220 protein-coding genes, 6 tRNA genes, 4 pseudogenes and 1 riboswitch are annotated in these 230,686 nt (G+C 46.3%); of the genes and pseudogenes, 108 read left to right on the top strand and 122 right to left on the bottom strand.

The genetic code is table 11. The annotated features are described in order from the left end of the window. Window positions 1–133 precede the first annotated feature (133 nt). From NQX30_04245 to xerD, 8 genes are all read left to right on the top strand, one after another. Window positions 134–886 carry an electron transfer flavoprotein subunit beta/FixA family protein gene (locus NQX30_04245; protein MDM5147580.1) on the top strand — a complete coding sequence of 251 codons (753 nt, stop codon included), beginning with the start codon at window positions 134–136 and terminating at the stop codon, window positions 884–886. Continuing rightward, window positions 883–1,821 carry an FAD-binding protein gene (locus NQX30_04240; GenBank protein MDM5147579.1) on the top strand — a complete coding sequence of 313 codons (939 nt, stop codon included), beginning with the start codon at window positions 883–885 and terminating at the stop codon, window positions 1,819–1,821. Before NQX30_04245 ends, NQX30_04240 begins: the two co-directional genes overlap by 4 nt. Beyond that, window positions 1,818–3,446, top strand: coding sequence for an electron transfer flavoprotein-ubiquinone oxidoreductase (locus tag NQX30_04235; GenBank protein MDM5147578.1), 1,629 nt, complete (start codon window positions 1,818–1,820; stop codon window positions 3,444–3,446). Before NQX30_04240 ends, NQX30_04235 begins: the two co-directional genes overlap by 4 nt. Window positions 3,447–3,606: 160 nt before the next feature. After that, a complete protein-coding gene (locus tag NQX30_04230; protein MDM5147577.1) occupies window positions 3,607–5,022 on the top strand; it encodes a methyltransferase in 1,416 nt (471 codons plus the stop codon). Between the two features lie 5 nt (window positions 5,023–5,027). Continuing rightward, on the top strand, window positions 5,028–5,681 hold the full coding sequence (locus NQX30_04225) for a YidC/Oxa1 family membrane protein insertase (protein ID MDM5147576.1): 654 nt from the start codon (window positions 5,028–5,030) through the stop codon (window positions 5,679–5,681). A gap of 237 nt (window positions 5,682–5,918) precedes the next feature. Continuing rightward, window positions 5,919–6,350 carry a YHS domain protein gene (locus NQX30_04220; protein ID MDM5147575.1) on the top strand — a complete coding sequence of 144 codons (432 nt, stop codon included), beginning with the start codon at window positions 5,919–5,921 and terminating at the stop codon, window positions 6,348–6,350. Window positions 6,351–6,371: 21 nt separating this feature from the next. Then, window positions 6,372–6,875, top strand: coding sequence for an MGMT family protein (locus NQX30_04215; GenBank protein MDM5147574.1), 504 nt, complete (start codon window positions 6,372–6,374; stop codon window positions 6,873–6,875). A 3-nt stretch (window positions 6,876–6,878) separates the two neighbouring features. Beyond that, a complete protein-coding gene (gene xerD / locus NQX30_04210) occupies window positions 6,879–7,790 on the top strand; it encodes a site-specific tyrosine recombinase XerD (GenBank protein ID MDM5147573.1) in 912 nt (303 codons plus the stop codon). On the opposite strand, the gene NQX30_04205 is transcribed toward xerD, so the two are convergent. Beyond that, window positions 7,787–8,155 (bottom strand): dihydroneopterin aldolase, encoded by a 369-nt coding sequence (locus NQX30_04205; protein ID MDM5147572.1) that lies wholly within the window; start codon window positions 8,153–8,155, stop codon window positions 7,787–7,789. The two genes, xerD and NQX30_04205, sit on opposite strands and share 4 nt — an antisense overlap. A gap of 3 nt (window positions 8,156–8,158) precedes the next feature. Here NQX30_04205 and plsY point away from each other — a divergent pair, with 3 nt between their 5' ends. Further along, on the top strand, window positions 8,159–8,758 hold the full coding sequence (plsY, locus tag NQX30_04200) for a glycerol-3-phosphate 1-O-acyltransferase PlsY (GenBank protein ID MDM5147571.1): 600 nt from the start codon (window positions 8,159–8,161) through the stop codon (window positions 8,756–8,758). Between the two features lie 30 nt (window positions 8,759–8,788). Then, window positions 8,789–9,277, top strand: coding sequence for an SEL1-like repeat protein (locus NQX30_04195; protein ID MDM5147570.1), 489 nt, complete (start codon window positions 8,789–8,791; stop codon window positions 9,275–9,277). On the opposite strand, the gene ispG is transcribed toward NQX30_04195, so the two are convergent. The 9 genes from ispG to NQX30_04150 all read right to left on the bottom strand — a co-directional run bounded on the left by ispG (window position 9,278) and on the right by NQX30_04150 (window position 18,655). Continuing rightward, the gene (gene ispG, locus NQX30_04190) at window positions 9,278–10,501 is read right to left on the bottom strand and encodes a flavodoxin-dependent (E)-4-hydroxy-3-methylbut-2-enyl-diphosphate synthase (GenBank protein MDM5147569.1); all 1,224 of its coding nucleotides are present in this window, start codon (window positions 10,499–10,501) and stop codon (window positions 9,278–9,280) included. Next, complete coding sequence (gene rlmN / locus NQX30_04185; GenBank protein MDM5147568.1) at window positions 10,498–11,571, bottom strand: 23S rRNA (adenine(2503)-C(2))-methyltransferase RlmN; 1,074 nt, start codon at window positions 11,569–11,571, stop codon at window positions 10,498–10,500. The genes ispG and rlmN overlap by 4 nt, the downstream gene beginning before the upstream one ends. Further along, on the bottom strand, window positions 11,564–11,977 hold the full coding sequence (gene ndk / locus NQX30_04180) for a nucleoside-diphosphate kinase (protein MDM5147567.1): 414 nt from the start codon (window positions 11,975–11,977) through the stop codon (window positions 11,564–11,566). Before ndk ends, rlmN begins: the two co-directional genes overlap by 8 nt. A gap of 92 nt (window positions 11,978–12,069) precedes the next feature. Continuing rightward, entirely contained in the window at window positions 12,070–12,993 is a 924-nt protein-coding gene (locus NQX30_04175) for an NAD(P)-dependent oxidoreductase (protein ID MDM5147566.1), read from the bottom strand. Window positions 12,994–13,032: 39 nt separating this feature from the next. Further along, window positions 13,033–13,839, bottom strand: coding sequence for a symmetrical bis(5'-nucleosyl)-tetraphosphatase (locus NQX30_04170; protein MDM5147565.1), 807 nt, complete (start codon window positions 13,837–13,839; stop codon window positions 13,033–13,035). Window positions 13,840–14,056: 217 nt separating this feature from the next. Further along, on the bottom strand, window positions 14,057–15,499 hold the full coding sequence (gene gatB / locus NQX30_04165; protein MDM5147564.1) for an Asp-tRNA(Asn)/Glu-tRNA(Gln) amidotransferase subunit GatB: 1,443 nt from the start codon (window positions 15,497–15,499) through the stop codon (window positions 14,057–14,059). After that, window positions 15,496–16,929: an Asp-tRNA(Asn)/Glu-tRNA(Gln) amidotransferase subunit GatA gene (gene gatA, locus NQX30_04160; protein ID MDM5147563.1), complete on the bottom strand. Its 1,434-nt coding sequence runs from the start codon at window positions 16,927–16,929 to the stop codon at window positions 15,496–15,498. The genes gatB and gatA overlap by 4 nt, the downstream gene beginning before the upstream one ends. Then, on the bottom strand, window positions 16,926–17,222 hold the full coding sequence (gene gatC, locus NQX30_04155) for an Asp-tRNA(Asn)/Glu-tRNA(Gln) amidotransferase subunit GatC (GenBank protein MDM5147562.1): 297 nt from the start codon (window positions 17,220–17,222) through the stop codon (window positions 16,926–16,928). The genes gatA and gatC overlap by 4 nt, the downstream gene beginning before the upstream one ends. Further along, a complete protein-coding gene (locus tag NQX30_04150; GenBank protein ID MDM5147561.1) occupies window positions 17,219–18,655 on the bottom strand; it encodes an MFS transporter in 1,437 nt (478 codons plus the stop codon). Before NQX30_04150 ends, gatC begins: the two co-directional genes overlap by 4 nt. A 112-nt stretch (window positions 18,656–18,767) precedes the next feature. Here NQX30_04150 and NQX30_04145 point away from each other — a divergent pair, with 112 nt between their 5' ends. The 10 genes from NQX30_04145 to NQX30_04100 all read left to right on the top strand — a co-directional run bounded on the left by NQX30_04145 (window position 18,768) and on the right by NQX30_04100 (window position 31,404). Then, the gene (locus tag NQX30_04145; GenBank protein MDM5147560.1) at window positions 18,768–19,421 is read left to right on the top strand and encodes a ComF family protein; all 654 of its coding nucleotides are present in this window, start codon (window positions 18,768–18,770) and stop codon (window positions 19,419–19,421) included. Then, entirely contained in the window at window positions 19,418–20,983 is a 1,566-nt protein-coding gene (locus tag NQX30_04140) for a hypothetical protein (protein ID MDM5147559.1), read from the top strand. Before NQX30_04145 ends, NQX30_04140 begins: the two co-directional genes overlap by 4 nt. Window positions 20,984–21,191: 208 nt before the next feature. Then, a complete protein-coding gene (locus tag NQX30_04135; GenBank protein ID MDM5147558.1) occupies window positions 21,192–24,086 on the top strand; it encodes a ribonucleoside-diphosphate reductase subunit alpha in 2,895 nt (964 codons plus the stop codon). Window positions 24,087–24,106: 20 nt separating this feature from the next. Further along, on the top strand, window positions 24,107–25,537 hold the full coding sequence (locus tag NQX30_04130; GenBank protein MDM5147557.1) for a site-specific DNA-methyltransferase: 1,431 nt from the start codon (window positions 24,107–24,109) through the stop codon (window positions 25,535–25,537). 20 nt (window positions 25,538–25,557) lie between these two features. Next, the gene (locus tag NQX30_04125) at window positions 25,558–26,643 is read left to right on the top strand and encodes a ribonucleotide-diphosphate reductase subunit beta (protein ID MDM5147556.1); all 1,086 of its coding nucleotides are present in this window, start codon (window positions 25,558–25,560) and stop codon (window positions 26,641–26,643) included. A gap of 121 nt (window positions 26,644–26,764) precedes the next feature. Further along, window positions 26,765–27,124 carry a hypothetical protein gene (locus NQX30_04120; GenBank protein MDM5147555.1) on the top strand — a complete coding sequence of 120 codons (360 nt, stop codon included), beginning with the start codon at window positions 26,765–26,767 and terminating at the stop codon, window positions 27,122–27,124. Between the two features lie 57 nt (window positions 27,125–27,181). Next, entirely contained in the window at window positions 27,182–28,090 is a 909-nt protein-coding gene (locus NQX30_04115) for a biotin--[acetyl-CoA-carboxylase] ligase (protein ID MDM5147554.1), read from the top strand. Continuing rightward, a complete protein-coding gene (locus NQX30_04110; GenBank protein ID MDM5147553.1) occupies window positions 28,074–28,766 on the top strand; it encodes a type III pantothenate kinase in 693 nt (230 codons plus the stop codon). The genes NQX30_04115 and NQX30_04110 overlap by 17 nt, the downstream gene beginning before the upstream one ends. Continuing rightward, window positions 28,766–29,323: a DUF4390 domain-containing protein gene (locus NQX30_04105; GenBank protein ID MDM5147552.1), complete on the top strand. Its 558-nt coding sequence runs from the start codon at window positions 28,766–28,768 to the stop codon at window positions 29,321–29,323. Before NQX30_04110 ends, NQX30_04105 begins: the two co-directional genes overlap by 1 nt. Next, window positions 29,320–31,404, top strand: coding sequence for an ATP-binding protein (locus NQX30_04100; GenBank protein ID MDM5147551.1), 2,085 nt, complete (start codon window positions 29,320–29,322; stop codon window positions 31,402–31,404). The genes NQX30_04105 and NQX30_04100 overlap by 4 nt, the downstream gene beginning before the upstream one ends. A gap of 33 nt (window positions 31,405–31,437) precedes the next feature. On the opposite strand, the gene NQX30_04095 is transcribed toward NQX30_04100, so the two are convergent. Then, window positions 31,438–33,387, bottom strand: a complete 1,950-nt coding sequence (locus NQX30_04095) for a cation:proton antiporter (protein ID MDM5147550.1) — start codon at window positions 33,385–33,387, stop codon at window positions 31,438–31,440. An 84-nt stretch (window positions 33,388–33,471) separates the two neighbouring features. On the opposite strand from NQX30_04095, the gene efp reads away from it, so the two are divergent. Then, the gene (efp, locus tag NQX30_04090) at window positions 33,472–34,038 is read left to right on the top strand and encodes an elongation factor P (GenBank protein MDM5147549.1); all 567 of its coding nucleotides are present in this window, start codon (window positions 33,472–33,474) and stop codon (window positions 34,036–34,038) included. Between the two features lie 85 nt (window positions 34,039–34,123). On the opposite strand, the gene NQX30_04085 is transcribed toward efp, so the two are convergent. The 4 genes from NQX30_04085 to betB form a co-directional block, all read right to left on the bottom strand. After that, a complete protein-coding gene (locus tag NQX30_04085; GenBank protein ID MDM5147548.1) occupies window positions 34,124–34,972 on the bottom strand; it encodes an ABC transporter permease in 849 nt (282 codons plus the stop codon). Between the two features lie 2 nt (window positions 34,973–34,974). Beyond that, a complete protein-coding gene (locus tag NQX30_04080; protein ID MDM5147547.1) occupies window positions 34,975–36,225 on the bottom strand; it encodes an ABC transporter permease in 1,251 nt (416 codons plus the stop codon). Between the two features lie 63 nt (window positions 36,226–36,288). Then, the gene (locus NQX30_04075) at window positions 36,289–37,404 is read right to left on the bottom strand and encodes an extracellular solute-binding protein (GenBank protein MDM5147546.1); all 1,116 of its coding nucleotides are present in this window, start codon (window positions 37,402–37,404) and stop codon (window positions 36,289–36,291) included. Between the two features lie 153 nt (window positions 37,405–37,557). Continuing rightward, window positions 37,558–39,063: a betaine-aldehyde dehydrogenase gene (gene betB / locus NQX30_04070; GenBank protein MDM5147545.1), complete on the bottom strand. Its 1,506-nt coding sequence runs from the start codon at window positions 39,061–39,063 to the stop codon at window positions 37,558–37,560. Between the two features lie 114 nt (window positions 39,064–39,177). Here betB and dnaB point away from each other — a divergent pair, with 114 nt between their 5' ends. The 4 genes from dnaB (at window position 39,178) to glnA (ending at window position 43,547) form a co-directional block, all read left to right on the top strand. Beyond that, on the top strand, window positions 39,178–40,683 hold the full coding sequence (gene dnaB, locus NQX30_04065; protein MDM5147544.1) for a replicative DNA helicase: 1,506 nt from the start codon (window positions 39,178–39,180) through the stop codon (window positions 40,681–40,683). After that, window positions 40,658–41,359 (top strand): RnfH family protein, encoded by a 702-nt coding sequence (locus NQX30_04060; protein MDM5147543.1) that lies wholly within the window; start codon window positions 40,658–40,660, stop codon window positions 41,357–41,359. The genes dnaB and NQX30_04060 overlap by 26 nt, the downstream gene beginning before the upstream one ends. Continuing rightward, window positions 41,356–41,856 (top strand): SsrA-binding protein SmpB, encoded by a 501-nt coding sequence (gene smpB, locus NQX30_04055; GenBank protein ID MDM5147542.1) that lies wholly within the window; start codon window positions 41,356–41,358, stop codon window positions 41,854–41,856. The genes NQX30_04060 and smpB overlap by 4 nt, the downstream gene beginning before the upstream one ends. 275 nt (window positions 41,857–42,131) lie before the next feature. Continuing rightward, complete coding sequence (gene glnA, locus NQX30_04050; GenBank protein ID MDM5147541.1) at window positions 42,132–43,547, top strand: type I glutamate--ammonia ligase; 1,416 nt, start codon at window positions 42,132–42,134, stop codon at window positions 43,545–43,547. A gap of 9 nt (window positions 43,548–43,556) precedes the next feature. On the opposite strand, the gene NQX30_04045 is transcribed toward glnA, so the two are convergent. Next, window positions 43,557–45,029, bottom strand: coding sequence for an NAD(P)H-hydrate dehydratase (locus NQX30_04045; protein ID MDM5147540.1), 1,473 nt, complete (start codon window positions 45,027–45,029; stop codon window positions 43,557–43,559). 352 nt (window positions 45,030–45,381) lie between these two features. Here NQX30_04045 and NQX30_04040 point away from each other — a divergent pair, with 352 nt between their 5' ends. From NQX30_04040 to icd, 4 genes are all read left to right on the top strand, one after another. Then, window positions 45,382–45,963 carry a hypothetical protein gene (locus NQX30_04040; protein ID MDM5147539.1) on the top strand — a complete coding sequence of 194 codons (582 nt, stop codon included), beginning with the start codon at window positions 45,382–45,384 and terminating at the stop codon, window positions 45,961–45,963. 80 nt (window positions 45,964–46,043) lie between these two features. Further along, window positions 46,044–47,495: an RNB domain-containing ribonuclease gene (locus NQX30_04035; protein ID MDM5147538.1), complete on the top strand. Its 1,452-nt coding sequence runs from the start codon at window positions 46,044–46,046 to the stop codon at window positions 47,493–47,495. Window position 47,496: 1 nt separating this feature from the next. Continuing rightward, window positions 47,497–48,747, top strand: coding sequence for a nucleotide sugar dehydrogenase (locus NQX30_04030; protein ID MDM5147537.1), 1,251 nt, complete (start codon window positions 47,497–47,499; stop codon window positions 48,745–48,747). A gap of 33 nt (window positions 48,748–48,780) precedes the next feature. After that, on the top strand, window positions 48,781–50,034 hold the full coding sequence (gene icd, locus NQX30_04025) for an NADP-dependent isocitrate dehydrogenase (GenBank protein ID MDM5147536.1): 1,254 nt from the start codon (window positions 48,781–48,783) through the stop codon (window positions 50,032–50,034). A 61-nt stretch (window positions 50,035–50,095) separates the two neighbouring features. Here the strand turns inward: icd and NQX30_04020 are convergent, their stop codons facing one another. The 9 genes from NQX30_04020 to NQX30_03980 form a co-directional block, all read right to left on the bottom strand. Beyond that, the gene (locus NQX30_04020; protein ID MDM5147535.1) at window positions 50,096–51,523 is read right to left on the bottom strand and encodes an aldehyde dehydrogenase family protein; all 1,428 of its coding nucleotides are present in this window, start codon (window positions 51,521–51,523) and stop codon (window positions 50,096–50,098) included. 181 nt (window positions 51,524–51,704) lie between these two features. Beyond that, window positions 51,705–52,442 (bottom strand): RNA methyltransferase, encoded by a 738-nt coding sequence (locus NQX30_04015; GenBank protein MDM5147534.1) that lies wholly within the window; start codon window positions 52,440–52,442, stop codon window positions 51,705–51,707. Then, window positions 52,429–53,181, bottom strand: coding sequence for a HesA/MoeB/ThiF family protein (locus tag NQX30_04010; GenBank protein MDM5147533.1), 753 nt, complete (start codon window positions 53,179–53,181; stop codon window positions 52,429–52,431). The genes NQX30_04015 and NQX30_04010 overlap by 14 nt, the downstream gene beginning before the upstream one ends. A 9-nt stretch (window positions 53,182–53,190) precedes the next feature. Further along, window positions 53,191–53,997, bottom strand: coding sequence for a bifunctional DNA-formamidopyrimidine glycosylase/DNA-(apurinic or apyrimidinic site) lyase (gene mutM / locus NQX30_04005; protein MDM5147532.1), 807 nt, complete (start codon window positions 53,995–53,997; stop codon window positions 53,191–53,193). A 16-nt stretch (window positions 53,998–54,013) separates the two neighbouring features. Beyond that, complete coding sequence (gene prmC / locus NQX30_04000) at window positions 54,014–54,871, bottom strand: peptide chain release factor N(5)-glutamine methyltransferase (GenBank protein MDM5147531.1); 858 nt, start codon at window positions 54,869–54,871, stop codon at window positions 54,014–54,016. Beyond that, window positions 54,864–55,922: a peptide chain release factor 1 gene (gene prfA / locus NQX30_03995; GenBank protein MDM5147530.1), complete on the bottom strand. Its 1,059-nt coding sequence runs from the start codon at window positions 55,920–55,922 to the stop codon at window positions 54,864–54,866. The genes prmC and prfA overlap by 8 nt, the downstream gene beginning before the upstream one ends. A 1-nt stretch (window position 55,923) precedes the next feature. Next, window positions 55,924–57,114 carry a glutamyl-tRNA reductase gene (hemA, locus tag NQX30_03990; GenBank protein MDM5147529.1) on the bottom strand — a complete coding sequence of 397 codons (1,191 nt, stop codon included), beginning with the start codon at window positions 57,112–57,114 and terminating at the stop codon, window positions 55,924–55,926. Between the two features lie 629 nt (window positions 57,115–57,743). Continuing rightward, window positions 57,744–58,397 (bottom strand): AhpC/TSA family protein, encoded by a 654-nt coding sequence (locus NQX30_03985; protein ID MDM5147528.1) that lies wholly within the window; start codon window positions 58,395–58,397, stop codon window positions 57,744–57,746. Window positions 58,398–58,544: 147 nt separating this feature from the next. Continuing rightward, window positions 58,545–59,102 (bottom strand): peroxiredoxin, encoded by a 558-nt coding sequence (locus NQX30_03980; GenBank protein ID MDM5147527.1) that lies wholly within the window; start codon window positions 59,100–59,102, stop codon window positions 58,545–58,547. Between the two features lie 296 nt (window positions 59,103–59,398). On the opposite strand from NQX30_03980, the pseudogene NQX30_03975 reads away from it, so the two are divergent. The 4 genes and pseudogenes from NQX30_03975 to NQX30_03960 all read left to right on the top strand — a co-directional run bounded on the left by NQX30_03975 (window position 59,399) and on the right by NQX30_03960 (window position 62,661). Continuing rightward, window positions 59,399–59,668, top strand: a pseudogene (locus NQX30_03975) (MBL fold metallo-hydrolase). A gap of 365 nt (window positions 59,669–60,033) precedes the next feature. After that, window positions 60,034–60,777: an Eco47II family restriction endonuclease gene (locus NQX30_03970; GenBank protein MDM5147526.1), complete on the top strand. Its 744-nt coding sequence runs from the start codon at window positions 60,034–60,036 to the stop codon at window positions 60,775–60,777. Next, entirely contained in the window at window positions 60,770–61,993 is a 1,224-nt protein-coding gene (locus NQX30_03965) for a DNA cytosine methyltransferase (GenBank protein ID MDM5147525.1), read from the top strand. The genes NQX30_03970 and NQX30_03965 overlap by 8 nt, the downstream gene beginning before the upstream one ends. A 545-nt stretch (window positions 61,994–62,538) precedes the next feature. Beyond that, entirely contained in the window at window positions 62,539–62,661 is a 123-nt protein-coding gene (locus NQX30_03960; protein ID MDM5147524.1) for a hypothetical protein, read from the top strand. 462 nt (window positions 62,662–63,123) lie between these two features. Here the strand turns inward: NQX30_03960 and NQX30_03955 are convergent, their stop codons facing one another. The 9 genes and pseudogenes from NQX30_03955 to NQX30_03915 all read right to left on the bottom strand — a co-directional run bounded on the left by NQX30_03955 (window position 63,124) and on the right by NQX30_03915 (window position 72,205). Further along, on the bottom strand, window positions 63,124–63,702 hold the full coding sequence (locus NQX30_03955; GenBank protein ID MDM5147523.1) for a uracil-DNA glycosylase family protein: 579 nt from the start codon (window positions 63,700–63,702) through the stop codon (window positions 63,124–63,126). Window positions 63,703–63,834: 132 nt separating this feature from the next. After that, on the bottom strand, window positions 63,835–64,731 hold the full coding sequence (locus NQX30_03950) for an oxidoreductase (GenBank protein MDM5147522.1): 897 nt from the start codon (window positions 64,729–64,731) through the stop codon (window positions 63,835–63,837). 85 nt (window positions 64,732–64,816) lie between these two features. After that, window positions 64,817–65,311: pseudogene (locus NQX30_03945) on the bottom strand (IS30 family transposase). A 403-nt stretch (window positions 65,312–65,714) separates the two neighbouring features. After that, window positions 65,715–66,104 carry a RidA family protein gene (locus NQX30_03940; GenBank protein ID MDM5147521.1) on the bottom strand — a complete coding sequence of 130 codons (390 nt, stop codon included), beginning with the start codon at window positions 66,102–66,104 and terminating at the stop codon, window positions 65,715–65,717. Between the two features lie 53 nt (window positions 66,105–66,157). Further along, a complete protein-coding gene (locus NQX30_03935) occupies window positions 66,158–66,802 on the bottom strand; it encodes a carbonic anhydrase family protein (GenBank protein MDM5147520.1) in 645 nt (214 codons plus the stop codon). 240 nt (window positions 66,803–67,042) lie between these two features. After that, window positions 67,043–67,945, bottom strand: coding sequence for a hypothetical protein (locus NQX30_03930; protein ID MDM5147519.1), 903 nt, complete (start codon window positions 67,943–67,945; stop codon window positions 67,043–67,045). Window positions 67,946–68,329: 384 nt separating this feature from the next. Then, on the bottom strand, window positions 68,330–68,653 hold the full coding sequence (locus NQX30_03925) for a zinc ribbon domain-containing protein (protein ID MDM5147518.1): 324 nt from the start codon (window positions 68,651–68,653) through the stop codon (window positions 68,330–68,332). A 20-nt stretch (window positions 68,654–68,673) separates the two neighbouring features. Beyond that, window positions 68,674–71,112, bottom strand: coding sequence for an FAD-dependent oxidoreductase (locus tag NQX30_03920; protein MDM5147517.1), 2,439 nt, complete (start codon window positions 71,110–71,112; stop codon window positions 68,674–68,676). 298 nt (window positions 71,113–71,410) lie between these two features. Next, the gene (locus NQX30_03915; GenBank protein ID MDM5147516.1) at window positions 71,411–72,205 is read right to left on the bottom strand and encodes a histidinol phosphate phosphatase; all 795 of its coding nucleotides are present in this window, start codon (window positions 72,203–72,205) and stop codon (window positions 71,411–71,413) included. On the opposite strand from NQX30_03915, the gene NQX30_03910 reads away from it, so the two are divergent. Further along, entirely contained in the window at window positions 72,204–72,368 is a 165-nt protein-coding gene (locus NQX30_03910; GenBank protein ID MDM5147515.1) for a hypothetical protein, read from the top strand. The genes NQX30_03915 and NQX30_03910 overlap by 2 nt on opposite strands. Window positions 72,369–72,686: 318 nt before the next feature. On the opposite strand, the gene gcvP is transcribed toward NQX30_03910, so the two are convergent. From gcvP to infC, 16 genes are all read right to left on the bottom strand, one after another. Next, window positions 72,687–75,530 carry an aminomethyl-transferring glycine dehydrogenase gene (gene gcvP / locus NQX30_03905; GenBank protein ID MDM5147514.1) on the bottom strand — a complete coding sequence of 948 codons (2,844 nt, stop codon included), beginning with the start codon at window positions 75,528–75,530 and terminating at the stop codon, window positions 72,687–72,689. After that, window positions 75,530–75,898: a glycine cleavage system protein GcvH gene (gene gcvH / locus NQX30_03900; protein MDM5147513.1), complete on the bottom strand. Its 369-nt coding sequence runs from the start codon at window positions 75,896–75,898 to the stop codon at window positions 75,530–75,532. Before gcvH ends, gcvP begins: the two co-directional genes overlap by 1 nt. Beyond that, window positions 75,895–77,004 carry a glycine cleavage system aminomethyltransferase GcvT gene (gcvT, locus tag NQX30_03895; GenBank protein MDM5147512.1) on the bottom strand — a complete coding sequence of 370 codons (1,110 nt, stop codon included), beginning with the start codon at window positions 77,002–77,004 and terminating at the stop codon, window positions 75,895–75,897. The genes gcvH and gcvT overlap by 4 nt, the downstream gene beginning before the upstream one ends. Window positions 77,005–77,032: 28 nt before the next feature. Then, window positions 77,033–77,125: riboswitch (glycine riboswitch) on the bottom strand. 263 nt (window positions 77,126–77,388) lie between these two features. Next, a complete protein-coding gene (gene hemW, locus NQX30_03890; GenBank protein ID MDM5147511.1) occupies window positions 77,389–78,609 on the bottom strand; it encodes a radical SAM family heme chaperone HemW in 1,221 nt (406 codons plus the stop codon). 4 nt (window positions 78,610–78,613) lie between these two features. Next, on the bottom strand, window positions 78,614–79,213 hold the full coding sequence (rdgB, locus tag NQX30_03885) for an RdgB/HAM1 family non-canonical purine NTP pyrophosphatase (protein MDM5147510.1): 600 nt from the start codon (window positions 79,211–79,213) through the stop codon (window positions 78,614–78,616). 94 nt (window positions 79,214–79,307) lie between these two features. Beyond that, window positions 79,308–80,321: a peptidoglycan DD-metalloendopeptidase family protein gene (locus NQX30_03880; protein ID MDM5147509.1), complete on the bottom strand. Its 1,014-nt coding sequence runs from the start codon at window positions 80,319–80,321 to the stop codon at window positions 79,308–79,310. Further along, on the bottom strand, window positions 80,315–80,944 hold the full coding sequence (gene pcm, locus NQX30_03875) for a protein-L-isoaspartate O-methyltransferase (GenBank protein ID MDM5147508.1): 630 nt from the start codon (window positions 80,942–80,944) through the stop codon (window positions 80,315–80,317). The genes NQX30_03880 and pcm overlap by 7 nt, the downstream gene beginning before the upstream one ends. After that, window positions 80,929–81,675 carry a 5'/3'-nucleotidase SurE gene (gene surE, locus NQX30_03870; GenBank protein MDM5147507.1) on the bottom strand — a complete coding sequence of 249 codons (747 nt, stop codon included), beginning with the start codon at window positions 81,673–81,675 and terminating at the stop codon, window positions 80,929–80,931. The genes pcm and surE overlap by 16 nt, the downstream gene beginning before the upstream one ends. Window positions 81,676–81,684: 9 nt before the next feature. Further along, window positions 81,685–81,761, bottom strand: a tRNA-Pro gene (locus NQX30_03865). A gap of 5 nt (window positions 81,762–81,766) precedes the next feature. Continuing rightward, complete coding sequence (locus NQX30_03860; GenBank protein ID MDM5147506.1) at window positions 81,767–82,096, bottom strand: MerR family transcriptional regulator; 330 nt, start codon at window positions 82,094–82,096, stop codon at window positions 81,767–81,769. Then, complete coding sequence (locus NQX30_03855) at window positions 82,077–82,394, bottom strand: HU family DNA-binding protein (protein ID MDM5147505.1); 318 nt, start codon at window positions 82,392–82,394, stop codon at window positions 82,077–82,079. Before NQX30_03855 ends, NQX30_03860 begins: the two co-directional genes overlap by 20 nt. Further along, window positions 82,391–84,781, bottom strand: coding sequence for a phenylalanine--tRNA ligase subunit beta (pheT, locus tag NQX30_03850; GenBank protein ID MDM5147504.1), 2,391 nt, complete (start codon window positions 84,779–84,781; stop codon window positions 82,391–82,393). The genes NQX30_03855 and pheT overlap by 4 nt, the downstream gene beginning before the upstream one ends. Further along, a complete protein-coding gene (gene pheS, locus NQX30_03845; GenBank protein ID MDM5147503.1) occupies window positions 84,778–85,794 on the bottom strand; it encodes a phenylalanine--tRNA ligase subunit alpha in 1,017 nt (338 codons plus the stop codon). Before pheS ends, pheT begins: the two co-directional genes overlap by 4 nt. Next, window positions 85,787–86,140 (bottom strand): 50S ribosomal protein L20, encoded by a 354-nt coding sequence (rplT, locus tag NQX30_03840; GenBank protein ID MDM5147502.1) that lies wholly within the window; start codon window positions 86,138–86,140, stop codon window positions 85,787–85,789. Before rplT ends, pheS begins: the two co-directional genes overlap by 8 nt. Before the next feature lie 23 nt (window positions 86,141–86,163). After that, window positions 86,164–86,364: a 50S ribosomal protein L35 gene (gene rpmI / locus NQX30_03835; GenBank protein MDM5147501.1), complete on the bottom strand. Its 201-nt coding sequence runs from the start codon at window positions 86,362–86,364 to the stop codon at window positions 86,164–86,166. Then, the gene (gene infC / locus NQX30_03830) at window positions 86,342–86,887 is read right to left on the bottom strand and encodes a translation initiation factor IF-3 (protein ID MDM5147500.1); all 546 of its coding nucleotides are present in this window, start codon (window positions 86,885–86,887) and stop codon (window positions 86,342–86,344) included. The genes rpmI and infC overlap by 23 nt, the downstream gene beginning before the upstream one ends. A 90-nt stretch (window positions 86,888–86,977) precedes the next feature. Between infC and NQX30_03825 the strand changes: the two genes are divergently transcribed. The 3 genes from NQX30_03825 to NQX30_03815 all read left to right on the top strand — a co-directional run bounded on the left by NQX30_03825 (window position 86,978) and on the right by NQX30_03815 (window position 89,154). After that, the gene (locus NQX30_03825; GenBank protein ID MDM5147499.1) at window positions 86,978–87,823 is read left to right on the top strand and encodes a DMT family transporter; all 846 of its coding nucleotides are present in this window, start codon (window positions 86,978–86,980) and stop codon (window positions 87,821–87,823) included. Between the two features lie 360 nt (window positions 87,824–88,183). Continuing rightward, window positions 88,184–88,468, top strand: coding sequence for a DUF5675 family protein (locus NQX30_03820; GenBank protein MDM5147498.1), 285 nt, complete (start codon window positions 88,184–88,186; stop codon window positions 88,466–88,468). Between the two features lie 491 nt (window positions 88,469–88,959). Further along, complete coding sequence (locus tag NQX30_03815; protein ID MDM5147497.1) at window positions 88,960–89,154, top strand: hypothetical protein; 195 nt, start codon at window positions 88,960–88,962, stop codon at window positions 89,152–89,154. Window positions 89,155–89,454: 300 nt separating this feature from the next. On the opposite strand, the gene trpB is transcribed toward NQX30_03815, so the two are convergent. The 12 genes from trpB to NQX30_03755 form a co-directional block, all read right to left on the bottom strand. Beyond that, complete coding sequence (gene trpB / locus NQX30_03810) at window positions 89,455–90,663, bottom strand: tryptophan synthase subunit beta (protein MDM5147496.1); 1,209 nt, start codon at window positions 90,661–90,663, stop codon at window positions 89,455–89,457. Beyond that, window positions 90,650–91,282, bottom strand: coding sequence for a phosphoribosylanthranilate isomerase (locus NQX30_03805; GenBank protein ID MDM5147495.1), 633 nt, complete (start codon window positions 91,280–91,282; stop codon window positions 90,650–90,652). The genes trpB and NQX30_03805 overlap by 14 nt, the downstream gene beginning before the upstream one ends. Then, a complete protein-coding gene (locus NQX30_03800; GenBank protein MDM5147494.1) occupies window positions 91,263–91,823 on the bottom strand; it encodes a DUF2062 domain-containing protein in 561 nt (186 codons plus the stop codon). The genes NQX30_03805 and NQX30_03800 overlap by 20 nt, the downstream gene beginning before the upstream one ends. Further along, a complete protein-coding gene (mog, locus tag NQX30_03795; GenBank protein MDM5147493.1) occupies window positions 91,823–92,359 on the bottom strand; it encodes a molybdopterin adenylyltransferase in 537 nt (178 codons plus the stop codon). Before mog ends, NQX30_03800 begins: the two co-directional genes overlap by 1 nt. Then, window positions 92,356–92,577 carry a sulfurtransferase TusA family protein gene (locus tag NQX30_03790; GenBank protein MDM5147492.1) on the bottom strand — a complete coding sequence of 74 codons (222 nt, stop codon included), beginning with the start codon at window positions 92,575–92,577 and terminating at the stop codon, window positions 92,356–92,358. The genes mog and NQX30_03790 overlap by 4 nt, the downstream gene beginning before the upstream one ends. 76 nt (window positions 92,578–92,653) lie before the next feature. Further along, window positions 92,654–94,279, bottom strand: coding sequence for a cytochrome c oxidase subunit I (gene ctaD / locus NQX30_03785; protein MDM5147491.1), 1,626 nt, complete (start codon window positions 94,277–94,279; stop codon window positions 92,654–92,656). A gap of 81 nt (window positions 94,280–94,360) precedes the next feature. Then, window positions 94,361–94,471 carry a hypothetical protein gene (locus NQX30_03780; GenBank protein ID MDM5147490.1) on the bottom strand — a complete coding sequence of 37 codons (111 nt, stop codon included), beginning with the start codon at window positions 94,469–94,471 and terminating at the stop codon, window positions 94,361–94,363. 357 nt (window positions 94,472–94,828) lie between these two features. Then, the gene (locus NQX30_03775; GenBank protein MDM5147489.1) at window positions 94,829–95,203 is read right to left on the bottom strand and encodes a lactoylglutathione lyase; all 375 of its coding nucleotides are present in this window, start codon (window positions 95,201–95,203) and stop codon (window positions 94,829–94,831) included. A 21-nt stretch (window positions 95,204–95,224) separates the two neighbouring features. Then, a complete protein-coding gene (locus NQX30_03770) occupies window positions 95,225–95,758 on the bottom strand; it encodes a hypothetical protein (GenBank protein MDM5147488.1) in 534 nt (177 codons plus the stop codon). Between the two features lie 175 nt (window positions 95,759–95,933). Next, window positions 95,934–96,179 (bottom strand): hypothetical protein, encoded by a 246-nt coding sequence (locus NQX30_03765; GenBank protein ID MDM5147487.1) that lies wholly within the window; start codon window positions 96,177–96,179, stop codon window positions 95,934–95,936. Window positions 96,180–96,419: 240 nt separating this feature from the next. After that, the gene (locus NQX30_03760; protein MDM5147486.1) at window positions 96,420–97,031 is read right to left on the bottom strand and encodes a glutathione S-transferase family protein; all 612 of its coding nucleotides are present in this window, start codon (window positions 97,029–97,031) and stop codon (window positions 96,420–96,422) included. A gap of 345 nt (window positions 97,032–97,376) precedes the next feature. Further along, window positions 97,377–97,799, bottom strand: coding sequence for an HIT family protein (locus tag NQX30_03755; protein MDM5147485.1), 423 nt, complete (start codon window positions 97,797–97,799; stop codon window positions 97,377–97,379). A gap of 314 nt (window positions 97,800–98,113) precedes the next feature. Between NQX30_03755 and NQX30_03750 the strand changes: the two genes are divergently transcribed. Further along, window positions 98,114–99,112, top strand: coding sequence for an Ldh family oxidoreductase (locus NQX30_03750; protein MDM5147484.1), 999 nt, complete (start codon window positions 98,114–98,116; stop codon window positions 99,110–99,112). A 489-nt stretch (window positions 99,113–99,601) separates the two neighbouring features. Here the strand turns inward: NQX30_03750 and guaA are convergent, their stop codons facing one another. From guaA to rplM, 7 genes are all read right to left on the bottom strand, one after another. Further along, complete coding sequence (guaA, locus tag NQX30_03745; GenBank protein ID MDM5147483.1) at window positions 99,602–101,140, bottom strand: glutamine-hydrolyzing GMP synthase; 1,539 nt, start codon at window positions 101,138–101,140, stop codon at window positions 99,602–99,604. A 93-nt stretch (window positions 101,141–101,233) separates the two neighbouring features. Beyond that, entirely contained in the window at window positions 101,234–102,682 is a 1,449-nt protein-coding gene (gene guaB / locus NQX30_03740; protein MDM5147482.1) for an IMP dehydrogenase, read from the bottom strand. A 240-nt stretch (window positions 102,683–102,922) separates the two neighbouring features. Further along, the gene (locus NQX30_03735; protein ID MDM5147481.1) at window positions 102,923–104,308 is read right to left on the bottom strand and encodes a class II fumarate hydratase; all 1,386 of its coding nucleotides are present in this window, start codon (window positions 104,306–104,308) and stop codon (window positions 102,923–102,925) included. A 153-nt stretch (window positions 104,309–104,461) separates the two neighbouring features. Next, window positions 104,462–105,151: a hypothetical protein gene (locus NQX30_03730; GenBank protein MDM5147480.1), complete on the bottom strand. Its 690-nt coding sequence runs from the start codon at window positions 105,149–105,151 to the stop codon at window positions 104,462–104,464. A gap of 3 nt (window positions 105,152–105,154) precedes the next feature. Next, the gene (gene argC, locus NQX30_03725; protein ID MDM5147479.1) at window positions 105,155–106,174 is read right to left on the bottom strand and encodes an N-acetyl-gamma-glutamyl-phosphate reductase; all 1,020 of its coding nucleotides are present in this window, start codon (window positions 106,172–106,174) and stop codon (window positions 105,155–105,157) included. A gap of 27 nt (window positions 106,175–106,201) precedes the next feature. Beyond that, complete coding sequence (rpsI, locus tag NQX30_03720) at window positions 106,202–106,603, bottom strand: 30S ribosomal protein S9 (protein MDM5147478.1); 402 nt, start codon at window positions 106,601–106,603, stop codon at window positions 106,202–106,204. Window positions 106,604–106,608: 5 nt separating this feature from the next. Continuing rightward, complete coding sequence (gene rplM, locus NQX30_03715) at window positions 106,609–107,049, bottom strand: 50S ribosomal protein L13 (protein ID MDM5147477.1); 441 nt, start codon at window positions 107,047–107,049, stop codon at window positions 106,609–106,611. Window positions 107,050–107,264: 215 nt separating this feature from the next. Here rplM and mltB point away from each other — a divergent pair, with 215 nt between their 5' ends. Next, window positions 107,265–108,224, top strand: a complete 960-nt coding sequence (gene mltB / locus NQX30_03710; GenBank protein ID MDM5147476.1) for a lytic murein transglycosylase B — start codon at window positions 107,265–107,267, stop codon at window positions 108,222–108,224. A gap of 60 nt (window positions 108,225–108,284) precedes the next feature. Here mltB and hisI read toward each other — a convergent pair whose 3' ends face one another. Then, window positions 108,285–108,704 carry a phosphoribosyl-AMP cyclohydrolase gene (gene hisI, locus NQX30_03705; GenBank protein ID MDM5147475.1) on the bottom strand — a complete coding sequence of 140 codons (420 nt, stop codon included), beginning with the start codon at window positions 108,702–108,704 and terminating at the stop codon, window positions 108,285–108,287. Between the two features lie 51 nt (window positions 108,705–108,755). Between hisI and NQX30_03700 the strand changes: the two genes are divergently transcribed. The 16 genes from NQX30_03700 (at window position 108,756) to NQX30_03625 (ending at window position 124,312) form a co-directional block, all read left to right on the top strand. Beyond that, window positions 108,756–108,844: transfer RNA gene (locus NQX30_03700), tRNA-Leu, on the top strand. 63 nt (window positions 108,845–108,907) lie between these two features. Continuing rightward, a complete protein-coding gene (locus NQX30_03695; GenBank protein MDM5147474.1) occupies window positions 108,908–109,537 on the top strand; it encodes a protein-L-isoaspartate O-methyltransferase in 630 nt (209 codons plus the stop codon). 67 nt (window positions 109,538–109,604) lie between these two features. After that, window positions 109,605–110,915: a TolC family protein gene (locus NQX30_03690; protein ID MDM5147473.1), complete on the top strand. Its 1,311-nt coding sequence runs from the start codon at window positions 109,605–109,607 to the stop codon at window positions 110,913–110,915. Beyond that, window positions 110,915–111,214 carry a Rieske 2Fe-2S domain-containing protein gene (locus NQX30_03685; GenBank protein MDM5147472.1) on the top strand — a complete coding sequence of 100 codons (300 nt, stop codon included), beginning with the start codon at window positions 110,915–110,917 and terminating at the stop codon, window positions 111,212–111,214. Before NQX30_03690 ends, NQX30_03685 begins: the two co-directional genes overlap by 1 nt. Window positions 111,215–111,216: 2 nt before the next feature. Beyond that, window positions 111,217–112,584 carry a sigma-54 dependent transcriptional regulator gene (locus tag NQX30_03680; GenBank protein ID MDM5147471.1) on the top strand — a complete coding sequence of 456 codons (1,368 nt, stop codon included), beginning with the start codon at window positions 111,217–111,219 and terminating at the stop codon, window positions 112,582–112,584. Further along, window positions 112,581–114,203, top strand: coding sequence for an AAA family ATPase (locus NQX30_03675; protein ID MDM5147470.1), 1,623 nt, complete (start codon window positions 112,581–112,583; stop codon window positions 114,201–114,203). Before NQX30_03680 ends, NQX30_03675 begins: the two co-directional genes overlap by 4 nt. Window positions 114,204–114,205: 2 nt before the next feature. Next, window positions 114,206–115,180 carry a KpsF/GutQ family sugar-phosphate isomerase gene (locus NQX30_03670; GenBank protein ID MDM5147469.1) on the top strand — a complete coding sequence of 325 codons (975 nt, stop codon included), beginning with the start codon at window positions 114,206–114,208 and terminating at the stop codon, window positions 115,178–115,180. Beyond that, window positions 115,177–115,668: a phenylphosphate carboxylase subunit delta gene (locus NQX30_03665; GenBank protein ID MDM5147468.1), complete on the top strand. Its 492-nt coding sequence runs from the start codon at window positions 115,177–115,179 to the stop codon at window positions 115,666–115,668. Before NQX30_03670 ends, NQX30_03665 begins: the two co-directional genes overlap by 4 nt. Next, on the top strand, window positions 115,668–116,201 hold the full coding sequence (locus NQX30_03660; protein ID MDM5147467.1) for a hypothetical protein: 534 nt from the start codon (window positions 115,668–115,670) through the stop codon (window positions 116,199–116,201). The genes NQX30_03665 and NQX30_03660 overlap by 1 nt, the downstream gene beginning before the upstream one ends. After that, complete coding sequence (locus tag NQX30_03655) at window positions 116,176–116,838, top strand: hypothetical protein (protein ID MDM5147466.1); 663 nt, start codon at window positions 116,176–116,178, stop codon at window positions 116,836–116,838. The genes NQX30_03660 and NQX30_03655 overlap by 26 nt, the downstream gene beginning before the upstream one ends. Beyond that, window positions 116,831–117,562: an LPS export ABC transporter ATP-binding protein gene (gene lptB, locus NQX30_03650; protein ID MDM5147465.1), complete on the top strand. Its 732-nt coding sequence runs from the start codon at window positions 116,831–116,833 to the stop codon at window positions 117,560–117,562. The genes NQX30_03655 and lptB overlap by 8 nt, the downstream gene beginning before the upstream one ends. Continuing rightward, the gene (locus tag NQX30_03645; protein MDM5147464.1) at window positions 117,559–118,770 is read left to right on the top strand and encodes a hypothetical protein; all 1,212 of its coding nucleotides are present in this window, start codon (window positions 117,559–117,561) and stop codon (window positions 118,768–118,770) included. The genes lptB and NQX30_03645 overlap by 4 nt, the downstream gene beginning before the upstream one ends. Further along, a complete protein-coding gene (gene raiA, locus NQX30_03640; protein ID MDM5147463.1) occupies window positions 118,760–119,059 on the top strand; it encodes a ribosome-associated translation inhibitor RaiA in 300 nt (99 codons plus the stop codon). The genes NQX30_03645 and raiA overlap by 11 nt, the downstream gene beginning before the upstream one ends. Window positions 119,060–119,065: 6 nt before the next feature. Next, the gene (locus NQX30_03635) at window positions 119,066–119,572 is read left to right on the top strand and encodes a PTS sugar transporter subunit IIA (protein ID MDM5147462.1); all 507 of its coding nucleotides are present in this window, start codon (window positions 119,066–119,068) and stop codon (window positions 119,570–119,572) included. Window positions 119,573–119,577: 5 nt separating this feature from the next. Beyond that, window positions 119,578–122,349: a valine--tRNA ligase gene (locus tag NQX30_03630; protein ID MDM5147461.1), complete on the top strand. Its 2,772-nt coding sequence runs from the start codon at window positions 119,578–119,580 to the stop codon at window positions 122,347–122,349. A gap of 286 nt (window positions 122,350–122,635) precedes the next feature. After that, the gene (locus NQX30_03625; GenBank protein ID MDM5147460.1) at window positions 122,636–124,312 is read left to right on the top strand and encodes an NAD(P)H-dependent oxidoreductase subunit E; all 1,677 of its coding nucleotides are present in this window, start codon (window positions 122,636–122,638) and stop codon (window positions 124,310–124,312) included. A gap of 16 nt (window positions 124,313–124,328) precedes the next feature. On the opposite strand, the gene NQX30_03620 is transcribed toward NQX30_03625, so the two are convergent. Then, entirely contained in the window at window positions 124,329–124,826 is a 498-nt protein-coding gene (locus tag NQX30_03620) for a YHS domain protein (GenBank protein ID MDM5147459.1), read from the bottom strand. Between the two features lie 225 nt (window positions 124,827–125,051). On the opposite strand from NQX30_03620, the gene NQX30_03615 reads away from it, so the two are divergent. After that, window positions 125,052–126,254 carry an acetylornithine/succinylornithine family transaminase gene (locus NQX30_03615; GenBank protein ID MDM5147458.1) on the top strand — a complete coding sequence of 401 codons (1,203 nt, stop codon included), beginning with the start codon at window positions 125,052–125,054 and terminating at the stop codon, window positions 126,252–126,254. Between the two features lie 101 nt (window positions 126,255–126,355). Here the strand turns inward: NQX30_03615 and NQX30_03610 are convergent, their stop codons facing one another. Beyond that, entirely contained in the window at window positions 126,356–126,691 is a 336-nt protein-coding gene (locus NQX30_03610; protein ID MDM5147457.1) for a DUF3579 domain-containing protein, read from the bottom strand. Window positions 126,692–126,801: 110 nt separating this feature from the next. On the opposite strand from NQX30_03610, the gene argF reads away from it, so the two are divergent. The 19 genes from argF to dut all read left to right on the top strand — a co-directional run bounded on the left by argF (window position 126,802) and on the right by dut (window position 142,546). Then, a complete protein-coding gene (gene argF / locus NQX30_03605; protein ID MDM5147456.1) occupies window positions 126,802–127,689 on the top strand; it encodes an ornithine carbamoyltransferase in 888 nt (295 codons plus the stop codon). Between the two features lie 25 nt (window positions 127,690–127,714). Next, complete coding sequence (locus NQX30_03600; protein MDM5147455.1) at window positions 127,715–128,938, top strand: argininosuccinate synthase; 1,224 nt, start codon at window positions 127,715–127,717, stop codon at window positions 128,936–128,938. A 202-nt stretch (window positions 128,939–129,140) separates the two neighbouring features. Further along, complete coding sequence (gene ccmA / locus NQX30_03595) at window positions 129,141–129,770, top strand: cytochrome c biogenesis heme-transporting ATPase CcmA (GenBank protein MDM5147454.1); 630 nt, start codon at window positions 129,141–129,143, stop codon at window positions 129,768–129,770. 13 nt (window positions 129,771–129,783) lie between these two features. Beyond that, entirely contained in the window at window positions 129,784–130,428 is a 645-nt protein-coding gene (gene ccmB, locus NQX30_03590; GenBank protein ID MDM5147453.1) for a heme exporter protein CcmB, read from the top strand. Between the two features lie 3 nt (window positions 130,429–130,431). Next, entirely contained in the window at window positions 130,432–131,181 is a 750-nt protein-coding gene (locus NQX30_03585; GenBank protein ID MDM5147452.1) for a heme ABC transporter permease, read from the top strand. Next, complete coding sequence (gene ccmD, locus NQX30_03580; GenBank protein MDM5147451.1) at window positions 131,181–131,336, top strand: heme exporter protein CcmD; 156 nt, start codon at window positions 131,181–131,183, stop codon at window positions 131,334–131,336. The genes NQX30_03585 and ccmD overlap by 1 nt, the downstream gene beginning before the upstream one ends. Further along, window positions 131,333–131,767, top strand: coding sequence for a cytochrome c maturation protein CcmE (gene ccmE, locus NQX30_03575; GenBank protein MDM5147450.1), 435 nt, complete (start codon window positions 131,333–131,335; stop codon window positions 131,765–131,767). Before ccmD ends, ccmE begins: the two co-directional genes overlap by 4 nt. Beyond that, window positions 131,764–133,683, top strand: a complete 1,920-nt coding sequence (locus NQX30_03570) for a heme lyase CcmF/NrfE family subunit (protein ID MDM5147449.1) — start codon at window positions 131,764–131,766, stop codon at window positions 133,681–133,683. Before ccmE ends, NQX30_03570 begins: the two co-directional genes overlap by 4 nt. Continuing rightward, a complete protein-coding gene (locus NQX30_03565) occupies window positions 133,680–134,210 on the top strand; it encodes a DsbE family thiol:disulfide interchange protein (GenBank protein ID MDM5147448.1) in 531 nt (176 codons plus the stop codon). The genes NQX30_03570 and NQX30_03565 overlap by 4 nt, the downstream gene beginning before the upstream one ends. Then, the gene (locus NQX30_03560) at window positions 134,210–134,683 is read left to right on the top strand and encodes a cytochrome c-type biogenesis protein CcmH (protein ID MDM5147447.1); all 474 of its coding nucleotides are present in this window, start codon (window positions 134,210–134,212) and stop codon (window positions 134,681–134,683) included. The genes NQX30_03565 and NQX30_03560 overlap by 1 nt, the downstream gene beginning before the upstream one ends. Beyond that, a complete protein-coding gene (gene ccmI, locus NQX30_03555) occupies window positions 134,680–135,861 on the top strand; it encodes a c-type cytochrome biogenesis protein CcmI (protein MDM5147446.1) in 1,182 nt (393 codons plus the stop codon). Before NQX30_03560 ends, ccmI begins: the two co-directional genes overlap by 4 nt. A gap of 73 nt (window positions 135,862–135,934) precedes the next feature. Next, window positions 135,935–136,141, top strand: a complete 207-nt coding sequence (gene thiS / locus NQX30_03550) for a sulfur carrier protein ThiS (GenBank protein MDM5147445.1) — start codon at window positions 135,935–135,937, stop codon at window positions 136,139–136,141. Continuing rightward, window positions 136,141–136,923, top strand: coding sequence for a thiazole synthase (locus NQX30_03545; protein ID MDM5147444.1), 783 nt, complete (start codon window positions 136,141–136,143; stop codon window positions 136,921–136,923). The genes thiS and NQX30_03545 overlap by 1 nt, the downstream gene beginning before the upstream one ends. Window positions 136,924–136,950: 27 nt before the next feature. Then, window positions 136,951–137,640, top strand: a complete 690-nt coding sequence (gene trmB, locus NQX30_03540) for a tRNA (guanosine(46)-N7)-methyltransferase TrmB (GenBank protein MDM5147443.1) — start codon at window positions 136,951–136,953, stop codon at window positions 137,638–137,640. Window positions 137,641–137,847: 207 nt separating this feature from the next. After that, window positions 137,848–139,164: an FAD-binding oxidoreductase gene (locus NQX30_03535; protein MDM5147442.1), complete on the top strand. Its 1,317-nt coding sequence runs from the start codon at window positions 137,848–137,850 to the stop codon at window positions 139,162–139,164. A 1-nt stretch (window position 139,165) separates the two neighbouring features. After that, the gene (locus tag NQX30_03530; protein ID MDM5147441.1) at window positions 139,166–139,552 is read left to right on the top strand and encodes a hypothetical protein; all 387 of its coding nucleotides are present in this window, start codon (window positions 139,166–139,168) and stop codon (window positions 139,550–139,552) included. Further along, entirely contained in the window at window positions 139,533–140,381 is an 849-nt protein-coding gene (locus NQX30_03525; GenBank protein MDM5147440.1) for a hypothetical protein, read from the top strand. Before NQX30_03530 ends, NQX30_03525 begins: the two co-directional genes overlap by 20 nt. Window positions 140,382–140,480: 99 nt before the next feature. After that, on the top strand, window positions 140,481–142,073 hold the full coding sequence (gene pgi / locus NQX30_03520) for a glucose-6-phosphate isomerase (protein ID MDM5147439.1): 1,593 nt from the start codon (window positions 140,481–140,483) through the stop codon (window positions 142,071–142,073). Between the two features lie 14 nt (window positions 142,074–142,087). Beyond that, entirely contained in the window at window positions 142,088–142,546 is a 459-nt protein-coding gene (gene dut, locus NQX30_03515) for a dUTP diphosphatase (protein MDM5147438.1), read from the top strand. Between the two features lie 100 nt (window positions 142,547–142,646). Here dut and NQX30_03510 read toward each other — a convergent pair whose 3' ends face one another. Continuing rightward, the gene (locus NQX30_03510; GenBank protein MDM5147437.1) at window positions 142,647–143,573 is read right to left on the bottom strand and encodes a carbohydrate kinase family protein; all 927 of its coding nucleotides are present in this window, start codon (window positions 143,571–143,573) and stop codon (window positions 142,647–142,649) included. Between the two features lie 57 nt (window positions 143,574–143,630). On the opposite strand from NQX30_03510, the gene gorA reads away from it, so the two are divergent. Together gorA and NQX30_03500 are read left to right on the top strand one after the other, a co-directional pair. Continuing rightward, entirely contained in the window at window positions 143,631–144,980 is a 1,350-nt protein-coding gene (gene gorA, locus NQX30_03505) for a glutathione-disulfide reductase (protein ID MDM5147436.1), read from the top strand. Window positions 144,981–144,988: 8 nt separating this feature from the next. Then, window positions 144,989–145,633, top strand: coding sequence for a MarC family protein (locus NQX30_03500; GenBank protein ID MDM5147435.1), 645 nt, complete (start codon window positions 144,989–144,991; stop codon window positions 145,631–145,633). Window positions 145,634–145,754: 121 nt separating this feature from the next. Here NQX30_03500 and mtnP read toward each other — a convergent pair whose 3' ends face one another. From mtnP to speB, 16 genes and pseudogenes are all read right to left on the bottom strand, one after another. Further along, window positions 145,755–146,600, bottom strand: coding sequence for an S-methyl-5'-thioadenosine phosphorylase (gene mtnP / locus NQX30_03495; GenBank protein MDM5147434.1), 846 nt, complete (start codon window positions 146,598–146,600; stop codon window positions 145,755–145,757). Between the two features lie 30 nt (window positions 146,601–146,630). Then, a complete protein-coding gene (gene arsS / locus NQX30_03490) occupies window positions 146,631–147,656 on the bottom strand; it encodes an arsenosugar biosynthesis radical SAM protein ArsS (protein MDM5147433.1) in 1,026 nt (341 codons plus the stop codon). Window positions 147,657–147,881: 225 nt separating this feature from the next. Continuing rightward, a complete protein-coding gene (locus NQX30_03485) occupies window positions 147,882–148,205 on the bottom strand; it encodes a hypothetical protein (protein MDM5147432.1) in 324 nt (107 codons plus the stop codon). A 28-nt stretch (window positions 148,206–148,233) separates the two neighbouring features. Continuing rightward, window positions 148,234–148,383 (bottom strand): site-specific DNA-methyltransferase, encoded by a 150-nt coding sequence (locus tag NQX30_03480; GenBank protein MDM5147431.1) that lies wholly within the window; start codon window positions 148,381–148,383, stop codon window positions 148,234–148,236. A gap of 261 nt (window positions 148,384–148,644) precedes the next feature. Further along, window positions 148,645–148,773, bottom strand: a complete 129-nt coding sequence (locus NQX30_03475; GenBank protein ID MDM5147430.1) for a site-specific DNA-methyltransferase — start codon at window positions 148,771–148,773, stop codon at window positions 148,645–148,647. Window positions 148,774–148,985: 212 nt separating this feature from the next. Beyond that, window positions 148,986–150,158: an O-succinylhomoserine sulfhydrylase gene (locus NQX30_03470; protein ID MDM5147429.1), complete on the bottom strand. Its 1,173-nt coding sequence runs from the start codon at window positions 150,156–150,158 to the stop codon at window positions 148,986–148,988. Continuing rightward, the gene (gene purF, locus NQX30_03465; protein MDM5147428.1) at window positions 150,155–151,648 is read right to left on the bottom strand and encodes an amidophosphoribosyltransferase; all 1,494 of its coding nucleotides are present in this window, start codon (window positions 151,646–151,648) and stop codon (window positions 150,155–150,157) included. Before purF ends, NQX30_03470 begins: the two co-directional genes overlap by 4 nt. 1 nt (window position 151,649) lies before the next feature. Beyond that, window positions 151,650–152,414, bottom strand: a complete 765-nt coding sequence (locus NQX30_03460) for a CvpA family protein (GenBank protein ID MDM5147427.1) — start codon at window positions 152,412–152,414, stop codon at window positions 151,650–151,652. 10 nt (window positions 152,415–152,424) lie between these two features. Continuing rightward, window positions 152,425–153,276, bottom strand: coding sequence for an SPOR domain-containing protein (locus NQX30_03455; GenBank protein MDM5147426.1), 852 nt, complete (start codon window positions 153,274–153,276; stop codon window positions 152,425–152,427). Beyond that, window positions 153,257–154,510 carry a bifunctional folylpolyglutamate synthase/dihydrofolate synthase gene (locus tag NQX30_03450; protein MDM5147425.1) on the bottom strand — a complete coding sequence of 418 codons (1,254 nt, stop codon included), beginning with the start codon at window positions 154,508–154,510 and terminating at the stop codon, window positions 153,257–153,259. The genes NQX30_03455 and NQX30_03450 overlap by 20 nt, the downstream gene beginning before the upstream one ends. Before the next feature lie 5 nt (window positions 154,511–154,515). Next, window positions 154,516–155,337, bottom strand: coding sequence for an acetyl-CoA carboxylase, carboxyltransferase subunit beta (gene accD, locus NQX30_03445; GenBank protein MDM5147424.1), 822 nt, complete (start codon window positions 155,335–155,337; stop codon window positions 154,516–154,518). Between the two features lie 66 nt (window positions 155,338–155,403). Continuing rightward, window positions 155,404–156,198 carry a tryptophan synthase subunit alpha gene (trpA, locus tag NQX30_03440; GenBank protein MDM5147423.1) on the bottom strand — a complete coding sequence of 265 codons (795 nt, stop codon included), beginning with the start codon at window positions 156,196–156,198 and terminating at the stop codon, window positions 155,404–155,406. Between the two features lie 394 nt (window positions 156,199–156,592). Further along, window positions 156,593–156,760, bottom strand: a pseudogene (locus NQX30_03435) (DnaJ domain-containing protein). A gap of 3 nt (window positions 156,761–156,763) precedes the next feature. Further along, the gene (locus NQX30_03430; GenBank protein ID MDM5147422.1) at window positions 156,764–157,888 is read right to left on the bottom strand and encodes a putative transporter; all 1,125 of its coding nucleotides are present in this window, start codon (window positions 157,886–157,888) and stop codon (window positions 156,764–156,766) included. An 80-nt stretch (window positions 157,889–157,968) separates the two neighbouring features. Beyond that, a complete protein-coding gene (locus NQX30_03425) occupies window positions 157,969–158,745 on the bottom strand; it encodes an exodeoxyribonuclease III (GenBank protein ID MDM5147421.1) in 777 nt (258 codons plus the stop codon). Window positions 158,746–158,751: 6 nt separating this feature from the next. Beyond that, window positions 158,752–159,705 carry an agmatinase gene (speB, locus tag NQX30_03420; GenBank protein MDM5147420.1) on the bottom strand — a complete coding sequence of 318 codons (954 nt, stop codon included), beginning with the start codon at window positions 159,703–159,705 and terminating at the stop codon, window positions 158,752–158,754. A 150-nt stretch (window positions 159,706–159,855) separates the two neighbouring features. Here speB and ubiG point away from each other — a divergent pair, with 150 nt between their 5' ends. The 3 genes from ubiG to NQX30_03405 all read left to right on the top strand — a co-directional run bounded on the left by ubiG (window position 159,856) and on the right by NQX30_03405 (window position 162,092). Continuing rightward, on the top strand, window positions 159,856–160,530 hold the full coding sequence (gene ubiG, locus NQX30_03415; GenBank protein ID MDM5147419.1) for a bifunctional 2-polyprenyl-6-hydroxyphenol methylase/3-demethylubiquinol 3-O-methyltransferase UbiG: 675 nt from the start codon (window positions 159,856–159,858) through the stop codon (window positions 160,528–160,530). A gap of 24 nt (window positions 160,531–160,554) precedes the next feature. Further along, the gene (locus NQX30_03410) at window positions 160,555–161,226 is read left to right on the top strand and encodes an HAD-IA family hydrolase (GenBank protein ID MDM5147418.1); all 672 of its coding nucleotides are present in this window, start codon (window positions 160,555–160,557) and stop codon (window positions 161,224–161,226) included. A gap of 128 nt (window positions 161,227–161,354) precedes the next feature. Then, window positions 161,355–162,092, top strand: a complete 738-nt coding sequence (locus NQX30_03405; protein MDM5147417.1) for a uracil-DNA glycosylase — start codon at window positions 161,355–161,357, stop codon at window positions 162,090–162,092. A gap of 72 nt (window positions 162,093–162,164) precedes the next feature. On the opposite strand, the gene NQX30_03400 is transcribed toward NQX30_03405, so the two are convergent. Next, a complete protein-coding gene (locus tag NQX30_03400) occupies window positions 162,165–162,800 on the bottom strand; it encodes a peroxiredoxin (protein ID MDM5147416.1) in 636 nt (211 codons plus the stop codon). A 157-nt stretch (window positions 162,801–162,957) separates the two neighbouring features. Beyond that, a complete protein-coding gene (locus NQX30_03395; protein MDM5147415.1) occupies window positions 162,958–164,115 on the bottom strand; it encodes a site-specific DNA-methyltransferase in 1,158 nt (385 codons plus the stop codon). A 336-nt stretch (window positions 164,116–164,451) separates the two neighbouring features. On the opposite strand from NQX30_03395, the gene NQX30_03390 reads away from it, so the two are divergent. Genes NQX30_03390 through NQX30_03380 form a run of 3 tightly spaced genes read left to right on the top strand, consistent with a single transcriptional unit; the run spans window position 164,452 to window position 170,573 of the window. Further along, the gene (locus NQX30_03390) at window positions 164,452–166,167 is read left to right on the top strand and encodes a proline--tRNA ligase (GenBank protein ID MDM5147414.1); all 1,716 of its coding nucleotides are present in this window, start codon (window positions 164,452–164,454) and stop codon (window positions 166,165–166,167) included. 35 nt (window positions 166,168–166,202) lie between these two features. After that, a complete protein-coding gene (locus tag NQX30_03385; GenBank protein MDM5147413.1) occupies window positions 166,203–169,343 on the top strand; it encodes a hypothetical protein in 3,141 nt (1,046 codons plus the stop codon). A 42-nt stretch (window positions 169,344–169,385) separates the two neighbouring features. After that, complete coding sequence (locus tag NQX30_03380; protein MDM5147412.1) at window positions 169,386–170,573, top strand: ABC transporter substrate-binding protein; 1,188 nt, start codon at window positions 169,386–169,388, stop codon at window positions 170,571–170,573. Between the two features lie 18 nt (window positions 170,574–170,591). Here NQX30_03380 and dapB read toward each other — a convergent pair whose 3' ends face one another. Continuing rightward, on the bottom strand, window positions 170,592–171,422 hold the full coding sequence (dapB, locus tag NQX30_03375; protein ID MDM5147411.1) for a 4-hydroxy-tetrahydrodipicolinate reductase: 831 nt from the start codon (window positions 171,420–171,422) through the stop codon (window positions 170,592–170,594). After that, window positions 171,419–171,790: an outer membrane protein assembly factor BamE gene (locus NQX30_03370; protein ID MDM5147410.1), complete on the bottom strand. Its 372-nt coding sequence runs from the start codon at window positions 171,788–171,790 to the stop codon at window positions 171,419–171,421. Before NQX30_03370 ends, dapB begins: the two co-directional genes overlap by 4 nt. Before the next feature lie 22 nt (window positions 171,791–171,812). Between NQX30_03370 and NQX30_03365 the strand changes: the two genes are divergently transcribed. From NQX30_03365 to nth, 11 genes are all read left to right on the top strand, one after another. After that, window positions 171,813–172,238, top strand: coding sequence for a transcriptional repressor (locus tag NQX30_03365; GenBank protein ID MDM5147409.1), 426 nt, complete (start codon window positions 171,813–171,815; stop codon window positions 172,236–172,238). Continuing rightward, window positions 172,226–172,852 carry an outer membrane lipoprotein chaperone LolA gene (gene lolA, locus NQX30_03360; GenBank protein MDM5147408.1) on the top strand — a complete coding sequence of 209 codons (627 nt, stop codon included), beginning with the start codon at window positions 172,226–172,228 and terminating at the stop codon, window positions 172,850–172,852. The genes NQX30_03365 and lolA overlap by 13 nt, the downstream gene beginning before the upstream one ends. Then, entirely contained in the window at window positions 172,833–174,128 is a 1,296-nt protein-coding gene (locus NQX30_03355) for a replication-associated recombination protein A (protein MDM5147407.1), read from the top strand. The genes lolA and NQX30_03355 overlap by 20 nt, the downstream gene beginning before the upstream one ends. Before the next feature lie 272 nt (window positions 174,129–174,400). Continuing rightward, a complete protein-coding gene (locus NQX30_03350; protein ID MDM5147406.1) occupies window positions 174,401–175,489 on the top strand; it encodes an amidohydrolase family protein in 1,089 nt (362 codons plus the stop codon). Between the two features lie 8 nt (window positions 175,490–175,497). Further along, window positions 175,498–175,854: a Rieske (2Fe-2S) protein gene (locus tag NQX30_03345; GenBank protein MDM5147405.1), complete on the top strand. Its 357-nt coding sequence runs from the start codon at window positions 175,498–175,500 to the stop codon at window positions 175,852–175,854. Window positions 175,855–176,180: 326 nt separating this feature from the next. Continuing rightward, on the top strand, window positions 176,181–183,884 hold the full coding sequence (locus NQX30_03340; GenBank protein ID MDM5147404.1) for a hypothetical protein: 7,704 nt from the start codon (window positions 176,181–176,183) through the stop codon (window positions 183,882–183,884). After that, on the top strand, window positions 183,881–184,954 hold the full coding sequence (locus tag NQX30_03335; GenBank protein MDM5147403.1) for a prepilin-type N-terminal cleavage/methylation domain-containing protein: 1,074 nt from the start codon (window positions 183,881–183,883) through the stop codon (window positions 184,952–184,954). The genes NQX30_03340 and NQX30_03335 overlap by 4 nt, the downstream gene beginning before the upstream one ends. 8 nt (window positions 184,955–184,962) lie before the next feature. Next, on the top strand, window positions 184,963–186,147 hold the full coding sequence (locus tag NQX30_03330) for a type II secretion system GspH family protein (protein MDM5147402.1): 1,185 nt from the start codon (window positions 184,963–184,965) through the stop codon (window positions 186,145–186,147). Continuing rightward, window positions 186,144–187,478, top strand: coding sequence for a prepilin-type N-terminal cleavage/methylation domain-containing protein (locus tag NQX30_03325; GenBank protein MDM5147401.1), 1,335 nt, complete (start codon window positions 186,144–186,146; stop codon window positions 187,476–187,478). Before NQX30_03330 ends, NQX30_03325 begins: the two co-directional genes overlap by 4 nt. Window positions 187,479–187,620: 142 nt before the next feature. After that, the gene (locus tag NQX30_03320; protein MDM5147400.1) at window positions 187,621–188,580 is read left to right on the top strand and encodes a hypothetical protein; all 960 of its coding nucleotides are present in this window, start codon (window positions 187,621–187,623) and stop codon (window positions 188,578–188,580) included. 48 nt (window positions 188,581–188,628) lie between these two features. Then, window positions 188,629–189,261: an endonuclease III gene (nth, locus tag NQX30_03315; protein MDM5147399.1), complete on the top strand. Its 633-nt coding sequence runs from the start codon at window positions 188,629–188,631 to the stop codon at window positions 189,259–189,261. A 12-nt stretch (window positions 189,262–189,273) separates the two neighbouring features. On the opposite strand, the gene NQX30_03310 is transcribed toward nth, so the two are convergent. The 7 genes and pseudogenes from NQX30_03310 to NQX30_03280 all read right to left on the bottom strand — a co-directional run bounded on the left by NQX30_03310 (window position 189,274) and on the right by NQX30_03280 (window position 197,823). Further along, window positions 189,274–189,960 carry a 2,3-bisphosphoglycerate-dependent phosphoglycerate mutase gene (locus tag NQX30_03310; GenBank protein ID MDM5147398.1) on the bottom strand — a complete coding sequence of 229 codons (687 nt, stop codon included), beginning with the start codon at window positions 189,958–189,960 and terminating at the stop codon, window positions 189,274–189,276. 11 nt (window positions 189,961–189,971) lie between these two features. Further along, complete coding sequence (gene rpoH, locus NQX30_03305; GenBank protein MDM5147397.1) at window positions 189,972–190,817, bottom strand: RNA polymerase sigma factor RpoH; 846 nt, start codon at window positions 190,815–190,817, stop codon at window positions 189,972–189,974. Between the two features lie 141 nt (window positions 190,818–190,958). Next, window positions 190,959–193,385, bottom strand: a complete 2,427-nt coding sequence (gene lon, locus NQX30_03300; protein MDM5147396.1) for an endopeptidase La — start codon at window positions 193,383–193,385, stop codon at window positions 190,959–190,961. Window positions 193,386–193,572: 187 nt separating this feature from the next. Then, window positions 193,573–194,784 (bottom strand): annotated as a pseudogene (gene clpX, locus NQX30_03295) (ATP-dependent Clp protease ATP-binding subunit ClpX). Next, entirely contained in the window at window positions 194,768–195,418 is a 651-nt protein-coding gene (locus tag NQX30_03290) for an ATP-dependent Clp protease proteolytic subunit (GenBank protein ID MDM5147395.1), read from the bottom strand. The pseudogene clpX and the gene NQX30_03290 overlap by 17 nt, the downstream one beginning before the upstream one ends. A gap of 2 nt (window positions 195,419–195,420) precedes the next feature. After that, window positions 195,421–196,797, bottom strand: a complete 1,377-nt coding sequence (gene tig / locus NQX30_03285; protein MDM5147394.1) for a trigger factor — start codon at window positions 196,795–196,797, stop codon at window positions 195,421–195,423. A gap of 72 nt (window positions 196,798–196,869) precedes the next feature. After that, window positions 196,870–197,823 carry a LysR substrate-binding domain-containing protein gene (locus NQX30_03280; protein MDM5147393.1) on the bottom strand — a complete coding sequence of 318 codons (954 nt, stop codon included), beginning with the start codon at window positions 197,821–197,823 and terminating at the stop codon, window positions 196,870–196,872. A gap of 176 nt (window positions 197,824–197,999) precedes the next feature. Between NQX30_03280 and NQX30_03275 the strand changes: the two genes are divergently transcribed. Both NQX30_03275 and NQX30_03270 read left to right on the top strand, forming a co-directional pair. Continuing rightward, window positions 198,000–198,086 (top strand) — tRNA-Leu (locus tag NQX30_03275). A 14-nt stretch (window positions 198,087–198,100) separates the two neighbouring features. Beyond that, window positions 198,101–198,174, top strand: a tRNA-Val gene (locus NQX30_03270). A gap of 36 nt (window positions 198,175–198,210) precedes the next feature. On the opposite strand, the gene NQX30_03265 is transcribed toward NQX30_03270, so the two are convergent. The 11 genes from NQX30_03265 to NQX30_03215 all read right to left on the bottom strand — a co-directional run bounded on the left by NQX30_03265 (window position 198,211) and on the right by NQX30_03215 (window position 209,707). Further along, the gene (locus NQX30_03265) at window positions 198,211–199,665 is read right to left on the bottom strand and encodes a TrkH family potassium uptake protein (GenBank protein ID MDM5147392.1); all 1,455 of its coding nucleotides are present in this window, start codon (window positions 199,663–199,665) and stop codon (window positions 198,211–198,213) included. A 6-nt stretch (window positions 199,666–199,671) separates the two neighbouring features. After that, a complete protein-coding gene (gene trkA / locus NQX30_03260; GenBank protein MDM5147391.1) occupies window positions 199,672–201,036 on the bottom strand; it encodes a Trk system potassium transporter TrkA in 1,365 nt (454 codons plus the stop codon). Window positions 201,037–201,042: 6 nt separating this feature from the next. Then, the gene (locus tag NQX30_03255; GenBank protein MDM5147390.1) at window positions 201,043–202,287 is read right to left on the bottom strand and encodes a glutamate-5-semialdehyde dehydrogenase; all 1,245 of its coding nucleotides are present in this window, start codon (window positions 202,285–202,287) and stop codon (window positions 201,043–201,045) included. Further along, window positions 202,284–203,261: a DNA polymerase III subunit delta gene (holA, locus tag NQX30_03250; protein ID MDM5147389.1), complete on the bottom strand. Its 978-nt coding sequence runs from the start codon at window positions 203,259–203,261 to the stop codon at window positions 202,284–202,286. Before holA ends, NQX30_03255 begins: the two co-directional genes overlap by 4 nt. Beyond that, window positions 203,258–203,647, bottom strand: coding sequence for a hypothetical protein (locus NQX30_03245; protein ID MDM5147388.1), 390 nt, complete (start codon window positions 203,645–203,647; stop codon window positions 203,258–203,260). The genes holA and NQX30_03245 overlap by 4 nt, the downstream gene beginning before the upstream one ends. 10 nt (window positions 203,648–203,657) lie before the next feature. Next, complete coding sequence (gene leuS, locus NQX30_03240) at window positions 203,658–206,273, bottom strand: leucine--tRNA ligase (GenBank protein MDM5147387.1); 2,616 nt, start codon at window positions 206,271–206,273, stop codon at window positions 203,658–203,660. Between the two features lie 151 nt (window positions 206,274–206,424). Beyond that, window positions 206,425–207,468, bottom strand: coding sequence for a quinone-dependent dihydroorotate dehydrogenase (locus NQX30_03235; protein ID MDM5147386.1), 1,044 nt, complete (start codon window positions 207,466–207,468; stop codon window positions 206,425–206,427). Then, a complete protein-coding gene (locus NQX30_03230) occupies window positions 207,446–208,492 on the bottom strand; it encodes an AI-2E family transporter (protein MDM5147385.1) in 1,047 nt (348 codons plus the stop codon). Before NQX30_03230 ends, NQX30_03235 begins: the two co-directional genes overlap by 23 nt. A 141-nt stretch (window positions 208,493–208,633) precedes the next feature. Then, the gene (locus tag NQX30_03225) at window positions 208,634–209,125 is read right to left on the bottom strand and encodes a hypothetical protein (protein ID MDM5147384.1); all 492 of its coding nucleotides are present in this window, start codon (window positions 209,123–209,125) and stop codon (window positions 208,634–208,636) included. A gap of 116 nt (window positions 209,126–209,241) precedes the next feature. Beyond that, the gene (locus NQX30_03220; protein ID MDM5147383.1) at window positions 209,242–209,439 is read right to left on the bottom strand and encodes a tripartite tricarboxylate transporter permease; all 198 of its coding nucleotides are present in this window, start codon (window positions 209,437–209,439) and stop codon (window positions 209,242–209,244) included. Between the two features lie 19 nt (window positions 209,440–209,458). Beyond that, window positions 209,459–209,707 (bottom strand): hypothetical protein, encoded by a 249-nt coding sequence (locus NQX30_03215; protein MDM5147382.1) that lies wholly within the window; start codon window positions 209,705–209,707, stop codon window positions 209,459–209,461. Window positions 209,708–209,966: 259 nt separating this feature from the next. Here NQX30_03215 and NQX30_03210 point away from each other — a divergent pair, with 259 nt between their 5' ends. Then, a complete protein-coding gene (locus tag NQX30_03210) occupies window positions 209,967–210,293 on the top strand; it encodes a hypothetical protein (protein ID MDM5147381.1) in 327 nt (108 codons plus the stop codon). Window positions 210,294–210,374: 81 nt separating this feature from the next. Here NQX30_03210 and NQX30_03205 read toward each other — a convergent pair whose 3' ends face one another. Together NQX30_03205 and NQX30_03200 are read right to left on the bottom strand one after the other, a co-directional pair. After that, a complete protein-coding gene (locus NQX30_03205; protein MDM5147380.1) occupies window positions 210,375–210,542 on the bottom strand; it encodes a hypothetical protein in 168 nt (55 codons plus the stop codon). 9 nt (window positions 210,543–210,551) lie between these two features. After that, window positions 210,552–210,797 (bottom strand): hypothetical protein, encoded by a 246-nt coding sequence (locus tag NQX30_03200; protein MDM5147379.1) that lies wholly within the window; start codon window positions 210,795–210,797, stop codon window positions 210,552–210,554. A gap of 269 nt (window positions 210,798–211,066) precedes the next feature. Between NQX30_03200 and rpsP the strand changes: the two genes are divergently transcribed. The 4 genes from rpsP to NQX30_03180 all read left to right on the top strand — a co-directional run bounded on the left by rpsP (window position 211,067) and on the right by NQX30_03180 (window position 212,660). Beyond that, on the top strand, window positions 211,067–211,327 hold the full coding sequence (gene rpsP, locus NQX30_03195; GenBank protein ID MDM5147378.1) for a 30S ribosomal protein S16: 261 nt from the start codon (window positions 211,067–211,069) through the stop codon (window positions 211,325–211,327). Continuing rightward, window positions 211,305–211,835, top strand: coding sequence for a ribosome maturation factor RimM (rimM, locus tag NQX30_03190; GenBank protein MDM5147377.1), 531 nt, complete (start codon window positions 211,305–211,307; stop codon window positions 211,833–211,835). Before rpsP ends, rimM begins: the two co-directional genes overlap by 23 nt. Then, on the top strand, window positions 211,835–212,530 hold the full coding sequence (trmD, locus tag NQX30_03185) for a tRNA (guanosine(37)-N1)-methyltransferase TrmD (protein ID MDM5147376.1): 696 nt from the start codon (window positions 211,835–211,837) through the stop codon (window positions 212,528–212,530). The genes rimM and trmD overlap by 1 nt, the downstream gene beginning before the upstream one ends. Window positions 212,531–212,567: 37 nt before the next feature. Next, a tRNA-Ser gene (locus NQX30_03180) sits at window positions 212,568–212,660 on the top strand. A 707-nt stretch (window positions 212,661–213,367) separates the two neighbouring features. On the opposite strand, the gene rpmG is transcribed toward NQX30_03180, so the two are convergent. Further along, a complete protein-coding gene (gene rpmG, locus NQX30_03175) occupies window positions 213,368–213,535 on the bottom strand; it encodes a 50S ribosomal protein L33 (protein MDM5147375.1) in 168 nt (55 codons plus the stop codon). A gap of 18 nt (window positions 213,536–213,553) precedes the next feature. Continuing rightward, window positions 213,554–213,790, bottom strand: a complete 237-nt coding sequence (rpmB, locus tag NQX30_03170; GenBank protein MDM5147374.1) for a 50S ribosomal protein L28 — start codon at window positions 213,788–213,790, stop codon at window positions 213,554–213,556. A gap of 371 nt (window positions 213,791–214,161) precedes the next feature. On the opposite strand from rpmB, the gene NQX30_03165 reads away from it, so the two are divergent. Next, window positions 214,162–214,881: a glycerophosphoryl diester phosphodiesterase gene (locus NQX30_03165; protein ID MDM5147373.1), complete on the top strand. Its 720-nt coding sequence runs from the start codon at window positions 214,162–214,164 to the stop codon at window positions 214,879–214,881. Window positions 214,882–214,983: 102 nt separating this feature from the next. On the opposite strand, the gene lpdA is transcribed toward NQX30_03165, so the two are convergent. Continuing rightward, window positions 214,984–216,405, bottom strand: a complete 1,422-nt coding sequence (gene lpdA, locus NQX30_03160; protein ID MDM5147372.1) for a dihydrolipoyl dehydrogenase — start codon at window positions 216,403–216,405, stop codon at window positions 214,984–214,986. 280 nt (window positions 216,406–216,685) lie between these two features. Here lpdA and NQX30_03155 point away from each other — a divergent pair, with 280 nt between their 5' ends. From NQX30_03155 to NQX30_03135, 5 genes are read left to right on the top strand one after another with little or no spacing between them, the layout of a single operon-like run. Continuing rightward, entirely contained in the window at window positions 216,686–217,582 is an 897-nt protein-coding gene (locus NQX30_03155) for a 3-keto-5-aminohexanoate cleavage protein (GenBank protein MDM5147371.1), read from the top strand. Continuing rightward, window positions 217,579–219,024, top strand: coding sequence for a carnitine 3-dehydrogenase (locus tag NQX30_03150; protein MDM5147370.1), 1,446 nt, complete (start codon window positions 217,579–217,581; stop codon window positions 219,022–219,024). Before NQX30_03155 ends, NQX30_03150 begins: the two co-directional genes overlap by 4 nt. 10 nt (window positions 219,025–219,034) lie before the next feature. Beyond that, window positions 219,035–220,192 (top strand): acyl-CoA dehydrogenase family protein, encoded by a 1,158-nt coding sequence (locus NQX30_03145; GenBank protein ID MDM5147369.1) that lies wholly within the window; start codon window positions 219,035–219,037, stop codon window positions 220,190–220,192. 1 nt (window position 220,193) lies between these two features. Beyond that, a complete protein-coding gene (locus NQX30_03140; protein ID MDM5147368.1) occupies window positions 220,194–222,215 on the top strand; it encodes an acetate--CoA ligase family protein in 2,022 nt (673 codons plus the stop codon). A gap of 5 nt (window positions 222,216–222,220) precedes the next feature. Further along, entirely contained in the window at window positions 222,221–223,006 is a 786-nt protein-coding gene (locus NQX30_03135; GenBank protein MDM5147367.1) for a carnitinyl-CoA dehydratase, read from the top strand. Window positions 223,007–223,337: 331 nt separating this feature from the next. Here the strand turns inward: NQX30_03135 and NQX30_03130 are convergent, their stop codons facing one another. Genes NQX30_03130 through NQX30_03120 form a run of 3 tightly spaced genes read right to left on the bottom strand, consistent with a single transcriptional unit; the run spans window position 223,338 to window position 223,905 of the window. Beyond that, complete coding sequence (locus tag NQX30_03130) at window positions 223,338–223,559, bottom strand: hypothetical protein (GenBank protein ID MDM5147366.1); 222 nt, start codon at window positions 223,557–223,559, stop codon at window positions 223,338–223,340. After that, entirely contained in the window at window positions 223,549–223,734 is a 186-nt protein-coding gene (locus NQX30_03125) for a hypothetical protein (GenBank protein MDM5147365.1), read from the bottom strand. The genes NQX30_03130 and NQX30_03125 overlap by 11 nt, the downstream gene beginning before the upstream one ends. Window positions 223,735–223,737: 3 nt before the next feature. Continuing rightward, a complete protein-coding gene (locus NQX30_03120) occupies window positions 223,738–223,905 on the bottom strand; it encodes a hypothetical protein (protein ID MDM5147364.1) in 168 nt (55 codons plus the stop codon). Between the two features lie 251 nt (window positions 223,906–224,156). On the opposite strand from NQX30_03120, the gene NQX30_03115 reads away from it, so the two are divergent. Then, window positions 224,157–225,860 carry a hypothetical protein gene (locus tag NQX30_03115; GenBank protein MDM5147363.1) on the top strand — a complete coding sequence of 568 codons (1,704 nt, stop codon included), beginning with the start codon at window positions 224,157–224,159 and terminating at the stop codon, window positions 225,858–225,860. A 122-nt stretch (window positions 225,861–225,982) separates the two neighbouring features. On the opposite strand, the gene NQX30_03110 is transcribed toward NQX30_03115, so the two are convergent. The 3 genes from NQX30_03110 to NQX30_03100 form a co-directional block, all read right to left on the bottom strand. Continuing rightward, a tRNA-Ser gene (locus tag NQX30_03110) sits at window positions 225,983–226,072 on the bottom strand. A gap of 33 nt (window positions 226,073–226,105) precedes the next feature. Then, window positions 226,106–227,662: a hypothetical protein gene (locus NQX30_03105; GenBank protein MDM5147362.1), complete on the bottom strand. Its 1,557-nt coding sequence runs from the start codon at window positions 227,660–227,662 to the stop codon at window positions 226,106–226,108. A 226-nt stretch (window positions 227,663–227,888) separates the two neighbouring features. Next, window positions 227,889–230,686: efflux RND transporter permease subunit (locus tag NQX30_03100; protein MDM5147361.1), on the bottom strand; the 2,798-nt coding region annotated here is incomplete at its 5' end.

The raw sequence follows: 230,686 nt of genomic DNA, 5'->3' as shown, positions 1-230,686 counted from the left end.
AACTAGTTAGTTAATGAATTTTTATATACTATACGCAAAGAATGTGCTTTTTTGAATGATTATCGTAAAAAATTTGTTTTAATTGCATATTAATAAATTATCAAAAGCATATTTTTGAGGATAGGAGAACAATATGAAAGCACTGGTTACAGTCAAGCGGGTGATTGATCCCTATGTCAAAGTCAGGGTGCGTGCTGATGGATTGGATGTAGAAAAAAATGACGTCAAAATGGCGATGAATCCATTTTGTGAAAACGCATTGGAAGAGGCCCTACGCTGGAAAGATAATGGTGTGGTAACGGAAGTGGTGGCAATGTCAGCCGGCGGTGCAGATACGGCGGAAACTTTGCGTATGGCACTGGCAATGGGTGCTGACCGCGCTATTTTAGTCAATACGGAAATGCTACCGGTGCCGCTGATAGCAGCCAAACTCATCGCTGCCGTCGCGCGTCGCGAAAAACCGGAAGTAATATGGATGGGTAAACAGGCGGCGGATGGAGATTTCAACCAAACTGGCCAAATGGTTGCCGCATTATTAGGATGGGGGCAGGGACTATTTTTATCTGCTGCTACGCTGGAAGACGGTACAGTATCGGCGGATTCGGAAGTGGATAACGGTATTGTTAACGTGCGTATTAAGCTTCCTTGCGTATTGACCGCCGATTTGCGGTTAAATCAACCACGCTATGCAACGTTGCCTAACATTATGAAAGCGCGGCGTAAGCCGATGGAGGAACTGACCGCGGCAGATCTGGGTGTGGATTTATCGCCGCGCTTAAAAGTACTGCGTGTTAGTGAGCCACCACCGCGTCCTTCTGGGCGCAAAGTGGCCGATGCTCAAGAATTGGTTCGCGTGTTGCGCGAGGAAGCGAAGGTGTTGTCATGAGCGTATTAATTGTTGTTGAACATGATAATCAGGCGCCGCGAGAAAATTTTCGCTACGCGTTAGCCGCGGCCGGTCAATTAGGCGGGCAAATTGAAGCTTTGGTGATTGGCGAAAATTGCCGTGCCGTAGCCGATATTGTCAGTCACGCTCCGGGGTTAGCCGCTGTACGTGTGGCCGAAAACATTGCTTATAAAAACGGGTTAGCCGAAAATTGTGCTCCGCTAATTGCCGAACAAGTGGGTGAAATAACGCATGTGATTATGGCGGCTGGCTCGCTGGCGCGCATGTGGTTACCGCGTGCTGCAGCATTAGCGGATAGTCAAATGATTAGCGAAATAATTGGGATTGAAGCTGCTGATACTTTTGTACGTCCGATTTACGCAGGAAATGCGTTTACGACGGTGCAAAGTTTAGATGCGGTGAAATTTTTATCCATCCGCACAACAGCATTTGAACCGGTAACAGGAGATGCCGATACGCCTTGTAAGGTGACAGCGATTACCAGTGGCGGTGACTCCGGGTTGACGGAATTTATTGGTGAGCGAGTATCGGCGTTGGAGCGTCCCGAATTGACCGCTGCACAAATCATCATTTCGGGTGGGCGCGGTGTGGGCAGTGCTGATAATTTTAAATTATTAGAGGCATTGGCCGACAAACTTGGCGCTGGTATTGGCGCATCACGTGCCGCGGTGGACGAAGGTTACGCACCCAATGATTTCCAGGTGGGGCAGACTGGAAAAATTGTCGCGCCCGATTTATACATGGCCGTTGGTATTTCTGGAGCCATTCAGCACTTGGCGGGTATTCGCGATTCCAAATGTATTGTTGCAATTAACAAAGATGCGGACGCGCCTATTTTTGAAATTGCGGATTACGGATTGGTGGGGGATTTATTTGAAATTATCCCGCAACTGCAAGCGGCATTGGAAGAGTGACCGTCCGCGAAACGCTTGAGTTTGACGTGCTTATTGTCGGTGCCGGTCCGGCGGGGCTTGCTGCCGCTATTCATTTGCGACAATGCGCCGAAAAGGCTGGTCAGGATATCAGTGTTTGTGTCGTAGAAAAAGGAGCCGAAGTAGGTGCCCACACTCTTGCTGGTGCCGTTTTAGAAACGCGGGCTCTGGATGAACTCATACCCGACTGGCGCGACAAAGGTGCGCCAGTGCAAACAGCAGTAACGCACGATGAATTTTGTTTTCTTACTGAAAACAAGAAATTCAAATTACCACCACCACCGCAAATGTGTAATAAAGGAAATTATATTGTCAGTTTGGGTCGTGTCGTGTCGTGGCTGGGCGCGCAAGCTGAAACATTGGGGGTGGATATTTTTCCCGGCTTTGCTGCGGCGGAAGTGTTGTACGATGATAATAATACGGTAGTCGGCGTTGTTACCGGTGACATGGGCGTACTCAAAAATGGCGATAAAGGTTCAAACTATCAGCCTGGTGTAGAGTTGCGCGCTCGCCGTACGATTTTTGCTGAAGGTTGTCGCGGTTCGCTCACGCAATTGGTGATGAAAAAATATAATTTAACCGATGGTTGCTGTCCGCAAACTTACGCTATCGGCATTAAAGAATTGTGGGAAACGTCTGCTGCAGAGCCGGGGCGAGTATTGCATTCCATCGGCTGGCCACTTTCCACCAACACTTATGGTGGTTCTTTTGTTTATCATTTGGAAGCGAACAAAATTGCACTAGGGTTTGTTGTCGGGTTGGATTATCGCAATCCTTACCTATCTCCATATGAAGAATTTCAACGTTTTAAGCATCATCAGGCAATTGCTTCGTTGCTACGTGATGGTCGGCGCATTGCTTACGGGGCACGAGCACTCAATGAAGGAGGCTGGCAAAGTCTGCCTAAACTGTCTATGCCTGGTGCGCTTATCGTCGGTTGTGCCGCCGGATTGTTAAACGTTCCCAAAATTAAAGGCGCGCACACGGCAATGAAAAGCGGTATGCTGGCGGCACAGGCAACAATGGACGCACTGGTAAGCGACAACGTCGCTACTGATATAACCGACTATGATACCGCTGTGCGTAACAGTTGGATTGGTGAAGAATTGCGCCGTGCTCGCAATATCCGCCCGGGATTTAGTCGCGGTTTATATTTAGGCTTGGCTAACGCCGCTTTAGACACTTATGTTTTGCGCGGGCGGGCACCGTGGACTTTCAAACACAAACCAGACCATACACAATTAGAAACGACTGCAAAACACAAGCCGATTGATTATCCTAAGCCGGATGGGGTGCTCAGTTTTTCGCGGCTAGACAATCTAGCGTATTCTGGTGTGAATCACGAAGCCGATCAACCAGCGCATTTGCGCTTGCGCGAGCCGGTACGGGCGGTGGAGGTTAATTGGAAACAATACGCCGGTCCTGAGGCACACTATTGTCCTGCAGGCGTGTACGAATATGTGGACGATGAAGCAGGCGAAAAAAAGTTGGTAATTAATGCGCAAAATTGTGTGCATTGTAAAACTTGCGATATTAAAGATCCGACACAAAATATTCAATGGACAACGCCGGAAGGCGGTGGTGGCCCAAATTACAAGCAAATGTGACGTCCAAGTGACAATAGCGTTTTGCTAGGTAAAACTTAAACTTAGCGTTGTTTTTTTATAATGAGATTGTTCCAATTTCAACAAATATGACAGCACGTAAAATAAATTTATTACTTACTGTAAGGTATAAGATGTTTCCCGCAAAGGTAAGCGCGGCATCGTGACGTCAAAACCCATAGCAAATACTGGTTCATTCCGAGATCCAGTTAACCGGATATATCAAACTGCAGAAGGACGTATTTTGCGCGGGTTAGACAAAACTGCCGCCGCGCACTGCGCTAAATTGATAACGCAACCATTTTTTCAGGAATGGGTGTCGGCTGGGAAAATAGTAAAAACAATTCATGCTGTTGATGATGCCGATACTGCTGCCGTGCGCGCTGATGGTTGGGCGGAAGTGGTGGAGCATGCGCCGGTGCCCTTTGTTTCCTATCCGTATGAGTGGGCATTTTTTATGTTGCAAGATGCGGCACTATTACAGCTGGAATTGCTGGAAACGGCGATGCAAAACAGTTGGACCATCAAAGACGCGACGCCTTACAATATCCAGTGGCAAGGAGCTAAGCCGATATTTATTGATGTGCCGTCTATCGTGCCGGCGGTAGCAGGAGAGCCGTGGCTGGCATACCGGCAATTTTGTATGCTTTTTTTGTATCCACTGATGCTCAAAGCGCATTTAAATATAGATTTCAATGGTTCGTTGCGCGCCGATTTAGATGGTATTTCGCCGTCGACGGCGGCAAAGTATTTTGGTGGCTGGCGACGCTTTAAATCCGGTGTGATGGCGCACGTGCATCTGCCAGCTTCTGTAGAAAACTCCATACTCAAACGCGAGCGTGATCGGGCGCCGGCGCAAAAACGGGAAGTCAAACCGCAGTCGGAAGCAATGATTTTTGGGTTGGTGCAGGGTGTACGCAACACAGTACGCAAACTCCGACCGGGGCAGCAGCATAGTGCTTGGTCACATTACGCGCAAACGCATTCGTACGCAGATGCTGATATTCAGGCAAAGCGAGAGTTTGTAGCGCGCCACGCAGCGACGCAGCAGCGGCAGATAGTATGGGATTTGGGGGCTAACACAGGAGACTTTTCAAGATTGTGCGCGCTGCACGCTCAAACTGTAGTGGCGGTGGATAGCGACATTGAAGCGGTGGAGCGAATGTACGTCAAAGAAAAAGAAACCACCAATGGCAACATTTTGCCATTGGTAATGAATTTGGCCAATATGTCTCCCAATCAGGGATGGGCGGGTAAAGAGCGGGCAGCGTTTGATGCGCGGCAAAAGCCACAACTAGTTTTATGTTTGGCTTTGGTGCATCACTTGCGTATTGCCGCCAATATACCAATGCCGCTGTTTTTGGACTGGCTGCATAACTTAGGTGCTGATGCCATTGTCGAATTTGTTGGACGCGATGATGAAATGACAAAAAAATTGCTATTAAACAAGAAAGAGCAATACGATGATTATAATCTTGCAGCTTTTGAGGCGGAATTAAAAAAACGCTTTACCATCAGAGAGTCGTTGGTAGTCAAAGGAGGAAGCAGACAATTATATTATCTTGAATTTCGCAAATAAGCGCAATGGATATTTTGCGTGTGCCATTGTGGCCGATTACTTTTTTGATGGAAAAAATATTTGCGATGTATGCCGATTTTTCTGGCTCTGTTGGTGTGGGAGTGTTACTTTTGGCAGCAACGTTTGCCATAATTTCTCGGCCAATTCAGCAATACGGTCGGCGGTTGGAGGTACGTATTGCCGAAAAAAATAGGCGGGCACGAGAAGACATTAGCGCATTAGATAGCACACTAAAAGGCGAGAAATTTTTTGAGGCAACCGATGCCATTTATTTGCACCACGGGTTTCATCCTGCATATAACATATTGTCGGGGGCCTCATTTTTGTTCCAGTTGCCATTTTTGATAAGTGCTGTTTTGTTGTTTATTGACGGTGATACGTTGCAGGGAAAAAGCTTTGGCATGATTGCTGACTTGTCGTTGCCGGATGATTTTTTGTCTATGGGAGATATTGCGGTCAACCTATTGCCGTTTATGGTATTGCTATGGAGTGTTGCCGACGCTTATTTTTTTTATGCGGATAACTTGGCAGCGCAAAGAAAATTTATGTTTATTGCCGTGGTAATTTTTATGCTTATTTATTCTATGCCGTCAGGGCTAGTGCTTTACTGGCTGGCATTGAGCATGTGCACATCATTTTTCAACAAGCTAGCGCGTTAGTAATCAGATAAAAATTAGGTTGGTGGAGAGTTGCTGACATGAGCATTGGGATTATTTTTTTGCTACTGTCGTCCCATGATATAACTTAATAATCGGTAACAAATAGGTAGTGAGATTACGGTGGTAATTGACCAACGAAGTGGTGGGCAGAAGGTAATTGAGACATGGTCACATAAATTAACCAGTTATGCTGTCAATAAGTAAAAGCTGTGTTAGAGTGCAAAGTAATAATATTTAATGATGAAAACAGCGACGATTGTATTAATAACTTGTTTGTTAGCACTTACTGCTCGTGCTGATGATTATCTATGGTACCCTTATCCCAGCGATTTGGGCGCTGACAGTTATGATGTGGTGGCGTATTTTACCGACAAGCAAGCAGTGCGCGGGCTAACCGAATTTTCGGCTGATTATGGCAATATAACATGGCATTTTCCTAGTAGTAAAAATCGTGATATGTTTATTACCGCGCCTGCTAACTATGTGCCTTATTATGGTGGTTATTGTGCTTATGCCGCTGCGCAAAACGCGCTGGCGTTTTGCGATCCGGAAGAGTGGACGGTGCACAATGGCAAATTGTATTTCAACTACAACCTCCCACCCGAAAGCGTTGGGAGTGGAAAATCAATGCCTACATTGATAGTGCCGACCATAATTGGTCGAGGTTGATTGCCGGTACCTCCAATTGATATGACAGCCGTTTCCCATAATGCTAAGCCGCGATGGCAGTTAAAAATTCCCATTTTGGAATGCGTGCTGGCAGTACGCTGTGATGAGTACGGTATCATTGAAAGTGATTATTTATTCGGCAAAACAGCACCGTTGCCACCTCAAAATGCTCTGGCGGAAGAAGCTGCACGACAAATCAAAGCTTGGCTACGGCGCCCGCGTGGACACCAATTTGATTTGCCACTACATGCTGCCTGCACTCCGTTTCAAGAGCGTGTGCGTAAGGTATTGCAAAATTTAGCCGGTGGGGAAACGCAAACTTATGGTGATGTGGCCAAATATATCCATTCTGCACCGCGCGCTGTTGGCGGTGCTTGCCGCGCCAATCGTCTACCGTTACTCGTTCCCTGCCATCGTGTGGTCGCGCAAGATGGACTTGGCGGGTTTATGGGAGACAATCGTAACCATCGATTAAATATTCACCTCAAGCAAGCGTTGCTTCGGCACGAGGGCGTTACCGTTTAAGTGATGGTGGGAAATTTGGCGGCTACCATTGCCGACAGTTGTGCAGTGCTGGAAACTTTTTCTTATCAGCTGCTTTTTGTTGATGGTTGTAGTGACAAAACTGTAAGTGCTTATCTCAGCGATTTACGCGCGTTAGCGAACTATCTGCAGCGAGATAATGTCAGCTTGCGACAAGCGTGTACGCAACATCTTACCGCTTATCAAAGTGCTCTGATGGTCGCCGGCAAAAGCCCAGCATCGGCAGGGCGGGCGTTGTCGGCTGCACGGCGATTGTATCGTCATCTCTTACTTGCTGGTGTTCGCTCTGATGACCCAACGGTGCATTTGCGACAGCCACAACGATTGCGACCACTGCCTAAATTACTCAATGAAAAAGAAGTGGAAGCGTTGTTGGACGCGCCTAACACAGACACTGTTGCTGGTTTGCGCGATCGTGCTATGTTGGAATTGATGTATGCTTGTGGTTTGCGAGTAAGCGAACTGGTGTCTATGCCAATGGATGCGTTGCGTTTAGACATGGGGGGAGTGCAAATAATAGGCAAGGGGAAACGTGAGCGTATTGTACCGCTTAACAATACCGCCAGTGACCTGTTAGAACGGTATTTACACAAAGCCCGTCCGCAGTTGCTGCGCCGCCCCAGCGATGCGCTATTTTTGACTAACCGTAGTGCTGCAATGAGCCGACAGATGTTTTGGTTATTAATCAAGCGTTATGCTGTAGTTGCTGGTATTCGCTCGCTGTCACCACACACGCTACGTCACGCCTTTGCTACACATTTGCTCAATCACGGCGCCGATTTGCGCGCCATACAGCTGATGCTCGGACACGCCAGCATTTCCACCACGCAAATTTATACGCACATTGCTGCCAAGCGCTTAGCCGACCTGCATCAACACCATCACCCGCGCGGCTAACGTCGTTTTATCACTTCTACTCCGACTTCCTCCAAATCGGATGCAATATGCGGTTTACGACAATAAATTCGTACTTCAACAGTGGCGAATTCTTTCATAATAAATGCTGCCGATTCATTAACAAAAGTTTCCAGTAACCCGTGCGTCTTGCTAGTGGAAAACTCTCGCAGCCGCTGCGCAACTACTGCGTAATCAACCGCTGGAACGTCGTCATTGGACTTAGTAGAAGGAATAATAATCACGTCTAGCAGTACTTGTTGGGAAACTCCCGTTTCTGCCATATCAATGCCGATGGTGCAGGATAGCCGTAATCCTTTAATGATAATGCGGTAGTCGGCTTGGCAATCGTTGTTATTTGTCGGCATAATATGTGCGATGCCGTTATTAAACCCTATTTTCTTATGACCGCAACAGTTATCGTGGCGGCTTACTTTTTGGGGGCTGTGCCTTTTGCCGTTGTTATCGCGCGTGTCTTTGGAGTGCCTGATCCACGGCATTATGGCTCTGGTAATCCGGGAGCGACTAATGTCGCGCGTAGCGGCAATAAAGCGGCCACTGTTTTAACACTACTAGCCGACTTCGGTAAAGGCGCTGTTTTGGTAGTGCTCGCCGATTCTTCTATTATGGCGGCATTAGCTGGCGGCATGGCAGTGGTGGGACATGTGTTTTCTATATTTTTGCGCTTTAAAGGAGGTAAAGGAGTAGCCACCGCATTGGGAGTTTTTTGTGCTTGGTATTGGTTGGCGGGTATCGTGTCGTTGGTTGCGTGGGCGTTGGTTTTTGTTTTGTGCCGCACGTCAGCGCTGGCTTCCATTGCCGCTATGCTTACTGGTGTCGTCATGCTAATAATGTGGACGCCTTTAATAATTGCATGGGCGGGTTGCGGCGTAGCTGCACTGGTTATTGTTCGCCATTGGCGAAATATTGCTGATTTATTGCGCGGTCGGGAGCGTTCTTTTAGTCGCTAACCTACCTGTTTTATAAAAAATAGCAATATTATGAAAATAGCATCACGCAAGAAGATTTTCTTGATTCGTTTCTTTCTGGCAACAGCAGTTTTTTCTGGAACTGGATTAATTTTGTCCTCCGTACACGATTATCCACAAACGATAAATCAATTGCGTCTTATTCGTATCGGTGACAATATTGCCGTGAGTCGACCGTGGATTGCCTTATTTTATTTTCTAAATGAGGCGGGTAGTGGTATGAAATTTTTGCTTACTGGCAACGAGCGGCATATGGATCATTTTCCTAGTTCTTCACATATCATAGCGAATCATATTGCCCGTGCCGAAAATGGCGATTGGAAAGAGCAGATTCGATTAGCTAACCGTTATCACTTGGGTGAATCGGTAAAGCGCGATGATGAGAAAGCGTTGTACTGGTTGGCGCGAGCTCAACAAAATGCGCCGCTCAACAAGCGCGAAAAAATTGCAAAAATTATATGGAGACTGCGCCAAGATTTGGAAGTCGGGAAAAAATTGTAATTACGGTGCGGCCTGAAAACGTTTTTCTATATAGGATTCTACAATACTGATAAAGTCGGCAGGAATGGAATCGCCTTTGAGTGCGGTGAATTTTTTGCCGTCTATGTAAATCGGTGCTACCGGATGCTCGCCACTGCCGGGCAATGAAATACCAATGTCGGCGTGTTTAGATTCACCGGGACCGTTGACTATGCAGCCCATAACGGCAATATTAAGATTTTCTACGCCCGGATAGCGTTTTTTCCAATGTGGTAGGCGTGTTGCTACATGTGATTCTACCTCCGCAGCCAGTCGTCGGAAAAAGTCGCTGGTCGTGCGCCCGCACCCTGGGCAGGCAGTAACTTGTGGTGAAAACGCACGAAAATTCATAGTTTGCAGCAAATTACAACATAACCGAGCTTCGTCCTCACGGGCGCCATTTGGTGTCGGTGTCAAAGAAGCGCGGATAGTATCGCCAATGCCACCGTGCAATAGTACCGCCAGTGCAGCAGCGGTGGCGGTGATGCCACGCAGTCCCATCCCCGCTTCAGTAAGACCTAAATGTAGCGCATAATCACAATTGTTTGCCAGTTGTTGGTACACAGTCAGCAAATCAGGAATGCGGCTAGTTTTGCACGAAATGACAATTTGTTGCGTGGTCATGCCCATTTCTTCTGCCATTTTCGCCGACAGCAATGCCGATTGCACCAGTGCTTCACGCAGTACGGCGGCGGCATCTAGCGGCGAAACTCGGCGGGAATTTTCTTCCATCAACCGCACCAGCAAATCTTGGTCTAGACTGCCCCAATTAACGCCGATACGTACAGGTTTGCCATATTTCAGTGCTTTTTTAATAATGGCGGCAAATTGTGAATCATGTTTTTCACCACGTCCTACATTGCCCGGATTAATGCGGTACTTTGCCAGCACGCGTGCGCAATCAGGGTATTGCTCAAGTAATTTGTGACCATTAAAATGAAAATCACCAATAAGCGGAACGGTAACACCTCTGTCATCTAGCAATGCTCGAATTTCTGGAACAGCTTGTGCAGCACGCGGGTTGTTAACGGTAATGCGTACCAATTCGGCACCAGCATTGGCTAAAGCCGAACACTGGTCAGCTGTGGCTTTGGCATTAGCGGTGTCGGTGTCGGTCATTGCTTGCACTACTATTGGTGCGCCACCGCCGATAGTAACACCGTCAACATTCACCGGTTGTGTGTGGTGGCGGGTAGTACTTTTCATGCGCGCAACAGTGGCTTTTCGCTACCCAAACCCATCGTTCGTGCTTGCACACTACCCGCTAATTGACCACAGGCGGCGAGAATGTCATTACCGCGCGTTTTGCGAACAGTGGTCATCACTCCGCCACGCATGAGTACATCACGAAAACGGTCAATTGCTTCATATGGTGATGGTTGATAAGGTGTATCAGGGAAAATATTAAAAGGTATTAAATTCACTTTGCAGCGCAAGCCGTGCAACAGGCGGATAAGCGCACGGGCGCAAGCAACACTATCATTGACGCCATCCAGCATCACGTACTCAAAAGTTATAAAAGCACGTGAGCGATTGAGTATATGGCGGTGACAAGCCGCCATCAATGTGTCTAGTGGATATTTGCGGTTGATTGGCATGATTTCATCACGTAGTGTGTCAGTTGGAGCATGTAACGACACCGCCAATGCCACTGGAAGTGTTGCTAGCCGAGCCATTGCTGGCACTACTCCGGCAGTGGAAACCGTTACTCGGCGCGGTGGCAGAGCATAGCCGTGAGTGTCAATCATTATCTTCAACGCTGATAGTACTGCATCTAAATTAAGTAGTGGCTCGCCCATACCCATAAATACTACGTTGGTAATTTTTTTTCCTGGGGGTAGCAAACGGTTGGCTTGGCGTAGTTGACTGATAATTTCAGCGGTACTCAAATTGCGGGAAAAACCCTGTTTACCAGTTAGACAGAAACGGCAAGCCAGTGCACAACCCACTTGGGATGAAACGCACAATGTTGTACGGTTGGATTCGGGGATAATCACCGTTTCTATGCGGTCACCACCTACGTCAAATAGTAGTTTGCAAACGCCATCAGTGGCGACATGATCGGACGCCAGTGGCAAGTTAGGATAACTCGTAGTCTGCGCTAGCTTGGTGCGTAACGCCGTCGGCAGATCGCAAAAAATATCCGTTGATTGCGGGCTATCGTGATGTAGTCGACGAAAAACTTGCGTAGCACGATAGGCTTTCTCTCCCTGTTGCTCAAAAAAATCGGCCATGGCGACGCGATCATAGTTGAGCAAATTATGCGATTTAGCCACCTAAATTCGGAAAGAAAAAGGCTATTTCAGTAGCTGCCGTTTCTGGAGAGTCGGAGCCGTGTACAGCGTTGGCTTCAACATTGTCGGCAAAATCGGCGCGAATGGTTCCAGTATCGGCTTTAGCGGGATCAGTGGCACCCATGAGTTCGCGGTTTTTGGTAATGGCATTGTTGCCTTCCAGCGTCATTACTAGCACTGGACCGGAAGTCATAAAGTCTAGCAAACCTTGATAAAAAGGGCGCTCTTTGTGAACAGAATAAAATGCGCCAGCTTGTTCGCGTGACAGCATGAGCATTTGTGCGGCAATAACTTTCAGGTTGTTGTCCTCAAAGCGGGAAATAATAGCACCGATTTTGTTTTTTAGAACGGCATCCGGTTTGATAATGGAAAGGGTTTTTTCGCTCATATATTTAGTTTTTTTATAGATTAACAATCCTTCTATTCTAACATTGCACTTTGACGCGGCTGAGAAAAAATGTGCTGTGAAGCGTTATGGCGTTACGGTTTTTCGCCGGTGATAACTTTATATATGGCGGTTGAGTCCAAGTCACCGCCACCCAACGCAATGAGGGCTTGTAGACGCTGTAAAAACAGTTCTGCAGCAGGTAACGATAAGTTATTTTCGCCACCGTTGGTTAGCGCAATTTTCATGTCTTTTTCGTGTAATACAGATTTGAATCCAGGTGTAAAATTATTATGTAGCATACGCGGTGCGTGCATTTCCAACACTTTACTACCGGCAAAGCCACCCAGCAACGCCTCTCGCACGGCAGCAGCATCCACTCCGTTTTTTTGTGCCAACACCATGGCTTCGGCAACACCTTCAATGGTAGCACCAATAATAATCTGATTGCATGCCTTAGCTACTTGTCCGGCACCACTGGTGCCAATATGAGTGATGGTTTTTCCCATTGCTGCAAGTAGTGGTTGCGCTTTGGTAAACATGTCTACACTGCCACCGACCATAATTGTTAGCGTTCCGTCTATGGCGCCTTTTTGGCCACCGGAAACCGGCGCGTCTAAAAAAGTAATGTCTTTTTCTGCCAGTTTCTCGGCAACATGACGCGTCGTTGCCGGTGAAATAGTGGACATGTCAATAATTGCGCTACCCGGTTTCATCCCGTGTACCAAGCCGTTTTTCCCCAAAGTGACTTCTTCAACGTCTGGCGTGTCCGACACGTTAATAACTACCACATCACAAACCGCGCCCAGTTCTTTTGGAGAGCTATACGATGCAACAGTGCCTCCTAATGTTTTTGTGGATTCTGGACGGCGGGCGTATGCCGAAACCGTATAGCCAGCGCGTTGTAGATTTTTTGCTGCAGGCAAACCCATAATTCCTAGTCCTATGCAACCGACGCGAGTTTTGTCTGATAAAAATGTGTTTGCCATAGATATTTTTTCAGAATTATAACGTGCCAGTGTGTGCGCTGAGCCATAATGCTCCGATTTTTTAACTGCTTAAAGCGGTATGTCGTCTTCTTGTGTGGGAACTTGAAACACGGTGCGGTCTTCTAACCTCACCGCCGTAAGTTGTCGTCCCCACAAGCAACCGGTGTCAATGGCCATGATGTCGGAACGCATAACAAGTCCTAGCGATGACCAATGGCCAAAAATTACCGTTGCTTGCCACCACTGCCGATGCGGGAAATCAAACCACGGAACGGTACCGGGCGGACGTTGGTTTGGCTCGCCGGCATAATCCAAATACAAACTGCCGTCATTATTGAGCAACCGCAGGCGAGTCAGAGCGTTGATAATTAATCGACAACGATTATCTGCCGAAAAAGCTGGATGCCAACGAGTAGGATTATTGCCGTACATCACATTAAAAAAATCATCATCCGTCTGTATGCGTGTTGCTACTTCCGCCGCCAATTCCAGTGTTTGCGTTTGTTCCCACGTGGCAAGCCGCCCAGCGTGAATCATTACATAATCGCTTTCGGCAATGGCTAGTGGTTGTCTGCGCAGCCAGTGACATAATTTATTGCCGTCATCAGCACGTAAAATTAGTTGCGTGGCAGCAGTGGGCGGATGAACGCCAAGGTGTGCCGCTAGCAACGCTAAATCATGATTACCCAGCACTAGACGCAAGCAATGTCGGTGGTCGTGCACCCAGCGCAACATTTCAAGTGAATTTGGTCCCCGATTAACAATGTCGCCAGTAAGCCATAAAGTGTCGCGGGCTGGATTGAAATTAACCCGTGTCAACAAAGCCTGAAAGGTACGCAAACAGCCATGAATATCGCCAATAGCGTAAGTGGCCATGCTATGTTGCGCGCAACTTTCCCCGATGCCTAATCACGAAAAAAAATCGGTAATTGATATGTGTAAAGGCAATTTTATTTTTTGTCATCATGGCTGAGTAGGGTTTTTTAATCGGCTGTGCCGAAAAGCTGCTCAAAATTCATTCGCTTTGTTATATTTTATATTTTTCGTTAACGGCAATTTTGAATCTTTTTTAAATTAGTTTTATCTGCCATTTTTATGTCAATTTACGCCGTAAAATTTCATTGGTTTGTGCCGGATTGGCTTGTCCTTTGGTTGCTTTCATCATCTGCCCAACAAAAAAGCCGAACAATTTTTCTTTGCCAGCACGATATTGCTCAGTTTGTGTTGGATTGGCAGCAATAATCTCATCAGCGATTTTTTCTAGCGCGTCGGCATCGCTGATTTGCGCCAGCCCTTCACGCGTGATAACCACGTCGGCATCTTCACCGTGTGCCCACATTTTTTCCAAAACGGTTTTGGCCGTTTTGCCCGACACGTCTCCTGCCACAATACGTTGCAACAAATTCGCTAAATTGACTGCTGATACCGGCAACGCCGCCACGCTAACGCCAGATTTATTCATTAACCCTGACAATTCACCACAAACCCAGTTGGCACAAGTTTTAGCCGCTGTCGGCTCGTTATTTTCTGAAAATGCAGCTAGCACGGCTTCAAAATAATCCGCTAGCTCGCGCTCTGCGGTCAGTACGCCAGCGTCATATGCTGACAATCCCAGCACTTCCATAAAACGCGTTCGGCGAGTCGCCGGCAGTTCAGGCATGTTTTGTCGCACTCGTTCTATCCATGCTTTTGATACTGCTAGTGGTGGTAAATCAGGGTCGGGAAAATAACGATAATCATGCGCATTTTCTTTACTACGCATCGCCCGAGTGACGCCCTTCACAGAATCAAATAAACGCGTTTGCTGTTCAATTGTTCCGCCTCCTTCCAGCACGTTAATCTGTCGCATCATTTCATATTCTAGTGCTTGTTCTAAAAAGCGGAATGAATTGAGATTTTTGATTTCACAGCGAGTGCCAAACTGCGCATTTGGACGACGCACGGAGATATTGGCGTCCACTCGAAACGAACCTTCTTGCATGTTGCCATCACACACGCCAAGCCACCGTACCAACCGGTGCATGGCTTTGGCATATGCGGTTGCTTCGGCAATACTACGCATGTCTGGCTCGGAAACAATTTCCAACAACGGTACCCCAGCGCGATTTAAGTCCACTCCGGAAGCACCGTCAGCCACGTCGTGTAATAGTTTACCGGCGTCTTCTTCTAAATGTGCGCGGGTGATACCAATAATTTTTTCACCGTCCGGCATGTCAATGGCGAGTCGACCGCCGCTGACGATAGGATAGTCAAACTGGCTGATTTGATAGCCTTTTGGGAGGTCTGGATAAAAATAATTTTTACGTGCAAATTCGGATAGCTCACTGATTTCGGATTCCAGCGCTAACCCTAAACGAATAGCATATTCCACTACGGTACGATTGAGCACTGGTAAGGCGCCGGGTAGACCGCAATCCACTTCGCGTACGTGCTGATTGGGTGTGTCGCAATAGGTCGCCGCCGCTGGCGAAAAAATTTTACTCGCCGTTTTTAATTGTGCGTGAATTTCTAAACCAATAACGCATTCCCATTTCATGCTACTGTCACCGGTAGGCGTTGATGAAAATCTGTATGTTGTTGATATTGGTGTGCCACCCGTAACAAACGCGCTTCTTCCATCGGTGGTGCGATAAGCTGTAATCCTACCGGCAGTGCTCCTGCAAAACCGCACGGTACAGATGCCGCCGGCAGCCCGGCTAAATTAATTGGCACGGTATAAATATCTTGCTTGTACATGGTTACCGGATCGCTGTCGGCAATTTCATTGAGTGCAAATGCCGGTCCCGGAGTAGTTGGTCCAGCAATAAGATCACATTGTTCAAAGGCGCGAGCAAAATCATCGGCTACCAATTTGCGCACTTTCATGGCGCGACGATAATAGGCATCATAGTAGCCGTAGGACAGTACGTAGGCGCCTACCAAAATCCGTCGCTTGACTTCTTCACCAAAGCCGGCTGCGCGGGTTTTTTCGTACATAGAGAGCAAATCATTGGCGTTATCGGCACGCAGGCCGTATCTTACGCCGTCAAAACGTGATAAATTGCTGGAAGCCTCGGCGCAGGTCAGCACATAGTAGGCTGGGATGGCGAAATTCACCGCTGGCAGGCGTACGTCAACCAACTCAGCTCCAGCTTTTTGCATTGTTTGCAACGCTTCTTGAACTCGGGTGCCGGTTTCGGCGTTTAACCCGTCACCAAAAAATTCCGCAGGAACTCCAATCTTTAGACCAGACAGCGGTGTATGAATATCGTGAGTGAAATCTTCTGTCGGCACGTCCAGTGAAGTGGAATCGCGCGCGTCAAATCCACACAAAGCATTGAGCGCAAGAGCGCAGTCGTCGGCACTAACTGCGATTACACCGCCTTGGTCAAAACTGGAGGCAAAAGCTACCATGCCCCAGCGAGAGATGCGTCCATAAGTAGGTTTGACTCCGGTTACACCGCAAAACGCTGCAGGTTGGCGGATAGATCCACCGGTATCGGTTGCTGTCGCTACTGGCGTCAGGCGCGCCGCGACCGCCGCTGCTGAACCGCTGGAACTACCGCCAGGGGTGCGCGTTTCATTCCACGGGTTAAGCGTGGCACCATATACGGAATGTTCTCCCGATGACCCCATGGCAAATTCATCCATGTTGGTGCGACCCAGACACACCATGCCGGCAGCGTGTGCGCGCTCCACTATGGCGGCATCGTAAGGCGGGTTGTAATTTTTTAATATGTTTGAGCCACAAGTACTTGCTACATCACGAGCGCAAAAAATATCTTTGTGTGCGATGGGCACTCCTGCCAAAGTTCCATTATTGGCGGGTACCGTTGGGTTGTCTTCTATCTGTACGAATGCATTAAGTTGTTTTTGGGCTTTTATTTGTCGCTGAAAATGCGCTGAGACTTCTGTGGCTGATACGTCGCCGGCGGTTAATAGTGCAACTAAACCGCGTACTCCAGCGGTGGACAACTCGGTATTCATTCAATCACCCGAGGTACGATAAAACAGCCGTCGTCCGTTTGAGGAGCACCGGCGAAAAGTGCATCCGTGTTGTATCCAACTTGCGCCGTGTCATCACGCAATCGCAACGTTTGTCCCTGAAATTGCACATGCGTGAGCGCGTCTACGGCATCTACATTGGCGTGCTGCAATTGTTCCATCATATCTAAAATGGCGTTAAGTGCCTGTAAAGCTTCCGGCGTTTTTTCTGGTGGTACTTCTAGTCGCGTCATTCGCGCCAATCGCACCAAATCTTCCGTATTAATTTTGCTCATGCGTTCTCCTGTTTATTTTTCGACGATGCCGGTCCGATTATTTCGGTTTCTGCCGTTGCCTCGTCGGGGAAATCTGGCCCCATCGTTGCCGCATCAGCCGCCGTTATCGGTTCATCTGGTAAATCGGGTCCTATTGCTGCAGTGTCATCCATAATTGATTTTTGGGGAGAAATCGGCGAAAAGTCGGGGCCAATATCTAATTCAGAATACATAACTTCCTCACTAACTGCTTGCGACGCCATCAATGGTGATAGCGGGCGAAGTTGTTCGGTGTGGGCAGGACGATAATGCGGCATAAAGCGATTGGTAGCGGTAATGATAGTAACAGCGGCAAAAATAATTCCGATAAAGGCAAAGAGTGCATCTGGTGCGATGGTACTCATCAAAAAACCCGTTATCGGTGGACCAATAAGTGCGCCGATTGCGTAAATCTGAATTAGCCGAAAAGAATAATCTGCTGATTTGCCACTGTCTACAAAACCTTGTCCGTAGCTAATGTTGAGTGAATACAAAGGATTGGATATCGCGCTGAACATAAAAAGTAAAAATAAAAGTATACCTGACGACATGTACGAGCCAAAAAATAGCAGTGCCGCCAGTGCGGCTGATGCGCCGGCTAGCACTACTATCAGGTTACGCCGATCAGCTAGCTTATCGGATAGCCAGCCCATTGGCAGTTGCAGTATAAAACCACTACCATACAACACTACTGCCATGGTTGCACCTACTGTTGACGACACATTTAATGAATCTAAATAAGATATAAATAACCAGCCTGCTCCGGTAGCTAAGCCAAAACCAAACTGCCCTATATAAGACACCGGAGCAACTTGATAGGCTTCGCGTAAGCTGATGCTGCTGTTTTCTGCGCGCGGCGGTGCTTGCGGTTCGGGAAAGCGCGTAAGGCAAACCGGTACCAAAGAAAACAACAAAAAAGCGGTGGCAAGAATGAATGCCTTATCCGGATGGTTTTTACCCAACAGCAAAATGTATTGACTGAGACCGTACGCTAGAAACATTACGGTCATCATCGTGCCCATCAAACGGCTACGATTTTCTTGAGTTGACTTGGAATTGACCCAGTCCATGCATACTACCATCGCAACACTGTAAAACACGCCATAGATTACGCGCATTAACAACCATGTCCAAATATCGGGTAGCATAGGAAGAAACATAGACAGTAGTGTCGTTATTGTTGCGCATACGGCAAAAGTGCGGATATAAGAAATGCGCGGCAACAGTCGGCGTTGTAAGATATTGCCGGCAATCATTCCTACATACATTGCCGCCGTCAGTAGTCCCAACACGGTAGCTGAAAACTTTAGTTGCCCACCGTACTGAATAATCATTGCCGACACTGCTCCGTGTCCGACTTGTAGTAAGCCGGTAGTGAGGAGTAGGGCAAAAATCGCGGCAATTTGCTTACGCATAAAATATTATAAAAAGGTGGCGAAAATATTAAAAATTACCAAGCCTTGTATTGTATGATAGAAAAATTTAAATAGTCACTGATTTGTATATATTTTTCACAGATAAGGATTAATGTTGTTATTGACTTGTTGTGCGCTGTGTCGGGCGTTGTGCCGCGGTACATTGTGCCCTCCTTGTATGGTCGATGTTGAGCGATTGCGGGTTGTTGTGGCTTGTCCGCAATGCGCGGCGCCGACGGACGGACTTTGCGGCGTCTGTATAAAACAACCACCGGCTTTTGATTGCACTGTTGCCGCGCTTTGCTACCTGCCGCCGCTAACCATGTTGGTGCAATATTTTAAGTTTTACGGGAGTTGGCAATTAGCGGAATTGTTGGCAAGTTTTGCTGTTGCGCCAGCGGCGGATGTGATGTTGCCGGTGCCGTTACATCCTACCCGCGAGAGTTGGCGTGGTTTTAATCAAGCCCGAGAACTGGCAAAAATGTTGCCGTCGCCAGCACCGCCATTGCGTGATGATTGGTTACGGCGAGTGGTGGACACACTGCCGCAAACGCGTCAGACCAATGTGGCAGCACGGCGACGCAACGTTAAGGGTGCTTTTACTGTTGCCGCTGCGGTGCGAGGACGTCGGGTGTTGGTAGTGGATGACGTAATGAGCAGTGGTGCTACTATGCAGGAAATTGCGAAAGTGCTGAAAAAAGCGGGAGCCGCTAAGGTGATTAATTTAATTATCGCCCGCACTGTACCCAAAAAGTCAACATTATGAGTGGTGGTAACGGTGTCCGTCGTCTGATAATGGTAGGACGTTTTGTGTTGGGGGCGTTGTCGCCAATATTGTTGGCGGTACTGGCATGGTCGGAAGCGCCTAATGCATTGGTGGGGGTAGCGGCGGGCGTTCATTTGTTACATCGTACCATTGATGGGCAATTGGCTCGCATGTTGGTAGCGGCGGTAGCATTGACGGCAGTGTCAATTTGGTTACCGCTACCGTGTGCTTGCTTGCTTGCCGGCATTTTTGCTACCGAAGCCATGCTGGCCGATAATCGGCGAGTACAGCTGGGACGTATTGCCGCCGCCGCCTTATGTTTGCAAATTATTCTTTTCACACTGAATTATCGTCTGCCGCCGATTATTGATGGGAATAACAGCGTCGTGATTGCCGGACTTCTTTGTCTGATTGTGTTGATTGGTTTTAGTCGCCGACAAACCACCGCCGATCCTCTGATTTGTGCGTTGCTGGCGCTGATATTTTTGGCTTTTGCGCTTACAGTTAAATTACTGTCATTGCACCTTGACTTATATCCACAAGTGGTGGCTATTTCCGCTGCGGGTTTTTGTGCTGCTATCGCTGCAATAAGTTTGGTATTGGCACCACTGACCGGTGGCGGTCTGACATCCCAAGCTTTTGCGTTGGACGTGCCAGTGGATAAGTGGGTGGAAAAAATTTCCGCGATTGCTGCAGAGAAAGAAAGTGCCGCAGATTTTTTGGAGGCTACTATGCGGGAATTGGCCGATAGTTTGCCCGGAATAACGGGATTGGCATGGCGTATTGGCGATAATGTACCGCAACAGGTGGGGCGGGAAAGCAAATATCGAGCTCAAGTGGCTAGTCCGCCGCTGACGCTGACGTTTTATTCGCGACGATTTGTGTCGCCGTGGATGTGGTTTGGTCGCTATTTGTTGTGCCGTATTGTCAGTGAATATTACGTTGCTAAACGGCGGGAAGAAGAGCAGCGGGCGCAAAATTTACTTGTTGCTGTGCATCAAACAGGAGCTCGTTTAACTCATGACATTAAAAATATTTTACATGCGTTGGCGGTGTTGACAATGGTTAAAGATGACGCTTTGTTACGGCGGCAGTTGCCAATTTTGCGGCAGCGATTGGAGACGGCGGTAGCCAAGCTACAAAATCAGGACGATGATGATCGTTTTGCGGATGCGGCGACATGGTGGCGGGACGCTGCTTCGCGCCATTTACACACCAAGGCGTATTTTGTTCCCACAACGGCGATATCAATGGTGTCAAGTGCATTATTTGACAGGGCATTAGATAATTTTTTAGAAAATGCGTTGCATAAGCAGGTAACGACGATAACGGCGTCTCTATCAGAAACAGCCCCCGGACAGATGACTTTACGCGTTACTGACGACGGCGCACCGGTAGTGGCGGTAACGGCGGCGCACTTGTTTGCGGCTCCGGTACAATCTGACTCTGGGTTTGGCGTTGCCTTGCATCAATTGGCGATGGAAGCAGAAAAGAAAGGTTATCGTGCAGCACTAGAAAAAAATATTTCCGGTGAGGTCACTTTTGCTTTGCTGTCCCAATAAATTAAATTTACTTTGCTACTCAATAGTATTAATTGTAATTTAGGTGTAATTTAATTTAAGTGTAATGTAATTTAAGTGTAATTTAAGTGTAACATCTAGGAATCACCATATGTGCGATTTTTTAATAAAAAGAAGGCTATATGTTGTGCAAAAAGAGTCTAATTCCTGTGTAAAAAACCTGTAATTCAGAGGTGAAAAGAAGAAAGTTATGCAACCAATTATTAAACAAGTCGCTGTTACTAGTTCTGTTCGGTCTGTTAGTAACGATTTTACCGACAATTCGCCGATTTTGGGCGATTATCGCGTCATTCGTCGTAATGGTGCTGTTGTAAAATTTGACCGCCAAAAAATATCAGTAGCAATGACCAAGGCGTTTTTGGAGGTTCGTGGTGCTGGTGCCGCCGATTCTGCCAGTGTGCGAAATATTGTAGAACATACTACCGAGCGGGTGCTGGAAGCGTTGTCACGTCGCCGCCCAGCTGCAGCGCATTTTCATATTGAAGAAATCCAAGATCAAGTCGAATTGGCGTTGATGCGCGGTGAGCATCATCAGGTGGCACGTGCCTATGTGTTATATCGTGAGCGCCACGCTGAGGCGCGCAATCAAAAAGCGCGGGAAATACTGCCAACACCCATTCAAGTGACTGATAAAAATGGTCGGCAGTATCAGCTAGACGTACATCGACTGCAAGAGCAAGTAAAAGAAGCTTGTAGAGGGCTGGACGCGACGGATGTAGAGTCGTTGCTACAAAGATCGCTGCAGGAAATGTATGATGGGATACACGAAAAAGAAATTTGTAAGGCACTCTATCTAGCTGCTAGAGCACGTATTGAGCGTGAGCCGCAGTACTCTCAGGTCAGTGCTCGGTTATTGTTGGACTTTTTACGCTTTGAAGTGTTTGGTCGCGATGTGCACCACACTGAAATGGAAGATTTGTACGCTAACCATCTGCTAGACATGGTGCGTGTTGGTGTGGCGGGTGAATTACTCAATCCGTTGCTGGCTTCTCGGTTTGATCTTGCGGTGTTGGGCAGTACACTGCGACCAGAGCGCGATTTGCAGTTTGGCTATTTAGGTATGCAAACCCTGTATGACCGATACTTTTTGCGTGTGGACGAGCGGCCAATTGAACTGCCGCAAAGCTTTTTTATGCGTGTGGCGATGGGATTGGCGCTCAATGAAGACAATCCCACTGAACGTGCGGCAGAATTTTATGAAATACTGTCATCTTTCCGTTTTATGAGTTCCACTCCGACACTGTTTAATTCAGGTACCCGCCATTCACAGTTGTCTAGTTGTTATTTGACAACAGTGGGAGATGATTTAGCGGAGATTTTTGATTCGTACCGTGAAAATGCGTTGTTGGCCAAGTTTGCCGGCGGATTGGGTAATGATTGGACGCCGGTGCGTGCTATGGGTGCTCGTATCAAAGGAACCAACGGCAAATCACAAGGTGTAATCCCTTTTCTCAAAATTGTCAACGACACGGCAGTTGCCGTGAATCAGGGAGGCAAACGCAAAGGGGCGGTTTGCGTTTATTTAGAAACTTGGCATCTGGATATCTTAGAATTTTTAGATTTGCGCAAAAACACGGGTGACGAGCGTCGTCGTGCTCACGACATGAATACTGCTAATTGGATACCAGACTTGTTTATGAAGCGAGTGATGGAAGAGGGGCAGTGGACACTGTTTTCTCCGGCAGACGTTCCTGATTTGCATGATTTATGTGGCGCTAATTTTGAGCGTGCTTACGTTGCCTACGAAGAAAAAGCAGCACGTGGTGAATTACATCACCAAACTTTGCAAGCGGTAGAATTGTGGCGGCGTATGCTGACCATGCTTTTTGAAACTGGGCATCCGTGGATAACTTTCAAAGATGCCTGCAATATTCGCTCGCCGCAGCAACATATCGGTGTTGTTCACTCTTCCAATCTTTGTACCGAAATTACGCTCAATACGAACCAAGACGAAATTGCGGTGTGCAATTTAGGGTCAGTTAACCTACCAGCACACTTTAAAGACGGCGTTTTGGACGAAGATAAGTTGGAAAAAACGATACGCACGGCAATGCGTATGTTAGACAACGTTATTGATATTAACTACTATGCGGTATCCAAAGCCGAAAATGCTAATAAGCGACACCGACCGGTAGGTATAGGGATGATGGGATTTCAAGATTGCTTGTATGAAATGAACGTTCCCTACAATTCACCGGAGGCAGTAGAGTTTGCTGATAATACTGCTGAATTGCTGTGTTATCACGCTTATCTGGCGTCTACTGAACTGGCAGCCGAGCGAGGGGCTTACGAATCGTTTGAAGGCAGTTTGTGGGATCGCGGCATACTTCCGCACGATACATTGCGTTTACTTGCCGCCGAGCGAGGTGACAATGTGGACGTGAGTGGTGAACTGCCGTTGTCGGCGGATGGCGGTGGTGACCGACTAGACGGTGACTATTTGCAAGCGGATTTGTCACAACGGCAAAACTGGCAGTTATTGCGCGAGCGCATCAAAATGTACGGAATGAGGAATTCTAATTGTGTGGCAATTGCGCCGACGGCGACCATTGCTAATATCGTTGGCGTAACGGCATCTATTGAGCCAACGTACCAAAATATTTATGTTAAATCTAATTTGTCTGGTGATTTTACGGTTTCTAACCGCTATCTAGTGGATGACCTTAAAGCGCTGGGGATATGGGACGATGTTATGTTGGAAGATATCAAATATTTTGATGGCGTATTGGAGCAAATTACTCGTATTCCCGAATCGGTACGAGCTAAATATCCAACGGCTTTTGAAGTAGAACCAAAGTGGTTGATTGATTGCGCAGCTCGGCGACAAAAATGGATGGATCAGGCGCAATCGCTCAATTTGTACATTGCCGAACCGTCCGGTAAAAAATTGGATGAAATGTATAAACTGGCGTGGCGTAGTGGTTTGAAAACAACCTATTATTTGCGCTCTATGGGCGCATCCAGTACCGAAAAATATACAGCTCGCACTGGCGCACTCAACGCGGTGAGTGCCGGTGGTAGCAACGGCAGTAGCGCGCCTCAGGCTTGTGCTATAGATGACCCAGATTGTGAAGCGTGTCAGTAACATAATCTGTTGTGCCTACCTTGAAAGAGCTTGCCACAAAACAGAAACGCCTTCCCGGCGGGGGGGAAATGTTGTTGGGCGACAATCTGCCGTTATTGAAACAAATAAAATCTGAAACAGTTTCTCTAATCTACATAGATCCGCCGTTTAATACGGGTAAAAAACAAAGCCGCACACGAATTAAAACCACACGCATTAATGGTGGCGAAGGTGACCGTACGGGATTTTGCGGTAATCGTTATCATTCTACGGTTATCGGAAAATCTGGCTACGCCGACTCTTTTGATGATTTTACTGGCTTTTTACAACCGCGCTTGCAAGAAGCGCATCGCATTTTGAAGCCTAACGGCAGTCTGTTTTTTCATATTGACTGGCGAGAGGCGGCCAACTGTCGCTTGTTATTAGAAGAGATTTTTGGCGGGAGCTCGCACTGTATTAACGAGATTATTTGGGCGTATGACTTTGGTGGCCGAGGAAAGAATAAATGGCCGGCTAAACACGATAACATCTATTGGTTTGCCAAAGACCCTGACAATTATATTTTTAACTATGATGATATAGACCGCATTCCATACATGGCACCGGGGTTGGTATCAGCAGAAAAAGCAGCCAAAGGAAAGAAACCGACAGACGTATGGGGGACAGACTTCTTGTTGAGTACAGATGTATGGTGGCAAACGATTGTACCGACCAACGGTAAGGAAAGAGTCAATTATGCAACGCAGAAACCGTTGGATATCGTCAAACGCATAGTTGTAACACATTCCAAAATTGGGGATACCGTATTGGATTTTTTTGCAGGTAGCGGAACGCTGGGAGAAGCAGCTAAAAAAACGAGAAGAAAATATATCTTAATTGATAGTAGTCAAGAATCTTATGAGGTGGTGCTTAGGAGACTAAATGACGCCTCTGATATATCTGACGCTGTAAGTAAAGAAAATTGTAAAGCGGATAATATTTTTGACCATGCTTCTTTTGAGCTAAAAAGCAGCTGTAAAATTCGCAAAGAATGGCAGGGGAGCCCTTACGAATGGTTACATATAGCGGCCCCTGCTACTAAAGGGAAAAAGGCAAGGGAACTTGTTACTAAATTTTTGTCTGAATATTGGGTGAAATGTTCTGTTAAACCGAAAAATGAAATAATAGAAGTAAACGATAAAAAAATGGCAGTTAAGCTTTCTTTTCTTTGGGAAAGCGGTGCATATACATTTGAACAAATAAAAAAAGATAAAGAGTATGACTATTTATTTTTACTCGGAATTTCGCCTTTTAAGCCTCATGGATGGATTATTTCTAAGGATGATGCAATAGAAGTTTCAAAAATTCAGCACTCAGAAAATTCAAGGTGGCTGAAAGTACATCCGACAAATAAAGAAAAATGGCCAGAGTGCTTTAAAAAGAAGAGGCAAAATGGAGATTTGGAAAAACTAACGCCTGAATTATTAACATAACGACAAAAAGAGGAATACGTATGACTACACTACAATGGAACGATGAGGAAGAAAAGGTGCTTGTTCACCCACAACCCAGTCCAGAAACTTTTCGCCGCGTCAAAGTAGATGATAAGCGCATCATTAACTGTCGCGCCGATGTCAATCAATTAATGCCGATTAAATATCAGTGGGCGTGGAAAAAGTATCTTAATAGCTGCGCCAATCATTGGATGCCCAATGAGGTTTCCATGCAACGAGATATTGAGCAGTGGCGTGGCAACGCATTGAATCCGGATGAACGGCACATGTTAAAAAGAAATTTTGGTTTCTTTGCTACGGCCGAATCGCTTGCCGCCAATAATATATTACTTGGCACTTATCGCCTCATCACAAATCCCGAATGTAGACAATATTTATTGCGGCAAGCATTTGAAGAGGCAGTGCACGTACATGCTTATCAATACATTATTGAGTCGCTGGGGCTGGACGAAGGAGAGATATTTAACATGTACATGGAAGTGCCTTGTGTGCATGATAAAGACGCTTTTTGCCTAGAATATATTGACACGCTTACCAACCCCAAATTTAATACCGGCACATTTGAAGCTGACCAGCAATTATTAAAATCATTAATTGCCTTTGCTATGATTATGGAAGGATTATTCTTTTATGTTGGCTTTGTGCAAGTTTTGTCTTTGGGACGACAAAATAAAATGCCGGGTTGTTCTGAGCAAGTACAGTATATTTTGCGCGACGAGTCATTACACTTAAATTTTGGCATAGATGTTATTAATCAAATTAAAATAGAAAATGCTCGCCTGTGGACGCCAGAGTTTCAAGCTGAAGTGGTGGGTATGATGAAAATAGCAGCATCGCTGGAATGTCGCTACGCAGAAGAAACTATGCCGCGCGGCATGCTTGGATTAAATTGCGGTATGTTTACAGAGTTTGTGCATTTTGTTGCCAATCGCCGCTTGGAGCAAATCGGTCTGCCTGCAGCTTTTAGTAATGCGCGTAATCCATTTCCTTGGATGGGTGAAGTAATTGATTTGAAAAAAGAGAAAAACTTTTTTGAAACGCGTGTGATAGAATACCAAACAGGAGGAAAGCTTAGCTGGGACTGATTAATTTTTATTAAATTATTAATAATATTTAATTATTTATGCAAATTTATATTATTAATTAATTTGTGCGGCTGTGTTTTCTTTAGGCTAACTATTCAACCATTAAAGAGGAGATATCTCAATGGCCCCAGCAACAAAAAAAACAACAAAAGTCGTTAAAAAAGTGGCAAAGAAAGTTACTAAAAAAGTGGTAAAGAAAAGCACTAAAAAAGTAGCAAAGAAGCCAGTAAAAAAAGCGGCAAAGAAGGTCGTTAAAAAAGCGGTAAAGAAAAGCACTAAAAAAGTAGCAAAGAAGTCAGTAAAAAAATCGGCGAAGAAAGTTACTAAAAAGGTTGCTAAAAAAGCGGTAAAGAAAAGCACTAAAAAAGTAGCAAAGAAGCCAGTAAAAAAAGCGGCGAAGAAGGTCGCTAAGAAAGCCGTTAAAAAATCAGGGAAATCTATTAAGAAAAAAGTTGGTCGGCCAGCCAAGAAAAGGGTCTGATTTTCTCATCCCTTTGGGGGCTTTTGCTTACGGCAAAAGCCCCTTTTTGATGCCATCATGTCAATGACCGGCGTTATTCCAATATTGCGAGCGCTGTCGGCGTGTCAAGCATTGACAACGGAACAGCTGGCGTTACAAATTTCGTCGTGTGATATCAAAAAATGTCTTGCCGTTTTGCAAAACATATATGGCACAGTGGTGCAAGAAGATGGGTGTTGGCGTTTGCGGCATCGCTTGGAATGGCTGAAGTTACCCGCATTAAACGATGCATTGGGAAATGTTATCGTAACGGATGAAACCTCCAGTACTAACGATTTAGCGCGCCAGCATAACGGTATATATTTTTTTTCCGAACATCAAACGCAAGGACGTGGGCGGCGTGGACGAACGTGGTTGGCTTTGCCGGCTGCTTCCATATTAATGTCAATGCGCCTGCCATCTCCTCCACAATTGTCTGGTTTGTCTTTGGCCGTAGGTACCGCTTTGTGGAGGACGCTGGCTGGAGATGAGCGGTTATTGCTGAAATGGCCAAATGATTTAATGGATTCGGCGGGGCGAAAAGTTGGAGGGGTGCTGATTGAAACCGCAGGAGAAAGCGTTATTATCGGGGTGGGACTAAACTTGTTTATGACACCACACTTGCAAGCTCATATTGATCGTCCCGTTGGCGGTTTGGCGGCGGCACTGGGTGAAAATATGACGCGCCATTATTACGCTACGCTTATAGCAACAACCTTGCGTGAGGCAGTGCAGGCATTTGAGCAAACTTGTATGAAGACATTTTTAGATGATGCTGTGCGAGCGCATTGCATAAAAATGAATATGCCATTTTCATTAATTTTAAACGACTATAAAAAAAACGGCGTATTTGCCGGTTTTGACAACAATGGCGCATTGATGATGCGCTGTGGCAAACGCTTGCAAAGCACTGTGTCAGGAGAAATTGCGCATGTGGCTGGCAGTTGATTCGGGTAACAGCTTCATTAAGTGGGCACTTTTGGGCGGTAATAGTTCATTGGTTGTAGAATATGCTGACAGCAATAATTTACAAGCACTTAGCAAAGCGGCGGCAGAGGCAGACGATGCTTGGGTATCACATGTAGGAAGTGTACAGCAGGCGGCACGATTACGAACGTTGCTGGCGCCTTGCGGTGGAGGGAATTTTTTAATTAGTCAAGCGCATACTGCCGGAGTGAAAAACAACTATCAGCCACCCGAGTCACTGGGTGTTGATCGCTGGCTGGGATTAGTGGCAGCGCGAATACAATTTCGCGATTTAATTATTGTCAGCGCTGGTACAGCGATAACAATTGATGCGGTTAGCGCAACCGGTGTATTTTTAGGTGGCGTTATATTACCCGGACTGAACGCTATGCAACGCGCATTAGCCGACTCTACGTCATTACCATTGGCAATGCCAGTGCAAGCTAATTGGCCACCAATGGATACAATAAGTGCTATGACTGTGGGGGCGCAACTGGCTGCAAGCGGTGCGGTGCTAACATTTAGGCGCCGCCAGTTAGCGGGTGCCGCTATTATTATTACTGGCGGTCATGCTGATACGCTCAAGCCCTGGCTGCCTGGCGCACGTATTGTGCCGCATTTGCCTATTCGTGGCATGATGCGGTTACGGGAAATTTAATGCACCGCCTTTTTTTGTCGTTGTTTGCCATAGCGCTGATGGTACTGTCATTACCTGCGCGAGCTGGAGAATTTTCGGTGCGTGATATGTGGTTTCAGCGTTCGGATCAGGGATTGTCTTTGCAAGCGGACTTGTCCGCCGGACCGTCAACTTTGCTACAACAGTTGTTAAAAAGCGGATACACTTTGCAATTTGTATTTGAAATGCGTTTTATGAAAAAACGTAACTGGTTACCCGATAAAGAGCTGGGAGACATTACTTGGCAACCGGAAATATCATATGATTCTTTGCTTGGGCGCTATACATTTAAAGTAGGTGAGCGCAGTGAAGAAATAGATAGTTTAGCCGAAGTACTCTTGCGTGCGGGCAAGTTACGCGCTTCACCGTCTTACAGTGAGGGGTTGGCTCGTATTGTCACGGTGCCGGATGTGTATTTACTTACCCGCTATGATTTGTTGCTGGAAAACCTGCCGCAACCGCTGCAGGTATCTTTGCTTACCGATGATTGGCCGATTTTTTCAGGCTGGAAAACATTTGCTATAGAGGTTCGGGAATGAAAGCTGGTACTTGGTACGCTGGGTTGCTAACACTGGCGCTCATGACGCTGGCGCTTACGCATGTTGCTACTTTTCAAGAGCTAGGACCAGTGAGTGATTGGTTTTTTTCTTTACTGATTGCAAACGTGACGCTCATTGTAATTATGCTCATTGTGGTCATTACGGTAGCGGTGCGCTTGTGGCGTGCTTGGCGGCGCGATAGTGCCGGATCTCGATTGTCCGTTCGGTTGGCCGGTTTGTTTTTGGTTACCGCTATGGTGCCGGCGACGGCATTGTATTTGGTGTCGGCTAGCGGTGTGTTTCGCGGCATTGAATCATGGTTTGCAACACCATTGGATAGAGCATTTGAAAAAGGCATGGCTTTTGGTCAATATATATTACGGCAAGAATTTAGCCGGCTGGAAGAAACGGCACGTAATATCGCTAATGAAGTGGGCAGTGGGCGGCGCTCATTACCTTTTTGGCTAGACGATTTACGGTTACTGTATCAGCTTGATGAGGTGGAGCTATTTGACGTTCACGGTCGTCCTTTGGGGAATTCTTTGGGTGGTAATTTGGAGCGCGCTGTATTGGAGTCTTTGCGTGAAAAAAGCGTGCACCACACCGTTTCTAGTTTGGGTAATTTACGTCGCGATTTGCAGGTCTCTGTAATCATGCCTTATCAACGTAGTGGTTATGCGCTGCGGGTGTCGCGCGCACTGCCAGAAGGTATTGCTGACGGGCTTGGCGAGATAGAGCGCGGTCGGCACGAATATGAAAAATTACTAATTCTACGGCGTGGGTTATTGCTGTCATTTATGGCGACACTAACGCTATCTTTTGTGATGGTACTGGCAACCGCTTTGTGGGTGTCTTTGCGACTGGGATTGCAATTGGTTAAACCGTTAGTCAAAATTACTGCTGCAGCACAAGCGGTAGGGCGCGGAGATTTTAATCAACGCCTTCCCGCTGGCAATCAAGAAGACGAAATAGCCAAGCTCAGCCATGCCTTTAACTCTATGGTGGACGACTTAGATCGTTCACAACAACAAGTCAGCGAGCGGCAGGCGGCATTGTCAGAAGCTAATACATCGCTGGAAAATTTGCTATCTTCATTGACAGCGGGAGTGTTGGTGCTAGACGGGCAAGGGCGTTTAATTCGTGCTAATCGCAGTGCCGAACAGCTATTAAAAATATCGCTGGTTTCTTTTGTGGGCCTGCATGTGGATAACTGGGCTGGCATGGACAGCTTAGCTGCCATGATAAAAAAAATAACAGCAAGCGGCGTCGCTAGTGCTGAACATCGTTTGTCACAAGATGAAGAGGGGCGCACACTGTTGGTGCGTTTGCGGCAGCTAACTACCATCGCCGGCGGCTTGTTGGTGGTGGTAGATGATATTAGCGGTCAACTACAGGCAGAGCGGGACGCCATTTGGGAAGAGGCGTCACAGCGTTTTGCACACGAAATTAAAAATCCGCTTACTCCTATTCAATTGGCGGCAGAGCGACTGGAAAATAAATTAGGTGGAAAATTGGAAACGGATGATGCCGAATTGTTGTCGCGGATGTCAACGACAATTACCAATCAAGTTACCGCTATGCGTGAGATGGTGGACTCTTTTCGATCATATGCCAATAATCAACGTCGGCGTATGAAAGCGACAGATCTTAATCAATTAGCGGCGGAAGTTGCGCAATTGTACGAATATCCCGGTTTAACATTGCAATTGAAATGGGACGAAAAATTGCCAGCGGTAGCCGGCGATGCGTTGCTTCTGCGGCAGGTATTGCACAATTTGCTGGGCAATGCTTCAGATGCGGTTTTAGACAAACCGTCGCCACACATTGTGGTGCAAACTAGCGTTGCTGATGAGTATGCGCAACTCAGTATTGAAGATAACGGTGGCGGTGTGGCTGAAAATTTGATAGATCAGGTATTTAGCCCTTATGTGACTACCAAAACACAAGGTACTGGACTAGGGTTAGCGGTGGTGCGCAAAGTGATGGAGGAGCACGGCGGTGAAGCGCGACTAGAAAATGTCAATAACGGCGCTCGGATGCTGTTGCGCATTCCTTTGTGGCAGCAGGGAAACGGTAATTAATAATTTTTCGAGAAGGCGGGGGCGCGTCAAAAATTAATTATGCTCGTTTTCCAGTGTGTCTTTAACTTTTAACAGTTGAATGGTTTTGCCGGACAGTACTAGTTCGTCGCCGACTTGTAGTGGTTTATCAATGTCGCCTACATCCAAATGTGTGCTGTCGCGCAGCCATGAAATAACGGTGCAGCTACCTAACACAGTCGCCAGCGAATCTACATCTGAACGCACAACACAGCCGACAAATGATACACTTTCATCGCTGGCATCGCTGTTCTCATCAGCACCGAGAAAGCCACCGGTGAAAAAAGGATTTTGTTTGCCTCGAGCACGGCTAATTGCATCACTGAGTGTTTTGTTCGACGCGCCGCCACATATGGCGGCAGATTTTTTGGCGATAGAAAAGCCGGTTTCGTGCGCGTCTACAAAAACGTGATTGGCGCCGGCTTCTCGCAAAATACTGGCCATGCTGGTGGTGTCGGCTTTTGCAGTAATAAATAAATTGCGGTTAAGCAGGCGTGCTTTTTTGACTACATTTCGTGAGTCCACCGGATCAATAAACGATACCACCAGCACTTTGGCGCGCAAAATACCAGCGCCGATGAGGCTGTCGGCGCCTGTGCTCTCGCCGTACACCACGTTATCGGTACCACCAACGGCACGTAAAATGATGTAATTTTCCTCCACCGCTACATAAGGGACGCTACTGTCTCGTAAAATGCCGGCGACAGATTGACCTGTGCGACCAAAACCACAAATAATAACGTGATTGTTTATGCGTTGTGATTTAGATAAATTCTTTGTGACATTTTGGGCGTTTGTCAGCCAATCACCAAGGCGTAGGACACGTATGATGGCTTCCCGCTGTCGCCATAAAAACGGCGTCGCCATTAATGCCAGAAGATTGGCAGAAAGCAGTAATTGAAAAATGTTTTCTGCTACTAATTCGCTTCCGCGCGCCAAAGTTAGCAATAAAAAACCAAATTCACCAGCACCGCATAGCAAGATAGTTGACAGCAGCGCGGTTTTTCGATGAGAGCCGGCCAAGCGCACGCAACCATAGAGTAGAGGTGCCTTAACCGCTAGCAGTGTGACGGCAGTTAGCAACACAGCAGGCCAATGTTCTGCTAGGTAAGAGGGACTGACCAGTACTCCCAATGACATGAAAAAGAATCCTAAAAATAATTGCCGGAAAGGCTCCACGATGCGCATGACGCGATAACGATGCATCGTTTCTGACATTAAAATACCGGCCAAAAACGCACCCAGTGCATAGGACAAACCGGCAAATGCCGTGAGTCCCGAAAGCACAACAATAATTGTGATGAGATTGAGCATGTATAGCTCATTGTCACCGTAGTGTGATACCCAGTTGAGCCAGGCGGCCATAACGCGGCCACCTGCAAAAAGAACGAGCCCCATAATTAGCGAGATTTTGAGAATTACCCCAACAGTCGTATATAGCGCAGACTCGGCATTGGCGTCAGTGGAAAAAATTACAATCAACGGAATAACTGCTAAGTCTTGAAACAACAGAACGCTCATGGCGCGACGGCCCATAGGTGAGGAGAGTGTGTTTTCTTGTATCAGTATTTGACTAATGATTGCTGTTGAAGACATGGCTGCTACTGAACCAACGAGTAATGACAAAATGGCGTTGCCACTCCATAGCCATATTGGTGCGGCAAAGGCTAGCATTGTCAAACCGGTTTGTAAGCCGCCGAGCACGATTACATGTCGACGCATAGTGCGTAAGGAACTGAGACTGATTTTTACGCCGATGGTAAAAAGCAAAAAAATCACGCCGAATTCGGCGATAAAGTGAGCATTTTCACCGCTTTGTAGTACTCCCAAACCGTTTGGTCCTACAACCAAGCCGGCGACAAAGTAGGCGGGAATGGTAGGCCAGCGCAAAATGTTGAGAGCCATCACAGACGCAAACGCCGCTACTAACACTAGCAAAATGATGACAATCAAAGAGTGTTCCATGCCAGTGAAAAAATCCTTTCGCGAGATGAATATGGGCTAAAATCGCTATTTTACTATCTCTTGAACGGGGTAAGGACGGAAAACATGGCAAAAATATTGGCTACTGAAGTGCGAGGCGGAATTTTAATTGAAGTTGATAAGCGATTATGGCGCGTAGTTCGAGCGCGGCATGTGCATGTGGGGGGGCGCGGTGGTGCTTACATGCAGGTGGAAGTAAAAGATATTGAAACTGGCTCCAAAAATAGTTTGCGGTTGCACACAGATGACAAAATTGAGCGCCCGCACGTAGAGCAGCACAAAATGCGTTTTTTGTATCAAGACGCCGACGGTTTTGTGTTTATGGATGAAGAGTCTTTTGAACAAACAACATTGGGTGCTGATATGTTTGAAGGACGCGAAGGTTTTATGCTGCCCGACATGTTAGTTGAAGTCAATTTTTACAATGAACGTGCCATTGGTATTACATTGCCAACATCAGTAACGTTGGAAATCACCAATACTGATCCGCAAGCTAAAGGTGCAACGGCAAGTTCTTCATACAAGCCAGCAACAGTAGAAACCGGTATTACGGTGATGGTGCCGCCGTTCGTTTCTAGCGGCGAAAAAATTCGTGTTAATACCGATAGCGGTGAATATATGGAGCGTGCATAAATTACGTTTTAAGCGGTGTTTGAAGCCGTTACCATAATGCTAAAGTAGAAAAATTACTGAAAAATTATTTTTGGAGTGTTGAGTATTACACACCGGTGATACCACGTAGCCGTTCAGTGCGTCGGCGTAGTAGTTCTGTGGCAAGCAGTAGCAAAATGGATAGGAATATTAATATTGTCGCTACCGCTAAAATAGTGGGGCTGATGCGCTCGCGAATACCGGAAAACATTTGCCAAGGTATGGTGTGTTGCTCGTATGAACCAACAAAAAGTATTACTACTACTTCATCAAACGAAGTGATGAAAGCAAACAAAGCTCCCGAAATAACGCCGGGAAAAATTATCGGCACAATAATACGAAAAAATGTAGTAGTGGGTGACGCGCCCAAGCTGTGAGATGCGCGTACCAATGAATAATCAAAGTTGGACAGTGTTGCCGTTACCGTAATAACAACAAATGGTGTGGCTAGCGCGGTGTGTGCTAGGATGACGCCGACGTAAGTGCCTTGCAAATTAATACTGGAATAAAAGAAAAACATGGCTGCCGCCGAGATAATGAGCGGTACGATCATCGGTGAAATTAACATGGCCATAATAGCGCGGCGGAACGGTAGATAAGAACGCGATAGGCCCAGCGCCGCTAATGTTCCAAGGAAAGTTGCGAGCAGCGTGGAGAACAGAGAAATAATCACGCTGTTTTTTACCGCTGTTTGCCAGTTAATGTCAGTAAAAAAATCTTTGTACCATTGCAGCGAATAACCTGCTGGGTCCAGCGACAGCATTTCTTCGGTGAAAACAAAATACGGCAACGCGTTAAACGACAGCGGAACGATGACAAAAATTGGAAAAATAAGATAAAACAAAACTAAGCCGGCAATCACCCGCAGAACGTAATGCCATATTTTTTCCCAGCCCTGTACATAAGACGGCATCATGGTTAACCCAATTTCATATTGTCAATGCCGACAATTTTGTCGTAACACCAATACATTAATAGCACTAAGATCAGTAATATAAAGCCTAGCGCTGACGCCAGACCCCAGTTACCCGAACTGCGCACATGATATGCAATGCGGTTGGAGATAAACGTGCCTTCTACGCCGCCGACTAGTTCTGGCGTTATATAATAGCCGATGGCAAGGATGAAGACTAAAATAGCACCGGCACCAATGCCAGGCACGGTCTGAGGGAAATACACGCGCCGAAACGCTGTGAACGCTCCCGCTCCCATGGAACGAGCTGCCCGCATATATGCGGGATTAATAGTTTTCATTACGCTGTACAGCGGTAGTAACATAAAAGGCAATAAAATGTGGGTCATTGCCACGATGGTGCCGGTGGTATTATGAATGAGTTCCAGTCGCCCGTCGTCGCTTACTAGCCCCAGAGACACGAGTAAATCGTTAATTACGCCTTCCTGATATAACAGCACAATCCATGAAGTAGTGCGCACCAAAAGCGATGTCCAAAAGGGCAATAACACCATAATGAGTAATAAATTAGCACTTTGGGAGGATATACTGGAAATCAAAAAGGCGGTGGGATAGGCCATTAATAACGTCAACAGGGTGATAGCTACTGACATGATAATCGTTCGCCAAAACAGATTCAAATAGACACGCTGAGATTCAACTTTGCGAGCGTAGTCGCCATTTTCTAGGACATAGCCAAAATCCGTTGCATCTAGATAGTAGCTGCTGGTATAGGGTGTAGTGAAATATTTAATTCCTCGCCAGATATTGACATCCCCCCATTTTTTGTGGATTTTAATGAGAGCTGTTTGCGGGTCAGCAATATCGTCAGGCAGACGCCGAGCTTGGCGAGCTGTTTTTCGAAACATGCTGGAAACGCCGGATATTTGATAGTTTAGCCGTCGGCCGACACGGGTGAACATTTTTTTTTTCGCACCTGCCTTAACGTCGGCAATAATGGCCAAATATGCCGCCTGTGGCGGTAGTTCACCGCTATTTTCGTCCCAACTGGATAGCGCTTTGTGTGTATTAGTGAGTGCGTTATGTACTGCCGTATTATCCGTGCTGCGGAACAGCATTTCGGCTACGGGGGCCAAAAATGTCACGCAGATAAATAAAAATAGTGGTAATACCAGCAATAACGCCCGAACTCGCTTACGTCGTTCGGTACGGGAAAAACGAGTTTTTAGTGTAGTGTCGTTGACAACATCAGTCATTTTTTTTCTTTCAAAAGGTAGCGCCACTAAAAATCGAGCGAGCGCTACCAAGAAAGAACGTTTTTACTGATCTAACCAAGCTTGAAAACGCTGGTCTAATTCATCACGATTGTCCGCCCACCACTCTATGTTGTTGTAGAGCGTGTTTTTGGCATTGTTTGGATCGGTTGGCATGTGTGGTGCCATATCAATGTCTAGCGTAGCGTGTTTTCCAACTAGTGGTGCGGAAGATTGGCGAGCCGGTCCGTAAGAAATGTATTTTGATTGATCGGCTAGCCGTTGGGTGTCAGTAGCATAATACAAATAATCCAACACTGCTTGCAGGCGATCTTTTGGCAAGCCGGCGGGTATGACCCAGCCGTCCAACTCAAAAATCTGCCAATCCCACATCATTTCCACTGGCTGCTTTTGTTCTTCAATCAGAGCAAACAGACGACCATTGTAGGTAGAGCCCATAACTACTTCTTTTTTAGCTAAACGATCTGGGGTATCTGCGCCCGAACTCCACCAAATAATGTCATCTTTAATAGTGTCCAGTTTGGCAAACGCACGGTCAACGCCTTCGGGCGTGGAAAGTGCATCATACACTTGATCTGGCGATACGCCATCGGCGATGAGTGCCCACTCCATATTGTTGACCGGCCGCTTTTCCAAAGAACGTTTGCCTGGGAAATTTTTGGTGTCAAATACATCTTTTATGGAGGTTGGTTTTTTGCCGCCCCATTCCGCCACGTCAGAGCGGTAACCAAAAGTGGTGGAATAAACGATTTGCGGTATAAAACAGGGTGATACCAGTGAGGCGCCAAAGTCTTGAGTTGGCGAGGTGCCATCGGGTGCCGGAGCCAACACTTTGTCGAAGTCGATTTCTATGACAATACCTTCATCGCAGGCGCGAATTGCATCAGCAGGTACCATGTCCACCAAATCCCAATTAATATTGCCGGCTTCATTTTGTGCTCGCAATTTGGGAACCGCTTCATTGGAAGAGTCATCGTTAATGATGGAAACATGCGGGTTAGCTTTCATGTAGGGGGCGTGATAGGCGTTTTGTTGGCTATCAGTGTAAGCGCCACCCCATGACACGATGGTCAATTCAATGTCTTTTGCTGCCAACGCATTGCCCGCAATCAGGGCGGTAGCGGCAAAGCTGGCAACAATTTTTTTGGTTGTGGTGTTCATTAACTCTCCTTTTTATACAATATAGAAAAAAATAACCGAAGCACTTGGAGTGCACCAGTGGCAACAATTATAACGAAATTCAATAATAATGCGAATTTTGAATGTGGCAGTTGTTGACGGTAGCCCGTAAAAAACAGGATTATCATTTTACGTTTAGTAACAACCTTTAAAATCACCCGTATTGGCATATACAGTTTTCGTTTGAGTGTAATGTTCCACCGCTTGCAGCCCGTTTTCGCGACCTATTCCCGAACCCTTTACGCCACCAAAAGGAACTTCTGGGGGTAGAGTGTTATAGTCGTTGATCCACACCGTGCCCGCTTGTAATCGTTGCGCCAGCCGATGAGCGCGGGAAAAATCACGGGAAAATACCGCTGCTGCTAAGCCATAATCAGTGGCATTGGCGCGTGCCAACACTTCTTCTTCATTGTCAAAAGTTAATATTGACATTAGCGGACCGAACACCTCCTCACGGACAAAGCGCATATTGTCATCACAATCAGCAAATACTGCAGGTAGAACATAATTTCCCGCCGTCAATGAAGAGTCGGTAGGGCGTTGTCCGCCGGTTACATGTGTGGCGGCGGAAGCAAAGGCGTCATCCATATAAGACATTACTTTTTGCCAATGCTTCGTGCTGACGAGCGGTCCCACTTGTGTTTGTGGATCAAATGGACAACCTACACGCATTGCTTCTACTCGCGGGCGCAAGCGAGTGATAAATTCATCAATAACTGAGCGTTCTACAAAAACGCGGGTGCCGTTTGAGCACACCTGACCGGTGGAAAAGAAATTCGCCACCAGCGCTGCCGATACGGCACTTTCTATGTCGGCATCGGCAAAAATGAGCAACGGTGATTTGCCACCCAATTCAAAAGTTACGTGTTTGAGCGTGGTAGCGGCATCCGCCATGACTTTTTTTCCGGTGCCAGCCTCGCCGGTGAGTGATACTTTGTCAATGCCTGGGTGCAAAGACAGCATTCTTCCAATCCGGGCGTCGCCTTGCACTACATTGAAGACACCGTTTGGGACACCAGCTTCACAATAAATGTCGGCCAATGCCAGCGCGCTCAGTGGAGTCAATTCTGCTGGTTTAAATACCATGGTATTGCCGCAAGCTAGTGCTGGCGCCGATTTCCACATAGCGATTTGGATGGGGTAGTTCCACGCCCCGATTCCGGCACATACTCCCAGCGGTTCGCGATGAATAATGCTGAACGCGGTGGGCGGATGGTCAAAATAATCACCATGCAAAGTGGGTGCAATGCCAGCATAGTATTCCAGCACTTCTACGCCGGTGATGATGTCAACCGTTTGTGTTTCACTAATTGCCTTGCCGGTATCCAGTGTTTCTAAGGCAGCTAATTCCTCATTGCGAGCGAGTAAAATCTTGGCAGCGCGGCGCAATATTGTTCCCCGTTCTCGCGCCGGTGTTGCCGCCCAAGCAGGAAAAGCGTCACGCGCGGCGGAAACCGCTTTGTCTATATCTTGCTGCGATGCTTGTTGTACAGAGCAGATAGTTTTATTGGTTGCTGGATTGATAGTGTCAAAAGCGTCATCGGACGTTGCATCAACAAAATGTCCGTTGATGAACAATTTTTGTTTTGGTAATACGCTGTCGGGACCGTATTTTGGGGTTGTGGAGGTTGAAAAAGACATTTTTATCCTAATAGATTATTTAACATCGGCTAGCCGTTGGTATTCTAACCACAATTTACCACAGCATATCTTTCGCACAGGTTATCAACAAAATGACTACAAGTAAAAAATTCCGTGCGGGATATAATCTTTTTCTTGCTGACTGCCATGAACAGCCAATCCGACATTGCTCATCCCGTTATTGACGACACGCCGCGCAATAAGTTGACCTCACCGCACGCGGTGGAGGCTGAGCAGGCGTTGTTGGGTGCGTTGTTGCTCAATAACGATTTATTCAACGACTTGGATGGCACGTTACGCAGTGAGCATTTTTATGACAAGCGGCACCAACTGATATTCAAGTGTATTCAGGAATTAGCGCTGAATCAGCACGCTGATCCCATTTTACTGACTCAGCGTCTACAAGCGGACGACCGGTTACGAGAAGCCGGCGGCGCCGAATACATCGCTGCCATTGCTGATAGCGGTGCGGCTGCAGTGAATGTGTCGGCCTATGCGGAGTTGGTGCGCGATATGGCGTTGTTGCGACAAATGGCACAAGTATTGTCCGAAGCGGCAGCAGAAGTGTATCACCCAGGCGATAAGCCGCCACTTAAATTATTAGATGAAGCCGAGTCGCGACTAGCGGCTATTGGCGGTCAGTTTGCTGGTGAAGCAGCTGGTATGCGTTTAGCGGGTAAAGAGGCAGAAAGTTATCTTAATCGCATGATTCCCATCATACAAAGTAAAAATTTTGATGCTTTGCGAGGGGCGCCTACTGGATACCCCAAATTGGACAAAATGACCAATGGCCTACACGGTGGTGATTTAGTGATTATTGCAGGTCGCCCCGGCGCCGGCAAAACGGCGTTTTCCTTAAATGTAGCGCGTCATGTTTCTGCAACTGGTGGTGGCGTGGTGTTTTTTAGTTTGGAAATGTCGGTTAATTTACTGGTGATGCGTCTAATTTCACAGGATGGTTTAGACGCGAATTTGTTGCGCACCGGCAAGCACTGGGACGGGCGTGCCATGGACGGTGATGATTTGCGAAAATTTACTGAGTCGGTATCTACACTGGGGCAGCGCAATATATACATAGAAGACCGTGGCGCACTTAATATTTTGGAAGCACGTAGCATGGCGCGTCGTGCGCGCCGGCAGCTGTCGCGAGATGGTTGCAAACTCTCTTTAATAGTGGTGGACTATTTACAGTTGATGAGTGCGGGTGGTGACGGAGTAGAAAATCGAGTGCTGGAAGTGTCAGCAGTGTCACGCGGACTGAAAGCACTGGCGAAAGAATTGAATGTGCCTGTGGTGGCGCTGTCACAGCTCAATCGCAGTGTGGACGTGCGCCCTAACAAAGAGCCCGTGCTGTCGGATTTGCGAGAAAGCGGTGCAATTGAACAGGACGCTGACTTGGTGTTATTTTTACACGAAAAAACGGACGAGTCGGAAAGCTATGGTGGTCACGATAGCGGAACAAAGGTCAAATTGATTATAGGCAAACAGCGTAACGGTCCGACAGGTACTGTGCCTCTAATTTTCGATAAAAAACACACTCGGTTTGCACAAGCCACTGAGGAACACGACAGTTTTGATCAGTCGCCAAACGCTAGTGAGCGTGGCAGCTTTAATTCATAACGCCATGCGGCGCACGCTTATTGTTTCTTATTCCGCCGAGCAAATGTTTGCATTGGTGGATGACATCGAGTCGTATCCTGATTTTTTGCCGTGGTGCGAACGAGCAGAGGTTACGCGCAACGGTGAATTGGTGCGCGCCGTCTTGCATATTCATTATTGCGGGGTTAAAGTATTTTTTGCCACAGATAACCGCCATCAACGGCCGTCACGCATTGACATGACATTGGCTGAGGGGCCGCTTAATTCCTTGCAGGGCGGTTGGAATTTTGTTAACTTGGGTGACGGTCGCAGTCGAGTAGAGTTTGAATTGGAATATGAATTTAAGAGTGGGCCGCTAAAAAAACTGTTTAGTCGAGTGCTTGATGCTGTGTTTGGTCGTTTTGTCGATAGTTTTATCGCACTCGCCAAAGAACGTTACGGCGAAGCAGGGCGCGGCAATATCCGAGTGGCTATTACCAACGGTGGTAAAGAGCGAATGCTGACTTTGTCGGGAGGGGCCACGGTGGGCGATGCTTTGGCTGCGGATAATTGTGAAGAAGCAACATCGGTGGGTGTTTTTGGGCGATTATGTGGGCGCGATGAGCGACTGGAGGATGGTGACCGTGTGGAAATTTATCAATCACTAGTGCGAGATCCGCGCGCGGCTCGGCGCAAGCGGGCAGCGACGCATGAATGATGGGAAAGTCTTCAAAAAGCGACCAACAACAGGCACGGGCAGCGGCGCAACGAAGGCTGGCTGAAAATCGTCGTGCCCGGTTTAATTATGAAATTTTGGAAACGTATACCGCTGGTTTGGTATTGCAGGGGTGGGAAGTTAAATCCGTACGCGGCGGTCGAGCACAAATCGGCGAAAGCTATGTTGCTGTGTCGCGCGGCGAGTTGTTTTTGTTGGGAAGCCATTTTTCGCCATTAACGGCGGCATCTACACATGTTGAAGCGGAGCCATTACGCAGCCGCAAACTATTGATGACGGCAAAGGAAATTAGCTACCTTATTGGCAAAACACAACAGGTAGGCCTTACTCTAGTGCCGCTTAATCTGCATTTAGTGCGCGGTAAAATAAAAATTCTGGTGGGATTAGCGCGGGGAAAGAAAAAACACGACAAGCGCGACGCGTTGCAAAAACGTGATTGGCAACGACAACAACAACGCATATTGAAAAACCAATATTAGGCACAACGGTTGAATTCAATCGGCGATTTAGTGCTTGGTGGCACTGCTTTGTTGTAATTTATTGGCTACGTAACCGAAGTTAACAAATCGGCGTCAATCGATATGCCTTCATCTGCTCGGTCTAGTCTTTTAAAATTGGATAGTTTTTTATTTTTTTATTAATAGAAGGTAGAGGCGTATCTAATCATAAGAAAAAATAATGATATCCAATCAAAAAATTAATGTATAATGAGCATTGTTTGATTTACATCACTTTAAAGACAAAGGAACTTAAAATGAGCAACACCAAAATTCTGAAAAAAATCAAAGATGAAAATATTGTTTTTGTAGATTTTCGGTTTACTGATTACTATGGCAAATGCCATCACATCACCGCACCAGCGACGCACGTGGATGCCGATTTTTTGTCTGAAGGCAAAGGTTTTGATGGTTCATCTATTCCTGGCTGGCGCGGCATTGAAGATTCAGATATGGTGTTGATGCCGGATGCTTCTTCTGCCCGTGTAGATCCATTTTTGGATGAAAAAACGCTGATTTTGATGTGTGACGTGTTTCGTCCTCATGATAATAAGCCTTACAACCGTTGTCCGCGTTCCATTGCTGCCGCCGCTACAACCTATTTGAAAAAGACGGGTATTGGTGATTCGGTGATGTTTGGATCTGAACAGGAATTTTTTGTTTTTGATTCGGTGCAGTTCAAAAATGATATGCATAAAACCGGTTTTTCCATTCGTAGCGAAGAGGGAGCGTGGTCATCGAGTTTGGATCTTGACGGTTTTAACAGCGGTCATCGTCCCGGTGTTAAAGGCGGTTATTTTCCGGTGCCTCCGGTGGATTCTTTAGTTGATATGCGTAATGAAATGTGTTTACGGTTGTGTGACATGGGCATGGAAGCGGAAGTGCACCACCACGAAGTGGCGACTGCCGGTCAGTGTGAAATTGGTACTCGCGGTGGGGCAGCGGTGGCGCGAGGCGATGACAATCAATTTTTGAAATATGTGGTGCTCAACGTGGCGCATCAGTTTGGCAAGACGGCGACATTTATGCCCAAACCGCTCAAAGGTGACAATGGAAGTGGCATGCATGTGCATCAATCTATTTCCAAAAACGGTAAAAATATCTTTCAGGGAGGGTTGTATGGAGGATTGTCCCAAGAAGCGCTGTGGTATGTTGGCGGAATTTTGAAGCACGCCCGCGCACTTAATGCGTTGACTAACGCTTCTACCAATTCTTACCGGCGATTGATGCCGGGATTTGAAGCGCCGGTCAAACTTGCTTATTCTGCTCGCAACCGTTCAGCGGCGTTACGTATTCCTCATTCTTCAGCATCTTCGCGGCGAGTGGAAACGCGTTTTCCTGATTCTTCGGCAAATCCATATTTGTGTTTTGCAGGATTGTTATTGGCAGGGTTGGACGGCATTAAAAATAAAATTGATCCCGGTGATCCTTGTGATTTCAACCTTTATCATGATTCACGTTCTACAGACCAAAAGGTGCGCAAAGTAAAGGAAGTGTGTGGTTCGCTGGCTGATGCGTTGGTGGAATTAGATAAAGATCGCAAATTTCTGACGTCTACGGGCGTTTTTGACGATGATGCCATAGACGCTTATTTGGAATTGAAGCAGCAAGAAGTGGCACGTTTTCGTGAGTCTCCGCAGCCCATAGAATTCGAGATGTATTATTCTTGTTGATGAAAAGAGCTAATCGCCGACTTGATTTTCAATATACAAATTGAGTCGGCGTGCTGCCGTTTCAGCTAATGTGTTTAAATTCAATCCAATTGTGCCGCTTTGAGCAGCCTGCTCGTCTGCAGCTGCCGCATGTAGCCAAACTCCGGCGCGGGCAGCAAATTCCGCATTTTGTGTTTGTGCTAGTAGAGCGCCGATAATGCCAGCGAGCACATCGCCTGCGCCCGCTTGTGCTAGCCCAGGGTTGCCCGCGGCGCAGATGCACCAGCCGCTGCTGTCAGCAATAACCGTGCCAGCTCCTTTTAATATGACACAAGCGCTATAGTTTGCCGCAAGCGTTTTGGCGGCGTGAACGCGGTCCTTATTAACCGCGATTGTGTCGCTTCCCAACATTCGTGCTGCCTCTGTCGGATGTGGCGTTAATATTAGAGGCGCTTTTCTGTTGGTGCAAAGGTTGCGCAAAGGCAAATGTTGTGCTAGTAAATTAAGTGCGTCTGCATCTACCACCAAAGGTAACGGAAGCGTCAGGGCAGTTTTTAACAATCGTTTTGCCGCCGAGTCTGTTCCCATTCCTACACCAATAACGCCAGCTTGTAATGATAGTGTTTTCAATATATCTGCGGTAGCAGTGCACCACATGACTTCCGGCATTGACCAATCCAGCAACGGAACGGGATTCGCCAAACTTAACGCAAATACTTTTCCCGCACCCAATCGCACAGCGGCACGGGTGGCCAGTACCGATGCACCAACCATGCCGGTTGCTCCACCGATAACCGCCAGAGTTCCATAATTTCCTTTGTGGGTGTTTTTATGTCGTTGCAGTTGGCGCAAATTCAAATCGTCGTCATCATTCAATAAAAAACCGCAGGGAGTTGCATTACCTTGAAAATTTAACCTTTCCACTACCACTTTTCCTGCCGCTTGGGCACCGTCACCGGTGTAAAGTCCTAATTTGGCAGCAAAAAAAGTTATCGTCCGAGTCGCATAAACGGCTTTTCCCGCTGCCGCACCAGTATCACCATTAATACCGCTGGGAATGTCAATAGACAATACTGGGCAAGATAGCGCATTTAGTCGGTGTACGGTTTCTTTATAAGTATCGTCTAGCGGACGTGCTAATCCAATGCCAAACAGTCCGTCAATGGCAAGTGCATAATCATCATCAGCAAAGTCATTGAAAATGGGTTTCCCATGGGCGAGTGCTTTCTTTGCATCTGCGGACAAGCAGGCTATGTTTCCCAAAAATACGGCTCGCACGTTACGCCCTGTTTCCCGCAAGCTGGCAGCAGCAATCAAAGCATCACCGCCGTTGTTTCCCGGCCCGGCAATTATCAAAATAGCCCGGTTGTCGTTTTTTGTCATCAATATCGCTTGCTGTGCTATGGCTTTGCCGGCACGCATCATTACGGCAAAAGAATCCCCGTAAACAAAGGCTTCGGCTTCTATAGAGCGAATAGTTTTGTTGTTGTAAAGCGGTATCATTTGTTACTCTAAAGAAGCAATTAAAAACGAAAATAAGTTCTTATGTTGTATTTTTGGCAAAAAAAAGTATTTTTCTAGTTTATAAGGGATAAAAGCTCTATGAGGTTTTGTTTTTTCTTTAAAAAATAGTAATATACGAGGAAGACGGGCAAAAGAGCTCAGATTAATTTCAAAACAAAATAAAAACAAGGAGAAAAAAATGGCCAAATCGATAAAATGCCTCAGAGGTGTTACTCTGGTTGAGATAGCGATTGTTCTTGTCATCATTGGCTTGTTGCTAGGTGGTGTCTTGAAAGGACAAGAGCTTATCAATAACGCCAAAGTAAGATCAATTGCAGATCGTCAAAATTCATTGAAAGTTGCATGGTTTGCTTTCATTGACAGATATCAGGCATTGCCCGGTGATTATGTTTATGCACAACAGTACATCAGTGGTGCTGCAAATGGTGCTGGCGATGGTTTTCTTACAATTGACGAATCACCTATGGTATTTCAACATTTGACTGGTAGCGGTTATTTGCGTTGTCCTCAGTGTACTTCTAGTAATTCTATTCTCCCCAGCGCTTACAACTCGCTACAAAACTCTTATGGTGGGATTATGGCCATATTTCATGATAGTAGTTACTACGCTACTCTTGGTGGACCTGAAAATGCTGGATCCGCTCGTTTGCAAGTTCATACCGGTGGTCGTATTCCTTCCAATATTATTGGTGAAGTGGACAGAAAATTGGATGATGGTGTAGCTAATCGAGGTGATTTCGTATTCAATGATTACGAATCAACGAGTTTCACGCCGGGTGTAGCTGATTGCACGACTAAAAGTCAATCAGCCCAGAGTGGCGGAACATTGGATGAATCAGTGACACTGTGGTGGCGTCATGCTACTGCCTCACCGCCAGTTGAGCCAAATTGTGGTGGATCTGTTGCTATCTAATTAGAAAAGCAATTACCCAAGCAAACCCCCTTTTCAGGGGGTTTGTTTATTAATCCTAATACCAAAATAAATAAAATTCTGTGTCCGTAGTGTCACTTATTAGCGGGGTGGTGAAAGAACGAAAGCTGCCTGCTAATTTTTCCAAAGATTTACTACAGTTGGCAACGCAAGCAGCAATAAAACCAGCATCTGTAGTCCGTGAAAATTTTTGTGAAACCCCATTTATTACTATAGACGGTCAAGATGCGCGTGACTTTGATGATGCCGTAGCCTGTGAGCCGACCGCTAGTGGTATAAATTTAACTGTTGCCATTGCCGATGTGGCTGCTTATGTAAAACCCGGTGATGCACTAGACAATGAAGCAAAAAAACGTGGCAATTCTGTCTATTTACCTGATAGAGTGTTGCCGATGCTGCCTCCTGCATTGTCAAACGATAGTTGTTCACTCATTCCTCAGCAAGAGCGTCTTTGTTTAGTTTGTGAAATGGAATTGCGCGACGGTATCGTGCAGCGATATCGCTTTGCACGAGGGACTATGCGCTCCCGGCAGCGGTTGACTTATGACGAGGCGGCGATATTAATGAAAAACGGCCCGACCCACATGCAGTTGTTGGGAATAATCGGAGAAGCCTTGCGCCTTGCCCGTCGTCAACGTGGTGGCTTTATTATGGATAGGCCAGAAATAAATTTAACTTTGGCGGCAAACGATGACATTTTTATGATTCAAAATCAACGCAACATTGCCCATTATGCGATTGAAGAATGTATGATCGCCGCTAATCGCTGTGCTGCCGACTTTGTCATCCGTCAGCGACTGCCGGCGTTACACCGCGTTCACAAACATCCGCCAGCTGAAAATGTCAAAAAATTGCGTGCTGTGCTGGCAGAACTGAATATTGATTTTCCATCTGAACCGATAGCGCGTGATTTTAGCGATGCTTTGGATAATTTAAACAAGCGCGATCCTGATCTAGGCGATAATTTATTGCCACTTTTACTAGGAACATTGGCGCGAGCAGAATACGCTCCTGATGAAAAAACAGGTCATTTTGGGTTGGCCTGCAACCGTTATCTACACTTTACTTCACCAATTCGCCGTTATCCCGACTTACTTACACATCGGGCTATTATTAGTGCTTTGGAAGGGAAAAAAAGTACCGTATCGCATGAAGAATTAGTGACCATCGGTGCGCAATGCTCGCAAAGTGAAATTAATGCCGACAAAGCGGGGTGGGAATGTCGACAACGCCTATTATGCTGGAAAGCTCGCAATCAAATAGGACTTGATTTTGAGGGCGTGGTTTCCGGCACAACTTCTTTTGGTGTATTCGTTTCTATTGCAGAATTGGGGGTAGATGGCTTGGTGCGATTGTCGGAAGTTCCCGGTTTTTGGAAGCATGATTATGAGCGTCGACAGTTTGTTGAAACCGGTGGGCAGGTACTCAAATTAGGTAGCCGTTTACAGGTGCGCCTCCTGTCAGTAGCGCCTTCTAAAGGGCGGGCTGACTTTAAGGCCATTAAAATTTTCTAACATGAAAGAAACAGTCTGCATTGTGGGGCTGGGTTATGTGGGTTTGCCTTTGGCTGTGATAATGGCCGAAACGTACCAAACCGTTGGTTATGATTGTAATTTTGCTCGCATTGACGAATTACTTAACGGATATGATGCCACCGGCGAAACGAGCAAAGCACAATTAACTTCCGACCACTTACAATTTATTACCGACATTGATTGTGCAAAAGAGTGCACAGTCTATATTATTACTGTGCCGACGCCGGTAAAAGAAAATCAGCGCCCTGATTTATCGCCGTTACGGGTGGCCTGTCAGGCGGTAGGACAAGTTATCAGTAAAGGCGATTTGGTTATTATAGAATCAACGGTATACCCGGGGGTTACCGAAGAGATTTGTATGCCGCTGATCGCCAGTATTTCCGGATTGGAAATCAATAAGGATTTTCACTGTGGTTACTCACCCGAACGGGTTAACCCTGCTGACCATTCTCGTTCTATTCGGGACATAAAAAAAATAACCGCTGGTTCTTCTCCTGAGGCAGCAGAGCGCACTGACACTATTTATCGGGAGGTTATTACCGCTGGCACACACCGCGCGCCCTCCATTCAGGTAGCGGAAGCCGCCAAAGTTATAGAAAACACGCAACGCGATGTCAATATTGCATTAATGAATGAGCTAACTATGATTTGCCATTCGTTGCAAATTGACGCAACAGAAGTTTTTTCTGCTGCCGCTAGCAAATGGAATTTTTTAAATTTTGTTCCTGGTCTTGTTGGCGGTCACTGCATTGGTGTGGATCCTTATTATTTATGCCACAAAGCACAAATCAGCGGTTATCAACCCAATCTTGTGCTTGCCGCTCGACAAGTTAATGATGGAATGGGAAGGTACGTTGCCGAAAACACTTTGCGCTTAATAGGGCAGCGCGGTTTGCGACCAAAGTGTACCGAAGTCCTCATACTTGGCTTCACTTTTAAAGAAGACTGCCCAGACCCGCGCAACAGCCGCGTGAATGATATTCGCCAAATATTAATTGAATCCGGCTGCGATGTGCGCGTGTGTGATCCCATTGCAGATAAAAATAAAACGTTGGCTGAATATGGGTTTGCTCCAGATGATGATTGGCAAGTTGCATTGGCAAAAAAACCGGCGGTTATTATTTTTGCTGTGGCGCACCGCTGCTTTGCTGATATTGATGTGGCTACTGTGCGTGATGCGCTGGTTATTGATGTTAAAGGTATTGCACCACGTGCGGATTGGCGACTTTAAGCACTTGGTATAATTACAAGAAAAGGGAATATTATGGCTACATTTCAACCCACTCCACCTGCCCACGGAGCCCCCATTGAAGTTAAAAAAGACTTGACACTGGCGGTTCCCACTTGCCCGATTATCCCTTTCATTGAGGGTGACGGCATTGGTGTAGACATTACGCCAGTTATGCGCAAGGTCGTGGATACCGCTGTACAAAAATCTTATAACAACGAACGAGCAATCGCTTGGATGGAAATATTGGCTGGAGAAAAAGCTTTTCACAACAGTGGTGAATGGTTGCCAAAAGATACCTTGCGTATCATGAAAAATTATATTGTTTCTATTAAAGGTCCTCTTGCTACCCCCACCGGTGGTGGCATTCGCTCTCTTAACGTAGCTATTCGCCAGACCATGGATTTGTATGCCTGTGTGCGTCCGGTACGTTATTTCAAAGGTATTTATTCACCACTAAAAAATTCCGAACGGACTAACATGATTGTTTTTCGCGAAAATACCGAGGACATTTATGCAGGTATTGAGTGGGAGGCGCAAACGTCTGAAGTGCGGCGCGTGATTGGTTTTTTGCGGGATACTATGGAAGTTGAAAAAATTCGCTTTCCCGATACTACCGCTATTGGCATCAAGCCGGTTTCCAGCCAAGGCTCAAAACGGCTTATTCGCCGCGCCGTGCAATACGCCATAGACTATGACCGAAAATCAGTTACTTTAGTGCACAAAGGCAATATCATGAAATATACCGAAGGTGCGTTTATGCGCTGGGGATATGAATTGGTCAAAGAAGAATTTGGAGCTCAACCGTTGGATGGCGGTCCTTGGTGCGTTATCAAAAACCCAAAAAATGGTAACGAAATTATTATCAAGGATTGCATTGCTGATAACTTTTTACAACAAATCCTCATCAATCCGCAGCAGTTTGATGTTATTGCTACGCTCAATCTTAACGGCGATTATGTGTCGGATGCGCTAGCAGCGCAGGTTGGCGGTATTGGTATCGCGCCGGGCGCCAACATTTCTGATTATGCTGGCGTTTTTGAGGCGACACACGGTACGGCACCCAAACACGCTGGCCACAATCGCTCTAATCCGGGTTCTCTTATTTTGTCGGCAGATATGATGCTTCGTTATATTGGATGGGCGGAAGCTGCAAAATGTATTGTGCGCGGCACAGCGGGAGCTATTGCTGCCGGTAAAGTCACATATGACTTGGCTCGGCAAGTAGAAAAAAATATTACCATTCTGTCATCCAGCGATTTTGGTGAAGCCATTATTGACCATATGTAATTTTCGTGCGTTACGATTTTGTAATCGATGATTACTGGGGCAAAAAATCCGTTTGTAGATATTAACTGCTGATATTAATTATCACGTTTTTAATGCGCGTGTAATTAGCCAATGTTTCTAAACCGCGTTCGCGACCGATGCCGCTTTTTTTGACGCCGCCGAAAGGTGAAGCTATTTCGCCACTAAAATATTCGTTCACATACACTGTGCCCGCATCCAATTTTGATGCCAACCTCAGAGCTCGGCTAATATCTTGAGTAAAAATGCCGGCAGCTAAACCAAAATCGGTACTGTTAGCGATATGTAAAGCTTCATCTTCGTCACCAAAGTAGCTAACCGACAGTACTGGACCGAATATTTCGTGCTGGGAAATATCGGTTCCGACATCTACTTGGTCAAACACGGTGGGCTCCACAAAATAACCTTTTTCTAGTGTTGCCGGTCGTCCGCCGCCACAAGCCAGCACTGCGCTTTCCTTACCACGGCGAATGTAATCCATCACGCGACGATGCTGCTCATCTGAAATAAGTGGTCCCATGTCAACGTTTTCTGCCGGCATGCCAACATTAATGGCACGACTTTTTTCGACCACCAACTCTAGCACCGCATCATGAATGCGATCATTCAATAATAACCGCGAACCGGCATCGCAATATTGACCTGTATTAGAATAAATACCCTTACAAGCTTCGGTGGCGACTTTTTCTGGCTTCGCGTCGGCAAACGCTATTATGGGCGACTTGCCGCCTAGTTCTAACACTACTGGTTTGATATGTTCGGCAGCAGCACGCATGACTGCGGCACCAGTAGCAACTGATCCGGTGAAAGTAATGCCGTCAATACCAGGGTGTGATGACAGCATTGCTCCGGTAGTTTCACCGCGACCGTTAATGATGTTTACCACTCCCGGTGGCAAGCCAGCATCTATAAATATTTGCGCTAATTGTAATGCGCCATGTGGAGTTTGTTCCGCCGGCTTAACTACGGCTGTGCAACCTGCCGCCAGTGCTGGTGCCACACCGCGCGCCAACATATTGAGTGGTACATTCCACGGCAAAATATGGGCGGTTACTCCCAGTGGCTCACGCAGAGTAAAGTCTACGTAATTTTCTCCCAAGGGGATGCTGGTACCTTGTATTTTGTCGGCAACGCCCGCATAAAATTCAAAGTAACGTGCTGCTGAATGCACTGCACCGTGCGCTGCCGTTATTGGTTTGCCAGTTTCACGCATTTCCATATCGGCTAGCGCGTTAATGTTTTGCAAAATCAGAGCCGATATTTTTGCCAACACTCGCCCACGTTCCCACGGCGTCGTCTTACGCCAGACGCCATTAAGTGCCCGCCTTGCGGCAGCGACGGCGGCGTCCACTTCGGCCTGACCTGCACAGGCAACTTCGCCGATAATGCTTTCATCGGCGGGATTTATACTTGCCAGTGTGTCATTGGTATTAATCCACTGGTTGTCAATAAAAAGACGGTTTGGAGTCATGATATTATTGCGCTAAATTGAAAGAAAAATGAGTTGATTTTGTAATCATTGATTGTACCAAAATTGATATATCTAGCTTGAAAAATTAAAATAAAAAAATAGCGTTTTTGAACAGCCAATTTAATCAAAGACAATAAAAGTGCCATTATGAGATTATTGCTCTAATGACGTTTCCCAGTTACTATTTGTCTGCACGCATTATTCGGCGCTGTACCGCCCGCAACACGCCGCGCAACATGCGCGTTTCTGCGGCATCCGGTTCTGCACGCGTGATTAGCCGGCGCAGTCGCGCTAACAACAGACCGCCGTCGCCGCGTTTAGGCATGTTAACGTTATCCAACACTTCTTGACAATGCGTAAAAAACATTTCCATCTGCATTTGTGAGGGCATATCACGCTGGGGCGCACGTGGCGCCTTTGTCAACGCTTGACGTAATTCATACACTGCGATTTGTACTGCTTGCGATAAATTGAGCGAAAAATATTCACTACTGGTGGGGATTTCTACGGCATAACCAGCGCGTCCCATATCTTCATTAGTGAGCCCACTGCGTTCGCCACCAAACAACAGCGCTACTTCGCCATCAGCGGTAATGTTTGTTGCTGCCGTTTCAGCAGCAACGCGTGCGGTAATGAATGTGGGCGATAAATCGCGACGACGAGCACTGAACGCAAATACTTGTGTACACTCCGCCAACGCTTCGGGTAGGGTGTTACAAAATACGGCGCTAGATAAAATATCCGTCGCGCCCGCCGCTAAGGCATGTGAAGAAGCGTCAATTAGTGTTCGCGGCGATACCAAATACAGTTGATGTATGCCCATGGTTTTCATGGCTCGTGCCGTTGAGCCTATGTTACCCGGATGCGTGGTGTCTTTAAGCACCACCCGAACGCGGTCAAAAGCCTTACGCCCGGACACAGCATACCTCACATTCCGTATCGCGAGGCACTTGTACCTCGCGCCAGCACATGTCTCGTGCGTCCACCAGCAACAGACGTCCAGCCAATGAACTAGTGTGTGGTGCGGCAATGAGCTTTACGGTTTCCGTTGCTTGTAGGCAGCCTATAATGCCAGTTAGCGGTGCCAGAACTCCCATTAATGCACAGCGCGTTTCAACAGCTTCGTCGTTTTCGGAAAACAGGCAGTTGTAACAGGGTGATTGTGCATTGCGCGAATCAAAAACTGTCATTTGACCAGTGAAGCCAATAGCGGCACCAAACACTAGTGGCTTACTGTATTTTGTGCAGCAACGGTTGATAAGATGCCGTGTGGCGTAGTTGTCAGAGCAATCCAGCACCACATCGGCGGCGATAATGAGGTGAGCAGCATTTTTTTTATTTAATCGTTCGTTTACGATTTCTACATGGCAATGCGGATTAAGCGCGGTTAGCGACTTTTTTGCAGAATCAATTTTTGCCATGCCGATGTGCGGTGTAGTGTGTAATATCTGTCGCTGCAGATTGGTTAAATCCACGTCATCATCATCGCACAGGGTAAGGTTGACACCGGCAGCAGCCAGATATAGTGCTGCAGGAGAGCCTAGTCCGCCTGCGCCGATAATTAATGCTTGAGCGGATAGTAGCCGTTCTTGTCCTTCAATGCCGATATCATCCAGCAAGATGTGGCGACTATAGCGCTGTAAGAGTGTATCGTTCATGTTTCCGTATTATCGCTGACAACGTGGGCAATAATAGGTAGAGCGACCGTTTTGTTTGAATTGCCGCACAGTGCCACCGCAAGTACAGGGTTGTCCGCCGCGACCATACACTTGCCATTGTACTTGAAAATAACCGGATGCTTGTTCAACGTTGGTGAAGTTTCGGATAGTGGAGCCACCGGCATCAATCGCTTGGTGCAATATTATTTTAATGGAATCGGCAAGCCGTGATGAGCGTACATTACCAATGCGGTGAGCTGGTGTTTGTGGGTGAATGCTGGCTTTGTGTAGCGATTCACTAGCATAAATGTTGCCTACGCCGACAACGATGTGGCCATTCAAAAGTGCTGTTTTAATCGACGTTCGTTTATTTTTTAGCGCTTGTCGTAAGACAATACCATCAAATGTTGGTGATAGCGGTTCCGGTCCCAACAGGCACAGTAGCGGGTGAGTTTCTGGTGCACTGCTGCTCCATACTACGCAACCAAAACGGCGTGGATCATTGTAAATTAAAAAAACATCGCCGATTTTCCAACCGATGTGTTCATGCTTGCGTGTCGGTGGTTTTGGCGAAAAATATAGCGTGCCGCTCATACCCAAGTGTATGATTAATACGCTGCCTTCTAAATCAATTAGTAAATATTTTCCACGTCGTCGCACTTCACGTATTTGTTGTCCTCGGGTTTTTTGACGCAACTGTGGTGTGACCGGTAGCCGTAGTCGCCGCTCGCGTACGATAACGTCATCGATTGTCTGTCCAACAATAACCGGCGCAATGCCGCGTCGCACAATTTCTACTTCAGGCAGTTCGGGCACGAGAGGAAAAAATATTTTATAAAATGTGTCCGCCACCACGAACCGCAAATGTTATGCGTGGTAATCCGGCCAAGTCGTTGCAACAGCACACCCCGCAAAAGCCGGCACTGGCAAACAACATTCGCACTGCCGTTGCTTGCTGTGCTCCGTGTTCTACCATCAGCACACCGCCAGCGGTTAAGTGTTGTGGTGCGCCGACAATGACCTGACGTAACCCGTCTAATCCATCGTTGCCGCCGACTAGTGCCAGAATAGGTTCGTAGCGTAGTGTCGCTAGCACCTCATCATTTGCAGCAACGTAGGGCGGATTAGAAACGATTAAATCAAACCGTTCGTTACCCATTTGCGAAAACCAGTTGCCGTGATGAAATTGGGCATTGTTCACACCCAAGTGGTGGGCGTTTTTTTGTGCCAATGCTAGTGTGTCTTCGCTGGTGTCGGCAAGTAAGACGTGTATTTGTTTTTTAAGATGGGCGATGGATAATCCGATAGCGCCGCAGCCGGCACCCATGTCCAATACTCGCCCGGTATCTTCGGGTAGATGTAATAGTGCGGCTTCTGTCATTTCTTCGGTTTCAGGGCGCGGCACCAGCGCCGCTGGTGTGGTTATGAAATCCAGTCCCATAAATTCACAGTTACCGACAATATATGCTACCGGCTCGCCGGTTAATCGCCGTTGCACATTGTGTTCAAAAGCTTCGCGCACTGTCGCGGTGACTTCATTATTTTCTTTTCTGATCAGCGTAGCGTCATCGGCATCGTCAACAATATGGCGTAACAGCACTCGTGCTTCAATGAACGCGGTTTTCTCGCCGCACTGTGTTGCTAATTGCTGGGTACCGTTTGCCAACAGCGTGCCGATAGTTTCAATCATCACACATCTCACCATATTCAAAATCAGTTAGTGCATCTAATACCTCGTCAATCTCTCCTTCCATAATCGTTGGCAGTTTATATAGTGTCAGACCGATACGGTGGTCGGTTAGGCGCCCTTGTGGAAAATTGTAAGTTCGGATGCGGTCGGAGCGCTCGCCTTTGCCCACTAAGCTACGTCGTTCACTGGCTTCTTTTTCGTGCCGTTCACGGCGTTTTTGTTCGCCAATGCGTGCATGTAACACGCCCATCGCACGTTCACGATTTTTGTGTTGAGAGCGATCGTCTTGGCATTCCACCACTGTACCGGTAGGAAGGTGCGTAATGCGCACTGCGGAGTCAGTGGTATTAACGTGTTGACCGCCAGCGCCAGAAGAGCGAAATGTTTCAACGCGTAAGTCGCTTGAAACAATATTTAAGTTATCATCGGCGCCTGCCTCAGCCATGACTGCTACAGTTACCACTGAAGTGTGCACTCGCCCTTGAGATTCGGTTTCTGGCACTCGCTGAACGCGATGAGCGCCGGATTCGCGGCGCAATACCCCGTACGCACCGTGGCCAATGATACGGCTGATAATTTCTTTGCGCCCGCCCGCTTCTCCTGCAGTTTGGGAGACGATCTCCATCCGCCAACTGCGCGATTCGGCGTAACGGCTGTACATGCGAAATAAATCACCGGCAAACAGGCACGATTCGTTGCCGCCCACTGCCGCACGAATTTCCAAAAAACAATTACGTTCATCATTGTCATTGTCCGAGGTGAATAGCCGCCGTAATTCTTTTTCTAATATGTTGCGCTCAGTTGCCGTTTGCTCGCATTCTTCACGCGCAAGTTCTGCCAGCTCGGGGTCACTATTCATTTCCTGCAGTTCGTGTATTTTTTCTGTCGCTTCGCGCCAGCGACGGAATTTTTCTACTGGTGAAAGCAATTTGCCATATTCTTTGGATAGTGCTTGCCACTCCGTTCCTGGCTCTTCGGTCATCTGCCGCTCAATATCGCACAAGCGATGTTCATCAGTTTCTAGTTTTTTTTGTAGCCAGCTTGCTAACATGTTAATCGTCTGCCTTATCATCCACTTGTTGATTTAACAATATGGTGGGGTGATGTAAAATTTTGTTGGTAAGCCGCCGGGAAAAATCGTTAATTACCGTTTGTGGGTCTTCTCCACGCTGCAGGCGGGCAATGGCAGCTTGAGCTTCTCGTTCCCGTGCTGATTCAGCGCTTTCACGGACAGCACGCACTGCAGGTGCTTGTGTGCGCTGTTGTAACCAGTTACAAAAGTCAGTTACATGGCGGGTAATGATAGATTCTGCTGTTTTTGCGGCTTCCTCTCGTGCTACTTGCGAACGAGCAGCCTGTTCACCAAGTTGGTCCAGCGTGTACACAAAAGCGTCCGGCAGTTTATCAATTTCACTTTCCAAATCACGCGGTACTCCTAAATCAGCAAATATCATCGGTCGGTGACGACGTTTGAGTAGCGCTTGTTCCACCGCACCTTTGCCGATAATAGGCACTTGGCTGGCGGTTGCAGATACAACAATATCAAATTCGTTCAGTATTCCCGGCAGGCGAGAAATGGCAATCCCTTCACCGTTGGCAGTTTGTGCCACCATCGCCGCTTTTTCAGCATTTCGGCTGGCCACTGCCAGTCGGCGCACACCACGAGCAGCAAACATTTTCATGCCGGCACGACTCATGTCTCCGGTGCCGACAAAAAGTGCGGCAACGTCTGTCAGATTAGGAAAAATGCCGGCGGCAGCCTGTGCTACCAGCCCGCAATAGGAAAGTGGGCGGCGACCAATGTCGGTTTCTTGTCGTACGGCTTTTGCGGCGGAAAGTGCTTTTTCCAGCAGACGATTGATAATGACGCCGGAATCGCCATTTTTCCGTGCAATATCAGCGGCACGCTTGATTTGTCCGGTAATTTCCGGTTCGCCGATTATTTGCGATTCAATACCACTAGCCACGCAAAAGGCACGGCGCACGGCATCACGTGCACACAGTTGAAACAGCGCGCCACTGTGGTCGCCAGCAAGCCAGTGCGCTACTTGTGCTGGTTGGTCGGTGAGGCAGTATATTTCGGTACGATTACAGGTGGAGACAATGGCGGCTTCTTGTACATACTGTTTGGCACGCAGCTGGCGGAGCTTGTCAGCCACCGCTTCGGTGGAAATGCTGAGCATCTCACGCACTGCTTGTGATGCCATGCGATGGTCGGCGCCAATGGAAAATAATTGTGACACGTTCAATAAAAAATCTATTTGTAATCGTTAATTTTATCGCATTCAATTGACAAGCGATTGGGTAGCAACGGTATTGCGTTGCCATTAAGATAAATCTACTTTGTGTTTGGTCACAAGGTAATTAAAAAAATCAGACTTCAATAGCCGTTTTTGGAAAAGGACACACTCAACTTCAAAGTACACCACCTAGAACCTCAGCTGGTGTCCGATAGTTTAAGCACTTCCTAGGTCGATTATTAATTTTGTTTGCGACCTCCTTAACCATTTTATCAGTAATGTTCTCAAAGCTCATTTTCTTTGAAAAAAATATCCCAATCATCATCAACATCATCTACTTTAGTTTGGTTTGGACGATATAATTCTTATTTTAATTGTAGGTTATAAGTAGGGTCAGCAAAAATGAGATTTACTGATTTTTTTGGTGGGTTTTTTTAAATATCAGTACAACCACCGTTATAAATCCTATAGCCAGAACCAATGACATCATTGTTAGAAAACTTTAGTTTTTTATCCATTGAATAATTTTTTCATATTGTGTTGTTACCGATAGCCATATAACGTTTGAATAAACAGAACTTACGTTTACGCAAGTTTGCTTGATACACTTGCTATAACTATGCATTACATCACTATTTCGTTAATAGTTGACTTAGTGATGTAACTACTCGTTGTGGATCAACTCGCTCCAAATAATTTGCATTCACATATGAGAATGCAATTTTTCTATCAGACTCGACAATATAAGTAGCAGGGATAGGAAGCTCCCAATTATTATTTCCATTATGTTTTGTGAGGTCATTGTTTAGCTGTTTATAAACTTTTACCAATTCATCTGGCATTTTAAATACTAAGCCAAATTTTCTTGCAACTACGTTTCCTGCATCACTGAGCACTTCAAAATCAAGGACAAGTTTTTTAGTATGAGAAAGGGAGCTATCTGGTAACTCTGGAGAAATTGCTACAACTTGAGCACTATGCGACTGAATAACCTCTAAATTATTTTGGTAAGCTCTCAGCTCTAAATTACAATAAGGACACCAACTACCTCGATAAAATGTAATGATCAAGGGACCATTAATAAGCAGGTCGCCTATTTCAACCTGTTGGCCATGGACATTGGGTAAATGAAATGAAGGAATTTCATCACCTAGGCCAAACGCATTTTTTTCAATTCCTTCTCTTATAAGTTGTTGGGTAGCATTCTTCATTATGTCCACCTGAATTTTGTCTCGACTAGATTCAGACTGAATACGCTTAGCTTTTAGTTCTTCTTCTAAACTCATAGGAGACACCCATTTTTTTAGTTATAACAACTCAGTAGAAATGGCAATTTTCGCTGAGGTGCTTTGTATAAATATATTTGGCAAGTTATACACACCGTTTACAAAGAACTTAATCAGTTTAACATAAACTTAAATCTATCAAGAAGTTCAGAGTGGGTTACCCTTCAGCCACTCAATTACATTTTCAGCATTTTTATCGGGTGGAAATACAGGATAAAACACCTTAACAATATGTCTTTCCCGAAGTATTAGTGTTATGCGTTTATAGAAACTCGCCCCATTAACTTTCATTTCTAATATTGGAATATTTAACGCTTCCTTTAACTGGAGTTGACTATCACTAATAAGTGGAAACGGCAGGTGTAGTCTTGCCACTTCGCTTCGCAAATAAGATACATCTTGAGTTGCAAGCCCAAATACACTGGCGCCGAGGGTTGAAAGTTCAAGTTGATGGTCGCGGAAGGCACATCCTTGAGGAGAACAGCCTCGAGCCCCTGGAATGGCGTCCCAACCCTCTGGGTCAACACTATCGGCAGATGATCTGGGGTAGATATAAACTACAGTTGTTTTTGGTAATTTTGCCAAAACAATAGAACCCTCTGTTGTTTCAAACGAAAGTAAAGGAAAGCACATCCCTTCAAGATGGGCACATGCACCATCATCCTCTGGTACTGGTAAATTATCTGGAAGAACTTGTTTATTCATAATGATCTCTGATGCGTATTTTAGTAAGTAGCGTTACGTATCAAATGCGTAATGTTTTGAATTATTCAGCCAACGCATTGGCGGTCGACTGGAATGAATTGTTACGTGCTTTATATAATTGCTCCTTAATGGTTTTTGCTAAACAATAGGCTAAGTTACAAGGAACTGCGTTACCTATCATTTTATCAGTAATATTCTCAAAGCTCATTTTCTTTTATACCTTGGAAACTGTTTCCTTGCATTGGCTTTGAGTTGGGCAAACTCATTGATATAGTTACCAAGATGATTTTGGTTACTCCGAGCATTACAAAGAAATAGGTAATCGACTTGAGCTATTTGATATTACCTTTATTGACAATGGTGCTTATAATCTTGAGTGGGAGTTTATGCATCAAATGCTAGAGGAGGCAGTTCAAGCCACTATCGACCTTAAGGGTAAGGCAATGGTTCCGATACATTGGGGTATGTTCGATCTAGCCATACACAGTTGGTATGAGCCGATTCAAAGAGCCACAAAAAAAGCGGACAAGCGAGGCGTACACATTATTTCTCCCAAACTTGGTTAGCTCGTTACCACAAGAAAAGAACACAAGCGTGAAGCATGGTGGGAAACACTAATAAAAAATTTATGATACAGTGAATAATTATTATAATAGCTCGAATGAAAAGATTGCCGTCAGCGCCAAAATACATAGCAAGGCGTTTAAGCGGGACTCTCGAAAAAGCGTCGAGAGTCTCTTAACTTATACGTTAGATACGACCGCAAGGCGGTCGGTTCTAAGACATGGCGATAATAAATTAACTTGTTATCCGCCTGCGGTACTCTAACAAGCCAATCAACCTGATCTATTAGAGCTATAATAGAGTAAACTCTAAACAGGCGGGTTATCGCCACGCTGTTATGTGTAAAAAATTTAAACAGGAGTAAATTTTGGGCAATTACGATCTTAGCTTCATTAGCGATCAAGATTTGTACAATCACACTAAGGATACAGTGGAAAAGTACAGATTTCAGGTTGATTTAGCTAAGTTTAACAAAAATCTTATTGACCCGATAAAATTAACTTTTGATTCAAAAGTATACGACAGAGATATACAGAGCGTGATTGAGAGTGAAATTGTTAGACAGATGGACAAATCTAATACTAATCACATCGGCTACTTCCATCAAAATATTTTTAGCTATATTGGTGATGGTTGGAGTGTGCCAACAAATGGCTATGATATTGTCAATTTAGGTGAGCAGTATTATGTTGAAATGAAAAATAAGCATAATACTATGAACTCATCATCTTCTCAGAAAACCTATATGAGGATGCAAGCTACGCTTTTAAATAATCCTAATGCAAAATGTATGCTTGTCGAAGTTATTGCTAGAAACAGTCAGAATATTATTTGGAATGTTAGCTTAGATGGAAATCCTATTTCAACTGAAAACATTAGACGAGTTTCAATTGATAAATTTTATGAACTTGTAACAGGTAGAAAAACCGCATTTAAAGAACTTTGCGAACAGTTGCCAAAAGTTATTGAGGATATTGTTAATGATATAGAACTAGATGATAAATCTAATACTGTATTGACAGAATTAAAGCAAATATCGCCCAATTTACTTAAAAGTCTCTACTTATTATCCTTTGAAAAATATGAAGGGTTCAGTAATTTTAATGTCTAAAGAAATGATTTCAGAGTCATTGTTAGCAGACATCATGTCTGTATCTAAGAGAACAGTTGAAAGTTGGAAAAAAAATGGAAAAGTAAAATCACTAAAAGATGGATGCTATTCCTTATCTGATTTAGATTATTTCCCACAGGTAAAAGCAATGATCGAGTCTAGTTGGAATAAAGAACAAGCAATAAAGCCAATTAAAAAATATAACTCAATTGAATTATTTGCTGGAGCAGGTGGATTGGCAATCGGTTTGGAAAAAGCAGGATTTAATTCTGTTGCATTGAATGAAATAGATAAAGATGCTTGCGCAACATTAAGAAAAAATCGCCCTGACTGGAATGTTATTGAAGGTAATGTAAGTAATATAGATTTTACTGTATATAAAAATATTGATTTTTTATCAGGCGGGTTTCCATGCCAAGCATTCTCTTATGCAGGAAAGAAGTTAGGTTTTGAGGATACAAGAGGAACTTTGTTTTTTGAATTTGTAAGAGCAATTAAAGAAATAAAACCTAAAGTGTTTTTAGGTGAAAATGTAAGAGGGCTATTAACTCACGACAATGGAAAAACATTAGAAGCAATTAAGTCTGTTATTCAGGAAATTGGCTATACACTAATTCAACCAAAAGTTTTAAAGGCTATTTTCTACCGAGTTCCACAAAAGAGAGAGAGATTATTCCTCGTTTGTATTCGCAATGATTTAGTTAAATATAGCAATTTTGAATGGCCGGAACCATTTGGTAAAATTTTAACCGTAAAGGATGCTCTATTAAAAGGAAACTTATACGATTCAGATTGTCCAAAATCTCAAGGACAAGTTTACCCTGAAAGGAAAAAGAAAATCTTGGCTATGGTTCCTCCTGGCGGTTGTTGGGTAGATCTTCCTGATGAGATACAGCGGGAATATATGCAGAAAAGTTATTTTATGGGTGGAGGCAAAACAGGGATGGCGAGAAGGCTATCTTACGATAGCCCTAGTTTAACTTTAACGTGTGCACCGGCTCAAAAACAAACTGAAAGATGCCATCCTGAGGATACGAGACCTTTGAATATTAGAGAGTATGCGAGAATTCAAACATTTCCTGATAAGTGGAAGTTTGTGGGTTCAATCAGCAGTCAATATAAACAAATTGGTAATGCCGTTCCTGTAAATTTAGCCCAAGCTATCGGTAGGAAATTAATAGCTTTGCTGAATAATATTGAAAATCAAATTATTTGAACCCGAGGGTGAATGTGCAACAAAAGCACATAACAAATCACTCTAGCGGATGGTAAACTACCGCTGAATTTAGTTATTATGTAGCAAATTATAAATCAGACTTTAATATTTACTTTTTTCGCATTATTCTTAGTAGCAATAACTGGATGTTCTGATATTGATGGTAAAAAATCAAATACTAATGTTTGCTCAAATGATTGGTATGATCTTGTAGAAAAACAAATATTTACTGATGATAATCGTGGTCATGGGTCTGATGTTGGTTCGACAGAATGGCGTTCAGTTGTGGAGTTCAAACTTGGCATTAGAGATAATAAGCAAATTCCTCCTCTTGAGTCCGAACAGTGGTGTAATTACATAAACAATAATTATGTCAAAATAACCACACAATAAGTCAATTAAGCGGATAGCTAAAGCCATCTTTATTGAGGCTGAGGAGAGGGTAAACGGTACAGGTTAAGCATTTTCTGTCTCCATTAAGTTTAAATTACGAAAACAAATTTTCGGTTGCTTATAAAGTTTTGAAAACTGAAAAGGAGTAAACAATGGAAACACAAATAATTATGCAAGGTGTCCTTATATTGGGATTGATTTTTGTAATTTGCAATATTCCTTATATTGCTGAAAAAATAGATTTTTTGACAAAGAAAAAACATTTTGACTCATAAAGCACCCAATGAATCGTTCAAGCGAATACTTGCCTCCGTCAGGTTTTGGTATTCATTAGTTTAACTACGTAAGCATGCTAGTTTTTCTTGGTTGTGCGGTCTTATTTTCTAGTACTGCAAGAAAAATATATATAAAACCCAAGATAGCATTTGAAAGTATTTTCGCCTTATTGTAAGCGATGCAAACCAAGCGTTTTGCGACTGACTTAACAAACTTGTTATGCGTTGTTAATAATTAATTTTAATATTGATTACTTAATCTAATAATTTTATCGGATACTGTTAATGAATCAACATTATTAACGAGCCACCACGTTACAACACCAAATATTTCAGCTACAGCATTTTTTTAACAGAGCCCTTTTCAATTTTCATATTTAATCCATGTACGATAACACCCACGACAGTCATCAACCGAAGGCTGACCAGGTTGCTTATGTTGATTATGGTACCTTAACCTCATTATGCTAATACCTCTGAAACTCGTTCACGAAGTTTCGGTAGCAACGCTGTCTCAAACCACGGATTATTCTTTAACCAACGATTATTTCTTGGGCTAGGGTGTGGCAGGGGAACCACCTTCGGCCAATACTGGCGCCATGAACTAACCAGTTCGGTTACGGAAGAATTGGCGTTACCAAAATGATAAGCCTGTGCGTATTGTCCAAGCACTAATGTAATTTCCAGTTTATGCAGACGTTCCAAAAGTAGCTTGCGCCAAGTGAGCTCACATTCTGGTCTTGGCGGAAGGTCTCCTGATTTTCCTGAACCAGGAAAACAAAAACCCATAGGTAAAATTGCAATTTGTTGCGGATCATAAAAAACCTCACGACTTACCCCCAACCATTCGCGTAAGCGTTTTCCGCTAGCGTCATCAAATGGTATACCAGATTCGTGCACTTTTTTTCCTGGTGCTTGTCCAGCTATTAAGATCTTCGCCATTGGGTTAAACTGCAAAACAGGCCTAGGTCCTAGAGGCAGGTGTTCATTACAAATTTTACAAGCACCAACTTCACGTAGTAATGACGAATAAGACTTCACAATACGTCGATTTTCAATATTAACCCATAATGCCTAAAGTAAGCGTGCGGTAATGCGTCTCCTTGCCTTTTCTTGTTATATTTTTGGTAACTGTTCCATTCACCCAATAGAACAACTCGTAAGTAAAAATGTTCAAGATACATCAAAATTGATTTCTGCCATTTTTTCAGTAGCATCCCATAATTGCTTTCGACAATCTTTATCGTGCACTTGTTTGGCGATTTTTGCTGGAGCAGGATACCCGCGCATTTCAAACCAACCATCAGGACCGATATAGGAACCGCTAACGGAAGACAGTTCAGTAGCACAATATAGCGAAGGCAGTGCCCCTTGGCTTGCTTCCATATACATAAAGTCTAGCACTCGTGACATTAGATTATGCCTCTGTAAATCAGTTTTTGTGCCACCTGGATGTGCTGATGAAGACTTCATCGAAATCCCTGCTTCCCGTAAACGTTCGTCTAATTCTATTGCAAACATTAAACAAGCAATTTTACTTTGTCCATACTCTCTCCAAGAGTTGTAGTTACTGATATCGGAGAAGCTATTTAATTCAATCTTTCCCCAACGATGTGCAAGGCTACTGAGTGTAATCACTCGTGGATCATTTCCTTGTTTTAAAAGATCAAATAACCCTGCAGTCAATGCAAAATGACCAAGATAATTTACGCCAATCTGTAACTCAAAACCGTCTACCGTCTTTGAGGCTGGTGGCGTCATCACACCTGCATTATTGATAAGCAAATCAAGCGTGTTGTACTGCGTTTTGAATGATTGCGTAAATTTAATTACAGATTCAAGACTCGATAAATCGAGCAACGCCAACTCAACCGAACCTTGGGGCTTATCATATTTAATTTTATCCAGAGCTTGCTTCCCTCGTTCTTCGCTACGACATGCCAATATCACATGAGCTCCTTTATTTGCAAGTGCTCTAGCCGTTTCCAGGCCTAAGCCAGAATTTGCTCCAGTTACAATTGCAGTCCGTCCTGATTGAGAAGGTATATTTGATGTTGTCCATTTTTTCATAATATTCTCCATTTTTTGTTATGCCGAAAAATTAAAAATTACTTCACTCGGCTATAAAGCGAAATATAACAGGGCACACTCAACTTCAAAGTGCACCACCTAGAGTTTCAGCTGGTGTCCGATAGTTTAAGCACTTCCTAGGTCGATTATTAATTTTGTTTGCGACCTCCTTAACCATTTTATCAGTAATATTCTCAAAGCTCATTTTCTTTGGAAAATATCTTCTCACAAGTCCGTTTACTTGTTCATTGCTTTCTCGTTGCCACGATGAATACGAATCAGCAAAATAAATGGTTAATCCTGTATTATTTTCAATATATTTAAACTGCACAAACTTTTTTCCATTATCAAGCGTTAAGGTTTTTACTAACTTTGATGGAATACTTACAAACAATTTAATTACTTTATTTGTTAATTCTTGAGTTGTTTTGTCACACAGTTTTGCTGAGATTAAATATCTGCTTTTATACTCAACAAAAGTTGCAATATAGCCACTGCTTCTACTACCAAAAATGATATCTCCTTCCCAGTGCCCATATCTTGTTTTGTTGCGGATTGTTGTTGATCTGTCGTGAATGCTTCTTCTGTTAGGTAATACCTATTGATGAGCCGTAACGTAGTTGCCACCGTTGATTGCATCTTGATAAATCCACTGATAAATACATTCTGCACTAATGCGCATTTGCTTGTCTTCAGGATGGCCTATCTTGATTCTATTCTTTCAATTAGGGTAAGATGCTTATAGGGTATAGTTTTCTCCTGTTAAGTTAAAGTATTAGTGTGCTTTTATACTGACGGATTTTACTATGTCCTATTTTTTATTTAGGGTGCGCACTTTGAAGTTGAATGTGCCAAGATAAAAATTGAAATTTTATTTCCGTCGCTGACTAATCTAAAGGTTATTAAATGGATTTTGATAGGTTGCCAAGATAGGCAGAAAAATGAAGTTAATGCACTGTTAAAAAATTCTCTTGAATTACTGGTTAAGTGTTTTTTATTTTAGCGGTAACTTCGATTTCAAGTTTCATTCTATCATCAAGTAATTGAGCAACAAACATAGTTGCTGCTGGGCAAGCAATGCCTAAGTATTTCTTAAATACCGGCCAACAAGGTTCAAAATCTAATTTGTTTGGAAATATATAATGAACACGTACTACATCATCTAAACTAGATCCTGCCTTTATGAGTACATATCCAATGTTTTTAAAACATTGATTAGCTTGTTTAATTACACTATCTGAAATGGTCATGGTTTTATAATCAAAACCGGTAGTGCCTGAAACAAACACATAATTACCATCAACAACGGCCCTAGAGTAACCAATTTTTTTTTCGTAATCAGAACTGCCAGAAATTAATTTGTGAGATGTCATTGATTTTTTATAAATAATTAATGCTTGAATGCGGACGAGGTGATAATTGTTGGCTAGAGCAATTTGTTAGGAAGGACTGAATAAAAAGTAACTTCGCCTGAAGCTATGTTATGAATACCTCCAACAAGACGTATTTGATTATTCTCTATCATTTCTTTTAATATTGGGCTTCTTTGCGTAATGCTTTTCATGGCACATTGTACATTGATAAGCGTTACTTTTTTAACAAAATCTTCGTTTCCGGAGTTGCGGTTTTCTGTCACTGTTTTTTCGTCATCTATTGCTGGACGTATTTTAGAAAGTAATGTTGTTAGATTCCCCATTTCAAGATGGTCACAAGCACCTTTAATAGCACCGCAATTGCTGTGACCTAAAATAGTAATAATTTTAGCGCCGGCTATTTTACAGGCAAATTCCATGCTACCTAAAATATCTTCATTAATAATATTTCCAGCTATGCGCACACTAAATATATCACCAAGACCTTGGTCAAAAATAATTTCAGCTGAAGTTCTCGAGTCAATACAACTTAATATTATTGCAAATGGGTACTGATATTCTGAGGTTTCATTAGCCTGTTGTAATAGATTACGATTTGCTTTCAAATTATTTATAAAACGGTTGTTGCCTTCCTTTAATAAATTTAGAGCTTTTTCTGGGGTAATAGATTTTTGCATGTTTTCTGTTAAGGTTTTCATGTTTTATTTATGATATTGAAATTTATAGTCATAAAATATTGCCGCCGTTCACAATAACTGACCTTCCTGCCATAAAATCGATCGTTTAGTGATTGGTTGAAATTTTTTGTTTTGGTTAATGATGATTAATGCCAAATTAACTAGAGTAGTTAATTGCCGTGACTATACAATAATGTGCAGCGTAGATATAAAAACTGTAAATGAGAGATGGAGGGGTAAACCGAATTGAATGGATTATTTTTATTCATTGTTTTGTTCGCTATAATAAATATAATTATTTTTTGTTGTCTTATGAAGTGCAAGACTCGGTATTTGGGTATGAAGCGTACCCGTCAAATCATAGTGGTTAAGAATGCTGCCGGCATCATTTATTTGTATAGCTGAATATGAAAGAGAGTCGATCGGTGAAACCCAAAAGTTTCCATCGGCTCCTTTCATTATGGTTCCTGAGATAACCTCGATTCCTACATGGTCCTTCGGAACAATACGGACTGTAGGTGAACCAGTAATAAGATCTTTTTCTAGTTCATTCTTAACTGTTTCCAGCTTGACGTCTTTCACTTCAAGTTTTGTAGAAGCAATAACTTTTTCATAGTATTCTCCTTCGATACTAGCACTATACTGCCGCTCTAACATGATTTTAGTCATTTTTCTATAAATTTCTGCGACCTGTTCTCTAGTCTTTTCAAACATATATATATTTTTGAAAGGGAGTGTATAACTCAGTATAAACTCTACATTACGTTCTTCAATTGTAGATTCTTCATATTTATCAATATACATAATGTCCAACTTATCAAGACGTAAGCTAGATCTTCCGCCAATGGCAATGACTCGCATATTTTCTAGTATATGATTGCTTCCTTCTGGTGCTCCGCCGCTAATTGTGCGGGCTTTGTTTGTTGTAAATTCAGCAAAATCAATTCCTACACTTGAACGTATATTAACTTTATTGATATGTTCATCAGGCGCTAATATTATCTCTCCCCTATCAACACCACCGCTACCGTGTTTATCTTTATTTATACCTATTTGATTAACACAAGTGCTAGTGTGAAGGCTTATTTTTTTAATCAATCGCTTTTCAAAAATTTCACCATCATTTCCTCCCCATGAGACTGTTTTGATGCTTGAAGCCATCATCTTATTTCTCCTGAGTTTGTTTAACAATGCTACTAATCATATCATATTTATTTTTATATGCAACTACTTTTTTGTTAAGAGCAGGACAAGCGAGTAATCGTTTTGTGTAAGTCACAATCGGATTATTTTTATCCGATTGTGACTTTTCGCATAATTATTTTTCGGAGTGGTAGGTATCGTTTATCGGAATTAATTTATGTGAAAGCGATTGCGCAAGACCAAAAAAAATAAAAGTGTTGCGCCGGTAATCATCGCTACATCAATTAAGAAATAAGAAATAATATTGTGCCACAATCCGAAGTAGTATCGTTGAGGCCGGAGTAGGAGTCTTTATGTAAGGTGGTGTAGAAAACAAAGCCTCTGCCGGAAGCATTAAATTGATAATTAAGCTGCTTCTTTGGGGCCTTTTTTATTTTCCGTTTTGGATTCTTTTTTATCAGGTTTTTTGGTAGTTGTTTTTCCGTCGTCAACGGCATTCGCCTTGTCAGTCTTTTTTTCTTTCTCCGTTTTATTATCTGCTTTGTCGTTGTTGCGAAAATCAGTCGCATACCAACCACTGCCTTTTAGTTGAAAAGAAGACGCAGAGATGAGGCGAGAAAATGAGCGTTTGCCGCAAGATGGACATTTTTTGACACGCGGCGCATTGATGGAATCCATATCGGAATCTTGATGTCCACATTGCTTGCACTGATATTCGTAAATGGGCATGGCTACTATTTTTGTGAAATTTATCCTTTCAATACCGTATTATCGGAGTCATAAGGACTTTCTTTAACTATAACGGCAGGATGTCTTTCGCCTAGCACGTCCATTTCAAAAGCTTCGCCGACACGCGCTAGAGATGGCGGCACCATTGCCAACGCGAACGTTTTTTGTAGCCGTGGTCCAAAGTTGCCGCTGGTTGCACGTCCCACTGTTTTACCATCTTTGAAAATGGCATTGTTGCCGAGAGGGTCAGCGTCTTTAATGTTGCCTATCTCCATGGTTACGCTCTGCCATTTAAAACCGCGCTCGCGCCACTGCAAAAGTTCGTCGCGCCCAATAAAATCTCCCTTATCAGGAAAAACAAAACGCTGCAATCCACTTTCCCAAGCAGCATATTCAGTGGACAATTCCTGTCCCACTAGTTTGTAGGATTTTTCTATGCGCAACATGTCCATGGCGCGAATGCCGAAAGGTTTTAATCCTAAATCGGCACCGGCTGCCATAAGCGCATCAAAGATATGATTTTGATATTCTATTGGGTGGTGCAATTCCCATCCTAATTCGCCGACGAAATTCACTCGCACCGCCAATGCTGGTGCTACCCCCACATCCACCCACCGTCCCGACAACCAAGGAAAGGAGGTGGTTGAAAAATCTTCGTGTGGCGAGACGCGTTGCATAATTTCGCGCGACTGCGGTCCAGCCAGCACCAATACGCCTCGTTGATTGGTCAACTGCTCAAATACAACTGAACCGTCGGCGGGGAGGTGTTTGTTAATCCAATCGTGGTCTAGCCGCTGCCAAGCTCCGGCGGATACTAGATAATATGATTCATCACTTTCTTTATAAATGGTAAATTCGGAATGTACTCCGCCACGACTGTTAAGTGCATGACATAAAGCAATGCGACCGTCTTTTTTTGGTAGCTTGTTGGCTACCAAATTGTCCAAAAAGGCGCGTGCTCCAGCTCCCTTAATGCGACATTTAGCAAAGGCGGTCATGTCCAAAAGACCGGCATTGGCGGCGACATTTTTTGCTTCGTTGACAACGTGTGGAAACCACTTGGAACGTCGGAATGACCAATCATCTTTGGCTTCTACGTTTTCAGGAGCAAACCAGTTAGCGCGTTCCCAGCCAAATTTTTGACCAAAAACGGCACCCATTGCCTTCAAACGGTCATAACATGGTGCGGTGCGTAATGGTCGAGCAGCCTCTCGCTCCTCATCGGGATAATGTACAGTGTACATGTTGGCATAGGTTTCTTCATTCTTTTTGATGAGATAGGTTTTGGTAGCATAGTCGCCAAAACGTCGTGGTTCAACGCCTAGCATGTCAACGGTAGGTTCGCCGTCTACAATCCATTCTGCCAACTGCCAGCCGGCGCCGCCGCCGGCAGTAATACCAAAACTGTGACCTTCATTAATCCAAAAATTGGGTAAGTTCCACGCCGGGCCAACAATAGGATTACCGTCTGGTGTGTAGCAAATGGCGCCATTAAATACTTGCTTCACTCCACCTTTTTCAAAGCACGGTACTCGGCGAATTGCTGACTCAATGTGCGGCATCAGTCGTTCTAAATCTTCTTGAAATAGCTCTCGCTCAGCGTCAGGTGCGGGACCGTTAAGATAGCATGCTGGCGCACCAAATTCGTAAGGACCGAGAATTAGTCCGCCGCGCTCTTCGCGCATATACCAAGAGCCATCGGGCTCGCGCAACACGCCCATTTCAGGTAATCCCTGGCTGCGGCGTTCCATCAATTCTGGTATCTCGTCTGTTACGATGTACTGGTGCTGCACCGGAATAACGGGAATATCTAATCCCACCATGGCGCCGGTCTGGCGTACATAATTACCGGTGGCGCTCACAATGTGTTCGCAACAAATCTCTCCCTTGTCGGTAACTACTGCCCACTGTCCATTACGTCTTTGAATGTCGGTAACTGTAGTGCGATTGTATATCTCGGCACCGTGATTGCGTGCGCCCTTAGCCAATGCAAAAGTTAGCTCCGCTGGTTGAATATAACCGTCTTCGGGATGCCGAATGGCGCCGATGAGTCCGTCGGTCACACACAGTGGCCAAATATCTTTTACTTGCTGGGGTGTGAGAAATTCTACTGCCACGCCAATGGTGGCAGCGACAGCGGCATACTGCCGGTATTCGTCCATACGTTCTTCTGTCAAGGCCATGCGAATATTGCTTACCTGCGCCAAGCCGCTTTTGAGACCAGTTTCGGCTTCCAATCCACTATATAAATTAAGGGAATATTTGTGCAACTGTCCCACCGAATATGACATGTTAAATAAAGGTAACAAACCGGCGGCATGCCAAGTGGAACCAGACGTTAACTCGTGCCGTTCCAGCAACACCGAATCCGCGCCCCAGCCTTTGTGTGCCAAATGATATAAGGTTGATACGCCGGCTACGCCGCCGCCAATGACTACTACTTTTGCTTGTTTTTTCATATGGTTCCTCAGGATGTTACTCTCATTTTTTGTATTCAGAAGAGATAAAAAAACGGAAAAATCTACCGTATTTTTTACTTTCTCACAACGGCGAATTATCTCATTTATCGGACTAAAAAAGGTGCGCTAAAGAAAAATATCGCGAGCAAAACGAGTACGGCTGCGGTTAATATTTTACGACGCATATCTAGAGTGTTTTTTAAATTAGGGAAATGATATATGTTTTTTTAGGAAAAAAGTATTGATGTTTTCGGTTGATTTTCTTTCTTTGGAAAAAATACATTTTGCGCCTGCCGACTTATTTTTGCATATTCAATGTGGATAGTGCCTGCTGATGCAAGTCGATTGTAGCGCTCGCCAACACTTCGGTTCGGTGAGTTGAAGATAATTGCAATGTTTCTCCTTGCCAATCGCTAATCACGCCACCGGCGGCGCGTACAATAGGCACCAGTGGCAGATAATCATGACACGCCATTTTATAATCCACTGCTATATCGGCATAACCAGATGCCACGCAACCATAAGCCGAAGCGTCACCACCTAACCGCATTTGCCCCGCACTCCGGCACAGTCGTTTTGCCGCAGCTTCGCATGCGTTATCAGCCACTCCCAACGTGGTAGTAACTAAGGAAGATTCGCTTAATTTGTGGCAGGTAGAAGTTACGCAAGGCTTGCCGTTTAGCGTTACCGATTGTTTGTCGGACACGTCGCATGCGAGCCAACATTCATTTTCTGCGGGCATGTCAATTAGCCCGATTTGTGCTATGCCATCACGCACAAAGGCAATTAATGTGCAGTACTGGCGGCTGCCAGTAATAAAACTCCGCGTGCCGTCAATTGGGTCTAGCACCCACACGTCGCTGCAATTGGCCGAATCATCGCCATATTCTTCGCCGACAACACCATGTGTCGGATAGGTATCGGCAATGAGTGTCCGCATAGCGGCTTCACAATCGCGATCAGCGATTGTGACCGGTGAATCGTCGGCTTTGGTATTGCTGTGTATACCGGAGCGAAAATGAGGCAAGGTGATTTCACGCGCGTGCGTTGACAACTGTTGCGCAAAATTCATCAATTGTTCAATCTCACTCATGTCGCAAATTATACTCGCCGCTCACGGCGGTAATGGGCGTAGAAGCGGTTTGATTTACTGCCACGCGGCTAATTTTTGTTCTCGTGTCATGCGGGCGTTAGCTGGGCTAGTAGGCGGCAGTGGAAAAATTTCTAACGGAATTGATTCATCAAGTTGTGGCTGAATATAGCGCGTAAAACATAGCCGTGCCTTGCCGCCGTTGAGTGCTATCGCCTAAATGGTCGGACAACGCCGTAGTAGTCCGACAATGTCATTGACTCGCTCGCTATTGGCGACAATGGCCGAATCTAGACTTCCGGAACGCTGACAAGGTTATAGGACATCCCACACCGCCACGCGGGCGAGCTTTAACGCTGCTACGCGATGAACATAATCAGCAGAGAAGGGCACACTGGTGAGCGCGAACAGTAATAAAAACTGGGCAATGTTAGGTAGTAATGGTCAAGTGACCATTACTATTATTTTAAAACCCAATCGCTGTTTAGCTGTAAGACTCTATGGGCGGACAAGCGCATACCAAATTGCGGTCGCCCCAAGCGGCATCTATGCGGCCGATGGGTGGCCAGTATTTATGGCGCCGCACCCAAGATAATGGATATGCTGCCGTTTCTCGACTGTATGGATGTGTCCAATTTTCTACCAGCAAATCTTCGGCGGTGTGCGGTGCGTTTATCAACGGATTATCATCACGTGGCCATTCACCGTCGGTAATGCGTTTGATTTCACCGACAATAGACAACAAGGCGTCACACAAGCGGTCTATTTCGTTTTTGGTTTCCGATTCGGTGGGCTCAATCATCATCGCGCCTGCCACTGGCCATGATACTGTCGGTGCATGAAAACCGTAGTCCATCAACCGTTTGGCAATGTCTTCTACTGACACCCCTGCCGATTTGAATACGCGTGCATCTACAATGCATTCATGTGCCACATAACCGTTTTCGTCATGAAATTCCACTGGATAAGCGCTACCTAACTGTTTGGCGATATAGTTAGCGGCGAGTAAGGCGCTTAATGTCGCTCGGCGCAGTCCATCAGCGCCCATCATGCGAATATACATCCAAGAAATATGGAGAATTAACGCCGACCCCCACGGCGCGGCCGATACGGTATCATAATCATCTTCCCCGCCATTTTGCATGGGATGTTTGGGTAAAAATTCACGCAGGTGTGCCTGCACTCCAATCGGTCCCATGCCGGGACCTCCACCGCCGTGTGGAATGCAAAAAGTTTTGTGTAAATTAATATGCATAACATCAGCACCAAACTGTCCGGGTAGTGATACGCCGACTAAGGCGTTGAAATTGGCGCCGTCCATGTATACCTGTCCGCCTGCTTCGTGTACAAGCTCACACAATGCCGGCATTCTTCTACCAAATACGCCGTAAGTGGATGGATAGGTGAGCATTAATGCCGCCAGATTGTTACGGTGGAGGGCAATTTTTTGCCGTAAATCATCTTCGCTCACTTGCCCTGCATTATCAATTTCTACCGGCACCACGCGCATACCCGCCATGACCGCGCTGGCTGGATTAGTGCCATGTGCGGACAGTGGAATTAAACACACATCGCGATGTCCTTGATCAAGGCTATCAAGATAGCGGCGTATCGCCAGCAGACCAGCGTATTCGCCTTGGGCGCCGGCGTTTGGTTGCAAAGACACAGAGTCAAAACCTGATATTTTTGCTAATAGTGATTCTAACTTGGCAGCGAGTTGTGCATAACCGGCCTGGTGCGAAGCTGGCGCAAAAGGGTGAACGTTTGCTAACAGAGGCCAAGACAGTGGTTCCATTTGTACGGCAGCATTAAGTTTCATTGTGCACGAACCAAGCGGAATCATGGAACGGTCAAGGGCAATGTCTTTTTGCCCAAGCCGCCGCAAGTAACGCAACATCTCATGTTCGGTATGATAAATATTAAATGTTTCGTGTGTGCAAAAAGCGTCGGTGCGTACGAATTTGGCAGGTAAGGTATCATCGATTTCCGAGGCAATGGCGTCAAAATCGGGTGCGTTACCACCAAAGGCGTGCCATACTGCTTCAATATGTGTTGGGGTGGTGCATTCGTCTATGCTAATGCCGACGACGCCATCACGATGCAACAGGCAGATACCGTTTTGCAGCGCTTTGTCCACCACCGCCACTGCATCTGTTGCCGACACCCGTAGGGTGTCAAAAAAGTTATCATGTAATGGGGCTCGTCCCATTTTTCGTAATCCTGCCGCCAAAGCTAAAGCCAGCCGCCACACTCGTTTTGCTACGGCCTTTAGCCGATCCGGACCGCGATACACCACATATGCTGCTACTAACATTGCCGGCAGTGCTTGTGCAGTACAGATATTGCTAGTAGCTTTTTCGCGACGAATATGCTGTTCGCGTGTTTGCGCCGATAGGCGAAAACCGGCACGACCATGGGTATCTTTGGAAACGCCTACCAGCCTACCCGGCACGTGGCGGCGTAATGTGGACGAAAAAGCCATAAATCCAGGGTGTGGTCCGCCACAACCCATTGGCACACCCAAACGTTGGGCATTGCCCACGGCAACGTCAAAACCAATTTCTCCTGGTGATTTAATTAATGCGAGGGCTAGCAAATCTGTGCAGCAGGCAACACCAATATTACGGCTTTTGAGAGTCTCTACAATTGCTGATGGATCATACAACCGTCCGTCACCGGCAGGATAACCCAAAATGGCGCCAAAGGCTTCTGGCGCTTCGGTACATTTTTCTGCCGGCAAAATATTGAGTTGAATTCCCAGCGGTGCGGCGCGCGTTTTTAGAACTGCCAAAGTTTGTGGAAACAGCGTTTCATCAACAAGAAAAACATTGCTGTCAGAACGACTTTGACGCCGCAGTAAGGTCATGGCTTCTGCCGCTGCCGTCGCTTCATCCAACAACGATGCTCCAGCCATAGGCAAGCCGGTTAAATCAATTACCAGAGTTTGAAAATTAAGCAGCATTTCCAACCGACCTTGTGCAATTTCGGCCTGATAAGGCGTGTAGGCAGTGTACCAGGCAGCGCTTTCTAGTAAATTACGGCGTACCACTGCCGGCATACTCGTGCCATAGTAGCCAAGCCCGAGCATGCTCACTGCTACTTTATTTTTTCTCGCCATGGACGACAACTCGGCGGTGGCTTCATCTTCAGTTAGTGCTGGTCCAATGTCTGGTAGGCGCCCGACGATTTCCGGCGGAAGAATTTTTTCCATGTCATCTAATTTTTCAAATCCGATAGTCTGCAACATCTCTCGCTGATCTTCTGACGATATGCCACAGTGCCGGTTAGCAAAACCTGCCGTCGGTAAAAAATCGTTACGGTTGTTCATTATGCTTCTTCCACAAATGCGGCATACGCCGTCGCATCCATGAGTTCTTCCGCCGCCGCGTCGGTTGTCATTTCCCACAGCCAACCTCCGTCTTCGGGTGATTCGTTGACTAGCCCCGGATTGTCAATCAATGTTTCATTAACGGCAGCTACTTCGCCGGAAATGGGTGCATAAATGTCGCTGGCGGCTTTAACTGATTCAATAACAGCACATTCTTCTTTTTGAGCAACATATTGTCCAACTTCCGGCAGTTCCACCGACACTACGTCGCCCAGCTGTTCCTGCGCAAAATCGGTAATGCCAACGCGAAAACGCCCGTTACCGACGTCTTCAATCCATTCGTGTTCTTGTGTATATTGCTTGCTCATGATTTTCTCCTATATTGGTGTGAAACAAAAGGCAGTTTGACTACCTCACAATTAATCCATTCACCGCGCACTTCGGCGGTGATAATACCGCCCGTTGCAGCGTATGGGGTTTTAACAAATCCCAGCGCAATGGCGAATTGCAAACTTGGTCCATGTAATCCGCTAGTAACTGCACCGATATCTTCTCCGGTAGTGCTACGCAGTTTGGCGCCGGCGCGCACGACTTTTTTCCCCTGTGGGCGCAATCCTACCAAGCTTCGTGATGGTCCGTTAGCAATTTGCTGAGTAATAATGTCGGCGCCGGCATAATCTCCACCTTCTCGGCGATGTTTTGGTATCGACCATAGCAATCCTGCTTCTATTGGCGTAATATTCTCGGTTAGTTCGTGTCCGTACAAACACAGCCCTGCTTCCAACCGTAATGAATCGCGTGCACCCAAGCCGGCGGGTTTGACTGCGGGATGTGCCGCCAATTGGCTAGCGATATTAACGGCAGCCTTTGCGGGAATGGAAATTTCAAAACCGTCTTCGCCAGTATAGCCGCCGCGTGTGATGCGGCACTCAACACCGTCAATATTAAACCAGCCGGCGTGCATGAAATTTAGCGTGACAGCTGTCGCCGATATGGTTTCCATAACTGCCGCAGCTTGAGGACCTTGCAGGGCAAGCAACGCCCACGTGGACATTTCGGTGATAGTGCAAGAAGCGGGCAAATGCTTTCGTAAATGAGCAATATCTACCGCCTTGCGTGAAGCATTAAATACAATGAAAAAACCGCGGTCACCGTCATTACCGATAATAAAGTCATCCAGCACACCGCCACAGTCGCTAGTAAGAACAGCATATTTAGTGGTACCGACGGCAATATGCGATACGTCTGCCGGAGTGAGCTTTGACAGTGTTTCAGCTGCGTTGCTGCCAGAAACCGTTAGCTGTCCCATGTGTGAAGCATCAAACAATGATGCTTGTGTGCGAGTATGTATATGTTCGGCAATAAAGCCACCGCCAGCATAAGACAGCGGCAACGAATAACCGGAAAAGTCGGTCATTTTGCCACGCCACTGTATGTGTAAATCGTTTAACGGTGTATGATGAATTTTAGGCATAACAGGCTCCTTCCTTGCCAAATGGCAAATCATCCCGTCTGTCCCGATAACCTGAGAGATTGCCTCCGTGGAGGGTGCCCCTTCGGTGAAGCGTTTACGCTTGCTCTCCAGACAGGTCTTGTACGCGGCGGTTTTTTTGCCTGAGAGTTTCCGGGAAGTTATTTCCGTCGGCGAAAAAGCACATCGCTTTTTTCTTTCCCGCTGGCACAATAGACCTAAGCGTTATGGTACCACTCTTGCTCATAAAAACAAAACCGTGATTTTATTTTGTTGGAAGAATCAGGTAATTTATGTCGGCGTGTCAATCATGTTACTTTGTCGGTTAGGGATAAACCGGAATTTAAATGTTTTTAACGATTTTTTCCGCCATTATTTTTATATGTCTTATTTGGCTGTTTGTAAAACTATTGTGTGCTGTCTGTTAACTGATTTTTCTGTTGGTAAAAATCGTATGAGCATGTCATTTAAATATCGCAATCCCTTTGTAGTTGGACGAATATGGGTGGCAGTGCGTTCTAGTAGTCCGTCTGCCTCGCAAGCCGCCAGAGGTACTTCAATATCAGCAATGGTGACTCCGGCGTAATCGGTAAGTATTGCCGTTTCAAAACCATCAGTCAGCCGCAATGCGTTAAGTAAAAATTCAAAAGCTGCTTCGCGAACGGAAACTTTGTTTCGTTTAGCAACGGCCGTGCCGGCGGCGGCTTGGCGCATGTAGGTGGCGGGATGTGTAATCCGCACATCCCGCCATATCTCGCCGTGTACTGTAAGTTTTCCATGAGCGCCGGCGCCAATGCCGGCATAGTCGCCGAAACGCCAGTAGTTTAAATTGTGGTTGCATTGTGTTTCTGCGCGGGCATATGCGGACACTTCATAGCGTGCATAGCCATTTTCTGCTGCCGTTCGAGCTACGGCATCGGCAATGTCAGCACCGGTATCTTCACTTGGCAAACCGGTTGGTGGATGACGAAAAAAAGGAGTTTTAGGCTCTAGAGTCAATTGATATAACGACAAATGTGTGGGAGCAAATTCAATCGCTATTTTTACATCTGTTGATGCCGCAGTTGCCGTTTGTCCCGGCAGTGCATGCATAAGGTCTATATTAAAATTATCAAATTCAGTAGCAGCAGTAGCTGCTCGTCGTGCAGCAGCGCCGTCATGCACTCTGCCAAGTATCCGCAAACAAGAGTCATCAAAACTCTGTACACCTAATGACAGACGATTTATACCCAAAGCGCGAAATTCAGAAAACTTTTGCATATCGGAAGAATCGGGATTAGCTTCCATGGTTATTTCTATATCGGGAGGCAACAAAGACAGTGCTCGCAGCCCGCTAAATAGCCGGTCAATTGCTGTTGGTGAAAACAAGCTGGGTGTGCCTCCACCTAAAAAAATCGTTTGCACGCGTCGACCCCATATTGCAGGTAGTAGTGACTCGGCGTCGGCTAACAGAGCGTTAATGTATTCTGTTTCAGGAATCTGTGTCGCCGCCTGATGAGAATTAAAATCGCAATAAGGGCATTTGCGCGTACACCACGGCAGATGAATATACAGACTCAGAGGTGGCGGGTTACGTACTCGCCCCGCTGACAGCAGCGGTGCTTCCATGTATTTAAAAGCGGCGAGTTTTAATTAGTCGCATTAATTCACGTAACGACTGTCCGCGATGACTGACGGCTTCTTTTTCTTCCAGCGTCATTTGCGCACCAGTCTTGCCCACACGCGGATCATAAAACAGTGGGTCATAGCCAAATCCACCGTCACCACGCGATTCATTAATAATTTCACCGCACCAAAATCCTTCGGCAAACATTGGTGCTGGATCGTTTGCTGTCTGCACCAAAACCATCGCCGCATAATAAAATGCTGTCCGGTCTTTTTTCCCAACCATCTCTTGTAATAGCTTGTTATTGTTAGTTGCATCGTCGGTTTTGTCGCCACCATAACGCGCTGAATGCACTCCCGGTGCGCCGTTTAGAGCTTTTACTACCAAGCCCGAATCATCGGCTACTGCTGTTTCACCACTTACCGCAGCTGCCGCTCGCGCTTTAGCCAGGGCATTTTCAAAAAATGTACCATACGGTTCTTCGGCACCATTTAGTCCTAAATCAGCTAAACAAGGTAGCCGCGCAGCTAGTGGCTGTAAGGCAGCACGAATTTCACGCACTTTGCCGGTGTTTCCACTGGCGATAACAATAGTCGGAAAGGACATGCCAATAATTATATTGCTGGGAGAATTTTAATCAGGTGAAAAAATGTAATTGGTGGTCTTATTTTGCATTTGAAAAAAGTCACCGATAATAGTTTTAAGGCTTCGCTGGCAAAACTTGTAATGGATCAAACGGTTTTCCGGCTTTACGAATTTCTAAGTGCAACATTACGCGGTCAGTGCCGCTGTCACCAAACATAGCGATTTTTTGACCACGCTTTACCGATTGACTTTCTTTAACAAAAACTTCATCATTGTGTGCATAGGCACTTAGATAATCGTTTTTATGTTTTAAGATAACGAGACGCCCATAGCTTTTAACGCCGGTGCCTACGTATACGACTTGTCCATCGGCACTGGCATATACCGCATCGCCCTTATTTCCGTTAATGTTAATGCCTTTGGAAGAATTACTGAATTTTTGGCTGATACCACCGCTAGATGGCCAACTCCAGTCTACATCAAAACGTCGTCGTACCGTCTGTGGCGCTCCATCTGTCGTAGGCTGGGGAGTTGGTGCTGTTGCGGCTTCACTAAGTTTAGTTTTTGTGGGCGTGGCGTGTTTATTTTGCCAAGCGGTACGTAACTTATTAAGCGTGTTTTTGTCATAAGGATATTTGCTGGCTAGCGGAGATGTCTTGACTGGTGCATTAGTGCCATCGGGTGATGAAGACGGCGTTGTCGTACCAACCGTGAGGCGAGTCGGCTTTGGTTCAGCTGTTGGCGTAGGTGAGGAGGGGACGAGTTCGGGTGTAGCGACAATGCCCGCCGACTTTTGGCTCGTGACAACATCGGTCACAGGTGTATTATTAGTTGGTGAAAGGCGTAGCAGATTGCCGGCGTATATTTTGTTAGGGTCGGAAAGACCATTCCACACCGCCAATTCACGATAATCCAAGCCGTAGTTAAAAGCGATTTCTTGCAGTGTTTCTCCGCTACTGATTTTGTGAAAGTCGGGGCGGTTAACTTGCGGTTCCGGCTGTTCAGGTGCGATACTGAGAAATTTTTTTGATTTGATTTCATCCACAGTTGATACTGGCGCAGGTACCTGTGAAGGTGCACAAGCTGCAAGTGGAAGAAGTATCAAAAAGGCAGATATTTTTTTTAACATTTTCCTTCTAACAAAGGCACAAAATTTACGGTATCGCGGCGGGCGGCAATGCGGCTTTCGGCATTAATCGCTACCAGACGGGTAACGCTAGAGTCTTCTAGCGGCATGACCAGTAATGCATCAGCAGATAACTGCTCAACCAGCGCGCTGGGAATAGCTTTATGTTCAGCACAAACGATAATGCCATCATAAGGTGCGGCTTGTGTGCAACCGACAACACCATCTGCGTGTACAACACGGACGTTATTGTATCCCATCCCCCGCAGGCGTCGGTTTGTCTGCCGTGCAAGTGTGCCGATGCGCTCAACGGCGGTCACGTGGGCGCAAATTTCAGCCAGTAGCGCGGTCTGATAGCCGCAACCGGCACCAACTTCTAATATATTTTGAGCATTACCGCCGCGTAACATCATTTCTATCATGCGGGCAATGACTAATGGTTGCGAAGTAGTTTGTGAAAAGCCAATAGGTAAGGCGCTATCAGCGGTGGCGCGAGGCCACAACGAAGAATCTAAAAACGCGCTACGATTTACTCGTTCAAAAGCCTCTAACACCTGCCGGTGACGAATACGTCCGTTTAGGTGACGAAGAACACTGCCAGTGGGTGGAGTCAGGACTGTAACCATTCCCATACTCTGCCGAGTTGTGCAGAATCTGTTAAATCTACCATTAGTGGCGTCACTGAAACTGCGCCGTTTTCAATAGCGTGAAAATCGGTTCCGATGCTGTTATCGCGGGCTTTGCCAGCTTCGCCAATAGTATAAAGCATTGTATGTTCGTCCCTGTTTAGCAATATCGATGGCTCGGCGGCATGCCGCCGCCCCAGCCTTGTGGTCATGATATCGGCGATGTTGTTTTCCGGTGCGTCAGGGATATTAACATTGAGCAGCGGCAAGCCGGATAACGCTTTTTGTTGAAATAACGATACTAAACGACGAGCAACGGTGGCGCCTGCAGCATAGTGTTGCTCTGATTTTCCCGCCATGGAGAATGCCATTCCCGGGACGTCAAATAGGTGCCCTTCAATCGTTGCTGCAACTGTCCCCGAATAAATAGTGTCATCACCTAAGTTAGCGCCGTTGTTTATTCCGGAAACGATTAAGTCCGGTTTAGAAAGTAGAAAGTTGCCAGTTAGTGCCAAATGCACACAGTCAGTGGGCGTGCCACCAACGCGAAAACGATTGTCCGCAACTCGTCGTACTGTAATTTCACCAATGAGAGTGAGTGCCGATGAGGCTCCACTGTGATTTTTTTCTGGCGCAACAACAGTAATATCACCTAAATCACAAACTGAGTTAATGAGATAGCGAATACCTATGGCGTCAAAACCGTCGTCATTGGTGATTAAAATATGCATTATTAATAATGGTCGGGGCGAGAGGATTTGAACCTCCGACCCCCTGCACCCCATGCAGGTACGCTACCAGGCTGCGCCACGCCCCGACTGTTCATAAAATAGAAATCACTTCTCGCAACTCATCTCGTAGCCATGCTAGCGATTGCTTGGAAGGTGTTTGCTGCAATGCGCGGTTTACTCCGGCTAGTGTGTTTCCTTCGGCCAGCAGGTAATTTACGCGTTGTAGCCTCAGCACATTGTCGCGAGTGTAATAACGCCGGTTGCCGCGGCGTTCTACATTGTCCAGCACCGGTGCTTCGCGCTCCCAGTAACGCAACGTGTGTGGCTTGCTGCAAGCCAGCTTAGCCGCCTCACCGATTGTGAAATAACGGCGGTCAGGAACGGCAGGGAATTTTTGTTTGTTAATTTCCAGTTTTTTCACGCCGCCCCGAAATAATTTTTGATTTGACAGTGCCACCGGCGATAAAACTCACCACACGCCGCGGTTTAATCTCGGCTTCTTCAAGTGTCTTTGGATTGCGTCCGATGCGGGATTTTTTTTGTATACAGCGAAAGACACCAAAACCATGAATTTTAAATTCATCTTTTTGGGTAATTTCTTCGCCGAGAACGTCAAAAAAAACATCGGTAAATCGCCGCGCCTCAATAAAAGAGCCTACGTCGTTCTGTAATTCTTGCGCAATATCGTTGCGAATTAGATTGGGCTTTTCTTTCATCATCCTTCCTGCCGTAAGGAAAAACCGGTTTTTTCTAGTGCGTTCACTACTTTCTCCAATGCCAAGTTAATATCATTGTCGGTTAAATTGGCGTTTGTGCCCTGCATATGAAGCCTTACTCCGTAACATTTTTTTATGTTATCACTCTCATAGCAGTCAAACAAGGAAATGTTTATGATTGGCAATTTTGTTGCTTCTTTGTGGATGCATTCCAGTAGTTGTGCTGCCGTCAAATTGGCTGCTGCCGTTACTGACAAATCACGCCGAACCAGTGGTAACGGCGATACTGCAACGGCTTGCGGTAGCTGGCGGATATTGTTCAGTGCCTGCAAACTTAGCTCAAAAACCAGCGGTGCTTCGGTAAATCCTAGTTCTGCTGTGATAGCTGGATGCAGCACACCTGCAGTGCCAATAACTACCGTTGTGTCGTTTATATCGGCAGTAATGCGTACCGCTTGGTACGGATGTAATGTGGTGTGTGTGCGGTCAGCTTCAAAACGCACGCCAGGGCAGTCACGCAGTAAAAATTCCAGCCAACCTTTAATATCAAAAAAATCGGCGGCACGTGCTTTTTCTGCCCACTGCGGTGCCTGCATATTACCGACAACAACACCAGCCAACATGAGTGGTTGTTGGTGTGTCCAGTCATCATTTTCATTACTAAAAAAACAGCGCCCAATTTCAAATAATCGCAATCGTTCTCGTTGTCGTCGTTGATTAAACAATGCTCGGTCTAGCAACCCACCAAGCAAAGTAGTGCGCATAACAGACATGTCCTCGCTAATTGGATTTTGTAATTGCACCGGAGTGGCTTGTCCTAATAATTTTTCCCAGTGTAGTGGTACGAAGGCATAAGTTATGGCTTCCGAAAAACCCAGTGATGCTAACCGTCGCCGCATTTTTGTTGATGTATAAGGCTGCGGCGGTTGTGGCAACATTTTGCTGTTGCCGGTGGACGTGGTTTCGGGTAACTTGTCATATCCCCATGAACGAGCCACTTCTTCCACTACATCAACGTCACGTTCTAAATCAAACCGCCATGAGGGTGGAGACACGGTCAGGATATCGCCGTTAACGTTAACGGGAATGGATAGTGCCGATAAATAATCAGCGGCAGTGGTGGTGTCGATGTCGGGAACACCAATGAGGCTGCGGATATGTGCGCCACTAACGACGATATTGGAAACAAGCGTGCTGCCAGCACCGGATGACTGTAACGGACCGGCTTGACCTCCGCATATTTGTTTAATGAGGCGGGCGCCGAGTGCCAGTCCTTGCGGTGCTATATGTCTGTCTACACCGCGTTCAAAACGAAATGCGGCTTCAGAATTAATTCCGTATTGTCGTGTTCTACCACGTACTACTTGTGGAGAAAAAAAGGCGCCTTCTAGCAAAATATTGGTGGTAGTGTCGCTCACCATGGACGACATGCCGCCCATAATGCCGCCAAGCGCTAGTCCTTGCTGCTCATCAGCGACAAGCAATGTGTCGGTATTGCAGCACGCTTTGGTGCCGTCCAGCAAAGTTAATTTTTCGTCGTCGTCGGCAAAACGTACCCGAATGCTGTTGGCAATTTTGTCCAAATCAAAAGCATGCAATGGCTGCCCTAGCGCCAACATTACGTAGTTAGTAACATCCACGGCAGCACTGATGCTGCGTAAACCGCAACGTTCTAGCAAAGTGCGCAGCCACCACGGTGATGGTCGGCGCGCATCTACATTGCGGATGACAATACAACCGTAATATGGGCAAGCTTCAGAAGCACCACCATCAATGCGCACAGCAACGGTGTCGTCTATATCAGCATGATGTGGATTGTCTATCGTAGGTGGTGGCAAATTGGCAACAGCGACGACTTCTCGCACCATACCTAGATGACTCAGACAATCACCGCGGTTAGGTGTAATACTGATATCAAAAATAGTGTCGGACAAATGTAAATATTCGTTCAATAATTCGCCTACGGCAATTTCTTCAGAATCTAATAATAAAATTCCATCGCCGTCAATGCCTACTCCCAGCTCCTTAGCGGAACAAAGCATGCCGTTTGATTCTACGCCGCGCACATCGCGTTTTTGCAGGATGGTATTACCAATACGTGCTCCTGGTTTGGCGACTACCACCACAACTTCTGTTGCCACATTAGGCGCACCACAAACAATATCCAGTGGTTTAGAATCTCCTACGTCCACTTTACAACAATTGAGGTTATCAGCGTTGGGGTGCGGTGCAATTTCTAAAATCCGTCCGGCGTACAAGCCGTCAGCAATAGCTGCCGGTTCATATAAATCTACTTCAAAACCGCGATTAGTCAGGCATGCGGCGAGTTCTGCATTTGCGGGTAACGGACCGGTGCAAAATGTTTGTAGCCAATGGCGCGAAATTTTCATTCGCTGGCGAATTGTTTTAGGAAGCGCAAGTCGTTTTCGTAAAACTGCCGAATATCAGTTACGCCATAGAGTAACATGGCCAGTCGCTCCACGCCAACGCCGAAAGCAAAACCGCGATATTGAGTGTTGTCGACGCCGCCGTGCACAAGCACGTTGGGATGAATCATTCCACAGCCGGCAACTTCTAGCCAATCTCCATCGCTCCGCCGGATATCACATTCTGCCGACGGTTCGGTGAACGGAAAATAAGAGGGGCGGAAACGCAATGCGATGTCATCATCATCAAAAAAAGCGCGAAAAAATGCACCCAACACACCTTTAAGTCCGGTAAATGTTACCGTGTCATCAATCCAAATGCCTTCAATTTGATGAAACATCGGTGAGTGCGTGGCGTCGTGATCGCAACGGTATACACGCCCTGGTGCAATGGCGCGTATTGGCGGCGCGCTGTGCGATAACATGTGGCGAATTTGCACCGGCGAAGTGTGAGTGCGCAACAGGCGACCGTCACTGGTATAAAAGGTGTCGTGCATGGAGCGCGCCGGATGGTCAGGCGGATGATTTAATGCTGTGAAATTGTAATAATCGGTTTCAATTTCTGGTCCATCGGCTATCCCAAAACCGATGGATGAAAAAATATTTTCAGCCCGTTCAGTTGCCAGCGACAGCGGATGTAGTCCACCACTTTCAATCTGACGACCGGGCAGGGTGACATCTATCTTTTGCGACAATGTACGCTGCATTTTTTCTTTTCGTAAACGATCGCGTCCTTCTTGATACAGTTGCTCAATTTTTTCGCGCAAGGCATTTAATTGTTTGCCGACGGCGGGGCGTTCTTTGGCAGGTAAAGAGGGCAAACCACGTAATAAGGTTTGCAATTGTCCGTTTTTGCCGAGAAAAAAAGCTTTTGCTTCATCCAGCGCATGATTGTCAGCGGCGCCAACAAACCGCGTTGTTGCATCCTGCAAAATAGTGTTTTCTGAAGGCAGACAAGTGCCGCCAGATTCAGGCATGTTTTTGCGCTAAAAGCGCCAGTTCTTCAAACGCGGGAGCGTTGTCAAAAGCAATATCTGCCAGCATTTTGCGGTTGATTGTAACGCCGGCACGACGTAGTCCGCCCATGAACTGCGAATAGGTCATGCCTTTAGCGCGGGCAGCGGCATTGACGCGCACAATCCACAAACTGCGAAAGTCACGCTTTTTGCATCGCCGGTCACGGTAGGCAAATTGACCGGCACGCATGACCGCTTGTTTGGCAACGCGATACACATTTTTTCTCCGGCCGCGAAAGCCTTTGGCGGCGGCAAGTACTTTTTTATGACGTTGGCGGGCGGTAACCCCGCGTTTTACTCTGGGCATGGCAATTTTCCGTTAGAAAAAAATTACAGGTAGGGTGCCATGCGCAAAATACGCTTGGCGTCGGCACCGACAACAACTGCCGGATCACGCCGCAAGCGGCGCTTTTGGTCAGCAGATTTTTTGGTCAGTATATGGCGGCGATAGGCGCGTGCGTGGGTTATTTTTCCGCTTCCGGTGCGGCTAAATCGTTTGGCGACGCTTTTATTGGTTTTCATTTTTGGCATTGGATTTCCTTTTTTCGTTCTTTTTCATAAAAAACATTTGCATACGGCGACCCTCCATAACCGGTGCGCGTTCCACATCGGCAATGCTTTCTAAATCGTGGCGCAAAGTTTCTAGTCTTTCTCGACCCAAGCTTTGCTTAACGATTTCTCGTCCGCGAAAAGCGATTACGGCTTTGACTCGGTTGCCTTCATTCAAAAAACGCACGGCATTGCGCAGTTTGACGGCATAATCGGCTTCACCAGTGGATAAACGAAATTTTATTTCTTTTACTTCCACTTGTTTTTGCCGTGCTCGTGCTTCTTGCCGCTTTTTGCTTTCCCGATATTTGTGCTTGCCGTAGTCCATCAACTTGCAGACAACGGGAGATGTGCCGGGAGAAATTTGTACTAAATCCAGACCAGCTTCGGTAGCTTGCTGCTGTGCACTCGCGAGCGACAACAAGCCGATTTGCTGACCGTCGGCGCCAATAAGGCGCACATCAGAAGCTGTAATCTCCTCGTTAATACGCGGTGTGTTTTCTATGCGCCCTCCTTGGGTGTGTTATGATAAATAAATTTTGCGCAAAACAAAAGAGACGTATTATAACCGTTGCCGCAGAAATTGATGCTATCCGTGCCCACAAAAAAACACATTACACCGCGAGTAGCGGAAATTATGTTGCTGGCGGCAACGTTTTTTTGGGGTTGGACATTTCCAGTGGTCAAGGATGCGGTGGTCGTAATGCCCGTTTTTGCCTTTCTTGCGTTGCGCTTTACTTTAGCAGCGGCGGTAATGCTGTTATTGGCACGTCGGTTGCCATTATGGCGAAAATGGCGGCTGGGAGGAGCGCTTGGTGTGGTGCTTTTTTTATCTTTTGCTTTTCAAACATGGGGGCTAGTTTATACTTCGTCAGCTAATAGCGCCTTTATTACTGGATTAAATGTTGTCTGGGTGGTTTTGTTGAGACGTGGTGGTTGGCGTGTTTGGCCGATGGTGTGTTTGGCAATTGTTGGTTTGGGGTTGATGACAACACCCGATTATCGCCAGATTAACCTTGGTGATTGGCTTACACTAGCCTGTTCACTCTTCATTGGTCTACATATTCTCCTATTGGCGCGGCTGGATAAGGAACAATCCAGCATTGACATGGCATTTATGCAATTTGCGTCAGTGGCAGCGATGTCATTATTGGTGTCACTGTTGTTTGAGCCGACATTGTTGCCTTCTAAGTGGGACAGTAAAATTATTTTTGCCCTGTTACTGACCGCATTGGGAGCAACGGTATTTTCTTTTTGGGTGCAAACGCATTATCAGCGTTTTACCTCTCCAGTGCGAGCTAGTATGATTTTTTTGGCGGAACCGTTTTTTGCTGCTGTTTTTGCAGTAGGTTTGCACGGCGAACACATCTCTGGTCAAGCTGGACTGGGTGCGCTATTTATCTTGGTTGCCATGATATTGGTGATATTGCGACAGGCATAAAATATCCGGCAGAGTTAAATTAACCTATCTTGACTTTAGAGTAATTAACTGCACTTTTATGTGACTGATTGTTAGCCATCAGAATGAATGAGAGTCGGGATTGATGGAGATAGTTAGTTGTCCGGAATTCTAGCGCTTTTTAATGGTGTTTTTAATATTAATTGATGGGTCTTGCTGTCTGGTTAATGGGCTGGAGAAAAAATGCAAAACACCAACCGAAAAATTAACTGAAATTAGATGAATATTGAACTAGTTAGGTTTTATACGGAGGGAACTTGCACCGGCGGTTCGTTATATCACCAAGGTGAGCGGTCCAAAAAAGCATACGGTAGCACAGCAATATAAACCGGCGGATATCGCATCACGTCTGGGAGATTTCATGAGCGATCCAAAAAATATCCGGAGGAACACAGAGGCATGTTGCTGATCAACGACATTCCAAATTTTAAGTGGGTACTTATTCACATCGGCAATAGTGCCAAAGATACCAAAGGCTATGTGTTAGTTGGCGAAGAATTACGATTGAACAATGAAGGCAGAGTAATTAACAGCGCCAAGGCATACTGCAGGATATACTCGAAGCTCGCTGCTGCAGCAGGGTCCGATGAAGGACTAATCATAAAAATAAGACGGCTGCTCATTTAATTATGACGGCGTTCCCACCGCAAAATAACTCAGAGAAAAAATATGATAAAAATTCAAAAAGACCTGTAGGTCAATTGACCTGTTACCGTGTGCGTTGCCGCCGATGGCGTGGTAACCGAACACATTTCTTCAATGAGATTACGCGCCCTCAACAAAAAGGACCATAACAAATGCACCAGACGCTTGATGATTCGCTCATCCGCCAGCGCCAAACAAAAAATAGAAGATGCACACGAGCAGATATGCGTGAATAATGTATTGGGAGGGTGTTCAAGATCCTAAAGGTAAGCAAATAGCATTCAGCGAAAAAACTTACTCGCGGCTATGGATGCCATACCAGCACTGCGTGATGCTATTATTTAATTACTGACAAATATAACGTTGGGAAAGCCTGCTGCTAGCACTGCCGCCGGCCATGGCTTCGTGTCATGGGCGACGGGCAGGTTTTCTGTGCTGCCTGATTATCCGCATGCCAGGACAGAAAATACTCGATGGACGACCAATGCACCTACTCTCAAGCGCGTGGATTTGTTCGGTGCCCCACCGCCGTAGCCGAGATAACAGCGCTCCTATCAATTAACGCCGAACAATCAGGCGACACCACATGGGCATGGCGTGATGTTGTGATTCTGTGGATACTAGGAAACGAGTATTTGATTATCACTACCGACGGGTTCGCCAATTAATCATTGTATATGTCGTCTACGCGCATTGGTTATACGGTTTTTGACGCTACCATTATATATTTTGCTTCTGGCTCGGTTATTTATTATTTGGATACAAGAGTAAAAGAACGTAATTTAGATAACCAAAAATTTACTATAGAGAAAAATGCGGAGTTATATAGACAAGCTATTGCGGTGCTGGGTAGTCGTTACCGTTCAATAACTTGAAAAATTAACTCAAGAATTTTTGGTTTTTATACTGATATGAATTTACGATATGATTTTTTTAGGTAGGAAATTACCAACCTTACCTGTTTTTGATTATTCGGTTTTCCAACCTTTGGCTTTAAAAATAGAAGCCAAATCTTTGTCGCCACGCCCAGACAGATTAACTAAAATAATATTATCTTTCTTCATTTTAGCAGCAATTTTTTTAGCGTGTGCCAGTGCATGTGCGCTCTCTAACGCTGGAAGAATACCCTCCAGTCGGCACAGATCGTCAAACGCCGCCAGTGTTTCGTCATTACTGACTGCGGCATAAGTGGCGCGTCCGCTTTCTTTGAGATATGAATGCTCAGGACCGACGCCGGGGTAGTCCAATCCCGCCGAAATTGAATTGGTGGCGAGCACTTGTCCGTCTTCGTCTTGCAACAAATAAGAAAGAGAGCCGTGCAACACACCGGGGCGACCGTGGCTTAGTGTAGCCGCATGGAGGCAATGAGCATCGCCGCTACCACCGGCTTCAACGCCGATGAGCGCGACATCAGTATGTGAAATATAAGGATAAAAAATTCCCATTGCGTTTGAGCCACCGCCGACGCAGGCAATAATAGTATCGGGATGACGTCCTGCTGCCTCCGGCATCTGCTTTAAACATTCTTCACCAATGACGGCATTAAAGTCGCGTACCATCATCGGATACGGATGAGGACCGGCGACCGAACCGATAATATAAAAAGTGTCGTCCACATTAGTGACCCAATCGCGTAGTGCTTCATTGAGCGCGTCTTTGAGAGTTTGTGATCCGGAATGCACGGTATGTACTTCTGCTCCCAGCAACCGCATGCGTTGCACGTTTGGCATTTGTCGCTGCACGTCTTCTGCTCCCATAAAAATAACGCAGGGCAACCCTTCACGCGCACACACGGTAGCAGTTGCAACGCCATGTTGACCGGCACCAGTTTCGGCAATAATGCGACGTTTGCCCATGCGGCGAGCAAGTAATACTTGACCAACGGCGTTATTAATTTTGTGGGCGCCAGTATGATTGAGGTCTTCACGTTTAAGATAAATTTGTGCTCCACCGTATTGCTCACTCAATCGGCGGGCATGGTATACAGGGCAGGGGCGTCCGACATACTCAAAAAGAATATTTTTGCGCTCGCGTTCAAAAGCATCATCGTGGCGATATCGGCTGTACGCGTCACGTAGTTGCGACAAGGCAAAAGTTAGTGTTTCCGCCACATAGCTACCGCCAAATTCGCCAAACCGTCCGTCGGCGTTGGGCATTTGATAATCAGGTGTCGGCATCAGTAATTTCTTTCATGAATTTTCGCATTTTATCCCAATTTTTTCGACGTTTGTTGTCGTCTTCGGCAATGCCGCTGGACACATCCACTGCCCATGGACGGTGATTGCGGACAAGCCCGCCGATGTTTGTTGCCGACAAACCACCGGCAACGATAATAGGTATTGCCGTTTTTTGAGGAATAAATTTCCAATCAAAAGAGGTTCCGCTACCGCCATATTGACCGTGAACGGCGGCATCCAGCAAAATTGCTTGTGCTTGAGAGTGATGGCACAGTGTTTCTTCAATTGTCGCCGCATTTTGTACTCGACAGGCTTTAATATAAGGCACTTCCCAGACGGTGCAGTCATCGGCATTTTCATCGCCGTGAAATTGCAACAAAGAAGGGCGTACGTTATCTACAACGGCTTGCACAGTGGCAGGTTCGGCATTGACAAACAATGCTACCACGGTTACAAACGGTGGCAGTGTGCGGACAATGTCCGCCGCCGTCGCTACGTCCACTGTTGTGGCGGCGAATGGATAAAAAACTAGTCCTATCGCATCGGCGCCAAGGTGTGCCGCATGGCGAGCATCTTCGGCGTTGGTAATGCCGCAAAACTTAACGCGGGTTCGTTGCATGTGATTTTTTCTTTGCCAAAAAGCGAAATAGTAACAGTCCTGACACATAGCCGATGATAGCCATGAAAGTGGACAATACTATCGCGCCTTGCATGAGCGGGTGTATGATATGACTCAAAAATTCCCACGAGGATGACCACACGTCGCCGTCTTGTAAATAGTGTGAAAATCCGTCCCAGGTGACGCTGTCCGCATCTGAATCCAAAAGCCATTGGCCAATTTGGTATTCAAAATAAAAAATTGGCACATAGGTTAGCGGATTGGAAATCCACACACTAATAATTGCAACTGGAATATTAGCGCGTCCCAGCCAGCAAAAAAACATTGCCGGAAACATTTGCAGGGGTATGGGGACAAAACACCAAAACATGCCTACCGCCAAGCCGCGACTAATGGATTGTGCGTCAAATGCGAGTGTTTTTGCGGCAGCCATTTTTGCTAATAAGCTATACGGGGCAGCTCGCACTTTAAGAATCAGTAGCCGCTCATTTTGACGGATGCGGTAACGTAGTGAACGAAAAAAGCTTCGAGAAAAAAACATTAGCCGCCAGCACTTTTGGGGCGAAAGGCGGCGAGTACGGTGGAATCTGTTTGCATCCCGGGGGAACCGATTAAGTCCAGACAATAAGGCACGGCAGAAAAAATACCGTCTAACGTTTCAGCGATGGCTTTGGGTTGCCCTGGCAGATTGATAATAAGAGCGCGACCACGCACTGCTGCTGTCTGCCGCGACAAAATTGCGGTGGGCACATATTTTAAATTGGTGCGCCGCATTTGCTCACCAAAGCCGATGAGTTCACGGTCAGCTACGGCTAGAGTGGCTTCGGGTGTCACATCGCGGGGATCTGGACCGGTGCCGCCGGTGGTGAGTACCAACTGGCAGCTGGCGTCATCAATCATTTCACGTAACGTTTGCGTAATAGTGGCATAATCATCGGCGACAACGCGCGCATCATCTCTCCACGGCGAAGACAATGTTTTTTTTAGCCAAGTACGCAATGCTGGAATACCACGATCTTCGTAAACTCCCGCCTTGGCACGGTCAGAAACGGAAAGCAAGCCAATTAGCGTACTCATTTTTTTTGAATAAGGAAATAGTGCCCACCATCGGCTGCAGATATGTCGTGCAGCGTGTGACCAGCTTGTTTGAGGAAAGAAGGGATATCATTTTTTGCTTCAGGGTCGGAGGCAAAAACGCGTAATTCACCGCCGGCGGCTATTTCATTCAATGCTTTTTTGACACGCAATACAGGTAATGGGCAGCGTAACCCGCTTAAATCAATTTCAATACGCATAGCTTTATTGTACTTGAGTAGCGAATAAGAAGAGCCGTTTGGAGTGGATTCTCACCTTATTTGAGAGTTCTCAGTTTTACGATTCAATCACTATTGGTCGGTGTCCTTCCCAACGAATTTTGGGTGCTTCGTGAAAGGAATGATATGGCACTGGAGTCGGCAGTTCCCACTCTAGTGTGTCAGCGCCTTCCCATACGCGTTTTTCACTGACTTTTTCGCCACTACGAATGCAATTTATCACTACATAGACAAACAGTAGCTGAGAGAAACCAAAACCAAAGGCGCCGATACTGCTAACCATATTAAAATCGGCAAACTGTAGAGCATAGTCAGGAACGCGCCGAGGCATGCCCGCGAGACCTAAAAAGTGCTGCACAAAAAATGTGACATTGAAAAATATGATGGACAACCAGAAATGTGTTTTGCCTAGCGTTTCGTTATACATTCGTCCCGTCCATTTGGGTAACCAGTAATACACGCCAGCAAATAAAGAAAACAGCGAGCCAGCAACCAATACATAATGAAAATGTGCAACCACATAGTAAGTATCTTGCAGTTGAATGTCTAGCGGTGCAATGGATAGTACTAGACCGGTAAAGCCACCGATAGTAAACAACACGATAAAGCCAATAGCAAATAGCATCGGTGCTTCAAAAGTCATAGAACCACGCCACATGGTGGCAATCCAATTAAATACCTTGACACCGGTCGGTATCGCAATAATCATTGTGGCATACATAAAGAAAAGGATTCCTGCCACCGGCATACCTACCGTAAACATGTGGTGCGCCCAAACAATAAATGACAGTAGGGCGATACTGGCAGTGGCATACACCATAGAGGTATAACCAAACAGTGGTTTGCGAGCAAAGGCTGGAATGACCGACGAGACCACGCCAAAAGCTGGTAGTGCCATGATATATACCTCAGGATGGCCAAAAAACCAGAAAATATGCTGATATAGCACTGGATCGCCGCCGCCGGCGGCATTGAAAAAGGCAGTGCCAAAGTGTCGGTCAGTCAATAACATCGTGACGGCACCGGCTAATACGGGCATAACGGCAATAAGCAAAAACGCTGTAATCAGCCAAGTCCAACAAAATAGCGGCATTTTCATTAATGGCATGTCGGGTGCGCGCATATTGAGAAGGGTGGTGATGATGTTAATAGCGCCCATGATGGAAGAAATTCCCATCAGGTGAATGGCAAAAATTGCCATATCCATGCCAATGCCCTGTTGGGTAGATAATGGAGCGTACAATGTCCAACCAGCAGCGGTAGCTCCGCTGGGAGTGAAAAAAGAACCGACAAGCAATATACCTGCCACTGGTAATAACCAAAACGACCAATTATTGAGACGCGCAAACGCCATATCACTAGCGCCAATCATTAGCGGTACTTGCCAGTTGGCAAAACCGGTAAATGCTGGCATGATGGCGCCAAAAACCATAATTAGCCCATGCATAGTCGTCAGTTGATTAAAAAATTCTGGTTCTACCACCTGCAAGCCTGGTTGAAAAAGCTCTATGCGAATGAGCAGTGCCATGATACCGCCGATAAAAAACATTGTGAGGGCAAACCACAGATACAAAGATCCGATATCTTTGTGATTAGTCGTAGTGAGATAGTGCCAAGCGTGTGCTACAAACCCTTTGGGCGCGTGATGCGCGTCAACATGGTCGTGGGAGAGAGTTGCTTCCATGAGATACGTTACCTTGCTTGATTCTTGATTAAGTGAAATTAGTAATTAAAAAGTAACTGTATTTTACAATACTGACGGGAATTATACCCACTCTACCGTCGCCGGTGGTTTGGATGAAATGTCGTATACCACGCGGTTAACGTCGGAAATAGTAGTGGTAATACTGTGGTGATACGCGCGCCAAAAAGCCATCCGGCAATCGTGCCCAATAGGCATTCAGAAAATCATCAGCAGAACACCTGCCAGAAGTAATGAGCCTATCGGTAGCTTTAGCAAAGGTATCTTTATATAGTCTGAAATTATCAGAACTTTTCACGAGTGCATAATTCTCTGGGCATTTGTGGCAGGATCAGCGGGGCGGTTGGCTTAGATATTTTGATACCGTCTGCTCTGCGAATTGATCATTATTTATACTGTCGCTAGATTCATATTTTCTATTCCCGCTATCCACACTGGGTCAAGGGTAACGTAAAAAATCACCCAAAACAATATGACTTTATATAATACGCTAGAATCCATGCAATATGGTTGTTGTAGGATTTACGTGTTTTATTCATTTATCACACAAAAACCGTTACCAAAGGGGTCTGCACAATACGCAATAGAACCCCAATCACCATTTTCGCCGCCTTCATGTTGACCGCCGAATTGAAGTATTTTTTTAACAACATCATCTACATTCATGATGAGAAAATCTAAATGGATTGGTGTCCAGTGACGACCATAATCGCGCTCAACCGCTTCTGATGGAATTGGTTTTGTTCCAGCCATTTTTTCTTGTAAATATATATCGCAATTTTCAGTTGAAATTACCGACATGCCTTCACTTTGATTTCTCAGCTTTTTACAACCAAGTGCTTCAATATAAAAAGTCTCAGCTTGTTTCAAGTTTGAGACATCAATACTTACAGAAATTTTTATCATATTGTTTCCTTATTAAAGTTGTTAGGGAATTTGTAACAATAGTTTAGATGCCTCATAAAACAGAAAAAAAGCGAACAAAATAAGTAGAGAAAATGTTAAATAAGAAAAATTATCCTTCAATAGTTTAGTGCCTATTTTTCCTATAATTACATATAAAACAAACATCAAATTTGATACTGCTAGCATAGAAAAAGCAAAAACAAACGCGTTAATGACTACGCTTTGATTAAGTTGATTAGCAATGACAGAACCTGATGGAAACAATAACCATATTTTGGGGGAAAGCAACATAACAATAGCTAAATTTGAAAAAGTAAGCTCTAATAAAGTATTGGACTTTTTGCTTTTTAAAGTCTTATAAGCGAGGAACAAAATATAACAACCTCCCAAAGAATAAAGCAATAAATCTATGTGTAAAAAAGCTTTGGAAACAAAGTCAACAAAAACAACACAAATCAAAGCCTGCGAGAATTGAATAGATATATTGACAGGAAAAAATACTTTTAAGAAAAATACAGAGGTATTGCTAAAGTTCAACTTTCTGGTCGCCTCCATAACCGTTATCCACACTGGACCAGGGGTGATATAAAAAATTACCCAAAACAGTATGACTTTATGTAATATGCTAGCGTCCATGTAATATGATTGTTGTAAGATTTATGTTTTTGTTACGCGTATATTATTTTTTAAATAATGCATTGGCGGATAGATTTTAAGAAGCTTATCAACTCTAACTCCAACGAATTAATCCAATTATTGCAGATGAGGCATAGAAAAATTGAAGCAACAAAAATGCCCAACGCTTGTCTATGACTGCCCATGCTGCAAATAAGCCGGACGACACAAGCAATAGTGTAAATCCTAGTATCTCATTCCCAGTATTTGACGCTATAAGTAACGCATAGAATATGGCAAGTACAGAACCAGAAACCTCAAATAGAGTGATCAGTTTTTGCTTATCTTTGTTTTTATTCATTATTTAATACGATTTTTGTACATTAAATAAGTGTCTAATTATTGAACGCGGATTAATGTTGAGATTTGGAGTCTATTCTCGTACGTATAACAACTTTTGCCTTCATATTGAACTTCTCCATCTTTGATTAAACTAGATTTAACATATGAATCCATAATTTTCTCCTTGATTGATGGGTTATTGATTGAAATCTAACGACCAAACTCAGCGGTGGCGTTAGCCGTCCTCTGGAGTGCCTTGTTAGCCTTTCAGCATTTCGTAGGGGCTTTGCCATCCTTTTTGCTTTCGCAGTCTGTCCAACCAACGCTCAACATTTTGAGGAACTTCAATGCTTACTTCATCAGAATACATCAAATAAGCAGACAAAGAAAAATCGGCTGGAGATATACTATTGCCGAGTATGAAAGATTTATCAGCGAGCTCTTTATCAAGGACGCCAACATCGTGTTTATATCGAATGCTCAACCAATCATGTGCGCCTTGTGATAACCTAAACTCTGGATATGTTTTGGACAACTTTTCATTAGCTCTCAATTGAGGCAAGCACATGCCAATTTTGTTTGCTTCCCAAACTAACCATTCCAAGCATTTTTGTTTTTCATTAGAATTTTTAAACTGTCTAAATTTATCGGACAAATAAACAAGTATTGCATTGGATTGAATGTAGCATTGCCCATCATCTATTAGAGTTGGCACTTCAGAAAATTTTGAGGCTTTTAAAAACTCATCGCTCCTTGTGCTTCTCTCAGAGAAGATGTCAACACATTCATATTGATGTTCAATTTCTAGCCATGCCAAGAAAAATTTAACTTTCAAAGCATGTCCAGAGTATGGATGCCCAAATAATTTCATATTGTCTCCGAAGGGCTAAAAATTATTCATAGCACCGATTGTATCGCTATTAGTGATGTTACAAGCAAACTTAATTTAAATGTCATTTTACAAGATAAGGGTTAATATTTTTAACTGTTTTTATTGATAACGCCCATATGGTAGAGAAAAAATACTTAATCAGGTGAGCGACAAAATTCGTTTAAGGGTATAGTTATCTCTTTTCCAGTCTTGAATTTACCAAAGAAATTTGGTGATGATATCTGGTTATTGGTTTTGAAGGCATAACGCCGCACTCTGCGCCAAATTTTGAGCGTAGCGAAAAAATGTTAGGTGGAGTGCTTCGTTAGATTATCTTTCCGTATGTCATCCACTTGTGAATGAATCGCCTAATTTTTGAACTATTAGAGTCAAGATATATGTCAACTCTAATTCTTTATAGGCTTTCCTATCAGTTTGCCCCCAAACAACCCCTGGCCAACACAAATCATTTTTATGCCGACCTACAATATGAATGTGCATTTGGCTCACCATATTACCAATTGATGCCACATTTAATTTTTCGACAAAAAAGTTGTTTAAGATGAACTCTGACAATATATTGATGTTTTTTTCAAGCACTCTCCTTTCAGAATCAGACAATTTATACAGCTCAGTTTCGCTAGTATTTGGCAAAACAATAAACCAAGGAACTAGTGAATTATTCATTAAGAGTAATGCCTGCCCATTTATAATTCCCAATTGGATAGTATCTTCCTTTAACCTCGGATCGATTTCAACAGTTTTCATGCTTTAATAACTTTTTGAGATTGAATGTGATATCAAGTGATTTAATCATTTTTCAGGTGCCGTTATAATGTGCGAGTTGAATGTAACATGAATTTTAGTGTTCATTAAAATTTTGGGTTATATTTACCAATATCGTAAGTCAGGCTGCTCATTCATAAAAAAGCACCTAATTATTGATTTGTGATAAACAAGAGTTCATCACAAATCACAACATAAAAATGTTGATCTGCTCCACAAAATAAAGCCCCTACACTTTACAGACCTCTATTAAGTTTATAGACTTACAGTTTATTAACCTCTAACCCATAAAAACTATGATTAAACTTTCCCTAGAAGATGTTCGACAACTTGCTACAGAAACCCTAATAGGAGCAGGTGCAAGCAGTCAAAACGCATCAGCCGTTGCGGATTCAACTGTATTAGCAGAGCGCGACGGTATCCGCAGTCACGGTTTACTATATGTCCCAATCTATGCTGAACATGTAAAGTGTGGCAAAGTTGATGGGACAGCCGTTCCTGTTGTAGAAAAAGTCAAATCAGGATCCATTCGTGTTGATGCCAAAACAGGCTTTGCGCACCCAGCCATTGATGCAGGTTTTGATGCATTTATAGCAGCTACCAAAGAAAACGGCGTTGCTGCTCTAACCACTCGCAACTCATACAATTGCGGTGTTTTAGGACACCATGCCGAACGCATTGCAGAGCAAGGGTTAGTTGGTTTATGCTTTACCCATGCCCCCGCATCTATCGCCCCAACGGGTGGTAAAACCCCCGTTATTGGTACAAACCCATTTGCTTTAGCTGTTCCTGATACAGATAACGGTGCTGCCTTAGTGATTGATCAATCCGCCAGTACCATTGCCAAGTCCGAGATTTTATTAAGAGCCTCCAAAGACGAAACCATTGAAGATAACTGGGCACTTGATAGCGAAGGTAACCCAACCACCGATGCAAAAGCAGCTTTAAAAGGCTCCATGTTACCCTCAGGTGGACAAAAAGGCTTTGGCGTGGGTTTACTTGTTGAGATAATGGCATCCTGCTTAGCAGGTGCACTCTTGAGCCGAGATGCTGCACCATTCTCAGGTACTGTAGGTGGGCCACCTAAAACAGGGCAATGTTTTCTAGCTTTTGATACCAGTGCTTTTTCGGGCGAGTTATTTGTCGAACGCATTAGTGCCCTAACACAGGCGATTGAAGAGCAAGCAGGTGCACGCTTACCAGGTTCACGCCGTAAAAATAACCGCCAAGCCATCGAAAAAGACGGCGTAATAGTTGACCCAACTTTGCTAGAGCGTATAAAAAAATCAGGGTAAGCTAGTTTAAGCTAAGCAGTTTAGTTATTACCTAATATTTTCAACCTAGATTAGTAATGGTGTAGGATAGGTGCAGCAGGCGATTTTTCGATAGTGTCCAAAATAGTGTGTCTGTTTGTTTTAAAACACTTTAGTAAATTATATTAATAATTCTGAAAAAATAGGGTCTGATTTAGTTGTGTAATTGGATAAGAATAACGAGTCCGATTTAAACTCATTGATGCCTTGGTGAGTAGGGTCGTTTTATCAAAAAAACCACTGTGCCTTTGAAGCAATTGCTTGGTATGGGCATTTGACAATTTCTTACTCCTATTGTAATTTGAGGAGTAATTTTTTAAAAATTGATTTCAAAAACCGGGAGAAAAGTTAGACTTTTATTTGCAGATTTAGAGAGAGGATTAATAATTTATTTTGTTATAGTTTGGAAACTACTTGGTAACAAATAGTTTATGAGAACTTATTGGCATAGTTTAATATTGTTTTTGTGTGTCATTCCCACTCTACCGTTGCCGGTGGTTTGGATGAAATATCGTACACCACGCGGTTAACGCCGGCAACAGTATTGATAATACGTGATGATACGCGCGCCAAAAAGTCATCTGGCAATCGTGCCCAATCGGCAGTCATAAAATCATCAGTAGTAACCGCCCGCAATGCCACGACATTGTCATAAGTTCTGTCGTCTCCCATCACACCGACCGAGCGCACTGGCAGCAACACAGCAAACGCTTGCGAAACGGTTGCATAGAGTGTTGTTGTTTCTAATTCCTCCATATAGACTGCGTCAGCTTGTCGCGCAATTTCGGCGCGCTCGGGTGTGACTTCGCCCAGCACCCGCACGGCGAGTCCGGGACCGGGAAAAGGATGCCGTTGTACTAATCGTTCCGGTAAACTTAATGTTAATCCCAGCTGGCGCACTTCGTCTTTGAATAGATTACGTAATGGCTCCAATAATTTTAAATTTAACCGTTCCGGTAGCCCGCCGACATTGTGGTGTGATTTGATGACTGCTTTCCCGGCTCCATCGCCAGCAGACTCCACCACGTCTGGATATATGGTGCCTTGTGCTAGCCAGCGCACGGTGTCACTGAATTTTCTCGCTTGTGCTTCAAATTCTTCCACAAACAAACGACCAATGTGGCGACGCTTTTCTTCTGGGTCTTCTACGCCGCGCAGAGCGGAAAAAAATTTATCTGCGGCATTAATAATTGTTAGATTAACACCGAAGTGGTCTTCAAAAACAGTTTTAACTTCATCCGCTTCACCGGCGCGCATTAATCCGTGGTCTACCAGCACACAATGCAATTGTTCGCCAATGGCGTGATGTAGTAACGCTGCCACAACAGCAGAATCCACTCCACCTGATAAACCCAACAACACACCCTCGTCGCCTACGCGGCGGCGGATAACTTCGGTTTCACGAGTGACAAAATTAGACATGGTCCACGTTGCCTTTACTTGGCAAATGCCACGAACAAAACGTTCTAAAATTTCGCGCCCGTGTAGTGTGTGTGCTGTTTCGGGATGAAATTGCAAACCATACAAGCGCCTCGTTTCATCAGCCATCGCAGCTACCGGCGAAGAGTCGCTTTTGGCAATAATGGTAAAACCGGCGGGTGGACGCAATACACGGTCACCATGACTCATTAACACCGGTAGAGGTTCTTGAGGTAGCCCAGCGAATAGTGATGCTGTATGGTCGGCATGCACCGTGGCTTGACCGTATTCGTGATGTGTGGCAACTTCTACTTCGCCACCTAGTGCTAGCGCCATTACTTGCATGCCGTAACACAAACCCAAAACTGGTACACCAGCAGAAAAAACGGCAGGTTGAATAGCCGGCGCACCTGCTGCCATTGCCGAATTAGGGCCGCCAGATAAAATAATGCCGCTGGGGGCAAAGGCATTGATATTTTCCGCCAGCCAATCGTGTGGGTGAATTTCACAGTATGCTTGTAATTCCCGTATTTTTCGCGCAATAAGCTGGGTGTACTGTGAGCCGTAATCTAGAATTAGAATTTTTTGCATGTTTCTGAGATTTATCGCTTTATATGCAAATTGCCGTTTTTCATTTCGCTAATTTTGCCAACACCGATTAATGGCTGATGCGTATACAGGCAATTAATTTTCAACTTGATAGTTTGGTGCTTCGCGGGTAATTTGCACGTCATGCACGTGAGACTCTCGTAGACCCGCAAAAGAAACTCGTACAAATGGCCGCTTTTTCAAGTCACCGATTGTGGGAGCTCCTACGTAGCCCATTGCTGCCCGCAAGCCGCCGATGAGTTGGTGCAAAATGTCTGCTGCTGCACCTTTGTAGGGTACACGACCTTCAACGCCTTCCGGTACAAGTTTTGCTGCATCATTGTCTTGCTGAAAGTAGCGTTCACCGCTGCCTTTGCGCATCGCCGCCAAAGAACCCATGCCGCGGTAACGCTTGTACACTCGTCCCTGATATAGCTCGGTTTCACCCGGTGATTCGGTGGCGCCAGCCAGTAAGCCACCTACCATTACCGCATCGGCGCCGGCAGCAATGGCTTTGGCGATATCGCCGGAATAGCGCAGTCCACCATCAGCGATGATTGCTGTCTTGCGGCGAGCGCAGGCATTTGCTGCTGCCTGAATGGCAGAGATTTGTGGCATACCAACTCCGGCTACCATTCGGGTAGTGCAAATGGAGCCTGGACCGATACCAACTTTAATCGCGTCAGCCCCCGCTTCCGCCAAGCTTTTTGCTCCCGCTCCTGTGGCAACATTGCCTGCTATTAGCAATACTCCGCGTAGATGCATTTTCTTGATTTTTGCCACACAATCCAGCACTCCTTTGCTGTGTCCATGTGCAGAATCTACTACTAGTACGTCTGCCCCCGCATCTGCTAGCATGCCAATGCGCAATACGTCGTCGGCACCGACTGCTGCCGCCGTGCGCAGTCGTCCTTTGCTGTCTTTGCTGGCGTGAGGAAAAATTTCGGAGCGAATAATATCTTTAACAGTTACCAGACCGTGCAATATTCCTTTGGAATCCACAATAACTACTCGCTCAATGCGATGCTTGTGCATTAGCGCTTTGGCGGCTTCCATCTTGAACCCAGGGCGTACAGTAACTAGTTGTTCTAGTGGTGTCATTAACTCTCGTACTGGACGGCGCAATTTAGTTTCAAAACGCAAATCGCGGTTGGTGATAATCCCTTGTGCCATCCCCATGTCATTTACTACCGGTAATCCGGAAAAGCCTCGCGTGCGTTGGATATTGCGAGCTTCCCCAACCGTCATGGTGGGGGCAATGGTCACTGGCTTGGTGACAATGCCGCTTTCATATCGTTTAACTTTTTCTACTTCCGTTGCTTGTTTTTCTGGCGTCATGTTTTTGTGAATAACGCCCAATCCGCCCGATTGAGCGAGTGCGATGGCCATAGCGGATTCGGTAACAGAGTCCATCGCCGCTGATAGTAATGGTAAGGCTAGCGGCAAGTCGGCGGTTAATTGTGTAGCGGTAGAAACATCTCTCGGCAAAACCGCGGAGTATTGCGGCTCCAATAAAACGTCATCAAAAGTGAGAGATTCTTGCATAAACAATTAAAAAACAATTATATCGCATTCACCGGCAGGAGACGCTGAATGAGGCACAGTGCACTCTATCTTATTTTGCTTTGATAGTGGAATAGCCGATCAATATTTTGCGTAACAAAACGGTAACCCCTCTGCTATTGTGCCGCGTGTAAAGGGCGGCGGGAAATTTTGTAAAAGCGAAAATTTTAGCTTAGCGTATTTTCGCTTGCAGAGCAGCCGCTTTCAAAAATTAGCTAAATATTATCCCTTAATACCGCCTTTTGTTAATTTTGCTGGATTTAATAACCGCAATAATTCCTTACGCGGTAAATCGGTTTCTTCTGTAGCTACGTCCAAAATTGGGCGCCCCTCTTTATACGCTCGTTTGGCAATTTCTGCCGCTTTAAGATAGCCGATAACGGGATTAAGTGCGGTTACTAAAATAGGATTTTTTTCTAATGGAGCTTCCATGTTTTGAGGTCGTACTTTGAAGCTAGCAATGGCTTTATCTGCTAGTAGGCGGCTGGTAGATGACAGCAATTGAATGGAATCCAGTAGGCTGTCGGCAATAAGCGGTAACATGACATTGAGTTGAAAATTTCCGGACTGTCCTGCTATCGTGATGGTAGCGTCGTTGCCGATAACGCGAGCAGCAACCATGCAGGCAGCTTCCGGAATAACTGGATTAACCTTGCCTGGCATGATGCTGCTACCGGGTTGTAATGCCAACAACTCAATTTCTCCCAATCCGGCAAGTGGTCCGCTGTTCATCCAGCGTAAATCGTTGGCGATTTTCATCATGCTAACGGCGACAGTTTTAAGTTGCCCTGACAATTCTACCGCCGCATCTTGTGCGCTGAGGCTTTCAAAAAATGAAGCATTGGGTGTAAATGGCGCACCAGTAATTTTTTTTAACCGATTGGCAAAGGCGGCGGAAAAACGTTTTTCTGTATTAATTCCGGTACCTACCGCGGTGCCTCCTTGCGCTAACATAAGTAGGCGTTTTTCGGCATCGTTGATTCGCGCGATAGCTTTTTTAATTTGTAATGCCCAGCCATCTAATTCTTGACTCAAGCGCACCGGCATGGCGTCCATGAGGTGAGTGCGTCCCGTTTTAACGTGCTTGTCAAGGGTTTTTGCTTTCTTTTCTATCGCACCGACTAAATGTGCCAACGCTGGCAACAACTGCTGGCGCGTTTCTAATACGGCCGCCACGTGAATCGTGGTGGGAATGACATCGTTGCTGGATTGCCCCATGTTTACGTGGTCATTGGGATTTACGGCGATGTCATTTTTTTGTGACGCCAGTGTCGCCAATACTTCGTTCATGTTCATGTTGGTGCTAGTGCCAGAACCGGTTTGAAAAACGTCAATCGGAAAGTGCGTCAGATGTGCACCTTTTTCAATTTCTCGTGCTGCTTTGCCGATGGCACCACCAATTTTGCGATTGAGAAAACCCAGCTCAATATTAGTTTCTGCTGCACAACGCTTGACTAATGCGAGTGCCCGAATAAATGCCGCTGGCAATGGTCGTCCGCTAATGGGAAAATTCTCCACCGCTCGTTGCGTTTGTGCCTTGTACAGTGCGTCCGCCGGGACTTTTAATTGTCCCATGGAATCAGTTTCAATGCGAAAAGAGTTGCTCATTGTTGTTCTCCGTTATATTTTTTGCGCAAGCTGCATAATAGTTTTTTGTACATTTTCTCATAGGCATTTCCGATAAGGGAATAATTTTTTATGAGGTATGATTTTTTGTAGATATTAAATGTCGATTAGTTAGTCAACAAAGATGAATTATTCCTACTCTTGCTTTGTCGTTTCTTCAGCCACAATTTCTCCTTTTTTATTTTTTATTACTAAGCGCAATTTGTGGATGCGGGTATCTGGAGGTAACTTAAAAATTTGTTCAATTTCCTCATACACACCAACCGTAAGCGGCACGCTTGCTTCCGCTGGCACGCGTGTGACACGGAGCGTATCGCGTGCTCCCAATTCAACGACTTCAAAATAATAGGTGCCTTGAAAACTATTTTTTGTCTGTGCGCGTACCAGCACAGCCGACAGTCGGTGATGGCGAGGGCGAAAATCTGGTGTGTCTTCTAGTGTGTAAATGGCGATTTCTGTTTGGGGCTCGTTATTCAGTATTCGTTGATAAAAAGCAACTTCTTCTTGTTGGCGTATTTTTTCCTTCGTTAATTCCGTATTTTGATCTCGCAACTGTTGCAATATTTTTTTGTCTAATGTAGAAGTGGCACGAAGTTTGATGATTTTCCGCTGATCTTGCTCGCGTTGAGCGGAAAATTCACCGATTTGATCGCGCATTTGTTCAATATCGTCGCGTAACTGTTGATAATCACTTTCTGGATGTAATCGGCCACCCGAAAAAGCGATGAGAGCAATCAGTATTGCATAAATAAGGACGTTTTTAAGTGTAATAGAGGTGTCGCGATTGTCCTGCCACCATCTGATACAACTCTTGATGAATTGCATTGCTCAAACTGTGCGGGCGCCCGACAATCCCATGTCTTCCGGTAACCCAAAGCGAACGTTCATGTTTTGTACTGCCTGTCCCGCAGCGCCTTTGAGGAGATTATCTAAGGCGGCGATGACAAGCGTTATGCCGCCGGGTAATGGCCGTGCTGCCAGCTGTACTCGATTGGTACGCGTGACATGAGAAATTTCCGGTAAGCCGTCGTCTAGTACATCAATGAAAAGTTCATCCGCCCAGTGAGTTTGTAACAAACTGAACGCATCAGCGGAAAGAGGCACATATGCGCTAACGTAAAGACCGCGCGCCGTTGGTAAAAGATGAGGAACAAAAGCCATGGGGGGCATATGACCGGCAAACTGCCGTACTGCCTGTTCAATTTCTGGCTGGTGCCGGTGTCCTTCTACCGCATAAGCTTTGAAATTTTCTGTTTGTTCGGCAAACAGTAAATCCGTACGGTCGGTGCGTTTGCCGGCGCCGCTGACACCGGATTTGGCATCAACTATGATGTGGTCGTTAACGGAGCCGGCGGCGACTAGAGGGATAAGGGCTAGTTCTATTGCCGTTGCAAAACAGCCAGGGCAGGCAATTAAGTTGGCATTTTTGAGAGCAGGGCGGGCTGATTCCGTAAGACCGTACACGGCTTGTGGCAACAGTTCAGGGCTTGTGTGCTGCCCGTACCACTTTTCAAAAATTGCTATATCTTTAAGGCGAAAATCCGGACTGAGATCAATAACAACTGTATTCTGCATGAGCAGAGCGTTAGCACTGTTCATCGCCACTCCATGCGGCGTGGCAAAAAAGGCGACGTCGCTTTCGGCGAAAACCTCTTCTGATGGTGCTTGAAATGTAGAGTTCACACAGCCGCGCAAGGCGGGCATGTGAGTGGCTACCGGCTGTCCGGCAAGTGAGCGGGAAACATAAGTGATGGTCCCCACCTGTGGATGGCGGCATAGCAACGCGGTAAGCTCAGCACCCACATAGCCAGAGGCACCAAAAATAGTAACTTTGAGCAAAGAAGGCACGTTAGCCAGCGGCTATGGCCGACCGCGTTAACGCTTAGAGTACTGCGTCGCCCGACGAGCTTTTCGCAAGCCGACTTTTTTGCGCTCCACTTTCCGTGAATCACGAGTCATTAGTCCGGCGGCACGTAAAACAGGGATGTAGTCGGGATTATGTACGGCCAACGCTCGGGCTGTACCGTGACGCATGGCTGCGGCTTGGCTGCTTTCACCGCCGCCACGTACCGTGACGCGCAGGTCAAATTGCGCTTCGCCGTCCACGACGCTTAACGACTGCCGTGCCACAATCTGTGAACGGAGGCGGCAAAAAAACGTTTCTAGCGCCTTGCCATTAACGGTAATATTTCCTTTGCCGGGGGACAAAAAGACGCGAGCACAGGAGGTTTTTCGGCGACCAGTGCCATAATCATAAGGACCAACTTTTCCTTGCATGGTGATTAATTTTCCTGAGGTTGTGGATTTTGTGCAGCGTGTGGATGCGCTTGCCCAGTGTAAATTTTTAATTTGGATAACATTTTACGCCCGAGTGGGCCTTTGGGAAGCATACCACGAACGGCGTTCTTGAGAATACGATCTGGATGGGTTTCGCGCAGGCGATGCAACGGCATCTCGCGCAAACCACCCGGGTAGCCAGTGTGACGATAATACATCTTGTTGTTTTCTTTGTTGCCAGTAACGCGCACTTTTTCGGCGTTCACTACCACCACAAAGTCGCCAACATCCAAGTGCGGAGCATAAACAGGTTTGTGTTTACCACGTAACCGATACGCAATAACGCTGGCCAAGCGCCCTAGTACGGCGCTGCTGGCATCATACAGCAACCATTGCCGCCGTATTTCAATGTCTTTTTCTTTGATTTGTCTAGTAGGAGAATTCATTTTGTTGCGAAATATTGCAGGATTCCCAAATTATAATCTATTATTGGCGCATGGCGAAAATAAATATCCCAGCACTTGGATTGTTAGGACACTGAAATAAGGGCATGTTTTTGAAAGAATCTACAATTTTCACTGCGCAAAAACATTGTTTATCAGGTTGAATTGGGCGATGCGGTTAAAATAACGATATGAATAGGCGACATTTTTTAGCGTGTATGGCGATTTTTCCTTTGCCAGTAAAGGCTGGAACGAAGGTTTTGGATTTGCCTGGCGTAGAAGATTTTATTTTGCACATGCGAGTTGAACACGCATTTGTACCGGCGGAATTACGAGCTTTTTTTGCGTCTTTGGAAGTTAGCGAGCGGGTTATTGAGCTAATGGACGAGCCAGTGGCACCGAATAGAAAAGTGTATTGGCGAGATTACAAAAGTCGGTTACTTAAACCGCGTAAGGTCGTTGCTGGCGCACGTTTTTATCGCCGCCATATTGACGTGTTAAAAAGGGCGGAGGAGTCTTACGGTGTACCAGCACAAATTATTACTGCTATTTTGGGAATTGAAACAAATTACGGCAATTATCTGGGAGATTTCTCAATAGCGCGTTCGCTCGCAACATTGGCTTTTGCCTATCCGCGGCGCGCACGAGAATTTCAAGAAGAGCTGGCATATTTTTTAATTTATGCGAGACAATCCAAATTTGATCCTGCTGTTTTGCGAGGGTCGTACGCCGGTGCTTTTGGGTTGCCGCAATTTTTGCCCAGTAGCGCCAAGCGATTTGCTGTGGATTTTGACGGTGATGGGCGCGCTAATTTGTTTGCTGTCGTCGATGCTGTTGGCAGTATTGGCAATTTTCTCAATATTCATGGTTGGCAAAAAGGCGATCCAATTGCCTATTCGGTGTCTACACGTGGTGACATGAGGCCGTTAATTGAGGCCACACGCAACAATGATTACAAGCCGCTGTTTAGCTGGGAAGAGTTACGGGAAGCCGGATTGTCGGCTTCATCGCAAACACCTGCCGCGGGGAAATATTTGCTGGTAGATTTAGAAAATCGTTATGACACCGAATATCGTATTGGCACACAAAATTTTTATGCGCTGACGCGCTATAACAAAAGTTTCAAATATGCGTCAGCAATTTTTGATATGAGTCAACTCATTCTTGACAACGTGTAGAAATTATTTTGTAGTAAAAAATGTGCACGTACATAAGGTCAAGGGTGCGTTCTCAAAAAATTATTCGGTGAGTGCGTTTTTTTGTAATGTCAAACTATTGGCGGTTAATCGCAAATAAAAACATGACGGACGGCGTGTGTGGCAGGCGGGACCGGTTTGTTCTACTTGTGCCAACAAGGTATCGCCATCACAGTCCACAAATAGTGCTTGCAGTCGTTGTGTGCAGCCAGAAGTTTCGCCTTTGCGCCACAACATTTGCCGGCGGCGCGAAAAATACACCATCTCGCCGTCACGCAGAGTTTGTGTCAGAGCGTCGGCATTCATCCACGCCATCATCAGCACTCGCTTGCTGGTGGCACACTGAGTTACAACGGGTAATAAGCCTTGTTCGTTAAATCGCAATGCCGACAACGTATCAGCCAAGGTGTGGCTGCTGCCAGTATCGGCGTTTTCCAGCAAAAAAAAGAAGTTATCGGTCATGACGGTGTTTGCCTCTCATTATAATAAAATACGCTTTTTTAGCCCGCAATTGCCGAGATGGCGGAATTGGTAGACGCGCTAGGTTCAGGCCCTAGTGAGACGCAAGTCTTGTGGAGGTTCGAGTCCTCTTCTCGGTACCATTGGTGCTATGCTAACTTTTTGAGTGAAAAATGACCGCTTATCTACAACAAAGCCGAACTAATATGATTGAACAGCAAATACGCACTTGGGATGTGCTGGATAACGCTGTGCTGTCGTTGTACGACGATATTCGACGGGCAGATTTTGTTGCCGCCGCCGCTTTAAAAGATTTGGCCTATGCCGACGTTGAATTGCCAATTGGTCATGGTCAGTTTATGTTAGAGCCTAAGTTGGAAGCCCGCATGCTACAAACGTTGGCGTTACACAAACATGAAGAAGTGTTGCACATAGGAACGGGGAGTGGTTTTTTTGCAGCCCTGCTCGGTCGCTTGACGGCGAAAGTGGTGAGTATGGAAATTATTCCAGAATTATCTGCCGCAGCCACTACTCGTTTGCAATCGCATGGTGTCAATAATGTCACCATTCGTACGGCAGATGGTGCGTGCGGGACGTTGTCGGGTGAACTCTACGACGCCATTGTGCTCACTGCTTCTACGCCGGTCATTTCGCCAAATTTTCTGCGCCAACTTAAAAATGGTGGACGGCTGTTGGCGGTGGAAGGAACAGCTCCGGTGATGACGCTCACTTTACTAGAAAAACGCACGTCTGACATTGTATTGCGCAAAAGTATTTTGGAAACCTGCTTACCACCACTACAAAACGCGCCATTACTTCCTACATTCACATTTTGAGTGTCAAGTGGCGTCATTAGTGCTCTGTATAACGTTTTATTATGGTATTGTCGCCGTAGATTTTTCTATGATAAAAATTAGACGTTTGGCGCAATATTGTATTTTTGCGCTGATTATGTTGGTATCTGCACCGCCACCGCTGGCGCAGGAAAGTGCTGACAAATCTGCGAGTCTCACTCGGCTGATGCAATTGGCAATAGAAAACAATGCTATGCTCGCGGCACAGCGGGCGCAGTTGGCTGCTGCTAGCGAAACTGATGATATTGCTAAAGCTGGCTTGTTGCCGCAGTTAAATATGGGTGTAGAGAGACCGGTGCACAGCGATTTTAGTGCCCGCAAAAATCGCACGTTCATGAGCTTATCGCAGCAGCTTTTCAATCTACCACTAAAATTAAATTATGAATCTGCTCTTTGGACAGTGCGCGTGGCTGAATCCATTTATTTAGCACAAGAACAAAATTTGCAGTTGTCGGTTATTGCTGCTTGGCTGGATCTGCAACAGGCCTCGGATTTGGTGAGGCTGACCGAAACGCGATTTACTGTCGCTCGCACACAATTGACGCGTGCTGAGGCGTTTGCCGAAGCCGGTGCTGGCACGCGAGTGGACGTGTTGGAAGCGCAGGCGTTTTTGGCGCGAGTGCGTGCCGATTTGCTGCAATACCAACAAGACGAAGAGCTGGCACAAGACGCATTGCGTGAATTGACAGCACTCCGCGGTCAACGGATGCGATTGACCGGCAAAGAAAGCAATTTTCCATTATTGGCAGCACAGGATGACTGGTTGTTGCGGGTGCAGCAGGGCTCCCATTTAGTGGCAGCAGCGCGAGCGGAATTAGAAGCGGATGTTTTGTTATCACAGTCAGCAAAAACGGCACTTTTCCCTCGCTTGTCAATAAGTGCTCGTACTGAAGCCAGTGGTAGCTTGGACAATCACCGGGAGGAAGTGGTTTTGGCACTAGAACAATCGCTTTATAGTGGTGGTGAGATATGGGCGAAACACCGCCGTCTAAAGCAAAATATTATTGTTGCACGGGAAAATTTGCGGGCGGTGGAAGATAACATTATTCGCCAAAGCAGCCGGTTACATCGACAAGCGACGGCAGCGCGGGCGCAGGCGGAGGCATTCAAATCTGCTGAGGCATCTTCGGCAGCAGCGTTGGAAGCAGAAGAAACGGGATATGCAAACGGTGTGCGTACCGCTGCCGACGTGTTGGATGCAGAAGAAGCGTTATTTGATACGCGGCTACAATTACGGCGGGCGCGTTATGATTATTTGCGCCACATAGCCGGTCTTTTTGCCTTGTCTGGCGAATTAGATGACGATTTTGTTATTCAATTAGAAAATCTCTTTAATATGGAAAGAGAGGAAAATCATTAATGTTTGAATTATGTAAAGTTACCGATTTAGAAGATGATATACCGTTGGAATGTGTGGGACCAGACGATGAACCTATTGTTGTTGTGCGGCACAATGACAATTATTATGCGGTACAAGGATTGTGTCCACATCAGGAAGCGCCGTTGGCGGATGGTGAAGTGGTAAATGGCACTTTGGTTTGTTGTCTACACTTTTGGACATGGCGATTAGCAGATGGTGAGCCGCTAGAAGAAGCCGATATGCCACTCAAAACTTATCCGCTGCAAGTTGCTGATGGCGTTGTGAGCTTGGTTGATTGACTGTGTCTGCTAAACCGCTGCTGCTAATTGTGGATGATGATTCACTTATCCAGGACGCACTGAGTGGTTATTTGAACGAGGATTTTTCCATTATTGGTGCCCACAACGTTGCTGAAGTTAAAAGTGCCTTACAACAGTCACCGCAGCCGCCGGATTGCGCTTTGGTAGATTTAGGACTGCCACCGGTACCGCATCGGCCGGATGAGGGTTTTGCCGCTATTCGTCTGATTCAAGCGGCTTCGCCCGACTGTGCTATTGTTGTGGTATCGGGGCAGGAAGCTCGTCGTCATGCTCAGCGAGCGCGAGCGTTGGGCGCAGGTGATTATGTGGAAAAACCTTGTGAGCCTAACGTTTTGCGTGACAAATTACTATCGTGTAAAAAAATGCTCACACTGGCTCGTCGTAATATGGGTTTGGTCGGCGACTCACCGGCAATCGTGAATTTGCGTCAAAGTATTGCGCAAGCATCGGCGGCGCCTTTTCCGGTACTTATCCGCGGTGAAACTGGCACTGGCAAAGAGTTAGTTGCCCGTGCTCTACACGAAAATAGCCGTGCTGGCAAAGCCTTTTTGCCAATTAATTGCGCCACCATTCCCGATCATCTGGCTGAGCCAACGTTGTTTGGCCATGCCAAGGGGGCTTTTACTGGTGCTGCCATCGCCAGTGCTGGTTTATTGGGCGATGCCGAAGATGGAACTTTGTTTTTGGATGAAATTGCCGACTTATCGCCGTCAACGCAAGGTAAACTGTTGCGTGCCGTAGAAACTGGTGAATACAGCCGCGTTGGCGAAACTCGTCCGCGTCAGTGTGCAGCGCGTATTGTTGCAGCGACCAATCGCATTGGTGGTGATTTTCGTCGCGACTTGTACCATCGGTTAAGTGCTTTTGTATTGTCTACTCCACCACTACGCGAGCTGGCTGAAGACCGTTTTGTGCTACTCGCACACTTCCGTACCCGTATCGCCAAAGACATGCACGCTCTCCCATTTGAGCTGACGCCTGGTGCTGAAGCTATCTGGCGAGCTTACCGTTTTCCTGGCAATACTCGCGAACTACGCAACATCGTTGCCCGATTGCAGATTAAATGTGGTGGTGGAATGGTGGACGAAGACACCGTGACAGCAGAATTTTATCCCGGCGAGGACTTTGATGATGGTGCGCGCGCAGCGGAATTACATCGTTTTGCCAACAGTTTATTGCAAAGCAAAAATTTATCACTGCCAGTATTGCTTGATGAAATTGGTGCTGTTTTTGTTCGCGAAACACTCGTCCGCTGCAACGATGATGAAACACAAGCGGCAGCAATACTTAAAATATCAACAACACAACTTCGTCGCCAATTGCGGCAAGATTTTGGAGGCACTTTATGAATCTGTATTTGCGACATTTTGGGCTGCGCGAGGCGCCTTTTAAAATAACGCCAACAACGGAATTTTTTTACGGCGGTGGGCGGCGCGGTGAAATTTTGCATGCTCTGCAATATGCCATTGAAGTGGGTGAAGGTATTATGATGGTGACCGGCGAAGTTGGTAGTGGTAAAACCATGCTGCTGCGAACGCTGGAAGAAAAATTGCCTGAGCAGGTGGAGCTGGTGTACATCGCTAACCCCAGCCTATCGGGGCGCGAGATTCTTTACAATATCTGTGAGGAATTAGAATTAGAAGTTGACACCAACCGTCCTGACACAGTGCGGCGGCTACAAAATCACTTAATTGAACGCCATGCCGAAGGCAAGCGAGTGGTGGTATTTATTGATGAGGCGCAAGCCATGCCGGACGAATCATTGGAAGAAATTCGACTGTTATCTAACCTTGAAACCAGCCGTCATAAATTACTGCAAATTGCATTGTTTGGTCAGCCCGAATTACTGGATAAATTGTCTCACCAAAATATGCGTCAATTGCGTGAACGTATCACGGTGGCACTTACCTTGAAACCATTTAATCGTGATGATGTTCGCGATTACATTACGACGCGACTTAATGCTGCTGGCTATAACGGTGGCACATTATTTACCAAAGACGGTTGCCAACTTGTCGCTGCTGTTTCGCAAGGGTTATCACGGCGAATTAACGTTTTGTGTGATAAGGCGATGCTTTCGGCATTTGAACGAAGCTCTGAAAAAGTGCAATATATAGATGTCAAACGTGCCGTCAAAGATGCTAAATTTGGTCGCATGCGCTATCGTTCAGAGCAGGCGCGACGATTATCATTGCAACTGACTATTGGTACTTCGCTTGCTGCTTGCGTGGTGCTAGCGGTTGCCATTGGCAGTTATCTTAGAGTGGAACCGCTGGAACAAAATAATGCTGTTTCGTTAACGTCTGCCGTAACCACGACATTGACAATAACGGCGGCAGCTCAAGCCGTTGAAAAACAGGAAGTTATAACCGCGCCAGTGCGAATTATTACCGCCGTAGTGTCGGTTACGGTAGCATCAACTCCGAGTGAGGATCTTATGTCGGTTATCGCCGCCATGCAAGGAAACAAGGAAGTCAATACCGATAATCTGGCAGCGGAAATTGCCGCGGCGGCAGAAAATCACAATGCTCCAGCCGTTTCTACCGAAAAAAAAGCAGGATGGGAGAGTGCAGATTTGCGTGGCGCCGGTTTGGAAGATAACGAAAAATGGGGTTGGATGCCAGCTAATAGCTACTTGCGCCTGCGGTTGAACGCCACGCAAACGTGGCTTAGTGACAATGTTGACTTCCGTTTTTATACGGCACGACTGATTACCGTAGACCAAAAACGCAGCGTGTTTTTGGAGCGTTTCTTGCGACATTTTTCCGATTTTTATCCACTGCGCAATGTGATGGTGTATCCGGTGCAATTGAGCAGCGGTAATCGTTTTGTCATTACTTATGGTGTGTACCCGTCGCAGCAAGATGCCGAAGTTTTTGTTAATAATTTGCCGCGTTATTTTGTTGGTGGACGTCCGTTTGCACAAAAAACTGCCGTTTCATGGGAAGAGTCTAAATCGCTGTGGTAGGCATCGTTGCTAATGGTGCTCACTGGTTAGCAGCCGCTCGCCGGGTATTTGATATTGAAGGCGAAGCGCTGGCAGTGGTGCGCGCTGGATTAGGAAAACCTTTTGTCCACGCCGTTGAATTGTTACATCATTGTAGCGGTAAAGTCGTGTGTACCGGCGTCGGTAAGTCGGGACACATTGCCCGCAAAGCGGCGGCAACGCTAGCATCCACAGGGACGCCGGCATTTTTTATGCATCCCACCGAAGCTGGACACGGTGATGTTGGCATGGTAGCCGCTGGTGACGTGTTACTGGCTCTGTCGCACTCTGGAGAAAGTAAAGAAGTGCTGGAATTATTACCCGCGTTGCGACGGTTAGAAGTACAACTTGTCGTTATTGTAGGTAATGCCGAATCGGCATTGGCGCGTGCCGCGGATGTTGCGCTTGAAGTGTGTGTAACACGTGAGGCGTGTCCACTCAATCTGGCGCCGACCGCTAGTGCTACGGCGGCATTGGCACTTACGGATGCATTGGCGCTGACACTGTTGGAAGCGCGTGGTTTTTCCGCTGATGATTTTGCACGCTCACATCCATCAGGGGTACTAGGGCGACGGCTGCTTATGCGCGCCGGAGATGTTATGCGCCATGGTGATGACTTGCCAGTGGTGCAAGAAACTGCCCCCTTTACCGCTGCTTTGGTAGAAATGACAAAAAAACGCATGGGTATGGTGCTAGCGATATCGCCAGCGGATGACTTGCGCGGCATTTTTACCGATGGTGATTTGCGTCGTGCTGTGGAAGCAAAAAAAGATTTTTCTAATTCCGTTATCGCTGACCTAATGACGGTACAACCGCAAAACATTCCCGCCACTATGCTGGCGGTAGATGCATTACAATTAATGCGCGCGCACAAATTAAATCATCTGGCGGTGACGGAAGGTAAACGACTGGTAGGTGCACTTTCATTTCACGATTTACTACGGCACAAATTATTATGAATGTTGAACAGCGAGCGGCTCGTGTGCGTGCTTTGTTTTTGGATGTGGACGGTACGCTGACTGATGGTCGCATCTACCTATTTCCTAGCGGCGTGGTGCGCGCTTTTCATACGCTGGATGGCTATGGTTTGCGCCTGCTTATCAAACGGCAGATATTGGTTGCCATTATTACTGCTGCCGCCGGTGACGGTATTGGTGAACGAGCAAAGCAGCTGGGTATTGACGAAGTACATGTCGGAGTCGAAGACAAGTTGGCGGTAATGCAGACGATTTTGGTAAAGCATAGCGTGTCGGTTGAACAGGCGGCTTTTATGGGGGATGATTTACCAGATTTGACGGCCATGCAACACGCTGGCTTTGCTATCGCGCCAAAAACCGCGGTGGCAGCAGTTCTTGACACAGCGCATTATGTACCATCCCTACCTGCTGGTGCTGGTGCCGTGCGGGAATTATGCGATTTGATTATCGCAGCGCAAGAGGTGACTTGATGAAAACGTTGTGGCGGCTAGTGTTTATGTATTTTCCGGTGGCATTTTTGGCGGTGCTAGCGTTACTGTCATTTTGGCTTAGTCCGTCAGCAGAAGACGGAAAACGACCTGTTTTTACTGCGGCACTAGAACAAGCCCATTATCTTCGATTAGATGGCAATAGCGCTTTGCAAATGCGTGCCATGCGCATGGAACAAACCTCCGTCGGACACGTTAAACTGCATCAACCACAATTGAAACAAATGACGAATGACAGTCAACTTGTATTGCACGGCGATTCAGGGCATGCACTGCATGGTGACAGCAGATTAAGCGTGTTTTTTGACCAAGTTAGCGGCATAATTGAGCAACCGTCCGGCAACATTACTTTGCATGCTGATGTTGTTTCATATGATGCTGATAGTGGCGTTTTGGCGGGGAAACAGCCAATTTTTCAAGGGCAACTAGGACAGTTAAGCGGTGACTCCTTCCAATGGGATGTTGCTGATGGAGTAAAAATTCAAGGTCGTGTGGAAAGTATTTATTATCGTTAGCCTGTTTATGATTACCGGTGGTGTAATGGCGGCGGATGCCGTTAATGTCACTGGCAATCAAGCCATTTATAGTGCTGATGGCAAACAGGCTGAGTTTTCTGGTAACGTAGTGGTGAGTGCTGGCGGAGTTACGGTGTACGCCGATAAATTAGCGATAACAGTCGGTGAGAGTGGAAATCATTATGTTGCTGAGGGTGCGCCAGTGCGTGTTGGCTGCGCTGACTGTGGGCAAGTGTTACTATCAATTATGGTACGGCGTCTGCAACTAGATGATGGCGCCAATGTATTGTCCGCTTCCGGCGGTATTACCATTTGCGCTGGCGAAAACTGTGTACAAGGTAACTTAGTTGCCGATAGCGGTAATTGGAGCCGTGGTGAGCAGCGGGCGCAATTTATGGGCGCTCCGGTACGCGGAAAATGGTTGCAAGATGATGAAAAAATACCGACAACTATTCGTGCCCGACAGGTGGATTATGATATTGTCGGCGGTGATATTGCTATGCGTGGTGGTGCGTTATTGGCACGTGATGGCAACGACATTAGAAGCGAATTTATTCACTTCAATATAAAAAATGGCGAGTTACGGGCGGACGGTGGTGATGGACGAGTGCGGGCTACATTTGGCGGCGATGAATAACGGAGACAGCCTCAATGTCAGCGGGCTAATTAAACGCTACGATGGGCGAGCTGTGCTCAACGAAGTATCTATCCGTGTTCGTCGCGGTGAAATTGTCGGTTTGTTAGGCCCCAATGGTGCCGGAAAAACCACTTGTTTTTACGCTATTGCCGGTCTTATTCGTCCTGACCGCGGTGCCATTATGATGAACGACCAAGACATCACTTGCTTGCCTATGCACAAACGGGCACGACTGGGATTGTCCTATCTGCCACAGGAAGGTTCTATTTTTCAAGGACTTAATGTACTGGATAACGTGTTAGCAATTGTGGAAATTAACGGTGTGTGCGGTCAGTCAGCACGCAAAAAAGCTTTGCAATTGCTGGAAAAAATGGGCGTGGCGCACTTAGCCGATGCCAGCGCACAAACGCTGTCTGGTGGCGAGCGGCGACGAGTGGAAATTGCTCGGTTGCTGGCGGTGGAGCCGGCTTTTGTGCTTATGGATGAACCTTTTGCCGCTATCGCTCCCATTGCTGTGCGGGAATTGCAGGATATTATTCGCAGTCTAAGTCGGCAAAATATCGGTATTGTTGTTACCGATCACAATGTGCGGGAAATGCTCAAATTATGCGACCGCGCTTATATTTTGGAAGATGGTAAGGTACTGGTGGAGGGAAGCCCCGTGGATGTGGCGGCGAGTGAGGCGGCACAGCGCGCCTATCTAGGTTACGATTTCGTGCCATGAAAACTATCACTGGCATTGCTGGAGGGTATTCGGCAAATCTCATTTATGCCAGTCGCATTTTGCGTTTTGGCGGTCGATCGTTGGCACTTTTTTTGTTAGACAAAGCGAGTATTAATCCATGTTTGCAGTATTTTTCGTCACCGGAGATTTGTCCGCAACCGTTTGAAACGGAAAGTGTACGTGATAGATTGCGAACCGCTTTGACGGACAGCGATACGCCGGCGTTCTTGCGCCCGTTAGTTGCATTTTTGATCGAGCAAGTTGGCGATAACGGTTTGCTTGATTGGGATAGCGAAACGGAATCGTTGTTGGCAAAAAACGACCAAGCACAACTGGGTGAGGCGCTTTGTTATCTGCAATCTTTGGGGCCACCGGGCGTCGGCGCGCGTACGCAAAATGAGTGTCTGCGATTGCAATTGGATGTTTGCGAACAAACGCCAGCAACGGCGTCAGCACGCAATATTATTGACAATTACTTGCATTGGTTTTTGCGCAAGCGCCAAGACAAACTGCCGCGACGACGGTTGGCAGAAGCGTTGGCAGTGTTGAGCTCACTTACTTTGAATCCCGGTGGTGCACTGTTGGATAGTGATACGGTACCGTTATTGTCGGATGTGGATTTTTTTCAAGAACGTGGGCTTTGGAAAGCGCGTATGGGTGCGGGCGATTGTTTTCCGCGTACTATGGCTGGTGGTGATGCGAGAGAATATGCACAAGCGCGGCAGATTGTGAGCGCAGTATCTGCTCGCCGCAAGCAATTATTGCGATTGAGTCAGTTAGTCGTCAACCAGCAAAGCGCATTTTTGTCTGGTGCCGATGAGGCTCCGCGTCCTTTTCCCATGCAGGAAGCCGCTGCAGCTCTTGGCGTATCTTCGGGAATGGTATCGCACATTGTTGCCGATAAGGTTTTTTGCGCGCCTTGTGGCGTTTATGCATTAAAATTGCTTTTTGCTAGAAAAACACCAAGCGGTCAAGCTATCGTAGCAGTGCGGCAAGAAATAAAAAATATAGTGTCTTGTGAAAATCTCGCTCGCCCCCACACTGATGAAAAATTGCGTATTTTGTTGCGTGCTCGTGGTATGTCATTATCGCGCCGCACCGTGAGTAAATATCGTGCCGGTGCTGGTATTTTGCGCCCATCTCTTCGCAAACAGCTACTGGGCGCCAATATTAATATTAAAAACCAAGGAGAACGTTATGCAAATTGATATTACTGGACATCATGTGGAAATTACTGACGCATTGCGGCAGCATACGATTAAGCTTCTGGAGCGCCTCAATAGTCATCGGGAAACATCACTACAAAACATCCGTGTGGTATTGCAGGTGTCAAAAAATGTAAATGGCTGCGGCATAATGACACGCTACAATCAGGAAGAATTTGTTGTCAATTGTCAGGAGAGCGATATGTATGCCGCTATTGACCGTGCTGTAGAAAAAATGGAACGGCAGCTACAAAACGCCAAGGGGCGTAAGTTGGCCCGCCGTAGTCAGTAATCGCAGATGACTGAAATTACCGAAATTGGTATTGCTCGGCGGTTGCCGCCGGCGCATATTTTGCTGGGTATTGACTGGCAGAGTAAAAAGCGCGTGTTTGAACAAATCAGCATTGTTTTTGAAAATACGAGCGGTATTGCCCGAGAACAATTTTTTTCGGTGCTTTTTGAGCGCGAGCGTTTAGGTTCTACTTTTATCGGTGAGGGTGGGGCTATTCCGCACGGACGATTGGGGAATTTGAAAGAGCCTTTGTGTGCGCTGGTTATGCTCAAACATCCGATTCAATATGGTGTCAGTGATGATGGCGGTGGTGCTGTGCAAGTGCTATTTTTCTTAATTGCTCCCCAAGAAGCAAATGATATCCATTTATGTATTCTCGGTGTTTTTGCCGAAATGCTGTCTGACCAGCAGTTGATTAATAATCTGTGGCAATGTGCCGAACCGGAAAAAGTCCAAAAAATTATTGCCAATTGGGAAAAAGAAAAAGGCTTGTCAGACGGTGATAAGGAATAACAATTGTGACTGACGAGAGCAACGCGACCAATTTTGGTGCGCTAGAAAAACATTTTGATGCTTCCACGGTGGAAGAAAAATGGTGTCAGCGATGGGAGGAAGGCAATCTGTTCGATTCTTCTCCACAAGACGGACGAGATAATTATTGTATTATGTTGCCGCCGCCTAATGTAACTGGTACTTTGCACATGGGGCACGCTTTTCAGCATACATTGATGGACGCGCTGACGCGGCGAGAGCGCATGCGCGGGCGCAATGTTTTGTGGCAAGCGGGGACTGACCATGCCGGCATTGCTACGCAAATTGTAGTTACTCGCGAATTGGCTACTAAAGGTATTGACGCTGCCACGTTAACGCGAGAAGAGTTTCTATGTAACGCTTGGGCATGGAAAGAACAATCCGGCAATACTATCAGCGAGCAAATGCGCCGGTTGGGTGCTTCATGTGATTGGACGCGCAGTCGTTTTACTATGGACGACAAATTATCAGCGACGGTGACTGAAGTTTTTGTACGCCTGTACGAAGCAGGATTAATTTATCGTGGTAAGCGGTTGGTCAATTGGGATCCAGTGCTTCTTACTGCTGTTTCTGATTTAGAAGTCACGAATAGTGAAGAGGAGGGCGTCATGTACTATGTGCGCTATCCTTTTGTTGGCGACGAAAAAAACGGCATTGTTATAGGTACTACCCGCCCAGAAACAATTTTGGTTGATGGTGCCATTGCCGTTCACCCTGATGATAAGCGTTATGCTCCATTATTGGGTCAGCAGGTGCATGTGCCGCTTACCGATCCGCCACGGCAAATTGAGATTATTGCTGATACTTACGTAGAACCGGAGTTTGGTTCCGGTTGTGTCAAAATCACCGCTGCCCACGACTTTAACGATTACGAAGTATATAAACGGCACGCGGATAAAAATATTCCTGTTGTCGTGCTTTTTACGCCGGACGCTAAAATGAACGACAATGCGCCAGCAGATTATCGCGGCATGGACCGTTTTGCCGCTCGCGAAAAAATTGTGGAAGATTTGAAAAAAGCGGGGCTGCTTATCAAAAGCGAGGCACACCAATATAAATTGCCGCGTGGCGATCGTTCGGGCGTGGTGTTGGAGCCGATGCTTACCGACCAGTGGTTTATGCGTATGGACGAGATGGCGGGCAAAGCATTAAAACTGGCGGATGACGGAAAGGTGCGTTTTGTGCCGGCGAATTGGCGCAAAACATATGATCAGTGGTTGAATAATATTCAAGATTGGTGTCTTTCTCGGCAGCTATTGTGGGGACACCGTATCCCTGCTTGGTACGATGAAGACGGCAATATTATCGTAGCCTGTAATGAGGCGGACGCTGTGGTTAAGGCCGGTGGTAAAACCTTGCGTCGCGATGATGATGTATTGGATACGTGGTTTTCATCGGCGTTGTGGCCTTTTTCTACCTTGGGTTGGCCGGATACTGATAACCCGCATTTTCAGCATTATTTTCCTACGTCGGTTTTGGTTACTGGTTTTGACATTCTCTTTTTCTGGGTGGCGCGTATGGTGATGATGAGTGAACATTTTACCGGTCAAACACCGTTTAGAGACGTGTACATTACTGGTCTCGTGCGTGATGCGGAAGGCCAAAAAATGAGCAAGTCCAAGGGTAATGTGTTGGATCCTATGGATTTAATAGATGGTATTGATTTGGCGGCATTAGTGCAAAAACGTACGTCTGGGTTGATGAATCCCGCTAAGGCGGATGCTATTAAAGCGACAACAGAAAAATATTTTGCGAACGGTATCCCAGCCTATGGTGTGGACGCGTTACGTTTTACTTTTGCTTCGTTGGCATCGTACGGGCGCGATATTAAATTTGATTTGGAGCGTTGTGCCGGTTATCGTAATTTTTGTAATAAATTATGGAATGCGGCGCGTTTTGTGTTGGGCGTGTGCGATAAGGAAAGTGAAAAAGGGAAGATGGCGCCGCCGTCAATTGCTGACCGTTGGCTTATCAGTCGCTTACAGCACACGGAGGAAGCCGTTTCCGAAGCCTTTGGTATTTATCGTTTTGATTTGGCGGCACAGGCGGCATATCAGTTTGTGTGGAATGAATATTGCGATTGGTATGTGGAAATTGCCAAAATTCAATTACGCAGCGACGCTGCTGTTGCTCGTCGTACCCGTCATACGTTAGTGCGAGTATTAGAGTCGGCACTGCGGTTGTTGCATCCGTTGATGCCTTTTGTTACTGATGAGTTATGGGAAAAAATTGCCCCATTGGCTGGTGTGCCGGCGGCGGCTAGTGTGATGTTAACAGCGTGGCCAGAAGCGGAAGATACATACAAAGATACCGAGGCGGAAGTAGTTATCAACCGGCTGATAGCATTGGTGGACGGTTGTCGTCGGTTGCGTGGTGAGGTGGGAATCCCACCGGCAGCGCGACCTGTGTTGCTAGTGTGCGGTGATAGTACGGCGCTGGTGCCGTTGCGTGAGTGTATTGAAAAACTAGCGCGCTTTGAGTCCATCAACATGACAGAAGTATTACCCGATTATTTGCCGCGTACCGATATTGAAGGGTTTAGTATTGCTATTGAGTGGGAAGCTGATAACAGCGTATCGCGCGAACTGTTGACGCAAAAACTGGAAAAATTGGAAAAAGAATTACAAGCCGTGCAAGTATCACTGACGAACGCGCAATTTATTCAACGCGCACCCGCCGCAGTGGTGGATAAAAAGCGATCTCGCTGTGTTGCCTTACAAAAAGAAAGAGATGATATTTTTCGGCAGTTGGTAGGCTAGCATACTTTGCTTTTGAGTCGTGTGTGAGTGAAACTAGCGGGCAGATTATTAATTTTATTATTTGAATTATTATATTTTTTTGAAAGAGAAATATTTATAAGAATTTTGAAAATTTTTGTACAACGTCCTGTTAAAGTCTTTATTGAGTTCATAATACATCCATTAAACGAGCGGACTTCATAACGGGGAACAGAACTCTATGATAATAACGTTAACTTTTTTTTGTTCTGGTGAAGTGCAAGGAAAAGGATGGTTATAATCCGGAATAAATTAAAAAGTGAGAGAAATGAGCGAAGAAAAAATCATCAGTGTCAAGCGCCAAAATGCTCGTATCAAAACTAAAGGGCGCATTGTTTCCGATGTAGCAATGCAGCGGGTGCGCGAAATATTGAACGACGCCCCACTGACCGCCGAATACTTAATTGAAAATTTGCACCGCTTGCAAGATGCCGAAAGGTGTCTTACCACCGATCATATGGCGGCACTGGCGGCATTGATGAATCTACCGATGGCAGCGGTCTACGAAGTTGCTACGTTTTATCATCATTTTCATATTACCGATGACAGTGCGCCCGCCGTTACCGTGCGGGTATGTCGTTCACTGTCTTGTGAGATGGCTGGTGCGGGTGAATTGATGAAATCATTGCAGCAAGCGTTGGGGGAGCGTGCGCAGGTGATTGCAGCACCTTGTGTGGGACGTTGTTCCTGTGCTCCGGTTGCGGTGGCTGGGCAAAACGCCGTTGAGCGTGCAACCGTACCACAAGTTATATCGGCGGTAGAAAATGGCGATACCGCACCCGTCATTCCTGCTGCACAAACATTTTCCGATTATCAACAGCAAGGTGGTTATGACACCTACCGTCGCTGCGTGCAGGGGGAATTGACATTTGAAGAGGTTGTGCGTGCTTTGGAAGAATCTCATTTGCGTGGGCTGGGCGGTGCTGGTTTTCCGGCAGCTCGTAAGTGGCGTATCGTGGGTGGAGAGGCTGGCGATAAGATATTGGCAGTTAATATTGACGAAGGAGAACCGGGTACTTTTAAAGACCGTTACTATTTAGAGCGCGCGCCGCATCAATTTTTGGAGGGTGCGCTAATTGCAGCATGGGCGGTAACTGCGGCGGACGTTTATATCTACCTGCGTGACGAGTACCACGGCTGTAGGTTGATGCTGGAATCTGAGTTGGCAATATTGCGAGCGTCGGACATAGTTTTGCCGCGGTTGCATTTGCGCCGCGGTGCTGGTGCGTATATTTGCGGTGAAGAATCGGCGATGATTGAATCCATAGAAGGTAAGCGCGGCGAGCCTCGGTTGCGCCCACCGTATGTGGCTCAGGAAGGTGTGTTTAACCGTCCGACTCTGGAGCACAATATGGAAACGTTGCACTGGGTTCCAGAAATTTTGCGGCGGGGAGCGGCATGGTTTGCTGACCATGGACGTCGCGAACGACATGGGTTGCGTTCATTTTCGGTGTCAGGAAGAGTGAATAAACCAGGGGTGCACATCGCGCCAGCTGGCATTACTGTGCGCGAGCTGATTGATGAATACTGTGGTGGCATGGTGTCTGGACAAACGTTATACGGGTATCTTCCCGGTGGTGCGTCGGGTGGTATTTTGCCAGCTGCTTTGGATAATATTCCGCTGGATTTTGATACGGTACAGGCCGCTGCTGGCGACTGTTTTATCGGCTCGGCGGCGATTATCGTGTTATCCGAAAAAGATTGTGCCCGTGATGCCGCACTCAATATGCTGCAATTTTTTGAAGACGAATCGTGTGGTCAGTGTACTCCTTGCCGAGTAGGCACGGCTAAGGCAGCACAACTTATGCAAGCGCCAAAGTGGGATGCGGCGTTATTGGAAGAGTTATCTCAAGCGATGGCTGATGCGTCTATCTGTGGGTTGGGGCAAGCCGCTCCCAATCCTATTCGCTGTGTACTCAAGTATTTTCCACACGAAGTGTGTTAATATTTTTTGCAGGTGATTAGCGGTTAAGTTTTGGCCACGACAGTTCGCTGCGACGAATAAATTCTTGTGCGTTTGCCAGCCAAGCGGTGCGAATGCCTTGACTATAATTTAAATACAGTTTGTCATCACGAATGCTCCATGCCATTGGATCACCGCGTACCAAATATCCTTGTGCGACGCCATAGGCGCAGTGACCACCGTATTGTGGAATATAGCGTTGTGGGTCTTGAAAAAATTGTTTGCGGTTTTTGTGAGAAATAAAACGCCAGAGCACTCCCCCCCATTCTTCTTCGTATATTTCATTTCCCTTAACAGCTTTTGAGTCGTTGAAATAAGAGATGACATCATAGCCATCGGCGCCTAGTCCGCCCGGGTATTTGTAAAAATGAATATTTTTAGAGGCAGCTGTATCACTGTCTGACTTACTCAGTGCGCTGATTGTGGCGGGACCAACCGCTGCGCCGAGTAGTATGAAAAAGAAAAATAATACGGCAATAATTTTATTGGAATTCACGCGCCACCTTTTATGAAAAATAAAAACGGATTGTAATATAAAAATGCTATAAAAATGCGTGAAAGGCATGTAAAACAAGGGATTACGCGGTTTTTCGGCGGAAAATCGAATTTTTGGATGATGCCTCTAATCTCTTATGCTATCATGGCTTAGTATAAAAAATCCATTTTTGTTGCCTAACTTTTAAATTTTTTGCTATTTCTATCTATTAGCTGAGTCTAACGAATGAACAACACAAGTTGCTTACGCACCCAGTATGATTCCTGTCTATTGCCAATATACGCGCCGCCCCAGCCGGTGCTGGTACGCGGACAAGGTTCGCGTGTGTGGGATGAAAATGACAAAGAATATGTGGATTTTGGCGGTGGTATTGCCGTGCTTTCTTTGGGGCACGCTCCGCCAATTCTTACTGCGGCTATTAGCGAGCAAGCTGGGCGATTGTTGCACACATCTAATTTACATGTAAACGATGCCGCCGTGCATTTGGCTCAAAAATTAGTCGAAGAAACTTTTGCCGCTCGATCGTTTTTGTGTAATTCTGGTGCCGAAGCCAATGAAGCGGCAATTAAGTTGGCGAGGCATCACGGTTGTTCTATACAATCAGAAAAATATCATGTTCTGGCTTTTGAAAACAGCTTTCACGGTCGGGTCGGCATGGCTATGGCAGCAACAGGTCAGCAAAAAATACGTAATGGTTTTGGTCCACTGACACCTGGAATGCGTTTTGCGCCATTTAATGATTTGGCGGCGACAGCGGCGATGATGGATGATGATGTGTGCGGAATTATTGTGGAGCCAGTTCAAGGAGAGGGTGGTGTAGTACCGGCGGCGAATGGTTTTTTGGCAGGGTTGCGTGATTTAGCCGATCGTCACAAGGCTTTGTTGATATTTGATGAAATTCAAAGTGGTGCAGGCCGCACCGGTCATTTGTACAACTATATGGAGACGCATGTGACACCCGATGTGCTCACCACGGCTAAGGGGCTTGGCGGCGGCTTTCCGGTAGCGGCGATGCTAGTTTCTGAAGCTGCTGCCGCTGGTTTTCCGGTAGGAGCTCACGGTAGCACTTATGGAGGAAATCCTTTAGCGGCACGAGCGGCATTGGCAGTGCTTGGTGAAATATTAAAAGACGATTTTTTAGAGGGTGTTAAAAAGCGCGAAAATCTCTTTTGCGACAAGTTGGAGGAACTTAACAATGAATTTAACTGCTTTTCTGACATTCGTCATAAAGGCTGTCTTATCGGTATTGATATGGCTGAGGGATGGACGGTAAAAACCGTCGTCGCCACCGCGCTTGATGAAGGGCTTATTGTTATTACTGCGGGTCAGAATACACTGCGTTTGGCGCCAGCGCTGAATATTTCCGTTGAAGATATTGATGCGGGTTTTGCCCGTCTGCGTCGGGCGTTACAAATTCTGCGGATTTGAAACAAAAACGAGGCTAATTGTTTTCTAAAAGCAGAAGTAAGCCGCCGGATAGGCGCAGCTGAAAATTACTTTTGTCGGATAATTATTTCGCGAACAAAAATTTAATTGTTGCGGGTATCGTCCCAGTTAGATTTGCTGATAGCGGCTTTGACTAAGTTATTACTGTCTACAAAGCGCATGAAAAAATTGTACAACATGTTGCTTGATGCTTTGAGAGAAGTATCCACCAAAATGCATTTGCCATCGCTATAATTGACGAGGCGGACATATTGAATACAATTATCGTATTCTTCTGGGTCCAAAGCGTGTAACGTGCTGTATAAACGGTCGCACCAGTCGCTGGGACGAAATTTTTTTCCGTCGGTTGTTTGTCCTTTGATGATGATATAACAATCATCTTCATTAACAGGAGTACCGCTGGGAATTGACTGTGACATAGGTTAAATTTACAAAAGTCGTATTCTCTCTTAAATCTTCAAGAAAGGTTATTCGTGCTTTTTCTCAGAAATGAATTAAACTGATTGATTGTTCATTTTATTTTATTGCTATGCTTAAACATTATCTTGATTTTAATTCGTTGAGTGCTGAGGAAATTGCTGATTTATTGCGCCGTGCCATTGCGCGTAAGGTGCAGGTTAAGCGTGGTGAGCGCCCGCCAACGTTGGCTAGTCGTGCGTTGTTGATGATATTTGAGAAAGCTTCCACCCGCACTCGAGCGTCTTTTTCCGCCGCTATGAGTCAGGCAGGTGGGCAGGCGCAAGTTTTTGATTTGGCGCAGTCGCAGCGGGCGCGTGGCGAATCCATCGCCGATACGGCGCGTTCCATATCTTCCATGTTTGATGCGGTGATGATTCGTGCTAACCACCATGCAACAATAGAAGAATTTGCCGCTCATTCTGCATGTCCGGTCATTAACGGGTTGTCCGACCGCTCACATCCGTGTCAGGTGCTTGCCGACGTGATGACTTTTGAAGAATTGCGCGGTAGTTTAGCGGGGCGTAAAATTGCTTGGATTGGCGACTGCAATAATGTGTTTTTCTCGTGGGCGCAAGCTGCAGATATTTTGGGCGCGACGTTGGTGGTGGCTTGTCCGGCTAGTTATCGTTTTGATGAAACGCCAGCCGGAGTTACGATAACTGATTTGGATACAGCGGTGGATGGCGCAGCGTTGGTAATGACCGACGTTTGGGTAAGCATGGGCGATGAAGATGCCCATGCGCGGCAGGCGGCATTTGCTGGTTACTGCGTGAATGCTGAATTGATGGCGCGCGCCGAAAAGGACGCGCTATTTATGCATTGTCTGCCAGCACATCGTGGCGAAGAAGTAGCCGCCGAGGTGATTGATGGTCCGCACAGTGTGGTCTGGCAACAAGCTGAAAATCGCCTGCACGCACAAAAAGCGCTATTGGAAAAATTACTTGGCACGGAAGATTAACCGCCGCGTTCAAATTGGAGTAAACATGACAACAAAAAAAATTAGTAAGGCAGTACTGGCCTATTCGGGCGGATTAGATACGTCCGTTATTTTATTGTGGCTGCGTGAGGCCTATGGCTGTGAGGTAGTGACATTCACCGCCGATATAGGGCAAGGGGAAGAAATAGAGCCTGCGCGTGCCAAGGCGCAACAATTTGGTGTGCGCGAAATTTATATTGAAGATTTGCGTGAGACTTTTGTTGTCGATTATGTGTGGCCGATGTTTCGCGCCAACGCCGTGTACGAACACGATTACTTGCTTGGCACGAGTATTGCGCGCCCTCTGATTGCCAAGCGGCAGGTAGAAATTGCGGCGGTAACCGGAGCCGATGCGGTTGCACACGGCGCTACTGGTAAAGGCAACGATCAGGTGCGTTTTGAGTTAGGTTATCTGGCATTGGAGCCCAACATTGCGGTTATTGCACCGTGGCGCGAATGGGATTTACTGTCGCGTAAAAAGCTGCTGGATTATGCAGACAAACACGGTATCCCGGTTGAGCAAAAGCGCGGCGTGGCTGCACCCTATAGTATGGATGCTAATTTGTTGCACATTTCTTATGAGGGTGGTGAACTAGAAGATCCGGCGTGTGCTCCCCGTGAAGATATGTGGCAGCGCACGGCTTCACCGCAAGCGGCGCCAAACGAGGGGGAAGACGTCACCATTGACTTTGCTGCTGGTGATGCGGTGGCGGTGAATGGTGAAACGCTTACGCCAGCAGAACTTTTGACGATGCTTAACCAGTTAGGTGGCAAACACGGTGTGGGGCGTAGTGATATTGTAGAAAATCGCTATGTGGGCATGAAGTCACGCGGCTGCTACGAAACGCCGGGAGGAACGGTGTTATTGTGCGCGCGTAAGGCACTGGAAACCATCGTTTTGGATAGGGAAGTTATGCGGCTGCGCTTGGATTTGATGCCGCGTTACGCAACGCTGGTATATAACGGCTACTGGTGGAGTCCGGAGCGCGAATTACTACAAACATTATTTGATGAATCGCAGCGGCTGGTGAGCGGACGAGTGATGTTGCGACTGTACAAGGGCAATTGTCAAATTTTGTCGCGCGAGTCTAGCAATTCACTGTTTGATGAAACAGTGGCAACGTTTGAAGATGATGGCGGTGCTTATCATCAAGGCGATGCTGAAGGGTTTATACGGCTTAATGCGCTACGGCTACGATTGCAACAAAAAATCCGCAAAGCGGTTTTATAAAAAACCAAGCGCCGACTAGGCAGAAAAACTTATACAGAACATTGCTCTTAATATTTTAGGTAACAAGGAGCGTTCTACTTAGTTATTGAAAATTTTACTTTTGCGCTAATACTGTGCGGATTTAAAAATTATTGATATAGGCAGTGCACTAAATTTTTGGGGGATAAAATACAGTACCTGTGCTTGATATAATCAAAGACCAATGAATGCTGCCATTTCACCCTTGCTGGAAGCTAAAAATTTACGTTGTTCCCGCGGCGGGCGGGTTCTCTTTGGTGGATTGTCTTTTATTTTGCCAGTGGGCGGGATATTACAAATTATCGGTGCTAACGGTAGCGGCAAAACCTCGCTTATCAACATACTTTGTGGTCTACTTTCATCCGATGGTGGAAGCCTTTTTTGGAGACAAAAAAATACTCGTCGCTATGTCGAAGAGTATCGTAACGATATTGCTTATGTTGGTCACAAAGACGGCATTAAAAGTGAATTAACTCCTTTGGAAAATTTGCAATGCGCCGCCGCCATGTGTGATGACGTCGCCATTTCACCGCAACAAGCTTTGGAGCAGTGGGGGGCGCCGATAGCAGCCGTGCCTTGTCGTACCTTATCCGCTGGTCAGCGGCGTCGGGTGGCGCTGTCGCGGTTGTGGCTTAGCAATGCACGCTTGTGGCTGCTGGATGAGCCGCTTACCGCTTTGGACGCAGATGGGCAGCAACAATTGAGTGATATGGCGGTGGCGCACACCTCTAATGGTGGTGGCGTTATCATGTCTACCCACCAGCGTCCACGCTGGCCGATGTCTCCTCAAATATTGGAATTGGTATCGCCATGAAGTGTTTTTTTTTATGCTGCTGCGGCGCGATTTGTTGCTTGCTGCCCGCAATCCGGGCGATTGGCTTACGCCGCTTATTTTCTTTTTACTGGTGGCGGCGGTGTTTCCTCTCGCCGTCGGTCCCGAACCTGATACGCTGCGCCGTATTGCGCCGGGAGTTATTTGGTCGTTGGCGCTGCTGTCATCTTTGCTGTCACAGGATGCTATTTTTCGCAGTGACGCCGAGGACGGCGTTTTAGAGCAATTGCTACTTTCTCCGCAGCCGTTGGTGCTGGCCGTTTTGGCCAAAACCGCCGCTCACTGGCTTGCTTATTGTGCGCCGCTGGTGTTGCTTGCGCCATTGTTGGGCGTATGGTTGCAGTTACCTGCTGATTCGCTGGGCGTGTTATTACTTACTTTACCTTTAGGCACTGGGATTTTTAGCTTGCTGGCGGCATTTTGTGCGGCACTGCTTACGGGTGCTCGCCGTAGTCATTTTTTGGGCGCGTTGTTGGCTTTGCCACTGTGTTTGCCAGCAGTTATCTTTGCGGCCGCAACGGTTACTGCTGTGACTCCCGCCGCGCCACTGTTATTGCTGGCGGCGTTGTTCATGCTGTCTTTGACCGTACTACCCATCGCTACTGCTACGGCACTGCGGTTGGGTTCTGGGTTTCGCTAACCTATGTGGCGCGCTATTTATCGTTTGGGTTCACCGCGTGATTTTTACCGTCTGGCGGATGTTATGCGACCGTGGTTGGCGGCGTTGTTTATTGCTCTGGTGGGAACGGGGTTATATGGTGGATTGGTTGCCGCTCCTGCTGATTATCAGCAGGGAGATGGTTATCGTATTATTTTTGTTCATGTGCCGGCGGCGTGGATGTCATTGTTCGTGTACGTTAGCATGGCCGTCATGGCTGCGGTGACTCTCATTTGGCGTGGCAAAATGGCCGCTATTTGTGCCCGCGCCGCCGCGCCGGTAGGAGCAGCATTTACTTTTCTTGCCTTGGTAACCGGTTCTATTTGGGGTAAGCCAATGTGGGGAACTTGGTGGGTGTGGGATGCGCGGCTGACTTCGGAACTCATCCTGCTTTTTTTATATTTAGGTTATATGGCATTGTCTACTGCTTTTTCTGACCGTCGCGCAGCCGCACAAGCCGGTGCTGTTTTGCTACTGGTAGGTGTGGTTAATGTTCCTATTATTCATTTTTCGGTGGATTGGTGGAACACGCTGCACCAGCCGGCCACTATTACCAAATTGGGTGCTCCGGCCATGCATCCAGACATGCTGTTTCCTTTGTTGTTTATGGTCGGGGCATTTATGGTGTTTTATTGCCTTGTTCTGAGTACGCAAGCACAAGCGTTGCTTTTGGAAGAAGAAGGCAGTACTCGGTGGGCTCAACAAATCGTTCGGAGCGAAAGAGGATTGGGTTAGTGGAAGATTGGCGGCTTTTTTTTGAGATGGGCGGTTACGGTGTTTATGTATGGTCGTCTTATGGGTTGTCGCTTCTTGTGCTGGCGTTGTTGTGGTTGGCAGTTCATCGCCGTAAAGTGCGTGCTTTGCAGAGATTGGTGCAGCGCGATACATGACTCCACGCCGTCGTCGTCGTCTTATTTTGGTACTGTGTGTTCTTGTCGGTGCTTCGGCAACAGTGGCACTTACTGTTGCCGCTTTTCGACAAAATCTTTTATTTTTTTATACGCCTACACAAATATTAAAAGAACTTACTTTCTCCAAAAGGCCGGTGAGGTTAGGTGGATTGGTGGTTGATAATTCAATAGTGCGGGAAACGGGTGATTTAGAAGTGCGCTTTGCCGTAACCGACACTATTAATGCGGTTACTGTTTCTTATAGTGGGGTACTACCAGATTTATTTCGTGAAGGGCAGGGTGTGGTGGTGCGCGGTGTGTGGCAAGCAGGTGTGCTGGTAGCTGATGAAGTGTTGGCTAAACACGATGAAAATTATATGCCGCCAGAAGCTCACGACGCACTCAAAGCTGCTGGTTCTTTGCAACAATGATTGCTGAGTTAGCTCAAGTGGCGCTGGCACTGGCGCTGTTGTTGGCGCTGTTGCAAGCCGTTATACCGCTTGCTGGCGCGTGGCGACAACGTGTCACGTGGATGGCGGCGGCGGACAATTTCGCATTGGCGCAATGCTTTTTTGTAGCACTGGCGTTCGCATTGCTAATGTTTCTTTTTGAGAAAAACGATTTTTCTGTGCTGTATGTAGCTCAAAATTCCAATACCGCTTTGCCGCTTGCCTATCGGTTGTCTGCGGTGTGGGGCGGCCACGAAGGTTCATTGCTGTTGTGGTTGCTCATGCTGTCGGGATGGACGGCAGCGGTTACTGTATTTGGTCGTCGTATGCCGCTAACTATACGGGCGCAAATTATCGGCGTGTTGGGGCTGATAAACGTAGGGTTTTTGCTTTTCATGTTATTTACGTCTAATCCTTTTACGCGATTGTTTCCCATTCCGGACGAAGGGCGTGATTTAAATCCGCTATTGCAGGATATAGGGCTTATTATTCATCCGCCTATGCTGTATATGGGATATGTAGGTTTTTCGGTTGCTTTTGCCTTTGCCATTGCCGCACTTTTGTCTGGTCGGATGGATTCGGCTTGGGCGCGTTGGGCGCGACCGTGGACTTTGGCTGCATGGGGATTTCTTACTATTGGCATTATGCTTGGCAGTTGGTGGGCCTATTATGAATTGGGTTGGGGAGGATGGTGGTTTTGGGATCCGGTGGAAAACGCTTCTTTTATGCCTTGGTTGGCTGGTACCGCTTTGCTGCATTCATTAGCTGCTACCGAAGCGCGCGGGGTGTTTAAGCCATGGACGGCATTGTTAGCTATTCTTACTTTTTCACTGTGCTTATTGGGTGCTTTTTTGGTTCGTTCTGGCGTGTTGACGTCAGTACACGCATTCGCAACTGATCCCGAACGTGGGTTGTTTATTTTGTTATTACTAGTGCTTACCGTGGGTGGTTCGCTGTCGTTGTATGCTTGGCGAGCACCGCGATTGGCTGGCGCGGGACGCTTTGCTTTGGTATCGCGTGAGACGGGCATTTTGCTCAATAATATTTTTCTTGTCGTGGCGGCGTTCAGTGTGTTGCTTGGCACGATTTATCCGATTTTACTGGACGCGCTGGGCGTAGGAAAGATATCGGTGGGGCCTCCTTATTTTAATTTAATTTTCGTGCCGCTAGCGGTGGTGCCTGCCGCTTTGGCTACTGTTGGCTCGATCTGTCGCTGGAAAAGTGACACCGCTTCGAGACTTGCCGGAAAATTATTTTCTCCCCTACTGACGGCAATTATTGTTGGTGTTTTGTTGCCCTTATTTTTTGATGGTGGGTATCAATGGACAGCGGTGCCAGGACTTGTTCTTGCTGGTTGGATATTATTGGGTGTATTGCGTGGTGTTGTCGACCGGTTGCGTGCTGGTGGCGGTGTTAATGGCGGTTTTTGGGGCATGTCTGTGGCCCACGCTGGCGTTGCCGTATTTATTGTTGGTGTCACGCTGGTGAGTGTTTACTCTCAAGAAAAAGACGTCCGATTGGCTATCGGTGAGCCGCAATTGTTAGGTTCTCACATTTTTGAATTGGAACACATTGGTTCTGAAGAAGGTGGTAATTACCGCGCTATTGTGGGGCAAGTGCGGGTGCGTAAGGGAGATGCCACAGTCGCCTTGCTGCGACCAGAAAAACGCACTTATCATGCTAGCCCTGATAATACGATGACGGAGGCGGGCATTGCCGTAGGTTGGAGCGGCGACTGGTACGTGTCACTGGGCGAGCCGCTGGGTGACGGCGCTTGGAGTGCGCGTTTGCAATTCAAATCTTTTGTTCGTTTTATTTGGGGTGGTGCATTGCTAATAGCGTTGGGTGCAGCAATAGCCGCTGCTGATCGCCGTTATCGCCGCCGTCGTGTCACATGAAGCGCCTACTACCGCTACTTATTTTTTTGCCGCTGGCGGGGATTATGCTGGCGGGGTTGTATTTAAACCCACGTCATGTGCCGTCGCCGCTGGTGGATAAACCGGTGCCTGCTTTTTCACTACCATCTCTCAGTGAACCGGAGCGGCATATCACACCTGAAGATTTTCGTGGGCACGTATGGTTACTCAATGTCTGGGCATCGTGGTGCGTAAGTTGTCGTGCTGAACACCCATTGCTGGTTAATTTGTTGCAAGAGGAAACCATATTGGTGGGGCTGAATTATAAAGATATCGGTGATAGCGCTCTTGCGTGGCTGAAACAATGGGGAAATCCGTACCGCGTGTCAGTGATAGATGCCGATGGTCGTGTTGGGTTGGACTGGGGCGTATATGGGGTACCTGAAACTTTTGTCATTGATGACGGCGGAATTATTCGCCACAAACATGTGGGGGTGCTCAACGAGCGCGATATTGTGGAAACTATTTTACCGTTAGTACGGCGCTTACAAGATGCTGCGTCCAAATAATGAATATTAAATCATCACGAAAAATTGTTGTTCAGTTGCTGGCGATAATTTGTTTTTTCTCCATTATATTACCTGCTGTCGGTGGTGGTATTGACATTACACATTTTGATGATGAGCAGCAAGAAATTCAATACGCGAGCCTTATTAAGCAGCTGCGTTGCTTGGTTTGTCAAAATCAAACGCTGTCCGAATCGGACGCGCCACTAGCCAAAGATATGCGTCTTATTATTGGTGATATGGTGCGCGCTAATGCTGGTGATAAGAAAATCATTGATTTTATGGTGGCGCGTTATGGCGATTTTGTATTGTATCAACCACCTGTTAAAGGTAGTACGGCGGCATTGTGGTTGGCACCTTTTGTGCTGGTGGTAATGGCGTTGGCGCTACTACCAACCACCCTTCGCCGGCAGCGGCGTGCCGAACTTAGTGTTGCTCAACGTCAAGACGCTGCTCGTCTGTTGGAAAAAAAATGAATATTACTTTTATAGTTGTCGCTTTGCTAATGATGTTGTTGTCGTTGGCGTTTGTGTTGCCTGCTTTTTTACGGCGGCCATGCAATCAACATGATACTGCGCGTGATGAAAACATTAGTGCTGCCCGAGAGCGATTGGATGATGCTCGCGCTGTCGCTAGTGATACTACTCCTGAAGAGGTACATGAGTATGAGGAAGAAATTGCCTATCAGTTGTTGCAAGAAGCGGGTAAAGAAATATCACCTGCGTTAGCCGTACAGCCTGTGTTTAAAAAAGACTGGCGTAGTGTGGTGTTTACGACGGTTGTATTGTTGCTGTTTACACCGCTGCTGTATTTTTTTCTTGGTACGCCCGCAACGTTGATGCCGCCGCCGAGTATAGAAGAACTCACTGCTAAACTAAAACAGCGTACTGTTACTCATCCGCAAGACGCCGAGGCGCTAGCTTGGCTAGGAAGAGTGATGGGCGCGCAGGGCGACTATGCTGCTGCTGCTGACTATTATGCCCGCGCTCGCGCCGTCGTTGGTAATACGTCAGAGTTACTCGCGGCCAACATTGACGCGCTGATGATGAAGGGGTTGTCGACCGATGATGACACACTTAGCGGTTTGTTGACGGTAGCACTTATAAAAACGCCTGAGGCGCCATCTATTTTGTGGCTTGCTGGCTTGCACGCTGAGCGGCGTGGGCTTTTAGATGAAGCGCTTGGCTATTGGTGGCGAGCACACGATAATTTGGCTGACGTTCCCGAAGCACAAAATGATATTGCTGTCGCTATTACCGACTTGGAAGAAAAATTGGTCGCCTCCAGTGCTACAAAAGCGAAAAAAAGCAATGTGGTAGTTATAGTGCAATTAAGCCAAACTCAACGTGTGGATGAGTCCGATACGCTTTTTATTTTTGCCAAGGCTGCTGATGACGGTGCTTCGGTTCCATTGGCGGTGCGTAGTTTGACAACATTCCAACTGCCGCTTACGGTAACATTGAGCGATGACGATGCCATGGCACCGGCGATAAATATGAGCAGTACTGACAGCTACGATATTGTTGCCCGTCTTTCTCAAAGCGGTAATGCCATTATCCAGCAGGGTGATCGCCAGGGCAGTGTTGATGGCGTGTCTGCGGGTACTATGGTTACCGTACTTATCAACACTATATCTTCTGGGGGCAAAAAATGATGTGTTTTTTTCAGCATATCAAGGATAATTAACTTTTTATTAAATAATAAATGATAAGGAAGTTATTCAAGTAATGGAAATCACCTGCACTGTTAACGGCATTGTGCGACATCTGAATAGCGGCGGGACCGTCTCTGACTTGTTGAACACCATGAATTTACGTGGACAAAAAATTGCCGTGGAAAAAAATGGAATCATTGTTCCCCAAAGTAGGCATCAAAATGAATGTCTTCATAATGGCGATGTGATAGAGATTGTCACTGCCGTGGGAGGTGGCTGATGGCAGATTGTTTACGTATTGCCGGACGTGATTATGCTTCACGGCTTTTGGTGGGCACTGGAAAATATCGTGATTTTGATGAAACTCGTGCTGCTGTTGATGCCAGCGGTACTCAAATTGTTACTGTTGCCGTGCGTCGTACAAATATCGGTCAGGACGCAGGTGAACCTTCATTACTGGAGGCTTTGCCGCCAAATCAATTTACCATTTTGCCAAATACCGCCGGCTGTTATGATGCCGCTGCCGCTGTGCGGACGCTTAAATTAGCACGAGAATTGTTAGGTGCTTCGCTTGTCAAACTGGAAGTGTTGGGAGACGAGAAAACGCTGTTTCCCGATGTGGTACAGACATTGGCAGCGGCAAGGGAACTGGTAGCGGATGGTTTTGATGTGATGGCCTATACTAGTGATGACCCAATTGTGGCGAGAGAATTGGAAAATATCGGTTGTGCAGCGGTTATGCCACTGGCCTCTCTCATCGGCTCTGGCATGGGCATCGTTAACCCGCATAATTTGCGAATTATCATAGAAAACGCGCAAGTACCGGTGATTGTAGATGCCGGAGTGGGTACGGTATCAGATGCCGCCATTGCTATGGAGTTGGGTTGCGATGGTGTCCTCATGAATACCGCCATTGCCAAAGCGCGTATGCCAGTACGAATGGCTGCTGCCATGCGCCTGGCTGTTGAAGCTGGGCGGGAAGCATATTTAGCCGGTAGAATGACACGGCAGGATTATGCCGCCGCACCTTCGTCGCCGACGGCCGGCATTATCGGAAAATAATAAACACTGTCGCTGTTGGTAATTGACATGACGCACTCACAAATTCCTGCTGTCAAAGGCGTACGCAGTTATGTACGTCGTGAAGGACGTATTACCGTTGCGCAAAAGCGCGCTCTGCAACAACTGTGGGCGTGTTATGTGACAGATGCGGCAGCGGATATGGATTGGCCGGTACTGTTTGGTCGTAAGGCGCCGTTATTTATTGAAATTGGCTGTGGTTATGGTGAGGCGCTGGCAGCGTTGGCGTTGGCACAGCCGGAAAATAATTATGTCGGTTTTGAAGTGTATACACCCGGTGTGGGGGCGCTACTTAATAAATTGGATTCAGCGCAAATAACCAACGCACGTGTTGTTTGCGCTGACGCTGCTTTGTGGTTGCCGCAAATGATCGCTGACGATACGTTGGCTGGCGTGTACGTGTTTTTTCCTGATCCGTGGCCAAAAAAACGCCATCATAAGCGCCGTTTGCTCAACCCCGCTTTTGTTGCGCTATTGGCGCAAAAAATCATGCGCGGCGGGTTTTTTCACATGGCTACCGATTGGCAATCCTATGCCGATGCCACAAATGATTATTTTTTGGCTAATGCCTGTTTTGAACGTATGTCCGAGGCGGAAGCGGCGAAGAGGTTGGCGGCGCGTCCACATACCCGTTTTGCTGAACGTGGGATTAACGAAGGTCGGGGGACGACTGATATTATTTTTCAGCGAATTACATAAATTAAGCGATTTTTTCATCAAACCTGCTTAGAAAAAAAAGAGCATAATTACGTAATATTTTATCTTACAATACGTAATTGTTTTTCTATTGAATGACGCTCAAATTTTAGCGGTTGAATGAATGGGATATGCAATGGTTTGAAAGATTGGCGGGAAAGTAGGAAAAGGCATTTGTAGTTATAATTTTTTTAGTATGGAGAGAGAGAAATGAACAATTCAATTCCCGCGCATGCGCGGATTGTTATTATCGGTGCTGGTATTCACGGCTTATCTGTGGCAGCGCACCTCAAGACTGCCGCTGACGTAGTCATTGTGGACAAGTCAACTATCGGTGCTGGCGCTTCTGGCATTGCTTGCGGTGTAGTACGCAACAACTATTATCAACCTGCTATGCGCGAATTGATGGCGCACAGTGTTGGTGTTTGGGAAAGCGATCCAGAAGCATTTTCGTATCACTCTGTCGGCTATCTACAAATCAGTATGGAATCTATGCGTGAGCAAGTGCGCGGAATTGCCAAAGAACAGGCTGATATTGGTTATGAGTCCAAATTTATTGAAGGAGCTGAGCAAACGCGACAGTACATGAAACAAATTTATCCCGATTGGCGTGCCGAAGGTGTTACTTCAGTGTTACACGAAAAGCGTGGGGGGTATGCCAACAATAAGGCATCAATACAGGGGCTCGCGCAAAAAGCTTGTGCTAACGGCGCAACGATTATTGAAAATACTGCCGTCGTTGGTCTTGATACGGATTCGTCGGGTGCAGTGCGAACGGTTAGAACGACACGTGGCAATATTGATTGCGAGCAGGTCGTTATCGCTGTCGGTCCTTGGGTGTATGAGTGTTGGAAAATGTTGGAATTGCCGCAATGCATACCAGTTGCCGCCGGCGGCACAAGCGAAGAAAGAGCCATGTGGCGCTACTGGTCTTTGCAAGAGGGAACTCTGGGTGTAGCACCGGACTTTCTTACCGATGCGAGCGGTGGTTTGCCACCGGTGGTGCATGTAGATTCTGATGCAGCGTTGCGCTCCATAGTGGATGGTCACATTATCACTGAAAAGCCGTGGGGGATTTATTACAAACCAGATTTTCACTTTAATGGTGTGCAAGGTGGTGCGGCACCACACGAGGTACTTCGAAATGCCGTTGATGTGTCGGTTGACCCTTATGGTCCCGATTCGCCAGAATTTATTGTTGGTGAAGATTTTGCTGAAATGTGGATGTCGGCATTAGCGCACTGTCAGGAACGATTTTCCACTGAATGGTCACAATATCGGCGCGAACCGTCCGGTGGCATTGGCTGTTTTACACCGGATAATTTTCCGGTTTTTGACCGTATTGGTGGCGACAATGTTTATTTTATTGCCGATTCTAATCACGGTTATAAAATGATTGGCGTGGGTGCTTTGGTGGCAGCAGAATTGCAGGGTGACGAACAACAATTGCTTAAGCCGTTTCGATTTTCTCGTTTTGCTGAGGGGCAAACGCATCCAGTTTCTAATAGTCCGTTTCCTTGGAGTTAACATGTCTCACCGTTATTTGTGTGAAGACACATACACTGGTAGTCGTGCGTCTGTGGAGTCTGCTGTCACGCTTATTCCTGATGCCTATACAGATTCTGATTTTTTTGATTTGGAGCAGCGGCAGGTGTTCGGCCGCAACTGGGTGGTCGCAGGACCTGCAACTCAAGTAAAAAATACCGGTGATATTCTAGTCACCGATATTGGTGGTCAATCGGTTATTATCACTCGCGATGAGGGGGGGGGATTTGCGAGGTTTTTACAATGTCTGCCGGCATCGCGGTACACAACTGTGCGCTGCCAGTGGCGCTGTCAAAAAACATATTATTTGCCCTTATCACGGCTGGGGATACAATTTGCGTGGCGACTGCGTGGGCACACCGCTTTTTGACAAGGGCGCTAATCGTCGGATGATAAAGATGCATGACATGTCTCATTTGCGCGATTTTGACAAAAAGGAATTTGGACTATTTCCGGTGCGTGTAGCACAGTGGGGTATGTTGGTATTTGCCTGTCTGGATGATACCGCGCCGTCACTGCAAGACGTTGTCGGTGATTTATCAACTCGATTGGCTAATTACCGGCTGGACGAATGGGAAGTGTTGGGAGAGCGCACATACGACATTCAGTGTAACTGGAAATTGTTGGTTGAAAATGCCGTGGAATACTACCATTTGCCGTGGGTACACCCGCGGCTTGCTAAAACATCGCGTATTGTTGACCACCATCGGTGGCAGGGTGACGGAATGTATTGTGGAATTTGCACTTCTCCGGTTACTACTACTGATGACGCTGGCTGGCTTAGTATGAAAAATTTGTCTGGTTTGTCTACAGTGGAACAGGCTAGCGGTTATTTTTTTGGATTGTTTCCCAACGTGATTATTTTCGTTATGCCGAGTCATGCCTTTATCATTTTAGCGCGTCCCGTGTCGGCGTCACGGACGACTGAAACGGCATGGCTTGTCAGCCATCCTGAGTGTGCCAAAGATGCTTCCAACAAAGAAATTAATGAAGTGTTGAGTTTTTGGGATGAGGTGAATTTGGAAGATGTTAGCATTTGCGAAAAAGTGCAACGAGGACTTGCGCAGAATCCTTATGCGGGTGGTCGCATGTGTTATCACTTTGAGGAGCCGGTCCACCGCTTTCAAAATATGGTTATTGACGCGATGGTTGGGCGTCGACATATTCCTGTCGGTTCAGCGGAATCAACGGCGGCTTAGCGAAAAACGGTAACAGGAAACCATATCTTTAAATTGATAAGAAAAATTTTGCGCTTGGCATAAAATGCGGGTTTTATCGTATTTTATATTTCTGTGAGTATTTTCACCACCAGCGGGATTGAACAAACACATGCGTGGAAGGAGTTGCAGGCGCATCAACGTACGCTGATCGGTACGCATACGCTGCGGCAATTGTTTGCCGAAGACTCGGCACGGTTTGATAATTTCTCTTTGCAGTTAGATGATTTGTTGATGGATTTTTCCAAAGTGTGCCTGACTGCTAAGACCGTTTCATTACTGATTCAGTTAGCGCAAGCTGCGGGTGTTGAAGCGCGGCGTGATGCACTATTTTCTGGTGATGCTGTTAATGACAGTGAAGACCGCCCAGCATTACACACCGCCTTGCGCAGCCAAAGTAAGTCTTCTTTGATTGTTGGTAGTATTGATATTATGACTGCGATTCGCCAATCACAGGCGCGTCTTATTGATTTTGCTAAACGTATTCGCCACGGTAATCTTACTGCCACTAATGAGCAACCTTTTACCGATGTAGTCAGTATCGGTATTGGAGGTAGCGACTTGGGGCCACGCTTAGTGGCAACGGCGCTGCGTTCGTATCACGATGGTCCGAGGTTGCATTTTGTTTCTAATATTGACGGTACTCATTTTGCTGATATCGTGGCCACGCTGGATCCGTGTCGAACGCTATTTATTGTGTCCTCCAAAAGCTTTAGTACCACAGAAACACTCGCTAATGCGGAAATGGCAAAAAACTGGCTGGCTCATGCTGTTGGCGACAATGATGTTTGGCGGCATTTCGCGGCGGCAACGGCTGCGCCTGAAAAAGCAGCAGCTTTTGGTGTCGCCCGCGAATGTATATTTGAATTGTGGGGCTGGGTGGGTGGACGTTATTCATTGTGGTCGGCAATTGGGTTACCACTGCTCATTGCTGTCGGCACAAAACATTTTTTTGATTTGCTGAGCGGTGCACATTGTATGGACAAGCATTTTTGTGCGGCACCGGTATCGAAAAATTTGCCGCTTATGTTGGGGCTTGTTGGCGTTTGGCACCGTAATTTTTTTCGCTATCCAACCCGCGCGGTGTTGCCGTACAGTCACCGGCTACGGCATTTGCCGGCTTATTTGCAGCAGTTGGATATGGAAAGCAATGGCAAACAGGCGGGTGCCGGTGGGAGAACCGCTGTACGACATACCGGACCGGTGGTGTGGGGAGCGACCGGGAGCAATGCGCAGCACGCTTTTTTTCAATTGCTGCACCAAGGTACGGACGTTGTTCCGTGTGAATTTGTCGCAGTTGCACGCAGCCACGATTCGGCACTAGACGCTAATCATCGTGTATTGCTAGCAAATTGTTTGGCTCAATCCGAAGCGCTGCTTCATGGTACTAGCGGCGATATTGAACCTCATCGTCGTTGTGTTGGTGGACGTCCTTCCATTACTTTGTTGTTTGAAAAAATAACACCTTTTACGCTGGGAAGGTTACTGGCATTGTACGAACACCGCACCTTTGTGGAAAGCGTTATTTGGGGTGTGAACGCTTTTGACCAATGGGGCGTGGAATTAGGAAAATCACTGATTGGCGAGCTGTTGACCGTTATGGATGATGAGGGTATTGCCGGGAAAGATTCATCTACCCGTGGGCAGGCCGCACATTTGCGTCGTCTGCGCTGAATAACTTGGAGAATATTATGCTTAAAATTGAAACCCGTATCATTGATGCTCGTGTGGGACGTGATTTTCCTAGTCCGGCTTATGCCACAACAGGGTCGGCAGGCATGGATTTGCGGGCTTGTTTAGATACACCGCAACTTATCGCGCCGGGCGAAGTTGCCAATGTCGGTACTGGGATTGCTATTTCTATCGGCAATCCCGGTTATATGGCGCTATTAGCGCCGCGCTCCGGGTTGGGTGTTAAACACGGCATTGTATTGGCAAATACTATTGGTATTATTGATTCGGATTATCAAAACGAAATACGGGTAGTGCTATTCAATCGTGGCACCGACAACTATAACTTGCATCCCGGCGAACGCATGGCGCAGTTAATTATCATGCCAGTGGCACGTGCGGATCTCAAAATCATTAGCGATTTTTCACAAACTACAGAGCGTGATGGCGGATTTGGATCCACCGGACGATTTTAATCATAGCCTTTTGGTAACGTTTTGCTTTAGATTGTGGCGCTAATGTTTTTTTCGTGTGCTTTTATTACCGCTAAAGGATGTAAAAATATTGTGAAACAAATTAGCTAAATATTTTTTCACTGTGCGTGGTCGCTTCGGCGGCGGTGATGCAATAGCCTTGACCACCGTTGTGCACGGCCTTAGCGCCAGCCACCACGGCAGCAAAACGGATAATTCGTGGCCACTCCCAGTCGCGTAACAGCCCGTGAATGACGCCGGCGCGATAAGCATCGCCACAGCCGGTAGTGTCTTGAGTTTCTCCCAGTCGTGCAGCATCGGCGTGGTAATGCGTATCGCTAGCGAACACTTCCGAACCATTTTCACCGTATGTGATGATTAGAGCCTGCACCATTTCGGTGGCTCGAGTGCGGCTGATGCCGGTAGTTTTTTCTAATGCTGCAAATTCATCGGCATTGACAATTGCCCAAGTACATTGTTCCATCAGCGTGATTAACTCTTCTCCCGAAAATAAGTCAATCGCCTGACCAGGATCAAAAATAAACGGTGTTTGCGCTGCTGCTAGTTCTCGACCAAAACGCAGCATTCCCTCACGTCCGTTGGGGCTGACAATGGCCAGTGGCGGAGGTGTGGGCAGGTCAACAATGCTTTGTTGGTGAGCTTCATTGGCGGCACCGGCGTGAAATAAAATCAATTGACTATTGTCATCGTCATTAATAATGTAGGCTTGTGCAGTAAAGATGTCGGGGATAGTTTTAACATATGTATCATCAATATCTAAGGAACGTAGATACTTTCGGTAGGGCGAAAAATCATCGCCTACTGTTCCCATAATTGTTGGAGAATCTCCCAATTGTCGCAACCCGTAGGCGATGTTACCGGCACAGCCGCCAAAGGCGCGGCGTAGCGATGGTGTGGCATAAGCAGCGCTAAATCCGGGATGAAGCGGCGTCGGAAGGCGTTCGGTGAAGCGTCCGTTGACGCGCATAATGTAATCAAAAGCGATTGAACCAGTAATTAATGGTAGCATAAAATTTTTCTCAAAAATTATATTTTATCTGTTTTACCAAACCGTATAATCTGTTTTATGCAATATGATTTGTTTGTAATTGGTGGAGGCAGTGGTGGCGTGCGTGCGGCGCGGTTAGCGGCAGCTCAGGGTGCGCGAGTCGCACTTGCCGAACGTGGTGCTCTGGGTGGCACTTGTGTCAATGTCGGTTGTGTGCCAAAAAAATTGTTTGTTTATGCCGCTTCATTTGCCGAAGAAGCTGCAGCGGCGCCTGCTTTTGGCTGGACGCAAGCGGTTGCCGGTACTATGCAATGGGACGTTTTACGCGACAATAAAAATCGTGAAATTCAGCGACTAAACGCTGTATATGAAAAGTTGCTTACCAGCGCCGGTGTGCATCTTATTGCGGCAGAAGCGCAGCTTGTTGGTGAGCGCCGAGTGCGGGCTGGGAACATTGAATTTCATGCTGATAAAGTGTTGTTGGCGGTTGGTGGTGCGCCTGTGCGATTGAATATTCCTGGTGCCGATATGGCATTATTATCCGATGATATGTTTTATCTGTCCGAGCTGCCGCGTCGTGCTGTGGTAGTCGGCGGTGGTTATATTGCACTAGAATTTGCTGGTATTTTGGCGGGGCTGGGTGTTGATACTTCGCTGTGTTTTCGTGCTGACTTGCCATTGCGCAGTTTTGATGAGGATTTGCGTGAGCATATCGCCACTGAAATCGCTGCCCGAGGTGTAACGGTGCGCGCCGGTGTTGCGCCACAAAAAATTATTAAACAAGCGAGCGGTGCTTTGCGAGTGTGCTTCGCTGGCGGTGATGATACGGAAGCGGATTTGGTTATGTTTGCTTCTGGTCGCCGGCCACTTACCGATAACATCGGACTGGAACACACGCTGGTAAAGCCGCGCGCCAACGGCACACTGCCGGTTAATGCGGATTATCAAACTGCCGCCGATTGGTTGTATGCCATTGGCGATGTGTTGGATACTCCAGCGCTTACGCCGGTGGCAACGGCGGAGGCGGGAGTATTTGTTGACCGCGTTTTTTGTGGCAACACAGCGGCACAATTGGATTATGCTCACATTCCTACGGCGGTGTTTTCTCGTCCGCCAATGGCAACGGTGGGTATGAGCGAGGAAATGGCGCGCGATGCGGGAATTAACCCCGTCATTTATAAAAGTGTGTTTCGCCCCATGAAGAGTGGATTCTCTGGAAACACAACGCAAACATTGATGAAATTAGTGACAGCGCCGGACAATGGACGAGTGCTGGGCGCGCATATGATTGGTGATGATGCGGCCGAAATTATCCAAGGCTTGGCTGTTGCCATTCGCTTGGGAGCTACGAAGCAAGATTTTGATTCTACGATTGGAGTGCATCCTACTAGCGCCGAAGAGTTTGTCACTATGCGGCAAATGAGCTAGGTTTTTGAATGTTGGAAACGCTCATTATTTCTGCAACTACGTTTTTTGCCACGATTAGCCCTTTTGATGTTGCTGCTATTTATGCAGCATTAACAGCTTATGGCACCAATGCAGAAAAATGGGCGACAGCGTGGCGCAGCGTCCTTCTGGCGGGCATCATCATGTTGATTTTTGCTTTTTTTGGAGCCACATTGCTCAAAAGTTTGAATATCTCCATGCCTGCTTTTCGCACTGCTGGCGGTGTATTACTGTTGCTTATCGGTATAGAAATGGTATTTGCACGTGAGTCCGGTGCTAGTTCTGCTACGCCGGAAGAACGCAAAGAGGCGTCGGCGCGCAGTGAAATTTTTGTTTTTCCGCTGGCAATGCCGCTTATTGCTGGTCCCGGCAGCATGAGCGCAATAGTTTTGCTCATGGTGGACGTTGAAGGTGTGCCATTGGAACAGGCGGCGGTTTTAGTTGGTTTGGTGCTGGTTTTACTGTTGACGCTGGTGTCTATGTTGCTGGCTAATCAACTACAAAAAGTGCTGGGGATTATTGGTATGCATGTTATCGCCCGTGTTTTTGGCGTATTGCTTACCGCGTTGGCGGTACAATTTATTTTTGATGGTGTTGCACAGAGTGGCTTATTAACCAGCGTGCCGGCACTTTAATCGTTTAATTATGACCGGTTTTTCAATATTTAAGTGAGTAAATGGTGGGTGCTTGCGTGCCGCCGCTTCGGCACGCATTAGCGAAAAAATTGATAGCTATTCAAAAGGTAAGTAGCAGAAATTAGACTAATAATGTTTTTAGCAGTATTTCGTGCTGTTGCTTCCGTACTGCTGAGGGCGTCAGTATTGCTTTGCTTGCCGATTGCCGATGTTCTTCGTTTACCGGCGGAGGAGCTGCCAGTAGGCGCGATACAACATCACGGGCGCGGGAAATGCTCTCACTAAAACGCTGAATGACAATATCTACCGTCACATGATGCGTAGGATCATCCATCCAACAATCATAATCAGTGACAAGAGCCAACGTTGCGTAACATAGTTGTGCTTCCAGTGCTAAAAATACTTCTGGCACGTTGGTCATGCCGACAATATCGGCTTTAACCGAGTCGCGTAAAAAGAAACTTTCACAGCGTGTGCCTAAGCGTGGACCTTCTACGCAGGCATAAGTGGAATTTTCGTGTACTGTGTGACCGCAGTCACGACACGCCGTCGCTAGTGCTGAACTGAGTTCTGGGCAAACAGGGTGAGCGGTGGATATGTGACCGACAAGACCGTCACCAAAAAAGGTGCGTGCCCGAGTTCCCTTAGTGTGGTCAAAATACTGTGACGGTACTACAAAATCACCTGGTCGCAATGCTTCCCGCAAACTGCCGGATGCCGATACCGCGATCACTTGTCGGGCGCCAGCCTGTTTGAGCGCCCAGATATTAGCGCGATAGTTAATGTCTGATGGCAACAGCGTATGAGCGTCACCGTGACGTGGTAAAAAAAACACTTGCTGCCCGTGACATTCCACCACGGTCAGTGGCGCTGACGGTTTGCCGTAGGGAGTGTCTACATCTCGCCGTTCCACCACAGCGAAATTTTCCATCTGATAAAAACCCGACCCGCCAATAATTGCGAGCATAGTTCTTCCTCGTTATTTTTAATGTAAAATTTATAAAAGAGCGCCACTACAAGACGAACCTGCGCCTGCCGTACAACCATAGCAATGATTATCAAAAGCAATACCAGTGGGAATGTCGTTTAATGATTGAATGTCCCACAGCGTCGTTGGGTTGCCATTAATCGGAATATCCAGCATTTGGTTAAAGTCACAATCATATAATTTCCCGTCCCATCCTACCGATAACGTGTCAGCACACATTACTCCAGCGGCGGCGGCGGCATTGAAATTTTCTACTAAGAGGAGCATATAGTTTTCCAACATTCCCTCGCGTTCTAAATAATGGCGATAGCGTTTAATCGGCATGTTAGTGATAGTAAACAGGGAGTTAAACACAATGCTGAAGTGCTTATCTAAATATGCGCGGTAATCGGCTTCTAGTTGTGCTTGCGATGGTGGTAGGTGTGCGCCGACAGGGTTGTACACTAGATTTAATTCCAAACCGCTACCTGCTTTGCCATAGCCGAGAGCATTGAGCCGTTGCAGACCTTTTATACTTTTATCAAAAACACCACGACCGCGTTGTTCTTCTACATTGTCTTCTGTATAACATGGCAGAGACGCGATAATGGTGATGCCGTTAGCAGCTAAAAATTCAGGCGTGTCTTCTTGCTCGGGTTGAAAAAGCACGGTGAGATTGCAACGGTCATATACGATTTTTCCCGCGTTGCGGGCAGCGGTGGCAAGCCGACGAAAATGTGGATTAAGTTCTGGTGCGCCGCCAGTAATATCTAAAATTTCCATATCCGGCGCATTGGTCAGCAGTTCAATTACGCGGTCAACAGTGTCACCGACCATATTGTCAGGGTTTTTTGGGCCGGCCTCCACGTGACAATGGTGGCAAGCCAGGTCACATTTTTTACCGATATTAATTTGAAAAATACGTACGCGATTACGGCGAATTCGCGCTTTGTGCTGAATAATCGTTTGCTCAAAATCGGGTAAATCAGCAGGTAATGGCATTATCTGTGGCTGCAAATGGATGACAGAATTAAGGGCGGTAGCGGATTTACTCATAAAGGGTCTTTTGGGCGGGGCGAAATCGTTAACAACAAAACTTGATTGTAACAAAGGCTACCGTACCTTAACAAGAGGCTATGCTGGCTCACTCAATGACGTAGTTTATTTTGACATGAATTTTGCAAGATAGACGATTTCTTTGTGACGGGTTGTACAAAATTATTTCGGAGTTGCTACCACAAAAAACGTCAGTATTTTCTTAACTGTTTATGTATTGTTATGCTAATTAAACGTTATCAAGTAACGACAACCTCTTTTTAATGAAATACTATTATATTTTTCTGGATTATTGAAAATAAATTCCCATAAATGATATTCAGCCCCTTCTGCTACATCCCTTTTCTCAAAAAATAAAATAGAAACGTTTTTTTTCGTGTAATGTTGCCATTGTCTATAAGGATAATATAGCTGACGTATGATTGTATTGGTTGAGGTTGCATTTTTTGCTTCTACTAGCACAATATTTTGAGTTCCCTCATAACCGCCGCCCACCTCAGTTTGAACGCCACAAGCAGTAATTTTTTGTTCTCCAACATAAAAACTCAATTCTGGAGTGCGTTTCTGCCACGAATAGTCAATAATAGGGAAAGGTCATCCATTCGCTCTCTATACCTATAAAAATTCTTTTGTTGTATAAAATCGAAACTCCAGTTGTTGCACTGCCGCAAAATGAATCTAACACAGTATCGTATTCTCTACTAGAAGAAAGAATTATTCTGTTCATTAATGAAATGGGCTTTTGTGTAGGGTGTTTTCCGTATTTTTTTATTAGAGTGAGGAGTGTTTATAGCCCAAACACTCCGCATTTGTTTATTATCTTTTTTAATAATATCGTTTGACCAATTGCCCTCTTTCATCAATGAGTAATCAAAATAATGCTTTGCTATTTTTGTTTTTCGTGCCCAAATAAGAGTTTCGTGACTCGTAGCAAACAAGCGGTATTTGGCTTATATCAAGAAATATCATTAAGTATATGCCAGTCACCTTACTGCAAAGCAAAACCGCATAAGTAAATTGAATGATATGTTCCCGATACCCATAGTGTGCCACTAGGCTTTAGTATTCGGCGGCACATTGAAATCCATTGCTGGTGAAATTTGAAATATTCTTTTATTCCATTGCTTTTGTCCCATTGTCTCTTATTTACAGAGACGCGCTTTCCTGAATGGCATGAAAATCTGCCGTTAATATTAAATCAACAGACTCGAGAGGAAAAATTTCCATTATTTCAAGGGTATCACAAAGAAAAAGAGATGCTCCTTTTTCTTTGAAATAGGGCAGCGTTTTTTGTGTTGCAATGTGGCGCGCATTTTTATATGTTTCTGTTTAAATTGCTGCCAACCCTTGCGCCAAACCTTCGCGCAAATCTTCTACATATTCCAAGCCGATTGACAGCCGCACCCAATTTTCGGTCAGCCCCATGCGAAGGCGGGCATATTCGGGTGCTCGCGAGTGTGTGGTGGAAGCTGGATGCGTTACCGTGGACTTAACGTCGCCAAAATTAGCAGTGATGGAAAAGCAGGATAGCGCATTGATAAAACGCCATGTTTCGTCGCGCCCACCTTTAATTTGTAAGGTAATGACACCACCACCCAGCCCGTTTTGTTGCTGCAGTGCCAGCGTCTGCGCGGGATGCGATGGTAGCCCAGTATAAAGTACTCGTGTTACTTGTGGTTGTGTTTCTAACCATGACGCCAGCGTTAGTGCTGACTCACAATGGGCGCGCATGCGCAATCCCAGTGTTTCCATTCCGCGGGAGATTGTCCATGCAGAAAAAGGCGATATTGCCGGTCCGCCGGAGCGTAAAAAGGGATATATCCGTTCACCTAGCAATTTTTCGCTACCAGCAATGGCACCGCCCAGCACTCGTCCTTGACCATCTAAGTATTTCGTTGCCGAATGAATAACCAAATCGCATCCCCACGCCAAGGGTCGCTGTCCCCAAGGGCAGAAACAATTGTCCACTGCCAATAGTGCGTCATTTTGATGAGCAATGTCCGCCAATGCGGCAAGGTCGGTTATTTCTATCATTGGATTGGAGGGCGTTTCCACAATTAATAAAGTTGTTTCTGGTCGCATTGCTTGGCGCCAGTCATCAATCCCCCCAAAGACATAATCCACACGTACACCAAACTTGCGTACGGTGTTGGATAGTAACTGCACAGTTGCGCCAAAGACATTACCGCCACAAAGAATGGAGTCGCCGGCTTTGCATACCCCCATCACCACTGACAAAAGCGCTGACATGCCGCTGGCAGTAGATAGCGCCATTTCTGCACTCTCTAGTGTTGCCACTCGTTTATTGAGCGTTTTAATATTAGGATTGGAAAAACGTGAATACACATATTCGGCCATTGGTCGGGCGAATTGTTCTGCGGCTTCTTCGGCGCTACCAAAAGCAAAGCTGGAGGTCAAAAATAGCCCTTCAGAATGTTCTTGAAATGCAGTGCGTCCGGCGGTATCTCGCACCAAGTGAGTGGTAATGTGTTTGTCGCTCATACTGTTGTTAACGGTAAATCTAATTGTGACACACTATCGCGGTTGGCTCCACGGCGTGATTCGAGTGCTACCAGGTAGTCGTTATTTATGTTTTCAAAAGGGTAGTCGCCGTCAAAGCATGACGTTTCAAATGCGGTTGGTACGCTGCTGCCAGCTTCGCTGATAGCCTTTTTTAAATCATCCATATTTTGATAAATTACGCAATCAGCACCCAAATGGGCGGCAATTTCGCGCTCGGTGCGTCCATGTGCAAGCAATTCCCCGCGTGTGGCAATATCAATGCCGAACACATTGGGATAACGCACTGGCGGTGCGGCACTGGCAAAAAATACCTGCTTGGCACCGGCAGCACGTGCCAGGCTTACTAACTCCGAACCGGTAGTGCCGCGCACGATGGAATCGTCAACCAACAGCACTCGTTTGCCGGCAAATTCTGGTGCAATGATATTAAGTTTTTCGCTCACTGAACGCCGCCGTTTGGCATGACCGGCAGCAATAAAAGTGCGTCCTATATGGTGATTTTTGACTAATCCTTCGCGATAAGGTACCTGTAAGTGCCGTGAAACTTCCAATGCCGCTACCCTGCCCGAATCAGGCACCGGTATAACGCAATCAATTACTAAATCTGGATGTTGATGGCGGATTTTTTCTGCTAAATAACGCCCCATATTGACGCGAGAGTCGTATACCAGCGCTCCGTCTAAAACCGAGTCAGGGCGAGCAAAGTAAATGTATTCAAAAATGCAAGGGCGCGGCGATGCAGTGGTGCAGTGAGCGCGTCGGTGTATTTGTCGTTTTGTGTCAATCAATACAGCTTCTCCGGGTGCGATATCTCCATAGTATTCAAATCCCAGAGGACGAAAAGCGGCACTTTCAGATGCTGCCAGCCATTCATTATTATTGCGCACGCCCAAGGATAGCGGGCGAATACCCAGTGGATCGCGAAACAGTAACAAACCGACGCCAGCAATGAGTGCCACCACTGCATAGGCACCGGCGCAACGTGTGTGGACGTCACCCACAGCATCCAGTAAAGCATCCGGTGAGGTTTCGCCTGCTCTTACCCGTTCATATACTGCTTGTGCTAGTACATTGAGTAATGCCTCCGAATCGGAAATGGTATTAATATGGCGGGCTTGTTGTGATAAATATTCACGTAATGCTGACTGATTGATTAGATTGCCATTGTGTGCCAGCGTAATACCATAAGGCTGATTAACATAAAACGGCTGCATTTCCGATAAGGCCAACGCGCTACCGCTGGTACTGTAACGCACATGACCAATTCCCGCCGATCCTTCTAGTGTGTTAATTTTAGCGTCACTAAATACATCGCGTGCCAGCCCACGCCCTTTTTCAATCAGTAAGTGCGATTGTGACATGGTGGCAATGCCAGCAGAATCCTGACCACGGTGTTGCAAAAAAGTCAATCCGGAATACACAATCGGTGCTGCCGAACCAGCACCAAGGTAAGCTATGATACCGCACATGTTATTCTTCTTCCTGTATATCTAATGCTTTATTAATAAAAGCTTGTAATTCTTGCAGTATGGACTTTTGGTTGATTTTTTTCTGAATTAGCAAAGCATTTTTTTTCGAAATTTCTTCATTGTGTAAAGATTGTGATGTTGCTTCCTCAATCAGGTTGTCCAGCAAGTCATCTCGCGCTTGTAGAGCCTGAGAAGAGTCACTGTAATCAGGCAAGCGTAATTTGCCAGTAGGCAAGCGTACATTGGGACGTCCTTTTTCATCAAAATGCCAATAATTTCGGTAATTTTTGAATACCTCTTGCTTTAGTGAAAATTGTATTGTTTTTCCTATTGGAGGCAGCATAGCAGAGCTTTCCCATGCTTCGGTATTTTGTATGGGCAATGCGGATAGCATAACAACAAAAATCATAGCGAGCAAGCCGCCGCGTAAGGCGCCAAATAACAGGCCGCCGTACATATCAAGACCACCCAAATTGCTTTTAGTAGCGGCCTTGCGCACCAAGTAAGTGAAAGCTCCGAACAGTAGCGTGGCGATAACAAAAATTATTACGTGAGAAAGGGCTATCGCAATTGGTGTTTCTCCCAACAGTACGGTTATCGGTTGGACAAGTGCTGCACCGTATCTTTTAGCGATGAGAAACGCCAGTACTAATGAAACGATACCAAATATACTGCGGATAAGACCGCGAAATAAACCGTATCCAGTTGATAATAAAATAACACCTAATAACAGGACATCAATCCAACTTACGTTTTCCCAATGCATGTCGTTAATTTTACCTAATCTTTATGACGTGACCGATGATTCCGGTTTTTGTTAGAACAGTTTTTTGCGCTTGTTTTGCAGCATTTTTTGTACTATAATCGGCGACAATAACACGAAATAGCGGCTTGCCGCCGCGTTCAATGTTTTGAATGCTCGCATTAATATTGTCTTTTTGTAGTTGTGCGACTTGTTTTTTTGCGCGCGACTCATCCACAAAAGCGCCTAATTGTAGGGCAAAAGAGGGAGTCTCATCCGCGGTAATTTTCTTAGTAATGCTGTAGGCAATACGTTGCGCTCGTTGTTGAGCTGCTTTGTCAAGTAACTGTTCTATACGCACGACAAATAAATTTTTGTTTTTGGTAATTGACACGTCTAACTTTTTGGCACGTAGTTTTTCCGCCAAGTGGTTGGCGTTGCTTTTTTTATTAAAAGCGCCGACTTGTAACCATAAGGTATTATCAGATTTTGAAGAAATATTTGTGGTTACTTTGATAGCGGGCGCAGTAGCAGATAATTCTGCAACAGCATTTGGCATGAGGGTAACTGCATCTGTCGTTGTGAAAATCGTAATGCTTTTTTGTGTTGGGGATAATTCAACAGGAATTAATTTGGTATCTTGAGCTGTTATCACGGCTGTCGTTATTTGTTGATTTACAGGTGAGTCAATCGTTGCTGGTGTTGTTGGAGTGGCTGGTGATGGCAATGGCGCGTTGCCGAACTGCCATAATAGCATTGCAAGGGAAAACACGGCAATAGCTCCCAGAAAGCGATGTCGCAACTGTCGGCGGTATTCTGCTGCCTGCTGCCGCTCAATGTTTTCTTCACCTACCGTTGATGTGCTCTCAATTTTTGGGCTTGACATGTTGCAAATAACTGGCAACTGTTGCAAATGAGCCAGTAACTAACATTCTACCATCCGTGCCGCAATAAGCGCGTGCTTGTGCCGCCGCTGCTACAATAGAATCGCAGACCGTTACATCGCCGCCGGCTTCACTAACGGCATCAGCAATGGAGTGAGGGTTGCCGTCGCCAACGGGAGCTACATACCAATGAGTAATGCGACGCAATAAGGGGCGCACAAAAGTAGCTGGGTCTTTACGCGCTAGCATGCCCAGCACCGCTGTTGTGCACGGAAAATATCCCATATCAAATAGTAGTCGTTCTAATACTACTGCTGCTGCTTCGTTGTGGGCTACATCCAATATCACTGGCGGGCTTCCTGGCAATATTTGGCTGCGTCCGAGCAGTTCTACTGCGTGCAATCCTTTTCGTAACGCGCTTGTTCCTGGCCAGTAAGCGGTTGGTAACCGTTCTAGTGCGGCAATGACGGCGGCGGCATTGGCAAGCTGGTGTGATCCTCGTAAGGCGGGTAGAGGGATGTCGTACAACTGCCTTTGACCGCGATAATGCCAGCTTCCGGCGGTTTGTTCTGTACAAAAGTCACGCCCCGCTAGTACTATGTGAGCATTCGTTTTTTTCGCCTCTTCCATCAATGCGGCCGGGGCTTTTGCATCCCCGATAATCGCTGGACGGTGGGCGCGAAAAATACCAGCTTTTTCTTTCGCAATGGATTCAATGTTGTCGCCTAAATAATCCATGTGGTCAAAGCCAATGCTGGTTACTACTGCCACTGTCGGCGTGAAAATGTTGACTGCATCCAGCCGCCCTCCGAGACCGACTTCTAAAATAACTATGTCGCATTGTTCTTGTGCAAATAGCCACGCCGCTGCCAGTGTAGTGAATTCAAAATATGTGAGCGATTCTCCAGTATATTGCCGTGCTTCTTCCACCGCTTCAAAAGCCGCTATTAACGCGCTGTCTGGTGCTATTTCACCATCTACTTGTATTCTTTCATTAAATTTCAGCAAATGTGGCGATGTGTAGCAACCGGCACGAATACCTGCTGCTTTGAAAATTGTTTTCAGTAGTGCGCATACGGAGCCTTTACCGTTTGTGCCGCCTACCGTAATGACTGGCATAGTTAACGATAAATTAAGCTGCTGCCGAACTTTTCCCACCCGGTCTAGTCCCAAGTCAATGAGTGTCGAATGCCGACTTTCCAGTGTTATCAGCCAAGTGTCAAGCGCCGATTCCATATGGGTTAATGCCGCTCCGGCGTCAACATTGTCAGCACCCGAAACAGTGTGTCGCGCATGTCCCGGCGATCGGTAATCATGTCTATTGCTCCACGGTTTAGTAAAAATTCGCTACGCTGAAATCCTTCCGGTAATTCTTCACGCACGGTTTCTTTAATTACCCTGGGACCGGCAAATCCAATGAGTGCTTTGGGTTCAGCGATAATGATGTCGCCAATGAGAGCAAAACTGGCCGCTACGCCGCCGGTAGTGGGGTCAGTAAGTACGCTGATATGTGGTAGCCGCAGTCGCTGTAAATCGGTTAATGCTGCTGTAGTTTTGGCCATTTGTAGCAGCGACACCATACCTTCTTGCATACGCGCTCCACCGGATGCGGTGAATGACACGAAGGGAATATTTAAGGCGACGGCTTCTTCTACGCCACGCACAAATCGTTCGCCAGCCACGCTGCCCATGGAACCACCCATAAAAGTAAAATCAAAAATTACCGCAACAATTTCACGCCCTTTGACACATCCACGAAACGCTGCGACCGAATCACGTCGCGCATCACCTTTTTGCGCGTTCTGTAGTCGCTCTTGATAAGAAATGTCATCCTTAAATTGCAAAAAATCTACCGCCCGTACTTCGGTGGCAATTTCAGTTATTGGTTGGTCTTCATCAAATAAAATGGAAGCTCGCTCGTTAGCAGTGAGCCGGTGGTGGTGGTCGCAGTTGCCACACACCCAATGATTTTTTTTCATTTCATCGGTATAAATAGTAACGCCGCATTGCTTGCACTTGCGCCACAAGCCATCGGGTATAGTTTTAGCGGTCGTATTTGGCACTTTTTTCTTGATGCCGGGCAGAATTTTAGTAAACCAATTCATTTGTGTGACAGTCTTAAAATACTGTTAGTGCGCCAAAGTGGTAGCCATTTGTTTAATGAAAGCTCCCACTTCGGCAGGCGGATCTGCGGCAGCTTCGGCAATTTCCACAAGTTTGCTACCAATCACCACGCCGTCGGCGTGATTGGCAAGTTGTAAAGCATGTTCCGGTGTGCGAATGCCAAAACCGGCTACTACCGGTACTGTGGCGATTTGTTTAACAGCGCGCAAATTGTAAGCGACATTTTCTACATCTAAATTACCGGCACCGGTAACACCTTTGAGTGAAATGGCGTACAGAAATCCTTCGGCATCGTTGGCAATTTGTTGTAATCGAGATTCGTTTGTTGTTGGCGCAACTAGATTGACAAGGCTGACACCAGCAGGCGCAAGGTGTCGCTTCCAATTGGCGCGGTCTTCATCGGCAAGATCAACAACAATCAAGCCGTTGATATTGGCCTGTTGTGCTGCTTGTGCCAACCCAGCAGCGCCTCCGGGATGATTCAAAAAAGAGTTGGCGTAGCCCATCAGCACTAGAGGAACCGTTGTGTTAGTGTTACGAAAGGCAGCTGTGGCGGCAATGGTTTTTTTCAAGGTCATGCCGTTGGCCAGCGCGACTTCACTGGAACGTTGGATAGCGGGACCATCAGCCATCGGGTCGGAAAAGGGTACCCCAATTTCAATAATATCTGCTCCTGCTTCGGCAATGGCAGAAAGCATTGCTGGCGTGGAATCGGCATGGGGAAAGCCAGCGGTAATGAAAGCCACTAGACATGCTCGTTTGTCGGTGCACGCAAAGGCATTGGTAATTAAATCGCTCATGCTAATTAGAAATTATACTTTGTGGTGATGGTTGTGCGTTTTTTTGTCAAATAATAATTTGTTTGAGCATTACCCATAGACCCCAAACAAGTAGAGAAATGAAATACAAGCGAACAAACAACCTGAATGCAGACTCCAAACGAAACGCAAGTGATGTTTGTCCTGATTTATATGCTACATTTGCCGCCAGCAAGCCCAGTGTAAATGCAACGACATTTCCAGGCCAAGTAATTGTTTTTAGCAATATTATGCTGAGCGTCGCTGTGAACGCGGTCAATGTTGGGAAATTCTGCCAAAAAGCGTTACTGTGCGGTGTTTGCTCATAATTATCATTGCTTTGTCGCATCATTTCATCCCACAATTCATGCAAGCTGGCTGGCGAACCGCGTTTGCGCAGCGTGTCGTAAGCTTGCTGAATTTCTTGAAATTTATTTTTTGCGGCTGAATTTGGATTACGGTCAGGATGCCAACGCATAGCCAGTTTGCGATAAGCGATGATAATTTCCATGCGCTTGGCATCGCGCGCCACGCCAAGAATTTCGTGTGGCGCGCGATGTTTCATCGGTTACCGAATAGTTTGCACTGGCTCGGCATTTTCTGGTGGTTTGCCGGTGTAACCTATGTTGCGCTCAAATTCACGCAATCGTTTGACGATTGACATAAGTTCGGTGACGGTGGTCCAGTTGTCTACAAAGTAAGTAAGGCTATCAGTGACTTTGCCAAATGCGTGAAAGATTTGTTGCAAAAAACCGAAAGTGATAATGCCTAACACTACACCGCTGCCAATAAGCACCAAATCTGTAATGACGATAAATTGAGCGAAAAGAGCTGCCCATAAAGCAAAATAAGAATAGTGCAGGTAAAGGCGAAAATAATTAAATCGCAATCCGGTAAATAGCTCTACCAAAGAAGGCACGTCGGCAAAAATTTTGTCGTCTTCTGAATAGACCAGTCGTTTACGAAATCGAGCTTCCACCCGCTGGTTGTTATATTCTAGGTTGGGCAATTTAGCACCAATTAAAAACGATAGTCCCGTGCCGCCAATGGCAAGTCCTATTGCCACCATCATTAAGGAGGCGGGAGTAGTAGCTGTCCATTCAAAAAAAGGCAAACTAAAAGGTGCGTTTTGTAGACCTGCGGCTGATTGGAATTTTTCCATAATTTCTTCGCTTACCGACCACAATATCGGCACAAAAGCGATGAGCGTTAGTACTGAACGAAAAACTCCCAACCCTAAGTGTTCAACAATCCGAGCAAACCGCTCTGGATCTTGTTGTAGTCGCTGGGAAGCACCTTCAATATCTTTTCCGATATTTTTCCACAACGGAAAGTAAGCAAAAGTAATAGCTTGCCGCCAGCGAAAAGCGTAATGCTTGGTAAAAAATGACGAAAATGCCAGCAACACAACAAAGGGAAAGACGATGATGCAAAATTCACCAATAAGCCCCCAAAATTTATCAAGCGCTTGTTGAACTTTTGCAGTTAGTTCATCATCCCATACTGTATCCGCACTCATCACGGCGGCTGCAATATCTGGGTCTGGTGTTTGCAAAAAATCCCATACCTCACGATACCAGCCATTAATCCACACCAGCACACGCACTTCTAGGACAATGGTTGCGCACAACAAAAATAAACCGCCCCACGCCCACAGCGCCCATTGCTTTGAACAGAAAAAGCTTTTAATCATGTGTCATTCTTTCTTTCAAAAGTAAGATGCCTACAACGGCTTTGATTATAAGGTAAGCACTGGCGCTCTTTTTGCTTACTTCAATCATAATCAATAATCAGTGGTGCGTGGTCGGAAAAACGTTGTGCTTTATAAATTGTTGCTTGTCGCGCTCGTGCTGCTAATCGTGGTGTCGCAATTTGATAATCAATACGCCAACCGACGTTGTTGTCCCACGCTCGTCCTCGGTTAGACCACCAAGTATATTGGCCATCTTCATTGTTTATCTGGCGAAACACGTCTACCCAGCCAAGTTCATCAAAAACGTGAGATAACCAAGCTCGTTCCTCAGGTAAAAAGCCAGAGTTTTTGCGATTACCTCGCCAATTTTTAATGTCTTTTTCGGTGTGGGCAATGTTTATGTCGCCGCAAATTAAAAAGTCACGCCCGCTTTTTTCTGTTTCGCGACGGCAGGTTTCCAGCCAAACGAAAAAATCATTCATCACGTCATATTTCACCTGTTGTCGTTCCTCTCCGGATGAGCCAGAGGGTAAATACAGTGACACTACGCTGAATGTCGGAAAGTCAAAGCGCACAAAGCGTCCTTCCGTATCCAGCACTCCACCACCAAAGGTGCGATGAATCATGTCCGGTTTTTTTTGCGATAGTAGCGCAACGCCGCTATAACCGCGTTTTTGTGGAAGCACAAACGTGCTGGAAAGTCCTGCTGGATGACGCATGTCTTCCGTCAATACGCTGTCATCAGCGCGCACTTCTTGCCAGCAAGCGATATCGGGTTGTGTCGTGTGTAGCCAAGCGCCTAGTCCTTTGTGGTAGGCGGCGCGAATACCATTTAGATTAAGCGTGACAACACGCATAGTCGATTAATGCTTTTCGTGCAAAATGGCGCCAACAAAATTGAGTAATAGTTGCGCCGCTAATGTTGCTGTGACTGCCGCTGGGTCGTACGCCGGTGCTACTTCTACCAAGTCAACACCGACAAAGCGCCCGCGTTTGACGAGCAATTTGAGTAGTTCCAGCACTTCATAATATAAAAAACCACCGTGTGAAGGAGTTCCTGTGCCAGGTGCAATGGAAGGGTCAAAACTGTCTATGTCTATGGTGCAATAGTAGCGCTTACCTTCTGGTACTTGCTCCGCTACCGCCGCTGCGCCCAGCTGGCGAATGTCGCGCACCGATAAAATGGTTGAGCCAGCGGCTCGTGCCGCGGCGTAGTCATCACGGTTGGATGATGACACATTGCGAATTCCGATTTGAGTACATCCGGACACGTGTGCCATTTCCGAAGCGCGCCGCATCGGATTGCCGTGACCGTGTCGCACACCGTGCCGTTCATCCACAAAATCTAGATGGGCATCTATTTGAATCACATGCATCGGTGGTTCTTTGTCAAAGGCGCGCAGACAAGGAATGGTAATTGAGTGGTCACCGCCGAGCACTAGCGGCATAGCGCCTGTGCTTAAAATGGTGCGCACTGTTTGTTCAATATTGGCATGGCTTTTTTCGGTATCGGTGTGGATGATGTCGGCGTCTCCGATGTCCACAATGTTTGTGCTGCCTGCCGGTAAATAGGTAATGTCGTCTTCAAAATCATAGGCACCACTGTGCCCAAAAGCAAATAGCGTGGATGCCTCACGTATGGCGCGTGGACCGAAACGGGCGCCAGCGCGATATTGCGCGCCGCAGTCAAATGGTGCGCCCAGAACTGCTACATCGGCGCTTAGGGTGCTCCAATCAGTGGCGGTGGGATATTTGCCAAATGTGCAATGTCCGACAAATGGTAAATTCAGCCGTCCTTCATCATAATTGTGTGTCATGTGCGGAATTGTAGCACTCGTGTTTTCGCTTTTTTGAGTTGGTGTCGTGTGCGTAGGTGATAATTAAAAAATGGTTAAAAAAATAAGAACGAAGAGCCGCAATGTTGTTATCGGGCAGAGTGATTCGTTCGCCGCGTATAATTTCTGAGTATGGACACCGTGTTTGACCGAGATGACTGGTGGCAGCGTGATGGTGCATTTCGTTTGTTACACGATATTAACCCGTTGCGATTGCGGTTGGCGGTTGAGGCCGCCGGCGGCACGCTAGGCGGTAAGCGGTTGCTGGATATCGGTTGCGGCGGCGGTATTTTTGCTGAAGCGGGAGCGCAAGCTGGTGCGCGCGTAGTGGGTTGTGACCTTGCTGAAGGTGCCATTGCTGCGGCAAAAAAACATGCAGCGCAAAGCGGTGTTGATGTGGAATACCGTTGCCAAAGCAGTGACACGTTACAAGACTCCGGTGTTTATGATGTGGTAACTTGTTTTGAAATGTTAGAGCATACCGATAATCCTGGTGTCGTGGTGGCGGCTGCGGCTGCAGCGCTAACACCCGGTGGTGTGGCGGTATTTTCCACTATCAATCGTACACCTAAAGCTTGGGGGTTGGTTATTGTTGGGATGGAAAACATCGTGCAGGTACTGCCGCACGGCACACACGATTATGAGCATTTCGTCAAGCCTGAGGAACTAGCCGGTTTTTGCCACGATTGCGGTCTGTCGGTGCGCCAAGTCATCGGTATGCGATATTCGTTTTTTGGTCGCGCCTATTTTCTGGACGAGACTGCTTTGTCGGTCAACTATTTTATGGTTGCCGAGCGTCCAGTTTAATTACGACAAAGATTTGGTGATATTTTGAAGCGCGCGATTTTTTTTGATTTTGATGGTACGCTAGCGCATACCGCACCGGATATGGTGGCATCGTTGCATTGCTGGCAGAAGGAAAATGGACAGCAATCAATTGACTTTTATTGCGCCCAAGAAGCGGTGTCGGGTGGAGCAAGAGCGCTGCTAGCGTTAGCCGGTGTCAGCGAAGAAAGCCCACTATTTGCCGCTGCGCGCGCGCGATTTTTAACTTTGTACGAAGAAAGTGGTTATGCTAATACCGTATTGTTTTCTGGTATGGCAGATACGCTGGAGGCACTTGCCGCCGACGGCTGGGCATGGGGAGTCGTTACCAACAAACCGCGTCGGTATTTTTCACCAATCGCCGTAGCTTTGCGGTTAGCATCGCCGGCGCTGGTAGCAGGAGATGACTGTGTCCGTGCTAAGCCGGCGCCAGATACATTATTTCATGCCGCTAGCATCGTTGATGTGCCTCCGGAACGCTGTCTATATGTGGGTGATGATCGGCGTGACGCACAGGCAGCACAAGCGGCGGGAATGGGCTTTATTGCTGCCGGTTGGGGGTATTGGCCTGCGTCTGAGTGGAAGCAAATGGCGTGTTGTGTTGGCATTGCTACGACACCGCAAACGTTACCTGCACTAATTAGAACAATAACAGCAGGTAACGATTTGGTTGAATGACGCCGGAAGCTTTCCGGTATTGACCGTAATGACAACTGTGAACTGTGCATGACGTTTTTCTGTCATGTACACAAATTGGTTAACAAAACTATTTGCAACTTGATGTCTGTTTATCGGACAATTCCCCCATGCGTAAACAAATGTTAGAAGAGCTGGGATTGCTGCCTCGGTGGGAGCGTCGTTCTCTTTCGTCTTCCGTCCAACATGTGGCGGAACCGGAAGTTTCTGAGCAGCCTATATTGCCATCACAAGCCGCGACAGCATCGGCAATTGTGCCGCAGCCTCCTCTGAATGAGGCTGTTATTGCCAAAATGAGCTGGCAGAATTTGCAAGAAATCGTTTCCACTTGTCAGCAGTGCGCATTAGCGGCGGAGCGTACACAGACCGTTTTCGGCGTCGGTGATCGGGAGGCGGACGTTTTTTTGGTGGGGGAAGGACCGGGAAGTGAAGAAGACCGTCAAGGTGAACCATTTGTAGGACCAGCAGGAAAGCTATTGGATGCTATGTTGGCGAGTATTGAACTGCGGCGAGGGCAGGGTGTATATATTGCCAATATTGTTAAATGTCGACCACCGCAAAATCGCAATCCTCAACCAGAAGAAGCGCGGGTTTGTCTTACGTATTTGCGTCGTCAGTTGGCATTGGTCAAGCCGCGGTTGATTGTGGCATTGGGTGGGGTGGCAGCGGCTAACTTGCTGCAAAATGACGTGTCTGTGGGTAAGCTGCGTCAGCGGTTACATGATTATGAAGGCACACCGCTGGTAGTGACTTATCATCCTGCTTATTTGTTGCGTGCTCCTTCCGAAAAACGTAAATCATGGGATGATTTGCGTTTGATTCGACGGCTGATAGCTTCTACTCCATAAAGTGAAAAGATAAGTGCAATGGTCGTGGCGGTTTTTTTCGGCACCACGCTGCCTGATGCTCACCAAATAAAATTATTTTTTAGGTTGTGGCACTATGCGCAAATATGGTTTTTTTGTCTCCCAGCCGTCGGGAAAGCGTACTTTGGCGTCTTCATCAGACAGTGCCGGTATGATAATGACATCATCGCCGTTTTTCCAATTAACTGGCGTCGCCACTTTGTGATTTTCGGTAAGTTGAATGCTATCAATCACTCGCAATACTTCGTCAAAATTACGTCCGGTGCTAGCCGGATAGGTGAGTGTTAGGCGCACTGTTTTTGCAGGGTCAATAATAAACACGGTGCGTACGGTGAGCGTATTGTTGGCGTTTGGGTGAATCATCCCATACAAGTCCGACACTTTGCGGTCAGCGTCGGATACCATGGGAAAATTTACTTCATGTCCTTGTGTTTCATGGATGTCGCGCTCCCACTTTTTTTGTGGGTCAGCCTCATCTACGGACAAGCCCAGCACTTTTACATTGCGTTTGTCAAATTCGTTTTTGAGGCGCGATACTTCACCCAGTTCGGTGGTGCATACCGGCGTGAAGACTTTAGGATGTGAAAATAGTACTCCCCATGAATCGCCTAACCAGCTATGAAAGTTAATCTGTCCGCGAGTACTATTTTGAGTGAAATCAGGGGCTATATCGCCCAACCGAATAGTCATAAAAATCTCCTGTTTATTGATAGTTTAAATTTGATACTGCACTAAGCGATTGTGATTATTATATTATAAAAAAGAATAAAAAAGACAATTGTTATTTAATTAATAAATTATAAGGTCATTCTCCCTTTCATTATTTGTCATTTATGCGTTTGAATAATTAACGTTTTTGTAGCAAAACTATTCGGTTCGTATTAGTGCCTTTGAGTCCGTTGGTAATGCCCCAACAATTTGCTGTTTTCGTGAATTGCTGTTCGTTTACCATGACGCCAAGGCGATTGAAGGGCATGTCCTCTGCTGCCTGCCATACCAGCCGTTCAAGTAGTACTTTGCTCTTGCGCACCTCTCCGACCTCAAAGGCAACATGACCGCCAGGAGATAAAAGCCGAATCTGCTCCTTGAGTACTCGGTGTACCATCGCGGTCCACGCTTTTTCGGTTCGGTGAATATCAATGGCAACGGTTTTTGGGTCAATACCCGAGAACCAGCAACGAAGCCAATTGTCTGTTGCGTATTGCACGATATCCAAAAACGGTGGTGAGGTAACGACGAGATTGATTGAAGCATCTGGGACGTCAATTTCCCATGCGGCCCCGGTTTGTAATTTGTGTAAGACGCGATGAGGAACGCAATTGTCTCGTAGAAGTGATTTTGATTTTTTTAATATCAAGGCGGTAATATCTCGCTCAGGGGGGGTGACGTCCAATTTCTGATTTATTTTGAGTTGTGCTTTTACGGAGACAGCCTGATTGGGCGGCATTGAGCGACCCGAAAAAAAGCCGGGAGAATGACCTGAGAGTCTATTAATTGATACCATTCTAATCCAGTCAACAATGGGGTCAACGTTTGTTGCATGCAGCGGTGCTCGTTCTGCAAGCCATAACCGCAAGGCTTCCAATTTTTTCAATGTCGTAGGGTGGTAGAAGGCAAGTAAATCTTCACGTTCAATCTTACCGCGAGACCAATCAATAGTTTGTAACGTGTCAGAGATTTGCTGCAAAGTGATGGGTGTCAGACGTGGACGAGTCAGCAGAATTGAGAGTGGATTAATGTCGTTACCATAAGCACGTCGCCCCATCAGTGCCGCTTGTACTGGCGTTGTCCCGCGTCCCATGAATGGGTCAAGGACCGCATCACCGGGCTGTGTTAACTTTTGGATGAAAAATTCAGGAAGTTGTGCTTTGAAACAAGCTCGGTAGGAAATTTCGTGAATTGAATGTGATTGCCTTTGCTTTGCGGTCCAGTAACTGTTGATGAAATATGGGATACCATCAATTGTTTCGGTTGCTTTGAATTGACTGGAGTCTGAAAAGGTGATTTCTTTTTTAGAGGCGGAAAAGATTGAATTGGGGCCTTCTTGCGGTGGAAAAGGGGAAAGAGAGGAGCACACGACGTTCAGCGTGTCATTGAGTTTTGGGCACAAATTGTATTTGGTTTTTTCATTATCTCCTATGCTACGGCAGTTGCTTCTGTCATTGCGCCAAGTATTTTTCCATGCATCAGTTACACTTTATTGTACCTTTTTTGTTTGGTTGAAATAGGATCGGAGAGTAACATTTCATATTGTAGTTTGCTTATCTTATTTTATGCACTATCTTTTCGGTCACTTTCTTTCTAAACCGTAATATCGTCGCGCGTCAAGTACAATCCGTTCATGCTTGCTGGCCGATTTTTCATCCACACTGCCAAAGAAACGCCGTCCGAAGCCGAAATTATCAGTCATCGACTGATGTTGCGCGCCGGCTTAGTTCGTCAGCTTGCTAGCGGTATTTATTCATGGTTGCCGGCAGGTTGGCGAGTGGTGAATAAAATTGCCAATATCGTGCGTGAAGAAATGGATGCTGCGGGTGCCGCTGAAATTTTCATGCCTGCGGTGCAGCCGGCGGCGTTGTGGGAAGAATCCGGTCGTTGGCACGCTTATGGTCCAGAATTGTTGCGTTTTGCTGACCGCCATAAGCGTGATTTTTGTTTGGGACCAACCCATGAAGAAGTGGTTACCGATATTGTGCGTGCTTTTGTCTCTGGTCACCGCCAGCTGCCTTTTAATTTATATCAAATTCAAACCAAATTTCGTGATGAAATTCGTCCTCGTTTTGGCATTATGCGGGCGCGTGAGTTTGTGATGAAAGATGCTTATTCCTTTGATGTCGATGAAGATGGTATGCGTGCTAGCTATGAAAGTATGCGCCGCGCCTACTGCCGCATCTTTGATCGTATCGGTTTGCACTATCGTATGGTGGAAGCCGACTCCGGCGCTATCGGTGGTTCAAGTTCGCATGAATTCATGGTGCTTGCCGACTCCGGCGAAGAAGTTATTTTGTACGCCGGAGATTATGCTGCCAATGTGGAGCGTGCTTCTTGTTCGCCACCAACGGGAGAGCGTCCGCCACAGGCTGAGGTAATGCAAAAAGTTCACACACCTGGTGTTAAAACTATTGAGACATTGTCGGCGTTTTTGGCGGATGCTGCTGTGCCTGCGCACCGCAATATAAAAACAATGCTTATCAAAGGCGACAATGGTGCTGCCGCGTTGTTATTGCAAGGTGGACATACATTAAATTTAGTTAAAGCCGAAGCCCAATCAGCTGTCGGAGCTAATGCTGCATTATTGCCGCCGGCCGAAGCCAAAGCGCTAACAGGTGCTGATTTTGGTTCATTGGGACCGGTCAATATGCCGTTGCCGGTTATTGCTGATTATGGTTTGTTGCACAGTGTTGACATGATTTGTGGTGCCAACGAAAATGACTATCACTATACCGGTGTTAATTTTGGTCGCGATTGTCCAGAACCAGTGTTTGCCGATTTGCGCAATGCTGTTGCTGGCGATCCGTCGCCCGACGGTGCGGGGACATTGTCTGCTTGTCGTGGGATTGAAGTTGGGCATATATTTCAATTGGGAGATAAATATTCCCGCTCCATGTCGGCGACAGTAGAATTGCCTGGCGGCGGTACTCAGCCGATTATGATGGGCTGTTACGGTATTGGTGTTACTCGTATTGTCGCCGCCGCTATTGAACAAGGTCACGATGAACAGGGCATTATTTTTCCCGCGGCGATTGCCCCTTTCACAGCGGTGGTAGCACCCATTGGCTGGGGAAAAAGTGCGGCGGTGCGGCAGGCAGCGGAAGCATTGTATGATGATTTACGCGCTGCCGGCGTGGATGTGTTACTGGATAACCGCGATTTGCGTCCTGGTGCGATGTTTGCCGAAATAGATTTACTTGGCATTCCGCACCGGTTGGTTATTGGTGAGCGTGGGCTGGCGGCAGGAGAAGTGGAATACAAATACCGTGCTGCCAAACAAGCCGAGGCGGTGCCGCTGGTAACGGCAGTGGCTTGGTTGAGACAAAAAATTTCACATTCCATCTGATTTTGCCCGGCAAATGGGGAATATAATTGCAAACTATGCGATTTGCTGTGCGCTTGGCGTGGATTGCCGCTATTGTTTGCTTACTGGCGGCGTTGATATATATTGGGCTTAACGCCGCTTTGCAGCGTGAAGAAGGTGCCAAAGTAGTCAGCAGCGCTATTAGCGATAGCTTTCCTGAAATACAAGTGCAGTTTGATTCGGCTAATTTCCGGCTTGGTTGGGACGGTGTTGTGATTCGAGCGCAAAATTTACGCTTGAACAGTAACGATGGTTCTGTTTATGCTCCACAGGCGGACTTTTGGTTGGGAAAAGATAGTTTCACTGTAGTACTAGATAAACCTGATATGATTATTTCTCGCAGTGAGACTGAGCATATTACACCGCCGTTGCCGGTGGTAGGTACTCGCTGGACGGCGTTGGGACGTAACGCTACCATTCGTTGGCAGGATACGATAAACGATATTCATTTGACATTGGTGGACACAGCACTGGAGTTGCATTATGCGAATGATGAATTGCAGATCAATGCCGAAGAAAATAGTTCTCGTCATGTGCAATTGAGTGTTCATTTACAAAGTCTGAGCCGTGTTCGCGGTAGTGTACATGCCAGCGTTGACGATTGGTCGGCGCTTGCTGATTGGCCAGTGCAGTGGTCAGCTGCGAACATTACGCTAGATGCAATATTAAATAACGGTAGCGTGCAGTTGACTGTAATTGGAGATATTAAGCAACTGCAGCATACATTGGTTGCTAGCGAACAGGTGCGCTGGCGTGCGTCTACCCAATGGCCGCAAGAGACGATGCTCGTTACGTTGAACATTTTTGCCAACACGCTTGCTGTTGCGGCGCTGCCTGCGATTCCAGTATTCTCTGCCAGCACCCAAGGCGTTTTGCATTATCACGCCGCCAGTAGTGTTTGGCATTGGGAAAACGGTGAGCTAGATGCTACTAACAACCATGATACGACGCTTCGTGCTACATTAAATTTATCAGGACAGGGCGACTATGTGGGTAGCATGCGAGTGAATGGAGATATTGCTGGATTGCCCGTTACTGCCGCCCAACACTATGTGCCTGCTATCGAAGTCAAAGATTGGTTAAGTTGGGCTGTTAGTGGCGGTACGGTTCGCCATGCGCGCTTTTCAATACGCGGTAACCCGGCGCGGTTTCCTTTTGCTGATAGTGGTGGAGAATTTCTTTTGTCAGCGGCGATTGATGGTGGTCGACTATTGCCGGATGACGATTGGCCGGTAGCGCAAGAATTAAATTTCATGTTAGTTATGAATAATGATGATATTGTCATCAACGGGAAGGGAAGAATTGCCGGATTGGAAATGGACGTGGTTGAGGCTCGTCTGCCCAATATGGTTGCCCAAAAAGCCACGTTGTATCTAGACGTATTGGCGATACCTGAACGATTGGCGCGCTATATCGATGCAGCAAATGATTTCCCACCCGTGCGTGAGCCAGTGCGTGAAGCCTTGCAAGATTTGTCAATTGATGGCGAAGGGCAGTTGTCGCTGGCAGTTGTTGTACCTCTTGCTGTACCAGAAAATGCCACTGCTGTTGCCAAATTGGTGGTGCGGAAAGGGAGGCTGCACAAGGCAGATTTGCCGCCAATGGAACAAGCAATAGGCACTGTCCATATTGATGCGAGCGGTGCCAAAGGTTACTTATTTGGCACACTACTAGGGCATATTATGACGCTGGATTTTTACAATGATACAGTTACGATTTATTCCGTTATCGATGCGCACGCTGCTTTGTCTATCGTTGGTGTTGAAGAAATTCCGGTTAATGGCAGTGTACCGTTTATCTTGCACCAGAATGCACAAGTAACGGTGTTTACCTCTTTTTTGGAAGGGGCCTCTATTGATTTGCCGGCGCCGTTAAAAAAGCGAGCGCAAGAGGTTGCCACGCTGGAAGTAACTTTTGCTAGTAATACCACACAGGCCCGCTTACAATTACGTAACAATACGGTGCAGATGGCTTTTGTTGACGGAATTGATATTGCTATTAATACTCCACAGTTGTCACCGCCGAATGGGGGCATTAATGTACGCGGAGCAATCGCTGAAGTGGATGTAGAAGAATGGCTGAAATTGAGTGGTGGGCAGAGTACTTCGTTGGCAGTTTCTATTACGTTGCACGACACCGAACTGGTCGGCATAAGGCAAAATTCCATAATTATCTATTCGCCTTTTGCCGAAAATGACCACAGGCACGTGGAAATCATTGCCGACAATTTGGCAGGAGACGTGATTTATTCCGATAATTATTTTCGTGCTGATATGTCGCGCTTGTCATTGTCGTCAGATGGGGAAAATACTTTTAATGTAGATTTGCGTGATATGACGGTTTCCATCGTTGTGCAAGAATTAATGGTGAATAATATTTTCCTTGGTCATTTGCGGATTGATGGTACACCTGTGGATGACGGTTCGTGGCATCTTAATACGCTTAATATCGTCAATGGGCCGGCCACGTTAGAAATCACCGGTCAATATGATCATAACAAAACACAAATGGCGCTGACGCTCAATACTGATGATGCTGTGCATTTGCTCAGTATTTTTTCTTTTGTTGACATTATCAGTGAAGGTGCGGTGGATTTACAGGGAATTTTCAATTGGCCGGGTTCGCCACTTAACTTTTCGCTTGCTAATCTGCGTGGTCGTTTGCGCTTGCGGGGCCGCGACTTACGTTATTTAAAATCAGAAACTAGTGTTATTAGCTTGCTTGCCGTGCTGTCGCCACAATCGTTGTTGTCTTTGGGATTTGTGGAATTGGGCAAAGATGGTGTGGCGCTGGACATAATGGATGGAGAAATTGTTTTGGAAGACGGGCAGGCGAATGTTACGGGGCTGTCCATGGAAAATGAAGATATCAGTATTGATATGGTGGGTGGTATTGGTTTGGTTGACAAAACGCTAAATTTACGTGGGCGCGTACGCCCGGGTGCACAACTGTTGAAAGCCAGTTCGTTGGTGTCAATTGGCGCCGGAATTGCCACGGTGCAACCGCTATCATTAGCTGCGGGGTGGTTGTTGGGTAAGGTGTTTGAAAAGCCGCTGTCTGAGATAGGAGCGTACAATTACACGATTATCGGTTCGTGGAATGATCCGTTGTATGAAGAATCCGGTGTGACCTTCAGGCAGCAGGAGGATGCGCAATAGCACCCAACTATGCTAGAATTTTTTTATTTTTGGAGCTTCATCATGAAACAGCATCTTTTATTAATATCCTTGGCGCTTTCTCTTTCTGGGTCAGCGACAAGCGCAGAAGACATCAAAGTGGGCGTTATTTTGGGTTTTACAGGACCTATTGAAACGCTTACCCCGGCTATGGCGGATGCGGCAGAATTGGCATTCAAAGAAGCTTCCCAATCGGGTAAGCTTTTAGATGGTGCCACCATTACGCCGGTGCGCGCCGATTCTACTTGTGTGGATGCGGCGGCAGCGACGGCAGCGATGGAACGGTTGGTTTCTGCTGACAACGTAGTAGCTGTTTATGGTGCCGATTGCTCTGGCGTTACCACGGCAGCGGCTAACAACGTTGCTATTCCTAATGGTGTGGTTATGGTGTCGCCGTCGGCTACGTCACCGGCATTATCTAGTATTGACGACAATGGTTATTTTTTTCGCACGGCGCCTTCTGACGCGCGGCAGGGCGAAGTGTTGGCCAAAGTGGTGATGGGACGAGGTATCAAAAATGTTGCCATTACTTATACTAACAGTGATTATGGTAAGGGGTTGTCGGAATCTTTCAGCAGCGCTTACAAAGCGTTGGGTGGCAATATTTCTGCTGTTGCCGCGCACGAGGACGGCAAAGCCGATTATGCGGCGGAGGTTGGTGCTTTGTCCGCTGCCGGTGGTGAAGCATTGGTAGTTTTTGGTTATCTGGACCAAGGCGGCAAAGGTATCGTATCGGCAGCGCTAGACACAGGTGGTTTTGATAAATTTATTTTTGCTGACGGTATGATTGGTCAGTCTATTATTGACGCTATTGGCAAGCCATTGGAAGGTTCGTTTGGTACGTTGCCCGGCGGTGATGGACCCAATGCAGAAAAGTTTTTGCAATACGCTACACAGGCGGGTTTTGACGGTGACGGACCTTTTCGTGCTTCTTCTTACGATGCGGGTGCTTTGCTGGTACTGGCTATGCAGGCGGCGGGCAATGCTGAGCGTGCATCTATTCAAAGCAACATGATGAACGTAGCTAACGCTCCTGGTGTCAAAATTCGCCCCGGTGAAATTGCTAAAGGATTGGAAGTTTTAGCTGGAGGTGGTGATGTGGATTATGTCGGCGCCACAGAAGTGGAATTTAATGACGTTGGCGAAGTTTTTGGTACTTATAAGGAAGTAGAAGTTAAAAGCGGTAAATTTGAGACTATCAACACACACTGATTGTCTCTATTTTATGCTTCAAAGTGAGGCGGTGATGGATGGTGATTTGTTTACGTCTAACACTGCTGACATGTTGTACATTCCCGGTGTCGCGTTGGCGGCAAACAATGCGGCTCGTAACGCACCGATGGCATAGTTGGTGCGGCTAGTGGAGCGATGCACAATTTCTAATTGTTCACCGTTGCCTGCAAAAATAGCACGATGTTCGCCCACAATGTCGCCGCCGCGTACTACCGAAAAACCAATTTCGTGTTCCTTGCGACTGTATTCTCGACCATGCCGGTCGTGAACTGCAGCAGTGGAAAAATCCACACCAGTGGTACGTGCTAGTAATTCGCCCATGTACAGAGCGGTTCCCGATGGCGCGTCCTTTTTGTTCCGGTGGTGTGTCTCAAATACTTCCATGTCATAGCCACCGCCTAAAGCACCGGCTTGCAATAATTTAGCGGCATGTTCAGCCAATTCAAACAAGGCATTTACCCCCACGCTCATATTGGGTGCCAGCACTATGGCGATAGAGCTTGATAACTCGTGTAGGCGTAATTTTTCTGCTTCTGTGAAACCGGTGGTGCCAATGACTGATGCGACACCATGTTGTTCGCAAAGTGTGGTCAATTGTAATGAGGCCGCTGGCACGGTGAAATCAATTAACGCATCCAAGTGATGTTCTTTCATGTTGTCGGCGGTGGTGATAAATATTCCATCCGCTGCGGTTTCTCCTAGTCTTGGGTGTTGTGGGGATTCGTACGTCGCTACCAACGTCGTTCTTGGGTCAGCGCATACGGCGGCGATAATTTCTTGTCCCATGCGCCCTCCGCTGCCAGCTACGCCGATGCGTATCATGGTCATTGTTCGGCAGACTCAGAATCAATCGGTTCAGTAAGTTCAATTGGATTTTTTGTGACTAAGTGATTAATGGCATCTAGTTTGCCATTTTTAAATTCTAATTCCACGCCCAGCGACTCTGTTTTGGGTAAAAAACCAGCAATACGCCGTTGATAGTAATAAATCCACGAATCGCTTTCAAATACGGAAGGTACTCTGCTTTTTCCCAGAATAGCGATAATTTCGCTTTGTGTCATACCAAGACTGAGTTGCGAAATTTTGTCTGGTAGAGTATCGCTACCTTGGCGAATTTCACTCTTGTACGAACAAGAGGACAGAAAAACAGCAATAACAACGACAATCGCGCATCGTTTTTTTTGAATAAATAACATTATTAGTGGAAAATGCAATAAAATGATTGAAAATCATTCTAACATGGACAGCCTTAGTATTTTGCAAAGTATTCACCTTAAGCCGACTGCCGGACGTGTTTCCGTGCTGGAGGCGTTAGATGGCGGCGCTTGCTTGTCAGCACAAGACATTATTGCCAGTTTGTCTGGAATTGCTCGCCCTGGTGCCGCAACCATCTATCGTGCTTTAACGGCGTTGTGCGAAGCGGGTGTAGTTAAGCGCGTTCCCACCGATAATTCATCGCTTTACGTACTGGCATCGCATTCCACACATCCACAACTGATTTGTTCGCGTTGTGGCAAGGTAGAAGAAATTCACTCTCCTGAAATGGTACGCTACAACGCTACACTGATGAAAAATAGAGGTGTCAAAAACGACAGTGCTTTGCTAATGGTAGCAGACTGTAAGCGCAAAGAATGCGACAGTTAACGCGCTTGGGAGTGTTATTAGTTGCCGTTCTAATTTCTCAGGTGGTACAGGCAGCAGACGGATTAGTTTTATTGCGAGATTTTTTGCGAGAAACACCATCCGCACGTTTGGATTTTCACCAGACGGCGCTGGATGAAAAGGGTAATGTGCTCACCGAAAGTGGCGGGCGGTTATGGTATGAGCGACCAGCAAAATTTCGCATGGAATATGACAAACCAGAAGAGCTACTTTTGGTTTCCGATGGCGAGACGGCGTGGATATATGAGCCGGATTTACAACAGGCCACCACGCAGCCGGCAGCGACGCTAATCGGTGATTCAGTGTTGTTCGGTGTGCTTTCAGGAGGCGATTGGGAAGCACTACAGACTGATTATGTGCTTACTGCTGGGCTGGGTGGCGATTGGCGCTGGGCTATCGCTGAGGCTAAAGATGACAGTCAGACTGTACGGCGGTGGCGGTTGGCATTTAGTGCCAACGATGGACAACTGCGACAAGTGGAAATTACCGATTCTTTTGGTGGCATAGCTCGGCTTGACGTGTTGTCGCTGACGCAGGAAAGTGCTGTTTTTACTTTCACGCCGCCGCCAGGGGTGGATGTGGTGCGTGGTCAATAACTTGACAGCGATGCCGCCTTTGGCCGAGCGCTTGCGTCCGCAAGCAATGGCGGATTGGTGCGGGCAATCTCATTTACTGACGGCAGGCACACCTTTGGCGACGGTGTTGGAAGGAAAAGCGCTTCTGTATTCTATGGTGTTGTGGGGACCGCCGGGATGTGGGAAAACTACATTGGCGCGCATTTTGGCACGAAAATCGAATGCTCATTGGTTTGCTCTTTCTGCCGTTACTACAGGGTTGCGTGAAGTGCGCGCAGTCATTAGTGATGCTCAGGCGCTAGCAGAATCGGCGGACACGCGCCAGCGTGTGCTGTTTGTGGACGAGGTGCATCACTTTAATAAAACCCAGCAGGATGCTTTTTTGCCTCACGTAGAATCGGGATTGTTTGTGCTCATTGGCGCGACAACGGAAAATCCCTCTTTTGAACTCAACCGTGCTTTGTTGTCGCGGTTGGTAGTACATGCGTTCAAGCCATTAAACGAGGAGGCCTTGCACATCATTGCTCAGCGAGCGGCAGCGCAGTTGAATTGTGATTTGGATGACGAAGCGACGGCAAGCTTGGTAGCACTTGCTGATGGCGATGCTCGTCGCTTGCTTAATGTATTGGAGCAAGCTGCAGTAACTATTTCAGGCGAAACGGTGACGGCGGCAACGATAGCGGCGGCAGCGGGTACTGCAAGGAGGCAGTTTGACAAGGGCGGGGACCATTTTTACGACCAAATTTCGGCGCTTCATAAGTCGGTGCGTGGTTCCGATCCAGATGCAGCACTATACTGGTTGTGTCGTATGTTGGATGGCGGCGCTGATCCGCGCTATATCGCACGACGCCTGATTCGCATAGCTTCCGAAGATATTGGTTTGGCTGATCCTCGTGCTTTGTCTTTGACATTGGCTGCCGATGATGTTTATCGCCGATTGGGTTCTCCCGAGGGTGAACTGGCATTAGCGCAGGCGGTGGTGTATCTGGCTTGTGTGTCAAAAAGCGACGCGGTTTACCGCGCTTTTGGCAAAATGTTGGAGCATGTTCGCACCGATGGTTCAAGGTCAGTGCCTTTGCACTTACGTAATGCGCCAACGGCGCTGATGAAATCTATGGGGCATGGCAGTGGCTATCGTCATGCACATAACGAAGATGATGCCTATGCCGCTGGTGAGCATTATTTTCCTGAAAATATGCGCCCATTGCGACTGTACCATCCTGTTGATCGAGGACTGGAAATTAAGATTCATGCCCGCTTGGAGGAATTGCGGCGGCGAGATAAGAAAGGTAAATAGGACAGTGCTGATTGGTCAGGTTGAAGGTTCAACGTCTACAAATAAGAGACTGCTACATATCGGTTGAATACCTGCCGAAAAGGCATAAAAAACTGCAGAAATCGTGTTCGTCGGAGTTAAGTACAACCGTTTTTTTGCCATTGCGGGGCGTCAATATATTGTAAAAAAGATGTTGTATTTAATGTGCTTTTTATGGAGCGCAGATACTATATTAATGAGTACAATTACAGGGTAATAATTTTTTTTCTGAAATTAAAAAGGAGAGCCAAATCATGTTTATCGTTGACAGTGATTGCCATAATTATTGGTGTTCCGCTGACGTATTGTTGCCTTACCTTAAAGGCTGGTGGAAAGATTGTTTTGTGCGCGGCGAGCGTACTGGACCGGCGGGTTCCTTTCCGCATGGTCATCGGGCATGGTTTCATCCAGAAGGATTTAAACGTGCGGATATTAATCCACAAAACGAAGACGAAAACTATGCTCTTATGTGCGAGCGGCATTTGGACTTGAATGGTATTGATATTGCTATACTTACTGGAGATGAGCCGTTGGAAGTCTCTACATTGGGTAATCCTCACTTCGCGCAAGCGTTGGCGTCAGCTTATAATGATTGGTTGCTGGAGCAATGGTTGCCGCGCGATGAGCGTTTTTACGGATCTATTATCATCGCACCGCAGGATGCGACAATAGCTGCTCAGGAAATTCGTCGATTGGGTGCGCATTCACGTTTAGTTCAGGTGCTGGCGTCGCATGCTTCCACAATGCCTTATGGTGACCCACATTATCATCCCATCTACGAGGCTTGTGTAGAAATGGGATTGCCTTTTGCCATACACTTAGGCGGCAATGGCGGTATTAACGCCATGCCATTTGCTAATGGCGCACCACGGTATTTTTCGGAAGCACACACTTTATTACCGCAGTCTGCACAGACGCATGTAGTGAGCATGATTATGAACGGAGTATTTGAGAAGTATCCGACGCTTAAATTTATAGTAATTGAATGTGGCGTATCATGGGTGGCGCCTTTATTGTGGCGATTAGATACCGAGTGGCGTGCTTTGCGCAAAGAAACTCCGTGGCTAAAACGCCCACCGTCCGAATATTTTTTTGAGCATATTCGTTTTACTACACAGCCATTAGAGCAACCAGACAAGTTGGAACATTTGTGGGCATGTTTGGAGGGTATGAATGGAAAACAAACATTGATGTTTGCATCCGACTATCCGCATTGGGACCAAGACCATATTTCATCTATTCGATTGCCCGCTGGTTGGGATGAGGCTGTGTTTGGCGGCAATGCGTTAGATACCTACACGCGAATTACCGTGCCACGCTCAGTGTCGGCGACGGCGAATTAGGTTGTATCATGGCTAAGAAACATTTTGTTTGTGAAACGATAGCATTGCTGCCGGGTGAACGTCGGTTGCTGGATGTGGGAAGCCGCAGCATCGGAGTGTTTAACGTGGACGGTAGCTATTATGCGTTACTTAACGTTTGCCCGCACACAGGTGGTAATTTATGTGAAGGACCGGTGTGTGGTACTAATTTGCCGGTGGACGATTATCGCTATGAATACGGAATGGAAAATAAAGTGTTGCGTTGTGCTTGGCACGGTTGGGAGTTTGACATTACCACGGGTGCTTGTCTGATAGAAGCATCCAAATTGCGTGCCAAAACATATCCAGTGGAGGTGGAAAATGAGCAGGTCTTTGTTTTAGTTTGATAAGCGGATTTTTCGGAACTGGGAACTGTTTTGATAATTTAAAGTAATTTGCTAATACGGCGTAAAAAACGCATTAAAAATTCATTTTTTCAAAAGTGGCACTGTTTTTTATTATATATAGTGTAGTAAGCATGTTTTAAGTGTTTTGTGAACACCTGTTTTGAAAAAATACAATTAATGATGAAATCTTTTACGGTAAGTTTTGTTCAAATGTTACAATACTTTATGCGAGTATGGACGTGAGCAGAAGACATTTTTATTCAGTGCGTCGGACGCGCGGGTTTTTGCACGTTTTATTCCTTATTTTTGCTATTCTTGGGGTGTCCATGTGGGGCATCTCGGAAATCTTGCAAAAATCGGTCGATGCCAAGCAGGAAAACCGTCGTGAAGGGGTAACTTCTTTAAAAGAGGCTCGGCAGGCACTTATTAATTACGCGCTTGTGCCGCTGTCGCGCATTGACGTCGTTGCTAATTCTGGTCACTACAATTTTTACCGTGGTGATGGTGAGCGAGTCCCATTTCGTGATTTTGTGTTGCCGTGTCCGGATTTGCTTTCTGATAATAACCTTGACGGGTTGGCTGACATTTATCCAAACGGTTGTGCGCAAGAAATAGTGCCTGGAAGTGCTGTAGCTGATCCTTTGGCGGCAACCGGTTTTCCGTTGAGTTCTGGAGCGCGTCTTGGAAGGTTACCGTGGCGTGACAGTGTGCGTGAGGACAGTTCGGTGTACGAGTACGTGCGTGGCGTGGGCAATCGTGATTTTCGTGGTAGTTTCAATGATCGCTTGTGGTATGCACTGGCAGGTAATGTGGCCAATGCTGACCACGCGATTAATCCGCATGCATTATTGCGGATGACAACCGGCTGGCTTTCCGTGGAGGAAGATGGCGAAGTTGTTTCTGATCGAGTTGCCGCAGTATTAATCGCTCCAGGAGCAGTTGGGGGTGTGGGAAGCGCTTCTCGCAATTCTGAAGTAAGTCTTTACAGTGGTGTGGGTGCAGTGCCTCTCTCTATTAGCTTGTCAAATCAGCACGAGGCTTATTTAGAAGAGAGTACGTATTTAAGATTAACAGTTGATGGTGTAGTAAGTGTTAGTGTCTCCTCTGATGCCAGTGATGACAAAATATCTTATATAACTGTTGAAGATATGGTATCGCCTGGCGGTGAGGGATTTGCGCTGCTTACAGATGAAAGTAATACGCGAGGTATCTACAGTCGAACAGGTGGTGAAAATGGCTTTTTGGGTGTTCAAGATATGCTGGAGGGATACTTAAACCGTCATGGTTATTTACCGGAGCCTTCTGTTTTTGATGAAGTGACAGCCGAATCTCGGTTTCGAGCAGCTGGCGTGCCAAGGCGCGGGATTGTGCTTACCAACACTATTGTAGCGTCGGCAACAGAAACGACAGTTACGGTTGATGCTGGCTTACAAGTGGCTGATATTCGTGAAGGCCAAGGTGTAACTATAGAAATGCTGGCGCAAAATTTGCCGCCCGTGTATTTGTTGCCTAGTAATATTAGTTTATCGATTGATGTGTCGCCACCGTTAATAGCTCCTCCTTTTAATGTGGTATTGGCCGATATGGATACTGCTCTTAGTTACACGCCGCTGTTACCAGCGCAGCGGGATGCGCTAGAGGCTGCTGGGCATTATCCTCATTTGGGTTCGCTTTTTGGTGTAGCTGACCTAGCACAAGGTGTGCCGGGAGTAGGTAATGTAATTCCGCAAGCCGACTATTCCAATGTGCAAGATTTTTCTTTACCTGTTAATAGTGTGACACCTAGCGGCGGAATTTTATTTGCGGCTTTGGCTGAACCTGCCTGGGGGTATGTTGTAGACAGTGTTCTGGTTAGCGTTGTCGCGTTTAACAATCAAACGGTAACGATGACGCCGCCACAAGGAGTCAATGTGTTGTTGCCAGCAGGAACTCAAGTGGCGGTAGATGCGTTGGAAGTGGAATTAGAATTGCCTGAAGATTTTTCTTTTAATGGTCAATATGATGCTAATACAGGAAATTGGAATATTGCAGACGTTTCAGAAAAGCCTGTGATATTGCGCCCACGTTCGGGTGGTGTGTTGGTATCCGTTGATGTGCGGAGTAACTTTTTTATCACAAGCGCAGTTCCAGCGGGGACGCCGGTGGCAGCTGGTAATGATGGCTTTTTGCCGATAAACAACGAACCTAATGTAGAGTATTTAGATACGATTCTTACTTTAACGCTTGCTGAGGGTGGGGTATCACAATTGGCGATGGATATGACTTTATACCCATCTCAAGACTTAGTGCTGCAACCTTTCCCTCCTCCAGGGTTGCCGGTTGAGGCTAATATGCCAGCGGCACCGTTCGCTATTCCCACACCGCTTGCTATTAGAAGCGAAACAGAGTTCTTTCTGCCAAGTGCCTCAAAAATTATTTATCCAGTAAATGCCGTTATTGATATTGGACTAGATTTTGTTTTTCCAGATGACGCTGTAGCCTTAATGCCTATAGGTGCTGTCATGCGTGTTGATATTCCGGCAAATGCCGTGTTACCCAGCGGCGAATCCGTGTCAAGTGCTGTTCCTGACGCTCTAATAACTTTACATAATGGCGGTTTTGTTCGTTTTGTCGGTGTGCGCCCCGTGCTTGCACGAGGTGCGGCATTTAGTGACAAACAAGCATTGTTTGACATAGAGCTGCGCGGAAATGTGCTTGCTCATGTCGCTAGTACTGGAGACAATATTTCTTATCCTGCAAATGCGCTTTTACAACCCTTTAGCGGTAAGTTTTTAGATCCATCTCGAATCGAATTGGAAGAAAATATGGTATTGTTATCACAAACTCGGACTCGAGCTGGCTTTCTTGCCCGCGCCGCGGAGGGGATTGTCTACGGTGGTAGTAGTGCTGCTGGAGCTACCGCTGCTTCCTTCGATAGTTTGCAAACCAATATCACTTTAGGAGTTAATTTGCTAGCGGGGCTTTCCTCAATACAAATATTGCCAAGCTATTCTGTTACGGTTGATTTGAGTGAAGACACTCATTTTATGTTGCCTGACGTTACGAGAATTACTTTGGGTGTGGCCCCCGCTCAAGAGTTTATTTTGCCAGAAGAAACAATTGTTTATGATCATGGTATTTCCGGTATTTATAATCTGTCAGTCGCTAGCGGTGAAATTGCCGTTCCTGTACTTAGTAGTCCTTTCGTTTTGGATTTAAATCGAAATAATACGGTGGGAGAAGCGGCAACGACAATCCATGGTGCTTTTCAGCGACATTTTGCCTTGTTCCCAGATGCCGATATGTATGTCCAAATGACAAGCGGTGCTTACATGACTATACACGCCGGTAGTATTGTTGATTTATTAAACAATGTTGTTCATGGCCCATACGGAGTGCAGCGAGTGCAGCGAGTATCTGAAGACGCAAAAGTGGTTTCAGGAAGCCCCATGCACATTTATTTGGCGGAAGAGGCAACTTTACGGATTGCTCCATCCCTTCCCGTCTCGTCCAATAATATTTTGTCGCAAGCTCCTGTTAGTGTGTCTGTGCATTATGTGTCGTATTCTAATTTTGCGGCTGCTGCAGTTGGTAATATCGTTATATCAAACTTTATTGTGGCTAATCCAGCAGATAACCTTAATTTACCCAGTACGCTGGTAGATTTGCCGAGTGGAACGTTTATTGTAATACCACCAGGGAGCAAGATAGATTTTCTTTCAGATGATTTGAATCGTAATCCTGCTACTGGCGCAGAATACCATGATCGTGATTCGGCGGTGTTGCCGGCGAATGCAGTAGCCGTTATTCCTAGTGGAAAAACCGCAGTAGTGGGCGGTAATAATGCTGTTGGACCGGCTTTATTGCGATTGGGAGGCAATAACGGCTCTTTTGCTTTTGTCAATAGAGAGCAGATGTTGGGTGATTTGTCTCCGATGGTGTTTATGTCTGGTTCTGGTAATTTGGTCAAAGATGACGGCGAAAGCTTATTGGCAGAGGTTCCCGCTTTTGCAAGGTTAGATTTGTTTGGAGAAATGGCGGTACGAGCGGAGCGTAGTTTTGTCGCTGGAATGCTTCCTGTAGCTAGTTCTGAACTGGTGCGTGATTTTCCGATGGTTTATGCGGTGGCGGCAGAATGTCGAAAATATTCTTCAGCCGGTGTTGATTGTGCTCAAGGCGATAATGAAGGATTGGTGTTTGATGTCCCTGAAGGAGAATCTATTATTCTAGAAGAAGACATTGTTGCACCGGGAGCGGTTTTATTAACTGTGGATTCGCCGGGAGTGTTCATAACAGTTGACGAAACAAGTCTTATCGATGGAGCGGGTGCTGCCTATTCGCTTAACGCCATTATTATTAGCGTTGACGGTAGTGTGATGGGGTATCAAAATGGATTAGCTACTCCAATAAATTTTGGTAGACATAGTGACAGTGAATTAGTAGTAAGCGCCGTCGCAGGCACTCGTAACACAGTTATACGTGCTTATTTTGCAGATGCGGTATCCAGATTGTCGGCGGATACAAATCAATTGTCTTATGTAGATATTGATGGTGCGTTGACAGTGCATCCGGGTGGTTATGTAGGAGATCGTTATGATGATGCTTATGGTGTATCAATTTCGATTAATACTAATATGACTTTAGGATTGGGCGCGCAATTGGTCGGTGCGCGTGGTGGGGAAAAAGTGTTTGGCGTTGATTCGTCAACGCAGGGATATGTCGGTGTGGGCAGAAGTGATTTGGTGGCGGTCTCACTGAATAACTTTGTGCTAGCAAACAAATCTGCTGCTAATTATGCTGTAGCAGCAGGATTAGGAGCTGATGTGCAAAATATCGATTTTTTGGGTGGCACCCAGTTTTACTCTAATGTGGGTAATACGCTTACATTAACAGCGCCGTCTAGTCAGCCTTTTTCCAGTGAAACTCCTGTAATAGAAGTCGATCCTATCAATACGAATCTTATTATGAATATGGGATATTTATGGCAAGGTTATGTGCCTGCTGGTGGCGTCAATATGGCATTTTCGCGCAACACTAATATTATGAATATCTATACCTCACCTGATGGACGGACATATCCGGAACCTAATATTGAATTACGCATTCATCCAACCGTAACGGCACTTAACTTTTGGGGAAGTGGTTTGGAACGCGCTGAAGGGATGGATGGAGAAAGTGCTTTCGGTGGCCTCCAGCAAATTTTAGGTAATGCTGCCGCACCAAATATTATTAATGTCAACATTGATTTTAGAACAGGAACGCCAAATATTTACCAAGAGGGTTTTGTTACCCAATTATTTGCCGATTTAGGCTTGCCTGTGACATCAAATGTGACAAATGCTATATCTGTCTCTATCCGAGTGCGTAATTTGGATACCGGTGAAATAGAAGCAACTATTGCTATGTGGAGGCCCCAGGTTACACTTACAACTGCACCATCAACTTCCACACCATATCAAGGTGGTATTCGCTGGAATGATAGAAATCATCCTTTTGCCGGCTTCAGCGATCCGGCTTATGGTGCTAAGACAGATAGCGAAGATATGTGGGTAGTGTCACGTCGTGTTGTTGATACGAATGCGCAAGAAAATTCTTTTATTGATGGGTTTGATTCTAGTTTAGCTGGATGTGCTTCCAGCACTGCAGCTACTCAACAGATGGTTGCGTTTAACTTGCCACCAGTGCCAATTATCGCTGACGACGTGCCGATACAAACTTCTTGGAACTTGCAAGATTTTCGTGCTAGGCTGGACGCTTATGAGAATAGACTAACCGCTACACTTACCTTGCGCCTAGCGACACCAGCAGTGGATGGAGCTGGCGCGGGTGGTATATTTATTTTAACTACACGATCTCATGCGGTATCTACACCGGTTTCTTTGACAGTCGCATCTGATTATCTTAATGTACCTTCCACGCTTTCATCAATGATCAATGTAAATACTAATGTGACGACCTCCTATGACTCAGATTTATTGTTTTTTATGGATAGGCGCTACAACACAGACAATGTGCCGGGTTTGGTACAAACGTTGTCGTGGGGTAATGATTTTAATATTGAAGGCGTTGGCGCTATTGTTCCTCCTTTCGGTGCTGCAAGCAGGCAAGCTGTCGCTGATCTTTATGCTCAGCGGTCAAAATTAATGACGGATATTTTTGGATATGATGAGTTGCGTGACATATATACATCACAAACAGGTGACTGTAGCGGAACGGGTGATTGCCCAGAAATGTATAATTCTCCCGATTGGATACCAGTGGTGGGAGGTATTATCGCTTTTGATGCAGTGAATCTGTCGCTTTCTGGAGCAGCTGCAGAAGATGTATATTTTGTCTATCCAGAACCTCAAGGAGAAGTGGTGGACGTAAATGGTAGTGTGATTACCATTTATGCGGGTAGCATAATTTTTCCACTCCGTAATCTTATTATTCCAGCGGCAGAGATACCGGTAAGTACACAATTGCACATTCCGGGTGGTGCATTAGCAGGAATTGACGTCAGTCCCGCTTCAGCACCATCTCCGATTCGCGTTTATCGTGATGACACTTACATACGTGACTGGGATTTTAACTATGCTCCGGCAACGCTGACGGTAGGGAACTGTGTGGTAGAAGTAGTCAATTTCCCTGAAGAAAGAATCGCTGACTTGCGCTTTGTTACACCAACTATTTATGTTGACGTAAGTATAAAAGCGACAGTTGTTGAGGTTACGGCAACGGTTAATGCTGTGTCTCGTTATGATGGAACATTTGCTCGTGGTATATTGCTTGACGCTGACGGTGAGCGATTAGCTAGAGAATATTACAGTGGTGTGCGTGATGTATTTGATGCTGGAAATAATTATGGTGTTGCTACTGGACTGTCAGGTGCGGATCCTTTTCCCACTGGTTTTATTAAGCCATCTGTAGACAGTAACTTTGATTTAGAATTGGGTAATCCGCTGTCTTATCGCTGGAGTACGGCTGGTAGCCATTTCTTACGCATGGGCGTGTCCAGAGCGAATGTTACGGATCCTTTTGAGCCGGTAGGTGTGGCGCTGGATACTGACGGCAATGAGTTTGAGGCATTGCGTATCGCGCACAAAATTGATATCTCACCAATGAACTCTCTGCCCTTACGGCAGCATTCTCAGTGGGCGCCCTATCCAAACACAGGGCTTGGCATGTTTCAATTTCCTGTCAATTCACAGGCGACGGTACTCAATTTGGATGCAACATCTTGGGAATCTATCCATCCATATGTCGCTTTGCATGGTGTAGGATTGTCTGTTACGCTAAGCAACTCTACGCTTGTTGTGACACCACAAAACGATGGTTACCGTACGCTCAACGTTGGAGAACGCTATGTGTTACCGTTTAGCCGTTCTGAAACAGCACCAGCTGAAGATCCATATTCTACTGCATCGGCTTATACTAATGCTTGGCTACGGTTGCATGAGGGTGCTTCGTTGGAAGATCAATTTGGCAAGTTAACATCCTTACCGAAAGATACGATTGTTAATCCGGTAATGGGAACTTATTTCGGAGGAGCGTTCTTTGAGCAGCTTAACGTAACGAGCGTGCTCGCTCAATACCGTACTAGTGCAGAACTTTTGGACATTACTGGTATTGGAATAACCGTGGTACGGCCTGCTCTTATTATTCCCGCTGGTAGCCGATTGCATGTAGGTAGTGAAACCACTAATACCACAACAAAGTATGTGCGTTATGCTAATGTGCAGGCTGCAGCATTTTTTAGTCTTACACCATTAGACGCAATAAACTGTGCAGCAGGAGATATTGATTTGGTAGATGGTATGGATGCGATTAACGATGTCCAAATTAGCCAGACTCGTGAAGGTGTGTCCGAAAACAACTATGAAACCGCAACTGGTATTGCTTTTGGCTTAGGACATCCATGTGCATGGCTGGATGAACGTGAAAATGTGGATGGTGACCGTTTTTATATTTATCGTGGACGTCGCCGTTATGTTAATGATATTGTGGGATCGCGAGTTGTTAGCAATGACCGCACTTATTTGGTCGGAGGCAAGCTGGAGTTTCAATTGTGATCAATCAGCGTGGTTACAATATTGTTGAAATGTCTATCGCTTTGGTGGTGCTGGCGCTTTTGTTAGGAGGAGGCTTAGTACCGTTGCAAAGATACTATGAAGATAAAAACAACCAAAAAACCGAATCGCTAATGAACGCAGCTCAAGATGCAGTTGTCTCTTATTCAGTTCGCCACCGTACGGTAGTTCGGGAATTGGAAGACCACGGTGGTTTTAATTACGTTTTGGCAGCTGGGCGTCCTTATTTACCATGTCCGGACATTGATAATGACGGTGCGGAAGACCGAGTTGATGTACCCAATAGTGCTTTGTTTGGCGCTGATTTGCTTACCCGTGGTGTTTGCCAAGAACAGAAAGGAGCTCTGCCATGGAAGACACTGGGGCTTCCCGATACTGATACTTGGGGAAATCGACTTACTTATCTAGTAGATGAGGCATTTTCCAGTTCATTAATAGGCTTTGACAGCAAAACGCAGGCTGATGTTTTTGATGTGCGAAGACCACTTGATTATTCTTCCGGAGAAGGGCGATATCAGCTTCGTGACAGTCAGGACGATGCAGGAGCAATTATTTGTAAGGTGACAGACATTAGCCTTGATACCAGTAGAGAGGAATGCGGATTTATATATAACTTGTGGGCTGGTGTCGTACTTCCTGGACATACCACTATGGTCACGATTGGAGCTCGTGTTTTTGATAACACAGTGGAGCCAAATGGCGTGGTTGAAGGGATGCCTTTTGTTATTGTGTCACACGGTCGCAACGGTTATGGTGCTATTGGGCGAAACGGAAATTGCCGAGATGTATTGTTAGGTGCTGTGGAAGAGCAAGAGAACGCCTATCTTAATCCAACTCATTCTATGGTGAGTAGGACAAATTCACCGTGCCCAAATAATGATGTGGCAGGAGGGATACTTTCTCGTTTTGTGGATAGTGTTCACGGCAATAGGGGAGGCGAAAAAAGAAATTTTGATGATATTGTCGCTTGGATGTCGTCCGACCAGTTGATGGGTAGCCTTTTGCGTCATGGTGTTTTTCCTGTTACTCCGTTGGATTTTTTGCCTGAGTGAATAAGATAATGGAAAAAAAATTAGAGCAACGCGGATACACACTGGTTGAAATTTTCATTGTTTTGACGACAATGTTAATGATTTCGTCTGCACTTATTACTAAGTATTACAATGTCCAACAGGATACGTTCCAAGCTGAAACAAAGCAATCCATAAAGTCTATCCAAGAAGCAATTATGGATTATGCCGCTTCTCATGCAACGGTGGCACGAGATTTGATTAATGTTGGAGCGTCTACCACTGACGTGCGATGGCATTTGCCTGCTGGGCGACCTTACTTGCCTTGTCCGGATGTTGATAATGATGGCAATGAAGACCGTGTAGATTTACCGTCGTCTTTTTTACTTACTGTAGATGCGAGTAATGATAACTATGAAACGGAATTAGGTGGCGATTGTGTGAGTATTAAGGGTGTTGTTCCATGGAAAACTTTAGGAACACCTCCGGTTGATCCTTGGGGAAATCGCTACACTTATCGAGTCAGCCACAAATTTTCTAACGCACTTATCGGTTTTGACGAAACTGCGCACGACGATAGTTCTTTGTTGACACGCCCGCTATCAGTGACGGTTCTAAACAGCAAGTTAATTCCCGTTCAGCCTAAGCTGGATACAACTCCGCATCTTTCTACTTTAGGGGCGGTTATTTTTGAGCAAATACGTACGCCATCAATTATATGTTCTAACTCGCCTTGCCCGGGAGATACTGCCATGCCACTGACAAATGTTATTGCCGGCGAAATGCATTATACAAATAATGGAGCGGTTTTAGTTTCCTTGAATGTACCGTTGGCTGCGGGCTTAGAAGATGGTGTTTATCACGTATTTGATACGGAGCAACTAGCAATCAATGGGTTGCCGGTGGTAGTTATGTCGCATGGCAAAAACGGTTACGGTGCGGTGAGAAACACAACCTTGAGTTTTATTTGTAATGAAGCACCGCAAAACGATAATGAGAGGCAAAACGCTCAGTGGCCTATTTCATCAGGAAGTTGCAATGGCATTGTTCCGTCGGTTGCGAACAGCCATATAAACGGTTTTGTGAGTAGAAATTTAACTAGAAATACCATAGGCAATGATTTTGACGATATTGTAGTGTGGCTATCTACCGAAGAAATTATTGCCGGAATGACTGCTCGAGGAAGTTTACCAGCGGCATCGTTGCCGCCTTTTGGCACGGAGGATAGTCCATGATGTTTTCTTTTGATATGGTTCGCCAACGAGGTTTGTCGCTAGTAGAAATGATGATTGTTATTGTAGTGGTTGGTATTTTGCTGGGGGCCGTTATTGTGCCTATGCAAGCACTACTGATAGATGATTCATACAAAAGTGAAGAGCAACGTATGGCGCAATTACGGGATGCGGTTGTTGGTTATGCCGCGCGCCACCAGACGAGAGAGCGAACAGCAAGCATATCAGGAGGCGGTGGGCGAATTTTTGAAATGCCTGCTGGACGCCCTTATTTGCCGTGCCCTGACGTTGATGGTGATGGTTATGAAGACCGTAACGAAATGACGTTTGCTATTGGTACCGATGCTGATATTTTTGCCGTAACAACAACACTTGTCGTTGACAGTAATCTGGCAACACAGGGAACTAATAATTTACTCCTTGCGGGTAGTTGTCTTGCATCACGCGGGATATTGCCGTGGAAAACATTAGGTGGAGGTCCTGTTGATCATTGGGGTAATCACTATACATACCAAGTTGATGATGCTTTTTCTAACGCTATTGTAGGGTTTAACGGAAATACTAGGGCAGATGTGTTTGATTTGCGTTCAACTGTATTGGCCACGGAGGCAAATGGAGATTTTTTATATGCTCGCAGAGTGACTATTACAACTTTCGTTACGAAGTCAAATTATCGGGTGATAACAAATATTTCACCCGAGAGTACAGTAACTACTACTGTGAATACACCGTTGCAACTATCATACACAAACACTCGGCGACCAATTGTGGTCTGTGATGGGAGAGCGGTGGAATTGTGTCAAAAGTCTACTAGCAGAACGTTAATTTTGGAGGCTGGCGAGATACAAGAGATGGCTTATTCTGCACCGAATAGAGAGTACGTTGACGGCGATATTTCAGATGGTTTGCCGTTTGTGATTGTTTCTCACGGTAAAAATGGACATGGCGCGGTCAATTATGCTGCCAATCAAAGCGCAGCCTCCGTATCTTTTTCCGTGCTTATTTGTAACGAACCGATACACAATACTTTGTCAGTGCAACCTTATTCTGTTGCCGATGGGTTACGTCATGAAGCGGTTAATTTTCCGCAAATAGAAGCGCCTAATTTTAATGGCAATTTTTGCCCGCAACTACAAGATGCAACCAATAATAATTTTGAAAATGGCTATTTTGTTGTCGCCCCCCGTTCAGAAGAGTTATTTATTGGCAACAGCAACAGCAGTGATCTTTTTGATGATATTGTTACTTGGATGACGCGTGATGAACTTGTACGTGTGCTAACGGATGGATTAATATTACCGGCTAAAGATGTTCCGGTCTTGAAAGATTACTAACGTTAAGTTAGACGCGGAACGCGGTTATCTTCTTGTAGAAATTGCCTTGGCTCTTGTTGTTTTGGGTATTTTGTTAGACGCGGTTTTACAGCCATTTCAGTTTCGGTTTGAATTGAGGGAGCGCCAAGAAGTTAATGAGACATTGAACTTAGCGCGAAATGCTATTGTTTCTTATGCTATCGTCAATCGCACTCAAAAGCGAACGCTAACATATTATGACGGTGTATCGTATGATATTCCGGCTGGACGACCTTATTTGCCGTGTCCGGATATTGACAATGATGGTAATGAAGACCGCACGAAAAATTTTTCTTTAACAACAGTAAGTGCTGCTATGCTGACAACCAGCATGGTTTGCGAAGAGTCAAAAGGTTTGTTGCCGTGGAGAACGCTAGGAATGTGCCGGCAAACAGATCCGTGGGGTAATCGTATTGGCTATCGGGTAGATATTGCTTTTTCCAGCGGTATGCTTGGTTTTGATGAGACGTTCCGCGCGGATATGTTTGATCCGAGATTGTCGTTGTCTTTGTCTGACACTGATTATTTATATTCTCATAGAGGCACGTGGCATGAAACCGGCGCATTAATTTGTAATTCTGTAAGCATGAATACTGACTGCCCGCAGCAGGATTTGAATAATTTGCTTGTTGGTTTAGTGCACACAGGAACGGAAAAATTGAAGCTAGAAGCACGTATTATTCCTAAATATGATACGACAGATAAAAACGGTAGCCCAACGGGCGTAGTTAACGGTGCAGCTTTTGTGATATTTTCGCACGGGAGAAATGGTTATGGGGCGGTAGGCGTTAATGGCAAGTGCCGTTCGGTACCAATGGTAGCGGATAATCTTGCCGAGTTTGCCAACGCATATTATCGTGATGGACATCCTTTTATTAACACGGCTACTATTGGTGTGCGTGGCTGTGAAAAAATAACCGTATCCACATTAGCAGAAAATATTTTTGTGCAAGCGCCATCCTCATCCGGAAAAATTGACGGTTCCGATGATATTGTGTCATGGATGTCTCCGAATGAAATTATTGGTGAACTGTTGAGTGCGGGCGTATTGCCCATTACAAAATTAGAGTTTCTGCCAGATTAATTACAGTAGAAAAATTGAACAAGAATAGTAATGTTGGATAGTGGTGTGATGAGTTCTGCTTCCCGTCGGCGATTTTTTGAAGAGCTCAAACGGAACATAGTAACGCCTACTACTGAGTTGAATTATGACAATCATTATCAACTGCTGGTGGCTGTGGTATTGTCGGCGCAGGCGACAGATAAAAGTGTGAACGCCGCTACTGAGAGGTTGTTTGCATCGGTTAATGTTCCTGCGGATATGCTAGTACTGGGTGAAGAAAAATTAATTTCGTATATTTCCAAGATTGGCTTGTTTCGCTCCAAGGCACGGTATGTTATGGCATTGTCAGAGATTTTACAAGTGAAGTACGATGGTACAGTTCCTCGCACTAGAGAAGAATTAGAAGCACTTCCTGGGGTAGGGCGAAAAACAGCGAACGTCATGCTTAACACGGCGTTTGGTGAGGCTACTATCGCTGTGGATACGCATATTTTTCGCGTGGCAAACCGAACCGGGCTAGCTCCAGGTAAAAATGTTCGGGCGGTGGAAGACAAGCTTAATGTAGTGGTTCCTAAGTCGTATAAGCAGAATGCGCATCACTGGCTTATTTTGCATGGTCGCTATGTCTGCAAAGCTAGAAAACCAATGTGCACTGAATGTACGGTGCGGCGGTGGTGCGTTTTTCCGAGTAAAACGCTGTAGTGTTCAAGCGGTTTATTTAAGGAGTTTGGTCGCGGTTCCTTGTGGTTCACCTTTATCATTAACACGATATACTAGTGCTCCACCGGTGGGAATTTCTAAATGAATGATGTCTTCTTCTGGAATATTTTCAATGTACTTGACTAGCGCTCGCAAAGAATTGCCATGTGCCACTATCAGAACTTTTCGTCGCGCTTGCAGTTGAGGAAGAATTTTTTCTTTATAACATTCAGTTACGCGCAATAAAGTGTCTGCCAAACTTTCAGTTTGCGGTACGGGCACATGGGCATAACGATGGTCGTTGTCATTGGCGGGAGCGGTTTCTGTTGGCGGCGGACAGGTATGGTAACTGCGTCGCCAAGAATAAACTTGCGATTCGCCGTGTTTGGCAATCGTTTCGATTTTGTTTAATCCTTGCAAATTACCATAATGCCGCTCATTCAACCGCCAGTCAGTTGTGAGCGGCAGCCACATAAGTTGCATGTTTTCTTGAATTGTCCACAAAGTACGAATAGCACGTTGTAAGTATGAAGTAAAAACGCAGTCAAAAGTCATATTATGGGCGATTAGTGCATCGGCAACCGCTTGTGCCTCCTTGACGCCGCAGGCGGTCAGTGGTGCATCGTACCAGCCAGTAAAGCGGTTTTGTTTATTCCAAACGCTTTGTCCGTGGCGCACCAATACCAAATGTGCGTCACTCATCAGTGCACCAGTTAGGTAGTCTGGAAAAAATGGCGCATTTTTTGTAGCGCTTGAGCTTCTAACTGACGCACTCGTTCAGCGGAAATGTTGAATTGTGCGGCCAATGTATGTAATGTAGTTGCTTTTTCTCGTAAATGGCGAGACTCAACGATTGTGCGGCTTCTGTCGTCCAGAGCAGCTAATGCTAGTGTTACATTTTCTTTATTGGTTTCACCGTCTTTTTGTTCTATCAGTAGGCGTTCTGGGTCGGCTTTGTCTGCTTGCGCTTCCAGTGTGAATTCGGTTCCAGAAGAATTTTCATCAGCATTCATGCTAACTACATTGGTGTTGTGCAGTCTTGAACGCATTTCGGAAATGTCTTTGGCGGTCACACCGAGTTCGCGAGCTGTTTCAGCAGCATCCTGCAAGTAGCCATCTTTATTCTTTTTAAACAAATTTCGCATATTAAAAAATAACTTGCGATGGGCTTTAGTTGTGGCAATTTTTACAATACGCCAGTTGCGTAAAATAAAATTGTGAATTTCGGCACGAATCCAGTACAGCGCAAAAGTAGACAGCCGTGCTCCGCGTAAAGGGTCGTATTTTTTTACCGCTTTAAGCAGACCAATGTTGCCCTCTTGAATTAAGTCGCTTTGCTCCAGCCCGTAACCGGCGTAGCTGTGTGCTGTTGCGATTACTAGCCTCAAGTGTGCCAGTGCCAGCTGACGGGCTGCTTGAATATCATTATGCTCTCGGTAGGCAATTGCCAAACGGTGTTCTTCCTGTTCGCTGAGCATGGGAATACTGTTTACACTGCGAATATAGGCGTCTAGATTGCCGACAACGGATGGTAAAGACGGATTGATAACGATGTTCAAAAAAATTCTCCTTATTAGCACTTTCAACTGTTGAGTGCTAATTATAAGCGATGCGAAATGAATTGGCAAAATTTTTGCCGACCTATAAATAGATAAAAAGGATGAAAATAATCGAATGTTAAATATCAGATTATTTTTTTATTAATGCGTTATTACTTTTGGTAAATCTGATGACTTTCCGATAGGCGGCACTAGAGTGCGGCGTTTTTTGACCGGAGTTTTCTTTTTGAGTGCGGGTTTTTCTGTCAGCGCCAACTCAAATACTTCGTCAACCCATGTCACCAAGCATATTTCAAATTTGTTTTTTATCTCTGGAGCCAGTTCGGATAAATCTTTTTCGTTTTCTTTGGGTAGTATTACGCGCTTAATGCCGCTGCGTCCTGCCGCTAGCAATTTTTCTTTGAGGCCCCCAATGGGAAGCACTTCGCCACGTAAAGTAATTTCACCCGTCATCGCAGTGTCGGCGCGTACCGGTACGTTGGTTACGGTGGACAATATTGCCGTAGCGATGCCGATGCCGGCGGAGGGACCGTCTTTGGGAATCGCGCCTTCGGGTAAATGAATGTGAAAATCATTATCGCGCCACGTTGCTGGCTTAATTTGATAATGTTCGCAACGGGAGCGTACCGCAGAAAATGCAGTGTCCACTGATTCTTGCAATACCTGCCCAAGCTTGCCAGTACGAATTATTTTTCCCCGTCCGGTAAAGTGACATGACTCAATGGAAAGTAAATCACCGCCTACTGAGGTCCACACCAGACCAGTTACTTGTCCTACTTTGTTGTCTGTGGCAGTTAAGCCGTAACGATGTTGGCGGACGCCTAAATATTTTTCTAATGTTGCCGGAATCACGCGTTTTTGACGCACGGCTCGCTTTTTCTCTTTTTCGCGCTCTGACTGAAGCACAATTTTGCGGCAAATTTTGGAAATAGTGCGTTCCAATGCACGTACCCCTGCTTCGCGCGTGTAATAGCGGATGATGTCTATTACACTGGCGCGGCTGAATACTGCTTCGCCTTCTTCAATGCCGGTTTCTTTAAACTGACGTGGAATTAAGTGCCGTTGTGCGATGTTAACGCGTTCATCTTCGGTGTATCCCGATAAACGGATAATTTCCAGCCGGTCCAGCAATGCGGGTGGAATATCCATATTATTGGCGGTAGTGATGAACATAACTTCGGAAAGGTCAAAATCTACTTCTACGTAGTGGTCAACAAAAGAGGTGTTTTGTTCTGGATCCAACACTTCCAGCAATGCTGAAGAGGGATCCCCGCGAAAGTCGTAGCCCATTTTGTCAATTTCATCAAGCAAAATTATCGGGTTTTTAACACCAGCGCGGGTCATGGCATTAATCACCTTGCCGGGCATTGAGCCAACGTAGGTTTTACGGTGACCACGAATTTCGGCTTCATCGCGCACACCTCCCAATGAAATTCGTCCAAAAACACGTCCCGTTGCCGAAGCAATACTGCGTCCCAGCGATGTTTTACCGACTCCCGGAGGGCCGACAAAACATAAAATCGGCGCCTTGCCGTTGGGCATTCGCTTTTGTACCGCTAAGTATTCAACAATACGCTCTTTGATCTTATCCAGCCCATAGTGGTCGTCGTCCAGAATTTTGCGTGCTTTAATCGGTGTATTGCCAACTGGAGAACGTTTGTTCCACGGCAAAGCCAGTACTGTTTCCAAATAAGTCCGAGTGACGGTAGCTTCCGCTGACATTGGCGGCATGGATTTTAATTTTTTGAGTTCCTGTTCGCATTTTTCAAGTGCCTGCTTGCTCATACCGGCGTTTCCTACGCGTTTTTTAAGGCTGTCCATTTCCGCATTTTGGTCGTCACTCAATTCGCGTTGAATAGCGCGAGCTTGTTCCTGTAAATAATATTCGCGATGATTTTTTTCCATTTGATTTTTCACGCGACCACGGATTTTGCGTTCAATTTTTTGTTCTTCAATTTCGCGCGCTACATGTGCTAGCAGTTTGTCAATGCGTTCCGATAAATCGGTTATTTCCAAGAGCAATTGGCGTTTTTCCAAGCTGATAGGAAAAGCGCTGATGATGTGGTCGGTCAGCCGTCCTAAATCATCAATTTCTTTGATTTTTGCAAGCAGATCATCACCCAGCCGTGAATTAACCTTAGCATATGAGGTGATTTGACCAATCAGAGCTCGACGTACGGCAACAGCTTCCGATTCTTCGGGGGCGTTAGTCGTGGGCAGCAATGTGATTTCGGAAAGCAGCGCGTCGCTGTCTTCCTGTTTTATATAAACGGCACGGGCACGTGAAATGCCTTCTACGAGCACTTTCACTGTGCTGTCAGGCAGGCGCAACATTTGCAGAACATTGGCAACACACCCTACGTCATGCAGATCATCGCCTTTAGGTTCATCTGTTTCTGGCACTTTTTGCGTTGCCAAAAATACTTGGCCGCCTTCTTCCATTGCCTTATTGAGCGCGTCCAGCGACATTTGCCTTCCCACATACAATGACATGACTACGCGCGGAAAAACAACAACATCGCGCAATGGAACCACTGGCATGGCATTTTTGTATTCCAAATCATTCATAACTGTTTCTTTCTTTAGTTCTCTACGGAGTATAGGTATATTACGTATATAAGGAGGTTTTGCCAAAATTCAACCGTTATTAATTTTCGCGTTCATAAAAGATGCCCGTTGTTCTCGTAACAGAACATACAAACCGTCCGACAATCGCTTAGGCGGCGCTAGCCAGCGAACCTTTTTTGCGGCTACGACGTGTTATCTGTGGGTCTCGCGTCCGCACCGCCTCTGCATTTACCGTTACTCGGCGTACATTTTTGCAGTCGGGCAGAGTGTACATAGTGTCCAGTAATACTTCTTCTACCACGCCCCGCAAGCTTCGGGCACCATTACGGCGTGCTTTGGCTTCGGCAGCGATTGCTGCAACGCCATCGGCAGAAAAATTTAGTTCGACTCCTTCCATAGCAAAAATTTCTTCATACTGCCTAGTCAGCGCGTTGCGCGGCTCAGTAAATACGCGTGTCAAATCATCTTCGCTCAGCGAATGCAACAATGACACCACGGGTAGTCGTCCCACTAACTCGGGGATTAAACCGTAGCGTGTGAGGTCGTCACCATTGATTTGTGAAAGTAAATTTTCTTTACTTTCCTTGTCGGGAGGCTCTACGCCAAAACCGATGCCGCCGCGTTGAGTGCGTTGGCGCACTATATCTTCCAACCCCTCAAAAGCACCGCCGCAGATGAATAAAATGTGTGTGGTATCTACATTAATGCATTCTTGTTGCGGATGTTTGCGGCCACCTTGCGGTGGCACAGAAGCTACGGTGCCTTCAATCAGCTTGAGTAATGCTTGCTGCACGCCTTCACCGGAGACATCGCGAGTGATAGAAGCATTTTCTGATTTGCGGGCAATTTTGTCTATCTCATCCAAATAGACAATACCTTGCTTAGCTCGCTCTAAATCATAATCACTACGTTGCAACAATTTTTGGATTATGCTTTCTACATCTTCGCCAACATAGCCTGCTTCGGTTAATGTCGTGGCGTCAGCAATGACGATAGGGACGTCCAACACAGCAGCCAGGGTTTGCGCCAGCAGTGTTTTACCGCTGCCGGTTTCGCCAATCAATAAAATATTAGTTTTGGCAATTTCTACTTGCCGATCAACGCGCCTGCCAAATAGCCGTTTGTAGTGATTGTATACTGCCACGGACAACGATTTTTTAGGCAATTCTTGACCAATAACGTGCTCATCCAAAGAAGCTTTTATGGAGCTGGGCGTAGGCAGTTTCTTTTTATCTGTCGATGGTTGTTGATGTTCATCCAACGCCGTTCGGCAGTGGTCAATGCATCCAGAGCAGATATAAACGCCATCATTGCCAGCAACCATGACACCTACTTCGTTGCGGGTGTTCCCGCAAAAAGAACAAGCGACAGTTTCGGAGGTTTTATTTTTTTCGCTCACGAGTGTTTCCTTTACTGATGGGAGTTACCACTTCGTCCGCTAACCCGTAGGTGACAGCTTCGTCAGCGGCAAAGAAAAAATCGCGCTCGGTATCGGCGGTAATGCGCTTTTTACTTTTTCCGGTTAAGTCGGCCAAAATGCAATTAAGCCGTTCTTTGAGCGATAAAATTTCACGTGAATGAATGGCGATGTCGGTTGCTTGTCCCGAAAAGCCGCCTAGTGGCTGGTGAATCATAGCTCGTGAATTAGGCAGCATACGACGCATACCTTTTTGTCCACTGGCGAGTAGTACTGCTGCCATGCTGCACGCCTGTCCCACACAGGTGGTGGATACGGGGCTTTTAATATATCGCAAGGTGTCAAAAATACCTAGCCCTGCTGTTACCAAACCGCCGCCGGAATTAATGTATAAATGAATTTCTCTTTCGGAATTTTCGGCCTCCAAAAACAGTAATTGGGCAATAATAATATTGGCCATGTAATCATCAATTGGGCCCACCAAAAAAACAATGCGGTCTTTGAGTAGACGTGAATAAATATCGTAAGCACGTTCACCGCGTCCGGATTGTTCTACTACCATCGGTACATAAGACAGTCCTGACGGCGGCGTTAATTCATCCGTGATTCTATTCATACTCATGCTTCAGCAGTGGACGATACTTTTTCATCATCGGGAGATTCTTCTTCAACATCGCCAAGTAACTGTCCCAAAGTGAGTGGTTCTTCTACAACGGTTACACGATCTTGAATCCACTGCACGGCCTTTTTTTCTAGCGCTGACAGTCGCAACCCTTCCATAAAGCGAGCATTTTGCTGCGCATGGGTCTTAAACGTTTGTGAGTCTTCGTAAGTATCAGCCATTTCTTCCAAAATAGCATTAACTTCTTCTTCGGTGACTTGCTGGTTTTCACGCCGTTGCCATTCAGCCATAATTAGCCCAAGTGTTACTCGTCGTGTCGCTTGCATATAAATATTTTGGAGTGCATCAGGAGGTATGGGTAAATTTTGTTTTTTGACGTTTTGTTGTAATTGCTGATACATGTTCGACATTTCCGCCCTAACTAGCGATTGTGGTAACGCAAATTTGGGAGTTGCTTGAATAAGCAAATTCATTGTTTGTTCGCGACCGTAATCATTTAGCCGCTGTTTTACTTCCGAATGTAAACGTGTATCTACCAGCTGGCGAAACGCTTCTTCGCCGCCTTCGGTCACTCCAAAACGTGAGAAAAATTCTTCGTTCTGTTCTGGCATATGTAATTCGCTGATTTCTTCAACGGTTACTGTCAAGCGTTCTTCTATGCCGCGCATTTTTTCATTGGGATGATTGTCATCGTGTTTGATACGAATATCGCGCGTTTCACCTTTGACGATGCCGGAAAGGGTAGTGGTTATTTCGCCGTGCAGCATGGGTGAGCCTAAAATCCATTGGCGTTTAGCGTTTTCTCCGACTAATTCATCATCGTGCCAAACTTGGAGGTTAACTTGTAATTGATCGTTTTTTTGTGCTGCTCGTTCAACGACGTGATAGTGTCCAGCATCGCGGCGAAGCCGTTCAATCATCTGATTTATTTCGGGCTCTCCGATTTCTAGCACTCCTTGGCGCAACTCACGTCCATCCAGTGTTGGCGCTTCAATTGTTGGAAACGCTTCGTAATGACAGTCCACATTGTATTTGTCGGCGACAGCAACGGTAGCTGGTGTTACCGCTGGACGTGACGCAACACGCTCCTCCCATTTTGCGGCTTCTTCTTGAAAGCGACTGCCGGCCTTATCCGTCAAAATTTCTTCGCGACATTGTGCTCCCCAGCGATCGCGCATGTGACTCAATGGGACATGTCCGGGACGAAAGCCATTAATGCGCGCTTTTTTGCGCATTTGTGATAATTTTTTTTCTACTTCCGCGTCTACTTCTGCTGCGCCAAAAGAATAGGTAATGTGACGCTCCAAAGGATTTTCCACAGCGGTGGAATTGTCGGTATTGGTGGCATCATTGGTAGCGACGGTGTCATTCATTGTCAGTTATTTCCAAGAGTGTTTTTATAGGCTCCGACCAATCTGGAGAGCGTTAGTATTTATTGTACACTGCTACTCAATATTTGCCGTGCATAAAGGCTTGTACGCACCCAACTGAGGTGCAAGAAATGTCGCCTGTTCTTGAAAAATCACCATAAAGCGTTGCATGGCATGGGTGATTATTTTTTCGCGATGATAAGCAATGCGTACCTGCATGTCGGGAAATATATGGGAAACTGGGAAGCACGTCAAGTCGTGGTCTGTTTTTTCGTGGTAACAAACGTTGGCAACGATGCCGACGCCAATGCCCTCACGCACATAAGTTTTGATGATATCCGAATCTACCGCCGACACAACCACGTTGGGAATAAGCCCTGCCTTGTGAAAAGTGGCATCAAAAACGCGGCGTCCAGTAAAGCCGTGTACATAAGTTACTATTGGCCAAGCAGTCAGGCACTTCAGAGTCATTTTTTGTTCTTGTACTAGTGGATGTGTTTTGAGCATGACCACTGAACGATTCCAAGCATAGGCGGTTACCGAAAACAGTGCAGAATTTTCCTCCATTGCTTCGGTGCAAATTACCATGTCCACTTGGTTGTTTTCCAGCATGTGGACGAGGTTAATTGGCGTTCCTTGCAAAATTTCAATGCGTGAATCGGCGTATTCTTGGCGAAACTGCCGCAGCACGGCCGGTAAAATATAACGCGCTTGTGTGTGTGTGGTGCCGATGCGCATGTCGCCACGTATTGTGTCGTTGTGATGACTGTCACTTAGTGCTTTGATGTTGTCACACTTGAGTAAAATTTCGCGCGCTTCAACGAGTAAGGCGTCACACAATTTAGTAGTACTTACAAAACGTTTGCCGTTGCGGACAAAAAGTGGGTTTTCCATCTCTTCTTCCAGCTCTATCAATTTTTTGCTGACGAGCGGTTGCATTGTATTAAGTTCACGTGCCGCTTCTGTCACATTCAACTTATTGTCACAAACAGCGACTAAACACCGCAACGTACTAAATTTTATATTCATTGTCTCATTTTACGTTTGATATCATGTCATTATATGCGCAATTATTTTAGTGCTGTGGGAACTTCATTAATTTGAATAACTAGTATTGTGAGTTGAATAATTAGTTGGTCAAGGAGGTAAAGTTTTGCTTGGGCAGTGCAGGAGCTGCCATCGTATTCGGATATAATCGTGTCCGAGCCGAGGTGGCGAAATTGGTAGACGCGCCGGACTCAAAATCCGGTGCTGGTAACAGCGTGAGGGTTCGAGTCCCTCCCTCGGCACCAAAGTCACAAAACACAGGCGCGTAGCTCAGTTGGTTAGAGCGCTACCTTGACATGGTAGAGGTCACTGGTTCGAATCCAGTCGTGCCTACCGCATTTGTCGGATAGGTAAATTATTTTGATGTGCCTAATAAACCCAAAAACTGCGGCGCAATAGTACGATAAAAGATAGTAACTCAAGTCGTCCGATAAGCATGGAAAAAGCGCACAGTCCGGTTTGTAGCGGTGTTAATCCCGCGTAGCTGGATGCCGGTCCCACTTCTCCCAGTCCCGGGCCGGTGTTGCTGATTGTTGCCAGCGCTGCCGAAAAGGCGCTTACAAAATCCATTCCAGTAGCAGCTAAAATTAACATCAAGCCTGCCGCCGTGCCAATGTACGCCAAAATAAAAAACAGTACCGAGGTGATTTGCTGTGACGGTGCGGTAGCAAAAGCCTTGTTTTGGGAATACGCTTGTGGGTGTAGTTGTCGCCGACTTTCTGGCTCAGTTTGATACAGCAATACCAATGTTCGTATCATTTTGATGCCGCCGCCGGTGGAGCCACTGCATGAGGTAACATTGGCTAAAATTAATATCAGTAGCGGCGCAAACAGCGGCCAAGCATTGTAGTCGGTGTTGGAATAGCCGGTGGTGGTGATGATGGAAACGGTATTAAACAAACCATAACGCAGGGCGTCTCCCCAATTATCATAAGTACCGTTTAGGCGCAAGAAAATTATCACTACAGTTACCGCTACTGTCACTACTAGAAGATAAGCCCGACATTCCAAATTAAACCAGTAAGGTCGCGTACTTTTTGCGCTTAGTGCTGAATAATGTAGGGCAAAGTTAATTCCGGCAAATACCATAAACATTACTGCAATGCCTTCAATCAGAGGAGAATTAAAATAACCGTAGCTGGCATCGTGTGATGAAAAGCCGCCCAGCCCTAGCGTGGTAAAAGCGTGTATGACGGCATCTAACCGCGACATGCCGGCTAGCCAATAAGCCAGCGCACAAAGAACAGTAAAACCGGCATAAATCAACCATAATAATTTGGCAGTTTGAGTAATTTGCGGGCGTAATCGTTCATTTTTAATTGGTCCGGGTAATTCATTTTGCATCATCACGCTACTGCCGGCACCGAGAAACGGTAGTACCGCTACTACCAAAACAATCAACCCCATGCCACCAAGCCATATCATTTGTGCGCGCCAAAAATTGAGTGATGGAGGCAAATCATCTAACCCTGTCAGCACTGTAGCACCGGTGGCGGTTAGTCCTGAGGCGCTTTCAAAATAGGCATTAACAAATGACAGTGACGGTAATGCTGCTAGCAGCGGTAGTGTAGCCAATGCAGGTAATAGTATCCAGACTAATGCTACTAGCAAAAAACCGTCGCGCAGAGTCATGCGACGGCGGTGACGCGCCCCTAGTGCCGCTAGTCCTAAGCCTCCGACAAACACGGCCGCTGCACGCGTTAAATATATTAATTCCAACCCATCGTCGTACGCCCATGATACCAGCGCCGGAAGACTCATCAGCAGGCCGAAAAAAGCAAACAGCCGCCCCAGCCGCCCAGCCAAAGCAAGAAAGCGACGCATGACGACTTAGAAAAAACTCACGCGCACTTGCAACAATTTTTGCACTTGCCGCACCGCCTTGTCACCAGCGGCAAAAACGATAATGCGGTCTTCGGATTGCAGCACGGTGTGATCGTGAGCAACAATGATGCGTTCACCACGAATAATTGCTCCAGCTATAACTTTTTCCGGCCAGTCAATATCCGAAATTTCTCGTCCAACAACGGGTGAAGTTGTTTTGTCACCATGAATGACCAACTCCAGTGCTTCGGCAGCACCATGATGTAAGGAATGTACTACGCCTACATCGCCTAGACGAATGTGGGCAATAATCGCGCCGATGGATAATTCTGAAGGCGACACTACCGTATCCAGCAAGCGGACAAGAATGTCTACGTATGCCGGACGATTGACCAGTGCCATTGCTTTGTTAGCGCCTAACCGCTTGGCCAGCATAGAGGAAAGAATATTTTCCTCATCGTCATTAGTAAGCGCGCAATAAATATCGGTATCTTCAATATTTTCTTGCCGCAACAGACTTTCGTCAGAGGCACTGCCGTTGAGTACTAATGAGTTGGATAGCTGTTCAGATAAGTGCTGACAGCGCTCTTGTGACAATTCAATTACTTTAACGTTGCTGCTTTTCTCAACTTCGGAAGCCACACGAGCGCCAATATCGCCGCCACCAGCAATAATTACGCGGCTATTACCGCCATCTCCAGCTAACATCGGTAGCAGCGAGTCTAAATCGTCTTCGGCGACCATCACCGACACTTCATCGCCAACAAATAGACGAGTGCTGCCGTTGGGTATGAGCATGCCGTTGTCGCGGTACACGGACACCGCGCGAAAATCGGCTTCTGGCATTTGCGCCCGAATGGAGCTAATTGTCTCGCCAGCCATGTCGCCGTCGGAAGATACTCGAATTACCGCTAATACCGCCTGACCGTCGGAAAATTTATGCACTGATAAACAGCCAGGATGTTTGATAGTGTTGCAAATTGTGTCGGCGACGATTTGTTCAGGACAAAAAATGCGGCTAATGTCAAAACCATCTTTGCTTGCAATATCATCATTGTTGAGGGCACTACTACGCACGCGGGCGATTTTTTTTGGAGTGTTAAATAGTAATGAGCACAGTCGGCAAGCCACCAAATTAACTTCGTCAATAGAGGTTACGGCGATAACAATATCGGCGTTTTCACCATCAGCGCGGCGTAATACTGCGGGATCGGCGGCATTTCCGTTGACGGTACGTAAATCGTGAGAAGCTTGCAAATCTAGTAAGCGTTCTTGATTGCGATCAACCACTGTCACATTGCAATTATTTCGCACTAAGGCCCTGGCGGTCTCTCTGCCCACTCGCCCACAGCCGAGTATTAAAATATTCACGGTAGGCTAGGCGCGGACACTGCCATCACCGATGATAATATATTTTTCACAAGTTAGACCGCGCAAACCCACTGGGCCGCGAGCGTGGAATTTGTCGGTGGAAATTCCGACTTCGGCGCCCAATCCGTATTCGCCGCCATCGGCAAAGGCGGTTGACGCATTAAGCATCACTGAGCTGGAGTCCACTTCGCGCATAAATTGCTGCCACGCACCCACGCTATCAGTCACGATTGTATCGGTGTGACCGGAGCCGAATTGATTAATGTGGGTAATGGCTGCTGCCAGTGAGGGAACGACTTTAATGCTGATGATGGGTGCGAGGTATTCCGTTCGCCAATCATCCTCACTTGCTGTTTGACACTTGTCTGAGCCAATGATTTTCTGAGTTGTATCACAACCGCGTAATTCAACACCGCGTTCTAGCAATTCGGTACTAATCTCCGGTAAAAACGTTGCTGCTGCTGATTTGTGTACGAGAAGACTTTCGGCAGCGGCGCACACACCATAGCGGCGCGTTTTGGCATTGATGACAATGTCGCATGCCTGAGTCATGTTTGCTTGCGAATCTACATACACATGACAATTTCCCTCCAGGTGTTTGAGTACCGGCATCCGTGCTTTTTGTGTAACTGTTTCAATCAAACCGCGTCCGCCGCGCGGGATAACTAGATCAATGCCGTCACTGACCAGTAACTTGTCCACCAATGATCTCGCGGTATCACTCACTACGTGCACCGTATCTGGCGGTAGACCAGCATGCTTTAATGCTGCCTGCACACAAGTGCCAATTGCAATATTGCTATGGTTAGCTTCTTTGCCGCCGCGTAAAATTACAGCGTTACCGGATTTAATTGCCAGTGCGGCAATGTCGGCGGTCACATTGGGACGCGACTCATAAATGGCAAAAATTACACCTAATGGTACTCGTATTTGCCCAACGCGAATGCCCGACGGCATCATGCGCATATTATTAATTTCACCGATAGGGTCGGGTAGAGCAGTGATCGTTTCAATACCCGTGAGCATGGCTTGAATGCGATTTTCATCTAATAGTAGGCGATCTTTGAGTGCGGTAGGCAATTTAGCGGCAGCCGCCATATCTTTGCCATTAGCTGCGACAATGGCGTTTGCTTGCGCCCGCAGTTCGGCAGCCAGCGCTAGTAAAGCAGTATTTTTGGCGGCTGTCTTAGCTTTGGCGATATGTGGGGCGGCTGCTTTGGAGGCGGTAGCAATGGCGGCAGCGGTATTCATAACAACACGTTGGGAACGCCTATTTTAATGCCGCGCCTCAATGCCGCCAGTCCGACAATTAAATTCATTAACTGAATTTTTATTTCCCCATCTCCGACTCCCTTAATCGTGCGATCGGCGGTGGCAGCACAACGTAATAGCCAGGTCACTTCGTTTTCGCTGGTACGCCGCGCAATATCACGGATGTCTTGTGCTGGTAGTCCCCACGCTGGCGTGCCGCCTTTTTTGACAGTTAATATACTTTGTAAGGCATTGGCTGTCGCCCACAAAATCAGTGGCGGTGGTTCCTGTGTCTCTAGCAAAAAACTCAAAATAGATAATGCCCGCCGCCCGTGCCCAGCCAACGCTGCATCTATCAAGTTAAATACGTTATGACGTGCTCCATCAGATAGTGCATCAGCCATCTGCGCTGCATCCGGTTTGTCTCCGGCTAACTGCATTTTGAGTAGGCATTGTTTGGCAGCGGCTAAATTACCTTCGGTGTGGGAAGCCAACCATTGCAATGTTTCCTCTTCTATATTGAGCTCGTATCCTTCTGCCCAATGGCGGCACCACATTGCCGTTTCGCTGGCATTCAGTCGTTTGGCGCACACGCTGCATCCGAGTGCAGATACATCACGTAACCATGCCGCTTTGTAGTGTTTTCGCTCCAAATGATGTGCCGCAATGATGAGTATATCTGGCGGCTTCATACGACGCGCCAACTTGAGTACCGCCGTCGCCGCTTTAACACTTGGTGCGCCGTGACCAACGATGTCGTACAAACAGGAGCCGTTACCAAATAAACTGCTACCGCGTTCTTCCATAATGGGAGAATCTGATAATGTTTCCCAATCCGCGCGCTCTACGTTAGCAGCTTGAGTCACATTTTTAACGGCGGAACGAAATTCTTCAATGAGTTGTGGTTCATCGCCGTACACTACGCTCACTGTCGGTGCAGTTTTTATCCCACGGATAATGTCAGCGCTTTTCACAGCTTTTGGTTGACGAGAATATAACGTATTTGACTCAGCGCTTGTTGACGCAATCGATTGGCGGCATCAGTGCGGGCAATGCGTCCAGCCAAATATTTTGATTCATCATGTAGCACGACTTCTTCTAGTACAAGATTCCGTGACGGATTGGTTGCCAGTTGATAATTCAATTGATAACGCACTTTGTATGCGCTGACGGCACCATCACTGCCTGTTGATTCGATAGTGTGAGAAATGCTTTCATGCAGGTGTAATACTGGAGCTCCTTCGGTAATGTCAAGTTTATCCTCCGCGGCAATACGTAACACTTGTTGTTCACTTTGTAATGTTACCGGCGCCATTGCTAATGGCGCGCCGCAAGCGCACAATAATAATGCCGCTGCCAAGCTTAGGCGCCTAAATAACAAAATTAACAATGCGTCCGGGCACGATAATTGTTTTTCGTGCCGCGCCTTTGCCGGCAATGTCAGTAGTTACTGCTGGCACATCGCGTGCTGCAGCGGTAATATCTTCTTCTCCTGCGTCAGCAGGCACTTCAATCTGGCCACGTCGTTTGCCATTGACTTGTACTACTAATGTTTGTGTGGCGTAGGCAAGCAGAGTTTGATCGGCTTGTGGCCACTCGGCATTGGCAATCAGTCCATCCTTACCTAAATATTCCCACAACGCTTGCGTGATATGTGGTACTGCCGGCGCCAGTAATCGTAACACTAGAAGATACCCTTCTCGTAAAAATTTGACGCCAGCAAGAGAAGCCCCCGTACCGTCGTTAATGACTGCTTTGGCATTTTGCAGTTCATTCGTCATTGACATGGCAGCGGACGGAATATTATTCAAATGCAAGCGATTTATGTCGTAGTTGGCTTTAGCGAGCAGTTGGTGTAGCCGTCGCTGTGTTGAAGCAATAACGGTATCTTCATCTTTAGCCTGCTCGTTACTACCAGTGGGTAATTCATGTACTGCGTTCCATAAACGCCCCAAAAAGCGAGCACAGCCGCGTAATCCGTCGTCTGACCACTCTAGCGATTGTTCTGGTGGTGCATTGAAGAGCACAAACAGCCGTGCTGTATCGGCACCATAGGTACTCACCATTTGTTCTGGGTCTACACCATTATTAAACGATTTGGACATTTTGATTTTGCCGGCATTGTGTAATGTATTACCGTTGATATCATAAGCTGCTAAAACTTTTCCTTTGGAATCTGTTTTTAATGATACGTCGGACGGCGCCACCCACTGTCGCTGAGTGCCGTTGTTGTGATAGTAAGCACTGTTGAGAACCATACCTTGACACAGTAAATTATTAAACGGTTCGTTGTAGCGAGTTGCCGTCGGATACATACCAGCGTCGCGCATAAGTTTGTGAAAAAAGCGCGCATACAGCAAATGCAAACAGGCATGTTCAATGCCGCCTATATATTGGTCTACAGGCATCCAATGCGCGGCGCGCTCGTCTATCATAGCATCATCGCAATCGTGGCTAGCAAATCGGGCAAAATACCATGATGATTCTACAAAAGTGTCCAGCGTATCGGTTTCACGCCGAGCTGCCTTGCCGCAAGCCGGACAAGCACAGTGGGTAAACGACTCCATTTTTGCTAATGGCGAACCCTGCCCGTCAATGGTTACATTATGTGGTAGCAGTACCGGCAAATCTTTTTCCGGTACTGGAACATCGCCACAAGAGTCACAATACACTATCGGGATCGGGCAGCCCCAGTACCGTTGCCGTGAAACTCCCCAGTCGCGCAAGCGGTATTGCACATCGCGCCGTGCCTCGCCGTTAGCAGCTAATCGGTCAATCACCTGATTTTTTGCTTGCACACTGTCCATCCCATTTAAAAAATCAGAATTAATCATTGTGCCGTCAGTAGTGCAGGCTTCGTTACCAATACAAAAATCTTTTTCGTCAATTTTGGGTGGTAGAACAACCGGAATTACTGGCAAATTTTTTGATCGTGCAAAATCTAAATCGCGTTGGTCGTGCGCGGGACAGCCATAAATGGCGCCGGTACCGTACTGCATAAGAATAAAATTAGCAACATATACAGGCAGCTCACGCTCAACAAAAGGGTGTCGCACTCGTAAACCGGTGTCCAATCCTTCTTTGTCAGCTTTGTTAATGGCTTCTTCGCTTACTGCCAAGCGTTTACAGCGGGAGATAAAGTCGGCAATTTTGGGGTTGCTTTCGGCTACCGCCTGCGCTAACGGATGTTCTGGTGCTACTGCACAAAATGTGGCGCCAAAAATAGTATCTGGTCGGGTGGTAAATATTTGCAACACCTGACCGTCTGTTAATTTCAAGTTAATATGTGCGCCTTCAGAACGTCCCAGCCAGTTTTTTTGCATGCTTTTAACCGACTCGGGCCAGCCTTCCAACTGATTAATTTCTTCTAATAGCTCATCGGCATAATCGGTAATTTTCATAAAATACATTGGTATTTCACGGCGTTCTACCGGTACTCCGGAACGCCAGCCGCAACCGTCTACTACTTGCTCATTGGCCAGTACGGTATTGTCTACCGGATCCCAATTGACGGTTGATTTTTTCTTGTACACCAAGCCTTGTTTGAATAAGCGTACAAATAATTGCTGTTCCCAGCGATAGTACTCTGGATCGCAAGTGGCAAATTCGCGTTGCCAGTCAACGGCTAATCCAAAGCGCTTAATTTGTATCCGCATTTCATCAATATTACGTTTTGTCCAGATGGCGGGAGCAATGGAATTATTAATGGCGGCATTTTCTGCTGGCATACCAAAAGCATCCCAGCCCCAAGGCTGCATCACGTTATAACCGCACATACGCCGGTAACGGGCAATCATATCGCCGATGGTGTAATTACGCACGTGTCCCATGTGTAGCCGTCCTGACGGATAAGGAAACATGCACAAACAATAAAATTTGGGCGCGTCCGTTTTTTCGTCGGTAGCAAAGGCGTTTGAGTTTTCCCAACGCTTTTGTACACGGGCTTCTACATCAGCAAAAGGATAATTATTAGCGACCGAAACCATTGTTAAATTATACGCCGCCGGCGTGACGCCTAAAAGTCAAGAAAAAACATTACATTCCCAGTCCACCTGTCGGCAATGTGACTTCTAGCAGCGTTTTTAATTTTGCCGAGGTTCAATCCAATTTATTAAATAAGTTGTGCCGTAGTGTTTGTTATGTGGTGGGCGCTGGTGGATGTGTTTTTAATTCCGCCAAAATGCGGCAGGGTAGGCAAGGACCTTCATAAATTAATCCGGTATATATTTGTATTAAATCGGCGCCGGCAGATAATTTTTCGCGTGCATCATCACCGCTAAAAATACCACCCACACCGATAATTGCTGTTTTTTTCGGCAACAGTGTACGCAAGGAGGTTATCATTGCCGTTGCTCGCGCGGCCAGTGGTTGCCCTGACAGCCCGCCAGTTTCGTTGGCACCAGCTAAATGTTTTATTGCTGCGGGGCGCTCGCTGGTTGTATTAGTGGCAATCACACCGTCTACGCCAGATTCCCGTACGGCAAGTGCGGCATCTTGCAATGCAGTTTCATCCAAGTCCGAAGATAGTTTTACTGCCAATGGCGACCGTTTGCCGTGTTGCTTTGTCAGCGCATCTCGCTCCGTGACTAGTGCGCTCAGAAGGCGAGTTAACGAATCTTTCTGTTGTAGTTGTTGGAGTCCGAGTGTGTTGGGGGACGATACATTAATCGTAAAAAAATCTCCCTGTACATATAAAGAGCGTAGGCAATAAAGATAATCATCAAGCGCGTTTTCCAGCGGTGTGGTGGCATTTTTGCCAATGTTAATGCCAATGATACAGCGGTTTCGGCGGTGCGATAAATGTTGCGCTGCCGCTTCAGCACCGCAATTATTAAATCCCATACGATTAATCAATGCTCTCGCCTGCGGTAGTCGAAACAATCGTGGAGATGGATTGCCCAGCTGCGGTTTGGGTGTGATGGCTCCTACTTCAAGAAAGCCAAATCCCAGTGTTGCCAGGGCATCGGTGTCGGCGGCATCTTTGTCAAAACCAGCGGCTAGTCCCACGGGATTGGGAAAATCCAACCCCATCACCTGTCGTGGTAGCACTGTCAACGGGGAAGATAACGGTCGCAATGCGGCACGCGTACGCAAAGAATGAATCGCCAACCGGTGCGCCGTTTCCGGCGGTAAGGCAAACAATAAGGGGCGAAAAGCGCTATACAACTCGACGGGCGTCAATCACGAGGAGTACCGATTTGATGAGCGAAGCCAGTGGGATAGCAAAAAACACGCCCCACACTCCCCATAGATTGCCAAAAAAAATAATGGAAGCAAAAATGGCGACTGGATGTAATTTTACTACTTCTGAAAACAACAAGGGTACCAGTACTTGCCCGTCAAAAGTTTGAATAATGCCATATAGTCCGATAATCCAGAAAAAATCGGAACTAGTTCCAAACTGTAAATAAGCGAGTGCTACTACTGGGATAGTCACGGCGATTGCGCCAACAAAAGGCACAAACACTGATAGCCCGACGATAATCGCCAGAGAAAAAGCATAGCTTAAACTAAACAACTGAAAAGCCGCTAATGACAGCGTGCCAATAGTTAGTGCTTCTATTAATTTGCCGCGTACATAGGAGCCAAATTGTTCGTCCACACTTTCCCACAGTTCGCCAAAAATTGGAGAGGATGGGAAATATTTTTTTACTGAAACCAGTAATATATTTTTGTCTTTGAGCAAGAAAAATACCAGCAGCGGTAGCAATACCAAATATAAAAACAATGAAAATAAATTGACAGCGAAACCCAGCGTATTGTCCAATAAAAATTTGCCGGAGGCACGGATAAGACTGCTAATGTTGTTGTTAATTTCTGTGGTATCTAACGCCATGTCGGCGGGCAAAAAGGAGTTGATGGTTTCCGTCAATTCCGTCAAAACGATGGCAGCGTTAGGCATGTCATTGGCAGCTCCCCGCAATTGCAATAAAAATATTGGTAACAGATAAAAGCACAGGCAGACAAGCAGCACGGTAACCAGCACTATTAATGATACCGCTAGAGTATGCGCAAGACCTCGCCGCTCCAAGCGTTGTACTAATCCGTCTAGCAGATAAGCAATCAGTATACTGCCAAGAAAAGGCGCGATTTCACGGGAAAAAAACCATAAGAAAACAAAAGCCGTTGCAAACACTACCAGCAACTTGTTAATGTCGGTATTGTCAAAAGTGTTGTGCAGCCAGTGGCTGATTTTTTCAAACATATTGGCGGCGCTGTAGTATTTTGTTAAGTTGATGGCATTCTATCATTTCCCAGCGGCAACAACAGGAGCATAGCAAACCCAATGCGCGTACTCAATTATGTAGTTAATGGTGTACGCTATATCCCTTCAGGTAGTGAGACATTAAAAGCATGTGTGAATAATAAATAAAAAGCGATAATGGCAGTAAATAGTACTGCTGCCTGCCAAGCAATAGTTTTTGATAGATGGGCGGATAAATGTTGCTGTTGCAGTAGCGATAGCAGCGGGTAAGAATCCGATAACCGACATAAGTACGACGGCAATGCGGTGCTTGGCTTCATCATCGGCAGTAGTTGTAATATTTTTTGACGTATTGGGTGTTGAGCGATTCGCTATCGCTTGCCGAGCAAGCAAAACGGAAAATACCGTCATGGCAATGGCGACAGTAACCGGAAATACATAAGAGTCGCGATTGTTGTAGTGTGTTGCATCCCAGCACATGAGTGCAGCAATAGCTAGTGCGCCGGCGGCAGCAGCGACATCGGTAATCCAAGTGTTAGCTGACTGAACTACAGGCTTTTTTATTTTTTGTTTGTTTTGCTGCCACAGGCGGTGATGCCACAGCGGATAGGAAAAAATAGCGAGCACCAGCAAAATGATGGTTTGCGCCAGCGGATGATTAAAAAATACACCGCTGAGATTGTCGGTTGTCGAGCCGATTGTCTACGCCTGTACAAAACCTTGTTCGGCAATACTGCTCAATATTAATTTCAATACGTGGGCGAGGGAGAAAATCCTAGCCGCATCATTCCCCAGCCGCAGGCGCCTAGGATGACCATAATAAGGGTGTCCGATAAAGCGTTGCGAATGGCAAATGAGCCGATAAGCGTGGGGAAACCGATAAGTGGCACGAGCAATGTCTTGGGAATATTGGCAACAAAACGGTAGGCACGACAATCAATCAACATCCCAGCTTGGATGCATTTTTTATTCCGGACAGTAGATTGCTCCAAACTGAGAATGATCAAACCCAGCATCTAGAGCCGCTTGCTCATTTGGGTAGCGGTTTAAATTTTCATCACAAACTGTGTATTCTGCTGAGAGTTGGATTTTGTTGCCATCGACATCATATCCAGGCTGACTGGCTAAATAATTAAACTTATACATCCCCACAGCTGCAATAGCAAGAATGATGATGATAACAGTCCCAAGGCCAATTTTTATAAATTTTTTCACTACCAAATTATTTCATTAAAATTCCTCAAAGCCTAGCAAGCGTTGCGTCGCGCTTCGAATTACGATACTAAACTCGCAATGGAACCGCCAGCACCGGGTAAAATCTCGGCAACTGTACCGATAACCGATGAGCGTAACAAATCCCATCGGCCGCGTGCTGTAAGAAGGCGCCAAGTTTCGGTTAATCGGTAGCCGCGTTCGAGGGGGAGGGGGTTGCAAGTGTCGTGCCGGTGTAGATGCCAAGTCCATAAGTGCCGGGATGCAATATAAACTGATAAGTGCCGATACAATTGCTATGCCGCCGAAGAGTGTGTTGCTGCCAAAAACCAACCGCACGCCGGCAGAAATTTCAGCTACACCAATAACGGCTAACAACATACTCAAGCAGGCGCCGATTAACCCTTTGAGAAAATCTTTTGTTGACAGTGCCGACGCCAGCGATAGCCCTAAAACGGCTACTGCCATCGTTGCCGTTAATCTGGGTAATGCGCCAACAAAAGTGCCAGCAATTACGCAGCTCAATGTCAGCAGCACATTGGCGGGTGTGGATTTGGTTCCGGCAAAGGCACCGGATACCAAGTCGTAGCAAGTGGTTGGCGGTGCCTTTGCCGGAACCAGAAAAAAATCAATTTGCTGGGGTTGACCTTGGCATAATCCGTTAAATCCTTCAGAGTTTGAAAAGGCGAATCGTTTTTGACACAATAGCATATAGCGTGTAATGAAACATGTAGACGTCGGTGATGTCTTCGGTTTTAACTCCAACGTCTTTTTGTTGGGGTTTGATAATGATGTGCGGTAAGTTAATACCCATAATGGTGTGACCGTCGTTCGTCATGTTGTTAAGCTATGACCATCTAACAGTGCCGCCACCAGGTTTATAAGAAATCACTAAATCCTCGCCGAATAACTCCTTAAAAAACGGTTGTTGATGGCGTGCAGTAATGTCGGACTCTCCGCCTGGACCAAAGGGAATAATGTAATTTACTGCCTTTTTCGGAAAATCAGCTGCACCCGCAGCACCTGCTGCAAAAATAGCGGTTGATGTAATTAACCGGATGATGGGTTGGTAAAAAGATTTGTGTGCACCCACACTTGTCTCCTCAAATATAAATGATTTATGTTTTGATGATAACAACGGATAGGCAGATAATTTAAAGGGTGTTCAAGCTGGCTAAATCGGGTTAAATATCGCAATTACAGCATTTTGTGTTTGAGCGATTAGTGGCGTTTTTTGTGGGGGTAGACTGAATGGCGTATCTCTCTCTGGTGTATAATAACCCTAATTTTTCCGCAAATAAGCGACTTAATTTATTCCAAACATATGCTAACAATACGGCAAACACGGAGCAAAATACACCCATGCTGACAATCCGACTAGCGCGCGGCGGCGCGAAAAAGCGTCCTTTTTATCATATCGTAGTGGCTGAAAAAACTTCCCCACGCGATGGGCGTTTTGTTGAGCGCCTTGGTTTTTCTAATCCGCAAGCTTCTGGCAACGCGCAACCCATTAATATTAGTATGGAGCGCTTTGAGCATTGGACCAAAGCCGGCGCCAAGCCGTCTCCGACCGTTTCAAGGTTGGTGCGGCAGGCCAAACGTGCCACCCAAAGCAACGCCTGATACCGCACAAAAAATTGTAATTGGACGCTTCGGCACGCCGCACGGCGTGCACGGTTGGTTGCACGCTCGCGGTACTCGCAGCCAAAGTATTAAAATTCTTAGTGAGTGCTCTGTCTGGTGGCGGCGGGCTGGCGGCGAGTGGCAGTTGTTATCTGTAGAAAGCGTTCGCGCACACGGAAAAGGGTTAATGATAAAAATCAGCGGTGTAGATGATCGTGAACAAGCATCGCTGTGGTGTAACGCCGATATTGCCGTACACCGTGCTGACTTACCGGTGCCGGTTGATAACGAATATTACTGGTGCGATCTTGTCGGTCTGACCGCACTAGACGACAAAGGCGACAAACTGGGTACTGTGTCTGGTCTGATGGAAACTGGCGCCAATGATGTCCTGCGCATTGAGCATGGCGATGGTGAAGAAATTTTGGTACCCTTTGTTGACGTTTACGTGCAAAAAGTAGATATTGAGGGTGGTAACATTTTGTTGGATTGGAAGCGGAATTGGTAATGCGCTTTGATATTGTCACCATTTTGCCAGAATTGTTTGAACCGTTTTTAAAAGTAGGAGTTGGTGGGCGAGCCTTTAAAAACGGTGTTGCAGAAGCGGTATTGTGGAATCCGCGCGATTATGCCACTGACCGTCACCGCACGGTAGATGACCGACCTTTTGGTGGCGGAAGCGGGATGGTGTTGATGGCACCTCCAGTTAGTGCTGCTGTGCGTGCGGCGCAGGCGCAAAATTCTGGTGAAATGATTTATCTAGCACCGCGCGGTGACGTGTTTAATGATGCGGTTGCCCGGCGTATGGCAACACAGCAAGGCTTTATATTATTATGTGGACGCTATCGTGGTGTGGACGAACGGGTTATTGAAACGCTTGCTGATCGTTGCATTTCTGTCGGCGACTATGTGCTTTCTGGCGGCGAAACGGCGGCGATGACGGTAATGGATGCTGTGTTGCGTCACTGTCCGGGTGTGCTTGGCAATGCCGACTCGATAGTGGATGAAAGTTTTGCTGATGGCTTGCTGGATGCGCCGTGCTACACTCGTCCGGCAACGTTTGAGGGTTTAACTGTTCCTGCTCCGCTGTTATCTGGCAACCATGCAGAAGTGCACAAGTGGCAACGAGCGGCATCAGAAAAATTGACTCAGCAATGCCGTCCAGATTTGTCAAAAAAACACAAAGATACACAACCAAAATAACATCTGATGCAGGCATGTTTTAATATAGATTGTCTATGGAGAGGTACCGAAGTGGTCATAACGGCGCTGACTCGAAATCAGATGGTCGGGGTAACCCGGCACGCGGGTTCGAACCCCGCCCTCTCCGCCATTCTCCAATATAAGAAGAATCTTATTTAATAAATATCGTATATTCTGCAATACTGGATGTATTGTAGAGATGTGCTTTTGTTATTGTCGTTAAGGTAGTGTTGCTATTTTTTTAATAGGCAAAGAAAAGTCACTTCTGATTTGACTGTGGCATATACAACATAGATATTAATTGTATTTATGAAATGAGTTGAAGGTTTGGCTCTTTCAAGGACGGAACAATACGTTAATGACATATCTTTGCGTAAGGCAGAAATTCGGCGGCAAGAGGCAACGTTGCCCTGACTGCGTGGAGATTCACCCAAGCAGCAGAGCTTTTTCCGAAGTTGCACGCCTTGCAGAGTCTAACACCACCTCTAAACACCGATAATTTTTGAGGCAGCAAGCTGGTGCTTTATATGAAAGGAGTGATAAAAAAAGTGATAATGAAGCACTGCAAAAGACGATTGGTCTATAGCAATATTTTCTGACACTCACACCGAGAAACCAATTGCCATTTGGTTGAGTGATGATCCAAAACAATCTCAGCAATGCACTTCAAGCTATTGGTGAGCGCGAGATCGATGCGAAAACCTCACTAAGGCTAAAAGTAGCCTAAAGCTCATAGAAAATTAATTTATTAGTAGAGGATGGTTAGATTAAAAATAATGATTTATAGCCGCATAAAAATACAATCGGTGCGGCTAATTGAGTTTTGCCGTGTGGGTATTACTTGATTTTTGCTTCTTTATAAATCGTATGCTTACGTGCCTTAGGGTCGTACTTGCGGACTTCCACTTTTTCGGGATGCAGACGTTTATTTTTGGTGGTGGTATAAAAATGACCGGTGTCTTCGGATGATACTAAGCGAATTTTTTCTCTGATGCCTTTGGCCATGAAAATGCTCCTTGTTGTTTAGAGGTGTACGCCTTGGGCGCGCAAATCACTGATAACGGTTTCTATACCGCGTTTGTCAATAGTGCGGATACCTTTGGCTGATACGCGCAACGTAACGTGCCGCTTTTCGGATGGTACCCAAAAGCGCTTTTTGTGTAGATTGGGCAAAAACACCCGCTTATTTTTGTTGTTGGCATGAGAGACATTGTTGCCGCTCAATACGCCGCGCCCTGTAACCTGGCAAACTCGTGACATGGATTTTCTCCGCTTGAAAGGGGGAATTATACGCCGTTTTGCTGGTAGTGGCAACGAGTTGTATACCAGTTTTGTGTCCATTTGGAAGCAAAGTAGGGCACTTATTGGTTGAGCTGCGGCAAGTTTTTTTATATTATACTTTGTGATGCCGTCATGGGTTAATCGAAAATGACAGAACAAATCTTACTCTGTTTTTCATCTAATCGCTTCCTGATTTTTTATGAATAATGTTGCATAATCTCTTTTTCTCTTCGTATGCTATGGATTAGCACAGTTTATTCGTCAGACCAAAAATTGACCGATGTTGCTGATTAGAAATAGCCAACGATGAGTGTGGTGCGTTGTGACTAAAATCGTTATAAATTATTGATATGAAGCTGTCATTATGTATTGGTCATCGGGGAATCGCTTCTCGTGCGCCGGAAAACACGCTATTAGGGTTGCGTGCCGCGGTGGAAAAAGGGTTTTCGTGGGTGGAGGTGGACGTCCGTCCGGCAAGAGACGGTGTGGCGGTACTATCACATGATGAAAGCTTGTTGCGCTGTGGCAAAGCGGATGTGTTGGTCTCACAAACGGATTCTGCCGTGCTGTCAACAATCGCCGTTGGTGCTGGTTTTGGTGGTGAATTGGCACAGCAAACCGTGCCGACTTTGTTGTCGGCTTTACAAATGGCTGCGGAATTAAATTTGGGGGTAGTAATTGAAATCAAATCTGAACTGGGAATGGGAGTGCAGTCGGCTACTGCTGCGGTTGCTGCTTTGTCGCAGGCACCGTCATCTGTTTGTGTGCTTTTTTCCAGTTTTTCGCAAGTTGCCGTTAACGAAGCTTTGTTACAGGCACCACACATTCCTCGTGCATTTACTTGTGAAAAATTGCCGGACGATTGGCGAACGCTGGCCGCGCGGATACAACCTTCTCATTTTCATTGTGATACAGATTTTTTGACGCCGCAAGATGTTACCGCTGTCAAAGAAGCTGGGCTGGGTGTATACGCTTATACAGTTAATGATGCTGCTCGTGCAGAGGCTTTATTCGATATGGGAGTTGACGGCGTATTCACTGACAAGGTATTGAATATTTCTAAAAAATAATTAGAAGGCGCGCAATGATAGTTGCGTTTTATCAATGTTTTATGAGTTCGTAATGGCGGTTTAATGAAGGGCAGGCACACGCAATTTCCCGGCAGGCTTTTTTTATATATGAATCGCTCGCTTGTCCACTGCTAAGGCAGCTTCGCGAAACGCCTCAGCAAGTGTGGGATGAGCGTGACAGGTCCGAGCAATGTCTTCACTGGCTGCACCCATTTCCATTGCTAGTACGCCTTCGGCGATGAGATCGGATGCGCCAGCACCGAGAATGTGTACGCCTAAAATGCGGTCGTCATCAGCAGCGGCGAGCATTTTGACCATCCCATCGGTCTCTCCCAGCCCGCGGGCGCGACCATTAGCGAGAAAAGGGAATGCACCTTTGCGGTAGTCAATGCCGGCGGCATTGAGTTCCTGTTCGGTTTTTCCCACCCAAGCAATTTCGGGATGTGTGTAAATTACCCAAGGAATACAATCGTATTCAATTTCTGGTTTTTGACCGGCGATGAGTTCAGCGACCATTGACCCTTCATCTTCGGCTTTGTGTGCCAACATCGGCCCGCGCACCACATCGCCAATTGCAAATACGTTGGCAAAGCGAGTGCGGCATTGCTCATCTACTGTGATAAAGCCGCGTTCCATTGCTAGTCCAGCACCGTCGGCGTTGAGGCCGTCGGTGTATGGCGCGCGCCCTACGGCGACAATGAGTTTGTCGAAGGTTTCGCTATGAGTTTCGCCATTCTTTTCCCACTTTACGGCAACTTGCTTGCCAGTGTTTTTAGCCTGAGTGACGGTGGCACCAGTTTCAATTGCCAGTCCTTGTTTTTTAAATAATTTACCCGCTTCTTTGGCAATGTCGGTATCTGCCGCAGCGAGGAAGTCGGGTAGTGCTTCCAAAACGCGCACGTCACTGCCTAGCCGATTCCAAACACTGCCTAGCTCTAAGCCAATGACACCAGCACCGATAACTCCGAGTTTTTTAGGTAAGCTATCAAAAGCCAGCGCGCCTTCATTGTCTACGATATTTTTATTATCAATCGGTGCAGGGGGAATACTGCGCGGTACTGAGCCGGTGGCGATGATTAAATTTTTTGCTTGTACAGTTTCAGTGGTGCCGTTTTCGGTTATGGTGACTTCACAAATATCGCCGATGGAGGCAATGGTGGCGGAACCCTTTAGCGCGGTGATTTTATTTTTCTTAAACAGTCCATCAATGCCGCTAACCAGTGTGTTGACAATTTTTTCTTTGCGCTTTTGCATGACTGCCAAATCCACGGTAACGTTATCTACAAGCACTCCGTGAGCAGCAAAATGATGTGTAGCACGTTCGTAATTATAGGAAGATTCGAGTAATGCTTTGGATGGTATGCAACCAACGTTGAGGCAGGTGCCACCGTACACGGTTTTGTCTTTAGAATTTTTCCATTTGTCCACGCAGGCGGTGTTAAGACCCAGCTGTGCCGCACGAATAGCCGCTACATAGCCGCCGGGACCACTGCCGATAACCAAAACGTCGTAAATATTGCTCATGATATTCTCCTTTTACTCAACTACGGTTTACAGGTGTCTGCCAGCAACCGCAAAACCTTATTCTAATTGCGCTTAATATTATTTGTACGAAAAGAGCGAAAAAAAACGGCAGCAACGAGTATGACGGGCATTAATTAATTATGTTTTATTGATAATGAGGGTTATTTTGTGAGCAGAAAAGAATAGAGTATTCGCACTATTAAACTTTACTGTCGTTTCTCTTGACACAAGGAATAAAGAAAAGTATCCTCCACTTTATTAGAAAAATGGGGCCGCCATTATGAACAACGAAGTTTTTATTACCTGTGCAGTTACTGGTGCCAGCGAAACGGTGGGGAGATCAGAATATGTGCCTATTACGCCAGAGCAAATTGCCGCTGCCGCTATTGACGCTGCCCGTGCCGGCGCGGCGATTGCACATTGTCATGTGCGCGACCCACAAACCGGAAAAGCAGCGCGTGATGTGGGCTTGTACCGTCAAGTTACCGAACATATCCGCGCTGCTAATGTTGATGTGGTACTCAATCTAACAGCTGGTCACGGTGCAGATTTGCTTTTGGGTGGGGTGAATTTACCGCTGCCACCACAAGCGGCTACTGATATGGTCGGTGCAGTAGAGCGTTGTGCACATTTAGATCTCTGCCGTCCCGAAATTGCCACGCTGGACTGTGGCACCATGAATTTTGGTGACGGTGATTATGTGATGACGAATACGCCAGACATGTTGCGCACGATGGCTGCACGGATGCGGGAGTTGGGCATAAAGCCAGAAATGGAGGCTTTTGATACCGGTCATTTGTCTTTTGCTAAACAATTGGTAGCAGAAGGTTTGATAGAAGCGCCACCGTTATTGCAACTGTGCATGGGCATTCCTTGGGGGGCGCCGGACGATCTCAATACGCTTATGGCAATGGTAAATAATATTCCTTCTGGCTGGGTATATTCAGGCTTTTCCATTGGTCGCATGGAGTTGCCTTATGTGGCGGCGATGGCGCTGGCTGGTGGTCATGTGCGGGTAGGGCTGGAAGATAATTTGTATTTGTCTAAAGGAGTCAAAGCTTCTAATGCTCAACTAGTTGAACGTGCAGTGACGATTCTCACTGCGATGGGAGCGCGTATTCTCGACCCTGCCGAAGTGCGCGAGCGGTTGATTCTCAACAAGCAGGAACCGCAATGATGGAACGAGTTGCACTGATTGGCGGTGGTGTTATTGGCGGTGGCTGGGCAGCGCGGTTGCTTCTAAACGGGGTGTCAGTGTGTTTGTATGATCCAGCACCGAAGGCGTCGCAACATATGCACGACGTATTACAAAACGCCGAGCGAGCTTATGCCAAACTTGGTATTGCAATAGTACCAGCGACGTTTTCTGTTGCTACTTCCGTCGCCGAAGCGGTTGCCGATGCGAAATGGATTATTGAATCCGCACCCGAAAACATCAAAACAAAAAGAAAAATATACGCTGAAATTGAAGACACTGCACCGGAAACTGCCGTTATCGCATCTTCTACATCCGGTTTACGCCCTAGTGATTTGCAGGCTGATATGCAACGTCCGGAGCGGTTACTAGTGGCGCATCCATTTAATCCAGTATATTTATTGCCGCTGGTAGAAGTGGTTAACGGTGCGCGAACGGCGCCAGCAGTAATTGATCGAGCAATGGCGTTTTATTCTGCTTTGGGCATGTATCCGCTGCGGGTCAAAAAAGAAATAGATGCATTTATCGCTGATCGGTTATTGGAAGCGGTGTGGCGTGAAGGTTTGTGGTTAGTGCATGATGATGTTGCCACCACACAAGATATTGACGATGCTATTCGTTATGGGTTTGGTTTACGTTGGGCACAAATGGGGCTGTTTGAAACATATCGTCTCGCAGGTGGTGAGGCTGGGATGCGGCATTTTTTGCAGCAATTCGGACCTAGTCTTCGCTGGCCATGGACTAAGTTGATGGATGTTCCTCCGCTTGATGAGGTGCTGATTGAAAAAATAGTCGCGCAGTCGGATGCGCAATCAGGCGAATATTCCATTCGCGATTTGGAGCGCCGGCGTGATGATAATCTTATTGCCATTTTGCAGGCGCTCAAAGCAAATCAATGGGGCGCAGGAAAAACGCTGGCAGCTTGGGAAAAACAGCGCCGGCAAAAGCTGGATGATAATAGCACAGAGCCGTTATTGACCTTGTCGCGGCGTGTGCCGGCACACTGGGCAGACATGAATGGTCACATGAACGAAAGCCGCTATCTGGAATGTTTTAGTGATGCTACTGAAGCGTTGATGCGCCACATTGGTGCCGATGATGATTACATTGCTTCCGGTTATTCTTATTTCACGGCGGAAACGCATTTGTGTCACTTGCAGGAAACGGTAATTGACGAATGCATTGTGGTGCACACACAAGTGCTTGGTGCGGCAGATAAAAAATTACATCTTTTTCACCAGTTAAAAGATGAAAACGGTAATACATTGGCGACAGGCGAACATTTTTTAATTCATGTTAATTTACAAACTCGGCGCGCTTGCCCGCCGCTGCCTAGCGTACGGGCTGCTGCTGACTTGTTGGCGCAAGCGCATGCAGCACTACCAAACCCTCCGGATATAGGGCGCGCAATAAAATCAATTTAGGAGAACGATAATGGAATTTAGCTTGAATTCGGAACAAGAATTAATTGTTAATACGGTTCGCCGCTTTGTAGAAGAGGAAATTTATCCGTTAGAAGAGACGGTAGAAAAAACTGGAACAGTGTCGCGTGAGATGGGAGAAGCGGTCAAAAATAAGTGTAAGGAGTTGGGTTTTTACGCTGCTAACATGCCAGTAGAAATTGGCGGCGGTGGCTTATCGCATTTGGATTTCACCCTGCTTGAGCGGGAGTTGGGGCGAGGCGCCATGGGGTTGACTGTGTATTTTGGTCGGCCGTCAAACATCTTGTTAGCGTGTACGGGCGAGCAGCGGGAGCGGTACCTGTTGCCAGCGGTGCGTGGTGACAAAATAGATGCGCTGGCGATGACCGAACCCAATGCCGGTAGCGATGTGCGTGGTATGTCTTGCCATGCACGATATGTTGACGGAGATTGGATTGTTAACGGTGGCAAGCACTTTATCTCACACGCTGATATTGCTGATTTTTTTATCGTCTTTGTGGCAACTGGCGAAGAAACGAGCGTTTCCGGTGGGCGCAAAAAAATCACCTGTTTTTTGGTGGATCGCGATACGCCTGGTTTTTCTGTGCGAGCAGGGTATTCATCAGTGTCACACCGCGGCTACCAAAACGGAGTATTGCATTTTAACGATTGCCTGTTGCCTGCTACTCGAGTACTGGGAGAGCCACACTGCGGCTTTGAAATGGCAAATACGTGGCTGTATGCGACGCGCCTAACGGTGGCAGCTATGTGTGTAGGGCGTGCTCGGCGCGTTTTTGATTGGGCGCTGCGCTATGCTTCCGAGCGGCGACAGTTTGGTCGTCTTATCGGCAAGTTTCAAGGTGTGAGTTTTAAATTAGCTGACATGATTACTGATATAGACGCCGCTGATTGGCTGACTTTGGCTGCCGCCTGGAGGCTTGATAATGGACAACCGGCTAATCGCGAAATTGCCTCGGCAAAATTGCGAGCTTCCGAAATGTTGGCTAGCGTTACCGATGAGGCAGTGCAAATATATGGCGGTATGGGATTGATGGACGATCTGCCGTTGGCCAAATGGTGGCGCGATGCTCGGGTGGAGCGTATTTGGGACGGTACTTCCGAGATTCAGCGGCATATTATCAGTCGTGAATTACTCCGACCTTTGGAATAGTATGCATCTGTCTCGCTTGTTGCAGCCGCGCTCCATTGCTGTTTTGGGGGGTGTGTGGGCGGAAAATGTTGTTATTCAATGCAAAAAAATGGGCTATTCGGGTGCCATTTTTCCGGTGCATCCGCGCCGAAAAAAAATGGCAGGGGTGGCTTGTTATCATCGGTTGATTAATTTGCCGGAACCACCGGATGCAGTATTTTTAGGAATTAATCGAGATGCTGCGGTGACGGCAGTGGCGGAATTGTCGGCGATGGGGGCGGGCGGCGTTATTTGTTTTGCGTCTGGTTTTGCTGAGATTGGTGGCGGCATTTTGCAATCCAAATTAGTCGCTGCCGCTGCCGATATGCCTTTATTGGGACCAAACTGCTATGGCATGGTTAATTTTTTGGACGGTGTTCCTATTTGGCCAGACCAACACGGTGGACGACGTACGACACGCGGAGTGGCGATTATTGGACAGTCCTCCAATATTTTAATTAATTTGTCATCACAACGGCGTGGGCTTCCCATTGCTTATCTTGTCGCTGCCGGCAATCAGGCGCAGTGCAACGTTACTGATATTGCTCGTAGCGTGATGGAAGACAAACGGGTTAGTGCTGTTGGCTTACATCTTGAGAGCATTGATAATGCTGCCGATTTTGCCGCTATGGCGGCATTGGCGGTGCAGAAAAAAGTAGCACTGGTCGCCCTCAAAGTTGGAAAATGCCACGCTGCGCAGCGAGCGACGGCTTCCCACACGGCAGCGCTGGCTTCAGAAAAAGAAACGTCATCAGCTTTTTTGCGCCGCTGCGGTATAGCCGAAACAGATACCATTGGCGTATTTATGGAAACACTAAAATTGTTGCACGTACACGGTTCGCTGGCGGGAGGACGGCTGGTATCTATGAGTTGTTCTGGCGGCGAGGCGGCGCATGTCGCAGATTTAGCCGCTACTCGCAAATTATATTTTTCGCCATTTTCGGTGCGACAAAAAAGAGCACTAAAAAAAACGCTTGGAGAGCGTGTACATATTGCTAATCCGTTGGATTATCACACCTATATTTGGCATAACCGTAAAGCGTTGCGAGAGACTTATAAAACCGTGATTGAGGGTAGCCAAGATTGCACGATGCTTCTTTTAGATTATCCACGCGGTGACCGCTGCGATTGTCTTGATTGGGATACGCCAACGGCGGCTTTTATGGAAGCGGCGAGTGGCAGTAAGTGCGCCGTTGTGTCTACATTACCTGAAAATATGCCAGAAGACAGAGCGGAGCAGTTGATGAAGGCCGGTATTGCTCCATTGTGTGGTCTGGATGAAGCATTGGCGGCCATGCAAGTGGCAGCAGTGATTGGAGCGAGTCGCTGTGTTAAAAATTGGCGGCCGTTACCACCAGTAACTACGAGTGGTGGCAAATTGTTAAATGAGGCTGAAGCTAAAACATTGCTGGCGGCTGGTGGAATTTCAACGCCGCGCGGTTTGTGTGCTACAACGCCGCAACAGGTGGCAACAGTGGCGAAGCGCCTGCGATGTAAATCTGTGGTCATTAAGCGTTTGGGGTTGGCGCATAAAACTGAAGTTGGCGGTGTGCGACTGGGTGTACAAGCTGAGGCAGCTCAGGTTGTTGCTACTGCCATGCCTGACGGGAACAGTTTTTTGGTGGAAGAAATGATTGATGGAGCGGTAGCAGAATTGCTCATCAATGTTCGCCGTGATCCGATATACGGGGGGATATTGACAGTGGGTACGGGTGGCGTGTACGCGGAAGCATTGGCTGACACACAAACGCGAATCTTACCTATCAGCGTTGGTGAAATTAAACGGGCATTCGGTGAATTGCAGTTGGCGGTCCTATTGAAAGGATGGCGTGGTCGTCCGGCGGCGGATATCGTAGCCGCTGTACACGTTGCCGCACAGCTAGGTAAAATTCTGGCTGCAGATCCTTGTCTATTAGAAATTGAAATTAATCCCCTGCTGCTGTTACCTACTGGACACGGCGCTGTAGCAGTGGATGCGCATATTGTCAAAAGGAGTACACCATGAATACGATGACCAGTGTTGTTAGTACTTGTCAAGAAGACGGAATTTTGGAAGTTACCTTAAACCGTCCCAAAGCTAATGCAATTGATTTGGCGACTTCACGGTTGCTAGGAGAAACATTTGAAGCGTTTCGCGATGACAATGGTTTGCGAGTGGCTATTATCCGCACCACGGGCGAAAAATTCTTTAGTGCTGGTTGGGACTTAAAAGCAGCTGCCAGTGGTGATGCGGTAGACGGTGATTATGGCGTTGGCGGTTTTGCTGGCTTACAGGAATTGCCGCGAATGAATAAGCCGGTGATTGCTGCTGTTGAAGGAATGGCTGTGGGTGGCGGTTTTGAACTGGCGCTTGCGGCTGATTTGATTTACGCAACTACCGATTCATCTTTTGCCTTGCCAGAAATTTGTGCTGGCACATTGGCTGATGCCGCTTCCTGTAAGCTACCTAAGCGTATTCCGTACCACGTAGCGATGGATTTATTGCTAACCGGTCGTTGGATGTCCGCAGAGGAAGCCCATCGCTGGGGGTTGGTAAATGCGCTACTTCCCAACGGTGATGTTTTGTATGAGCGTGTGTGGGAAACAGCAAAATTGCTTGCCGCCGGTCCGCCGCTAGTATTTGCCTCTATCAAAGAAGTGGTGCGTGAGGCGGAAAATAAATCTTTTCAAGAAGTCATGAATAAAATCGGTCGTCGGCAATTTGTCACAGTAGATACGCTCTATGGTTCCGAAGACAACAAGGAAGGTTCTCGTGCTTTTGCCGAAAAGCGTGCGCCAATATGGCGCGGTAAGTAGCAAGTAAAGAGAAATTCGGCATTTTATGGTTGTATGCGCCGATACACTCTGGCGAGTTTACTATTGCTGATTATCGGAGTAAAAGCGTGATATTCCAACTCCGGACGCTGTATCGGATAATAAAACGTGTCGGATACAAGAACTTGATCATAATTTTCCCCAGGGCGTTCGTTTTTTCTAAAAGGTACTATCCATTTTGGTAGCACGTCACCTTGGTAAATCCGTGCGCCCAGCACTCTACTATATTTTCTGGCAGGTTGTCTGTACCATCTAGCAGACAACAAAAAATAAGGTTGTCGCCCAAATAAAAGTGAAGTAATACCTGATCTCGCTATGGGTAAGCATAAATAGTATCATTTTGTTTGGCGTGATGACGTAAATATGATGAAACTTCTTTGACGGCAGTGGGATAAGGACGGTGAACTTCTTTTACTAAACTGGGTAATGTCCACTTTAAAGCTTTGTCAGTAAATATGGAGTGGAGAATTAGTGAGTAGCCTAGTGCATTGGACAACAGCAATATTGCCAATAATGGCAGCAATCTATTTTCCACGCTGCCAGCGACAAAACCAATCTACACAAAAGCCGGCGGTCAAAGATAAAAATGGCAGGGCTGCCAACAAATAACGGCTGCCGGCTATCTTGTTGTTAATGGCGGTTTGAACGGATATTATTGCCGCTATGATAATGTTGAGAAAAGCCAGCATTGTCCAGCGTAGTGTTGTCAATATTTACTGCTTGTTCGGATTTAGGTAAGGTGTTGCTGCCGAGCCAAAAACAGCAAATGCTAGCCATTGTTGTTTTGTCGTTTGGCGTCGATAGTACAGCAGGTGCCAGCAACCAAAAGCTAAAGCGACAGAGGCGCCGATGGCGAAATGATTGAGAAAATTTCGTGCCATGATGGCGTTAGTGCCTTTATCATGCGAAAGAGGAGCGTAGTCAAGGTTGAAAAGGATTAGATAAGCGGCGAGCAGAAAAATAGCCGTCGCCCAGCGGCTTTCGTGTATTAAATATAGAGTGCTATCAATTTATTTTCGGTTGTGAGGTGTGGGTGAGAATACCATATAACAGACTGATTATGGTGTGAGCTAATAAATATGTCCGTAAAAGCTTTCCAAGCGTAATATTTTTTAATATAGAATTATATGCTGTGAGTTATTTATTAAAAACACTAAGTAAAAAAGACATTCTTTGGGCAACAGCCATATTTTTATTATCGGTCTATTTGACGTTATTTAATCTTGACTATGTAACCTTGTGGCATGATGAGGGCGTCAATGCGATTATGGCGCGAAATCTCATTAATAGCGGAACTTTCTCTACATGGGATGGACGCAATTTGCATATGATAGGTGTTGGTAATTCTAATGTTAATGAAAATCTTAACGTGCTTTATTCGCCGTGGCCTGAGCCGCCATGGGCTGTTATTCCCAGTGCGTTGGGTATGGTGATTTTTGGTGAAAATGAAATTGGTGTACGTTTTTTTCATGGAATTTTAGGATTAGTGTCTTTATTGTTTTTCTGGAAATTATTGAATTTAGATTTTTTTGCTTCTCCTCGGTTACGAATTTTAGCCTTCGCACTTTTTGCATTATCAGCACAAGTTATTTTATTTATGCGTCAAGGACGTTATTTTGCCGATGCTTTTTTGTTTTCATTAGCTTCTTTCTATTATTACCGATTGTATATATCAACAGTTGGAAAGCCACGACATTTAATATTGGTTGTTGGATTAACGATATTAAATTTTCTTAATCATTTTGCTATCGGCACATCTACTGCACTGTCATTTGGTGTTTGGCATTTGCTTTATTATCGTAACCAAACCACTAGACAACAATGGCTTGGGCTATTCGTTGCTGGTGTGATAGTGGCGGCAGTGTGTGGTTTTTATCTTCTTTTTATTGGGGCTATCGGCAACGAATTAGGGAAAGAGGGTGAGTATGTTTCGTCATGGTTCCCGCGCCACCTAAGAATAATGGGTTATTATCTGAGAGATACGGTTACCTATGGTTGGTTGCCGTTTTGGATAGTATGGTGGTTGATATTTTTTGTTTTTTTTCGGCTTTTTTTTAATAATAGAGAGAGCAAAAGAAAGCTTGAAAATGAGGAGGCTTCTAGTTTACGTCAAGTTACGGAGGGTATCGACAAACGGGCATTGCGCTGGATAGTACTGGCTCTGCTTAATATTATTGCCGCTGCGATAATTTCAGTTCAGTCCGTAGCCGTGCCGTCAGCAGCGGATAGCCGTTATTTGCTAGCGGCATTGCCTTTTTTGTCGTTGTCCATTGGTTTCTGTGTGGAATGGTTTTGGCGCCGTAAAAAATGGCTAGCCATGTCTCTACTGGCAGTATTACTATTATCTAATGCACTAGGTTATCCGTTTTTATTTCGTTCTACTCAGACCGATCAAGGGCTCAAATGGACACTGCCAAGCTTGATAAAGGAAATTCATCATCCATATCCTACCGCCGTCGAGGAAATTTCAATATACTTGCGCGCCCATGCCAAACAAGATGATTTGATTTTTGTTAGTTCAGAACCCGATAGAGTGTTGTTACATTTTTATTTAGGCGATAAACTGATTTTTTGTTGCTTGTTAGACTCGCCTGACGAATTGCCACAAAGTGTTATTTTGGAGATGAACAAATCACTTTATATGGACAATGTAATGCCGGATTGGATAGTTATTTCTGGAAATCATAGTCCACCTAAAAAATCTTCTGGTATTGAACTAGCCTATATATCTAGTACGGGGGTTTACCCAACACAACGTCCTGAATTGGAATTTCGCTCTTTTACTCCAATTTATGATTCTCCCAGAGGATACATATATCAGCGGATTCGACCGTAACTTAACAAGACGAGCGGACAGCGTTTAATCATAACTTTATAGGCTTTGTTGGAACCATCTTAGACTCTGTATTAATTTAAATGCCAAAAAGTATCTGTATGAGGCTATTGTAGTGTCCGAAGTGGCGGAGAGAGAGGGATTCGAACCCCCGAAAGACTTACGCCTTTAACAGATTTCAAGTCTGCCGCGATCGACCACTCTGCCATCTCTCCGAACTTTTTATATTATAAACTTGAATACGACAGTTATTGGGCACCTGCTTTTAGACGGTAAATTTTAAATGACGTGTTATTTCCCATTGGAATAGGGGAAAACGAACGGTATTCTATTTCTGGTCGCTGCGTCGGGTAATAATAGCTTGTTGAAGCATAAACCTCTTCATATTCTTCGGGAGGTGTCTTGTTATGTGCAACATACCATGTCGGCTTGATATCTTCTCTGTACACGGGCACTCCTAGTGCTTTTATTGTGTTTTTTGGTAAGTTGTCTTTGCCGTCTAGCAAACAACAAAAAATTAATTTATCACCTAAATAAAAATGCAGCAATACCTGCTCTTGCCACGGATGAACGTATACCACGTCATCTTGGTTAGCGTATTTTTTTAGATATTCAGCTACGTCTTTAGTGGCTGTGGGGTAGGGTTGATGGATTTCCCAAACTAGACTAGGCAGCGGCCACTTGATTTTTTTTTGAATAAAAACACCTTTGGCAAGAAATGGGTAGCCCGGTAAATTAGAAAACAAAAGCGCTGCCAGCAAGATAGGTGCGTAAAATTTACCATGAGATTGCTTCCAAAGCCAATTTACACAAGCAGCTGATATCAACATTAGAAATGGCAACGCTCCTATCAAATAACGTGAGTCTGCTAGACTGTGGGTTGAGGGCTGTACAGATACTACAGCCGCTGTGATGATATTGAGGAAAGCCAGCACTACCCAGCGTAGAATTTGGTTATTAATATTAGCAATTTGGTCGGTATTTGATAATTTTTTTTTGCGTGGTTTTGGATTTTTTTTTGTTTTCTTTGGTTTATTAAGCACCATAAAAGCTAGCCACAAGGTTATCCAAAGTGGTAACCAACCATATCTTACGGTATCCCGCAGATAATAAAATAACAAAGTAAAGTGTCTTGGTAGCCACGATAGCGTATATATATCGTCATCATATTCTAGCTGCTCATTGCCGCCAATAATTCCCATCAACCAAAGATAAAGCATGCAAATAATTGCTGTTGCCGAGCCAAAAACAGCAAATGCTAGCCATTGTTGTTTTGTCGTTTGGCGTCGATAGTACAGCAGGTGCCAGCAACCAAAAGCTAAAGCGACAGAGGCGCCGATGGCGAAATGATTGAGAAAATTTAATATTGTCAATCCAGCAGCGGCCGCTAGATGTTGCCATCGGCCACCGGAGGAAATGTACAAGCGGTAGTAATAAAAAGAAGCAAGCGAAAAGAAAAAAGCATCAGGGTAATAACGTCCTTGGCGCATAAATAAAATAGCTTGTGCTGATAGTGCAAAAAGCGCAAAAGCGATGATTCGCAGGCGAGGAGCATTAGCAAAATCAAGTTTGAGTAACCGCCAAAAGAAAAACAATGAGAATAAGCCTAACAAAGCGTGAAAAAAACGCAGTCCTATTTCGTTATGACCAAAAACAGCAATTCCCAACGCGCTAGGGATAGCTGGCCACGGCGGATAGGCAGCCATGACGAGATTGCTATTGACACCGCCCCCATTTAGTCCGACAAATAAATTGCGTCCATCCCAACCGGTGAAAGTTCCGGTATTGAGAAAATTTCGTGCCATGATGGCGTTAGTGCCTTCATCATGCCAAAGAGGAGCGTAGTCAAGGTTGAAAAGGATTAGATAAGCGGCGAGTAGAGAAATGACAACTATGCTGAAACACTCTTTTTTGTTAAGATTTGTAGGAAACATATAGAAGATGATAGATGGGGGCGTTATTTTTCTTTGAGAATTATCCGTGCTTTTGATATGAAGTTAATGAGTTGTCATCAAAAGAGATGAGTTAACTTTATTGCGTTTGTTCCCTGCCTTCTGTTGAAAATAGCCAATGTCGCACTCGCATCGACATGCGCACTGCTGATTCGTGATACGACAAATATATAGGTGCCACAATTAAAATTAACACAGTAGCAAACCCTAGGCCAAAACAGATAGAAATGGCCATTGGTATTAAGAATTGTGCTTGTGTGGATTGCTCAAAAATTAGAGGTGTCAGTCCGGCAATGGTCGTTATAGACGTCAATAACATTGCCCGGAAGCGGCGGCAGGTGGCACCCATAATCAATTCGTCTGTGTCACTGTCGGGCGACGCCCGGCGACGGGATAGATATTCACGTAACAAGACAATGGAATCGTTAATGACGATACCGTTGAGCGTTAGCACACCAAACGCTGACAATATGGACATAGTGTAACCCATTAGCCAGTGGCCGATAATGGCGCCGGTGATAGACATCGGCAACGTTAGCAACACAACTAACGGTAAGGTCCATGATGCAAATACAGCGACTAGAATAATATAAATTAGTGCGACCGCAATAACTAGCCCCACTTTCATATCGGCTACAGTTTCGCGTTCATCCGAGCTACTACCTTCAAACGAATATCCCACACCGTATTTAGCTGCAAGTTGTGGCAATTCGTTTTCATTCAGCCGTTTTTGCAATGTGGATATGTCGGTCACGTCAAAATCTACTTCTGCATTGATATTTACTACTGTATCGGTACCTTCTCGTTGTAATTGATCAAAGCCTCTCCGTGAACGCAACTGTGCCACATCCAGTAGTGACGCTAATTTTCCTGAAGGCAGGCGAATTAAAAATCCGGATAGTTTCTGTTGTGGATTATCGTCACCCGTCATTACTACGCGTACTTCCACTTCATCTGCGCCCTCATAAAATGTTTGTGCTTTATAACCATCAAATGAATCGCGCAATTGTGTCGCTACATCATCCACTGATAGCCCCAGCGATTCGCCCAATGGCGTGAGCTCAAAGATTTCCTGTTGCTGACCATACGGCATATCATCACGTGGCAACGACAGCCCCTGCAGTTGTGCTATTTGTGTCTGTAATTCTAGCGATGCCATTTTAATTTTTTCGGCACTATTACCGGTTAGCTGTACTTCAAAATCTTCTCCAGGGGGACCGCCACGTCGCTCCTGCATGTCAAATGTTTCCAATCCTGCAGGTATTTTCACTCGTTGCCGCCATGCGCGTAAAAATTCTTCAGCGCGTACTTTCCGTGTGTCGGGCTCTGACATTTCTACATTCATGCTAAATGTTTCACTTCCTGATGGGCGTCGTTCACCGCCTTTGGCAAAAAACAACGACCGTGCTTTGAGCAACTCTTTTTCATCAGGATAGGAGGCTTCCGTTTCTTTTAACATTGCTTCTAAATGCGAGGCAAAATGTTTAACTTCAGATACCGGTGTGCCAGCGGAAAAATTCGCGCTTATGTCTATGTTACCCAACTCACCACCGTCAAAGAAACGATATTTGACTACGCCGCCGAGCAGCATGGCAACGCTTATTGCCAACATCATAAATGCTAGGACTATCGTACACAAACGATAGCGCAAAGCGAATGCCAGCCAGCGGCGAAATAAATTTTCTTGAAAATATTCAAAGCCGCGGTCAATTGCAGCTCGAAAACGATTGTCGCGTGCCGGCATGTTTCGAAAAGCACCGGTAAGATGTCCGGGCAGCACCATAAAACACTCAAACAATGATGCCAACAGCACACACACCACCACCAGCGGGATATCAAACATTATTGCGCCGATAACGCCACCGACAACAAACAGCGGAATAAACGCTGCTACGGTAGTGCCAGTAGAAGCGCAAACCGACACCAGCATCTCTCGTGCCCCGCGCACTGCCGCTTGCATCGGCGGGTCACCTTGCTGCAATCGATAGTGGGCATTTTCTCCTACCACGATGGCATCGTCCACAACGATACCGGTTGTCATGATAAACGCAAACAAGCTCAGCATGTTGATGGAACCACCCAAACCGTACAGCGTTGCCAGTGCCACCATAAAAGTTGCAGGGATGCCCGCAGATACCCACAACGCTACCCGTGCATTAAGAAAAATAAACAATAATGCCATAACTAACAAAAGTCCAGTTAAACCATTTAGGATTAACAACTCGGTGCGCGATTGAATGGGCTCATACGCTTTATCGTGTGCGGTCAGACCGATACCCGGGGGGAAAGTGGGGCGAATTTCGTCTAGCCAAGCATTGATAATTGCCGCTGAGGCAATGATATCGCTGCCGGCTAATTGCACGAGACTGAATTCAACAGCCGGCTTGCCGTTAAACAACAATGTGACATCGCTATCATTTTGGCTGCGCTCAATGATAGCGATGTCACCCAAACGGACTCGGCTACCGGCACCGTCCACAATTTTTAAATCAGCCAGCCCATTTATATCTCGTTGCTGGGACACTGCACGCAATAAGCGACCACTTTGCGAACCCTGTAATTTGCCTGCGGAAATATCCACATTCTGACGTGCTATTTGTTGCCCGACTTCTCGTAGCGAAAGCTCTATTTGCGCTAGCTGTCGTTGGTCAAGCAAAATATTAACTTCATCTTTTGGCAGCCCAGTTACTTCTACTGACGACACTCCTAATGCCAATAATTGCGTTTCTAAAGAGCGTGCTAGCGGACGCAATTCGGTCAGGTTGTTGCCGTTTAAAGACAGTTTCATGATTTGATCTCGCCCAAAGCCGGCAGGCGGCTTTACTATCGGTGTTTCACTGTCGGCAGGCAGGCTACCGGCAGCTAAATCCACCTGTC

The organism is Candidatus Persebacteraceae bacterium Df01 (assembly GCA_030386295.1).
In the GTDB taxonomy this organism is placed as follows: domain Bacteria; phylum Pseudomonadota; class Gammaproteobacteria; order Tethybacterales; family Persebacteraceae; genus Doriopsillibacter; species Doriopsillibacter californiensis.
The sequence above is the reverse complement of the archived record's forward strand: the minus strand, read 5'-3'. Positions and strand labels throughout refer to the sequence as shown.

Bases quoted from the DNA above. Each gene is read 5' to 3' on its own strand.
- NQX30_03935 (MDM5147520.1), bottom strand. From the start codon at position 66,802: ATGAAAACCTTAACAGAAAACATGCAAAAATCTATTACCCCAGAAAAA.
- arsS (MDM5147433.1), bottom strand. From the start codon at position 147,656: ATGAGTAAATCCGCTACCGCCCTTAATTCTGTCATCCATTTGCAGCCA.
- NQX30_04240 (MDM5147579.1), top strand. From the start codon at position 883: ATGAGCGTATTAATTGTTGTTGAACATGATAATCAGGCGCCGCGAGAA.
- rpmI (MDM5147501.1), bottom strand. From the start codon at position 86,364: ATGCCAAAAATGAAAACCAATAAAAGCGTCGCCAAACGATTTAGCCGC.
- NQX30_04115 (MDM5147554.1), top strand. From the start codon at position 27,182: ATGTCAATGACCGGCGTTATTCCAATATTGCGAGCGCTGTCGGCGTGT.
- NQX30_03880 (MDM5147509.1), bottom strand. From the start codon at position 80,321: ATGTTAAAAAAAATATCTGCCTTTTTGATACTTCTTCCACTTGCAGCT.
- ispG (MDM5147569.1), bottom strand. From the start codon at position 10,501: ATGAAAAGTACTACCCGCCACCACACACAACCGGTGAATGTTGACGGT.
- NQX30_03220 (MDM5147383.1), bottom strand. From the start codon at position 209,439: ATGTTGATTGATTGTCGTGCCTACCGTTTTGTTGCCAATATTCCCAAG.
- NQX30_03135 (MDM5147367.1), top strand. From the start codon at position 222,221: ATGACCAGTGTTGTTAGTACTTGTCAAGAAGACGGAATTTTGGAAGTT.
- mtnP (MDM5147434.1), bottom strand. From the start codon at position 146,600: ATGCTCGCAATTATTGGCGGGTCGGGTTTTTATCAGATGGAAAATTTC.
- NQX30_03925 (MDM5147518.1), bottom strand. From the start codon at position 68,653: ATGCCCATTTACGAATATCAGTGCAAGCAATGTGGACATCAAGATTCC.
- trmB (MDM5147443.1), top strand. From the start codon at position 136,951: ATGACGCACTCACAAATTCCTGCTGTCAAAGGCGTACGCAGTTATGTA.
- NQX30_04195 (MDM5147570.1), top strand. From the start codon at position 8,789: ATGAAAATAGCATCACGCAAGAAGATTTTCTTGATTCGTTTCTTTCTG.
- rpsP (MDM5147378.1), top strand. From the start codon at position 211,067: ATGCTGACAATCCGACTAGCGCGCGGCGGCGCGAAAAAGCGTCCTTTT.
- NQX30_03210 (MDM5147381.1), top strand. From the start codon at position 209,967: ATGCAATATAAACTGATAAGTGCCGATACAATTGCTATGCCGCCGAAG.
- NQX30_04095 (MDM5147550.1), bottom strand. From the start codon at position 33,387: ATGGAACACTCTTTGATTGTCATCATTTTGCTAGTGTTAGTAGCGGCG.
- rdgB (MDM5147510.1), bottom strand. From the start codon at position 79,213: ATGTCCTTTCCGACTATTGTTATCGCCAGTGGAAACACCGGCAAAGTG.
- NQX30_03800 (MDM5147494.1), bottom strand. From the start codon at position 91,823: ATGTTTTTTTCTCGAAGCTTTTTTCGTTCACTACGTTACCGCATCCGT.
- ccmA (MDM5147454.1), top strand. From the start codon at position 129,141: ATGAATGCTGCCATTTCACCCTTGCTGGAAGCTAAAAATTTACGTTGT.
- NQX30_04245 (MDM5147580.1), top strand. From the start codon at position 134: ATGAAAGCACTGGTTACAGTCAAGCGGGTGATTGATCCCTATGTCAAA.
- NQX30_03855 (MDM5147505.1), bottom strand. From the start codon at position 82,394: ATGATGAAAGAAAAGCCCAATCTAATTCGCAACGATATTGCGCAAGAA.
- gcvT (MDM5147512.1), bottom strand. From the start codon at position 77,004: ATGCCTAAAATTCATCATACACCGTTAAACGATTTACACATACAGTGG.
- trpB (MDM5147496.1), bottom strand. From the start codon at position 90,663: ATGCCGACACCTGATTATCAAATGCCCAACGCCGACGGACGGTTTGGC.
- NQX30_04080 (MDM5147547.1), bottom strand. From the start codon at position 36,225: ATGACTGATGTTGTCAACGACACTACACTAAAAACTCGTTTTTCCCGT.
- NQX30_03615 (MDM5147458.1), top strand. From the start codon at position 125,052: ATGAACAACACAAGTTGCTTACGCACCCAGTATGATTCCTGTCTATTG.
- NQX30_03155 (MDM5147371.1), top strand. From the start codon at position 216,686: ATGAACAACGAAGTTTTTATTACCTGTGCAGTTACTGGTGCCAGCGAA.
- tig (MDM5147394.1), bottom strand. From the start codon at position 196,797: ATGAATGACACCGTCGCTACCAATGATGCCACCAATACCGACAATTCC.
- NQX30_03400 (MDM5147416.1), bottom strand. From the start codon at position 162,800: ATGACTATTCGGTTGGGCGATATAGCCCCTGATTTCACTCAAAATAGT.
- lpdA (MDM5147372.1), bottom strand. From the start codon at position 216,405: ATGAGCAATATTTACGACGTTTTGGTTATCGGCAGTGGTCCCGGCGGC.
- NQX30_03690 (MDM5147473.1), top strand. From the start codon at position 109,605: ATGATAAAAATTAGACGTTTGGCGCAATATTGTATTTTTGCGCTGATT.
- betB (MDM5147545.1), bottom strand. From the start codon at position 39,063: ATGTCTTTTTCAACCTCCACAACCCCAAAATACGGTCCCGACAGCGTA.
- NQX30_03560 (MDM5147447.1), top strand. From the start codon at position 134,210: ATGAATATTAAATCATCACGAAAAATTGTTGTTCAGTTGCTGGCGATA.
- NQX30_03455 (MDM5147426.1), bottom strand. From the start codon at position 153,276: ATGTCAAGCCCAAAAATTGAGAGCACATCAACGGTAGGTGAAGAAAAC.
- mltB (MDM5147476.1), top strand. From the start codon at position 107,265: ATGGCGATTTTTCCTTTGCCAGTAAAGGCTGGAACGAAGGTTTTGGAT.
- NQX30_03330 (MDM5147402.1), top strand. From the start codon at position 184,963: ATGGAAAAAAAATTAGAGCAACGCGGATACACACTGGTTGAAATTTTC.
- NQX30_03385 (MDM5147413.1), top strand. From the start codon at position 166,203: ATGCGATTTGCTGTGCGCTTGGCGTGGATTGCCGCTATTGTTTGCTTA.
- NQX30_03765 (MDM5147487.1), bottom strand. From the start codon at position 96,179: ATGAATAAAAACAAAGATAAGCAAAAACTGATCACTCTATTTGAGGTT.
- raiA (MDM5147463.1), top strand. From the start codon at position 118,760: ATGCAAATTGATATTACTGGACATCATGTGGAAATTACTGACGCATTG.
- lolA (MDM5147408.1), top strand. From the start codon at position 172,226: ATGCGACAGTTAACGCGCTTGGGAGTGTTATTAGTTGCCGTTCTAATT.
- hemW (MDM5147511.1), bottom strand. From the start codon at position 78,609: ATGGAAGCACCGCTGCTGTCAGCGGGGCGAGTACGTAACCCGCCACCT.
- gcvP (MDM5147514.1), bottom strand. From the start codon at position 75,530: ATGAACAACCGTAACGATTTTTTACCGACGGCAGGTTTTGCTAACCGG.
- NQX30_03230 (MDM5147385.1), bottom strand. From the start codon at position 208,492: ATGTTTGAAAAAATCAGCCACTGGCTGCACAACACTTTTGACAATACC.
- NQX30_03565 (MDM5147448.1), top strand. From the start codon at position 133,680: ATGAAGCGCCTACTACCGCTACTTATTTTTTTGCCGCTGGCGGGGATT.
- smpB (MDM5147542.1), top strand. From the start codon at position 41,356: ATGATGGGAAAGTCTTCAAAAAGCGACCAACAACAGGCACGGGCAGCG.
- NQX30_04045 (MDM5147540.1), bottom strand. From the start codon at position 45,029: ATGATACCGCTTTACAACAACAAAACTATTCGCTCTATAGAAGCCGAA.
- NQX30_03430 (MDM5147422.1), bottom strand. From the start codon at position 157,888: ATGATTAAAAGCTTTTTCTGTTCAAAGCAATGGGCGCTGTGGGCGTGG.
- NQX30_03950 (MDM5147522.1), bottom strand. From the start codon at position 64,731: ATGAAAAAATGGACAACATCAAATATACCTTCTCAATCAGGACGGACT.
- NQX30_03205 (MDM5147380.1), bottom strand. From the start codon at position 210,542: ATGACGAACGACGGTCACACCATTATGGGTATTAACTTACCGCACATC.
- NQX30_03470 (MDM5147429.1), bottom strand. From the start codon at position 150,158: ATGAGCGACAAACACATTACCACTCACTTGGTGCGAGATACCGCCGGA.
- NQX30_03775 (MDM5147489.1), bottom strand. From the start codon at position 95,203: ATGATAAAAATTTCTGTAAGTATTGATGTCTCAAACTTGAAACAAGCT.
- rplT (MDM5147502.1), bottom strand. From the start codon at position 86,140: ATGCCCAGAGTAAAACGCGGGGTTACCGCCCGCCAACGTCATAAAAAA.
- NQX30_04105 (MDM5147552.1), top strand. From the start codon at position 28,766: ATGCACCGCCTTTTTTTGTCGTTGTTTGCCATAGCGCTGATGGTACTG.
- leuS (MDM5147387.1), bottom strand. From the start codon at position 206,273: ATGGTTTCGGTCGCTAATAATTATCCTTTTGCTGATGTAGAAGCCCGT.
- gatA (MDM5147563.1), bottom strand. From the start codon at position 16,929: ATGAATACCGAGTTGTCCACCGCTGGAGTACGCGGTTTAGTTGCACTA.
- dapB (MDM5147411.1), bottom strand. From the start codon at position 171,422: ATGACCATGATACGCATCGGCGTAGCTGGCAGCGGAGGGCGCATGGGA.
- NQX30_04110 (MDM5147553.1), top strand. From the start codon at position 28,074: ATGTGGCTGGCAGTTGATTCGGGTAACAGCTTCATTAAGTGGGCACTT.
- mog (MDM5147493.1), bottom strand. From the start codon at position 92,359: ATGAGTACGCTAATTGGCTTGCTTTCCGTTTCTGACCGTGCCAAGGCG.
- NQX30_03600 (MDM5147455.1), top strand. From the start codon at position 127,715: ATGACAACAAAAAAAATTAGTAAGGCAGTACTGGCCTATTCGGGCGGA.
- NQX30_03145 (MDM5147369.1), top strand. From the start codon at position 219,035: ATGGAATTTAGCTTGAATTCGGAACAAGAATTAATTGTTAATACGGTT.
- NQX30_03265 (MDM5147392.1), bottom strand. From the start codon at position 199,665: ATGCGTCGCTTTCTTGCTTTGGCTGGGCGGCTGGGGCGGCTGTTTGCT.
- NQX30_03610 (MDM5147457.1), bottom strand. From the start codon at position 126,691: ATGTCACAGTCAATTCCCAGCGGTACTCCTGTTAATGAAGATGATTGT.
- NQX30_03750 (MDM5147484.1), top strand. From the start codon at position 98,114: ATGATTAAACTTTCCCTAGAAGATGTTCGACAACTTGCTACAGAAACC.
- surE (MDM5147507.1), bottom strand. From the start codon at position 81,675: ATGCATATTTTAATCACCAATGACGACGGTTTTGACGCCATAGGTATT.
- NQX30_03730 (MDM5147480.1), bottom strand. From the start codon at position 105,151: ATGCAATTCATCAAGAGTTGTATCAGATGGTGGCAGGACAATCGCGAC.
- NQX30_03500 (MDM5147435.1), top strand. From the start codon at position 144,989: ATGTTGGAAACGCTCATTATTTCTGCAACTACGTTTTTTGCCACGATT.
- purF (MDM5147428.1), bottom strand. From the start codon at position 151,648: ATGTGCGGTATCATAGCTTACCTTGGTGCTGGTTCGGCAGCACCGATT.
- lon (MDM5147396.1), bottom strand. From the start codon at position 193,385: ATGAATGATTTGGAATACAAAAATGCCATGCCAGTGGTTCCATTGCGC.
- NQX30_03635 (MDM5147462.1), top strand. From the start codon at position 119,066: ATGACTGAAATTACCGAAATTGGTATTGCTCGGCGGTTGCCGCCGGCG.
- NQX30_03645 (MDM5147464.1), top strand. From the start codon at position 117,559: ATGAAAACTATCACTGGCATTGCTGGAGGGTATTCGGCAAATCTCATT.
- NQX30_04215 (MDM5147574.1), top strand. From the start codon at position 6,372: ATGACAGCCGTTTCCCATAATGCTAAGCCGCGATGGCAGTTAAAAATT.
- efp (MDM5147549.1), top strand. From the start codon at position 33,472: ATGGCAAAAATATTGGCTACTGAAGTGCGAGGCGGAATTTTAATTGAA.
- NQX30_03355 (MDM5147407.1), top strand. From the start codon at position 172,833: ATGTGGTGCGTGGTCAATAACTTGACAGCGATGCCGCCTTTGGCCGAG.
- pheT (MDM5147504.1), bottom strand. From the start codon at position 84,781: ATGAAAATTTCGCGCCATTGGCTACAAACATTTTGCACCGGTCCGTTA.
- NQX30_03120 (MDM5147364.1), bottom strand. From the start codon at position 223,905: ATGGCACGAAATTTTCTCAATCATTTCGCCATCGGCGCCTCTGTCGCT.
- NQX30_03165 (MDM5147373.1), top strand. From the start codon at position 214,162: ATGAAGCTGTCATTATGTATTGGTCATCGGGGAATCGCTTCTCGTGCG.
- NQX30_03535 (MDM5147442.1), top strand. From the start codon at position 137,848: ATGAACAATTCAATTCCCGCGCATGCGCGGATTGTTATTATCGGTGCT.
- NQX30_03325 (MDM5147401.1), top strand. From the start codon at position 186,144: ATGATGTTTTCTTTTGATATGGTTCGCCAACGAGGTTTGTCGCTAGTA.
- trpA (MDM5147423.1), bottom strand. From the start codon at position 156,198: ATGAGCGATTTAATTACCAATGCCTTTGCGTGCACCGACAAACGAGCA.
- NQX30_04120 (MDM5147555.1), top strand. From the start codon at position 26,765: ATGGCCCCAGCAACAAAAAAAACAACAAAAGTCGTTAAAAAAGTGGCA.
- NQX30_03760 (MDM5147486.1), bottom strand. From the start codon at position 97,031: ATGAAATTATTTGGGCATCCATACTCTGGACATGCTTTGAAAGTTAAA.
- NQX30_03940 (MDM5147521.1), bottom strand. From the start codon at position 66,104: ATGACATCTCACAAATTAATTTCTGGCAGTTCTGATTACGAAAAAAAA.
- xerD (MDM5147573.1), top strand. From the start codon at position 6,879: ATGGTGGGAAATTTGGCGGCTACCATTGCCGACAGTTGTGCAGTGCTG.
- NQX30_03280 (MDM5147393.1), bottom strand. From the start codon at position 197,823: ATGAATATAAAATTTAGTACGTTGCGGTGTTTAGTCGCTGTTTGTGAC.
- NQX30_03370 (MDM5147410.1), bottom strand. From the start codon at position 171,790: ATGTTATTTATTCAAAAAAAACGATGCGCGATTGTCGTTGTTATTGCT.
- prmC (MDM5147531.1), bottom strand. From the start codon at position 54,871: ATGATTGAAACTATCGGCACGCTGTTGGCAAACGGTACCCAGCAATTA.
- NQX30_03380 (MDM5147412.1), top strand. From the start codon at position 169,386: ATGAAACAGCATCTTTTATTAATATCCTTGGCGCTTTCTCTTTCTGGG.
- NQX30_04140 (MDM5147559.1), top strand. From the start codon at position 19,418: ATGAGTGGTGGTAACGGTGTCCGTCGTCTGATAATGGTAGGACGTTTT.
- NQX30_03365 (MDM5147409.1), top strand. From the start codon at position 171,813: ATGATTGAAAATCATTCTAACATGGACAGCCTTAGTATTTTGCAAAGT.
- pcm (MDM5147508.1), bottom strand. From the start codon at position 80,944: ATGGTTACAGTCCTGACTCCACCCACTGGCAGTGTTCTTCGTCACCTA.
- NQX30_03340 (MDM5147404.1), top strand. From the start codon at position 176,181: ATGTGGGGCATCTCGGAAATCTTGCAAAAATCGGTCGATGCCAAGCAG.
- NQX30_04085 (MDM5147548.1), bottom strand. From the start codon at position 34,972: ATGATGCCGTCTTATGTACAGGGCTGGGAAAAAATATGGCATTACGTT.
- NQX30_03310 (MDM5147398.1), bottom strand. From the start codon at position 189,960: ATGAGTGACGCACATTTGGTATTGGTGCGCCACGGACAAAGCGTTTGG.
- rpmG (MDM5147375.1), bottom strand. From the start codon at position 213,535: ATGGCCAAAGGCATCAGAGAAAAAATTCGCTTAGTATCATCCGAAGAC.
- NQX30_03980 (MDM5147527.1), bottom strand. From the start codon at position 59,102: ATGAATAAACAAGTTCTTCCAGATAATTTACCAGTACCAGAGGATGAT.
- NQX30_03510 (MDM5147437.1), bottom strand. From the start codon at position 143,573: ATGCTACCATTAATTACTGGTTCAATCGCTTTTGATTACATTATGCGC.
- NQX30_03660 (MDM5147467.1), top strand. From the start codon at position 115,668: ATGAAAACGTTGTGGCGGCTAGTGTTTATGTATTTTCCGGTGGCATTT.
- NQX30_03965 (MDM5147525.1), top strand. From the start codon at position 60,770: ATGTCTAAAGAAATGATTTCAGAGTCATTGTTAGCAGACATCATGTCT.
- NQX30_03735 (MDM5147481.1), bottom strand. From the start codon at position 104,308: ATGAGCAACTCTTTTCGCATTGAAACTGATTCCATGGGACAATTAAAA.
- NQX30_03480 (MDM5147431.1), bottom strand. From the start codon at position 148,383: ATGAACAGAATAATTCTTTCTTCTAGTAGAGAATACGATACTGTGTTA.
- rpsI (MDM5147478.1), bottom strand. From the start codon at position 106,603: ATGCAAGGAAAAGTTGGTCCTTATGATTATGGCACTGGTCGCCGAAAA.
- rplM (MDM5147477.1), bottom strand. From the start codon at position 107,049: ATGAATTCTCCTACTAGACAAATCAAAGAAAAAGACATTGAAATACGG.
- ccmI (MDM5147446.1), top strand. From the start codon at position 134,680: ATGAATATTACTTTTATAGTTGTCGCTTTGCTAATGATGTTGTTGTCG.
- thiS (MDM5147445.1), top strand. From the start codon at position 135,935: ATGGAAATCACCTGCACTGTTAACGGCATTGTGCGACATCTGAATAGC.
- NQX30_03985 (MDM5147528.1), bottom strand. From the start codon at position 58,397: ATGAGTTTAGAAGAAGAACTAAAAGCTAAGCGTATTCAGTCTGAATCT.
- NQX30_03805 (MDM5147495.1), bottom strand. From the start codon at position 91,282: ATGCAACGAACCCGCGTTAAGTTTTGCGGCATTACCAACGCCGAAGAT.
- NQX30_04100 (MDM5147551.1), top strand. From the start codon at position 29,320: ATGAAAGCTGGTACTTGGTACGCTGGGTTGCTAACACTGGCGCTCATG.
- NQX30_03350 (MDM5147406.1), top strand. From the start codon at position 174,401: ATGTTTATCGTTGACAGTGATTGCCATAATTATTGGTGTTCCGCTGAC.
- gorA (MDM5147436.1), top strand. From the start codon at position 143,631: ATGCAATATGATTTGTTTGTAATTGGTGGAGGCAGTGGTGGCGTGCGT.
- trmD (MDM5147376.1), top strand. From the start codon at position 211,835: ATGCGCTTTGATATTGTCACCATTTTGCCAGAATTGTTTGAACCGTTT.
- lptB (MDM5147465.1), top strand. From the start codon at position 116,831: ATGAATAACGGAGACAGCCTCAATGTCAGCGGGCTAATTAAACGCTAC.
- NQX30_03345 (MDM5147405.1), top strand. From the start codon at position 175,498: ATGGCTAAGAAACATTTTGTTTGTGAAACGATAGCATTGCTGCCGGGT.
- NQX30_03450 (MDM5147425.1), bottom strand. From the start codon at position 154,510: ATGGAATCGGCGCTTGACACTTGGCTGATAACACTGGAAAGTCGGCAT.
- ndk (MDM5147567.1), bottom strand. From the start codon at position 11,977: ATGAGCGAAAAAACCCTTTCCATTATCAAACCGGATGCCGTTCTAAAA.
- NQX30_03585 (MDM5147452.1), top strand. From the start codon at position 130,432: ATGTGGCGCGCTATTTATCGTTTGGGTTCACCGCGTGATTTTTACCGT.
- NQX30_03255 (MDM5147390.1), bottom strand. From the start codon at position 202,287: ATGAATACCGCTGCCGCCATTGCTACCGCCTCCAAAGCAGCCGCCCCA.
- NQX30_04020 (MDM5147535.1), bottom strand. From the start codon at position 51,523: ATGACTCCAAACCGTCTTTTTATTGACAACCAGTGGATTAATACCAAT.
- NQX30_03425 (MDM5147421.1), bottom strand. From the start codon at position 158,745: ATGCGTGTTGTCACGCTTAATCTAAATGGTATTCGCGCCGCCTACCAC.
- ubiG (MDM5147419.1), top strand. From the start codon at position 159,856: ATGGACACCGTGTTTGACCGAGATGACTGGTGGCAGCGTGATGGTGCA.
- gatC (MDM5147562.1), bottom strand. From the start codon at position 17,222: ATGAGCAAAATTAATACGGAAGATTTGGTGCGATTGGCGCGAATGACG.
- NQX30_03960 (MDM5147524.1), top strand. From the start codon at position 62,539: ATGGAAACACAAATAATTATGCAAGGTGTCCTTATATTGGGATTGATT.
- icd (MDM5147536.1), top strand. From the start codon at position 48,781: ATGGCTACATTTCAACCCACTCCACCTGCCCACGGAGCCCCCATTGAA.
- gcvH (MDM5147513.1), bottom strand. From the start codon at position 75,898: ATGAGCAAGCAATATACACAAGAACACGAATGGATTGAAGACGTCGGT.
- NQX30_04125 (MDM5147556.1), top strand. From the start codon at position 25,558: ATGACTACACTACAATGGAACGATGAGGAAGAAAAGGTGCTTGTTCAC.
- ccmE (MDM5147450.1), top strand. From the start codon at position 131,333: ATGACTCCACGCCGTCGTCGTCGTCTTATTTTGGTACTGTGTGTTCTT.
- guaB (MDM5147482.1), bottom strand. From the start codon at position 102,682: ATGCAAGAATCTCTCACTTTTGATGACGTTTTATTGGAGCCGCAATAC.
- NQX30_04150 (MDM5147561.1), bottom strand. From the start codon at position 18,655: ATGCGTAAGCAAATTGCCGCGATTTTTGCCCTACTCCTCACTACCGGC.
- NQX30_04145 (MDM5147560.1), top strand. From the start codon at position 18,768: ATGTTGTTATTGACTTGTTGTGCGCTGTGTCGGGCGTTGTGCCGCGGT.
- glnA (MDM5147541.1), top strand. From the start codon at position 42,132: ATGAGCAACACCAAAATTCTGAAAAAAATCAAAGATGAAAATATTGTT.
- NQX30_03790 (MDM5147492.1), bottom strand. From the start codon at position 92,577: ATGCGTATTGAAATTGATTTAAGCGGGTTACGCTGCCCATTACCTGTA.
- NQX30_03545 (MDM5147444.1), top strand. From the start codon at position 136,141: ATGGCAGATTGTTTACGTATTGCCGGACGTGATTATGCTTCACGGCTT.
- NQX30_03140 (MDM5147368.1), top strand. From the start codon at position 220,194: ATGCATCTGTCTCGCTTGTTGCAGCCGCGCTCCATTGCTGTTTTGGGG.
- NQX30_03915 (MDM5147516.1), bottom strand. From the start codon at position 72,205: ATGAGTGAGATTGAACAATTGATGAATTTTGCGCAACAGTTGTCAACG.
- NQX30_03150 (MDM5147370.1), top strand. From the start codon at position 217,579: ATGATGGAACGAGTTGCACTGATTGGCGGTGGTGTTATTGGCGGTGGC.
- guaA (MDM5147483.1), bottom strand. From the start codon at position 101,140: ATGCAAAAAATTCTAATTCTAGATTACGGCTCACAGTACACCCAGCTT.
- NQX30_04225 (MDM5147576.1), top strand. From the start codon at position 5,028: ATGGATATTTTGCGTGTGCCATTGTGGCCGATTACTTTTTTGATGGAA.
- NQX30_03290 (MDM5147395.1), bottom strand. From the start codon at position 195,418: ATGAATAGAATCACGGATGAATTAACGCCGCCGTCAGGACTGTCTTAT.
- NQX30_03815 (MDM5147497.1), top strand. From the start codon at position 88,960: ATGGACGACCAATGCACCTACTCTCAAGCGCGTGGATTTGTTCGGTGC.
- NQX30_03770 (MDM5147488.1), bottom strand. From the start codon at position 95,758: ATGGAGGCGACCAGAAAGTTGAACTTTAGCAATACCTCTGTATTTTTC.
- gatB (MDM5147564.1), bottom strand. From the start codon at position 15,499: ATGAAATGGGAATGCGTTATTGGTTTAGAAATTCACGCACAATTAAAA.
- rpmB (MDM5147374.1), bottom strand. From the start codon at position 213,790: ATGTCACGAGTTTGCCAGGTTACAGGGCGCGGCGTATTGAGCGGCAAC.
- NQX30_03105 (MDM5147362.1), bottom strand. From the start codon at position 227,662: ATGGCACGAAATTTTCTCAATACCGGAACTTTCACCGGTTGGGATGGA.
- NQX30_03570 (MDM5147449.1), top strand. From the start codon at position 131,764: ATGATTGCTGAGTTAGCTCAAGTGGCGCTGGCACTGGCGCTGTTGTTG.
- NQX30_03530 (MDM5147441.1), top strand. From the start codon at position 139,166: ATGTCTCACCGTTATTTGTGTGAAGACACATACACTGGTAGTCGTGCG.
- NQX30_03920 (MDM5147517.1), bottom strand. From the start codon at position 71,112: ATGAAAAAACAAGCAAAAGTAGTAGTCATTGGCGGCGGCGTAGCCGGC.
- NQX30_03780 (MDM5147490.1), bottom strand. From the start codon at position 94,471: ATGGCTTTTTGGCGCGCGTATCACCACAGTATTACCACTACTATTTCC.
- NQX30_04010 (MDM5147533.1), bottom strand. From the start codon at position 53,181: ATGAACGATACACTCTTACAGCGCTATAGTCGCCACATCTTGCTGGAT.
- pheS (MDM5147503.1), bottom strand. From the start codon at position 85,794: ATGCCTGAATCTGGCGGCACTTGTCTGCCTTCAGAAAACACTATTTTG.
- NQX30_03665 (MDM5147468.1), top strand. From the start codon at position 115,177: ATGAATGTTGAACAGCGAGCGGCTCGTGTGCGTGCTTTGTTTTTGGAT.
- NQX30_04170 (MDM5147565.1), bottom strand. From the start codon at position 13,839: ATGGCCACTTACGCTATTGGCGATATTCATGGCTGTTTGCGTACCTTT.
- NQX30_03755 (MDM5147485.1), bottom strand. From the start codon at position 97,799: ATGAAAACTGTTGAAATCGATCCGAGGTTAAAGGAAGATACTATCCAA.
- NQX30_03675 (MDM5147470.1), top strand. From the start codon at position 112,581: ATGAATCTGTATTTGCGACATTTTGGGCTGCGCGAGGCGCCTTTTAAA.
- nth (MDM5147399.1), top strand. From the start codon at position 188,629: ATGAGTTCTGCTTCCCGTCGGCGATTTTTTGAAGAGCTCAAACGGAAC.
- NQX30_04220 (MDM5147575.1), top strand. From the start codon at position 5,919: ATGATGAAAACAGCGACGATTGTATTAATAACTTGTTTGTTAGCACTT.
- NQX30_04135 (MDM5147558.1), top strand. From the start codon at position 21,192: ATGCAACCAATTATTAAACAAGTCGCTGTTACTAGTTCTGTTCGGTCT.
- NQX30_03685 (MDM5147472.1), top strand. From the start codon at position 110,915: ATGTTTGAATTATGTAAAGTTACCGATTTAGAAGATGATATACCGTTG.
- plsY (MDM5147571.1), top strand. From the start codon at position 8,159: ATGTGCGATGCCGTTATTAAACCCTATTTTCTTATGACCGCAACAGTT.
- NQX30_03930 (MDM5147519.1), bottom strand. From the start codon at position 67,945: ATGATGGCTTCAAGCATCAAAACAGTCTCATGGGGAGGAAATGATGGT.
- NQX30_03910 (MDM5147515.1), top strand. From the start codon at position 72,204: ATGTCGCAAATTATACTCGCCGCTCACGGCGGTAATGGGCGTAGAAGC.
- hisI (MDM5147475.1), bottom strand. From the start codon at position 108,704: ATGACCGATAACTTCTTTTTTTTGCTGGAAAACGCCGATACTGGCAGC.
- NQX30_04075 (MDM5147546.1), bottom strand. From the start codon at position 37,404: ATGAACACCACAACCAAAAAAATTGTTGCCAGCTTTGCCGCTACCGCC.
- NQX30_03390 (MDM5147414.1), top strand. From the start codon at position 164,452: ATGCTTGCTGGCCGATTTTTCATCCACACTGCCAAAGAAACGCCGTCC.
- NQX30_03460 (MDM5147427.1), bottom strand. From the start codon at position 152,414: ATGCATTGGGAAAACGTAAGTTGGATTGATGTCCTGTTATTAGGTGTT.
- NQX30_03625 (MDM5147460.1), top strand. From the start codon at position 122,636: ATGAGCGAAGAAAAAATCATCAGTGTCAAGCGCCAAAATGCTCGTATC.
- NQX30_04030 (MDM5147537.1), top strand. From the start codon at position 47,497: ATGAAAGAAACAGTCTGCATTGTGGGGCTGGGTTATGTGGGTTTGCCT.
- NQX30_04205 (MDM5147572.1), bottom strand. From the start codon at position 8,155: ATGCCGACAAATAACAACGATTGCCAAGCCGACTACCGCATTATCATT.
- prfA (MDM5147530.1), bottom strand. From the start codon at position 55,922: ATGTTAGCAAGCTGGCTACAAAAAAAACTAGAAACTGATGAACATCGC.
- NQX30_03405 (MDM5147417.1), top strand. From the start codon at position 161,355: ATGCGTAAACAAATGTTAGAAGAGCTGGGATTGCTGCCTCGGTGGGAG.
- NQX30_03695 (MDM5147474.1), top strand. From the start codon at position 108,908: ATGATTGAACAGCAAATACGCACTTGGGATGTGCTGGATAACGCTGTG.
- ccmB (MDM5147453.1), top strand. From the start codon at position 129,784: ATGCTGCTGCGGCGCGATTTGTTGCTTGCTGCCCGCAATCCGGGCGAT.
- speB (MDM5147420.1), bottom strand. From the start codon at position 159,705: ATGACACACAATTATGATGAAGGACGGCTGAATTTACCATTTGTCGGA.
- ctaD (MDM5147491.1), bottom strand. From the start codon at position 94,279: ATGGAAGCAACTCTCTCCCACGACCATGTTGACGCGCATCACGCGCCC.
- argF (MDM5147456.1), top strand. From the start codon at position 126,802: ATGCTTAAACATTATCTTGATTTTAATTCGTTGAGTGCTGAGGAAATT.